The organism is Streptomyces sp. NPDC023481, from assembly GCF_055560195.1.
In genome coordinates, this window is record NZ_JBVHJE010000011.1 from 1 (window position 1) to 228,385 (window position 228,385).

193 protein-coding genes and 7 pseudogenes (1 of these 200 cut by a window edge) are annotated in these 228,385 nt (G+C 72.3%); 108 read left to right on the forward strand and 92 right to left on the reverse strand.

Features of this window, described 5'->3' with window-relative positions; all coding sequences use genetic code 11:
* Positions 1-124 precede the first annotated feature (124 nt).
* On the reverse strand, positions 125-1,111 hold the full coding sequence (locus tag ACZ3ZD_RS21485; protein WP_467399631.1) for an alpha/beta fold hydrolase: 987 nt from the start codon (positions 1,109-1,111) through the stop codon (positions 125-127).
* A 178-nt stretch (positions 1,112-1,289) separates the two neighbouring features.
* Here ACZ3ZD_RS21485 and ACZ3ZD_RS21490 point away from each other — a divergent pair, with 178 nt between their 5' ends.
* Together ACZ3ZD_RS21490 and ACZ3ZD_RS21495 are read left to right on the forward strand one after the other, a co-directional pair.
* A complete protein-coding gene (locus tag ACZ3ZD_RS21490; protein WP_467400180.1) occupies positions 1,290-1,859 on the forward strand; it encodes a helix-turn-helix domain-containing protein in 570 nt (189 codons plus the stop codon).
* A gap of 185 nt (positions 1,860-2,044) precedes the next feature.
* Positions 2,045-2,818 carry a maleylpyruvate isomerase N-terminal domain-containing protein gene (locus ACZ3ZD_RS21495; RefSeq protein ID WP_467399632.1) on the forward strand — a complete coding sequence of 258 codons (774 nt, stop codon included), beginning with the start codon at positions 2,045-2,047 and terminating at the stop codon, positions 2,816-2,818.
* A gap of 234 nt (positions 2,819-3,052) precedes the next feature.
* Here the strand turns inward: ACZ3ZD_RS21495 and ACZ3ZD_RS21500 are convergent, their stop codons facing one another.
* From ACZ3ZD_RS21500 to xylB, 3 genes are all read right to left on the reverse strand, one after another.
* Positions 3,053-3,697, reverse strand: coding sequence for an N-acetylmuramoyl-L-alanine amidase (locus ACZ3ZD_RS21500; protein WP_467400183.1), 645 nt, complete (start codon positions 3,695-3,697; stop codon positions 3,053-3,055).
* Between the two features lie 732 nt (positions 3,698-4,429).
* The gene (locus ACZ3ZD_RS21505) at positions 4,430-5,638 is read right to left on the reverse strand and encodes an ROK family protein (protein WP_467399635.1); all 1,209 of its coding nucleotides are present in this window, start codon (positions 5,636-5,638) and stop codon (positions 4,430-4,432) included.
* A 51-nt stretch (positions 5,639-5,689) separates the two neighbouring features.
* Positions 5,690-7,135, reverse strand: a complete 1,446-nt coding sequence (gene xylB / locus ACZ3ZD_RS21510) for a xylulokinase (RefSeq protein ID WP_467399637.1) — start codon at positions 7,133-7,135, stop codon at positions 5,690-5,692.
* Between the two features lie 156 nt (positions 7,136-7,291).
* On the opposite strand from xylB, the gene xylA reads away from it, so the two are divergent.
* Positions 7,292-8,458 carry a xylose isomerase gene (gene xylA, locus ACZ3ZD_RS21515; protein ID WP_467399640.1) on the forward strand — a complete coding sequence of 389 codons (1,167 nt, stop codon included), beginning with the start codon at positions 7,292-7,294 and terminating at the stop codon, positions 8,456-8,458.
* A gap of 215 nt (positions 8,459-8,673) precedes the next feature.
* Positions 8,674-8,856, forward strand: a complete 183-nt coding sequence (locus ACZ3ZD_RS21520) for a hypothetical protein (protein ID WP_467399642.1) — start codon at positions 8,674-8,676, stop codon at positions 8,854-8,856.
* 119 nt (positions 8,857-8,975) lie between these two features.
* Here ACZ3ZD_RS21520 and ACZ3ZD_RS21525 read toward each other — a convergent pair whose 3' ends face one another.
* Both ACZ3ZD_RS21525 and ACZ3ZD_RS21530 read right to left on the reverse strand, forming a co-directional pair.
* A complete protein-coding gene (locus ACZ3ZD_RS21525; RefSeq protein ID WP_467399645.1) occupies positions 8,976-9,815 on the reverse strand; it encodes a hypothetical protein in 840 nt (279 codons plus the stop codon).
* Positions 9,816-9,959: 144 nt separating this feature from the next.
* Positions 9,960-10,256 (reverse strand): hypothetical protein, encoded by a 297-nt coding sequence (locus ACZ3ZD_RS21530; protein ID WP_467399647.1) that lies wholly within the window; start codon positions 10,254-10,256, stop codon positions 9,960-9,962.
* 98 nt (positions 10,257-10,354) lie between these two features.
* Between ACZ3ZD_RS21530 and ACZ3ZD_RS21535 the strand changes: the two genes are divergently transcribed.
* A complete protein-coding gene (locus ACZ3ZD_RS21535) occupies positions 10,355-11,257 on the forward strand; it encodes an oxygenase MpaB family protein (protein ID WP_467399649.1) in 903 nt (300 codons plus the stop codon).
* Here the strand turns inward: ACZ3ZD_RS21535 and ACZ3ZD_RS21540 are convergent.
* Positions 11,237-11,770 (reverse strand): PadR family transcriptional regulator, encoded by a 534-nt coding sequence (locus ACZ3ZD_RS21540; RefSeq protein WP_467399652.1) that lies wholly within the window; start codon positions 11,768-11,770, stop codon positions 11,237-11,239. The two genes, ACZ3ZD_RS21535 and ACZ3ZD_RS21540, sit on opposite strands and share 21 nt — an antisense overlap.
* Positions 11,771-11,875: 105 nt before the next feature.
* Between ACZ3ZD_RS21540 and ACZ3ZD_RS21545 the strand changes: the two genes are divergently transcribed.
* The gene (locus ACZ3ZD_RS21545) at positions 11,876-12,631 is read left to right on the forward strand and encodes an alpha/beta fold hydrolase (protein WP_467399654.1); all 756 of its coding nucleotides are present in this window, start codon (positions 11,876-11,878) and stop codon (positions 12,629-12,631) included.
* Positions 12,632-12,644: 13 nt separating this feature from the next.
* Here ACZ3ZD_RS21545 and ACZ3ZD_RS21550 read toward each other — a convergent pair whose 3' ends face one another.
* Positions 12,645-13,244 (reverse strand): class I SAM-dependent methyltransferase, encoded by a 600-nt coding sequence (locus ACZ3ZD_RS21550; RefSeq protein WP_467399657.1) that lies wholly within the window; start codon positions 13,242-13,244, stop codon positions 12,645-12,647.
* Positions 13,245-13,407: 163 nt separating this feature from the next.
* Between ACZ3ZD_RS21550 and ACZ3ZD_RS21555 the strand changes: the two genes are divergently transcribed.
* The 5 genes from ACZ3ZD_RS21555 to ACZ3ZD_RS21575 all read left to right on the forward strand — a co-directional run bounded on the left by ACZ3ZD_RS21555 (position 13,408) and on the right by ACZ3ZD_RS21575 (position 18,407).
* Entirely contained in the window at positions 13,408-14,181 is a 774-nt protein-coding gene (locus ACZ3ZD_RS21555) for an MHYT domain-containing protein (RefSeq protein WP_467399659.1), read from the forward strand.
* 46 nt (positions 14,182-14,227) lie between these two features.
* Complete coding sequence (locus ACZ3ZD_RS21560; RefSeq protein ID WP_467399662.1) at positions 14,228-16,861, forward strand: sensor histidine kinase; 2,634 nt, start codon at positions 14,228-14,230, stop codon at positions 16,859-16,861.
* The gene (locus tag ACZ3ZD_RS21565) at positions 16,858-17,289 is read left to right on the forward strand and encodes a roadblock/LC7 domain-containing protein (protein ID WP_467399665.1); all 432 of its coding nucleotides are present in this window, start codon (positions 16,858-16,860) and stop codon (positions 17,287-17,289) included. The genes ACZ3ZD_RS21560 and ACZ3ZD_RS21565 overlap by 4 nt, the downstream gene beginning before the upstream one ends.
* An 18-nt stretch (positions 17,290-17,307) precedes the next feature.
* Complete coding sequence (locus ACZ3ZD_RS21570; RefSeq protein ID WP_467399668.1) at positions 17,308-17,721, forward strand: DUF742 domain-containing protein; 414 nt, start codon at positions 17,308-17,310, stop codon at positions 17,719-17,721.
* 83 nt (positions 17,722-17,804) lie between these two features.
* Positions 17,805-18,407, forward strand: coding sequence for a GTP-binding protein (locus tag ACZ3ZD_RS21575; protein WP_467399670.1), 603 nt, complete (start codon positions 17,805-17,807; stop codon positions 18,405-18,407).
* A 9-nt stretch (positions 18,408-18,416) separates the two neighbouring features.
* Here ACZ3ZD_RS21575 and ACZ3ZD_RS21580 read toward each other — a convergent pair whose 3' ends face one another.
* On the reverse strand, positions 18,417-18,845 hold the full coding sequence (locus ACZ3ZD_RS21580) for a PPOX class F420-dependent oxidoreductase (RefSeq protein WP_467399672.1): 429 nt from the start codon (positions 18,843-18,845) through the stop codon (positions 18,417-18,419).
* Positions 18,846-18,936: 91 nt separating this feature from the next.
* Between ACZ3ZD_RS21580 and ACZ3ZD_RS21585 the strand changes: the two genes are divergently transcribed.
* Together ACZ3ZD_RS21585 and ACZ3ZD_RS21590 are read left to right on the forward strand one after the other, a co-directional pair.
* A complete protein-coding gene (locus ACZ3ZD_RS21585; protein WP_467399675.1) occupies positions 18,937-19,350 on the forward strand; it encodes a roadblock/LC7 domain-containing protein in 414 nt (137 codons plus the stop codon).
* 126 nt (positions 19,351-19,476) lie between these two features.
* Positions 19,477-20,325 (forward strand): annotated as a pseudogene (locus ACZ3ZD_RS21590) (DUF6397 family protein); the annotation flags it as partial.
* Positions 20,326-20,677: 352 nt separating this feature from the next.
* On the opposite strand, the gene ACZ3ZD_RS21595 reads toward ACZ3ZD_RS21590, so the two are convergent.
* Both ACZ3ZD_RS21595 and ACZ3ZD_RS21600 read right to left on the reverse strand, forming a co-directional pair.
* Positions 20,678-21,544, reverse strand: coding sequence for an acyl-CoA thioesterase (locus ACZ3ZD_RS21595; RefSeq protein WP_467399676.1), 867 nt, complete (start codon positions 21,542-21,544; stop codon positions 20,678-20,680).
* A gap of 40 nt (positions 21,545-21,584) precedes the next feature.
* The gene (locus ACZ3ZD_RS21600; RefSeq protein ID WP_467399678.1) at positions 21,585-24,098 is read right to left on the reverse strand and encodes a DEAD/DEAH box helicase; all 2,514 of its coding nucleotides are present in this window, start codon (positions 24,096-24,098) and stop codon (positions 21,585-21,587) included.
* Between the two features lie 145 nt (positions 24,099-24,243).
* On the opposite strand from ACZ3ZD_RS21600, the gene ACZ3ZD_RS21605 reads away from it, so the two are divergent.
* Positions 24,244-25,038: a metal-dependent hydrolase gene (locus ACZ3ZD_RS21605; protein ID WP_467399681.1), complete on the forward strand. Its 795-nt coding sequence runs from the start codon at positions 24,244-24,246 to the stop codon at positions 25,036-25,038.
* A gap of 14 nt (positions 25,039-25,052) precedes the next feature.
* Here ACZ3ZD_RS21605 and ACZ3ZD_RS21610 read toward each other — a convergent pair whose 3' ends face one another.
* The 4 genes from ACZ3ZD_RS21610 to ACZ3ZD_RS21625 form a co-directional block, all read right to left on the reverse strand.
* On the reverse strand, positions 25,053-25,316 hold the full coding sequence (locus ACZ3ZD_RS21610) for a type B 50S ribosomal protein L31 (RefSeq protein ID WP_467399684.1): 264 nt from the start codon (positions 25,314-25,316) through the stop codon (positions 25,053-25,055).
* Between the two features lie 51 nt (positions 25,317-25,367).
* A complete protein-coding gene (locus ACZ3ZD_RS21615) occupies positions 25,368-25,838 on the reverse strand; it encodes a DUF5709 domain-containing protein (RefSeq protein ID WP_467399686.1) in 471 nt (156 codons plus the stop codon).
* A gap of 354 nt (positions 25,839-26,192) precedes the next feature.
* Positions 26,193-27,974 carry an ABC transporter ATP-binding protein gene (locus ACZ3ZD_RS21620; protein ID WP_467399689.1) on the reverse strand — a complete coding sequence of 594 codons (1,782 nt, stop codon included), beginning with the start codon at positions 27,972-27,974 and terminating at the stop codon, positions 26,193-26,195.
* A complete protein-coding gene (locus ACZ3ZD_RS21625) occupies positions 27,971-29,776 on the reverse strand; it encodes an ABC transporter transmembrane domain-containing protein (RefSeq protein ID WP_467399691.1) in 1,806 nt (601 codons plus the stop codon). Before ACZ3ZD_RS21625 ends, ACZ3ZD_RS21620 begins: the two co-directional genes overlap by 4 nt.
* 224 nt (positions 29,777-30,000) lie before the next feature.
* On the opposite strand from ACZ3ZD_RS21625, the gene ACZ3ZD_RS21630 reads away from it, so the two are divergent.
* Positions 30,001-30,735 (forward strand): L,D-transpeptidase family protein, encoded by a 735-nt coding sequence (locus ACZ3ZD_RS21630; protein WP_467399693.1) that lies wholly within the window; start codon positions 30,001-30,003, stop codon positions 30,733-30,735.
* 60 nt (positions 30,736-30,795) lie between these two features.
* On the opposite strand, the gene ACZ3ZD_RS21635 is transcribed toward ACZ3ZD_RS21630, so the two are convergent.
* Together ACZ3ZD_RS21635 and ACZ3ZD_RS21640 are read right to left on the reverse strand one after the other, a co-directional pair.
* Positions 30,796-32,874, reverse strand: a complete 2,079-nt coding sequence (locus tag ACZ3ZD_RS21635; RefSeq protein WP_467400185.1) for an N-acetylmuramoyl-L-alanine amidase — start codon at positions 32,872-32,874, stop codon at positions 30,796-30,798.
* Between the two features lie 282 nt (positions 32,875-33,156).
* Entirely contained in the window at positions 33,157-34,680 is a 1,524-nt protein-coding gene (locus tag ACZ3ZD_RS21640) for a M1 family metallopeptidase (RefSeq protein ID WP_467399695.1), read from the reverse strand.
* A gap of 169 nt (positions 34,681-34,849) precedes the next feature.
* Here ACZ3ZD_RS21640 and ACZ3ZD_RS21645 point away from each other — a divergent pair, with 169 nt between their 5' ends.
* Positions 34,850-36,460 (forward strand): peptide-N4-asparagine amidase, encoded by a 1,611-nt coding sequence (locus ACZ3ZD_RS21645; RefSeq protein WP_467399698.1) that lies wholly within the window; start codon positions 34,850-34,852, stop codon positions 36,458-36,460.
* 49 nt (positions 36,461-36,509) lie between these two features.
* On the opposite strand, the gene ACZ3ZD_RS21650 is transcribed toward ACZ3ZD_RS21645, so the two are convergent.
* The gene (locus ACZ3ZD_RS21650) at positions 36,510-36,959 is read right to left on the reverse strand and encodes a MarR family winged helix-turn-helix transcriptional regulator (protein ID WP_467399700.1); all 450 of its coding nucleotides are present in this window, start codon (positions 36,957-36,959) and stop codon (positions 36,510-36,512) included.
* A gap of 113 nt (positions 36,960-37,072) precedes the next feature.
* Between ACZ3ZD_RS21650 and ACZ3ZD_RS21655 the strand changes: the two genes are divergently transcribed.
* Together ACZ3ZD_RS21655 and mltG are read left to right on the forward strand one after the other, a co-directional pair.
* A complete protein-coding gene (locus ACZ3ZD_RS21655) occupies positions 37,073-38,875 on the forward strand; it encodes an ABC transporter ATP-binding protein (RefSeq protein WP_467399702.1) in 1,803 nt (600 codons plus the stop codon).
* Positions 38,876-38,919: 44 nt separating this feature from the next.
* Positions 38,920-39,813 carry an endolytic transglycosylase MltG gene (gene mltG / locus ACZ3ZD_RS21660; RefSeq protein ID WP_467399705.1) on the forward strand — a complete coding sequence of 298 codons (894 nt, stop codon included), beginning with the start codon at positions 38,920-38,922 and terminating at the stop codon, positions 39,811-39,813.
* 12 nt (positions 39,814-39,825) lie between these two features.
* On the opposite strand, the gene ACZ3ZD_RS21665 is transcribed toward mltG, so the two are convergent.
* The 5 genes from ACZ3ZD_RS21665 to ACZ3ZD_RS21685 form a co-directional block, all read right to left on the reverse strand.
* Positions 39,826-40,902 (reverse strand): NAD(P)-binding domain-containing protein, encoded by a 1,077-nt coding sequence (locus tag ACZ3ZD_RS21665; protein ID WP_467399708.1) that lies wholly within the window; start codon positions 40,900-40,902, stop codon positions 39,826-39,828.
* A gap of 42 nt (positions 40,903-40,944) precedes the next feature.
* A complete protein-coding gene (locus ACZ3ZD_RS21670; RefSeq protein WP_467399710.1) occupies positions 40,945-41,952 on the reverse strand; it encodes an ABC transporter substrate-binding protein in 1,008 nt (335 codons plus the stop codon).
* Positions 41,953-41,983: 31 nt separating this feature from the next.
* Entirely contained in the window at positions 41,984-42,721 is a 738-nt protein-coding gene (locus ACZ3ZD_RS21675; protein ID WP_467399712.1) for an ABC transporter ATP-binding protein, read from the reverse strand.
* Positions 42,694-43,593 (reverse strand): ABC transporter permease, encoded by a 900-nt coding sequence (locus tag ACZ3ZD_RS21680; protein ID WP_467399714.1) that lies wholly within the window; start codon positions 43,591-43,593, stop codon positions 42,694-42,696. The genes ACZ3ZD_RS21675 and ACZ3ZD_RS21680 overlap by 28 nt, the downstream gene beginning before the upstream one ends.
* 181 nt (positions 43,594-43,774) lie before the next feature.
* Entirely contained in the window at positions 43,775-43,858 is an 84-nt protein-coding gene (locus ACZ3ZD_RS21685; protein WP_313884353.1) for a putative leader peptide, read from the reverse strand.
* Between the two features lie 121 nt (positions 43,859-43,979).
* On the opposite strand from ACZ3ZD_RS21685, the gene ACZ3ZD_RS21690 reads away from it, so the two are divergent.
* The 4 genes from ACZ3ZD_RS21690 (at position 43,980) to ACZ3ZD_RS21705 (ending at position 48,425) form a co-directional block, all read left to right on the forward strand.
* Positions 43,980-44,402, forward strand: coding sequence for a YjbQ family protein (locus ACZ3ZD_RS21690; protein WP_467399716.1), 423 nt, complete (start codon positions 43,980-43,982; stop codon positions 44,400-44,402).
* 743 nt (positions 44,403-45,145) lie between these two features.
* Positions 45,146-46,570 carry a nucleobase:cation symporter-2 family protein gene (locus tag ACZ3ZD_RS21695; protein WP_467399719.1) on the forward strand — a complete coding sequence of 475 codons (1,425 nt, stop codon included), beginning with the start codon at positions 45,146-45,148 and terminating at the stop codon, positions 46,568-46,570.
* A gap of 59 nt (positions 46,571-46,629) precedes the next feature.
* Positions 46,630-47,334 carry a helix-turn-helix domain-containing protein gene (locus tag ACZ3ZD_RS21700; protein ID WP_467399722.1) on the forward strand — a complete coding sequence of 235 codons (705 nt, stop codon included), beginning with the start codon at positions 46,630-46,632 and terminating at the stop codon, positions 47,332-47,334.
* A 464-nt stretch (positions 47,335-47,798) separates the two neighbouring features.
* The gene (locus ACZ3ZD_RS21705; protein WP_467399724.1) at positions 47,799-48,425 is read left to right on the forward strand and encodes a GntR family transcriptional regulator; all 627 of its coding nucleotides are present in this window, start codon (positions 47,799-47,801) and stop codon (positions 48,423-48,425) included.
* A gap of 399 nt (positions 48,426-48,824) precedes the next feature.
* Here the strand turns inward: ACZ3ZD_RS21705 and ACZ3ZD_RS21710 are convergent, their stop codons facing one another.
* Genes ACZ3ZD_RS21710 through ACZ3ZD_RS21720 form a run of 3 tightly spaced genes read right to left on the reverse strand, consistent with a single transcriptional unit; the run spans position 48,825 to position 51,373 of the window.
* Positions 48,825-49,178 (reverse strand): cupin domain-containing protein, encoded by a 354-nt coding sequence (locus ACZ3ZD_RS21710; RefSeq protein WP_467399726.1) that lies wholly within the window; start codon positions 49,176-49,178, stop codon positions 48,825-48,827.
* Positions 49,175-49,966, reverse strand: coding sequence for a carbon-nitrogen hydrolase family protein (locus ACZ3ZD_RS21715; RefSeq protein WP_467399729.1), 792 nt, complete (start codon positions 49,964-49,966; stop codon positions 49,175-49,177). The genes ACZ3ZD_RS21710 and ACZ3ZD_RS21715 overlap by 4 nt, the downstream gene beginning before the upstream one ends.
* Before the next feature lie 42 nt (positions 49,967-50,008).
* The gene (locus tag ACZ3ZD_RS21720) at positions 50,009-51,373 is read right to left on the reverse strand and encodes an MFS transporter (protein WP_467399731.1); all 1,365 of its coding nucleotides are present in this window, start codon (positions 51,371-51,373) and stop codon (positions 50,009-50,011) included.
* A gap of 136 nt (positions 51,374-51,509) precedes the next feature.
* Between ACZ3ZD_RS21720 and ACZ3ZD_RS21725 the strand changes: the two genes are divergently transcribed.
* Both ACZ3ZD_RS21725 and ACZ3ZD_RS21730 read left to right on the forward strand, forming a co-directional pair.
* Positions 51,510-52,196 carry a DUF2848 domain-containing protein gene (locus tag ACZ3ZD_RS21725; protein WP_467399734.1) on the forward strand — a complete coding sequence of 229 codons (687 nt, stop codon included), beginning with the start codon at positions 51,510-51,512 and terminating at the stop codon, positions 52,194-52,196.
* A 306-nt stretch (positions 52,197-52,502) separates the two neighbouring features.
* Complete coding sequence (locus ACZ3ZD_RS21730) at positions 52,503-53,780, forward strand: MFS transporter (RefSeq protein ID WP_467399736.1); 1,278 nt, start codon at positions 52,503-52,505, stop codon at positions 53,778-53,780.
* Positions 53,781-53,933: 153 nt separating this feature from the next.
* Here the strand turns inward: ACZ3ZD_RS21730 and ACZ3ZD_RS21735 are convergent, their stop codons facing one another.
* Positions 53,934-54,392 carry a MarR family transcriptional regulator gene (locus ACZ3ZD_RS21735; protein ID WP_467399738.1) on the reverse strand — a complete coding sequence of 153 codons (459 nt, stop codon included), beginning with the start codon at positions 54,390-54,392 and terminating at the stop codon, positions 53,934-53,936.
* A gap of 58 nt (positions 54,393-54,450) precedes the next feature.
* Between ACZ3ZD_RS21735 and ACZ3ZD_RS21740 the strand changes: the two genes are divergently transcribed.
* Both ACZ3ZD_RS21740 and ACZ3ZD_RS21745 read left to right on the forward strand, forming a co-directional pair.
* On the forward strand, positions 54,451-55,137 hold the full coding sequence (locus ACZ3ZD_RS21740; protein ID WP_467399741.1) for a non-oxidative hydroxyarylic acid decarboxylases subunit B: 687 nt from the start codon (positions 54,451-54,453) through the stop codon (positions 55,135-55,137).
* Positions 55,112-56,581, forward strand: coding sequence for a UbiD family decarboxylase (locus ACZ3ZD_RS21745; RefSeq protein ID WP_467399743.1), 1,470 nt, complete (start codon positions 55,112-55,114; stop codon positions 56,579-56,581). The genes ACZ3ZD_RS21740 and ACZ3ZD_RS21745 overlap by 26 nt, the downstream gene beginning before the upstream one ends.
* A 196-nt stretch (positions 56,582-56,777) precedes the next feature.
* Here ACZ3ZD_RS21745 and ACZ3ZD_RS21750 read toward each other — a convergent pair whose 3' ends face one another.
* Positions 56,778-57,611 carry a helix-turn-helix transcriptional regulator gene (locus tag ACZ3ZD_RS21750; RefSeq protein ID WP_467399746.1) on the reverse strand — a complete coding sequence of 278 codons (834 nt, stop codon included), beginning with the start codon at positions 57,609-57,611 and terminating at the stop codon, positions 56,778-56,780.
* Between the two features lie 266 nt (positions 57,612-57,877).
* Positions 57,878-58,279, reverse strand: coding sequence for a DUF5997 family protein (locus tag ACZ3ZD_RS21755; RefSeq protein ID WP_467399748.1), 402 nt, complete (start codon positions 58,277-58,279; stop codon positions 57,878-57,880).
* Positions 58,280-58,363: 84 nt separating this feature from the next.
* Between ACZ3ZD_RS21755 and ACZ3ZD_RS21760 the strand changes: the two genes are divergently transcribed.
* A complete protein-coding gene (locus ACZ3ZD_RS21760; RefSeq protein ID WP_467399750.1) occupies positions 58,364-59,140 on the forward strand; it encodes a LysR family substrate-binding domain-containing protein in 777 nt (258 codons plus the stop codon).
* Between the two features lie 31 nt (positions 59,141-59,171).
* Here the strand turns inward: ACZ3ZD_RS21760 and ACZ3ZD_RS21765 are convergent, their stop codons facing one another.
* From ACZ3ZD_RS21765 to ACZ3ZD_RS21775, 3 genes are all read right to left on the reverse strand, one after another.
* Entirely contained in the window at positions 59,172-60,665 is a 1,494-nt protein-coding gene (locus tag ACZ3ZD_RS21765) for an MFS transporter (RefSeq protein ID WP_467399752.1), read from the reverse strand.
* A gap of 281 nt (positions 60,666-60,946) precedes the next feature.
* Positions 60,947-61,636 (reverse strand): HAD family hydrolase, encoded by a 690-nt coding sequence (locus tag ACZ3ZD_RS21770; protein ID WP_467399755.1) that lies wholly within the window; start codon positions 61,634-61,636, stop codon positions 60,947-60,949.
* A 20-nt stretch (positions 61,637-61,656) separates the two neighbouring features.
* The gene (locus tag ACZ3ZD_RS21775; RefSeq protein WP_189300821.1) at positions 61,657-62,133 is read right to left on the reverse strand and encodes an Lrp/AsnC family transcriptional regulator; all 477 of its coding nucleotides are present in this window, start codon (positions 62,131-62,133) and stop codon (positions 61,657-61,659) included.
* Between the two features lie 230 nt (positions 62,134-62,363).
* Between ACZ3ZD_RS21775 and ACZ3ZD_RS21780 the strand changes: the two genes are divergently transcribed.
* Together ACZ3ZD_RS21780 and ACZ3ZD_RS21785 are read left to right on the forward strand one after the other, a co-directional pair.
* A complete protein-coding gene (locus ACZ3ZD_RS21780; protein WP_467399757.1) occupies positions 62,364-63,854 on the forward strand; it encodes an FUSC family protein in 1,491 nt (496 codons plus the stop codon).
* 196 nt (positions 63,855-64,050) lie between these two features.
* A complete protein-coding gene (locus ACZ3ZD_RS21785; RefSeq protein WP_467399760.1) occupies positions 64,051-65,088 on the forward strand; it encodes a lactonase family protein in 1,038 nt (345 codons plus the stop codon).
* A 136-nt stretch (positions 65,089-65,224) separates the two neighbouring features.
* Here the strand turns inward: ACZ3ZD_RS21785 and ACZ3ZD_RS21790 are convergent, their stop codons facing one another.
* The 3 genes from ACZ3ZD_RS21790 to ACZ3ZD_RS21800 all read right to left on the reverse strand — a co-directional run bounded on the left by ACZ3ZD_RS21790 (position 65,225) and on the right by ACZ3ZD_RS21800 (position 67,972).
* Positions 65,225-66,148: a sirohydrochlorin chelatase gene (locus ACZ3ZD_RS21790; protein ID WP_467399762.1), complete on the reverse strand. Its 924-nt coding sequence runs from the start codon at positions 66,146-66,148 to the stop codon at positions 65,225-65,227.
* Between the two features lie 133 nt (positions 66,149-66,281).
* The gene (locus ACZ3ZD_RS21795; protein ID WP_467399763.1) at positions 66,282-67,298 is read right to left on the reverse strand and encodes an N-acetylglucosamine kinase; all 1,017 of its coding nucleotides are present in this window, start codon (positions 67,296-67,298) and stop codon (positions 66,282-66,284) included.
* A complete protein-coding gene (locus ACZ3ZD_RS21800) occupies positions 67,295-67,972 on the reverse strand; it encodes a uracil-DNA glycosylase (protein ID WP_467399766.1) in 678 nt (225 codons plus the stop codon). The genes ACZ3ZD_RS21795 and ACZ3ZD_RS21800 overlap by 4 nt, the downstream gene beginning before the upstream one ends.
* A 215-nt stretch (positions 67,973-68,187) precedes the next feature.
* Between ACZ3ZD_RS21800 and ACZ3ZD_RS21805 the strand changes: the two genes are divergently transcribed.
* Complete coding sequence (locus ACZ3ZD_RS21805) at positions 68,188-68,781, forward strand: Rv1733c family protein (protein ID WP_467399767.1); 594 nt, start codon at positions 68,188-68,190, stop codon at positions 68,779-68,781.
* A gap of 56 nt (positions 68,782-68,837) precedes the next feature.
* On the opposite strand, the gene ACZ3ZD_RS21810 is transcribed toward ACZ3ZD_RS21805, so the two are convergent.
* Both ACZ3ZD_RS21810 and ACZ3ZD_RS21815 read right to left on the reverse strand, forming a co-directional pair.
* Positions 68,838-70,859 carry a HEAT repeat domain-containing protein gene (locus ACZ3ZD_RS21810; RefSeq protein ID WP_467399769.1) on the reverse strand — a complete coding sequence of 674 codons (2,022 nt, stop codon included), beginning with the start codon at positions 70,857-70,859 and terminating at the stop codon, positions 68,838-68,840.
* Between the two features lie 134 nt (positions 70,860-70,993).
* Positions 70,994-72,685 (reverse strand): acyl-CoA dehydrogenase family protein, encoded by a 1,692-nt coding sequence (locus ACZ3ZD_RS21815; RefSeq protein ID WP_467399771.1) that lies wholly within the window; start codon positions 72,683-72,685, stop codon positions 70,994-70,996.
* Between the two features lie 70 nt (positions 72,686-72,755).
* Here ACZ3ZD_RS21815 and ACZ3ZD_RS21820 point away from each other — a divergent pair, with 70 nt between their 5' ends.
* Together ACZ3ZD_RS21820 and ACZ3ZD_RS21825 are read left to right on the forward strand one after the other, a co-directional pair.
* On the forward strand, positions 72,756-73,544 hold the full coding sequence (locus ACZ3ZD_RS21820) for a PaaX family transcriptional regulator C-terminal domain-containing protein (RefSeq protein WP_467399774.1): 789 nt from the start codon (positions 72,756-72,758) through the stop codon (positions 73,542-73,544).
* Between the two features lie 141 nt (positions 73,545-73,685).
* Complete coding sequence (locus ACZ3ZD_RS21825) at positions 73,686-74,978, forward strand: benzoate/H(+) symporter BenE family transporter (RefSeq protein WP_467399776.1); 1,293 nt, start codon at positions 73,686-73,688, stop codon at positions 74,976-74,978.
* A 39-nt stretch (positions 74,979-75,017) separates the two neighbouring features.
* Here ACZ3ZD_RS21825 and ACZ3ZD_RS21830 read toward each other — a convergent pair whose 3' ends face one another.
* Positions 75,018-75,803, reverse strand: coding sequence for a pectate lyase (locus ACZ3ZD_RS21830; protein WP_467399778.1), 786 nt, complete (start codon positions 75,801-75,803; stop codon positions 75,018-75,020).
* Positions 75,804-76,138: 335 nt separating this feature from the next.
* On the opposite strand from ACZ3ZD_RS21830, the gene ACZ3ZD_RS21835 reads away from it, so the two are divergent.
* The 4 genes from ACZ3ZD_RS21835 to ACZ3ZD_RS21850 all read left to right on the forward strand — a co-directional run bounded on the left by ACZ3ZD_RS21835 (position 76,139) and on the right by ACZ3ZD_RS21850 (position 84,760).
* Positions 76,139-77,467: an extracellular catalytic domain type 1 short-chain-length polyhydroxyalkanoate depolymerase gene (locus ACZ3ZD_RS21835; RefSeq protein ID WP_467399781.1), complete on the forward strand. Its 1,329-nt coding sequence runs from the start codon at positions 76,139-76,141 to the stop codon at positions 77,465-77,467.
* A gap of 904 nt (positions 77,468-78,371) precedes the next feature.
* The gene (locus ACZ3ZD_RS21840) at positions 78,372-79,700 is read left to right on the forward strand and encodes an SGNH/GDSL hydrolase family protein (RefSeq protein WP_467399783.1); all 1,329 of its coding nucleotides are present in this window, start codon (positions 78,372-78,374) and stop codon (positions 79,698-79,700) included.
* A 121-nt stretch (positions 79,701-79,821) separates the two neighbouring features.
* Complete coding sequence (locus tag ACZ3ZD_RS21845) at positions 79,822-80,433, forward strand: hypothetical protein (RefSeq protein ID WP_467399786.1); 612 nt, start codon at positions 79,822-79,824, stop codon at positions 80,431-80,433.
* A 10-nt stretch (positions 80,434-80,443) separates the two neighbouring features.
* Positions 80,444-84,760, forward strand: a complete 4,317-nt coding sequence (locus tag ACZ3ZD_RS21850; RefSeq protein WP_467399788.1) for an HAD-IC family P-type ATPase — start codon at positions 80,444-80,446, stop codon at positions 84,758-84,760.
* A 30-nt stretch (positions 84,761-84,790) separates the two neighbouring features.
* Here ACZ3ZD_RS21850 and ACZ3ZD_RS21855 read toward each other — a convergent pair whose 3' ends face one another.
* Positions 84,791-85,870: an NADH:flavin oxidoreductase/NADH oxidase gene (locus ACZ3ZD_RS21855; protein WP_467399791.1), complete on the reverse strand. Its 1,080-nt coding sequence runs from the start codon at positions 85,868-85,870 to the stop codon at positions 84,791-84,793.
* A 130-nt stretch (positions 85,871-86,000) separates the two neighbouring features.
* Between ACZ3ZD_RS21855 and ACZ3ZD_RS21860 the strand changes: the two genes are divergently transcribed.
* Positions 86,001-86,357: an ArsR/SmtB family transcription factor gene (locus tag ACZ3ZD_RS21860; protein ID WP_467399793.1), complete on the forward strand. Its 357-nt coding sequence runs from the start codon at positions 86,001-86,003 to the stop codon at positions 86,355-86,357.
* Positions 86,358-86,523: 166 nt separating this feature from the next.
* Here the strand turns inward: ACZ3ZD_RS21860 and ACZ3ZD_RS21865 are convergent, their stop codons facing one another.
* From ACZ3ZD_RS21865 to ACZ3ZD_RS21890, 6 genes and pseudogenes are all read right to left on the reverse strand, one after another.
* Positions 86,524-87,858 carry an FAD-dependent oxidoreductase gene (locus ACZ3ZD_RS21865; RefSeq protein ID WP_467399796.1) on the reverse strand — a complete coding sequence of 445 codons (1,335 nt, stop codon included), beginning with the start codon at positions 87,856-87,858 and terminating at the stop codon, positions 86,524-86,526.
* Between the two features lie 327 nt (positions 87,859-88,185).
* Positions 88,186-88,854: a TetR/AcrR family transcriptional regulator gene (locus ACZ3ZD_RS21870; protein WP_467399799.1), complete on the reverse strand. Its 669-nt coding sequence runs from the start codon at positions 88,852-88,854 to the stop codon at positions 88,186-88,188.
* Between the two features lie 182 nt (positions 88,855-89,036).
* Positions 89,037-89,114: pseudogene (locus ACZ3ZD_RS21875) on the reverse strand (hydrolase); the annotation flags it as partial.
* Positions 89,115-89,124: 10 nt separating this feature from the next.
* Positions 89,125-89,850 carry a phosphatase PAP2 family protein gene (locus tag ACZ3ZD_RS21880; protein ID WP_467399801.1) on the reverse strand — a complete coding sequence of 242 codons (726 nt, stop codon included), beginning with the start codon at positions 89,848-89,850 and terminating at the stop codon, positions 89,125-89,127.
* Positions 89,851-89,895: 45 nt separating this feature from the next.
* Positions 89,896-90,157: pseudogene (locus ACZ3ZD_RS21885) on the reverse strand (M56 family peptidase); the annotation flags it as partial.
* Positions 90,158-90,748, reverse strand: coding sequence for a TetR/AcrR family transcriptional regulator (locus ACZ3ZD_RS21890; RefSeq protein ID WP_467399804.1), 591 nt, complete (start codon positions 90,746-90,748; stop codon positions 90,158-90,160).
* 131 nt (positions 90,749-90,879) lie between these two features.
* Here ACZ3ZD_RS21890 and ACZ3ZD_RS21895 point away from each other — a divergent pair, with 131 nt between their 5' ends.
* Complete coding sequence (locus ACZ3ZD_RS21895) at positions 90,880-91,725, forward strand: SDR family NAD(P)-dependent oxidoreductase (RefSeq protein WP_467399806.1); 846 nt, start codon at positions 90,880-90,882, stop codon at positions 91,723-91,725.
* Between the two features lie 128 nt (positions 91,726-91,853).
* Positions 91,854-92,837: an aldo/keto reductase gene (locus ACZ3ZD_RS21900; protein WP_467399808.1), complete on the forward strand. Its 984-nt coding sequence runs from the start codon at positions 91,854-91,856 to the stop codon at positions 92,835-92,837.
* A 35-nt stretch (positions 92,838-92,872) separates the two neighbouring features.
* Here ACZ3ZD_RS21900 and ACZ3ZD_RS21905 read toward each other — a convergent pair whose 3' ends face one another.
* The gene (locus ACZ3ZD_RS21905; protein WP_467400188.1) at positions 92,873-93,424 is read right to left on the reverse strand and encodes a DUF5134 domain-containing protein; all 552 of its coding nucleotides are present in this window, start codon (positions 93,422-93,424) and stop codon (positions 92,873-92,875) included.
* A 164-nt stretch (positions 93,425-93,588) separates the two neighbouring features.
* On the opposite strand from ACZ3ZD_RS21905, the gene ACZ3ZD_RS21910 reads away from it, so the two are divergent.
* Both ACZ3ZD_RS21910 and ACZ3ZD_RS21915 read left to right on the forward strand, forming a co-directional pair.
* Entirely contained in the window at positions 93,589-95,289 is a 1,701-nt protein-coding gene (locus ACZ3ZD_RS21910; RefSeq protein ID WP_467399811.1) for an FUSC family protein, read from the forward strand.
* On the forward strand, positions 95,286-95,867 hold the full coding sequence (locus ACZ3ZD_RS21915) for a MarR family winged helix-turn-helix transcriptional regulator (protein WP_467399813.1): 582 nt from the start codon (positions 95,286-95,288) through the stop codon (positions 95,865-95,867). Before ACZ3ZD_RS21910 ends, ACZ3ZD_RS21915 begins: the two co-directional genes overlap by 4 nt.
* Before the next feature lie 122 nt (positions 95,868-95,989).
* Here ACZ3ZD_RS21915 and ACZ3ZD_RS21920 read toward each other — a convergent pair whose 3' ends face one another.
* Positions 95,990-96,382: a VOC family protein gene (locus ACZ3ZD_RS21920; protein WP_467399816.1), complete on the reverse strand. Its 393-nt coding sequence runs from the start codon at positions 96,380-96,382 to the stop codon at positions 95,990-95,992.
* Between the two features lie 70 nt (positions 96,383-96,452).
* On the opposite strand from ACZ3ZD_RS21920, the gene ACZ3ZD_RS21925 reads away from it, so the two are divergent.
* Positions 96,453-96,992, forward strand: coding sequence for a GNAT family N-acetyltransferase (locus ACZ3ZD_RS21925; protein WP_467399817.1), 540 nt, complete (start codon positions 96,453-96,455; stop codon positions 96,990-96,992).
* Between the two features lie 80 nt (positions 96,993-97,072).
* On the opposite strand, the gene ACZ3ZD_RS21930 is transcribed toward ACZ3ZD_RS21925, so the two are convergent.
* A complete protein-coding gene (locus tag ACZ3ZD_RS21930) occupies positions 97,073-97,756 on the reverse strand; it encodes a glycerophosphodiester phosphodiesterase (protein ID WP_467399820.1) in 684 nt (227 codons plus the stop codon).
* Between the two features lie 403 nt (positions 97,757-98,159).
* On the opposite strand from ACZ3ZD_RS21930, the gene ACZ3ZD_RS21935 reads away from it, so the two are divergent.
* From ACZ3ZD_RS21935 to ACZ3ZD_RS21945, 3 genes are read left to right on the forward strand one after another with little or no spacing between them, the layout of a single operon-like run.
* Complete coding sequence (locus ACZ3ZD_RS21935; RefSeq protein ID WP_467399822.1) at positions 98,160-99,557, forward strand: DUF6421 family protein; 1,398 nt, start codon at positions 98,160-98,162, stop codon at positions 99,555-99,557.
* 38 nt (positions 99,558-99,595) lie between these two features.
* Positions 99,596-100,348 carry an SDR family NAD(P)-dependent oxidoreductase gene (locus tag ACZ3ZD_RS21940; protein ID WP_467399824.1) on the forward strand — a complete coding sequence of 251 codons (753 nt, stop codon included), beginning with the start codon at positions 99,596-99,598 and terminating at the stop codon, positions 100,346-100,348.
* Positions 100,345-101,415 carry a threonine aldolase family protein gene (locus ACZ3ZD_RS21945; RefSeq protein ID WP_467399827.1) on the forward strand — a complete coding sequence of 357 codons (1,071 nt, stop codon included), beginning with the start codon at positions 100,345-100,347 and terminating at the stop codon, positions 101,413-101,415. Before ACZ3ZD_RS21940 ends, ACZ3ZD_RS21945 begins: the two co-directional genes overlap by 4 nt.
* 74 nt (positions 101,416-101,489) lie before the next feature.
* Here ACZ3ZD_RS21945 and ACZ3ZD_RS21950 read toward each other — a convergent pair whose 3' ends face one another.
* Entirely contained in the window at positions 101,490-102,461 is a 972-nt protein-coding gene (locus ACZ3ZD_RS21950) for an alpha/beta hydrolase (RefSeq protein ID WP_467399830.1), read from the reverse strand.
* Between the two features lie 426 nt (positions 102,462-102,887).
* Here ACZ3ZD_RS21950 and ACZ3ZD_RS21955 point away from each other — a divergent pair, with 426 nt between their 5' ends.
* Both ACZ3ZD_RS21955 and ACZ3ZD_RS21960 read left to right on the forward strand, forming a co-directional pair.
* The gene (locus tag ACZ3ZD_RS21955; protein WP_467399832.1) at positions 102,888-103,418 is read left to right on the forward strand and encodes a hypothetical protein; all 531 of its coding nucleotides are present in this window, start codon (positions 102,888-102,890) and stop codon (positions 103,416-103,418) included.
* Positions 103,415-104,086 carry a hypothetical protein gene (locus tag ACZ3ZD_RS21960; protein ID WP_467399835.1) on the forward strand — a complete coding sequence of 224 codons (672 nt, stop codon included), beginning with the start codon at positions 103,415-103,417 and terminating at the stop codon, positions 104,084-104,086. Before ACZ3ZD_RS21955 ends, ACZ3ZD_RS21960 begins: the two co-directional genes overlap by 4 nt.
* Positions 104,087-104,178: 92 nt before the next feature.
* Here the strand turns inward: ACZ3ZD_RS21960 and ACZ3ZD_RS21965 are convergent, their stop codons facing one another.
* Both ACZ3ZD_RS21965 and ACZ3ZD_RS21970 read right to left on the reverse strand, forming a co-directional pair.
* A complete protein-coding gene (locus ACZ3ZD_RS21965) occupies positions 104,179-104,907 on the reverse strand; it encodes a lysophospholipid acyltransferase family protein (protein ID WP_467399837.1) in 729 nt (242 codons plus the stop codon).
* 187 nt (positions 104,908-105,094) lie between these two features.
* Positions 105,095-105,526, reverse strand: coding sequence for a DUF4395 domain-containing protein (locus ACZ3ZD_RS21970; protein ID WP_467400190.1), 432 nt, complete (start codon positions 105,524-105,526; stop codon positions 105,095-105,097).
* Between the two features lie 75 nt (positions 105,527-105,601).
* Here ACZ3ZD_RS21970 and ACZ3ZD_RS21975 point away from each other — a divergent pair, with 75 nt between their 5' ends.
* From ACZ3ZD_RS21975 to ACZ3ZD_RS21995, 5 genes are all read left to right on the forward strand, one after another.
* Complete coding sequence (locus tag ACZ3ZD_RS21975; protein ID WP_467399840.1) at positions 105,602-106,015, forward strand: TlpA family protein disulfide reductase; 414 nt, start codon at positions 105,602-105,604, stop codon at positions 106,013-106,015.
* A 207-nt stretch (positions 106,016-106,222) separates the two neighbouring features.
* Positions 106,223-106,732 (forward strand): flavin reductase family protein, encoded by a 510-nt coding sequence (locus ACZ3ZD_RS21980; protein WP_467399842.1) that lies wholly within the window; start codon positions 106,223-106,225, stop codon positions 106,730-106,732.
* A gap of 228 nt (positions 106,733-106,960) precedes the next feature.
* Positions 106,961-107,746: an electron transfer flavoprotein subunit beta/FixA family protein gene (locus ACZ3ZD_RS21985; RefSeq protein ID WP_467399844.1), complete on the forward strand. Its 786-nt coding sequence runs from the start codon at positions 106,961-106,963 to the stop codon at positions 107,744-107,746.
* A 51-nt stretch (positions 107,747-107,797) separates the two neighbouring features.
* Positions 107,798-108,760 (forward strand): electron transfer flavoprotein subunit alpha/FixB family protein, encoded by a 963-nt coding sequence (locus ACZ3ZD_RS21990; protein ID WP_467399848.1) that lies wholly within the window; start codon positions 107,798-107,800, stop codon positions 108,758-108,760.
* A gap of 173 nt (positions 108,761-108,933) precedes the next feature.
* Positions 108,934-110,232: a DUF6986 family protein gene (locus ACZ3ZD_RS21995; RefSeq protein WP_467399851.1), complete on the forward strand. Its 1,299-nt coding sequence runs from the start codon at positions 108,934-108,936 to the stop codon at positions 110,230-110,232.
* A 46-nt stretch (positions 110,233-110,278) separates the two neighbouring features.
* On the opposite strand, the gene ACZ3ZD_RS22000 is transcribed toward ACZ3ZD_RS21995, so the two are convergent.
* Positions 110,279-111,328 (reverse strand): LacI family DNA-binding transcriptional regulator, encoded by a 1,050-nt coding sequence (locus ACZ3ZD_RS22000; RefSeq protein ID WP_467399853.1) that lies wholly within the window; start codon positions 111,326-111,328, stop codon positions 110,279-110,281.
* A 197-nt stretch (positions 111,329-111,525) separates the two neighbouring features.
* Here ACZ3ZD_RS22000 and ACZ3ZD_RS22005 point away from each other — a divergent pair, with 197 nt between their 5' ends.
* The gene (locus tag ACZ3ZD_RS22005; protein WP_467399855.1) at positions 111,526-112,479 is read left to right on the forward strand and encodes an ROK family protein; all 954 of its coding nucleotides are present in this window, start codon (positions 111,526-111,528) and stop codon (positions 112,477-112,479) included.
* 81 nt (positions 112,480-112,560) lie between these two features.
* Here the strand turns inward: ACZ3ZD_RS22005 and ACZ3ZD_RS22010 are convergent, their stop codons facing one another.
* From ACZ3ZD_RS22010 to ACZ3ZD_RS22020, 3 genes are all read right to left on the reverse strand, one after another.
* Positions 112,561-112,809, reverse strand: coding sequence for a non-oxidative hydroxyarylic acid decarboxylases subunit D (locus ACZ3ZD_RS22010; protein ID WP_467399858.1), 249 nt, complete (start codon positions 112,807-112,809; stop codon positions 112,561-112,563).
* Between the two features lie 38 nt (positions 112,810-112,847).
* A complete protein-coding gene (locus ACZ3ZD_RS22015; protein ID WP_467399860.1) occupies positions 112,848-114,272 on the reverse strand; it encodes a non-oxidative hydroxyarylic acid decarboxylases subunit C in 1,425 nt (474 codons plus the stop codon).
* Between the two features lie 91 nt (positions 114,273-114,363).
* Positions 114,364-114,954 carry a non-oxidative hydroxyarylic acid decarboxylases subunit B gene (locus ACZ3ZD_RS22020; protein ID WP_467399863.1) on the reverse strand — a complete coding sequence of 197 codons (591 nt, stop codon included), beginning with the start codon at positions 114,952-114,954 and terminating at the stop codon, positions 114,364-114,366.
* Between the two features lie 113 nt (positions 114,955-115,067).
* On the opposite strand from ACZ3ZD_RS22020, the gene ACZ3ZD_RS22025 reads away from it, so the two are divergent.
* Entirely contained in the window at positions 115,068-115,991 is a 924-nt protein-coding gene (locus ACZ3ZD_RS22025) for a helix-turn-helix transcriptional regulator (protein ID WP_467399865.1), read from the forward strand.
* Positions 115,992-116,028: 37 nt separating this feature from the next.
* On the opposite strand, the gene ACZ3ZD_RS22030 is transcribed toward ACZ3ZD_RS22025, so the two are convergent.
* Positions 116,029-118,077 carry an NPCBM/NEW2 domain-containing protein gene (locus tag ACZ3ZD_RS22030; RefSeq protein WP_467399868.1) on the reverse strand — a complete coding sequence of 683 codons (2,049 nt, stop codon included), beginning with the start codon at positions 118,075-118,077 and terminating at the stop codon, positions 116,029-116,031.
* Positions 118,078-118,314: 237 nt separating this feature from the next.
* Between ACZ3ZD_RS22030 and ACZ3ZD_RS22035 the strand changes: the two genes are divergently transcribed.
* On the forward strand, positions 118,315-118,506 hold the full coding sequence (locus ACZ3ZD_RS22035; RefSeq protein WP_467399870.1) for a hypothetical protein: 192 nt from the start codon (positions 118,315-118,317) through the stop codon (positions 118,504-118,506).
* Positions 118,507-118,661: 155 nt separating this feature from the next.
* Positions 118,662-119,696, forward strand: a complete 1,035-nt coding sequence (locus ACZ3ZD_RS22040; RefSeq protein WP_467399872.1) for an NUDIX hydrolase — start codon at positions 118,662-118,664, stop codon at positions 119,694-119,696.
* Here ACZ3ZD_RS22040 and ACZ3ZD_RS22045 read toward each other — a convergent pair.
* Both ACZ3ZD_RS22045 and ACZ3ZD_RS22050 read right to left on the reverse strand, forming a co-directional pair.
* The gene (locus ACZ3ZD_RS22045; protein ID WP_467399874.1) at positions 119,666-120,394 is read right to left on the reverse strand and encodes an MBL fold metallo-hydrolase; all 729 of its coding nucleotides are present in this window, start codon (positions 120,392-120,394) and stop codon (positions 119,666-119,668) included. The two genes, ACZ3ZD_RS22040 and ACZ3ZD_RS22045, sit on opposite strands and share 31 nt — an antisense overlap.
* A 62-nt stretch (positions 120,395-120,456) precedes the next feature.
* On the reverse strand, positions 120,457-121,812 hold the full coding sequence (locus ACZ3ZD_RS22050) for a M20/M25/M40 family metallo-hydrolase (RefSeq protein ID WP_467399877.1): 1,356 nt from the start codon (positions 121,810-121,812) through the stop codon (positions 120,457-120,459).
* 131 nt (positions 121,813-121,943) lie between these two features.
* Between ACZ3ZD_RS22050 and ACZ3ZD_RS22055 the strand changes: the two genes are divergently transcribed.
* Positions 121,944-123,194 (forward strand): geranylgeranyl reductase family protein, encoded by a 1,251-nt coding sequence (locus ACZ3ZD_RS22055; RefSeq protein ID WP_467399879.1) that lies wholly within the window; start codon positions 121,944-121,946, stop codon positions 123,192-123,194.
* Here ACZ3ZD_RS22055 and ACZ3ZD_RS22060 read toward each other — a convergent pair.
* Positions 123,184-123,633, reverse strand: coding sequence for a nitroreductase family deazaflavin-dependent oxidoreductase (locus tag ACZ3ZD_RS22060; protein ID WP_467399882.1), 450 nt, complete (start codon positions 123,631-123,633; stop codon positions 123,184-123,186). The genes ACZ3ZD_RS22055 and ACZ3ZD_RS22060 overlap by 11 nt on opposite strands.
* 145 nt (positions 123,634-123,778) lie before the next feature.
* On the opposite strand from ACZ3ZD_RS22060, the gene ACZ3ZD_RS22065 reads away from it, so the two are divergent.
* The gene (locus ACZ3ZD_RS22065; RefSeq protein WP_467399884.1) at positions 123,779-124,474 is read left to right on the forward strand and encodes a TetR/AcrR family transcriptional regulator; all 696 of its coding nucleotides are present in this window, start codon (positions 123,779-123,781) and stop codon (positions 124,472-124,474) included.
* A gap of 197 nt (positions 124,475-124,671) precedes the next feature.
* Here ACZ3ZD_RS22065 and ACZ3ZD_RS22070 read toward each other — a convergent pair whose 3' ends face one another.
* Positions 124,672-124,947, reverse strand: a complete 276-nt coding sequence (locus ACZ3ZD_RS22070; RefSeq protein WP_467399887.1) for a DUF6332 family protein — start codon at positions 124,945-124,947, stop codon at positions 124,672-124,674.
* A gap of 77 nt (positions 124,948-125,024) precedes the next feature.
* Positions 125,025-126,512, reverse strand: coding sequence for an MFS transporter (locus ACZ3ZD_RS22075; RefSeq protein ID WP_467399888.1), 1,488 nt, complete (start codon positions 126,510-126,512; stop codon positions 125,025-125,027).
* A gap of 85 nt (positions 126,513-126,597) precedes the next feature.
* On the opposite strand from ACZ3ZD_RS22075, the gene ACZ3ZD_RS22080 reads away from it, so the two are divergent.
* A complete protein-coding gene (locus ACZ3ZD_RS22080) occupies positions 126,598-126,996 on the forward strand; it encodes a MarR family winged helix-turn-helix transcriptional regulator (RefSeq protein ID WP_467399890.1) in 399 nt (132 codons plus the stop codon).
* Between the two features lie 27 nt (positions 126,997-127,023).
* On the opposite strand, the gene ACZ3ZD_RS22085 is transcribed toward ACZ3ZD_RS22080, so the two are convergent.
* On the reverse strand, positions 127,024-127,764 hold the full coding sequence (locus ACZ3ZD_RS22085; RefSeq protein WP_467399892.1) for a maleylpyruvate isomerase family mycothiol-dependent enzyme: 741 nt from the start codon (positions 127,762-127,764) through the stop codon (positions 127,024-127,026).
* A gap of 28 nt (positions 127,765-127,792) precedes the next feature.
* A complete protein-coding gene (locus ACZ3ZD_RS22090; RefSeq protein ID WP_467399894.1) occupies positions 127,793-129,121 on the reverse strand; it encodes a C1 family peptidase in 1,329 nt (442 codons plus the stop codon).
* 258 nt (positions 129,122-129,379) lie between these two features.
* On the opposite strand from ACZ3ZD_RS22090, the gene ACZ3ZD_RS22095 reads away from it, so the two are divergent.
* Positions 129,380-129,775, forward strand: a complete 396-nt coding sequence (locus ACZ3ZD_RS22095; protein WP_467399897.1) for a luciferase domain-containing protein — start codon at positions 129,380-129,382, stop codon at positions 129,773-129,775.
* 14 nt (positions 129,776-129,789) lie between these two features.
* On the opposite strand, the gene ACZ3ZD_RS22100 is transcribed toward ACZ3ZD_RS22095, so the two are convergent.
* The gene (locus ACZ3ZD_RS22100; protein ID WP_467399899.1) at positions 129,790-130,569 is read right to left on the reverse strand and encodes a DeoR/GlpR family DNA-binding transcription regulator; all 780 of its coding nucleotides are present in this window, start codon (positions 130,567-130,569) and stop codon (positions 129,790-129,792) included.
* 127 nt (positions 130,570-130,696) lie between these two features.
* Between ACZ3ZD_RS22100 and ACZ3ZD_RS22105 the strand changes: the two genes are divergently transcribed.
* Together ACZ3ZD_RS22105 and ACZ3ZD_RS22110 are read left to right on the forward strand one after the other, a co-directional pair.
* A complete protein-coding gene (locus tag ACZ3ZD_RS22105) occupies positions 130,697-131,578 on the forward strand; it encodes an SIS domain-containing protein (protein WP_467399902.1) in 882 nt (293 codons plus the stop codon).
* Between the two features lie 34 nt (positions 131,579-131,612).
* A complete protein-coding gene (locus tag ACZ3ZD_RS22110; RefSeq protein WP_467399904.1) occupies positions 131,613-132,473 on the forward strand; it encodes a class II fructose-bisphosphate aldolase in 861 nt (286 codons plus the stop codon).
* Here the strand turns inward: ACZ3ZD_RS22110 and ACZ3ZD_RS22115 are convergent, their stop codons facing one another.
* The gene (locus ACZ3ZD_RS22115; RefSeq protein ID WP_467400193.1) at positions 132,474-133,607 is read right to left on the reverse strand and encodes a methyltransferase; all 1,134 of its coding nucleotides are present in this window, start codon (positions 133,605-133,607) and stop codon (positions 132,474-132,476) included.
* Between the two features lie 67 nt (positions 133,608-133,674).
* On the opposite strand from ACZ3ZD_RS22115, the gene ACZ3ZD_RS22120 reads away from it, so the two are divergent.
* Together ACZ3ZD_RS22120 and ACZ3ZD_RS22125 are read left to right on the forward strand one after the other, a co-directional pair.
* The gene (locus ACZ3ZD_RS22120) at positions 133,675-134,325 is read left to right on the forward strand and encodes an alpha-ketoglutarate-dependent dioxygenase AlkB family protein (protein ID WP_467399907.1); all 651 of its coding nucleotides are present in this window, start codon (positions 133,675-133,677) and stop codon (positions 134,323-134,325) included.
* A 48-nt stretch (positions 134,326-134,373) separates the two neighbouring features.
* Positions 134,374-135,621, forward strand: coding sequence for an ROK family protein (locus tag ACZ3ZD_RS22125; protein WP_467399909.1), 1,248 nt, complete (start codon positions 134,374-134,376; stop codon positions 135,619-135,621).
* 667 nt (positions 135,622-136,288) lie between these two features.
* Here ACZ3ZD_RS22125 and ACZ3ZD_RS22130 read toward each other — a convergent pair.
* Both ACZ3ZD_RS22130 and ACZ3ZD_RS22135 read right to left on the reverse strand, forming a co-directional pair.
* Positions 136,289-136,706: pseudogene (locus ACZ3ZD_RS22130) on the reverse strand (ATP-binding protein); the annotation flags it as partial.
* 227 nt (positions 136,707-136,933) lie between these two features.
* Entirely contained in the window at positions 136,934-137,257 is a 324-nt protein-coding gene (locus tag ACZ3ZD_RS22135; RefSeq protein WP_467399913.1) for a hypothetical protein, read from the reverse strand.
* A gap of 305 nt (positions 137,258-137,562) precedes the next feature.
* Between ACZ3ZD_RS22135 and cds1 the strand changes: the two genes are divergently transcribed.
* The 8 genes from cds1 to ACZ3ZD_RS22175 all read left to right on the forward strand — a co-directional run bounded on the left by cds1 (position 137,563) and on the right by ACZ3ZD_RS22175 (position 145,114).
* Complete coding sequence (gene cds1 / locus ACZ3ZD_RS22140; protein WP_467399914.1) at positions 137,563-138,687, forward strand: L-cysteine desulfhydrase Cds1; 1,125 nt, start codon at positions 137,563-137,565, stop codon at positions 138,685-138,687.
* Positions 138,688-138,913: 226 nt separating this feature from the next.
* Positions 138,914-140,113: an ATP-binding protein gene (locus ACZ3ZD_RS22145; RefSeq protein WP_467399918.1), complete on the forward strand. Its 1,200-nt coding sequence runs from the start codon at positions 138,914-138,916 to the stop codon at positions 140,111-140,113.
* On the forward strand, positions 140,110-140,511 hold the full coding sequence (locus ACZ3ZD_RS22150; protein ID WP_189977547.1) for a roadblock/LC7 domain-containing protein: 402 nt from the start codon (positions 140,110-140,112) through the stop codon (positions 140,509-140,511). Before ACZ3ZD_RS22145 ends, ACZ3ZD_RS22150 begins: the two co-directional genes overlap by 4 nt.
* Positions 140,508-140,882: a DUF742 domain-containing protein gene (locus tag ACZ3ZD_RS22155; protein ID WP_467399921.1), complete on the forward strand. Its 375-nt coding sequence runs from the start codon at positions 140,508-140,510 to the stop codon at positions 140,880-140,882. The genes ACZ3ZD_RS22150 and ACZ3ZD_RS22155 overlap by 4 nt, the downstream gene beginning before the upstream one ends.
* Positions 140,857-141,459: a GTP-binding protein gene (locus tag ACZ3ZD_RS22160; protein WP_467399923.1), complete on the forward strand. Its 603-nt coding sequence runs from the start codon at positions 140,857-140,859 to the stop codon at positions 141,457-141,459. The genes ACZ3ZD_RS22155 and ACZ3ZD_RS22160 overlap by 26 nt, the downstream gene beginning before the upstream one ends.
* A gap of 94 nt (positions 141,460-141,553) precedes the next feature.
* On the forward strand, positions 141,554-142,900 hold the full coding sequence (locus tag ACZ3ZD_RS22165; RefSeq protein ID WP_467399924.1) for a cytochrome P450 family protein: 1,347 nt from the start codon (positions 141,554-141,556) through the stop codon (positions 142,898-142,900).
* A gap of 169 nt (positions 142,901-143,069) precedes the next feature.
* Positions 143,070-144,332, forward strand: a complete 1,263-nt coding sequence (locus tag ACZ3ZD_RS22170; protein ID WP_467399927.1) for a cytochrome P450 — start codon at positions 143,070-143,072, stop codon at positions 144,330-144,332.
* Entirely contained in the window at positions 144,329-145,114 is a 786-nt protein-coding gene (locus ACZ3ZD_RS22175; protein ID WP_467399929.1) for an enoyl-CoA hydratase/isomerase family protein, read from the forward strand. Before ACZ3ZD_RS22170 ends, ACZ3ZD_RS22175 begins: the two co-directional genes overlap by 4 nt.
* Here the strand turns inward: ACZ3ZD_RS22175 and ACZ3ZD_RS22180 are convergent, their stop codons facing one another.
* The gene (locus tag ACZ3ZD_RS22180; protein ID WP_467399931.1) at positions 145,115-145,588 is read right to left on the reverse strand and encodes an SRPBCC family protein; all 474 of its coding nucleotides are present in this window, start codon (positions 145,586-145,588) and stop codon (positions 145,115-145,117) included.
* Positions 145,589-145,657: 69 nt separating this feature from the next.
* Positions 145,658-146,491, reverse strand: coding sequence for a DeoR/GlpR family DNA-binding transcription regulator (locus ACZ3ZD_RS22185; protein WP_467399933.1), 834 nt, complete (start codon positions 146,489-146,491; stop codon positions 145,658-145,660).
* Between the two features lie 426 nt (positions 146,492-146,917).
* On the opposite strand from ACZ3ZD_RS22185, the gene ACZ3ZD_RS22190 reads away from it, so the two are divergent.
* Complete coding sequence (locus ACZ3ZD_RS22190) at positions 146,918-149,686, forward strand: hypothetical protein (protein ID WP_467400195.1); 2,769 nt, start codon at positions 146,918-146,920, stop codon at positions 149,684-149,686.
* Between the two features lie 13 nt (positions 149,687-149,699).
* Here the strand turns inward: ACZ3ZD_RS22190 and ACZ3ZD_RS22195 are convergent, their stop codons facing one another.
* The 3 genes from ACZ3ZD_RS22195 to ACZ3ZD_RS22205 form a co-directional block, all read right to left on the reverse strand.
* Positions 149,700-152,138: a right-handed parallel beta-helix repeat-containing protein gene (locus ACZ3ZD_RS22195; RefSeq protein ID WP_467399937.1), complete on the reverse strand. Its 2,439-nt coding sequence runs from the start codon at positions 152,136-152,138 to the stop codon at positions 149,700-149,702.
* A gap of 230 nt (positions 152,139-152,368) precedes the next feature.
* Positions 152,369-152,974, reverse strand: coding sequence for an Rv1733c family protein (locus ACZ3ZD_RS22200; RefSeq protein ID WP_467399939.1), 606 nt, complete (start codon positions 152,972-152,974; stop codon positions 152,369-152,371).
* A gap of 631 nt (positions 152,975-153,605) precedes the next feature.
* Positions 153,606-154,043: a DUF6643 family protein gene (locus tag ACZ3ZD_RS22205; protein WP_467399942.1), complete on the reverse strand. Its 438-nt coding sequence runs from the start codon at positions 154,041-154,043 to the stop codon at positions 153,606-153,608.
* 312 nt (positions 154,044-154,355) lie between these two features.
* Here ACZ3ZD_RS22205 and ACZ3ZD_RS22210 point away from each other — a divergent pair, with 312 nt between their 5' ends.
* On the forward strand, positions 154,356-155,627 hold the full coding sequence (locus tag ACZ3ZD_RS22210) for a TerD family protein (protein WP_467400198.1): 1,272 nt from the start codon (positions 154,356-154,358) through the stop codon (positions 155,625-155,627).
* A 7-nt stretch (positions 155,628-155,634) separates the two neighbouring features.
* Here the strand turns inward: ACZ3ZD_RS22210 and ACZ3ZD_RS22215 are convergent, their stop codons facing one another.
* Positions 155,635-156,852 carry a glycosyltransferase gene (locus tag ACZ3ZD_RS22215; protein ID WP_467399944.1) on the reverse strand — a complete coding sequence of 406 codons (1,218 nt, stop codon included), beginning with the start codon at positions 156,850-156,852 and terminating at the stop codon, positions 155,635-155,637.
* A 16-nt stretch (positions 156,853-156,868) separates the two neighbouring features.
* Here ACZ3ZD_RS22215 and ACZ3ZD_RS22220 point away from each other — a divergent pair, with 16 nt between their 5' ends.
* The 6 genes from ACZ3ZD_RS22220 to ACZ3ZD_RS22245 all read left to right on the forward strand — a co-directional run bounded on the left by ACZ3ZD_RS22220 (position 156,869) and on the right by ACZ3ZD_RS22245 (position 163,545).
* Complete coding sequence (locus ACZ3ZD_RS22220; RefSeq protein WP_467399946.1) at positions 156,869-157,663, forward strand: glutamate racemase; 795 nt, start codon at positions 156,869-156,871, stop codon at positions 157,661-157,663.
* 115 nt (positions 157,664-157,778) lie between these two features.
* Positions 157,779-158,324, forward strand: coding sequence for a hypothetical protein (locus tag ACZ3ZD_RS22225; RefSeq protein ID WP_467399950.1), 546 nt, complete (start codon positions 157,779-157,781; stop codon positions 158,322-158,324).
* A gap of 183 nt (positions 158,325-158,507) precedes the next feature.
* On the forward strand, positions 158,508-160,115 hold the full coding sequence (gene lnt, locus ACZ3ZD_RS22230) for an apolipoprotein N-acyltransferase (RefSeq protein WP_467399952.1): 1,608 nt from the start codon (positions 158,508-158,510) through the stop codon (positions 160,113-160,115).
* Positions 160,116-160,193: 78 nt separating this feature from the next.
* Positions 160,194-160,673 (forward strand): NUDIX hydrolase, encoded by a 480-nt coding sequence (locus ACZ3ZD_RS22235; RefSeq protein ID WP_467399954.1) that lies wholly within the window; start codon positions 160,194-160,196, stop codon positions 160,671-160,673.
* Between the two features lie 54 nt (positions 160,674-160,727).
* Positions 160,728-161,549, forward strand: coding sequence for a 3-hydroxybutyrate dehydrogenase (locus ACZ3ZD_RS22240; protein WP_467399958.1), 822 nt, complete (start codon positions 160,728-160,730; stop codon positions 161,547-161,549).
* Positions 161,550-161,625: 76 nt separating this feature from the next.
* Entirely contained in the window at positions 161,626-163,545 is a 1,920-nt protein-coding gene (locus ACZ3ZD_RS22245; RefSeq protein ID WP_467399961.1) for a helix-turn-helix domain-containing protein, read from the forward strand.
* A gap of 59 nt (positions 163,546-163,604) precedes the next feature.
* Here ACZ3ZD_RS22245 and ACZ3ZD_RS22250 read toward each other — a convergent pair whose 3' ends face one another.
* The gene (locus tag ACZ3ZD_RS22250; protein ID WP_467399962.1) at positions 163,605-164,981 is read right to left on the reverse strand and encodes an MFS transporter; all 1,377 of its coding nucleotides are present in this window, start codon (positions 164,979-164,981) and stop codon (positions 163,605-163,607) included.
* Between the two features lie 2,102 nt (positions 164,982-167,083).
* Here ACZ3ZD_RS22250 and ACZ3ZD_RS22255 point away from each other — a divergent pair.
* The 3 genes from ACZ3ZD_RS22255 to ACZ3ZD_RS22265 are packed head-to-tail and all read left to right on the forward strand — an operon-like array spanning position 167,084 to position 169,541.
* The gene (locus ACZ3ZD_RS22255) at positions 167,084-168,370 is read left to right on the forward strand and encodes a molybdopterin-dependent oxidoreductase (protein WP_467399965.1); all 1,287 of its coding nucleotides are present in this window, start codon (positions 167,084-167,086) and stop codon (positions 168,368-168,370) included.
* A 2-nt stretch (positions 168,371-168,372) separates the two neighbouring features.
* Entirely contained in the window at positions 168,373-168,876 is a 504-nt protein-coding gene (locus ACZ3ZD_RS22260; RefSeq protein WP_467400200.1) for a hypothetical protein, read from the forward strand.
* Positions 168,873-169,541 carry a class I SAM-dependent methyltransferase gene (locus ACZ3ZD_RS22265; protein ID WP_467399968.1) on the forward strand — a complete coding sequence of 223 codons (669 nt, stop codon included), beginning with the start codon at positions 168,873-168,875 and terminating at the stop codon, positions 169,539-169,541. Before ACZ3ZD_RS22260 ends, ACZ3ZD_RS22265 begins: the two co-directional genes overlap by 4 nt.
* A 364-nt stretch (positions 169,542-169,905) precedes the next feature.
* On the opposite strand, the gene ACZ3ZD_RS22270 is transcribed toward ACZ3ZD_RS22265, so the two are convergent.
* Positions 169,906-170,670, reverse strand: coding sequence for a DUF4142 domain-containing protein (locus ACZ3ZD_RS22270; RefSeq protein ID WP_467399970.1), 765 nt, complete (start codon positions 170,668-170,670; stop codon positions 169,906-169,908).
* 280 nt (positions 170,671-170,950) lie between these two features.
* On the reverse strand, positions 170,951-171,481 hold the full coding sequence (locus tag ACZ3ZD_RS22275; RefSeq protein ID WP_467399972.1) for a hypothetical protein: 531 nt from the start codon (positions 171,479-171,481) through the stop codon (positions 170,951-170,953).
* Positions 171,482-171,665: 184 nt separating this feature from the next.
* On the opposite strand from ACZ3ZD_RS22275, the gene ACZ3ZD_RS22280 reads away from it, so the two are divergent.
* Positions 171,666-172,082, forward strand: coding sequence for a hypothetical protein (locus ACZ3ZD_RS22280; protein WP_467399974.1), 417 nt, complete (start codon positions 171,666-171,668; stop codon positions 172,080-172,082).
* Between the two features lie 256 nt (positions 172,083-172,338).
* Here the strand turns inward: ACZ3ZD_RS22280 and ACZ3ZD_RS22285 are convergent, their stop codons facing one another.
* Both ACZ3ZD_RS22285 and ACZ3ZD_RS22290 read right to left on the reverse strand, forming a co-directional pair.
* Positions 172,339-173,253, reverse strand: coding sequence for an NADP-dependent oxidoreductase (locus ACZ3ZD_RS22285; RefSeq protein WP_467399977.1), 915 nt, complete (start codon positions 173,251-173,253; stop codon positions 172,339-172,341).
* A gap of 377 nt (positions 173,254-173,630) precedes the next feature.
* A complete protein-coding gene (locus tag ACZ3ZD_RS22290; RefSeq protein WP_467399980.1) occupies positions 173,631-175,322 on the reverse strand; it encodes an acetolactate synthase large subunit in 1,692 nt (563 codons plus the stop codon).
* A gap of 178 nt (positions 175,323-175,500) precedes the next feature.
* On the opposite strand from ACZ3ZD_RS22290, the gene ACZ3ZD_RS22295 reads away from it, so the two are divergent.
* Both ACZ3ZD_RS22295 and ACZ3ZD_RS22300 read left to right on the forward strand, forming a co-directional pair.
* On the forward strand, positions 175,501-176,238 hold the full coding sequence (locus ACZ3ZD_RS22295) for a flavodoxin family protein (RefSeq protein WP_467399983.1): 738 nt from the start codon (positions 175,501-175,503) through the stop codon (positions 176,236-176,238).
* A gap of 626 nt (positions 176,239-176,864) precedes the next feature.
* A pseudogene (locus ACZ3ZD_RS22300) lies at positions 176,865-177,122 on the forward strand (ATP-binding protein); the annotation flags it as partial.
* An 858-nt stretch (positions 177,123-177,980) separates the two neighbouring features.
* Here ACZ3ZD_RS22300 and ACZ3ZD_RS22305 read toward each other — a convergent pair.
* The 3 genes from ACZ3ZD_RS22305 to ACZ3ZD_RS22315 are packed head-to-tail and all read right to left on the reverse strand — an operon-like array spanning position 177,981 to position 180,077.
* A complete protein-coding gene (locus ACZ3ZD_RS22305) occupies positions 177,981-178,775 on the reverse strand; it encodes a hypothetical protein (protein WP_467399986.1) in 795 nt (264 codons plus the stop codon).
* A complete protein-coding gene (locus ACZ3ZD_RS22310) occupies positions 178,762-179,421 on the reverse strand; it encodes an ABC transporter ATP-binding protein (protein ID WP_467399989.1) in 660 nt (219 codons plus the stop codon). Before ACZ3ZD_RS22310 ends, ACZ3ZD_RS22305 begins: the two co-directional genes overlap by 14 nt.
* A gap of 11 nt (positions 179,422-179,432) precedes the next feature.
* Complete coding sequence (locus ACZ3ZD_RS22315) at positions 179,433-180,077, reverse strand: TetR/AcrR family transcriptional regulator (RefSeq protein ID WP_467399991.1); 645 nt, start codon at positions 180,075-180,077, stop codon at positions 179,433-179,435.
* Positions 180,078-181,313: 1,236 nt separating this feature from the next.
* On the opposite strand from ACZ3ZD_RS22315, the gene ACZ3ZD_RS22320 reads away from it, so the two are divergent.
* On the forward strand, positions 181,314-181,850 hold the full coding sequence (locus ACZ3ZD_RS22320) for a MarR family winged helix-turn-helix transcriptional regulator (RefSeq protein WP_467399994.1): 537 nt from the start codon (positions 181,314-181,316) through the stop codon (positions 181,848-181,850).
* Between the two features lie 181 nt (positions 181,851-182,031).
* Positions 182,032-182,709: a hypothetical protein gene (locus ACZ3ZD_RS22325; protein ID WP_467399996.1), complete on the forward strand. Its 678-nt coding sequence runs from the start codon at positions 182,032-182,034 to the stop codon at positions 182,707-182,709.
* A 306-nt stretch (positions 182,710-183,015) separates the two neighbouring features.
* On the opposite strand, the gene ACZ3ZD_RS22330 is transcribed toward ACZ3ZD_RS22325, so the two are convergent.
* From ACZ3ZD_RS22330 to ACZ3ZD_RS22345, 4 genes are read right to left on the reverse strand one after another with little or no spacing between them, the layout of a single operon-like run.
* On the reverse strand, positions 183,016-183,213 hold the full coding sequence (locus ACZ3ZD_RS22330) for an SPW repeat protein (RefSeq protein ID WP_467399998.1): 198 nt from the start codon (positions 183,211-183,213) through the stop codon (positions 183,016-183,018).
* Positions 183,214-183,235: 22 nt separating this feature from the next.
* A complete protein-coding gene (locus ACZ3ZD_RS22335) occupies positions 183,236-183,940 on the reverse strand; it encodes a DUF4396 domain-containing protein (protein WP_467400000.1) in 705 nt (234 codons plus the stop codon).
* Between the two features lie 5 nt (positions 183,941-183,945).
* Positions 183,946-184,086 (reverse strand): hypothetical protein, encoded by a 141-nt coding sequence (locus tag ACZ3ZD_RS22340; protein WP_467400003.1) that lies wholly within the window; start codon positions 184,084-184,086, stop codon positions 183,946-183,948.
* A 57-nt stretch (positions 184,087-184,143) separates the two neighbouring features.
* On the reverse strand, positions 184,144-185,823 hold the full coding sequence (locus ACZ3ZD_RS22345) for a chloride channel protein (protein ID WP_467400005.1): 1,680 nt from the start codon (positions 185,821-185,823) through the stop codon (positions 184,144-184,146).
* A 384-nt stretch (positions 185,824-186,207) separates the two neighbouring features.
* Between ACZ3ZD_RS22345 and ACZ3ZD_RS22350 the strand changes: the two genes are divergently transcribed.
* From ACZ3ZD_RS22350 to ACZ3ZD_RS22375, 6 genes and pseudogenes are all read left to right on the forward strand, one after another.
* Positions 186,208-187,374 carry an FAD-dependent monooxygenase gene (locus tag ACZ3ZD_RS22350; protein WP_467400008.1) on the forward strand — a complete coding sequence of 389 codons (1,167 nt, stop codon included), beginning with the start codon at positions 186,208-186,210 and terminating at the stop codon, positions 187,372-187,374.
* Between the two features lie 77 nt (positions 187,375-187,451).
* Positions 187,452-188,039 (forward strand): annotated as a pseudogene (locus tag ACZ3ZD_RS22355) (carbonic anhydrase).
* Positions 188,040-188,394: 355 nt separating this feature from the next.
* Positions 188,395-189,726 carry an APC family permease gene (locus ACZ3ZD_RS22360; RefSeq protein ID WP_467400009.1) on the forward strand — a complete coding sequence of 444 codons (1,332 nt, stop codon included), beginning with the start codon at positions 188,395-188,397 and terminating at the stop codon, positions 189,724-189,726.
* A 1,032-nt stretch (positions 189,727-190,758) separates the two neighbouring features.
* Positions 190,759-191,856, forward strand: coding sequence for an IS110 family RNA-guided transposase (locus ACZ3ZD_RS22365; RefSeq protein WP_467400011.1), 1,098 nt, complete (start codon positions 190,759-190,761; stop codon positions 191,854-191,856).
* Positions 191,857-192,183: 327 nt separating this feature from the next.
* Positions 192,184-193,638, forward strand: a pseudogene (locus ACZ3ZD_RS22370) (NF041680 family putative transposase); the annotation flags it as partial.
* A gap of 299 nt (positions 193,639-193,937) precedes the next feature.
* The gene (locus ACZ3ZD_RS22375) at positions 193,938-194,276 is read left to right on the forward strand and encodes a hypothetical protein (protein WP_467400012.1); all 339 of its coding nucleotides are present in this window, start codon (positions 193,938-193,940) and stop codon (positions 194,274-194,276) included.
* Between the two features lie 229 nt (positions 194,277-194,505).
* Here ACZ3ZD_RS22375 and ACZ3ZD_RS22380 read toward each other — a convergent pair whose 3' ends face one another.
* The 6 genes from ACZ3ZD_RS22380 to ACZ3ZD_RS22405 form a co-directional block, all read right to left on the reverse strand.
* Complete coding sequence (locus ACZ3ZD_RS22380; protein WP_467400014.1) at positions 194,506-196,692, reverse strand: heavy metal translocating P-type ATPase; 2,187 nt, start codon at positions 196,690-196,692, stop codon at positions 194,506-194,508.
* 2 nt (positions 196,693-196,694) lie between these two features.
* On the reverse strand, positions 196,695-197,006 hold the full coding sequence (locus ACZ3ZD_RS22385) for a DUF1490 family protein (protein WP_467400016.1): 312 nt from the start codon (positions 197,004-197,006) through the stop codon (positions 196,695-196,697).
* A 141-nt stretch (positions 197,007-197,147) separates the two neighbouring features.
* Positions 197,148-198,029 (reverse strand): metal ABC transporter permease, encoded by an 882-nt coding sequence (locus tag ACZ3ZD_RS22390; protein WP_467400018.1) that lies wholly within the window; start codon positions 198,027-198,029, stop codon positions 197,148-197,150.
* Positions 198,026-198,841: a metal ABC transporter ATP-binding protein gene (locus ACZ3ZD_RS22395; protein WP_467400202.1), complete on the reverse strand. Its 816-nt coding sequence runs from the start codon at positions 198,839-198,841 to the stop codon at positions 198,026-198,028. Before ACZ3ZD_RS22395 ends, ACZ3ZD_RS22390 begins: the two co-directional genes overlap by 4 nt.
* Before the next feature lie 80 nt (positions 198,842-198,921).
* Positions 198,922-199,857: a metal ABC transporter solute-binding protein, Zn/Mn family gene (locus tag ACZ3ZD_RS22400; RefSeq protein ID WP_467400021.1), complete on the reverse strand. Its 936-nt coding sequence runs from the start codon at positions 199,855-199,857 to the stop codon at positions 198,922-198,924.
* 156 nt (positions 199,858-200,013) lie between these two features.
* The gene (locus tag ACZ3ZD_RS22405) at positions 200,014-200,451 is read right to left on the reverse strand and encodes a Fur family transcriptional regulator (RefSeq protein ID WP_467400025.1); all 438 of its coding nucleotides are present in this window, start codon (positions 200,449-200,451) and stop codon (positions 200,014-200,016) included.
* Positions 200,452-200,684: 233 nt separating this feature from the next.
* On the opposite strand from ACZ3ZD_RS22405, the gene ACZ3ZD_RS22410 reads away from it, so the two are divergent.
* From ACZ3ZD_RS22410 to ACZ3ZD_RS22445, 8 genes are all read left to right on the forward strand, one after another.
* Positions 200,685-202,154, forward strand: a complete 1,470-nt coding sequence (locus ACZ3ZD_RS22410; protein WP_467400028.1) for a Y4yA family PLP-dependent enzyme — start codon at positions 200,685-200,687, stop codon at positions 202,152-202,154.
* The gene (locus ACZ3ZD_RS22415; protein ID WP_467400030.1) at positions 202,151-203,470 is read left to right on the forward strand and encodes a pyridoxal-phosphate dependent enzyme; all 1,320 of its coding nucleotides are present in this window, start codon (positions 202,151-202,153) and stop codon (positions 203,468-203,470) included. Before ACZ3ZD_RS22410 ends, ACZ3ZD_RS22415 begins: the two co-directional genes overlap by 4 nt.
* Before the next feature lie 22 nt (positions 203,471-203,492).
* Entirely contained in the window at positions 203,493-204,710 is a 1,218-nt protein-coding gene (locus tag ACZ3ZD_RS22420) for an aminotransferase class V-fold PLP-dependent enzyme (RefSeq protein WP_467400033.1), read from the forward strand.
* A 94-nt stretch (positions 204,711-204,804) separates the two neighbouring features.
* On the forward strand, positions 204,805-205,569 hold the full coding sequence (locus tag ACZ3ZD_RS22425) for a class I SAM-dependent methyltransferase (protein ID WP_467400035.1): 765 nt from the start codon (positions 204,805-204,807) through the stop codon (positions 205,567-205,569).
* Between the two features lie 120 nt (positions 205,570-205,689).
* A complete protein-coding gene (locus ACZ3ZD_RS22430) occupies positions 205,690-207,246 on the forward strand; it encodes an ABC transporter substrate-binding protein (RefSeq protein ID WP_467400037.1) in 1,557 nt (518 codons plus the stop codon).
* A complete protein-coding gene (locus tag ACZ3ZD_RS22435; protein ID WP_467400040.1) occupies positions 207,243-208,211 on the forward strand; it encodes an ABC transporter permease in 969 nt (322 codons plus the stop codon). Before ACZ3ZD_RS22430 ends, ACZ3ZD_RS22435 begins: the two co-directional genes overlap by 4 nt.
* Before the next feature lie 47 nt (positions 208,212-208,258).
* Entirely contained in the window at positions 208,259-210,670 is a 2,412-nt protein-coding gene (locus tag ACZ3ZD_RS22440) for an ABC transporter ATP-binding protein/permease (protein WP_467400043.1), read from the forward strand.
* Entirely contained in the window at positions 210,667-211,419 is a 753-nt protein-coding gene (locus ACZ3ZD_RS22445; protein WP_467400045.1) for a thioesterase II family protein, read from the forward strand. The genes ACZ3ZD_RS22440 and ACZ3ZD_RS22445 overlap by 4 nt, the downstream gene beginning before the upstream one ends.
* On the opposite strand, the gene ACZ3ZD_RS22450 is transcribed toward ACZ3ZD_RS22445, so the two are convergent.
* Positions 211,406-213,049 carry an MFS transporter gene (locus ACZ3ZD_RS22450; RefSeq protein ID WP_467400047.1) on the reverse strand — a complete coding sequence of 548 codons (1,644 nt, stop codon included), beginning with the start codon at positions 213,047-213,049 and terminating at the stop codon, positions 211,406-211,408. The genes ACZ3ZD_RS22445 and ACZ3ZD_RS22450 overlap by 14 nt on opposite strands.
* A 185-nt stretch (positions 213,050-213,234) precedes the next feature.
* Here ACZ3ZD_RS22450 and ACZ3ZD_RS22455 point away from each other — a divergent pair, with 185 nt between their 5' ends.
* The 6 genes in view from ACZ3ZD_RS22455 to ACZ3ZD_RS22480 are tightly spaced (at most 12 nt apart) and all read left to right on the forward strand, a layout consistent with a single transcriptional unit that may run on beyond the window.
* Positions 213,235-220,761 carry an amino acid adenylation domain-containing protein gene (locus tag ACZ3ZD_RS22455; RefSeq protein ID WP_467400050.1) on the forward strand — a complete coding sequence of 2,509 codons (7,527 nt, stop codon included), beginning with the start codon at positions 213,235-213,237 and terminating at the stop codon, positions 220,759-220,761.
* On the forward strand, positions 220,758-221,849 hold the full coding sequence (locus tag ACZ3ZD_RS22460; RefSeq protein ID WP_467400051.1) for a saccharopine dehydrogenase NADP-binding domain-containing protein: 1,092 nt from the start codon (positions 220,758-220,760) through the stop codon (positions 221,847-221,849). The genes ACZ3ZD_RS22455 and ACZ3ZD_RS22460 overlap by 4 nt, the downstream gene beginning before the upstream one ends.
* A complete protein-coding gene (locus tag ACZ3ZD_RS22465; RefSeq protein ID WP_467400052.1) occupies positions 221,846-224,050 on the forward strand; it encodes a Gfo/Idh/MocA family oxidoreductase in 2,205 nt (734 codons plus the stop codon). Before ACZ3ZD_RS22460 ends, ACZ3ZD_RS22465 begins: the two co-directional genes overlap by 4 nt.
* Positions 224,051-224,062: 12 nt before the next feature.
* The gene (locus tag ACZ3ZD_RS22470) at positions 224,063-224,785 is read left to right on the forward strand and encodes a VOC family protein (protein ID WP_467400054.1); all 723 of its coding nucleotides are present in this window, start codon (positions 224,063-224,065) and stop codon (positions 224,783-224,785) included.
* A gap of 3 nt (positions 224,786-224,788) precedes the next feature.
* Complete coding sequence (locus ACZ3ZD_RS22475; protein WP_467400057.1) at positions 224,789-226,156, forward strand: FAD-binding oxidoreductase; 1,368 nt, start codon at positions 224,789-224,791, stop codon at positions 226,154-226,156.
* Positions 226,153-228,385 carry the 5' end (the start) of a non-ribosomal peptide synthetase gene (locus ACZ3ZD_RS22480; protein ID WP_467400059.1) on the forward strand. 3,149 nt of this gene lie beyond the right edge of the window, so only the first 2,233 of its 5,382 coding nucleotides appear in the window; it begins with the start codon at positions 226,153-226,155; its stop codon lies beyond the right edge, outside the window. Before ACZ3ZD_RS22475 ends, ACZ3ZD_RS22480 begins: the two co-directional genes overlap by 4 nt.

Sequence of the window (228,385 nt, forward strand, 5' to 3'; positions counted from 1 at the left end):
GCAGTGGCTGCACACCTACAATCACCACCGCGGACACACCGCGCTGAAGGGCCAACCACCCGCCAGCCGCATCCCCAACCTCACAGGGCCATACAACTAGTGCGGTGAGCCGGCCGCTGGCGGTTCAACCCGTGAGGGTGTCGAGCCAGCCGGTCAGCAGTCGGTTGATCTCCTCGGGGCGTTCCTGCTGGATCCAGTGGCCGCAGCCCGCCACGAGGTGGGAGGCGGTCAGGCCGGGAAGGGTGGTGGGGAAGGCGTCGATGGCGTCGGACATCCAGGTGGTGGAGGCGTCCAGGGCGCCGCCGATGAACAGGGACGGCTGCTTGATCGGGGCTCCGCGGTGGGGGGCGAGGTCCTCCCAGTCGCGGTCCATGTTGCGGTAGCGGTTGAGGGCGCCCGTCAGACCCGTGCGCTCGAACTCTCCGGCGTAGACGTCGAGGTCCTCCTCGGCCAGCCAGGCCGGGAGGACGCCGACGGGAAAACGGTCACGCAACTGGCCGCCGTGGGCGACGAAGTGCGGGTCGGGCTCGCCCTGGGCGGGCATGGTGTCGCCGGAGAAGGCGGCGTAGAAGCCCGCGAGCCAGCCGCGCACGTCAGGCTCGATCTCCGTCTCGGCGCGGCCGGGCTCCTGGAAGTAGGAGACGTAGAACTCCTGCTCAGGGCCGCCGATCTGGCCGAAGATGTCGGTGGGGCGGGGGCCGCCGGGCGGCGCGTACGGGACGCTCAGCAGGGCGACGGCCCGGAAGACCTCGGGGTGGAGCAGGGCGGAGGTGGCTGCGATGGTGGAGCCCCAGTCGTGGCCGACGACCACCGCGTTCTCCTCGCCGAGGGCGTGCACGAGGGCGACGTTGTCCTCCACCAGGTCCAGCATCCGGTAGGCATCGGTCTCCACGGGCTTGGAGGAGCGGCCGTAGCCGCGCACGTCGAGCGCCACCGCCCGGTAGCCGGCCGCGGCGAGGGCCGGGAGCTGGCGGCGCCAGGAGTACCAGGACTCGGGGAAGCCGTGCACGAGCAGGACCAGCGGGCCGGTGCCCTGCTCGACCAGGTGCAGGCGCCCGGCAGGGGCCTCGACGGTGCGGTGGCGGAGTGCGGCGAACGGCTCGGGCTGCATGGGGTCTTCTCTCGGTTCGCGGGTGGACGCAGGTACGCATCGATCATGCGGCGCAGCGACCCTCCACCGCGATCACCCTTGCCAATTCGGCAAACTTGTAGGGCAGGATGGTGAAGCGGCAGTCCGGAAGGGGGCGGAGCGGGTGACAGGCGGCGACGTGGCCGGCACGCTGGCGGCGATGGGCCCCCGGCTGCGGGCCGCACGCGAACACCGCGGCTCCACGCTCACCGGCGTCAGCCGCGCGACCGGCATCTCCCCGAGCACGCTGTCGCGGATCGAGACCAGCCGGCGCAAGCCCACCCTGGACGTGGTGCTGCGGTTGGCGAAGGAGTACGGCGTCTCCCTGGACGAGCTGGCCGGCACCGCTCCCGCCGCCGAGCCCCGCACCTCCGCGCTCCGGCGTTTCGGCGACGACAAGGCGGTGCTGCCGCTGACCCGGTACGTCGGGGGCCTGCACGCCCACAAACACGTCCTACCCGCCGTCCAGGAGCCGCCCGCGCGGCCCCGGCAGGTCTCCCACGACGGCTGGGAATGGCTGTGCGTCCTGTACGGGCGGCTGTGGCTCGCACTCGGCGACCAGGACCTCGTCCTGAGTGCCGGGGACGTCGCCGAGTTCGACACCCGCGATCCCCATGGGGTCGCGAACGCCGGCCCCGGCGGCCCGGTCGAGTACCTGGTCATGTTCGGGCCGCAGGGAGAGCGCCTGCGACCCCGCACACCGCCCGCCCCCGGCCCCAGAGCCCGGTAGTGAGCAGCGAACGAACGGGCCACCGCCTCGTACCGTCCTCACCAGGAACCGGCCGATGCAGCGGACCGTGCAGATCCGCAGGGAGTTCCAGGACGGCTTCGGTGCCGGCGCTCCGCCCGGCCGTGGACGCGTTCGTCGGACAAACTCGCTACCCGGCGGCCGGAGTGCCGTGATACACCACCGTCGTGCCCAACATGTTGGAGTTTCCCGAGGTCCTGCGGCTGATCGAAGACCGCTCGGCCGCGTTCCGCGCCGCGATCGCCTCCGCCCCCGACCTCGACGTCCAGGTCCCGACCTGCCCGGACTGGACGCTGCGCGAACTGGCGCAGCACCTCGGGGACGGCCGCCGCCGCCAGGCCGCCATCATCGCGGCGGGCCCGGGCGCGGAGCCTCCGGCGAAGGCGGACCCGAAGGGCGCCCCGACCGCGCCCCGCGACCGCGAAGCGCTGGCCGCCTGGCTCGCCGAGTCGACCGAGCTGATGCTCGACGCGTTGCGCGAGGCCGGCCCGGACCGCGGCTGCTGGACCTGGTGGGGCGACTCGCAGGCCCCGCAGACCAGCGGAGCCGTGGCCCGGCACCAGATCCAGGAGATCGCCGTACACACCTACGACGCCCAGCTCACCCAGGGCGCCGCACAGCCGCTGCCCACCGACGTCGCGCTAGAGGGCGTCGACGAGTTCCTGAGGACCGTCTCGGCGACGACCGTCCCCTGGCCGTTCAAGCCGGCGACCATCGATGTGCACGCGACCGAGGGCCGCTCCTGGCGCCTGACACTCGACGCCGACGGCGTCCGCTGCGACGACCTCGCCGCCGACGCGCGGCCGGGCGACATGGCGATGCGAGGCACGGCGAGCCAACTGGTCCTCACCTTCTACGAGCGCGTCCCGCTCGACGGCCTGGAGACCACCGGCGACACCGAGCCGATGGAGCAGCTCGCGGACTGGGACCCGAACGCGTAGAACGCGTCACTGGCCCGTGCGGGCCCGAACCCGAGACGGTGGCCGCGCTCACCACCGCCCCCGACACCGCCCCCGCCCCCGACACCGCCGGCGGGCCCGACACCGCCGGCGGGCCCGGGCCCGCCGGCCATCGTCGGGCTCTCGCTGGTCACCCGCGAGTCCGTGGCGGTCTGAGTCCGGCGGGAAGGCCGCGGCTGCCTTCGGCACGGGCGCGTACCACCTGATCGACGGCGGTCAGCTCAAGGCCGTCCGACCGGCTCCGCGCAGACTCCGCCCGGACGGGGCGAAGTTGACGAGTCTGATGTAGCGCACCCAGTCCCAGTTCGGCCCCGGGTCGGTGTGGTCGGTGCCGGGGACCTGATAGTGGCCGATGATGTGCTCCCGGTCCCGGGGGATGCCGTACGTGGCGCAGATCGCCGCCGTGAGCTTCGCCGACTCCTCGTAGAGTGCGTCGGTGAAATAGCCGGGCTGGTCCACCCAGCCCTCGTGTTCGATGCCGATGCTGCGCGTGTTGTAGGCCCAGTTGCCCGCGTGCCAGGCGATGTCCGCCTCGTGGACGCACTGCGCGACATGCCCGTCCGCCGAACGGACCAGATAGTGCGCGGAGACCTGCTTCGCCGGATTGTCGAAGATCGCCAGCGTGTCGTTGTACGTCTCCTGTGTCACGTGGATGACCACCCGGTCGATCACGTAGTCACCGGGCCGGTCGGCCACCGTGTAGTTGGAGTCGCTCGCCGGCTGCCACTCGGCCGGCGGGTAGTCGACGTACCCGGTCTGCGCTTCGGCACGGGCGTCGGGGAGCAGGGCGTAGGGGATGGCGGCGAGCGCCGCGCCTTTCAGCAGCCGTCGCCGGCTGAGCCGCGGTTCGGCTCGGTCCATGTCCATGGCGGGATGCCTTTCGGATGCCTTTCGAGATGCCTTCGGAGGGCCGTTCGAAGTCCAGGGGGGTACGGCAAGGACGTCAGCCGCACAGGGCTCGCGCGGTCTCCCGCGGCCGGGCGTGCACACCGCGGTACGTCTTCCGTGCGGGCGACCACTCCTTGTGGAGCTTGGTCAGGCGGTCGAGCCGGAGCTTGGTCACGCGGTCGAGCGGGGATATCCGGTACGCGTCCTCCAGTGGGCCGGCCGAGCCGGTCGAGACGATCCCGCCATGCGCGTCCGGGGCGCGGCCGACGGAAGACCGCTTTCCGCGAAGCCCACGCAGCCGGTGAAGCCCGCGAAGGCGGCACCGGCCCGGACCAGGGTGGCCGCCGCGCCGGCCGGAGCCCCCGTCGGGGTACACCGGTGCCCTCCCCGTGAGCCCCCGGAACCGCACCTCCCGCCACCCGATGGCGTCGCGCCCCAGTGCCCCCATCGGTTCCCCGCCCATGTGTCCCCCGATACGTGTCAGTCCGCTGTCGCCTGCCGTCCACCGCCGACGCGTTCGCCTCATCTCACGGATGCCGGACCAGTCCTGACGGCCCATCGGCTGCGCCTCGCGTGAATTCACGGTACGACTCGGGCCGGTGGCGCAGAAGGCAGTGCGGCGCTTCCGTGGACAAGTCGCGGCCTGTGGACAACTCGATCACCCGATCGGGCGAGACCGGGGACACACGGGGCCGGAGAGCCGCGTCAGGCGCGTTCCGCCACCACGGCCGGATCGTCCAGCACCGCTCGGACGACCGAATGCGCGGCGCCCAGCAGCGGGCCCTGGGGCCCCAGCTGGGACACCGTCACCGGGCAGGCCGGGCCCGCCGTGCGGCCCCTCAGCTCCGTCTCCAGGGACGGCAGCAGCCAGGGGGAGAGGCCGGCCAGGGCGCCGCCCAGGACCACCGTCTCCGGGTCGAGCAGGTTCACCGCTCCGGTCAGGGCGATACCGAGCGCCGTACCGGCGTCCCGCAGAGCCGCCTGTACGGCCTCGTCGCCGGACTCGGCGCGCTCCGCGAGCAGGCCCACGAGATCCTCGCGCGGCTCCAGCCCGGCCGCCCGCAGGACCGCCTCCTCACCCGCGTACTGCTCCAGGCAGCCTCGGCCGCCGCACGGGCAGGCGGGGCCGTCCGGCCGTACGGGCACATGGCCCAGCTCGCCCGCGAACCCCCGGGTCCCGCGCAGCAGCCGGCCGTCGACGACGACCGCGGCACCGATGCCGATCTCGGCCGACACGTGCAGGAAGTCACCGGGGGTGCCGGCCCCGAGCCACAGCTCGGCCAGGGCGCCGAAGTTCGCCTCGTTGTCCACGGTCAGCGGCCAGTCGCCGGGCAGCAGACGGCCGAGGTCGGTGTCGCGCCAGTCGAGGTTCGGGGCCCGCACGACCGTCCGCGCGTCCCGGGCCACCAGTCCGGGCACGGCGACCGCGAGCCCGGCGGGCCACAGGTCCGCCCGTTCCGCCTCCGCGACGACCCGGCGGATCAGCGCCGTCAGCTCCTCGATCACGGGCCCCGCGGCCCGGCCCCGGTTCGCGCCGTGCCGTACGGCACGGGCGCGGACCTCGCCGCGCAGGTCGACCGCGCACACCGCGAAGTGGTCGACGCCGATCTCCGCCCCGATCCCGGCCGGCCCCCGGCCGCTCACCGCCAGCGCGGACCCCGGCCGGCCGACCCGGCCCGGCCGCTCGGGGCCCAGCTCCTCCAGCAGCCCCCAGCGGATCAGCTCGTCCACCAGCGTCGACACCGCGGCCCGGGTCAGCCCGATCCGGGAGGCGACCGCCGCCCGGGACAGCGAGCCCTCGGCGCTGACGGCGTGCATCACCCGGGCGAGATTGCGCCGGCGCATGCCCTGCTGGTTGTCCGGCAGGGCGCGCCCGGCGCCCGGGGAACGCGCCTCGTGCAGCGGTGCGGTCATGCCTCCGTCAACCCTCGGTGTCTGCCGCCCGGCGGTGGGCGGGCGGCTCGGTCACTGGTCGCGGGTCTCCCGCTCCAGCAGCGGGGCCGCGTCGGAGAGTACCCCGGTGATCCGCTCCAGCGTCGACCCGTCCCGCTCCACGGCCTCCAGGACCGGGCCCGAGGCCGTGTTCCAGCGGCGGGCCACCGCCGCGGGATCCTCGCCGGTCAGCAGTCCGGCCGCCTGCGCCGCCGCGCCCAGGGCGACCAGTTCACCGGCCTCCGGCACCTGGACGGGCCGCCCGGAGAGCCGGCGTACCGTCTGCTGCCAGGCCGTACCCCGGGCGCCGCCGCCGATCAGGAGCAGCGGGGTGCTGCGGTCCGCGTCCTCGTCGAGGACCAGGTCGAGCGCCCCCAGCAGTGCGTGTACCGCGCCGTCGTACGCGGCCTGGAGCAGCTGACCCGCCGTGGTGTCGTGGCGCAGCCCGTGCAGCAGTCCGGAGGCGTGCGGAAGGTTCGGGGTGCGCTCGCCGTCCAGGTACGGCAGCAGCGTCACCGAGCCGCCGGGTTCCACGGCCTCCCGGTCCAGACCCAGCAGGGCCGCGAGGCGGTCCACCGCGAGGGTGCAGTTCAGGGTGCAGGCCAGCGGCAGCCAGTCCCCGCGCGCGTCGGCGAAGCCCGCCACCGTGCCGGTGGGATCGGTGGGGCGGCGCCGGGAGACGGCGTAGACCGTGCCGGAGGTGCCGAGGCTCAGCACCGGGGTGCCGGGCCTGAGGCCGAGGCCCAGGGCCGCCGCCGCGTTGTCGCCGGTGCCCGGGGCCACCAGCGTGCCCTTGGAGAACGGCAGGTCGTGGCTGTCCCGTACGGTGCCGGCCACCTCCCCGGGCCGCACCACCCGGGGCAGCAGCGCCGGGTCGAGACCGATGTGCGCGAGGGTCTCCTCGTCGTACGCCTCCGTACCGGACGCCCACCAGCCGGTTCCCGAGACGTCGCCGCGGTCGGTCGTGCCCTGCCCGGTCAGACGCTCGGTGAGGTAGTCGTGGGGGAGCCGTACCGCCCGGGTCGCGCGTACCGCCTCCGGCTCGTGCTCGGCGAGCCACGCCCACTTGGTGGCCGTGAAGGACGCGCCCGGCACGCTGCCGGTGCGCTCCGCCCAGGCCTTCGGGCCGCCCAGTTCCTCCACCAGGCGGCGGGCCTGCGGTGCCGAGCGGACGTCGTTCCACAGCAGCGCCTGGCGCACCGGTTCGCCGTGCTCGTCCAGGGTGACCAGGCCGTGCTGCTGGCCGCCGATCGACACCGCCGCCGCCTCGTGCGCCGCGTCACCGCACTGGCGCAGCGCCGCGCACAGGGCGTCCCACCACTGCCGCGGATCGCTCTCCCGGCCCGCCCCGGAGGTCACGGTGTGCGGGGCCTGGCCGACGGCCACCACCTGACCGGTGGCCGCGTCGACGACCAGTGCCTTCGTGGACTGGGTGGACGTGTCCACCCCGACGACGAGCGGACCCTCGACTGCTGACATCGGGCTCTCCCTCTTCCGCGGCTCCGCGGGAATGTGCGGTGGGCTGTCGAAGACACCTTGCTGTCGAAGACATCTTGTCTCTTCCCAGCGGTGCGTCGGCATACTAATTTGTAAATCGGCATGACGAAATAGTCGTACGCAGCAAGGAGCCGCGGCATGAGCTACCAGCCCACCCCCGAGGACAGGTTCACCTTCGGCCTGTGGACCGTCGGCTGGCAGGGAAGGGACCCGTTCGGCGACGCCACCCGCCGCGCCCTCGACCCGGTCGAGACGGTGCAGCGCCTGGCGCAGCTCGGCGCCCACGGAGTGACCTTCCACGACGACGACCTGATCCCCTTCGGCTCCTCGGACACCGAGCGCGAGTCGCACGTCAAGCGGTTCCGGCAGGCCCTGGACGCCACCGGCATGACCGTCCCGATGGCGACCACGAACCTCTTCACACATCCCGTCTTCAAGGACGGCGCGTTCACGGCCAACGACCGTGACGTGCGCCGTTACGCCCTGCGCAAGACCATCCGCAACATCGACCTGGCGGCCGAGCTGGGCGCCAGGACGTACGTCGCCTGGGGTGGCCGCGAGGGCGCCGAGTCCGGAGCCGCCAAGGACGTACGCGCCGCCCTGGACCGGATGAAGGAGGCCTTCGACCTCCTCGGCGAGTACGTCACCTCCCAGCGCTACGACCTCAGGTTCGCCATCGAGCCCAAGCCGAACGAGCCCCGCGGCGACATCCTGCTGCCCACGGTCGGACACGCGCTGGCCTTCATCGAGCGCCTGGAGCGGCCCGAGCTGTACGGCGTCAACCCCGAGGTCGGCCACGAGCAGATGGCCGGCCTGAACTTCCCGCACGGCATCGCGCAGGCCCTGTGGGCGGGCAAGCTCTTCCACATCGACCTCAACGGCCAGTCCGGGATCAAGTACGACCAGGACCTGCGGTTCGGCGCGGGCGACCTGCGGGCAGCCTTCTGGCTCGTCGACCTCCTGGAGAGCGCCGGCTACGACGGGCCGCGCCACTTCGACTTCAAGCCGCCGCGTACCGAGGACCTCGACGGCGTGTGGGCGTCGGCGGCGGGCTGCATGCGCAACTACCTCATCGTGAAGGAGCGTGCGGCCGCCTTCCGCGCGGACCCGGAGGTGCAGGAGGCGCTGCGGGCGTCGCGCCTGGACGAGCTGGCCCAGCCGACCGCGGCCGACGGCCTGCAGGCCCTGCTCGCCGACCGTGCGGCCTTCGAGGACTTCGACGTGGAGGCGGCCGCCGCGCGCGGGATGGCCTTCGAACGCCTCGACCAGCTGGCCATGGACCACCTGCTGGGCGCGCGGGGCTGATCGGAGGAGGGGCCGGGGTGAGCGGCAGCGGCTCACCCCGGCCCTCGCGTCCCCAGCGGCCGGCGTCACCGTTTCCCGGGCATCCGGCGGCCCCGGCACCCGGACCCCTAGGGGGCGGTCTCATGGATGTCTCAGGGGCGGGGCGTGGAACCGCGGGGAGCCGGGGGCCGTTCTCAGATCAGAGAGCGGCAGTGGCCGCGGAGGAGGCGACGCTGATGTCGATGAACGCGAAGATCGCCGCAGGTGGCGTGGCGGTCGGGCTGATCCTGCTGATGTGGCTGCCCTGGTGGGTCACGTTCCTGATCGTTGTCGGAGTTCCGGTGGCCGCGTACCTCGCCCTGGACCCCTCGCAGCGGCGCAGGCTGCGCCGGACCACCCGCAAGGAGCTCGGCCGCTGAGCCGCCGGCGCAGGGCGGGGGACCGGTCGCCGAGGCGCCCGCGCGGACCGGCCGAGCCGTGGCGGGCCGCGCCGCCACTCACGGCACGGTCGGCGGGAGCGCAGCGAGGGGCATCGCCCTCACAGGGGCCGTACGGCCATCTTGTCGAGTGCCTCCAGCAGTCCCGGCAGCTCCGGGCCCCGGCCCACCGGCAGGACCTCACCGGGCTCCTCGTCGAGCAGGACGAACGCGATGTCGTCGGTGCGGGCCACGATCGACCAGCCGGGGCCGTCGGCGCGCAGGGTCCGGGCCTCGCCCGGGGCGAACGACGAGCGCACCCGGCCGAGCGGCGGCGGGGAGTCGACATAGGCGCGCGCCTCCGAGAGCACCCGGCGGACACCGGCGTGACCGCCCGAGGGGGTGCCCTTGGTCTCCGCCGCGGGCTCCGCGGCCTTCGACTGCTCACCCGGCGCGGGGAACTCGGCGTCGTTGATCTGCTCCCGCCAGGCGGCCCACTGCAGCGCGATCTCGTCGGCACCCAGCCGGCGCTGGGCGGGGCCCCAGGTGCGGGTGTCCGGCGGGCTGAGCGCCGGCCGGCCCGCCTCCTCGGGAGCGGGGTCGTGCGGAGCGGGCACGCCGGGTGCCGCGACGGCGACGTTCAGGGGCCACCCGGGCAGGGCGGTCAGGACCGCGTGCTCGTCCGGCGACAGCTCGTACTCCATGCCGCAGTCCCAGGAAGCGATCGCCACGGCGACCAGCGAGACGTCGTCTATGACGACCGTCCAGCGAGCGCCGTCCCCGTCCTGGCCCAGCACCAGGCCGTACCCGTCGGCGCGCGGCGCGAGGTCCAGCGCCGCGCACGCCTCCGGGTAGTCGTCGCCCAGCACGCTCGGAAACTGCGCCGGCGTCAGCAGCACCGCCGTCAGCACGTACAGCGCGTCGTCCGCGGCGGCGACGGCCTCATCGTCCGTCCCAGCCATCCCAGCCTCCCCAGTGGTCGTCCATCGGCGCGCACCCTAGTGCGAGCGGAAGCCGCTTGTCACGGCCGAGCGCACCACGCGGAGCTGCAGGTTTCCGCCTGGACAGGGGCGAAACGGGCCACAACTGGAAGAGGGTTGTTCCGTTCAGGCCGCGGGCAGGCCGAGGAGGGCACGGGCCACGGAGTCCGGGGACTCCTCGCGTTCCCGGGCCAGCGCGACCACCGCCCGGCAGGCCAGCTCGCTCACCCCGAACGACAGCGCCTCCGGCGACACCCAGGCCGCCGCCTCCTCGATCCGGTCCTGGTCGTCCTCCACCCGGGCCGCCACATAGACGGCCGCCGCTTCGAACAAGTTGTGCGCGCGCCTGTCCCGGGTGCCCTCGGGCCGTGCGGGCGCGGACGTGCGGAACCTGACTGCGTACCTGCGGATCGTGTCGAACACACAGACCACCCTCTCCCCGGACGAACGTCGGAAGCGACCACCAACCTCCCGACCACACCGTAGAGTTGGACAATCGGCGGCAGTAGGGGGGCGACGCGGTGAAGCGGTTCGAGCGGCTGGAGCGGATCCGCCGGCTGGACCCGGTGGCGGACGCGCTGGAGATCTACCGGATCAGTGTGGCGTACGAGTTCCCCTGGGACTACGCCCGAGCCCTTGAACTGGCCCTGTACCGCACCTACGCGGTCCCCGGCATCGGCCGGCTGCTCGCGCGGACGGCGGAGCTGACCGAGCGGACGCAGAAGCGGTACGACGACACCGTGCTGCTCCTCGACACCATCGTGGAACACGGATTCGCCGCGCAGGAGGGACGCACGGCGATCCGCCGCATCAACCAGATGCACCGCAGCTACGACATCAGCGACGACGACATGCGGTACGTGCTGAGCACGTTCGTGGTGATGCCCCGGCGCTGGATCGACGCCTACGGCTGGCGGCGGCTGTCCCGGCACGAGATCGTGGCCACCACGGAGTACTACCGCACCCTCGGCCGGCACATGGGCATTCCGGATATCCCGCGCACCTACGAGGCGTTCGAGGCCCTTCTCGACGCCTACGAAGCAGCGCACTTCGGCTGGGACGAGGAGGCCCGGCGGGTCTCCGACGCCACCCTCGACCTGATGGCGTCCTGGTATCCGCGCCCGCTGGCGCCCCTGCTGCGTACGGCGACGCTCGCCCTGCTGGACGAGCCGCTGCTGCGTGCGTTCCGCTACCCGCGACCCGGTGCGGCCACCTCCGCGATGGTGCGCCGCGCCGTGCGGGCCCGCGGGCGGCTGGTCCGGCTGCTGCCGCCGCGCCGCGGCCCCCACTTCGCCCGCCAGAACTGGGAGGTCAAGGGCTATCCGGACGGCTACCGCGTGGCCGACCTCGGCACCCGCCCGGTCCCCGGACTGGGTGGCTGCCCGGTGCGGCACCGGGACACCTCAGCGGCCGAGTCCGTCTAGTGACGCCAGGGTGTCGCGCAGCCAGGCCAGTTCGGCACGGCTCGTGGCACGCGCGATGGTGAGGACGCCCCGCCGGAAGGGGTCGTCCAGTTCCTCGGCGCGCAGCGGCCGCTCGCCGTCGTAGAAGAAGCTCGCCGGTTCCTCCAGGAAGGCAAGCCGGCGCCGCAGTACGGCCGCCTGCGCGGCGGGGTCCTCCAGGTGCCGCAGGAACGCGAGCAGCGTGAACCAGTGGTTCTCGTCGGTGATCTCGCGCTGGGCGGGCTCGGCGAGCCGGCGCCTCAGCTCGCGCCCGCCCTCCTCGGTCAGTCGCAGCACATGGCGCGGCGCGGCCACGGCACCGGGCTCGGTGGCCCGCACGAGCAGCCCGGCCTTCTCCAGGCGCTTGATCGCCGGATACAGCGTGCTCTCGGCGACGGGACGCACATGTCCGGTGAGCGCCGCGATGTGGCGGCGCAGGACGTAACCGTGCAGCGGGGCGTCGTACAGGAAACCGAGGATGGCGAGTTCGAGCATGACCGCATTCTCTCCCAGGGCTACCTCGCGAAGTCGATACCGCCTTGACGTAATACTTCGTTGTCGAGGTATTCTGCAGCGTCGCGGAACACAGGGAGGCGCGCGGTGCAGCAGGCCACGTTCGACAACAGGGGAAGCCACATCCGGTGGACCGAGGTGCCCGGGGCGGACCCCGCCCGGGTGTACCTGCACGGACTCGGATCGATGTCCGCCGTGTACCACGCGCACATCGCGGCCCGCCCCGAACTCACCGGCAGGCGCGGCCTGTTCGTGGACCTGCCCGGACACGGCACGAGCGACCGGCCCGCGGACTTCGGATACACGCTGGAGGAGCACGCCGACGCGGTCGCGGCCGCCCTGGACGCGGCCGGAGCCACCGGCGCGGAACTGATCGCGCACAGCATGGGCGGCGCCGTCGCCATCGTCCTCGCGTACCGACGACCCGACCTCGTCTCCCGGCTGGTGCTGACGGAGGCCAACCTGGACGCCTTTCCGCCGTCGACCGCCGCCAGCAGCGGCATCGCCGCCTATGGGGAGGACGAGTTCGTCGCAAGGGAGCACGCGCGCGTGCTCGAGGCGGTGGGCCCGCTGTGGGCGGCGACCATGCGGCTGGCCGACCCGCGCGCCCTGCACCGCAGTGCCGTCGGCCTGTGCCGGGGCTCGGACCCCGTGATGCGTACGCTCCTGGAGGGGTTGACCGTCGACCGCGTCTACCTCCAGGGTGAGTACAGCGGTGAACTGGCGGGCCGGGAACGCCTGGAAGCCGCCGGGGTGAGCGTGGTGACGGTGCCCGGCGCGGGGCACAACGTCATGTTCGACAACCCCGACGCCTTCGCCGCGGCCGTCGCCGGAACCGGCTGATCCGCCCGGCCCGTCAGCTCTCGCGCACCGCGAGGGCGAGGAAGCGGGCGTCCTCGTCGGCGTACGACGTCATGTGCCAGCCGGAACGGGCGAGGAGCGGCCGGAGGTTGGGTTCGGCCCGCAGGTCGTCGGGGGTGATCCGGCGGCCCTGGCGCGCCGCCAGCGCCGCGCGACCGAGGGGATGGAAGAGCGCGAGCGTGCCGCCCGGCCGTACGACGCGGGCCAGTTCCCGCAGGTTCTTTGTCGGGTACGGCAGATGGGCGATCAGGCCGGCCGCGAACACGGCGTCCAGGCAGACCGAGCGCAGCGGCAGCGCGGCGACGTCGGCGATCAGCAAACGCCCGTGACGGTCCCTGCCGGCCCCTGCGGCGGCCCGGAGCATCGCGGGGGTCAGATCGGCACCCAGCACCACTCCCGAGGCGCCCACGGCGGCTCGCAGGGCCGGCAGGGCGCGTCCCGTGCCACACCCGGCGTCCAGCACGCGAGCCCCCTCCCGCAGGCGCAGGTCGGCCACGGCGGCCGCGTAGGCCGGGCCGTCGTCCGGGAACCGGCTGTCCCAGTCGGCGGCACGGGCGGTGAAGAACTCCCGGACGTGTGTGTGGTCGTCGCTCATGTTGCGCATGATTCCTCACCGTCAGGTCACCGTCAGGAGGGATGCCTCTGCGCGCATGTTCGAGCCGGAGGCGATCGTTCCCTCGCACCTGTGCGCTACATTCCGACACTTTTCGAAATGCGCCCCCTTTGTGCGCTCCTGCCCCCGCTAGCGTCCCGGGGCCATGGGACACCTGGACCACGCCGCCTTCGGCTGGCTGACCCCCGTGCTGTCGTACGTGATGGCCTGTACCGGCGCCGCACTCGGACTGCGCTGCACCGTCCGCGCGCTCGCCACCACCGGCCGCTCGCGCCGCAACTGGCTCGTCACCGCGGCCTCCGCCATCGGGACGGGCATCTGGACCATGCACTTCGTGGCCATGCTCGGCTTCCGCGTCAGCGGCACCGCCATCCGCTACGACGTGCCGCTGACCATCCTCAGCCTTCTCGTCGCCATGGTCGTCGTCTGCGCCGGCGTCTTCGCCGTCGGTTACAGCCACGACCGCAACCGCGCCCTCCTCCTCGGAGGGCTCACCACCGGACTGGGCGTCGCCAGCATGCACTACCTGGGCATGGCGGCGGTCCGACTGCACGGCGACGTCGGGTACGACCCCGTCCTCGTCGGACTGTCGGTCCTGATCGCCGTCGTCGCGGCGACCGCGGCCCTGTGGGCCGGACTCAACATCACGTCGCCCCTCGCGGTCACCGCCGCCTCCCTCGTCATGGGAGCGGCCGTCAGCAGCATGCACTACACCGGGATGTTCGCGGTGAGCGTGCGGGTGAACCCCTCCGGCGACGCCCTGCCCGGGGCCACGGCGATGCAGTTCATCTTCCCCCTCGCCGTCGGTCTCGGGTCCTACCTGTTCATCACCTCGGCCTTCGTCGCCCTCTCGCCCACCGCCGGCGAGCGTGAGGCCTCCGCCTCCGCGCAGCGGTCCGTCGAAAGGCTCGCCCGATAGCGGAGCCCGGTCCGAGCGCACCGACCACGTCCCGAGCGAGGAGGCCATGCGCCCACCCCGTACCCCCGAGAAAGCCGCCGCCCCGGCACACCGCCCGAGCGGACGCCGCGCGCACGCCGGACCGCCCGCCGACGAGGGAGCCGGCCGTCCGCCCGGCGAGCCGTCCCTGACGGCACGCGCGCGTGGAAGCCGTCGGCACCTGCGCCCCCGGACGGTGCGCGCCAAGGTGGTCAGCCTCCTGATGGTGCCCGTCGTCTCCCTCCTCGCCCTCTGGGCGTACGCCACCGTCACCACCGCCCAGGACGTCGCCCGGCTGCGCCAGTCACAGCGGGTCGACGCCGAACTGCGCACGCCGGTGGCCGCCGCCGTCGTGGCACTGCAGGCCGAGCGCACCGCGGCCGTGCGCTATGCCGCGGATCCGCGCGCCGGGAACGGCGGCGACCTCGAAGACCTCGCGGCCCGCACCGACCGGGCCGTGGCCGGCCTCCGGCTCGGCGGGCACAGCACCGTCGCCGACGGCCAGGAACTGCCCGCCGGCGTCTCCGGGCGCCTCGACGCCTTCGTCACCGGCGCCGGGCGACTGCGCACGCTCCGGACGGCCGTACGGGGCCACAGGGCAGGCTGGGACGAGACGTACACGCGGTACACGAAGACCATCGGCGCGGCCTTCGCCGTGGACGGCGCCCTCACCGGTGTCCAACAGGCCGATGTCGCCTCCACCGCGCGCGTGCTGCTGGAATTCTCCCGGGCCGCCGAGGCGCTGGCCCAGGAGGACGCCCTGCTGAGCAGCGCCCGGACCACCGGCGCCCTGCAGGGGCAGCGGCTACGGCTCTTCGGTGCCGCCGTCGCCACCCGCCGCGCCCTCACCGAGACCGCCGCCGCCGATCTGCCCGCCGCCCAGCGCGCCGCCTGGCGGGACCTGGCGCGCAGCCGTGCCCACACCACCCTGAGCGCCGCCGAGGACAGGCTGCTGGCCGCCGTACCGGGCGCCGAACCGGCCGACGCGGCACCGCAGGCCGCCTGGAACGACGCCCACGCGCGCGTGCAGGACGGCATGCGGACCATCGCGACGGCCACCGGCCGTGCCGTCGCCGGCCGTGCCGACCCGGTCACCCGCGGCCTGCTCAGCCCCGCGGGCGCCGCCGTGCTCCTGGGGCTCGCCGCCGTCGCCGCCTCCCTCGTCATCTCCGTCCGCATCGGGCGGGCGCTCGTGATCGAACTCGTGAGCCTGCGCAACGACGCACTGGAGATCGCCCGCCGCAAACTCCCCGAGGCGATGCGGAAACTGCGCGCCGGCGACGAGATCGACATCCAGACCGAGGCGCCCGCCGGACCACCCGCCGAGGACGAGACGGGTCAGGTCGCGGAAGCCCTGACGACCGTGCACCGCGCCGCCCTCCGCGCCGCCGTGGAGCGCGCCGAACTCGCCAGCGGCATCTCGGGAGTCTTCGTCAACCTGGCCCGCCGCAGCCAGGTCCTGGTCCATCGCCAGCTCAGCCTCCTGGACAGCATGGAGCGGCGCTCCGACGACCCGGACGAACTGAGCGACCTGTTCCGGCTGGACCACCTCACCACCCGGATGCGACGCCACGCCGAGAGCCTGATCATCCTCTCCGGTGCCGCGCCCGGCCGGGCCTGGCGCATGCCGGTGTCCCTGACCAACGTCGTACGCGCCGCCGTCTCGGAAATCGAGGACTACGCGCGCGTGGAGGTGCGCCAGTTCCCCGAGGCCCACGTCAACGGCGCGGCGGTCGCCGACCTCACCCATCTGCTCGCCGAACTCGTAGAGAACGCCGCCCAGTTCTCGCCGCCCCACACGCGCGTGCGTGTCACCGGCGAACCGGTCGGCAACGGCTACGCCGTGGAGATCGAGGACCGGGGGCTCGGGATGGGCACCGAGACCCTCGCCGAGGCCAACCGACGCATCGAACAGTCCGAGGCGCTCGACCTGTTCGACAGCGACCGTCTGGGACTGTTCGTGGTCAGCAGGCTCGCCTCCCGGCACGACATCAAGGTGCACCTGCGGACCTCCCCGTACGGCGGCACCACCGCCGTGGTCCTGCTGCCGACCGCTCTGCTGCAGGACGGCGTCGGAGAACGTTCCGCCCACGGCGGTGGAGCGGGCCGTCCCGACCGGGAACGCGTCTACGCGCGCGTTCCCGGCGCGATCCCACCCCAGGAGGACGCCGTCACGGCACAGCCGAACCGGCCCGCCCTGGCGGCCACCGCACCCGGCCCGCACGGCACCGGCCAGCCGCCGGATCCGCACCACACCGCCCAACCACCCGGCCCCCACAGCGCCGGCACGGCGCCCGGACCCCACGGCGCCCGGCCGCTACCCGGCCCGGCCGGACCGAGCCCCCGGGGCACCGCACCCGAGCCCCCGCCCCCCGGCGTCACCAGCCTGCGGCCGCACCGCACGCCGGACGACTCCGAGCCCTCTGACGACCTCCCGCGCCGGGTCCGCCAGGCCAGCCTCGCCCCCCAACTGCGCCGGCAGCGCACCGAAGAGCCGGCTGCGCAGCCCACCCATGGCGAGCGGCGCACCCCCGAACTCGTACGGGACCGGATGACGGCATACCGCGACGGCTGGGCGCGCGGCGGTGGCAGACAGCCCGGCCGCGGCACCGCACCGCGCCCCGGAACGGGCACTCACAGCAGCGAAGGAGACCCGGCATGATCCAGGACCCGAACACCGGCCGGCGGTCCGGCGAACTGGACTGGCTGCTCGACGACCTGGTGACGCGCGTGCGCGAGGTACGGCACGCCGTCGTGCTGTCCAACGACGGCCTGGCGGTCGGCGCCTCGACCGGCCTCGCACGGGAGGACGCCGAACACCTCGCCGCCGTGGCCTCCGGCTTCAACAGCCTCGCCAAGGGCGCGGGACGGCACTTCGGCGCGGGCGGTGTACGCCAGACCATGGTCGAGATGGACGACGCGTTCCTCTTCGTGGCCGCCGCCGGCGACGGCTCCTGCCTCGCCCTGCTCACCGCCGTCACGGCCGACATCGGGCTCGTCGCCTACGAGATGGCCCGCCTGGTCAAACGCGTCGGTGAGCACCTCTACACGCCACCGCGCCTCACGGCGCAGCCGCCCGCCGCCGGATGAGCCGGAGAGGCCGCACCGATGACCGAGAACCCGACCGGCGGCCCCCGCGAGCCGGGCAGCCAGTGGTACGACGGCGAGGCCGGGCCGCTGGTCCGCCCCTACGCCATGACGGGGGGCCGCACCCAACCCGGGCCCACCGGCGTGCGCTTCGATCTGATCGCGCTCGTCACCCTCGATCCCGCCGCACCGGCACTCGACGACGACACCGCGTTCGGCCCCGAGCACAGCGCCCTGATCGACCTGTGCCGCCCCGAGACGCAGTCCGTCGCCGAACTCGCCGCGGACGCGGACCTTCCGGTCGGCGTGGTCAGGGTACTCCTCGGGGACCTCCTCGAACGGGGCTGCGTGACGATCAGCCGCCCCGTGCCCCCGGCGAGCCTGCCCGACGAACGGATTCTGCGCGAGGTCATCGCGGGATTGCGAGCGCTGTAGATGCACGTTCGGACACCGCCGTACGCCGTGCCGCGTCCACCCGCGGACGCCGGCCGCGGCCGGCCCTCCCGAGAGAAGTGATCATGGTCTCCGAGCACTCCGACACCGCCGGCGACACCTCCGCCCTGGCCCTGAAGATCCTGGTCGCCGGTGGCTTCGGCGTCGGCAAGACGACCCTGGTGGGGGCCGTCAGCGAGATCCGGCCGCTCCGCACCGAGGAACTCCTCAGCGAGGCCGGACAGTTGGTGGACGACACCGACGGCGTCGACCAGAAGGTCACCACCACCGTGGCCATGGACTTCGGCCGCATCACGATCCGCTCCGGTCTGTCGCTCTACCTCTTCGGCACGCCCGGACAGGACCGCTTCTGGTTCCTGTGGGACGAGCTGGCCCAGGGCGCTCTCGGTGCCGTGGTCCTCGCGGACACCCGGCGGCTGGAGGACTGCTTCCCCGCCGTCGACTACTTCGAGCACCGCCGCATCCCGTTCGTGGTGGCCGTCAACTGCTTCGCCGGAACCCGCGGTTACGGCGCCAAGGACGTCTCCCGCGCTCTCGACCTCGACCACGGCACACCGGTCGTGCTGTGCGACGCACGCGACCGCGACTCCGGCAAGGAAGTGCTGATCCGGCTGGTCGACCACGCCGGGCGGATGCACACCGCCCGGCTTCTGGACTCGGTCGGATGAGCCCGGGGCTCAGGCGGCCAGGTCCCGCACCGCCACCACGTTGTCGATCCTGACGCGGACGAGGAGCTCACCCGGTACGCCGTTGCGGGCGCCGTACTCCTCGGCGCGGTCCTCGCCCATGTACCGCGCGGCGATCCGGGTGGCCCACCGACGCAACTCGGCCAGGTCCTCCGACAGCCGGGCGCGGCCGTTCAGCACCACGAAGTGGAACGGTGGACGGTCGTCGTCCACGCACAGGGCGACCCGGCCGTCACGGGCCAGATTCCGCCCCTTCACCGTGTCCTTGCCGGTGTTGAACACCAGCTCGTCCCCGTCCAGGACGAACCAGATCGGGGCCACGTGCGGGCTGCCGTCGGCGCGGACGGTGGACAGCTTGCCGGTGCGGGTGCCGTCCGTGACGAACGCCCGCCATTCCTCATCGGTCATCTTCTCTGCCATGGCCCCATCCTGCTTGCCCGTGCGCCGGTCGTGGGGAAGGCTGGCGGGGGGTTCCTCCAGCCAGGGGGAGACATCACACGGGGAGACGGACATGGCGCACAACCGGGGACTGGACTGGCTCCTGGACGACCTGACCGAGCGGGTGGAGCACGTACGCCACGCCCTGGTCCTGTCGAACGACGGGCTGGTCACCGCGGCGAGTACGGGCTTACGACGCGAGGACGCCGAGCATCTGGCCGCCGTGGCCTCCGGGCTGCACAGCCTGGCCAAGGGCTCGGGACGCCACTTCGGCGCGGGCAGAGTACGCCAGACGATGATCGAGTACGACGACGCCGTGCTGTTCGTGACCGCGGCCGGCACCGGCAGTTGTCTGTGCGTGCTCAGCGGTGCGGAGGCCGACCTCGGTCACATCGCCTACGAGATGACCCTGCTCGTCAACCGGGTCGGCGAACACCTCGGCGTCGATGCCAGGCAACCCGAGCGAACTCCGACGTCGGACGCCTGACCTGCGGCTTTTGCCACCCCCGCGGAGTTATCCACAGGCTTGCAACGGCGTGCGGCGGAACGGCTACCGTGAGTGCACGGCGAACGCACCGGGCGTGAGCCACGAACTCCACGGGGGAGTACGACCATGACGGCCCGCACCTTCGACCCACCCCGCCCCAGCACCTGCACACCGAGCCGCGCCGCTCGCGAACTAGGGCTCAAGCGAAGCGAGTTCGACCTCGCCGTGCGGCTCGGCCGCATCCGGACCGTGCCCGACGAGGCCGGGGGAGGAGGCCGGCGAGTGGAGCACGCGGAGATCGACCGCCTCCGCGCCGAGGAGGGCTTCCCCGAATCCCTCCGCGACCAAGTGCGGGTCGTGGGTACGGCGGAGGGCGCCGCCCTCATGGAGATCCCGGCCGGCAGGTTCAGCCGACTCGCCCGCCTGGGCCTGCTCGTGCCCGTCGCGTTCTACCTCAACCGCTACCGCGCCGTGGTCTGGCTCTATCTGGCGGAAGAGCTCCGCCAGTTCGCGGCGGGCCCGGAGAACGTGCGCCTGCTCAGGGGGCGTACGCCCGAGACGCTGCGCGGTCAGCTGACGGCCGGCGTGGACCTGCGGGCACGCAACTGGCGCGGACGGCACCTCGGACACCTGCTGCGACAGGCCGAGGACCCGTGGGCCCGAGCCGGAGCCGTGGCCGCCCTGCTGGCGCCCGTCGAGGTCGCCGACATCGTCAAGGACCCCTACGAGCGTGCCCGCCTGCACCGGTTCCGGCCCGCCCCACCGGGCCACGGCCTCCCCGGCTCCCCCTCCGCGGAGCTGGCCGAGCGGATCACCACGGCACAGGACGCGGACGAGATCGGCTGGCTGCGCAGCGAACTGGCGCGCTCGGTCGAAGAGGCCCGTGAGGCCTCGCCCGCCCCACGCCCGGCCCTGCGTCGCGTACCGCCGGCGCCCCGCACCGCCGCACGCCCCATCCCGCCGATGGCACGAACGGTCACGCAGCGGGTGGAACAACGGACGGTCACGCGAGCGAGGGAAGGGACGACGAGTGCGCCCTCCAGCACGGCGCCCAGTCCCTGCGCCCCGAGTTCCGCGCCACCGCCCGCGGAGTCGACCGTGCGAGACGCCCGGCCCTCCGTGCGGACCTCGGACCCCCGTGTGCGGCCCGAGTTCGCGGGCCGACCGGCGGTGCGACCCGCACCCCGGGACCACGGGCCGGCGGGGTCCGCTCCGCCGCGGTCGCCCCGCGGCCTGCGGGCCTGGCTGCGGCGCAGAAACCCCCAGCCCGCACGGCCGGCGCGGGTCTGAACACCGCACCCGCCGTGCCAGCCCGTGCGGTCGGCTGTCACAGGGCCCTGAACAGGCCCTCCTGCACGACCGAGACGAGCAGTCGTCCGTGCACGTCGTAGATCCGTCCGCGGGCCAGTCCGCGGCCGCCGACCGCGATCGGTGACTCCTGGTCGTACAGGAACCACTCATCCGCGCGGAACGGCCGGTGGAACCACATGGCGTGGTCCAGCGAGGCCAAGTCGAAGTTCCGCGGCCCCCACAGGGGTTCCACCGGGATGCGTACGGCGTCCAGGAGCGTCATGTCGCTGGCGTAGGTCAGCGCGCAGGTGTGGACCAGCGGATCATCACCCAGCGGTCCGACCGCGCGCATCCACACGGCACTGCGCGGCTCGGCTCCCTCGATCTCCTCGGCGTTCCAGCGCAGCCGGTCGACGTACCGGATGTCGAACGGCTGGCGGCGCGCCATCCGCTCCAACCGCTCCGGCAGCGCCCCCAGATGCTTGCGGATCTCCTCGGTGACCGTCGGCAGCGCCTCGGGGTCCGGCACCTCGCGGGCCGGCGGCAGCTGGTGCTCGAACGGTCCTTCCTCAGGCTTGTGAAAGGAGGCGGTCAGATTGAAGATCGTGCGGCCCTGCTGTACGGCCGTGACGCGGCGCGTGGTGAAGGAGCGCCCGTCGCGTACCCGTTCCACCTGGTACACGATCGGCACGCCCGGCCGGCCCGGGCGCAGGAAGTACGCGTGCAGCGAGTGCACCGGGCGGTCGCCGTCCGTGGTGCGGCCGGCGGCGACCAGCGCCTGGCCGGCCACCTGGCCGCCGAACACCCGTTGCAGGGACTCCTGCGGGCTGCGGCCACGGAAGATGTTGACCTCGATCTGCTCCAGGTCGAGCAGGTCGACCAGTCTCTCGGCCGGATTCGTCATCGGTGGGATTCTCCTTGGCTTGCCACGGACCGCGATCCGCTCACAGCTGACCGACATCGGTGACGCGGACGATGGCGCGGCCCTCGGCGTCGGAGGCCGCGAGGTCGATCTCCGCGCTGATGCCCCAGTCGTGGTCGCCGTTCGGGTCGTCGAAGATCTGGCGGACGCGCCAGAGGCCGTTCTCCGGCTCCTCCTTGATGACCAGCAACTTGGGGCCGCGGGCGTCGGGGCCCGTGCCGAGGTCCTCGTACTCGTCCCAGTACTTGTCCATCGCCTCGCTCCAGGCGTCGGCGTCCCAGCCGGACTCGGCGTCCATCTCGCCGAGTTCCTCGACCTGGTCGAGAGCGGCCAGCTCCACCCGGCGGAACATGGCGTTGCGGACCAGGACCCGGAAGGCGCGGGCGTTGGTGGTGACCGGCTTGACCTCGTCGGCCTTCTCCTGGGCCTCCTCGGCGGTCATCTCCTCCGGGTTGGCGAGCTGCTCCCACTCGTCCAGCAGGCTGGAGTCCACCTGGCGCACCATCTCGCCCAGCCACTCGATCAGGTCCTGCAGGTCCTCGGACTTCAGATCGTCCGGGATGGTGTGGTCGAGGGTCTTGTAGGCGCCGGCGAGGTAGCGCAGCACGATGCCCTCGGTGCGGGCCAGCTCGTAGAAGGACACCAGTTCCGTGAAGGACATCGCCCGCTCGTACATGTCCCGGATCACCGACTTCGGCGACAGCGGGTGGTCACCGACCCACGGGTGGCTCTTGCGGTAGGTGTTGTACGCGTGGAAGAGCAGCTCTTCCAGCGGTTTCGGGTACGTGATGTCCTGGAGGCGCTCCATGCGCTCCTCGTACTCGACACCGTCGGCCTTCATCGCGGCCACGGCCTCGCCACGCGCCTTGTTCTGCTGGGCGGCGAGGATCTGCCGCGGGTCGTCCAGGGTGGACTCGACCACGGAGACCATGTCGAGGGCGTAGGACGGCGACTCGGGATCGAGGAGCTCGAACGCGGCGAGGGCGAACGTGGACAGCGGCTGGTTCAGCGCGAAGTCCTGCTGGAGGTCGACCGTGAGCCGGACGATGCGGCCCTCGGCGTCCGGCTTGTCGAGCTTCTCCACGATGCCGCCGTCCAGCAGGGAGCGGTAGATCGCGATCGCCCGGCGAATGTGCCGCAGCTGCTGCCTGCGCGGCTCGTGGTTGTCCTCCAGGAGGTGGCGCATCGCCTCGAACGCGTTGCCCGGGCGGGCGATCACCGACAGCAGCATCGTGTGCGTCACCCGGAACCGCGAGGTCAGCGGCTCCGGTTCCGACTCGATCAACTTCTGGAAGGTGTTCTCCGTCCAGCCGACAAAGCCCTCCGGCGCCTTCTTGCGGACCACCTTGCGCCGCTTCTTGGGGTCGTCGCCCGCCTTCGCCAGGGCCTTCTCGTTCTCGATGACGTGCTCAGGGGCCTGCGCGACGACCAGACCCGCGGTGTCGAAGCCGGCCCGCCCGGCCCGGCCGGCGATCTGGTGGAACTCCCGGGCCCGCAGCGTGCGCACCCGGCTGCCGTCGTACTTGGTCAGCGCCGTGAACAGCACCGTGCGGATGGGCACGTTGACGCCCACGCCGAGCGTGTCCGTGCCGCAGATGACCTTCAGCAGACCGGCCTGGGCGAGCTTCTCCACCAGGCGCCGGTACTTGGGCAGCATGCCGGCGTGGTGCACGCCGATGCCGTGCCGTACGTAGCGGGAGAGGTTGCGGCCGAACTTGGTGGTGAAGCGGAAGTTGCCGATCAACTCGGCGATCTGGTCCTTCTCCTCCCGCGTGCACATGTTGATGCTCATCAGCGCCTGCGCCCGTTCCACGGCCTGCGCCTGCGTGAAGTGCACGATGTACACCGGGGCCTGCTTGCTGGCCAGCAGGTCGGTGAGCGTCTCGGTGAGCGGCGTCAGCTGGTACTCGTAGGAGAGGGGTACCGGGCGGGTCGCCGAGCGGACCACCGCAGTGGGGCGGCCGGTACGGCGGGTGAGGTCCTTCTCGAAGAAGGACACATCGCCCAAAGTTGCCGACATCAGGATGAACTGCGCCTGAGGCAGCTCCAGCAGCGGGATCTGCCAGGCCCAGCCGCGGTCACCCTCGGCGTAGAAGTGGAACTCGTCCATGACGACCTGGCCGACGTCCGCGTGCCTGCCGTCACGCAGCGCGATCGACGCCAGCACCTCGGCCGTGCAGCAGATGACGGGCGCGTCGGCGTTCACGGACGCGTCGCCGGTGAGCATGCCGACGTTCTCGGTGCCGAAGAGCTTGCACAGCTCGAAGAACTTCTCCGACACCAGTGCCTTGATCGGTGCCGTGTAGAAGGTGACCTCGTCCCGGGCCAGCGCGGCGAAGTGCGCGCCCGCGGCGATCATGCTCTTGCCGGAGCCGGTGGGCGTCGAGACGATCACGTTCGCCCCCGAGACCGCCTCGATCAGCGCCTCCTCCTGGTGGGGATAGAGGGTGAGGCCGCGCTCCTGCGCCCACGACTCGAAGGCTTCGTACAGGGCGTCGGGGTCGGCGGTCGGCGGCAGCTGATCGATGAGGGTCACGCACCCATCTTGCCTGGCCTTGGGCCCGAGCGGGGAATCGGCTGCGGGTGCGAAGATCACGACGGCTACGCTGTGTCGCCGACGCAGCGTCAGCGCACCGGATCAACTGGACAGCGGCGCACGAGGAATGGGGCGGGAAGCGGCCATGATGGGACCAGCACACTCACTGTCGGGGGCCGCGGCCTGGCTGGGCGTCGGCGCCGCAGCCGCTGCGGCCGGGCATCCGATGCCCTGGCCGGTCCTCCTCTCCGGCGCGCTGATCTGCGCCGGCGCCGCGCTCGCCCCGGACCTCGATCACAAGGCGGCCACCATCTCCCGGTCGTTCGGGCCGCTCTCCCGCTGGATCTGCGAGATCGTGGACAAGCTGTCGTACGCGGTCTACAAGGCGACCAGGAAGCAGGGCGACCCGCGCCGCTCCGGCGGGCACCGGACGCTGACGCACACCTGGCTGTGGGCGGTCCTGCTCGGGGCCGGCTGTTCCGTGGCGGCGATCACGGGGGGCCGGTGGGCGGTGCTGGCGATCCTTTTCGTGCACATGGTGCTCGCGATCGAGGGCCTGCTGTGGCGGGCGGCGCGCGGTTCCAGCAGCGATGTCCTGGTCTGGCTGCTGGCGGCGACCAGCGCGTGGATCCTGGCGGGCGTGCTGGACAAGCCGGGCAACGGCTCCGACTGGCTGTTCACCGCGCCGGGGCAGGAGTACCTGTGGCTGGGGCTGCCGATCGTGCTGGGCGCGCTGGTCCACGACATCGGGGACGCGCTGACCGTGTCCGGCTGCCCGATCCTGTGGCCGATCCCGGTGGGCCGCAAGCGCTGGTACCCGCTGGGACCGCCCAAGGCGATGCGGTTCCGGGCGGGCAGCTGGGTCGAGCTGCGGGTGCTCATGCCGTTGTTCATGCTGCTCGGGGGAGTGGGCTGCGCCGCGGCGCTCAACGTGATCTGAGGAAGCCCTCGGGGTCAGGTCGCCTCCCCGGCGTCCGCCGCGCCGTACCGGCGCTCGAAGCGGGCGATACGGCCCTCGGTGTCGACCGTGCGGGCCTTGCCCGTGTAGAAGGGGTGGCTCTCCGAGGAGATCTCCACGTCGATCACCGGGTAGGTCTGGCCGTCGTCCCAGTCGATGGTCTGCTCGCTCCGCGCGGTGGACCGGGTGAGGAAGGCGTAGCCGGCGGCGCGGTCGCGGAAGACGACCGGGTGGTAGTCGGGCTGCTTGTCCTGCTGCATGGCGGCTCCTGGTGCGAGGCGGTCGGGACGGGCCGAGGCACAGGGTCCGGCTCAGCCGGGGAGGGTGTCCTCGTCGACGATGTGCATCGCCGCTTCCTCGGCGGAGGCGGCGGCACCGTCGATACCGACGTCGGTGGCGACGAGGGCGGCCTCCTCGTCCTCGTGCACGCCCTCGTCGGGGGCGACCAGCCGGCCGGAGCGGGAGTCGCCGACCTCGTTGTCGAGGAGTTCCCCGTCGGTGCCGTCGCAATCGCCGATGCCGTCGCCGTCGGGCGCGGCGAGATCCGGCAGCTCCTCGGCGAGCCGCTGGTCGAGGGTCTCGCCCGCCTGGCGTTCGGCCGCCGTCACACCGATGTGTTCCACCGCCCACGGTCGCTCGGGAGGGGACCAGCCGCGGTCGAGGGGGTCGGCGACGCCGTCGAAATCCAGAGTGTCCTCGACGTCGAGCACCCCCGAGTCCTCGCGGATCTCCGCGGGATCGGGCTGGTAGACGTCGTCCCCCCAACCGTCGGAGCTGTCCACGACTACCTCCAGGTGGTGAACACGACCGGGTGCCGCCCCAGCGGACGGCGGGCCGTCGGCACGCAGGTCGCGGGATCACCCGCCGTGAACCTCCTGGTTCCCGGACGCACCCCGAACCGGTGCCGCTCTCCAGCCTTCCACCCCTGCTCGGCACCGCGCAACGCCACGGCTCCGGGCGGGACGGCACGCCCTGCACCGGCCCGGCGCCGGCGGCAGCCTGACGGCTCGGCCACTGCCGGCGGACGGGATCGGTGGATCAGCCCGGCGCGAGGCGCCCGCACCCCTCGGCGAGCGGGGCTGCCCCGGCCGCCTCTCGCCGGTACGACCGCTCGGCCGAGCACCGCCGGCCCGTCCTCACCCGTGCCAGGACCGCCACAGTGCCGCATACGCGCCCTCCGCCGCGACCAGGGCGTCGTGGCTGCCCAGCTCGCTGATGCGGCCGTTCTCCACGACGGCGATCACGTCGGCGTCATGGGCGGTGTGCAGACGGTGGGCGATGGCGACGACCGTGCGGCCGTCGAGGACCCGGGCCAGGGAGCGTTCCAGATGGCGGGCCGCGCGGGGATCGAGCAGCGAGGTCGCCTCGTCCAGGACCAGCGTGTGGGGGTCGGCCAGCACCAGCCGGGCCAGCGCGATCTGCTGGGCCTGCGCCGGGGTGAGCGCCAGGCCGCCGGAGCCCACCTCGGTGTCCAGACCGTCGTCCAGCGCCCGCGCCCACTCGTCCGCGTCGACCGCGCCCAGGGCCGCCCACAGCTCGGCGTCGGCGGCGCCGGTGCGGGCCAGGAGGAGATTGTCGCGCAGGGAGCCCACGAAGACGTGGTGCTCCTGGTTGACGAGGGCGACGTGCGAGCGGACGCGTTCCGCGGGCATCCGGGACAGCTCCGCCCCGCCCAGGGTGACCCGGCCGTCCCGGGGCGCGTAGATCCCGGCGAGCAGCCGGCCCAGGGTGGACTTGCCCGCGCCGGACGGGCCGACCAGGGCGACCCGGGTGCCCGGGGCGACCTCCAGGGAGACCTTGCGCAGCACGTCGACGCCCTCGCGGTAGCCGAAGTGCACCCGGTCGGCGTGCACGACCCGTCCCTCCGGGGTCACCGAGGCGTCCCCGGTCTCCGGCTCGATTTCCCGGACACCGACCAGGCGGGCCAGCGACACCTGGGCGATCTGCACCTCGTCGTACCAGCGCAGGATGAGGTTGACCGGATCGACCAGCATCTGCGCGATGAGCGCCCCGGTGGTCAGCTGGCCCACTCCGATCCAACCGTGCAGGACGAACACACCGCCGATCATCAGGACCGAGCCCAGCACGAGGAGGTGGACGACATTGATCACCGGGAAGAGCACGGAGCGGAGCCAGAGGGTGTAGCGCTCCCACGCGACCCACTGCGCGATCCTCCGCTCGGACAGGGCCACGCGGCGGGCGCCGAGCCGGTGCGCCTCGATGGTGTGGCCCGCGTCCACGGTCTCGGCGAGCGCGGCGGCGACGGCGGCGTACCCGGCGGCCTCCGAGCGGTAGGCGGACGGCGCCCGCTTGAAGTACCAGCGGCAGCCGATCACCAGGACCGGCACGGCGAGCAGCACCGCCGCGGCCAGCGGCGGGGCCGTCACGACCAGCCCGCCGAGCAGCAGCAGCGCCCACACGAAACCGATGGCCAGCTGCGGCACGGCCTCGCGCATGGCGTTGGCCAGGCGGTCGATGTCGGTGGTGATGCGGGAGAGCAGGTCGCCGGTGCCCGCCCGCTCCAGCACGCCCGGCGGCAGTCCGACGGACCGGATGAGGAAGTCCTCGCGCAGGTCGGCCAGCATCCGCTCGCCGAGCATCGCGCCCCGCAGCCGTACCTGTCGTACGAAACCGGCCTGCACGACCAGCGCGAGCACGAACAGCCCGGCGGTCAGGCCCAGGTGGAGCTCCTCGGACCTGTCCGTCACCCGCTCGACCAGATCGCCGAGCAGGTAGGGGCCCACCATGGAGGCGATCACGGCCACCGTGTTGACGGTGATAAGGGTCAGGAACGCCCGCCGGTGCCGGCGGAACAGCTCGGTGACGTAGGCGCGCACGGTCGCGGCGGCGCCGACGGGCAGGGTGGCGGCGGTCGTCGGGGCCGCCGGGTCGTAGGCCGGTGGGGCTACGCCGATCATGCGCTCTCCTCGATCTCTTCCAGCTCCTGGAGCGCGTCCAGCAGGATGCCCTCGTCGTCGGCGGACAGTTCCTCGTCGGTCTCCCGGGTCACCACGGCCCGGTACCGCGGCTCGCTGTCGACCAGGTCGCGGTGCTCACCGACCGCCACGACCTCGCCCTCGTGCACCAGGGCGACCTGGTCCGCGCGGTCCAGCAGCAGCGGGGAGGAGGTGAACACCACGGTCGTCCGCCCCGACCGCAGCCGGCGCAGTCCGTCCGCGATCCGGGCCTCGGTGTGCGAGTCGACCGCGGAGGTCGGTTCGTCGAGCACCAGCACCTCCGGGTCGGTGATCAGCGACCTGGCCAGGGCGAGACGCTGGCGCTGGCCACCGGACAGGGAGCGGCCGCGCTCGGTGATACGGGCGTCCATCGGGTCCGCGGCGTCCAGCGACCCCTGCACGAGGGCGTCCAGCACATCCCCGCACTGTGCCGCGGCCAGCGCGTCCGCGGCCGGTACGGAACCGGAGGCCGGCACGTCGAGCAGGTCGCGCAGGGTGCCGGAGAGCAGCACCGGGTCCTTGTCCTGGACGAGGACGGCGGTCCGGGCGCTGTCGAGGGGGAGTTCGTCCAGGGGTACACCGCCGAGCAGCGCCGACCGGCCCGGCTCCGTCGGGTGGCCGCCCAGCCGCTCGGCCAGCCGGCCGGCCGCGTCCGGGTCACCGCACACCACGGCGGTGAACCGCCCGGCGGAAGCGAGCAGGCCGGTCGCGGGGTCGTACAGGTCACCACCCGGCACTTCGGCCGCACGGACGCCGTGAGTGGCCGTGGACCGCTCCAGCGCCAGCACCCGCGCGGCACGTTTGGCGGAGGGGCGGGAGAAGGAGTACGCCATGGCGATCTCCTCGAAGTGCCGCAGCGGGTAGTTGAGGACCATGACCGCGCTGTAGACGGTGACCAGTTCGCCGACCGTGATCCGGCCCTGCCGGGCCAGGTCGATGCCGTGCCAGACGACGGCGATCAGCAGCAGCCCCGGCAGCAGCACCTGGACGGCGGAGATCAGCGACCACATGCGGGCGCTGCGCACGGCGGCGTGCCGTACCTCCTGGGAGGCCCGGCGGTAGCGGTCGAGGAACAGTTCCTCGCCGCCGATGCCGCGCAGCACCCGCAGCCCGGCGACGGTGTCCGACGCCAGCTCGGTGGCCCGGCCCGCCTTCTCGCGCTGGACGTCGGCGCGACGCGTCGCCCGGGGGAGCAGCGGCAGTACCGAGAGGGCCACGACGGGCAGCCCCACGCCGACGACCACGCCGAGCGCGGGCTGGTACACGAGCAGGCCGACGCAGACGACCACCACGGTCAGCGCGGCGGCCGTGAAACGGGAGACGGCCTCCACGAACCAGCCGATCTTCTCCACGTCGCCGGTGGAGACGGCCACCACCTCACCGGCGGCCACCCGCCGGGTCAGGGCGGAGCCCAGCTGGGCGGCCTTCCGCGCCAGCAGCTGCTGGACACGGGCGGCGGCGGTGATCCAGTTGGTGATGGCGGCCCGGTGCAGGAAGGTGTCGCCGAGCGCGGTGCCCGCACCGCAGAGCAGCATCAGACCACCCGTCAGGGCGAGCCTGCTGCCTGAGCGGTCGATGGCCGCCTGCACGGCGAGGCCGACGCAGAAGGGCAGGGCGGAGACGGAAACGAAGTGCAGCAGGCCCCAGGCGAGCGACTTCAGCTGCCCACCCAGCTGGTTGCGCCAGAGCCACCACAGGAATCGGGGACCCGAACGCGTGTCCGGCACGCCCGGATCGGGATAAGGAAGGTCTTGGATCTGCATGATGTCCCAGTGGCTCGTGTCAAGGGGAGGACAGGGAAGGACGGCAAGGACGGATGGGGGCAGGGGAGCACCCCGGCGGAACGCCGCGGTGAGCGGCAGCAAACCGTGAAAGGTTCGCGTCACGGAGTGGTGGATTTCAAACGGTTTTCCTCGACGGCCCGCGAGATCCGGCTACTTCGGGCGAGGACACGCCATCAGCCGGCGTGCGGTGACAGCATGGCGAGGTGAAGATCGACACCGTGCGGCGCGCGACGGTCGCGGTGGCGACCCTCGGCACCCTCCTCGCGACGCTCTCCGCCTGCGCCACCCCGGCCCCCGTGCACGGCGCGCACGGCCCCCACGGCAGCGACGCTCCCGCGGCCGCCCCACCCGACCCGACCCGCGTCCCGGGCGTCGGCGACCGCCTGTACCGGCGGATCCCCGCCGACTCCCGCCAGATCGTGGCCGTGTACGGCGAGCGGCGGGACTCGCCCGTCTCCCGGGTCGTGCTGTACACGCGGCAGGGCGCCGGCTGGCGCGCGGCGGGCAGCTGGCCCGCGCACAACGGACGCGGTGGCTGGACCACGCACCACCACGAGGGCGACCAGCGCAGCCCGGTCGGCGTGTTCACCCTCACCGACGCGGGCGGTGTGCTCGCCGATCCGGGCACCAGGCTGCCCTACGACCACGAGCGGGACGCCTACGCGCCCCCGCCCGAGTGGGACGAGGCACACCAGCACGACTTCGACTACGTCATCGCCATCGACTACAACCGTGTCAGGGGCACCCCGCCGCGCGACGCCACCCGCCCCTGGGGCGCGGACAGGGGCGGCGGCATCTGGCTCCACATGGACCACGGCAGCGGCACCTCGGCCTGCGTCAGCGTCTCGAGAAAGGCCATGGAGATCCTGCTGCGCACACTGGACCCGGCCGGCCACCCCGTGGTGGTGATGGGGGACAGGGCCACGCTCACGGCCTAGCGAGCGGACACAGCCCCTCTCTCCGATCTCTCCGACGACCGGATCCCGGCTTCGACGACGCTACCGGCCGGCCGAATCCGCCCGGTGCCCCGGCGAGCCCGCCGGCGCCGAGCCGACCACGTCCACATCGCTGGCCCGGACGTAGGCGAGCCGGTGGCCGAACTGGATCTCGTAGTACCGCTCCCGGCCCCACACCACCGGGTTCGGTGTGTCGCTGAACGACTTGGCGGTGTAGGAACTGCCGACGCCGGCCTGGGTGACGTACCGCTGGCCCGCCAGGAAGCCGTACGGCAGCGGGGACGCGGTCGGCTCGTCGATGTCGTCCGGGTAGGCCTCCTCCTCCGGGAGAGCACGCCCGAACACCGGGATCTCGTCCAGGCCCTCCTTGGGCGTGACCATGCGCCCGGCCGCTCCGACGGCGGTCGGCTGCGTCCTGGGGTTCTTGAACCAGCCCTTGTGCCCCTGGAACCAGATCGCCGTCCAGTCGCCGCTGCGGTCGGCGACGGCGAAGGTCTGACCGGCGGAGACGCGCGATCCCAGGTCGTTGACGTCCACCGTGGAAGGATCGCCGTCCGGTTTGCGGCCCGGGTCCTGGATCAGCGGGGACTTCTCGTCCGGCGCGGTGTACAGCCGGACGGCACTGGAGCCGTGCGGCCGACACGGTGAACCACTGCCGGCGCATCCCGTGAACGGCGGTTTGTGCTTGCCGTAGTCCGGCAGGATGGTGACCATGTCGCTGTCGGGTCCCGCCGTGGCGCGCAGCGGTGCGCCGAGGAGGTCGAAGTAGTGCCGCCAGTCCCAGAAGGGGCCCGGGTCGTCGTGCATGTCGGGGATGCTGTCGGCGGTCGGGGCGGGCACGTTGTCGTGGCCGAAGATGTGCTGCCGGTCGAGCGGGATGTCGTAGTTGTTCGCCAGGTACCGCACCAGGCGCGCCGAGGCCCGGTACATCCGCTCCGTGTACCAGGTGCCGGGCTGGGTGAGGAATCCCTCGTGCTCGACGCCGATGGAGCGGGCGTTCACGAACTGGCTGCCGGAGTGCCAGGCTTCGTCCTTGGTCCTGATGTGCTGGGTGACGTGACCGTCGCTGGACCGGATCGAGTAGTGCCACGAGGACTCCGTCGGGTCCTGCACCGTCTGGAACATGCTCGCCAGGCTCGCCTCGGTGTCGTGGATGACGATGTACTCGATCGGCTGGTCCCTGGGCCGGTCGGCCAGGTCGTGGTTGCCGTAGTCGCTGTCGCCGATCTCCTCGTACGGCGCGCCGAGCCAGTCACAGGCCAGTTCGGGAGGGCACTCGACCTGTTTCGGCCGCTGCGGGCCCTGCGCGCGGGGTGCGCGCGGGTGCGGTTGCAGGCTGGGGGTGGCGGGCAGGGTGACGTCCTGCCCCTCGGCGGTGGTGCGGTGCGCGCCCCGGCGGATCAGGGCGAAGACGTCGTCGGCGTACGCCGCGGCTGACGCGACGTCACGGGTGCCCGGGAAGCGCGCCACCGTCTCCCACCAGTCCGCCGGGTTGTTGCTCAGCGGCTTGCCGAGCTGTCGCTGCGTGGCGGCCAGCAGCGCCGCTCCACCGCGTACGTTGGCGACGGCGTCCGTGCGCAGCCGTCCGGCCGGGGCCTGGATCAGGCGCGCCGCACGCTGCAAATCCGCCGGCTCCACGGCATGGCCGACCGCTCCCACCGGCCCCGCCGGCAGCCCCGCCGCGCCCGCCGCCGAATCCGCGGACGGTGCCGCGCCCGCCGGCGAACCCCCCGTGCCCGCGGAAGGCCCCGGCGATGTACCGGCAGACGATGCCCCCACCGACGAACCCCCCGCCCCCGCCGACGATGCCTCAGACGGTGCCGCCGACGCGCCCGCAGCCCCCGTCCGCGGTCGCGTCCCGTCGCCGGCCGGTGTGTCGGGGCGGGGCGCCGGCGTGGACGACCGGACGCGTTCGGCGTCCACCAGGTGCATCGGTCCGAAGCCGCCCGTGACGCTGGGCGTGCCCGGGTGCGAGTCCCAGCGCGACTGCATGTAGGACACGCTCATGAGCACGCTGCGCGGCACCTGGAACTCGCGTGCGGCGTCCGTGAAGGCGTCCTGCAGGCGCCGGTCCGCCGCCTCCTCGGCGCCGGACGTCGGGAGGATCAGCAGTGGCGGCAGCAGAGCCGCACCCGCGATCACACAAGCCGTCAGGCGGCATCTCCTGATGGCCGCGGGGACATGTGCAGAAACAATTCTTCTCATCGCAGAGGCTCTCCCAACCACGCTCGCTCGCAACCAGGACAAAGGAGTTGCCCGTGGTGCCACCCCTCGTACGTTTCCGTGCCCCGAGCGCCGTGTCGTGGCGAGCGTCACCGGGGTGGACCAGCGGTACGGCAGAGGCCACCCGGTCGGCGGCAGCGGCTCGGCTGCCTGGGGCAACCAGACGAGCCCGCACGCGGATCACTCCTCGACCGGGTCGACCTGCCAGTCGGGGTGGCCCGGCATGGCCGGGGTGTGCGAGCCGTAGAGCCAGGGGTGCAGGAACGGCGCGAGGTCCTCGCCGGCGACCCGGGACGCGAGCGTGACGAAGTCCCGGGTGCCGGCCGCCCGGCCCCGGTACGCGGTCACCCAGGCGCGCTCGATCCGGTCGAAGGTCGCCTCGCCGACCTTCTCCCGCAGTGCGAACAGCACCAGTGCCGAGCCGTCGTACCGCATCACCTTGAACAGGGTGTCCGCGGTGGGCTCGGCGGGCGCTCCCTCGTCGTGCCGCCACTGGTCGAGCTGCTCGTAGGCCGCCCGCATCGCGGACTCCAGACTCACTCCGCCGTGCTCGTCGGAGTACAGCCGTTCGTAGAAGCGGGCGTGACCCTCGCTCAGCCACAGGTCGGACCAGCGCCGGATGGCGACGCTGTCCCCCGTCCAATGGTGCGTCAGCTCGTGGACGAGGTTGCGCTCGGCGTCGACCCGGTCGCCCAGCAGGTCGTCCCTCGGTACGACGGACAGCGACTGCGTCTCCAGCGCCACCGGCAGGTCGGTGTCGCCGACCAGGACGCCGTAGCGGCGGAAGGGGTAGGGGCCGAGCCGGCGTTCCAGCCAGGCCAGGTGCTCCGGGGTGAGCGAGCGGTACGCCTCGGTGTCCGTGACCAGCTCGTCCGGCACCACGTCCCGCAGGGGCAGTCCGTTCGGGCCGCTGCTGTCGACGAACGTGAACTTCCCGATGGCCAGCTGGACCAGCTGTGCCGCGATCGGCTGCTCGGAGTCGTACGTCCACCGGGTGCGGCCGTCGGCGCGGCGGGTCCTGCCGACGAGCCGGCCGTTGGCCACCGCGCTCAGCCCCGCGGGGGTGGTGATGTGGAAGGTGACCGGCGCCCGCAGGCTCGGGTGGTCGTCGGCGGGGAAGATCATCCGGGCTCCGTCGGGCTGCGCGCAGACGAGGGTGCCGTCGGGGGTGGGGACCCAGCCGTAGTCCTGGATCGCGTCGTCGCGGTGCCGTCCCCGTGTCGGGTCGGCGGTGTAGGTGACGCGGACGGTGAACGCACGGCCGCGCGGGATCGGCCGTGCGGGGGTGAGGACGAGTTCGTCGCCGTCGCGCCGGGCGGTGGCCGGTGCGCCGTCGACGGTGACGCGGTGCAGCGTGTTGCCCGCGAAGTCCAGATCGAAGCGGGACAGGGCCTGGGTGGCGGTGGCGCTGATGGTGGCTCCGGCCTCGAAGGGGGTCCGGGGGGCGCGCCAGTCGAAGTCGAGCGTGTAATGGCGGACGGTGTAGCCGCCGTTGCCGGCGAGCGGCGCGAGCGGGTCGCCGATGCCCGGTGCGCCGGGGGCCGGGGGCGGTCCGGACGAGGCGGCCGGACCGGGTGCGGGCGAGCCGTCGGCCGCGGGCGGAAGCGTGCCGACGAAGACGGCGACACCGGTGACCGCGCTCGCCGTGACGACGGTGAGGACGAGGGCCGTGCGGCGGGAGAGTGGCACCTTTGCGATCTCCATGAACGCACTATGCCAGTAAGATCCGCTTATATCACTGAACGTCCCTGTGCTGGATGCCCCTCCGGGCCGGACAGGGGGCGGACCCGGGGGCGGACAGTGGCCGTCCGCATCGCGCCGATCTGTCGAGGCGTCATTGCGGGCTGGCTGGTCTCCCCGTAGAACACCGGCCATGAGTAGACGCATGGTCATGTCCATGCTCGCCGGAGCGACCCTCCTGGTGAGCGCGTTGTTCGGCACGGGCGCACCGGCGGCCCGAGCCGCCGAGGTGCCGGCCGAGTTCGGCACCGACTGGCACGACCCGGTGACCGCCGCCCCACCCGTCGACCGGCCGCACACCACGTCCTGTCAGGTCACCCTCGCCGACGCGCAGTTCCGCGACTTCACGCCGTACCGGGGCGCGTACACGCCGCCGAAGGGCTGCGGGGACCGCTGGAGCAGGGTCGTCCTGCGCCTCGACGGCAAGGTGAAGGGCCGTCAGTACGACCGGCTGGGCTATCTGCACGTCGGCGGGGTCGAGATCCTGCGCACCTCCACCCCGGAGCCCTCGCCCGACGGCATCGCGTGGCATGTGGAGAAGGACGTCACCCGTTACAGCGACACCTTCCGCCGCTCCGGGGACGTCGAGATGCTGATCGGCAACGTGGTGGACGACACGTACACCGGTGTCATCGACGTCCATGTCACTCTCACCTTCTACGCCGGCCGCTCCGCGAGCCCCGCCCCCGACCGCGTCCTCACCCTCGCCGACACGCCCTCCGGTACGACGCTCACCACGCCGCGCAACAGCGAACGGATCGTCGCCGAGGTGTACGCGACCGGTTCGGGCGGCGGGTGCGAGGAGTTCTGGTACCTGACCGTGGCCGACCCGGCGTCGTACTCGTGCAAGGCCGATCGCGGTCCCTACCGCGAGGTGCAGATCACCGTCGACGGACGGCTCGCCGGCATCGCGGCGCCCTTCCCGCACGTGTGGACGGGCGGCTGGTCCAACCCCTTCCTCTGGTACGTCGTCCCGGCTCCGCGCGCCTTCGACGTCCGGCCCGTCGAGTACGACCTCACGCCGTTCGCCGGTCTCCTCAACGACGGCCGCCCGCACCGCGTCGAGGTGTCCGTCGTCGGCGCGCCCGCGGGCCGGTCGGGCTGGAGCACCCCGGTGAACGTGCTGGTCTGGCGGGACGCGCACCGCGCGCACGTCCCCGGCGCGCTCACCGAGGACACGGCGACCGGCCTGGCCGACTCCTCCGTCCTCACGCCCGGTGCGGTGAACCGGGTGCGGACCGAGGCCGGGCACCGGCTCACGGTCTCCGGATACCTGGACACCTCGCACGGGCGGGTGACCACCACCGTCACCCGCACGCTCGCCAACACCTCGGTCCACCGCTGGACCGACGGCGAGAACACGGACGGCCTCGACGCGGCCTGGACCGACGACGAGGCGGTCAGGACCGCAGGCCACGGCCCCGCGCGGACGGCGCGCACGGACCGGACGTACACCGTGAACGGCAGCACCACCCTCGGCCCGGACGGCCGGCTGCGCACCGTGCTCGCCCTCGGCGACCGGGCCTCCGCGCTGGTCCGCGAGGGCGTCCGGCGCACCGCGTGGTCGCGGCTGGACGACACCTACCGGGGCGACGCGGCCTACACGGTGGACGCCCCGCGCGAGCAGCGGCACGCGGTGGGCACGTCGGCCGAGCGCTACCGCCTCCTCGGCCCGGACGGCTGCTACGACCACTCCCTGACCACCGTCCAGGGGGTGCTGACGGAGGACCGCAGCCGCTGCTGAGACCGGCGGCGGAGTGCATCACCAGGCGCTGCGCGGCGGCCGCCCCTGTTCAGCAGCGCTGGCCGGCGTCTCCGTCGATCAGCGTGTCCAGCAGGACGCCGAGCACCTGGCGCTCCTTCTCCGTCAGGGGCGCCAGTATCTCCTCGGCCGCCGAGCGGCGGGCGCCGCGCAGTTCGCGCAGGGCCGCGCGCCCCGCGTCCGTCAGCTCTATCCGGGTCACGCGCCGGTTCGCCGGATCCGGCACCCGCCGTACCCTGCCGCTCGTCTCCAGCGCGTCCACCAGCGTCGTCACCGCTCGGGGCACGACCTCCAGACGCTCGGCCAGGTCGGCCATGCGCGGCGGCGAGGGGTAGTGCGCGAGCGTGCGCAGCAGCCGGGACTGGGCGGGGGTGATGCCCAGGTCGCGCTGTTCCAGATGGCGTTTCTGGATGCGGTGCACCCGGCGGGTGAGCCGTAGCAACTGCTCGGCGAGCAGGCCGTCCGGATCGGGGGTGGTCATGCGGGAACAATATCAGGATGCCGTTCATTGTGAGTATAGGTAACAATGAGCTACGATCCGTTTCGTCCTCGCCGGCCGACCCCGGCCGGCGCCCGTCATTCCCGTAGGAGCCCATGCACCCCGACCGTGAACCCTCCTGGACCCCGCCTGCCGACACCCGTGAACAGCCCCGGCAGGTGCGCCGCATCCTGCGGCTCTTCCGTCCCTACCGCGGACGGCTCGCCGTCGTCGGCCTGCTCGTCGGCGCCTCGTCGCTGGTATCCGTGGCCACGCCGTTCCTGCTGAAGGAGACGCTCGACGTCGCGATCCCGCAGGGCCGCACCGGCCTGCTGAGCCTGCTCGCGCTCGGCATGATCCTGAGCGCCGTCCTGTCCAGCGTCTTCGGTGTGCTGCAGACGCTGATCTCCACCACCGTCGGCCAGCGAGTCATGCACGACCTGCGCACCGCGGTCTACGGCCGCCTCCAGCGCATGTCGCTCGCCTTCTTCACCCGCACCCGCACCGGCGAGGTGCAGTCCCGCATCGCCAACGACATCGGCGGCATGCAGGCCACCGTCACCTCCACGGCCACCTCCCTGGTGTCCAACGCCACCAGCGTGGTCGCCACCGTCGTCGCGATGATCGCCCTGGACTGGCGGCTGACGATCGTCTCCCTGCTCCTGCTGCCGGCGTTCGTGTGGATCAGCCGCCGCGTCGGCAACGAACGCAAGAAGATCACCACCCAACGGCAGAAACAGATGGCCGCGATGGCGGCCACGGTCACCGAGTCGCTCTCGGTCAGCGGCATCCTCCTCGGCCGCACCATGGGCCGCTCCGACTCGCTGACGGCGTCCTTCGCCGAGGAGTCCGAGCGCCTGGTCGACCTGGAGGTCAGATCCAACATGGCCGGCCGCTGGCGCATGGCCGTGATCACGATCGTCATGGCCGCGATGCCCGCCGTCATCTACTGGACGGCCGGACTCGCCCTCACCGTCGGCGGTCCCGAGGCGTCCCTCGGCACCGTCGTCGCCTTCGTCTCGCTCCAGCAGGGCCTGTTCCGCCCGGCCGTGAGCCTGCTCGCCACCGGCGTCCAGATCCAGACCTCGCTGGCGCTCTTCCAGCGCATCTTCGAGTACCTGGACCTGCCGATCGACATCACCGAGCGCGAGCGGCCGGTCCGCCTCGACCGGATCAAGGGCGAGGTCCGCTTCGAGGACGTGGAGTTCCGGTACGACGACAAGGGCGTCCCCGTCCTCGACGGTGTCGACGTCACCGTGCCGGCCGGCGGCAGCCTCGCCGTCGTCGGCCCGACCGGCGCCGGCAAGTCCACACTCGGCTGTCTGGTGCCCCGGCTGTACGACGTCACCGGCGGCCGCGTCACCCTGGACGGCGTGGACGTCCGCGACCTCGACTTCGACACCCTCGCCCGCGCGGTCGGCGTCGTCTCGCAGGAGACGTACCTCTTCCACGCGTCGGTCGCCGAGAACCTGCGCTTCGCCAAGCCGGACGCCACCGACGGGGAACTGCGCGCGGCGGCCGAGGCGGCACAGATCCACGACCACATAGCCGCCCTGCCCGACGGCTACGACACGATCGTGGGCGAACGCGGCCACCGCTTCTCCGGCGGTGAGAAGCAGCGCCTGGCGATAGCCCGCACCATTCTGCGCGATCCGCCGGTCCTCATCCTGGACGAGGCGACCAGCGCGCTGGACACCCGCACGGAAGCCGCCGTCCAGGAGGCGATCGACGCGCTGTCGGCCGACCGCACGACGATCACCATCGCCCACCGCCTGTCCACGGTCCGCGGCGCCGACCAGATCGTGGTGCTGGATTCCGGACGCGTGGCCGAACGTGGCACGCACGAGGAGCTCCTGGAGCGGGACGGGCGGTACGCGGCCCTGGTGCGCCGGGACGCTCAACTGCAACCGACAAACTGAACATAATGCCGGGTTTGGGGTGATATGCGTATTACCGTGCCCGCATGCAGACGAACACTCCGCCACGGAGCACGATCCGACTGACACGCCGGGGCAGGCTCGCCCTCCTCGTGACCGGCGCCGTCGTGGCCGGTGCCGCGGTGACGGTGCCGCTGCTGACGCTGGCGGCCGGCGGTGTGCAGGAGAAGCCCGCCACGCTGGTCATCCCCGAGGGCTGGCGCGCCGGCCAGGTCTACGACGCGGTCGACAAGGCGCTCGGACTGCCCCCGGGCAGCACCCGCAAGTCCCTGGACAAGGCCACCCTGAAGCTGCCGAGCCAGGCCGCGGGCAACCCGGAGGGCTATCTCTTCCCGGCGACGTATCCCGTCCGGAAGGGGGCGACCCCCGAGTCCCTGCTGCAGCTCATGGTCGACACGGCGGAGAAGAGGTTCAGCGGCGCACCCGTCACCGCCGGCGCCCAGCGCAACGCGATGAACGTCTACCAGACCGTCACCATCGCCAGCATCGTCCAGGCCGAGGCCGCGACGAAGGCGGACATGGGCAAGGTCGCCCGGGTCGTCTTCAACCGGCTGAACAGCGGAATGCCGCTGCAGATGGACTCGACCCTCCACTACGCGCTGAACCGCGACGCCGTCCGCACCAGCCAGAGCGACACCGGCGTCGAAAGCCCCTACAACTCCTACCAGCGCACGGGCCTGCCGCCGACACCGATCGACAACCCCGGCGAGGACGCGATGCACGCCGCGCTCAACCCGACGCCGGGCGACTGGCTGTACTTCGTCACGGTCAAGCCCGGGGACACGCGCTTCACCGCGGACTACGACGAGCACCTTCGGAACGTGGCCGACTTCAACGCCGTCCACCAGGGCGCCGCGACGGCCCAGCCCCCGAGCAGCAGCGCGCCGGGCGTCCCGGCCCCGGAGCCGTCGGGCAACTGACCCGACGGCGGCTCAGGCGGCGACCGGCTCCTGCGCCAGCAGCCGCCGGATGTCCCGGACGGCCGCGCGCCCGGCCCGGTTGGCGCCGACGGTGCTGGCCGAGGGGCCGTAGCCGACCAGGTGGACGCGTGGATCGACGACCGCGCGGGTGCCCTCCAACCGGATACCGCCGCCCGGCTCGCGCAGCCGCAGCGGGGCGAGATGGTCCAGCGCGGCCCGGAACCCGGTCGCCCACAGGATCACGTCGGCGGTGACCCGACTGCCGTCCCGCCACTCCACGCCGTCCGGGGTGATCCGGTCGAACATCGGCCGCCGGTCCAGCACCCCGTCCGCGCGACCCTGCCGGATCGCGTCGTTCAAGGGCAGGCCGGTGACCGAGACCACACTGCGTGGCGGCAGCCCCTGACGCACCCGGTCCTCCACCAGTGCGACGGCCGCACGGCCCGCCTCCTGGTCGAACGGCCCCTCGCGGAAGACCGGGGGCCGCCGGGTGACCCAGGTGGTCGCGGCGGCGTACGGGGCCAGCTCCAGCAGATGCTGGGTGCCCGAGGCGCCACCGCCCACGACCACCACCCGCCGCCCGGCGAACTCCTCGGGTCCGGTGTACCGCGCGGTGTGCAACTGCCGCCCCCGGAAGGTCTCCTGACCGGGATAACGCGGCCAGAACGGCCGGTCCCAGGTGCCGGTGGCGTTGATCAGCGCCCGCGTCGACCAGGTGCCGTCCGACGTCTCCACGAGCAGCCGACCGCCGACGCCCTCGCGTACGGCGCGCACGTCCACGGGCCGCCGTACCCGCAGGGCGAAGGCGCGTTCGTACCGGTCGAAGTACTCCCGGACGACCTCGGCCGAGGGCCGCGCCGGGTCGGCGCCGGTCAGCTCCATGCCGGGCAGCGCGTGCATCCCGTGCACCTTGCCGAACGTCAGCGAAGGCCACCGGAACTGCCAGGCGCCACCCGGACCGGGGGAGTGGTCGAGGACCACGGCGTCGCGGCCCGGCTCGAATCCGGTGCGCCGCAGGTGGTAGGCGGCGGCCAGGCCGGCCTGGCCGGCACCGATCACGACGACCTCGACCTCGCGTACTTCGTTCACACTCCGGCCAACAGCGGGCCGGGCATGCCTCTTCCCGGCCGGTCAGCCCTTGCCCGGGGTCGTCGAGGGAGGCAGGTCACCGTTGTAGCGCCGGTCCACGAAGTCGGCGAAGTCCACCTTCTTCGGAATGAGCTTCAGGTCGGCGAAGGCGTCCACGATCTGCTGCTCGGAGGCGACCAGCGGCTTGTCGACGGCGACCGCGATCCGGGTGGAGTTCGTCCGCTTCACGGAGGCCAGCGCCACCTCGTAGGGCAGTCCGGTGTCCTTCGACCACACCTTGGCCCACTCCTCCTGGTGGTCGTCCACCCAGGCCGTAGCCCGCCGCAGCCGCGCCAGGTAGTCCTTGATGGCGGCGGCCTTCTCCGGGTCCTTCAGCGCGGCCGGCGCGGCGACCTGGAAGGTGAGGCCGTTGGTGATGCCGTCCCCGCTGGTGAGCACCCGGCCCTGCCCGGCCTGGAGGATCTGCGAGGTGTACGGATCCCAGACCGCCCACGCGTCGACCTTGCCGGAGGTGAACGCGGCGAGCGCGTCGGCCGGCTGGAGGTACTTCACCTTGACGTCGGACAGGCTCAGCCCGGCCGCCTTGAGCGAGGCGACCAGCTGGTAGTGCGCGGAGGAGCCCTGCGCGACGGCGATGGACCTGCCCCTGAGCTGCTGCGGCCTGGTCAGCTTGGAGTCGTTCGGCACGAGGATGGTGTCGCCCCTGGAGGTGCCGTGCCAGGCGGCCACGACGCTGATCCTCGAACCGGCGCCGGCCGCGAAGACGGGCGGGGTGTTGCCGACCCCGCCGATGTCGACGGCCTTGGCGTTCACGGCCTCCAGCAGCGGCGGCCCGGAGGTGAAGGTCGACCACTTGATCCTGTAGTGCAGGTTCTTCAGCTCTCCGGCGGCGCGCAGGACGGCTTCCGAACCGCCCTTCTGGTCGCCCACGTCGAGGGTGACGGAGCCCGAGCCGTCGGTGCCGGTGCTCGCGGACGAGTTCCCGCCGCAGGCGGTGAGCAGGAGGGCGAAGGGCAGGAGCACTGCGGCGGGGACGAGTCGTCGTCGCATGGCGGTTCCGTTCGTGTTCGGGGTGGGTGTTTCAGGCGGCCGCGGCGGCGGTGTCGACGCCGAGCCGTTCGAGCAGTCGGGCACGGAGGGCGGCGAACCGCGGGTCGGTGATCTCGCGCGGCCGGTCCAGGTCGATGCGCTGCTCATGGGCGATCCGGCCACCGTCCATCACCAGCACCCGGTCGGCGAGCAGGACCGCCTCCTCCACGTCGTGTGTGACCAGCAGCACCGCGCAGCCCCGGCGCTGCCACAGCTCCCCGACCAGACGCTGGGCCCTGATCCGGGTCAGCGCGTCGAGGGCGCCGAACGGTTCGTCCAGCAGCAGCAGATCGGGCTCCCGCACCAGCGCGCGGGCGAGGGAGGCGCGCTGGGCCTCGCCGCCGGACAGCGTCCTGGGCCAGGCGTCGACCCGGTGGCCGAGGCCGACCTCGTCCAACGCCCGCTCGGCGAGGGGCCGTTCGGGCTTGCCCGGCAGCCCGAGGAGCACATTGCGCCACACCTTCTTCCACGGCATGAGCCGGGGTGCCTGGAAGGCGACGGCCCGGCGGCGCGGGACCAGGGCGGTGCCCTCGATGTCCCGGTCGAGGCCCGCGAGGATGCGCAGCAGCGTCGACTTGCCGCAGCCGCTGCGCCCGAGCAGGGCGACGAACTCGCCGGGCGCGATGTCCAGTCGGAGGTCGTCGATGACGGCGCGGCCGTCGAAGGAGCGGGTCAGCCCGTCGACGTGGACGGCGGGTCCGGTCACCGGCCCGTGAACGTCGGTCGCCATTGCAGCAGCAGCCTTTCGAGGGAGCGGACGATGAAGTCGGCCAGCAGGCCGAGGAAGGCGTAGACGATCAGGCAGACCACGATCACGTCGGTCCGCAGGAAGTCCCGTGCCTGCACCATCAGGATCCCGATGCCGGAGTCGGCGTTGACCTGCTCGGCGAAGACCAGCGCCAGCCAGGAGATGCCGAGGGAGTAGCGCAGCCCGGTCAGGGCCCCGGGCAGCGCGCCCGGCAGCACCACGTGCCGCACCAGCCCCCACCGGGACAGGCCCAGCGACTCGCCCGCCTCGATGAGTTGGGCGTCCACCCCGCGGATGCCGGCGTAGACGTTGAGGTAGAGCGGGAAGGTCACGCCGAGCGTGATGATGGCGATCTTCGGGGTCTCGCCGATCCCGAACCAGATGATGAACAGCGGGATGAGACCGACGAACGGCACCGTCCGCAGCATCTGCACCGGCGCGTCCACCAGGTCCTCGCCGATCCGGAACAGCCCGGAGAGCAGGGCGAGTCCGGTGCCGGTCACGGTGCCGAAGAGCAGCCCGAGCGCGACGCGGCGCAGCGAGGTCCCCATGGCCGACGGCAGCGAACCGTCACCGATCAGGTCCCGGCCGACCTGCGCGATGCGGCCCGGTGAGGCGAGCACGTCGGCGGGCAGCACGCCGGTGCCGCTCAGGAGTTGCCACAGGATCAGCAGCAGGAGCGGGCCGGTGGTGCGGCGCAGCCAGCGGGGGACCCGGGCGCGCCGGGTGGAGGCGGGGACGACGGGCTGGAGGTCTGGGGTGGGATTTCCGGGCGGGGGTGTTCCTGCATCCCGCTGGGACGTACCGGAAATATCCGGTCCCGGGGAATGGGGCGGGGCATGGCTGATGCTCATGAGTGCTCCACGGGGAGGAGAGCCGGGAGAGGGAACGCGGTGCGGCTTCTATGTCATGCCTGGTTCAACAAGAAGGCCGGGTGCGACAGGGAGACAGGCCGATGGCACCCGCGCGCAGAGGAGAGAGCAGAAGCAAGGCTGCAGCGGCGGGAGGCCGGAAGAGGAAAAGCGGAGAAGGGCGTCAGCGGCCGCGGCGACACGCGGCGGAGGCCACCCGCAGCAGGTCGATGTGACCGCGCGTGGTGAGCAGGGCTGAACGCAACATGCGGCTGAACGTAGCCAGCCGCAAGGCGCTGGTCAACGGCGTCTCGCCCAGTGGACCTCCTGTCTCGGAAATCGGCGGCGCCGCGGGGTGTGAAAACCGGCGTTTGGGTCAGGATGGGGGCATGTCCGATGCCTTCACCACACGCATGCTGCACGTCTCCACCGGTAGCAGGGAGCGCGTCGTCGATCTCACCGCCGACTGCGAGGAGTTCCTGCGGGAGGCGGCGGCCGGCCGCGACGGTCTGCTCAACATCTTCGTCCCGCACGCCACCGCTGGAATCGCCGTCATCGAGACGGGCGCGGGCAGCGACGACGACCTGCTCGCGGCCCTGCACACCCTGCTCCCCGCCGACGACCGCTGGCAGCACCGGCACGGCAGCCCCGGCCACGGCCGCGACCACGTCCTGCCCGCCATCGTCCCGCCGCACGCGACCCTCCCGGTGATCGGCGGACACCTGGAGCTGGGCACCTGGCAGTCGGTGTGCCTGGTGGACACCAACAAGGACAACCCCGACCGCCGGGTCCGGCTGAGCTTCCTCGGCTGATGCGTGTGCCGTCACCGTGGCGTCGAATTCCGGCCGCACCATGGCGACGGGTCTGCAGCACGTTGGCGGCCTGGACGAGGTCAACCAGGCCGCCAAGGACGGCATGATCTTCGGCGGCGCGCTCATCCGGGCAGGCCGGCCCGCAGCGCCGACGACATGCCGTGCGTGGGCGAGCCGATCGACCTGGCGAACGCGCCATGCCGATACCCCAGACGGACCTGGCTCTGCCGGTTGCCCTGCCGTTCGAGTTCACCCGCACGCGTCTCTCCTCGTACCGGGGCGAGTGAAATGCCGCCGTCGACGGCGAGGACCTGACCGGTTTCTACGTCTGACAGGTGTCACCAACCCCAAGGGGCGAGCCTCGGCCCTACCACTGCGACGAGGCCGGCCGGCTGATCGCGGAGTGGCAACGAAATCCGCACTGCGAGCGGCGCTCGACCATCGATTCGTAAGTTACCAAGGGGTTTTACTTCAAAAAGCGCGGCCCGATGCCTTGCGTGATGTCCTCCCGGTCAGGAAGGATCTGTCTCCGGTCCGGGCCCTTTGCCCCGGCCCCTTCATGCCTCCATGTCCGGACGCCGGCAGTGCATCGGTAACCCCGTGCCGCCGGCCGGTGAACCGCCTGATCCGCGCGGCCACCCGGATGATCCGTCCGAGGCTCTCCGTGCGACCCGGCGACCCGGCTCCGTCGGCGTACCGGCGTCGCGCCTCTCTCATTCACCTCCCCTCAAGGCAAGGCAGAGATGGCACCACTGTCCTCGCGCAGGCAACCCTTCCCCACCGCGCACCCGGTGGATGAGGTCCCCCCGCTCCCCACCCTCGCGCTCTACGGATTCCAGCACGTCCTTGCTTTCTACGCCGGTGCGGTGCTCGTACCGGTGATCCTGGGCAGCAGCCTCGGCCTCTCGAGTCAGGAACTCGTCTACCTCATCAACGCCGACCTGGTCACCGCCGGGGTCGCCACCATCATCCAGGCATGGGGCTTCTGGCGGATCGGAGCCCGGCTGCCCCTCGTTCAGGGCGCGACCTTCACGGCCGTCTCACCGATGATCGCCATCGGGCAGGGGGCGGGCGGCGGCACCGCCGGGCTGCTGGTGGTGTACGGCGCCGTGATCACCGGAGGAGTCGCCGCCTTCCTCTTCGCCCCCTTCGCGGGGCGCCTGACCGCGTACTTCCCTCCGATCGTCACGGGCACCCTCCTCACCGTGATCGGCATCGTCCTCATCCCGGTGGCACTCCAGGACGTCGGTGGCGGCGCGGCGCTGCTCGGCGGTCCCGGCTACGGGGACCCCGGCCGGCTTGCGTACGCGGGCGGAACCCTCCTGTTCATCCTCTCGGTGATGCGGTTCGGCGGTCCGTTCCTGCGCAGTATCGCGGTCCTGCTCGGCCTGGTGGGCGGAACCGCTGTCGCATGGCTGCTCGGAGATGCCGAGTTCGGGGCGGTCGACCAGGCCGACTGGCTGGGCGTCAGCACGCCCTTCCACTACGGTTTGCCGCACTTCGAGGCCCTCCCGATGCTGGCCATGGTCGTCGTCATGCTCATCACCATGGTGGAGACAACGGGAGACGTGTACGCCATGGGCGAGATCACCGGGCGGCACGTCGACGGGGACACGGTCGGCCGTGCGCTGCGGGCCGATGGCGTCGCCACTGTCCTCGGCGGGATGTTCAACTCCTTCCCGTACGTGGCGTTCGCGGAGAACATCGGTCTGGTCCGCATCTCCCGCGTCACCAGCCGCTTCGTCGTGGTCGCGGCCGGCGTCTTCATGATTGTCCTCGGCCTGCTGCCGAAGGTCGGCGCCGTGGTGGCCTCCGTCCCTCACCCGGTGCTCGGCGCGGCGGCCGTAGTGATGTTCGGCATGGTCGCCACCGTCGGTATCCAGATCCTTGCCAAGGTCGAGCTGCGGGAGGAACGCAACGCCATCATCCTGGCCGTCAGCCTCGGCGCCGCGATGCTCCCGACAGCCGTCGCGCCCTTCTTCGAGCGCATGCCCACCGAGGTGCGGGCCGTCCTCGGCAGCGGAATCACACTTGGCACGCTGACGGCCGTCCTGCTGAACCTGTTCTTCCACGTGCTCGGGACCCGCCGCAAACGGGAGGTCATCGACTGGGGCAGCCTGGCCGCGGACGACGACGGGGCCGGTCCGCAGACCGCCACGGCCCACTGAACCGTTCCCGCTCCCCGGAGCCCGCCGCTCCGTGAAGGCGTCACCGAGGTGATCCGCACGTGTCCCACCCCCCGTTCTCCCCCGCCCAGGCCCGAGACGCGCGTCTCCGTATCGGCCTGACCCGCGAACAAGTCGTCTCCGGTATGGCGCAGTTGGGGGTGCATACGTCGGTGCAGGCCATCATCTGCTGGGAGTCGGGTGAGGCGGCGCCGACGGAGGCCGAACTCTTCGCGTTGGCGGACGCGCTGTGGTGCCCCGTACCGGTGCTCATGGACCTGCGGCCGAGGTCCCTGCGTGAGCACCGCCTGGCACGGCAGTTCAGCATCGAGCGGCTCGCCGTGCGCATCGGCATGAACGTGCGTGACTACGCCCGCGCCGAGGGCGACCACCAGTGGAACGGAACCAACCGGCAGACCCTCCTGCTGGCGGACGCCCTGGGCCTCGAACCGGACGAACTGCTGCGCGTCATCGGCCGTGCCGGCGAGCTCGACGGCATGCTCCGCCAAGCCGTCGAAGGCCGAAGGAAGCAGCACACCGCCTCCCTCGCGCTCCTCGTCGGCGCACCCGAGCGAACGGTGGAACAGGCACTGCGCACCCTGCATCAGGAGTACGCCCGTTTCAACGAGCGCTACATGGGCCATCTCGTCGCCCGCAGCGACAACGCACGGCTGAAGGAGATCGCCACGGAGCGGGCGGGGTGGCTGCACGGCCTGTCCGACCGCTTCCTGCACCTCGTGGACGACGACTCCCGGCCCTCGCCATGAGGCTCACGGCTCCGGACGGCAGCCATCAGGACGCGAGCGGCGCGGCCTCACTGCCGCGCGACGGCCAGACCGACGCGGGCGGCGTCCGAAGGCTCGCGGAACTTCGCCGCGTGCCCACCCATCGACCGTTCGACGCGGCCGCCGACCCAGACGCGAGGCGACGGCGGGACGACCGCGGCGGGCCAGGACCCCCGTGTCCGCGGCCGGGCGTCGATGTCGTCACGCGGTCAGAGACTCACGCCGAGGCCGGCGTAGCTCCGGGCCGGCCGGCATCAGTGGTGCGGCTGCCGCCATGAAAGCGCCGCCCGGTACGAAGCGGTCGACCACCTGCCGCTCGGCGCCGCCACGACCCTGGAGCCCTCGGTCCCTTCGCCATCGACCCGGAAAGTGCCTGCTTGGACATGTCCGCGGGTGCTGCGTGGTAGCGTTTGTATACAAGCTGTATGCGAGGTCTGGGGGTTACCGTGGCGTCCGGTCGGGAGAAGGCGTACGCGTATCTCAAGGACACAGTGCTGACGGATCCCGCGATGCAGGGGGTCTTCCTCTCGGAGCAGGACCTCGCCGACCGCATCGGTGTCTCCCGCACGCCGATCCGGGAGGCGCTGCTGCAGCTCGCGGCCGAGGAACTGGTCGAGCTGGTGCCCAAGCGGGGAGCCCGGGTGGCGCCGCTGACAGGACGGGAGATCCGCGAGCTGATGGAGCTGCGGGGAATCGTCGAGCGGTACGCCGCCCATCAGCTTGTCTCTCTCAACGGAGCGCCGGTGGCGCAGCTGCGGTCTCTGCTCGAACGGCAACGCGACCTCGCCGGAGTCGACGACGCCCGGGAATTCATCGCCGTGGATCACCAATTCCACGCGGCACTGGTGTCCGCCGTCGGCAACACCCTCTTGGACCGGCACTACGACGGCCTGCGAAGCCGCCAGGTCCGTGCCGGAGTGGTGGCCCTCTTCAACCAGCACGGACGCCAGGACGCCGTGCTGGAGGAACACGAGGCCATCCTGGACGCGCTCGCCGCCGGTGACGCACAGGCCGCGTGTGCTGCCATCGATCACCATCTGCAGTCGACGCTCAAGGTACTGCTGGCGGGCTAGGTGTTCTGGCCGGCGAAGTTGTGGACAGGTGATGCGGGTCTCGGCTGTCGGATCTCGAAACGGGTGAGCGCCTTCTGGCGCGGTGTGGATTGCGACGTCTGCACCTACGGCACCCAGGCCCTCGTGGTCCAATGAGGCGCCCCTGACCGAGACCGGCGGCCTGCGCCTGGCCCGCTGCGTCGTCGACGACAACTGTCCCCGCGGCGGGCCGCGGAACGCTTCCAGGTCTCGCCACTCGCCCCGTGTGTGGGGGGCCGGACCGCGTGCGAAGCGGATCCGGCCCTGCCGCAGGACCATCTCGGTGCCACCGGGCCGGACCAGTTCGGGGCGGCTCCGGCGCGGATCATGGGTCTTCCTCTGGCCGTACAGGGGCCGGTGCCGACCCCTTGACCGATGCGGTCACTGCCGGCCGGGCTGGGGATAGGTGATCACCAGCATGGTCACACCGTCCCGCGAGGTCCAGGGACCGTGCGGCATCCCGGGCGGGCGGCACGCGTACATGCCGGCGGTGAAGGTCCGGTCGAGCGTCAGGTCGTGCAGTGCTCCCTCGACGAGGTAGACCTCCTCCCAGAAGTCGTGGCGTGCCACACCCTGCGTCGACGTGTCGGTGCCCGGCGCCCAGCGGACCAGCGTCGTACGGCATCCGCGCTCGGGATCATGGGCCAGGACCCGCTCCTCGATGCCGGGGGCGGCGCCGTCCGGGGTGGTCCACGGTCCGTCGGGAAGGTGGAACTCCAGCTCGGGCTTGCTCACCGCCACACCTCCGGTCGCCGGTTGGCCAGCACGGAGGTCTTCTGCCGGACCTCGGCGACCTCGTCGACGTCCAGGTCGGCCACCAGCAGCTCGGGTTCGGCGCCCAGCGCGTGCCGGACCGTTCCGTCCGGCCCGGCGACGCGGCTGTGCCCGATGCCTGTCGGCGCGGGGCCCGGTTCGCCGTCGGGGGCGGCCTGGTCGACGGCAGCGATCCACAGAGTGGCGTCCAGCGCGCGGGCCCTCACCAGCAGCTCCCACTGCTGGAGCTTGCCGGGCCCGGCGCCCCAGGAGGCGGCCAGCAGCGTGGCGACGGCTCCGGCGTCGGCGTGGGCCCGGAACAGTTCCGGGAAGCGGACGTCGTAGCAGGTGGCCAGGCCCAGCCGTACGCCGTCGACGTCGATGACTGTCGGGGCAGTGCCTGCGGCGACCGTGTCGGACTCGCGGTAGCCGAACGCGTCGTAGAGGTGAATCTTGTCGTAGGACGCCTCGACCTCGGGCCCGGTGGCCAGCAGAGTGTTGGCGACCCTGCCCCCGGGAGCCGGGGTGAACATGCCGACCACGACGACCGTGCCGGTGGTCCGGGCGATGCGCCGCACCCCGTCGGCCCAGGGACCGTCCAGGGGCTCGGCGAGCGGTGCCAGCGGGGTGCCGAAGCAGGCCATCGACGCCTCCGGGAAGACGACCACGCGGGCTCCGGAGTCCGCGGCGCGCTGCGTCCATTCCTCGATGCGCCGCAGGTTCTTGTCAGGGTCGGGGCCCGTGGTGAGCTGGCTCAGAGCGATCCGCATGGCGCGGTTCCTCCTCGGAAGGATCGGGGATCTGGACGGGGGTCAGCGCGTTCGGGCCGCGTCGGCCGTGGCCGGCGCGTTCGGCAGTGCGAGGCGGGTGTCCTCGTCGACGGCGGCCTCGGGGCCGCGTCCCAGGCACACTCCGACGAGGGAGACGGCCGAGGCCAGAGCGATGTACGCGGCCAGCGGAACCCAGCTGTCGTAGGCGCTGAGCAGGCTGGTGAAGAGCAGCGGTGCGACGGCCCCGCCGATGATCCCGGCCAGTGTGTAGGCCAGGGAGGAGCCGGTGTAGCGCAGCCGGGGCGAGAACTGTTCGGCGATGAAGGCGGCCTGTGGTCCGTACAGGCAGCAGTGGATCACGAGTCCCACGATGACACCAACGGTGAGCTGCAGCCAGGTGCCCCCGCGGATCATCGGGAAGAAGGCGAAGGGCCACACACCGGCTGCCACCGCGGCGCAGCCGTACAGCAGGCGGCGGTCGACCCGGTCGGAGAGGGCGCCGGCGAGCGGCATGAGAAGGACCTGGAGTGCGGAGCCGATGAGGACGGCCCCGAGGGCGGAGCCGCGCGACATGCCGAGTTTCCCGGTGGCGTACGTCAGGACGAACACCGTGAACATGGCGTAGAGCACATCGGGGCCGACCCGGCAGAGGATCGCGGCCAGCAGGGCTCGCGGCTGGGTGGTCAGGACCTCGCGGACCGGCGCCTCGGGGCGGGAGCGCTCGGCCCGCATCGCCTGGAACACCGGGGTCTCCTCGAGCTTCACCCGGATCCACAGCCCGAACCCGACGAGCACCCCGGAGAGCAGGAAGGCGACGCGCCAGCCCCACGACTCGAACTGCGCGTCGGTCAGCAACGCGCCGAGTGCGGCCAGGACGCCATTGGCCAGCAGGTTGCCGGCGGGCGGCCCGACCTGTGCGGCGGACGCGTAGAAGCCGCGGCGGCGCGGGTCCCCGAACTCACTGGACAGCAGGACGGCGCCGCCCCACTCACCGCCGACACCGACGCCCTGGGCGAAGCGCAGCGCGACCAGAGCGATCGGAGCGGCCACACCGGCCGTCGAGTACGCGGGCAGGACGCCGATCAGGAAAGTGGCCGTGCCGATGATGATCAGCGTCGCCATCAGCACCTTCTTGCGGCCTATCACATCACCGAGGCGACCGAAGACCATCCCGCCCAGGGGGCGCGACACGTAGCCGACCGCGTAGGTGGAGAAGGCCAGGAGGGTGCCGGTGAGCGGGTTCTCCGAGGGGAAGAACAGCTTGCCGAAGACCAGGGCGGCCGAGGCGGAGTAGACGGCGAAGTCGTACCACTCCAGGGCCGTGCCGGTCAGGCTCGCGGCGAAGGCCCGGCCGACGCCGGAGCGCCTGTCGGACGACTGCCCGTCGTCCTGCGAGGTGTCGTGCATGGTTCCCATCCTTGCTCGGGGACATCGACCTTCCGGCATACTTCTTGTATACAGGTCGTATGCGCAAGTCCTGCGCCAGAACTCGACCGCGGAGATATCCCCCGTGGTCCGTCATCCGATCTCCAGGAGTGTCCTCATGGCCGTGCTGACCTTTGAACTGCCCGACGGCTCGACGCGCGAGGTGGACGTCATCCAGGTCCTCAACGCCGGCTATGCCGGGCGCAGTCAGGAGGACGTCGCCGCGCACGTCGCGGAACTCGCCGAGCTGGGCGTCCCGGGCCCCTCCGTGACGCCGGCCCTCTACCCCGTGTCTGCCTACCTCGCCCAGCAGACCGACCGGGTCCAGGCGCAGCACGGGCGCACCTCCGGCGAGGCGGAGTGGGCACTGGTGGTGGCGGACGGCGGGGAGCTGCTGCTGACGGCTGCCTGCGATCACACCGACCGAGACCTGGAGGTGCACGGCGTGGCCTGGAGCAAGAACGCCGGCCCCGACGTCCTGGCACGCCGTGCCTGGCGCCTGGCCGACGTGGAGTCCCGCATCGATGAACTCACCCTGCGCGCCTGGGTCGTCCAGGGCGACACCAGGACCGAGATCCAGCACGGCACGCTCGCCGAACTCCTCGCACCCTCCTACTGGGTGGAGGTTCTGCGTTCACGAGGCGCACTCACCCCCGGCACGGTCCTGATTTCCGGCACCATTCCCATGGCTCCCGGCGTCGACCAGTTCGCTGATGGCTGGAGTGTGGAACTGGGCGACCCCGTCACCGGGGACAGCATCCGCCTCGACTACGTGGTCCAGCCGATGCCCGCCCCCATCGGCTGACGCGACAGTCGCGGGAGCAGGGCCAGACCCGGGTGTCGCCGCCGTAGAGCCGTTCGATGTCGCAGGCATCGTGGCGGTTCGTCAGAACCTATTCGCTGTACCCCCCGACGAGTTCGACGACGCTGGTCCCTGAACTCCGCGTGCGGGTGTTCTTGCGGGCGAGTGACCTTCGGTCATGCCGGAGGGTGATCTGTGAACCGGGCCGCGGTTCCGTGGGTAGTTTTTGAGCCCGCGCTGTGCTTGCCCTTGCGGTGCCCGCTTGGCTGACCGAGCCTGATCTCCACCTGCGGACCCGGGAGGACCGGCATGCTGAAGACCATCCGAGAGCAGGCAGCGGGTCTCACCCATGACCAGCGCAATGCCTTCGTCGCCGCCTACCTGGGCTGGGCGATGGACGCCTTCGACTACTTCCTGGTGGTACTCGTCTACAGCGAGATAGCCGACGACTTCCATGTCTCCCTCACCGACATGGCCTTCCTCACGACGGCCACCCTGGTGATGCGGCCGGTCGGTGCCTTGCTCTTCGGCATGTGGGCGGACCGCCGGGGCCGACGTCTGCCGCTCATGGCCGACGTGCTCTTCTACTCGGTGGTCGGGTTCGCCTGTGCCTTCGCGCCGAACTACACCGTGCTGCTCGTGCTGCGCCTGCTGTACGGCATCGGGATGGGGGGCGAGTGGGGCCTGGGCGCGGCGCTGGCCATGGAGAAGATCCCGGCTGCCAGGCGCGGTTTCTGGTCGGGCCTGCTGCAGAGCGGCTACTCGCTGGGCTACCTCCTCGCAGCTGTGGCGTTCTTCGTCATCGAGCCCGCCTTCGGATGGCGTGGGCTGTTCGCTTTCAGCCTGGTGCCCGCGCTGGTCGCGCTGTGGGTGCGCACCCGGGTGGAGGAGAGCGAGGTGTGGGAGAAGAGCGTCCGGCTCAGCCGCACCCCCGCGTACAAGGTGTTCAAGAGCCCGGCGGTGCTGCGGCGCTTCGTGTACCTGGTGGTGTTGATGACCGCCTTCAACTGGATGTCGCACGGCACCCAGGACATCTACCCGACTTTCGTGAAGAAAGGTCTGGGGCTGACCGCGGACACGTCCATCGCCATCGCCGTGGTCTACAACCTCGGGGCTGTCATCGGAGGCATGCTGCTCGGCGCCTACTCCGAGAGGCTGGGCCGCCGTCGCACGGTCATGGTCGCGGCGGCCGCCGGGCTGGTCGTGGTGCCCTTCTTCGTGCTGTCCACCACTGTGGGCTGGCTGATGGTGTCCTCCTTCCTGATGCAGGTGTGTGTGCAGGGAGCCTGGGGCGTCATCCCGGCTCACCTGACCGAGATGAGCCCGGATGCGATCCGGGGCTTCTACCCGGGCGTCACCTACCAGCTCGGCAATCTGATCGCGGCCCTCAACCTGCCGGTCCAGGAGTTACTCGCCGGGCAGCACGGTTATCCGGCGGCGATGGCGTGGACCGTGGCGCCCGCCTTGGTCATGGTCATCGTGCTGAGCGCCGTCGGCAAGGAGGCCAAGGGCGTTCGGTTCGGCAGCGCGGGCACGCATGCTCCGAGCGACGCAGCGGCCGACACCCGTGGACCTGGCGCAGACTGACGGACGCGTCACTGACCCCGAGGCGGCCACTACGCTGACGGTTGTCCTGCCGGAGGCCGGCGGACATCGATCGGAGGCCGACGGTGGCTCGCCGACCCTCTTGATGAGGTGTGGGCGGCCCTCCCGTCGGCCGCGGCCACCTGACGGAAACGCTCAGGAACGTTCCGCGGCCTCCGGTGACATGTCGCCGAGCGTGCGCAGCATGTCCACCAGCCGCTGCAACTCCTCGTCACCGAACGTCTGCTGCAGTCGTTCATGCAGACGCGAGGCTTTGGCGATGGTCGTCTCGAGGTGACGGCGGCCCGCCTCGGTGAGCGTGATGATGCGGCGCCTGCGGTTGGCCGGATCGGGCTCCTTGGTCACCAGATCGCGCGCCTCCAGACGGTCGAGCAGCTGAGTGATCGTGGAGCGGTCGACGGCGGTCAGGGTGCCCAGGGCTGTCTGGTCCATGCTGCCGTGGTCGCGCAGCACCAGAAGCACGGCGAACTGCGGGGAGGTCAGGTCCGGTACGTGCTGCTGCCAGTTGATGGTCCACGCCTGGGCGGCCCGGCGCAGCTGATGGGGCAGTGACTCGTCGAGCCGCAGCCAGTCGCGGGAATTTGCGTTCGTCACGGAGAAGAGTATATTCAGTGTTCGGATATTCAGTGTACTGAATGTAGAGGGGGTCGGCATGCGACTGATCGTGGGGATGACCGGAGCCACGGGCGCGGTGCTCGGTGTACGACTGCTCACCGAACTGCGTCGTCACGATGGCGTGGAGACCCACCTGGTCCTCAGCCGGTGGGCGCGCGTCACGCTGGAGACGGAGACCGGGCTCGGCGCCCGCCAGATCGCTGCCCTGGCCGACGTCATGTACGGGCCGGAGGATCAGGGCGCCGCGATCTCCTCCGGCTCGTTCCGCGCCGACGGCATGGTGATCATCCCGTGCAGCATGAAGACCCTGGCCGGGATCCGCGCCGGGTACGCCGATGGTCTGGTGGCCCGTGCCGCCGACGTCACGCTCAAGGAGCGGCGCAGGCTCGTCCTCGTACCGCGGGAAACGCCGCTGAACGAGATCCACCTGGAGAACATGCTCGCGCTGGCGCGGATGGGCGCCTCGATCGTCCCGCCCATGCCTGCCTTCTACAACCACCCGGCCACGGTGGACGACATCGTCGACCACATCGTCACCCGGGTGCTGGACCAGTTCGACATCGAATCCGGCGCGGCCAGGCGCTGGCAGGGCATGCGGCACGCCGCCGCCACCCGGGCCGCCGGCCTGTCCGTCGGCGCCGGCGGTTCCGCCCCCATCCCGGAAGACCGCTCGGTAAACACAGCAAGGGAGTCGCACCGTGACCCATCTCGCCGATCTGCGTGAGTACCTCGACGCTCTGGACGCCCTGGGCGACCTCAGGCGCATCGACCGGGAGGTGAGTGCCGACCTGGAGGCCGCCGCCATCACCCGGCTCTCCTACGAACGCCGTTCACCGGCCCCGCTGTTCGAGAACCTCGCCGGGGCCGAGCCCGGTTTCCGCCTGCTGGGTGCCCCAGCCGGGCTGAGTTCGCTCCCCGACAAGCCGCTGGCCCGAGTGGCGCTCTCGGTGGGCCTCCCCGCCGACACCACCGCCGCCGAACTGGTCGAGCACCTGGCCCGGACCAGGGACGCCGCTCTCATCCCCCCCAAGCGTCTCTCCCGCGACGAGGCGCCCGTCAAGCAGAACGTGCTGCTCGGCGACGCCGCCACCCTCGACCGCTTCCCGGTGCCGCGCGTGCACCAGGCCGACGGCGAGCGCTACACCAACACCTGGGGCGTCATCGTCGCCCGCACTCCCGACGGCCGGTGGACCAACTGGTCCATCGCCCGGATCATGATGCTGGACGGTCGGCGTATGACCGGTCTCGTGGTGCCGCCGCAGCACATCGGGCTCATCTGGAAGGAATGGGCGAGGATCGGCGAGCCCATGCCGTACGCCTTGGTCCAGGGTGGCGCCCCGGCCGTCCCGTTCGTCGGTGGCATTCCGCTGCCCGAGGGCATGGACGAGGCCGGCTACATCGGCGCCCTGCACGGCGAACCGCTGCCCGTGGTGCGGTGCGAGACCAACGACCTCGACGTCCCCGCCGGCGCCGAGATCGTCATCGAGGGACACCTGTCCGTGGGCCGGGACGCGCTGGAGGGTCCCTTCGGTGAGTTCGCCGGATACGCCTCCGACGAGACGTCGATGCAGCCCGTCTACAGCATCGAGGCCATCACCTACCGCGACGACCCCATCTGGCCCCTCGTCGCCGAAGGCCGGCCGGTGGACGAATACCACACCGTCACCGGTGTCGGCGAGGCCGCCGAGATGCTCGCCGGTCTACGCACCGCCGGACTGCCCATCAGCACCGTCTGGCTGCCGCTGCGCGCCGCGGCACACTGGTCCGTGGTGACCGTGCCCGCCGACTGGCGCGATCGGCTGCCGGACACGGACGCGGACGCATTCGTCCACCGGATCGGCGAGGTGCTGGCCGCCTCCCGCGCAGGCCGCGTCACTTCCAACATCTTCGTCCTGGACGACGACATCGACCCTGCCGACGATGACGATCTGCTGTGGGCCCTGGCCACCCGGGTCCACCCCGTCCAGCACGCGGAGGCGTGGGACGGCCGCATCCACCCGCTCCTCGGCTGCTACACACCCGAGGAGAAGGAGGCCCGCCGCGGCCCGGTGGTCGTCCACAACGCCCTCCAGCCCGCACCGGGCTCTGGCCGTCTTCCCCACAGCTCCTTCGCCCAGGCATACCCCGCGGAAATCCGCCAGAGGGTCCTCGCCCACTGGACCGACTGATTACCCCGACCCGGACCAGCGGCCTCGTCGGCCCTGCCGGCGCGGTTCCCCACGACACCGCGCGGAGCCGACTACAGGCGCATCACCATGGTCAAACGGAGGTTGGCGGACACCAGCAAGGACAACCCCGGCCGGCCGGGTCCGGCTGAGCTTCCTCGGCTGAACCTCCGGGCGACGTGCCAGGCACGCGGCCGGGTCAGGGACGGCGGGCCCGGGCGGCCCGCGCCGGACCCGGCGACGGCACCGGGTCGGGCGACGGCACCAGGCCGAGGCGCTGGGCGCGCAGTACGGTGCCGACGCGGTCGCGGGTGCCCAGCTTGCGGTAGATGTTCTCGACGTGCTTGTGCACCGTGCGGACCGCGATGCCGAGGCGGCGGCCGATCGCGTCGGCGGTGAGCGCGTCGCACAGCAGCAGCAGGACGGCGGTCTCCCGCGGGGTCAGCGCGCGCTCCGCCGCCTGCTCCTGCGGCGCGCCGGACGGGCCGAGCGCCCGCCGCCACTCCACCAGCAGCCGTCGTTGCCGCTCCACGGCCGCCAACAGCGGCTGGACCCGCTCGGCCATGACCAGCTCGTCGTCCGTGAAGTCCGTACCCGACCGGTACACCAGGCATCCGGTGATCGGCGCCGCGCTCCCCGGGAGCGGCACCCCCAGCACATGGTCGACGTCCAGAACCTCGCGGAGCAGACGGGCCGTCGGGCTGTCCGGCCAGGTACGGCCCGCCGCCCGGTACGCGGTCACCGGGGACCGGTCGGTACCGGGCCCGTAGTGACCGGCGAAGGGGTAGCCCGCGCGCAGCAGGCCGAGGTCGGCGTCCCCGAGCCGGGCCAGCTCCCTGGCGGCAGCGTCGGGCACCGTGCCGATCGTGCCGCCGCGCTCGCTCCAGTCGTCCAGCTTGTGGATGGCCGTCTCACCGCCGCACACCTCGGACAGCGTGCCGGCCAGCAGCGGCCACAGCCGCTCGGGCTCCCGTTCGTTCAGGGCCGCCACGGCCACCGCCGTCATGCGCTCGTACGCGTTCTCCAGCCGCACGGGTTCCTCTCCGGTCGCCTCGCCTGCGCGCCCCCGTCGGCGTACGTACTTGTACGCATATCCTCGCGGTCCCCACCCGGCGCACACTTCAACCCGGCGACACCGGCCTGCTCGGACGCATCGCGCCCGACGGGCCGCCGGCACGGGGGAACGGCGGCCCGTCCGGTGTCGCCCCCACCCACAGGGCCCGCGGCCTTCCGCAGGCCCGCGGCAACGGGCGACGCCCCCCGGGCGGAGCCGGAGGGCGTCGGGGCAAGCGGGAAGGGTCAGCCGCGCTCGGCGCCGCTCTCCTTCGACTCACGCTTCAGGTTCTTCAGGCGCGCGCCCTCCTTGCGGACCTCCGCCTGGGTGGCGCGCTCCTTCTCCAGCCACTCGGGCCGCTCCTGCTTGAGCGCCTCGATCTGCTCGGTGGTCAGCGCCTCGGTGACCCCGCCCCGGGCGAGGCCCGCGATGGAGACGCCCAGCTTGGCCGCGACCACCGGACGCGGGTGCGGACCGGTGAGCCGCAGCTCGCGCAGCCACTCCGGCGGGTTGGCCTGCAGCTCGTTCAGCTCGGCGCGTGTGACCACACCCTCCTGGAAGGAGGCGGGGGTGGCGGGGAGGTACACACCCAGCTTCTTCGCCGCGGTCGCGGGCTTCATCGTCTGGGTGCTCTGCTGCGAACTCATGACGTCAAGGGTATCGGCCGTGCGCGGGGGGCCCGACCACGGCCGGTGACCGGGACCGCCGCCGCAGGCCGGTAATCTGGCCTGATGACAGGCTCGGAGGATGCACCCTCGTTCCGGCTCGCGTACGTTCCCGGGGTGACGCCCGCCAAGTGGGTGAAGACCTGGAACGAGCGCCGGCCCGACATTCCGCTCACCCTCGTCCAGGTCCCGGCCGCCCGGGCGCCCGAGGTGCTGCGCGCGGGCGAGGCGGACGCGGGTCTCGTCCGACTGCCGGTGGACCGTACGTTCTTCAGCGCGATCCCGCTGTACACGGAGACCACGGTCGTCGTCGTCCCCAAGGACCACCTGATCACGGCCGCGGACGAGGTGTCCCTGGCCGATCTCGCCGACGAGGTGCTCTTCCACCCGCTGGACGACGTCTTCGACTGGGACGCCCCGCCGGGCGAACCGGCCTTCGAGCGGCCCGCCACCACCGAGGACGCCGTCGAACTGGTGGCGGCGAATGTCGGCCTCCTGGTCGTCCCGCAGTCCCTGGCCCGCCTGTACCACCGCCGGGACCTCACCTACCGCCCGGTCACCGACGCGCCCGTGTCGAGCGTCGCCCTGTCCTGGCCGGAGGAGGCCACCACCGACCTGGTGGACGACTTCATCGGCATCGTCCGCGGACGCACGGTCAACAGCACCAGGGGCCGTACGGCGGCGAAACCTGCCGACGCCGACCGCAAGCGCTCCGACCAGGGCGGCGGCCGGCAGGCGAAGACCGGGAGCGGGTCGTCCGGAAAGCCGGCGGCCCGCACCGCACGCGCCCGCACGGGCGCGGGCAAGCCGGCCAGGCGGGGCAAGCCGCGCCGGAGGTCGTAAGCCGGCTGTACGGCCCCCGGTCACCGCCCGCTCAGACCCCGGGCTGCACGGCCTCCCCGGCACCGGTCTCACCCGTACCGCGCCCGACCGTCTCCACGGTCGGTTCGGGACGTGTCCGCCGTTCGCGTAGGTCGGCGACCGCGAGCGCGAGAGCGACCACGATGATGCCGACGGCGGAGAGCAGCCCGAGCTGCATCGCCGTGTCGGTGCGGCCGTGGTTGGCGAGGTGGGCGAAGTACACCGAGCCCACCACCGCGATCCCCGCCGCCGAGCCGACCCGCTGGCCCGTCTGGAGCACGCCTCCGGCCGCGCCCGCCCGGTGCACCGGGACACGGGTCAGGGTGAGGGTGGTGTTCGGGGACACCGTCAGACCGGAGCCGATGCCTCCGACGAGCAGCGGCAGCGCCGACGCCCAGCCCAGGTTCCGCCCGGGCACCAGCTCCACCGCCAGCATCACCCCGAGCAGCCCCAGGGCCACCCCGCCCAGACCGATCACGACCAGCTTGCGCCCGAACCGCACCACCAGCCGGCCCCCGGCCGCCGCCCCGACCGCCGAGGCCGCCGCGAACGGCAGGACCGTGAGACCGGAGGCCAGCGCGCTGTACCCGACGCCGTCCTGCAGGTACAGGGCGTAGAGGAAGAAGACCGTGGTGAAGCCCGCGAAGTAGGTGAGGCTGATCAGCGCGCCGAGCGTGAAGGACCGCAGGGAGAACAGGCCCAGGTCCACCAGTGGGGCACGCCCCCGCAGCCCCTGCCGTTTCTCCCACGCCCAGAAGCCGCCCAGCAGCGCCACGGCCACCGGCAGCAGCGCCCACTTGGCCCGGCCGGTCCACTGCTGCTCCTGCACCAGGGGCAGCATGAGCGCGACCACGCCCGAGCCGAGGAGCAGCACCCCGAACAGGTCGAACTCCTCATGCTTGCCGGCCGCCGGGTAGCGGGGAAGCAGCCGCAGTCCCGCGACGAAGGCGGCCACCCCGATGGGCAGGTTGACGAAGAACACCCAGCGCCAGCCGTCGTCGGTGCCGACGGCGTCGATCAGGAGGCCGCCCGCCAGCGGGCCCGTCGCCGTCGACACCCCGATGACCGTGCCCAGCAGGCCGAACGCCTTGGCTCGCTCGGAGCTCTGGAACATCTGCTGGATCAGCCCCGAGGTCTGCGGCGCGACCATGCCCGCCGCCGTGCCCTGGATCAGCCGGAACAGCACCAGCCAGGCGGGACCGGCCGCGAGCCCGCACGCCAGCGAGGCCACCGTGAACAGGGCGAGCCCGATCAGGAACGCCTGGCGCCGGCCGCGCATGTCGCCCAGCCGGCCCGCGGGGACCAGCGCGAGCCCGAACGTGAGGGCGTACCCGGAGACCACCCAGGACTGGGTCGCCTCCGAGGCGCCCAGCCCGCGCTCCAGCGAGGGCAGCGCCACGTTCACGATCGAGGTGTCGAGCAGCGAAATGAAGCCCGCCGCCAGACAGACCGCGAGCGCCTTCCACCGCCGCTCGTCGGGTGCGGACCGTGCCGGGACTGTAGTCATGAGGTCACGCTATGCAGTCGCGGCTCGTCGCGCACGGGGAAGCCGGCGCGCCCGGCCCGGTTCGGCGCCGCCGCGCTCGCTCCGCGGAGGACGCCTTGCGGGCCGTACGCACCACGGCGTCGCCGTCCGCAGGCGACGGCCGCCCTTCGGCCACCCAGGTGTCGACGACCTTCCCCGCCCGGTTCACCAGAGCCTCCTTGCTCCGGAAGGGTGCCCCCGCCCACACCGCGTCGGGAAAGGCGCGGGGGAGCGTCAACGGTGGGGACGAGCAGGAGAGGGGGTCAGCGGGCCGTCTCACGCAGCCACGCGTACGCCGACTCCGCCGTGAACTCGGCCTGGCCGCCGCGCAGCAGCAGGGACGCGGTGGCGAACTCCGGGGCGTCCGCCTGGGCGGGGACGTACGGCACCGCGATGCAGCGCATGCCGGCCGCGTGGGCGGCGGCCGCGCCGGGGGCCGCGTCCTCCAGGACCACGCAGTCGGCCGGACTCGCGCCGAGCCGGCGGGCCGCCTCCAGGAAGACGGCGGGAGCCGGCTTGCCGTGCGGGACCTCGTCGGCCGAGACCACCGTGCGCAGGTGGGCGGCCAGGCCGGTGCCCGTCAGGATCACCTCGATGGCGTCCGGAGAGGAACCCGAGGCCACCGCCATCGGCACGTCCGCCGCGGCCAGCAGCTCCACGAACGCCCGCATCTGCGGGTACACGCGCGTGTGCCTGCGGGCCAGGCGCAGATAGCGGCGGTCCGTCGCGGCCAGCAGCTCCGCCGCCGGAACGCGCAGGCCGTAGCGTTCCCGCCAGAGCGCCACCGTCTCCCGGGTGCTGATGCCGACGTAGCTCTCGTGGTCCGCCCAGTCGAAGCCGGGGACGCCGTGCTCGGCCAGGGTCTGCCGGCTCGCCTCGTAGTAGTTGGGCTCGCTGTCCACCAGCGTGCCGTCGAGATCGAAGATGACCGAGAGGGCGCCAAGATCGCTCATGACGTCCAGGATGCCAAGGGTCAGGCGCGGGCCGCCCTGCCGACCGACTCCACCAGGGGCAGCAGCCGGTACGGGACGCGCTCGCGCAGCGCCACCTCGGTGCGGGTGCGCACCACGCCGGGCAGGCTGATCAGCTTCTGGATCACGTCCTCCAGATGGGCGTTGTCCCGGCCCACCACCCGCGCGAGCAGATCCCCGCCCCCGGTGATCGAGAAGGCCTCCACGATCTCCGGTACGGCGGCCAGCGCGTCCCCCACGTCGTCCAGATGGCCCTGGGTCACCTCGATGTGCACGAACGCCAGCACCGGATGGCCCAGCGCGGCGGGGGAGAGGGAGGGGCCCGTGCCGGTGATCACGCCGTCCCGTTCCATCCGGTCCAGCCGGGCCTGCAGGGTGCCACGGGCGACGCCGAGGATGCGGGCGTACTCGCGCACGCTGGTGCGCGGCTGCTCCAGGAGCAGCCGCAGGATGCGGGTGTCGAGTTCGTCCACGGCCATGACTCAGGACTGTACCAATGGCTCACCGGAGGCCGGGTCCCGCGTGCCGCCCGACCTGGACCGTTGGCATTCCGGCCGGTGCGGGTGCCCGGCGGCTACCGGGCCAATGGACCAGTGATTCGGGGAAGACTTGAGCCAGTGACCCTCGTGATGCTCTCATGGGCGTGTCGATGGCGCTGCGGACCTCCGCGGCGCCTTTTCCATGCCGGTGTTCCCAGGGGAGGGCAACAGTGCTGAAGACGGTGTTCGTGGCTCCGGACCCGGGACGGACGCGGTTGCGTTTCGCCGCGCGGGCCGTCCTCGGCATCGGCCTCGCGGTCGTGGTCTGCGGACTCGCCGGGTGCTCCCTCGCCGGTGCGGTCACCGGCGGCCTCGCCGCGCTGCTCGCCCTGTTCACCGTCGCCGACCCGACCGTGCGCGGGCAGGCGGTCACCACCGCGCTGCTGCCCGTCGTGGGGCTGCCGGTGCTGGCCGTCGCGGCCGGGCTGCACGACCTGCCCGTCGCCCGGGACCTCGCCTTCCTGGCCGTCGTCGGCGCCGGCGTGTACGCCCGCCGGTGGGGCCCGCGCGGGCACAGCCTCGGCGTGTTCGCCTTCATGACCTTCTTCGTGGCCCAGTTCCTGCACGCCACGCCCGGGCGGCTGCCCGAGCTGTACGCCGCCGTCCTGCTCTCCGTGCTCACCGCGGCCGCCGTGCGGTTCGGCGGGTGGTGCTACGAACGCCGGCTGCCCCCCGCCCCCGTGCCCGCCCCGCCCGCCGCGACCGGGCTCGCCCGGGTGACCACCCGGCAGGCCGTCCAGGCGACCGCGGGCGCCGGGTTCGCGCTCGTCGTGGGGCAGCTGGTGTCGGGACAGCGCTGGTACTGGGCCGTCGGCGCCACCTGGTGGATCTTCGTCAACACCGCCTCGCGCGGGGAGACGCTGGTCCGCGGCTTCCGCCGGGTCCTCGGCACGGTGATCGGCATCGGCCTCGGCTTCCTCGTCGCCGTCCCCGTGCACGGCGCACCCGTCCCGACGGCCGTCCTCGTCGCCGCCGCCGTGTTCGGCATCTTCTACACGGCCGCCGTCTCCTACACGTGGATGATGCTCTGCGTCACCCTGCTCGCCGAGCTGCTCTACGGCCTCCTCGGCGTCCTCAGCCCCGGGCTGCTGGCGCTGCGGCTCGCCGAGACCGGGGTCGGCGCGCTCGGCGCCGCCCTCGCCGTCCTGTTCGTGCTGCCGGTCACCACGCACGCCACCACCGACGCCTGGATCCAGCGGGCTCTGCGCTGCGTGCACGCCTGCACGGCCGAGGCCGCCGCCCGGCTGGCAGGGTCCCCCACCGCCGACCCCGCGCCGCTCGTGGCCGAACTGGAGCAGTTGCTCGGCCGGGTCCGGATGTCGGTGGCCCCGCTGGTGCACCCGCTGCACCCGACGCCGGCGCGCAAGGCGCGGGCCCGCCGGGTCCTGGCCCTGCTCGACGACTGCGCCCGCGAGGTCCGGGGCCTGGCCGCGGTCGCCGCCGACCCCGAGGCCTCCCACGACGACCGCCTGACCGCCGCCTGCCGGCGGGTGGCGGCCGCCGTCGAGGCCCTCACCGCGGGCCGCACCGACACCGTGCGCCGCCCCGCGGACCCACCCACGGAGGGTGCCCTCGCCCACCTGCACGGCCTGGAACGGGCCCTGGCCGACCTCGCCGAGCCGCTGGGATCGCCGTCCGGGTCGCGCTTGGTGGGCGCCTGACTCCGCCGCTGCCCGTGGGGAACCCGACACGCTCCGGCCAACGCCTCACGGCTGCGCGGAGACGACCCGCCGACGACTGCGGCTCGTGCCGTGACCACCTCGGGGCCCACCTCACCCTTTTGGTCTAGACCGGCGCTGTGCGACTGCTACCGTCGCCCCCGGAGCGGCTTCACGGCTCGACCGAGAGGGGACAGCGGTGGCACAGGACGGCAGGGCGGGCAGGCGTCGGGCGTTCATCGGATCGTTCACGGCGGCCGGCGGGCCCGGGCTGGTGACCGCGGAGGTCGCCCCGGACACCGGCGCCCTCCGCCTCGGGCCCGCCGTGCAGGACCTGCCCGACCCCTCCTACCTGGCCCTCTCCCCGGACGGACGCACGCTGTACGCGGTCAGTGAGACCGCCGAGGGCGCCGTCGCCGCCTACCGCGTCACCGGTGACCGCCCCGAACCACTCGGCGCACCCGTGCCGGTGGACGGCAGCAGCCCCACCCACCTCGGTCTGTACGCCGGTCACGTACTGACCGCCAACTACGGCTGCGGCAGCGTCACCGCCGTCCCGCTGCGCCCGGACGGCGCCCTCGCCGGCGCGCCCTCCGGACGGCTCCGGCACACCGGCTCGGGACCGCACGACCGGCGCCAGCGCGGCCCGCACGCCCACCAGGTGCAGCCCGACCCCAGCGGCCGGTGGGCGGTCAGCGTCGATCTCGGGACGGACTCGGTGCGGGTGTGCACGCTCGTGGACGGAACCCCCGCCGTGCACCGCGAGATCGCCCTGCGCCCCGGCTCGGGACCGCGACATCTCGCTTTCCACCCCGACGGCGAGCGAGCCTACGTGGTCAACGAACTGACCCCCACCCTCACCGTCTGTCGCTGGGACGCCGACGGCGGCTCCCTGAAGCCGCTCACCGAGGTCCCCGTACTGCCCGGCGCACCCGCCGGCGACGCCTACCCCTCCGGAGTCGTCGTCTCGCCCGACGGCCGCTTCGTGTGGACCGCGACCCGCGGCGAGGACGTCCTGTCGGTCCTCGCCGTACAGGCGGACGGCCTCCGGCTACTCGGGACCGTGCCCTGCGGCGGGCACTGGCCGCGCGCACTGGCCCGGCACGACGGCTTCCTCTACGCGGCCAACGAGCGCTCCGGTGACATCACCTGGTTCGCCCTGGACGCGACCACCGGCATGCCGCGCTACGACGGCTCCGTGCGGGTCGCCGCGGCCTCCTGCGTCGTCTTCGGCTGACCGTCCCGGCTCGCTGACACTCCGGTCCGGCTGACCGTTCCGGTGGGGCCGAACACCCCGGGCAAGGCGAAGGGCCCGCTCCGGGAGGGGAGCGGGCCCCGGGTCGTACGAATGCCGTACACGGGTCGCCGGGGCGTCAGCGGACGGGCGTGCCCTGGGGCTGCGGGGCGATGCCCAGCGCCGTCGTGTACTTGGCGAGCGCCAGCTTGCCGATCGCCGGGTACGCGCCGAGCGCCTCGGAGGTGGCGCAGCCCGCTTCCTCGGCCGCCGCGGCGAGCAGCGCCGGGTCGATCTCCGGGCCGATCAGGTACGGCGCCAGGGCCAGCTGCTGCGAACCCGAGGAACGCAGCTGCTCGGCCACGGAGGCGATGGAACCCTCCTGGTCCAGGGCCGCCGCCATCACCGGCACGGCCAGGCGCGCGGCGAGCAGCATGCCGGTGATCCCGGCCGCCTGCACGGCCTCCTCACCGCCCACGGAGGCCAGGATGATGCCGTCCGCGGCGGTGGCCACGGTGAACAGCCGGGCGCGGTCGGCGCGGGCCAGGCCCGCCTCGGACAGCCGCACGTGCAGCGCCTCCGCGAGCAGCGGGTGCGGGCCGAGGACGTCGGTCAGTTCGGCGGCGACCCGGCTGTCCATCACGGACTGGCGGATCTGCCGCAGCAGCGCGCTGTCCGGACCGGCCAGCAGCGGGACGACGACGGCGACCGGGCCGTCGGGCTCCTTGGTTCCCCCGACACCGGCGGCGACCGCCTGCTCGTACCGCGCGGCGCGCTCCTCGGCGGCCCGGGCCAGCACGGAACGCAGCGTGGGGAACTCGGTGTCGTCCCCGTCCAGGTACCCGATCCGGACGTCGAGGCCGGGCAGCTCGGAGCGGGCGATGCTCACGACCTCCTCGGCGAGGCTGCGCGTGGTGGTGCTGGGCACACCGGGCACCGCGAGGACGAGCGCGGGCGCGCCCTCGGGAGCCACCAGCGGTTCCGGGCGGCGGTGCCGTCCGGGCTGGCGGGGTCGCGGCATTCGTACGGGCAGGCCGGACGCGGGTCCAGTGGGGGAGCTCATGGCGCCGCATGTTACTGGCTCACCGGCATCCGCCGTTCGGGGAGGGTGCAGGTGAGCGGTATCCGTCCGGATTTGTCTGATGAGTTACGTGCGGATGGCACATGCGGAGGGCGCGTTCCGGGCGCATGGGTGGCTACCGGGACGGAACCGCCGGTCCGGCGCCCGGCCACCCCGCGCCGTCGCCCGGGGCACGGCTCACGCACAGCATCGCCGGGTCGTCCGGCAGGGTGAGCCGCCCCGCCGCCAGGTCGGTCGCGATCCGCACCGCACCGTGCAGCGGGTCCCCCTCCGCCCGCACCCGCCGGGCATGCCGGAGCCTGCGCGCCAGCTCCTCGCGCAGGGGGACGAGAAGCGGGTCGCCCATCTTCGACAGGCCGCCGGTGAGGGCCACTTCGGGGGTGCCGTCCGCCGGGCAGACGGCGGCGGCGGAGTCGGCCATGTGCCGGGCCGCCGCGCGCAGGATGTCCGCGGCGACCGGGTCCTGCGCGGCGCACGCGGCGACCAGGGGCGCGAAGGAGGCCAGTACGGCGGCCCGGTCGGTACGCGGGTACAGCAGCCCCGGCAGCCCGCGCACCGGCCCGAACCGCTCCTCGGCGCGGGCCAGCAGCACGGCGGAGCCGCCGGCGCGGCCGTCGTGGGCGCGCAGCGCCGCCTCCAGCCCGGCCCGCCCGATCCAGGCTCCGCCGCCGCAGTCGCCCAGCAGGTGCCCCCAGCCGTCGGCCCGCCGCCAGACCGTCAGATCCGTGCCCACGGCGATCAGGCCGGTGCCCGCGGCGAGCACGGCGCCCGGACGGGGGCCGAGGGCGCCGACGTAGGCGGTGACGGCGTCGGCGGCCAGCGCCACGGCCCGCACGCCCAGCTCCCGGGCGAGCGCGCCCGGCAGTTCGGCGCGCAGGGCGTCGCCCAGGCTGGCGAACCCGGCGGCACCGACGACGGCCGTGCCCAGCTCGCCGACGCCCGCCTCGGCGGCCAGGGCACGGGCCACGGGGACGAGTTGGCCGATCAGGTGGGCGGGATCGAGGCCCCGGGCGCCCGTGCGGACCGGTTCCCGGGTCTCCCGCCGGGCCGAGGGCTCCCGCCCGGGGACGCCGACGGCGACCCGGAGGCCGGAGCCGCCGGAGTCCACGGCGAGATACCCGGCGACGGTCACGGCAGACGCCAGTCCACCGGCTGCCCGCCCTGCTGGATCAGCAGGTCGTTGGCCCGGCTGAAGGGCCGCGAGCCGAAGAACCCGCGGTCGGCGGACATGGGCGAGGGGTGCGCGGACTCCACCGAGGGCAGCCGGCCCAGCAGCGGCCGCAGATTACGGGCGTCCCGGCCCCACAGGATGGACACCAGCGGCTTGCCGCGCCCGGCGAGGGCCCGGATCGCCTGCTCGGTGACCTCCTCCCAGCCCTTGCCGCGGTGCGCCCCCGGGCTGCGGGGCGCGGTGGTGAGCGCCCGGTTGAGCAGCAGTACCCCCTGCTGCGTCCACGGCGTGAGATCCCCGGTGGACGGCAGGGGTACGCCCAGATCGCCGGTCAGCTCCCGGAAGATGTTGATCAGGCTGGGCGGCAGCGGGCGCACCTCGGGCGCCACGGAGAACGACAGGCCCACCGCGTGCCCCGGCGTCGGGTACGGGTCCTGACCCACGATCAGGACCCGTACGTCGTCGAAGGGCTGCTGGAAGGCCCGCAGGACGTTCGGGCCCGCCGGGAGGTAGGTGCGGCCCGCGGCGATCTCCGCGCGCAGGAAGTCGCCCATCTCGGCGATCCGTCCGGCGACGGGTTCCAGGGCCTTCGCCCAGCCCGGTTCGACGATTTCGTGCAAGGGTCGTGGTGCCACGGGCGTCACCCTACTGCCGTGGACCCGTCGGCGATCAACCCATGGCCCTTGCCCGGGGCCGGGCCGGGGACGAGGTGGGGCGGGTCCGTTCCGGCATGCGGCTGCGGGGAAGGGGTGTCTCGTGCGACCGTCGGGGAAACGGCTCGTCGTGAGCAACGGAGCGCTCTCGCCCGTATGGGAGGGCGGTCCGGCCGGTCGGTGCGCTCGTGAGGAGGATGCCATTGAAGGCGTTCCGTGGTCCGAAGGTGTGGCTGTGGCGCTGGCGGCGCAACCCGCTCAAGCGCCGGGCCGACGTGGTGGAGGCCTGGGTGGTGCTCGGCGCCTGTCTGCTGACCGTCCTGGCCGGGGTGCTGGCCGGCCTCGCGGCGGCCGGTTCGGTGGCGGACGGGCTCGCCCGGGAACGGGCCGACCGGCGGCCCGCGGTGGCCCGGGTCGTGGCCCCGCCGCCGGGGTCGTCACCCGCGCGCGACGGCCACGCCCCCACCGGCGAACGGGTCTGGGCCGAGGTCCGCTGGACGGTGCCCGACGGCTCCGCGCACACCGGTCGGGTACGGGTGGAGTCCGGCAGCAAGCCCGGTACGCCGGTCACCGTGTGGAGCGACCCGCAGGGGCACCTCGTCTCCCGCCCCACCACCGCCTCCGAGGCCGACTTCCGGGCGACCCTGACGGGCCTGCTGGCCGGCGTGAGCGCCGCGGTGGTCCCCCTCGTCGCCGGCCTGGCCGTACGCAGCCGCCTGGCACGCCGCCGCATGGAGGCCTGGGACACCGAGTGGTCCCGCCTGGGCCCGTTGTGGGGGCGCATGGTCTGACCGCCCCCTGAGCCGTCGGCGGCCCCGAACGGGGGGCGGGCCGACAGGTCCGCCGTCTACGCCCCCGCCGGCAGGGCTCGGCACATCCGCAGCAGTTCCTCGTCGTCCGGTATGCCCCGGTCGCCGTACGCGCCCTGGTCCGCCGTGTGGCGGCGGGTGCGGGCCAGTTCGGTGCCGGTCAGGTCGTACAGGGGCGCGGCGGCGGGGCCCATGGCGGTCAGGCAGCGGGCGATGGAGGTGCGGGTGCGCGGATCCGCCGTCCAGGCGGTCCGGAACACGGGCACGACCGGGTCCGGGTCCCCGGCGATGTGCCACAGCGCGCACGCGGCCGGTACGCGTTCGCGTGCCGGACCCGACCCGGCGAGCCGGCGCAGTTCGGGCAGCGCGGCGCGCGCGGCCGGACCCAGCCGGGCGAGCTGCCGCACGGCGCCTTGGCGGCCCTCCCGGTCCGGTCCGGCCAACTCCCGCAACAGGACCGGGAGTACGGCGGTGGTGTCCCCGTCCGCGGACCACAGCGCGCCCGCCGCGGTGACCGCGTGCCGGGTGCGGAGCAGCGTCCGCAGGAGCGGTGCCGCCTGGTCGGCCGCACCCAGCTCCGTCAGCGCCCCGATCACCTGGCCGGCGACCGCGTCCCGCGCTCCCAGCCCGTCGGGGGCACCCGAGAGCAGCCGCAGCAGCTCCGGAACGGCGTCCTTGTCCCCGACGGCCCTGACCGCCGTCAGCAGCGGTGCGGCGAACCGGGCGGCGCCGGGGGAGTCGAGCGGGACGCGGCCGAGGCGGTGGCGCAGGGCGGGGGCCAGCGCGGCCGCGGCCCGGCCCAGGTGCGCGACCTCGCGGCCCAGCCCGACGGGCGCCGCGGGGCCGGCCAGCAGCTGGGCCAGCGGCGGCACCGCGCGCGGGTCGCCGGTCCTGGCCAGCGCCTTGAGCGGGCCGCCCAGCGTGGGCGGGCAGCGTTCCCAGCGGTGCGTCCACAGGTCGGGCCGCGCGGCCACCAGCGCATGCAGATCGTCCGCCGCAGGAGCGGCCAGGCCGAACAGCCCGGCCAGGACCGAGACCGCCGCGTCCCGTAATCGGTCCTGCTCGGTGCGGAGTTGGGCGCCGAGAAGGCGCACGGGACCGTCGTACGCCCCGCGCCAGCCGCGGAACAGCGCCGCCGACATCCACACGGCGTTGCACCGGTCCACCGGGCCCGGGCTGGTCAACTGCCCCGTGAGCAGGGCGATCCGGTCGTCCACCCGGTCACCGAGGGCACTGTGCAGGGTGCGCAGCAGTACGGCGCCCTGCTCGTCGGAGGGCCGCAGCCGCCGTATCCGCCGCACCAGGGTGTCCGCGCCCGGGTGCTCCCGGCCGGGCAGGCGCTGCGCGGACCGCTGCCGCAGCAGCCGGACCGCCGCGGGGACCAGATCTGCGGGGAGCCGGCCGGGCGCGCGGAGCGCGAGCTGACCGAGCGCCGCGAGCCGCAGCCCCGGCGCGCAGGGCGGCGCGCTCTGCTCGGCCAGCAGGTCCAGCGCACCGCCCGCGTGCGCGGGGAACCGGTCCGCGAACAGACCGAGCGCCTCGATGAGGGCCAACAGGACGCAGTCGTCCCGCTCGGCCCGCAGCCACCCTCGCAGCAGCCCCAGGACCCGCGGGGGCTCCGCCAGGAAGCGCACCAGCGCCCCGGCGGCCGCCCGGCGCACCCCCGGGTCCGGGTCCCCGGCGAGCGCGGCGAAGGCCTCGGCGCCCGCGCACACCGCCTCCCGCGCCCGCCCGTCCCCCGCCGGCCCCGCCGGTCCGCCCGGGCACTCCGCGTCCTCGCCGGACTCCTCCCCGCCGATGCTGACCAGCAGTTCCACGATGCTGCCCCGGTCCGGCACCTCCTCGCGGGCCAGCATGGCGAACAGGATGGGCACGCAGGCGAGCGTCGAGTCGTACACCCTCCCCTGGTGGTGCACCGCGCTGTACATCCCGTCGAGCGCCGTCGCCCGCTCGGCGGCGTCGGCGGACGCCAGAGCCCGTAACCACCCGGGCACGTCCTCCGCGCTGCCGTGCGCGTGCCGCAGCGAGGCCCAGTCGACCTCGTCGATCCCCGTGAACACGTTGTCCTCCCCAGGCGAGTGCCACCTGATCGCGAGTGTGCACCACGGCACTGACAACGGCCCGGAGTCATCCGCTGACTGTGTGCGATCCGCCGGTGCTGACCGGCCACGGAACGCGCCACGCGCGGGGGGGATCAGTTCCGGCCGGGCAGGGCGCGCTCCAGGATGGTGTCCAGGTCGGTCCCGGAGGGCAGGGTGCCGAACGCGTGCCCCCAGTCGCCGCCCAGCCGGGTGGCGCAGAAGGCGTCCGCGACCGGGTGCGGAGCGTGCCGTACGAGCAGGGAGGCCTGGAGGGCGAGCGCCATCCGCTCGACCAGCCGGCGGGCGCCCGTCTGATCGGTTTCGGCCAATTGGTTCCTGAGCGCCGCCACGGCCGTGTCGAGCCGGGCGTCCGCCCCGCGTGCGAGGGCGAGTTCGGCGAAGAGGGCCTCGGCGGTGTCCGTCTCGCGGCCGAGGGCGCGCAGCACGTCGAGCGCGTTGACGTTCCCGGAGCCCTCCCAGATCGACAGCAGCGGGGCCTCCCGGTAGTGCCGGGGCATGCCGGAATCCTCCACGTACCCGTTGCCGCCCAGGCACTCCAGGGCCTCCGCGGTGAAGGCCGGGCCTCGCTTGGTGACCCAGTACTTGCCGACGGCGGTGGCGATGCGCCGGAAGGCCCGCTCCCCGGCGTCCCCGCGCACCGCGCGGTCGGCCGCGCCGGCCAGCCGCAGCGTGAGCGTCGTCGCCGCCTCCGACTCCAGCGCCAGATCGGCCAGGACGTTGCGCATCAGCGGCTGGTCGATCAGCCGGGCGCCGAACGCGCTGCGGTGCCGCACGTGGTGCCCCGCCTCGACCAGCGTCTTGCGCATCAGCGTCGCCGAGGACATCACACAGTCCAGCCGGGTGCAGTTGACCATCTCGATGATGGTCTTCACGCCCCGCCCCTCCGGGCCGACCAGCCAGGCCACGGTCCGGTCGAACTCCGGCTCCGAGGAGGCGTTGGACCGGTTGCCCAGTTTGTCCTTCAGCCGCTGGACGCGGAAGGTGTTGCGGCTGCCGTCCGGCAGGATCCGCGGCACGAGGAAGCACGACAGCCCGCCCGGGGCCTGTGCGAGGACCAGGAAGACGTCGGACATGGGCGCCGACGTGAACCACTTGTGCCCGCGCAGCGTGTACACGCCCGCCTCGCCGGTGGGCGTGGCCGTGGTGGTGTTCGTCCGCACGTCGGAGCCGCCCTGCTTCTCCGTCATGCCCATCCCGGCGAGCAGCCCGGGCTTCTCGGTGGGGACGCGCAGCTCCGGGTCGTACTCCCGGCTGGTGAGCAGCGGCTCGTACACCTTGGCGAGATCCGGCTGGGCGCGCAGGGCGGGGACGGCGGCGTACGTCATCGACGTGGGGCAGCCGTGGCCCGCCTCCGTGTGCCCCCACACCAGGCCGCCCGCGGTCCGGGCGACGTGCGCGCCTGGCCGGTCGTCGGCCCAGGGGGCGCCCGCCAGGCCCTCGGCCACCGCCGTCCGCATCAGGTGGTGCCAGCTGGGGTGGAACTCCACCTCGTCGACGCGATGGCCGTAGCGGTCGTGGGTACGCAGCACCGGCTCGTGCCGGTTGGCCAGCTCGCCCCACTCCTGCGCCTCCGCGCTGCCGGCGCGCGCTCCCAGGCTCCGGATGCCGTCCTCGGCCCAGCCGGCACCCTCCCGGCGCAGCCCCTCCAGCAGCGCCGGGTCGTCGGAGGCGTCGTACGGGGCTAGGGGCGGTGGCTGGTTGGTGACGTCGTGCGTGACGTCCGGCTGCGGGAACGGGGACTGGGGCTGGGGCTGCGCCTGCGGCTGCGCGGGATTCGAGACCATGACAGCATGTTGCGCTATTCCTGCGGCCGTAGCAATGATGCAACAACAGGGCGCACGTAGAGTGCGGGTCATGCGCATGAACGTCCCAGCCGAGCCCGACGCGGCCGGTCTGCGGCCGCTGTCCGCCCGGTCCGTCGTGCTGAGCATCCTCCTCGGCGTGCACCCGCCCGAGCTGCCCGTCAAGGACCTGGTCCGGCTCGTGGCGCCGTTCGGGGTCGGCGGCTCCACCCTGCGGGCCGCGCTGAGCCGGATGGTGGCCGCCGGCGACCTGCGGCGCGCGGACGGCGTCTACCGGCTGAGCGACCGGCTGCTGGCCCGGCAGCGCCGCCAGGACGAGGCCGTACGGCCCCCCGCGCGCGCGTGGGACGGCGACTGGGAGATGGTGGTGATCACGGCGACCGGCCGCGGCCCCGCCGAGCGCGCCGACCTGCGCACCCGGCTGACCGCACTGCGCCTGGCCGAACTCCGCGAGGGCGTGTGGCTGCGCCCGGCCAACCTCGACCGCCCCCTGCCCGCCGCCCTGCACCGGGTGGCCCTGACGTACACCGCGCGCCCCGACGAGTCCCCGCGAGACCTCGCCGCCCGGCTCTGGCCGTTGGCCGGCTGGGCGGCCACCGCGCGCGCCCTCCTCGACCGTGCCACCCGGGCCGACCACCCCGCCGACCGGTTCACCGCCTACGCGGCGGCCGTCCGCCACCTGCTCACCGACCCCGTCCTGCCGACGGCCCTGCTGCCCGCCGACTGGCCGGGGGAGGAACTGCGCTCCGCGTACGCCGGTTATCGCCGGGAGCTGGGCGAGACGCTGAACTCCCCCTCGGGAGCTCACGCGCAACCGCGCGCGCAACCGCGCGCGGAATGATTCCTTCGCGGATATATCGTCGGGGGACCGGACAGCACCGCCCCCGAGAACATGGTCCGCCTCTCCAACCGCCTTGGGAAGTCCGGCCGATGCCGTCGCCGACCTGGAACAGGCCCTGAAACGGGCCGCGGAGGAAGACCGTTGAGCCCCGAGTCCCCCGAGACAGACTCCACCCCGGGCGCGGCGCGCACCGCCGCGCCGCTCTCCGGTCCCCCGGACCGGGCCGGAGAGGCCGAGCCGGAGCCCGCGCCCCGGCTGCTGCGCGACGCGTCCCTGTCGGCCGTACTGGCCGGTCTCGTGGCCGTCGTCGTGTCCTACTCGGGAACCCTGGTCATCGTGCTCGCGGCGGCCTCGGCCGGCCACCTCGACACCGCGCAGACCAGTTCCTGGGTGTGGGCGATCTCCATAGGCAGCGGCCTGACCTGCATCGGGCTGAGCCTGCGCACCCGGATGCCGGTCATCACCGCCTGGTCGACGCCGGGCGCGGCACTCCTGGTCACCAGTCTCGGTGCGTACTCCTACGCCGAGGCCGTCGGTGCGTTCCTCGTCACCGGTGCCGTCCTGACGCTGATCGGGCTCACCGGGGTGTTCGGGTGGCTGATGCGCCAGGTGCCGGCGGGGGTGGTCTCGGCGATGCTGGCGGGCATCCTGTTCGGCTTCGGCACCCATGTGTTCACCTCGCTGAAGACGGCGCCGTTGATCGCCGGATCCGTGCTGGTGGCCTACCTCCTGGCCAAGCGGCTGCTGCCGCGGTACGCGGTGCTGATCGCGCTCGCCGTGGGGGTCGCCGGCAGCGCGGCCACCTCACGGCTGCACGTCCACGTCGACCGGATCGAGCTGGCACGGCCGGTGCTGACCGCGCCGGCGTTCTCCGTGGCCTCGCTCGTCGGCATCGCGGTGCCGCTGATCCTGGCCACCCTGGCCTCGCAGAACGCCCCCGGCATGGCGGTGCTCACCGCCTCCGGGTACCGGCCCGAGGACCGTCTGCTCATCGGCACCACCGGGCTGGCCTCCACCGCGCTCGCCCCCTTCGGGTCGCACGCGATCAACCTGGCCGCGATCACCGCCGCGATCTGCACCGGCCCGGAGGCCCACCCCGACCCGCGGCGGCGCTATGTGGCCGGTGTGTCGTGCGGCGCCTTCTACGTGCTCATCGGTGCCTTCGGCTCCACCCTGGTGGCCTTCTTCGCGGGGCTGCCGAAGGAACTGGTCGCGGCCGTCGCCGGTGTCGCCCTGTTCGGGGCGCTGGCCGGCGGCATCACCGGCGCGGTCAAGGAGGAGAAGGACCGTGAGGCCGCGCTGATCACGTTCCTGGCCACCGCGTCCGGCGTCACGCTGTTCGGCATCGGATCCGCCTTCTGGGGCCTGGTGTTCGGCGTCGGGGCCCATCTCGTCCTGTCCGCGCGGTGGCGGCGCCGGACGACCGGGGCGTGAGCACGGGCCGGGCCGCCGCCGCGACCCGGCCCGCCGGGCTCACTTGTAGGTGATGTCCGAGCCGGAGTACCTGCAGTACGTGCCGTCCGGGTCCGAGCCGTTCTTCGGCGGCTCCTTGCCGGTGTTGTTGCCGATGTACTTCTGGCACGGGACGATCTTCCGGCCGGAGTCGCCGACGATGGTGATGTTCCGCAGGGTCGCGCTGTCGCCGTAGTTGGTGTTGATGCCGACGAGTGCGAGGCCCTGGTAGGTCGCCTCGATGGTGTTGAGGTTGATCGTGCGCTTGTACTGCGTCTTGCAGTTGCCGCAGGAGCGGACCAGCTTGCCGAAGTTCTTGACGGCGAAGCCGGAGACGTTGAGCGTGCCGGCGCCGTTGAACTGGAAGACCTTGTCGCTGGCCTCCTTCGCCCCGCCGCCGGTCACGGTGTAGACGTTGGACGACGAGGACCCGAGGAAGGTGGCCGCGTCCTCGCCGACGTCCTCCCACCAGACGTTCTGCAGCGTGCAGCTGCCCAGGCAGTGGATGCCGTCCGCGGCGGGCGAGCCGATGACGACGTTCTTGAGGACCGCGCCGGGGGCGAGTTCAAGCAGCGGGTCCTGGTCCTCGCTCTGCCCGCCGGTGCCGAGGTCTCCGCTGCCGTACAGCCGCTTCATGCCGTAGTCCTTGGTGCCGGACACGGAGATGGTGGAGGTGACCGGCTGGCTGCCGTTGGGGGTGGGCCAGGTGGCCGCGTCCGCCGGCGCGGACGCCATGATCATGCCAAGTGTGAGTCCGAGGGTGGCCAGGCCGCCCAGCAGACCGCGCGAGGGTGCTGATGAGGTCATGTACCGAGTGCCTTCTTCCGAGTGGGGTCAGAGGGGTCTGGGTGAGCGCAGGGTCCGTTCGTCTATGTGACTTTTGGACGCCATACAGAACGTCTGTGGGGGATGGAAGGCAGGAACGGCCGACTTCCCTGCCTCTTGGTCACGATGATGAACGGACCGTAGAGTGAAAGCGCTTTCTAGTCAACGGGTCGCGCAAGGCTGATTCGGGCCGGAAGAAGTGCCGTGGGAGCGCTTCCATGGAGTGTGTGTCCATGCCACGATGCCCGGTGGTTTCCCGTACGACGCGCATCCCGCAGCACGCCCCGCACGAGCCGCGATCAGAAGGGACAGGTGACGTGCCCCCCACACCGCACCGCTCCACACCGCACCGCTCGAGGACCGCACTGCGCAAGGCACTTGTGGCGCTCCTGGGAGGGCTGCTGCCGCTCCTCGCGGCACTGACACTCGCCGCGCCCCCGGCCTCGGCCCGAACCCGGGCCGTCCCCACGGCCACCCTCACGGAGGTCACCGGCTTCGGCGCCAACCCCAGCAACCTCCAGATGTACGTCTATGTGCCGGCCGGTGTCACCGCCCACCCGGCGGTCGTCGTGGCCGTGCACTGGTGCGGGGGCTCCGCCTCCGCGATGTACTCCGGCACCGAGTGGTCCTCGCTCGCCGACCAGCACGGGTTCGTCGTCGTCTACCCGTCGGTGACTCGCCCCAGCAAGTGCTTCGACGTCTCCTCCCCGCAGGCGCTCCACCGCGGCGGCGGCAGTGACCCGGTCGGCATCCGCTCCATGGTCGACTGGGCTACCCGCACCTACGCCGCCGACACCGGCCGGGTCTTCGTCACCGGCATCTCCTCCGGAGCGATGATGACCAACGTCCTGCTCGGCGACTACCCCGACGTGTTCGCCGCGGGCGCCGCCTTCTCCGGTGTGCCCTTCGGCTGCTTCGCCACCACCGACGGCTCCGAGTGGAACAGCGCCTGCTCCGGCGGCACCGTCATCCGCACCCCGCAGCAGTGGGGCGACCTGGTGCGCGCCGCCTATCCCGGCTACACCGGTCCGCGCCCGCGGATGCAGCTGTGGCACGGCACCGCGGACGACACGCTGCGCTATCCCAACTTCGGGGAGGAGATCAAGCAGTGGACCGACGTGCACGGAGTGAGCCAGACCCCGGCCGCCACGGACACCCCGGTCTCCGGCTGGACCCGCACCCGCTACGGCGCCACCGGTGACCGGGCACCCGTCGAGGCGATCAGCCTCCAGGGCGTCGGCCACAACCTGTACAGCTGGGGGATGGGCTCCCGGGCACTGACCTTCTTCGGCCTCGACGGCGGCGGCAGCACACCGCAACCGCCCGCGGCCGCCTGCAAGGTGACGGCCACGGTCAGCGCCTGGAGCACCGGTCTGACCGCCTCCGTGACCGTCACCAACACCGGTACGACCCCGGTGAACGGCTGGAAACTCGGCTTCACCCTGCCGGCCGGCCAGACCCTCACCAACGGCTGGAACGCCGGCTTCAGCGGCAGCTCCGGCGCGGTGACGGCGACCAACGTCGCGTACAACGCCACCATCGCGCCCGGCGCGAGCACCACCATCGGCTACCAGGCGACCCACACCGGCAACAGCTCGGCACCGGACGCTTTCAGCCTGGACGGGAGAGGTTGCGCGGGGGGTTGAGGGCCGGGGTGCGCGCGGGGCCGTTCTGGCCGACTTGGTGCGCACGGGGACGTCCGCCGCCGGGCTGCGGTCCGGCGGCGGGGCATCTCGCCCTGTCCTCCGCCGCGCGCCGCCGGCCGCGCGCCTGGCATCGATCTGCGCTGCGCGCCTGCTGACCCGACTCCCGCACCGGCCTGCGTCTGCTGGCTGGGGACGCCGCGTCGACTCCGTCCGGCGTCTGCAGAGTGGGGACGCCGCATCGTTCTCCACCCGGCGCCTGCTGGCCCGGCACGCCGCACGCCGCTGGCTGGGCACGCCGCACCGATCTCCGCGCGGCGCCCGCCAGCCGGACAACTTGCATCAGTCCCCGCCCCGCCCCGCGCCCGCCGGCTGGTGCCGCGCGTCTGCCGACCGGTCATGCCGCACCAACCCAGCCGGCGCGTGCCAGTCGGCCATCCCGCACGACCCCCGACTCGCGACCGCCCGTCGCGTATCCCGCACCGATCCCACCTCTCTCCAGGCAGCCACGCACCCCACAGCGACCCGGCCCGGCGCCCGCTGGCCGGTCACACATCAGTCCCCGCTTCACCCTGCGTTCGCCGACTCCCGCCGCGCGTCTGCCGACCAGGCATCCCGCACCGCACCGCCCCGTCCCCCGCGCCCGCCACCCGCGCGCCCCGCCCCAGCCCCGCCCCGCAGCCGCCCCCGACCATGCTCAGCCCCAGGCAGCCACGCGCCCGCACACCCCGTGTAGCCCCAGGCAGCCTCGGGCCCCGCCCCACCCCATCCAGCCCCAGGCAGCCTCGGGCCCCGCCCCACCCCATCCAGCCCCAGGCAGCCGCGCGCCCCGCCCCTCCGCCATCCCGTCGAGCCCCAGACAGTCACACCCGGTGCCGCTCCCACCCCGCCCCCCGGAAAGGCCTCCGTGAAGCCACCCACCAGAAGTCCCTTCGCCGTCCTCCTCGGCACCTGCGTCCTCGTCCTCGCCCTCGTCGTGACCGCCTCCGCCCTCACAGCGCTGGTCTCCAGGACCGCGCCCGTCACCGCCGTGGCCGGGCCCGGCCGGCACTGGGTGAGTACCTGGACCGGTATGCCTCAGCTGACCGAACCCGCCAACCTGCCGCCCGCGCCGTACACCGGGGACAAGTCGGTGCTCGTGGACACCACCCTGCGGCAGACGGTGCGTGTCACCGCCGGCGGCCCGCGGATCCGGCTGCGCTTCTCCAACGCCTACGGCGACACCCCGCTGCCGCTCACCGCCGTCACCGTGGCCCTGCCCCGCGGCGGCGGGGCCGGTGTCGACGCGGTCGAGCCGGGGAGCCTGCGCCCGGTCACCTTCGCGGGCCGGGACGCCGTGACCGTCCCGGTCGGCGCGCAGATGGTCTCCGACCCGCTGGACTTCGCGCTGCGCGCCGGATCCGAGCTGACCGTGACGGCGTACACCGCGCGTGGCCAGGCCTCGCTCGCGCTCACCTCCCACCCCGGCTCGCGCACCACGTCGTACCTCGTGCGCGGCGACCACACGCGCGACCCGGACCTCCCGGGGGCGACCGCTGTCGACCACTGGTACCTGCTGAGCGATGTCGAGGTGCTGGCGCCCGCCCGCAGCCGCGCGGTGGCCGTCATCGGCGACTCGCTCACCGACGGACGCGGCTCCACCACCAACGGCAACGACCGCTGGCCCGACCGGTTCTACGACCGCCTGCACGGCCGCCCGGCCACCTCCGGCATCGCCGTCCTCAACCAGGCGGCCGGCGGCAACCGCGTCCTCGACGACGGGCTCGGCCCCAACGTGCTCGCCCGCCTCGACCGGGACGTCCTCTCCCAGAGCGCGGTGGCCTGGCTGATCGTCTTCGAGGGCGTCAACGACATCGGCACCGCCGAGGCCACCCCCGAAGCGCAGCGCGCGGTCACCGACGACCTGATCGCCGGGTACCGGCAGATCGTCGTCCGCGCCCACGCGCAGGGCATCCGGGTCTACGGCGCGACCCTCACCCCGTTCGGCGGCAGCACCCTGTACGACGACCCGGCGGGGGAGCGGGAGGCCGGCCGGCAACGCGTGAACGCCTGGATCCGCACCCGCGGCCACTTCGACGCGGTCATCGACTTCGACCGTGCGGTACGGGACCCGGCCGATCCCGGCCGACTGCTGCCCGCGCTGCACGCCGGGGACTGGCTGCACCTGAACCCCGAGGGGTACCGCGTCCTCGCCGCGGCCGTACCCGAGGGGCTGTTCCGGCACGGGGCGGGGTAGCGCCGGAGGGGTCCGTGGCGTTCCCTGGGAAGAGGCGGTGCCCCGTGAGGAAAAAAGGGTGACCAGCACGGTCACGGGCACTCGGTGGGGTACGCCGGACGAATCTCACCCGAGGAGAGTCATGGCTGAGCAGAAGTCGTCGTCGGCCCTCACGGCGCCCCTGCGCGGCGCCGCCTCGGTACTGCGCAGGGTGCCCGGCGCCACCACGGTGACCAGGGCCGCGGAGGAAACACTGGACAAGGTCGGCGCGGTCTCGCCGCGCGGCCGGCGCATGGCGGTGTACGCGGGCGCCGGGCTGCTCGGCGCCGCCGGTGTCGTGGAGTGGCCCGTGGCGCTCACCGGCGCTGCGGTGGCCTGGCTCACCCAGCCCCGGCCGGCGGAGGCCGGGGACACGGGCGCGTCCCGGCCCGAACCCGCCCACGACCTCGGCAGCGCCGCCCTCAGGTCCGGCGCCGGAGGCCACGGGCCCGGCCGGACGGCAGCCGGGGAAGGAACCGCCGGGGCCGCGGCGACACCACCCCGGGGCGGCCACGCCCCGGGCACGCACGCCTCGGGCGGCCACGCCTCCGGCCGTCACGCCTCGGGCCGTACCGGTCACCCCGGGACGGCCGGTCACCCCGGGACGGCCGGACCGCCGGAGGCGGAGGCGGCCCAGGGCACGCGGGCGTCCGCGGCCAAGCCGTCCTCCGGTCCCCTCGGACCCACCGCACGGCCCGACCGCACCACACTCTGAGGAGGCCACGGTGCTCGGTCTGCTCTCGGCGCCCTCGGCCGCCGCCCGTCTGCTTCCCGCGGCACCACGCCTGCTCGCGCGGGCGGCCGCGCCGGCGGTCGGACTGGCCGCCGGTGCCGCCGCCGGAACCGCGCGCGCCGGAGTACGCGGCGCGGACACCGCCGCGCGGGTGGCCCGGGTCGCCCGCAACGCGCTGCCCGGCGCCGGTGACCACTGGCGTTCCGGCGCGCGCGCCCACCTGGCGGTGCGGCCCCTGGAGCCGGAGCAGGCGCGGCGCGCGGGCGGTACGGCGCGCCTGGCGCGCCGGCTGGCCGAGGCGCTGGCGGAGCACCCCGAGGTGCTGGTCGCCTACTGGGACCAGGGACTCGCCCGCCTGGTGGTGACCGCGACCGAGGAGGAGGCCGCCGACCGGGTCGTGGACGACGCGGCCCGCCTCGCCGAACGGCACGGGCTGGTCCTGGCGGCCGGCGACGTGGAGGAGACCGTCCATCCGGCCGACCCGGCCGGAGTGCGGGCGGCGGCGGCCACGCTCGCCGCCGACGGCATCGGCATCGCCGTCGCCCTCACCGCGTACTCGCTGCGGTTGCCCCCCACGCCCCGCGTGCTGACCGCGGTCGTGACCCTGCTGCGGGAGAACCCGCGCTTCCGTGCCCTGCTGCGCGGCCGTCTGGGCGACGCCCGCATGGACCTCGTGCTGGCCTGCGCGAACGCCGTCGTCCACGGCGTCGGCCAGACCCCGACCTCCCTGGTGCTCGACGGCGCCCTGCGGGCTTGCCAGGTGGCCGAGACGGTGGCCCGCGCGGCCGCCTTCGAAACGGTGCACGACCGGCTGGTCGCGCCCGACCGGCTCAGCCTCGGCGTCGACCCGGACGCCCCGCCCCGCCCGCCGCTGCGCGTCTCCCCGGCCCAGGAGTACGCGGCCCACGCCTCCGCCGGCAGCCTCCTGGGCGCCGCGGCCACCCTGCTGGTCAAACACGACGGCGCCGAGGTGGCGGAGGCGGTGCTGGCCGGCTCCCCGAAGGCCGCCCGCTACGGTCCCGCCGCCTTCCACGCCGTACTCAGCGCCGCTCTCGCCCGCACCGGCGTCCTGGTCCGCGACCCGGAGCGGCTGCGCGAGCTGGAGATGGCCGGCACGGTCGTCCTGCACCCGAGCGCGCTGCGCACCGGGGACGGCGAGGCCGACGCCTGGGCCGAGCCGGTGCTGGACGCGGCCCGCCGGGCCGGGCTCCGGGTCGTCCTCGTGGACGACCCGGCGCTGGAGGACTTCACCGGCCTGGCCGACCAGGTCGTCGACGCCCGCCGGCCACTGGACGACGTCGTGTACGAGGCGCGCGGCGACGAGAGCGCCGTACTCGTGGTCGCCCGGGTGCGCGCGGCCGACGAGCACGACGTCCTGGCCGCGCTGCGGGCCGCCGATGTCGCGGTCGCGCTGACCGACCGGGACGGCGCGGTGGTGTGGGGCGCCGACATCCTCGCCCTGCACGGCCTGCCCGACGTGTGGCGGGTGCTCACCGCGATCCCGGCCGCCCGCCGGGTCGGCCACCGAGCCCAGACCCTGGCCCGCTCCGGTGCCGCGCTGTCCGGGCTGCTCGTCGCCGTCGGCGAGTCCGGCCGCGGCCGTGGCCGCTGGTCCGTACTGCCGGGGCTGCGGCACGCGCCCGTCGACGCCGGCGCCGCGACGGCGCTGCTGTCCGGGGCGGGCGCCGCGCTCCGCGTGGCAGCGGCCCGCACCCCGCAACCCCGCCCCCGGGTGCACTGGCACGACCTCGACCCCGACCAGGCCCGGGACCGGCTGGCACAAGAACCCGCCCGCGGCACCGGCGACGCGCTGACCGCCCGGATGCGCGAGGCGGCCCGGGCCGTCACACGGCACCCGGCCGCCGCGCCCGCCCGCTGGACCTACCGGCTCGGCCGCGCCGTCCGCGGCGAACTCCAGGACCCGCTCACTCCGGTCCTGGCGGTCGGGTCGGCGGCGTCGGCGATCCTCGGCTCCGTCGTGGACGCGCTGCTCGTCGTCGGCGCCCTCGACCTGAACGCCCTGGTCGGCGGCGTCCAGCGGCTGCGGGCCGAGCGCGCGCTGTCCGGACTGGTCGCGGAACAGACGCAGAAGGCCCGCCTGCTGCCACCGGAGGAGGCCCCGGCCGACGGTGCCCGCACCGTGGAGGCCCCGGCCGACGGTGCCCGCACCGTGGAGGCGGGCGAGCAGCGGCCGGGTGACGTCATCCAGCTCAAGTCGGACGATGTGGTGCCCGCCGACGCCCGGCTGCTGTGGCAGGACGGCCTGGAGGTCGACGAGTCCGCGCTGACCGGCGAGTCGCTGCCGGTGGAGAAGCAGACGGACCCCACCCCGCACGCCCCGGTCGCCGATCGGCGCTGCATGCTCTTCGAGGGCACGACCGTGGTGGCCGGCGAGGCCCGGGCCATCGTCGTGGACACCGGCGACCGCACCGAGGCCGCCCGCGCGGTCCACCTCGCCGCCCGCACGCCCCCGGCCGCCGGCGTGCAGGCCCGGCTCCAGGAACTCACCCGCAAGGCGCTGCCGCTGACCCTGGCCGGCGGTGCCGCGGTGACCGGTCTGGCGCTGCTGCGCGGCACCCCGATCCACGACGCGGTCAGCGGCGGGGTGGCGGTGGCCGTGGCGGCCGTCCCGGAGGGGCTGCCACTGGTGGCGACGGTCGCGCAGCTGGCGGCCGCCCGCCGGCTGAGCCGGGGCGGTGTCCTGGTCCGCACCCCGCGCACGCTGGAGGCGCTGGGCCGCATGGACACCATCTGCTTCGACAAGACCGGCACGCTCACCGAGAACCGGCTGCGGCTGGTGCGCACCTCCGACGCCGAGGGCACGGTCCGCGCGGTCGCCGACGACGGCTCCGCGGAGACCGTCCGGGCCGCCGCGCGGGCCTGCCCACGGCTCAACGGCGGCTCCGACCGGCCGGTGCACGCCACCGACGAGGCCGTGCTGGCCGCGGCACCGCCCGACCCGGACTGGACCCAGCTCGCCGACCTGCCGTTCGAGGCCGCGCGCGGCTACGCCGCCGCCGTCGGCCGCAGCGGCGACGGGCCGCCTGTGCTGGTGGTCAAGGGCGCCCCGGAAACGGTGCTGCCCGCCTGCGCCGGGCTGCCGGCCGGGGCCTCGCGGTCCGCGCACGCGCTGGCCGGGGGCGGCCTGCGGGTGCTGGCGGTGGCCGAACGCCGGCTGGGCCCGGACGAGCGGGAGACGGACGCCCTCGAACAACCGCTGGCCGACCTGGAGTTCACCGGTCTGCTGGCGCTGTCCGACGTACCGCGCGAGACCTCGACGGCACTGGTGAACGGCCTGAACGGCGCGGGCGTACGACCGGTCATGCTCACCGGCGACCACCCGCAGACCGCGCGGTCGATCGCCGCCGACCTGGGCTGGCCCGAGGACACCGTGGTGGTCACCGGCGACGAGCTGGCCGCGGCGGACCGCGCGACCCGCGCCCGGATGCTGCGTGACGCGGGTGTGGTGGCCCGGGTGGCGCCCGAGCAGAAACTCCAGGTCGTGGAGGCACTGCGGGACGCGGGACGGGTCGTCGGCATGGTCGGCGACGGCGCGAACGACGCCGCGGCCATCCGCGCCGCCGACATCGGCGTCGGCATCAACGCGCGGGGCTCGGCCGCCGCGCGCAACGCCGCGGACATCGTGCTGACCGACGACGACCTGACGGTGCTGATCGACGCGGTCGGCGAGGGCCGCGCGCTGTGGCACAGCGTGGCCGACGCGATCGCCATCCTGATCGGCGGCAACGCGGGCGAGGTCGGGTTCGGCATCCTCGGCACGCTGCTGTCCGGGCGGGCGCCGCTGTCCACCCGGCAGATGCTCATGGTGAACCTCTTCACCGACCTGTTCCCGTCGATGGCGGTGGCCGTGACGGAGAAGGAGGGCGAGGCGGACCTGGGTCACGTGGAGGAGGCGGCCGGGGTACTGGGCGACCCGCTGCTGCGGCAGATCCGGCACCGGGCGCTGACCACCTGCGTGGGCGCGCTCACGGCCTGGCTGATCGGGCGGTTCACGCCGGGCACCGCCCGCCGCTCCAGCACCATGGCGCTGTGCGGGGTGGTCGGCACGCAGCTCGCGCAGACCCTGCTCGACCGGCGCGACAGCCGTCTCGTGCAGGTCACCTCGCTGGGCTCCGCCGCGGCCCTCGTGGCGATGGTCCAGACCCCGGGCCTCAGCCGGGTGTTCGGCTGCACCCCGCTCGGCCCGGTCGCCTGGGCCGGCGTGGTGGCCGCGATCGCGCTCGCCCTGGCGGCTCAGCGCGGCCTGCCCCGCCTGGAACAGGCCGTCACCCGCCTCCTGCCGACGTGACCGCAGCACGCCCCCCGGCGCGGTCCCGGCTCAGACCGAGCGGTGGTACTGGTCCGGCACCCGGACCTCCGCGTCCAGTTCGCGGGCGGCGTGGCGGGCCCACGACGGGTTGCGCAGCAGCTCCCGGCCGAGCAGCACCGCGTCGGCCTCGCCGTTCGCCAGGATCTTGTGCGCCTGCCCGACCTCGGTGATCAGGCCCACGGCGGCGACGGGCAGCGGGGACCCGGACTTCACCCGCGCGGCGAACGGCACCTGGTAGCCCGGCCCGGTGGGGATGGTGACGCCGGGGACGTTGCCGCCGGTGGAGACGTCGAGCAGGTCGACGCCGTGCGCGTGCAGGTCGTGGGCGAGGCGGACGGTCTCCTCGGGGGTCCAGCCGCCGTCCTCCAGCCAGTCGGTGGCCGAGACGCGGAAGAACACCGGCTTGTCCGCCGGCCACACGTCCCGTACGGCGTCCACGACCTCCAGCGCGAACCGGGCGCGGTTCTCGTACGAGCCGCCGTAGGCATCGGTGCGGTGGTTGGAGTGCGGGGAGAGGAACTCGTGGATCAGATAGCCGTGGGCGCCGTGGATCTCGACGGCCTCGAAGCCCGCGGCACGCGCCCGGCGGGCGGCGGCGGCGAACTCGCCGACGATCTCGCCGATCCGCTCGACGGTCAGCTCGGTGGGCACCGGGTGGCGCTCGTCGAACGCCAGCGCGCTCGGGGCGAGCGGCTGCCAGCCGTGCGCCTGCGGCCCGAGGGGCGCGCCGCCCTTCCACGGCCGGTCGGTCGACGCCTTGCGGCCGGCGTGTGCGAGCTGGATCGCCGGTACGGTGCCCTGCGCGGTGAGGAAGCGGGTGATCCGGCGGAAGGCCTCCACCTGGGTGTCGTTCCACAGCCCGAGGTCGTACGGGGAGATCCGGCCCTCGGGCGAGACCGCGGTGGCCTCCACCACGATGAGCCCGGTGCCGCCGGTGGCCCGCGCCGCGTAGTGCGTGAAGTGCCAGTCGTTCGGGGCGCCGGTGAGCGGGCCCTCCGGCTCCGCCGAGTACTGGCACATCGGGGGCATCCACACCCGGTTCGGGATGGTCACTTCGCGCAGGGTGATGGGCTCGAAGAGCGCACTCACGTCGGACTCCGTTCGTCGCGGACCACTGGTGGCTTCGTACGGTACCTCTCGTACTACGAGGAATGTCAAACTACGAAGTCCCTCGTACAATGAGGGGGCAGCAGGCATCCATGACGAGGGGGCAGCCGCCGTGACCGACACCGCCACCACCGGCCGCGCGCTGCCGCACCCGGACCGGGAGCAGATCCGGCTGGAGGGCGTGCTGCACGCGCTCTCCGATCCGATGCGACTGCAGATCGTCCGCGAACTCGCCGCGGAGGAGGCGGAGTTGTCCTGTTCGCAGTTCGACCTGCCGGTGACCAAGTCCACCACCACGCACCACTTCCGGGTGCTGCGGGAGAGCGGGGTCATCCGGCAGGTCTACCGGGGCACCGCCAAGATGAACGCCCTGCGCCGCGACGACCTGGACGCCCTCTTCCCCGGCCTGCTCGACACCCTCCTCACCGCCGCCACCCACCAGGCCACCCGAACCGGCACCTCCGCCTGAGCCGCCCGCAGGGTCCCCGCCGGGAGCGGGTGCCCACGACACCCGTGCCGCGCCGAGTCCCGCCCGAGCCGGGCCTCGGCCCGCTCGAGCGTCGGCCGGGCGTCCCAGGGCGCGGGCGCGATGCACGGCCGCCCGCACGGACCGGCCGCCGGGAACGCCCCGCGTGTTACGACACCCGTGCCGCGCCCAGCAGCGTGTCCCAGTCGGACAGCTTGACCACTCCTCGGCCCAGGCGCGCGCCCAGCGCGGCCTCGGCCCGCTCGATGGCCAGCCAGCCGTTCCAGGGGACCGGGGAGATGCCGGCCGCGCGCAGGGCCGGGACCGGGTCCTCCGGTACGTCGGCGTGGACGAGTGCGGGGGCGTCCGCGAGCAGCGTGATCGCCGTTTCCTTGGCGCAGGGCCGGTTGGTGCCGATGACCCCGGTCGGGCCGCGTTTGATCCACCCGGCGACGTACTCGCCGGGCGAGGGCACGCCGTCCCGCAGCACACGGCCCTCCCGGTGCGGGATCGTGCCGCTCGCCGGGTCGAACGGCAGCCCCTCCAACGGCACCCCGCGATAGCCCACCGAGCGCAGCACCAGTTGCGCGGGCACGTCCTCGTACCGGCCCGTGCCGGTCACGCCGCCGGACGCGTCCGGCGCCGTACGTTCGAAGCGGACGGCGCCCACCCTGCCGACCTCCTCCAGCAGTTCGACCGGGCGCAGGAAGAACCGCAGCCGGATCCGCCGGGCCGCGGTCGTGGCCGGCCGCGCCGCCCAGGCGCGCAGCACCTCCACATTGCGGCGCGGGCCGGCCGGCAGGGCGCCGGGATCGGCCGGATCGAGCGCCAGCTCGGCCGGGTCCACGGTCACCTCGGTGCCGGGCAGTGCCCCCAGCTCGCGCAGTTCCTTGGTGGTGAAGCGGGCCTGGGCGGGACCGCGCCGGCCCACCATGTGCACCTCGGTGAGCCCGCTCGCGGCCAGCGCGTCCAGCGCGGCCTGCGGGATGTCCGTGGGACGCAGCTCCGCCGCACCCCGCACCAGCATCCGGGCGACGTCCACCGCGACGTTGCCGACGCCGATGACCACCGCCGAGCGCACCCCGCGCAGGAAGCCCGCGTCGGCCGCGTCCGGGTGGGCGCTGTACCAGGACACGAACTCGGTCGCCGACCAGCTGCCCGGCAGCTCCTCGCCGGGGACCCCGAGCCGTCGGTCCGTGGCGGCGCCCACGCAGTAGACCACCGCGTGGTAGAGCTCGCGCAGCCGCCGTACCGGCAGGCCGCCGGGGCCGCCCACCCGGACACCGCCGAGGAACCGCACCCGCTCGTGCTCCAGCACCGACCGCAGGCTGCCCTGCAGGGACTTGATCTTCTCGTGGTCGGGGGCGACGCCGTACCGGACCAGGCCGTAGGGGCACGGCAGCCGGTCCAGGACGTCCACGCGGACCTCCGGGTCGAGCTGGATCAGACTCTGGGCGGTGTAACACCCACTCGGCCCGGAACCGACGACGGCGACACGCAGCACAGCGGTACTCCTCGCCCGAAGGAGAGTGTGCGGACGTTTCCAGCATGGCACCGCCGGACGCCCGGCGGCAGGGGCCGGTGGGGTGACCCGCGGGCACGTCCGCGCGTACGAGTGCGATCGTCCGCAGAGTGGCCTACGGGGCCGATGAGCGGCCTGGCGGACGCGGAAGCACGGCGGACCCCGCCCCGACGCGGCGAACCCGTCAGGAACCCCCCGGCCCCCCGCTCCGATGGCGCGAACCCGTCAGGAACCGCCGCCCGGGCCGCCGCCCTGCCCAGTCGACCCGGTCAGGACTGCCCGGCCCCCTGACCTGTCCGGGCGACCCGGTCAGGAACCCTCCGGCCGCTCCCCCGTGGCGAAGAACCGGGACAGATCCCCGCCCCCCGCCGCCGGGCCCGGCTCGCTCTCCGGGGGCACCCCCATCTCCCAGTCCAGCCCGTACCGCTGGAACAGCTCGGTCCGCAGCACGGGCACGGGCATCGGCACCCCCGGCACCAGCGCCGCGTACACCGCGCCCATCAACAGAGCCCGCAGCATGGGGTAGTCGACGGTCACGTTCTGCGCGCCGTACCGGGTCACCGTGTCGCTCAGCAGCTCCGCGAGCCGGCGCTGCTCCGGGCACTGCACGAAGCCCTCGGCGTGCAGCAGCCCCGCCATGTGCTGACGCATCAGCACGGGCCGGTCCCGGGTCAGGCCCAGGATCGCGTCGATGGCCCGGGCCAGCCGCTCCCGGCCGTCCTCGGTGCGCGGCTCCCGCTCCAGTGCCTCCTCCAGCGTGCGGTGCATCAGCCGGTGCACGGCCGACTGCACCAACTGGCGCTTGCCGGGGAAGTAGTACGACACCAGTCCGCGCGCCGAACCGGCCCGGTCCGCGATGTCGCCCAGCGTCGTGGCCTCGAACCCATGCTCACCGACGAGTTCGACGGCGGCCTGCAGCAGCCGTTCGCGGGAACGCCGCCGCAATTCTTCATTGACCGAGGCGCTGCGCGGGGACATCCTGTAACTCCTGCGTTGACTGGCTGCCAGCCAACTATACTCAACGCAGCGGGGTACCCCTGTGTCCGGGGCCCCGGAACAGCCGTTCGTCCGGGGCGACGCGGGGGAGTGTCCCGGACGGACGGCACCCGCCGCCCCTTCCCCCGGGCCGCCGCTCAACTCACCAGGTCCAGCAGGGTCAGCAGCACCGCGCGCAGCCAGGACCCGGCGCTCTCGACGCGGAACAGTGTCCCGGAGAAGTCGAACAACACGGCGGCCAGGGACGGGACTTTACCGGCGCCGGCGCTGCGGCAACCGGGTCCGCGCGTTTTGCGGCCACTCGTACACCAGCACCGCCACGGCCACCAGCAGAGCCCCGCCCAGCCAGCCGCCCAGCACGTCGGAGGGCCAGTGGACGCCCAGCCACACCCGGGTCATGCCCACGCCCACCACCGACACCAGCGCCGCCGCGACCGCCGTACACCACAGGGCGCGGCCCGCACCACGGCGGTGCAGCAGCCACAGCAGCAGGCCGCACACGACGGTCGCGGTCATCGCGTGACCGGACGGGAAGGCCGCGTAGTGGGCGGAGTCGACGGGGTCCGGCCAGACCGGTCGGGGCCGGTCGACGACGGCCTTCACCGACTGCTGCACCAGCGAGGCCACCGCGCAGGTGACCGCCAGCCACAGCGCCGTCCACCAGGCCGCGCGCCGCCAGACCAGCCACACCACCGCCGCGCCGGCCAGCAGACGCATGGTCAGCGGGTCCCACACCCAGTCCGATAGCACCCGGAAGACATGCGTCACCTCCCGCTCGTGCACCGCCCAGCGGTGGGTGACGCGGGAGACACGGCCGTCCACGGCGAGCAGCGGGTGCCAGCGCAGGGCGACGAGGGCCAGCAGCACCATGAAGCAGGCGCCGAGGGCCACGGCCACGCGGGCCGACGTGCGCAGCGCCGGCGTCGGCTCAGGGGAGGGGGAGGGAGGCGACGGGGGAGCGGTGGGGCTTCGGTGCATACAGCGATCTTTGTCGACGGGCGGCCCCTGGCCAAGCGGCTGAGGTCAGCCCAGCGCCCGCAGCCCGGGCACCAGCGCCACCAGCACCGGGACCAGCGCGGCGGCCGCCGTCAGCCGCAGCCGGTGCAGCGCCGGCAGCCGGTCCGGGGCCGTCAGCAGGCGGTGTACCCGGTGCGGCACGTGCGCCTGCGGCGCCGGACCGGGCCCGAACACGCCCCGCGCTCCCGGCGCGACGGGCTGCTGCACTGTTCGGCCGGGCCTGCGCGTGCCCCTGCTCGTGCGCCAGCGGCGCGTCGAGTCGACGGCCCTACGACGTGGCAGCCCGCCCGTCCGCTCCGTACCGGAGCCCGTCGAGGAGCAGGTCGAGGAGGCGGCCGGCCCTTTCGCGCTGGTCGGGGGCGCTGGTGATCAGCGCGACGCCGGCCAGGCTGAAGCCGACGTCGAGGGGGTCGACGTCCGGGCGCAGGAGGCCGGCGTCGGCGCCGGCGCCCAGCAGGGTGCCCAGCGCGGTGCCGAGTCTGTCCAGGGACTCGGCGAAGGGGTCCGCGCCGGACGCGACCGCGGCCCGCAGCGCGTCCGCCATGCCCTGCTTGGCGGCCACGTAGTCGATGAAGTCGTCCATCCACAGGCGCATCGCCCGGTCCGGCGCGTTCTCGGCGAGCCGCTTCTCGGCGCTGTCGCAGACACGGGCCAGCTCGTTGCGGTAGGCCGCCTCCACCAGCGCCTCGCGCGTGGGGAAGTGGCGGTAGAGCGTGGCCGAGCCGACGCCCGCCGCCTTGGCGATGGTGTCGATCGCGACGTCCGGGCCCTTCTCGGAGAAGGCGCGCACGGCCGCTTCGAGGATGCGCTCCCGGTTGCGGCGGGCGTCGGCGCGCAACGCGCTCGGCTTGGTGGTCAAGGCTGCTCCCTTCGTCGGGGACCAGTCTAGCTGGACAACCGGGGAGTTCCCCGCTTACCGTTTCGGATAACCGGGGGACTCCCCGGTTACGGGCTTCGGTCCGTCGTGCCCCCACGCAAGGAAGACCCCTCATGACCTCTCCCAAGACGGTTCTCATCACCGGTACCTCCTCCGGCATCGGCCTGGCCGCCGCCGTCGGCGCCGCCCGGGCGGGGTGGCGGACCATCGCCACCATGCGCGACACCGGCAAGGCCGAGTCCCTGCTCAAGGCCGCCACCGAGGCCGGTGTCGCGGACCGGATCCAGGTCAGGCGCCTGGACGTGACCGACCACGCGGGTGTCACCGCCTGCCTGGACGAGGTCGTCGCCGAGCACGGCCGCCTGGACGCGCTGGTCAACAACGCCGGCGCCGCCCAGGTGGGCACCATCGAGCAGAGCGGCGTCGACGACGTCCGCGCGGCCATGGAGGTCAACTTCTTCGGCGTGGTGGCGGTGACCCGGGCCGCCATGCCGCACCTGCGGGCGTCGCAGGGCCGGGTGATCAGCGTCACCAGCGTCGGCGGCGCCGTCGGTCAGCCCTTCAACGAGGCGTACTGCGCGGCCAAGTTCGCCGTCGAGGGCTTCATGCAGTCCCTCGCGCCGGTCGCCGCCACCGTCGGCGTCGACGTCACCGTGGTCGAACCGGGCGCCGTGGCGAGCGAGTTCGTCGCCAATCTCGGCCTGGACGTCCCGGCGCTGCTCGCCGCCGCCGGGCCCTACAGCCCGGCGCTGGAGACCTACCTCACCCGCACCCGGCAGGCGTTCGACAACGCCCAGACCCCGGCCGAGGCAGCCGCCCCGATCATCGACGCCCTGACCGCCGACCGCCCGCCCTTCCGCGTCCAGACCTCGCAGTGGGCCCGCGACTTCGTCGCCACCACCCTCGCCGACCTCGACGGCTCGGCCGTCCAGAACCTCACCGGCGCCTGGGTGCGCTGACCGCCCCGCGTACCGACACGCCCGCCCGCCGGCCACGTCGGACGTGCCGGCCGCACGGCCCCCCCGCCGCCGTGCCCGCCAACCCGTCACACACCGCGGGGCGACCCGCGACAGCAAGGATGATCATCATGGAACTCCGCACCCTCGGCAGCCAGGGCCTGACCGTCTCCGCCGAAGGACTCGGCTGCATGGGCATGAGTGCCTTCTACGGCAGCACCGACGAGACCGAGTCGCTCGCTACCATCGACCGCGCCCTGGAACTGGGCGTCACCCTGCTGGACACCGCCGAGGGCTACGGCCCCTTCACCAACGAGCGGCTGCTCGGCAAGGCCCTCGCCGGCCGCCGCGAGCAGGCCGTCGTCGCCACCAAGACCGGCGTCGAGTTCACCGACGACGGCACGCTCGTCGGCCACAACGGGCGCCCCGAGTACATCCGTCGTTCCCTGGACCGCTCCCTGCGCCACCTGGACACCGACCACGTCGACCTCTACTACCTGCACCGGGTCGACCCGCAGGTGCCGATCGAGGAGACCGTCGGAGCCATGAGCGAGCTGGTGGCCGCCGGCAAGGTCCGCCACATCGGCCTGTCCGAGGTCGCCCCGGCGACCATCCGCCGCGCCCACCGCGTCCACCCGATCACCGCCGTCCAGACCGAGTACTCGCTCTTCGAGCGCGGCATAGAGGACGACGGGGTCATGGCCACCCTCGACGAGCTGGGGATCGGCCTCGTCGCCTACTCGCCGCTCGGACGCGGGTTCCTCTCCGGCGCGATCACCAGCCCGGACGACTTCGCCGCCGACGACTTCCGGCGCGGCGACCCGCGCTTCCAGGGCGACAACTTCGCCCGCAACCTGGCCGTGGTCGACGAGGTCCGGCGCCTCGCCGCCGCCAAGGAGGTCTCGCCGTCGCAGCTGGCCCTGGCCTGGGTGCTGAGCCGGGGTGCGGTCGCCATCCCCGGCACCAAGCGCCGCCGCTACCTGGAGGAGAACGTCGCCGCCACCACCGTGACGATCACCGACGAGGACCTGGCCGCCATCGAGGCCGTCGCCCCGCGCGGCATCGTCTCCGGCGACCGCTACGCCCCCGAGCTGATGCGCACCCTCAACGGCTGACCCCCGTGGCGCCGAGCGGGCCGGAAGGCCACGGCTCACATCGTCAGCAGCATGGTCATCATGCCGATCCCCATCGACAGCCGGCAGGCCCGGGCCAGCTCGGGGTGGTCGCCCCAGCGGGCCGGGCCGGGACCGCCCGCCGGAGCGGCGGCGGGCACCAGCCGGGCACCGGACAGCAGCACGTACCCCGTGAAGTACAGCAGGAGCGCGCCGGTCAGCAGCGGCACCCCGCTACCGCCGTGCACATGGTGGGCGGCGGGCGGGGACGCGGCCATCGTCACCGCCATGTAGACCATCGCGGCGCTGCCCACCAGGTGGTGCAGATGGCGCGGGGCGCCGCGCGCGGACCACAGCGCGCGCACGGCGGCCGCGCCGAACACGGCCGCGTACACCGGCCACGCCCATCTCGGCGGTGTGAACGCGGCCGCCGGTACGGCCATCGCGGCCATCCCGAAACCCATCAGCGCCTCGCCGCCGGCGGCCCGGCGCTGCTCCTCGACGGCGCTGCGCATCCGCAGCAGGCAGTAGGCCCCGGTGGCCGCGCACAGCGCGACCAGCGGCCAGGCGGTCGTCACCGGTCCGTGCACGCGCACCTCCACGCTCGACGGTCGGTCGAGGGATGCGATGCCCACCGCCCGAGGCGCGCACGCGAGCGCAAGGGTGTACACGGGGAGCATGCGGGGGAGCGCGGCCGGTGGCGCCACCGCGAGGTCAATTATTTTACGAGTAAAACACATGCTAAATTGATGGGATGAGCAGTGCGACCCCCCACCGTCTTCCCCTCGCCGGAGTGCTCCGCCTGGGACGCCCCTCGGACATCTGGTTCAAGCCCGCGCTGAGCGTGGTCGTCGCGGTCGCCCCGCCCAATCTCGCCCTCCTCGCGATCGGCCGCCTCGACCTCGCCATGTACACGATGGCCGGCTCGCTGTGCGCCCTCTACGGCCACAACCGGCCCTACGCCGCCCGGGCCCGCGCCCTGGCCTGGGTGGTGCTCGGGATGGTCGGCGGCCTCGCCGTCGCCCTGCTCGCCGCGGCGCTCACCACGAACGCCGTCGTCCTCGTCACCGTCGGCGCCGTCCTCGCGGCACTCCAGAAAGCCGTGTGCGACGCCACCCGGATCGGACCGCCCGCCAACGTCGTCCTCACCTTCATCAGTTCCGCCTCGCTGTTCGTCCCCGAGACCCCCGGTCGGATCCCCGGGCACCTCGGGCTGGCCCTGGCCGCCGGCGCCTGGGCCTGGCTGGTCGGCATGGCCCCCGGGCTGCTGCGCCCGCACGGCCCCGAGCGCCGCGCCACCGCGCAGGCCCTGAACGCCGCCGCCGCGTACGCCGGCACCCGCGGCACCGCCGACGGCCACGCCCGGGCTCGCGCCGCGTGCGCCGCCGCGATCCACGCCGCCTGGCAGTCGCTGCTCGCCACCGGCACCCGCCCCGACCGCACCCGGCGCGCCCTCGAACAGCTCGTCGTCCGCGCCGAGGTCGCCCTCGCCGCCCCCGCCGACACCGACCCCCAACGGCTGCGCGCCTGGGCCCGTGACCTGCGCGGCACCGGCCGTGTCCCGCGGGTGGAGGCGCCGCGCGAGTCCGCGGAGGAACTCCTCGGCGTCGCCGTCGAACAGGCCCTGCCGCCCCGCTCCCCGTGGCACCTCCTCGCCCCCCTCGCCCCGCTCGCCGTACGCACCGCCCTCGGCTGCGCCCTCGCCGGGTACGCCGCCCTCGCCCTCGGCGTCGGCCGCCCGTACTGGGCCCTGGTCACCGCGGCCTCCCTCTACCAGGCCAACGTCAGCCTCACCTGGAAGCGGGGCGTCCAGCGGGTCGTCGGCAACCTCGTCGGCGTCCTCGTCTTCGCCGCCCTCGCCCCGCTCGCCCATCTGCACCCCGCCGCCCTGGTGCTGTGCAGCCTCGCCCTGAACTTCGGCGCCGAGGCGCTCATCGGCCGCAACTACTGGCTGGGCACCGTCTGCGTCACCCCGATGGCGCTGCTCGTCACCGAGTTCGCCCGTGCGCAGAGCCCCGCCGAGCTGATCACCGACCGGCTCGCGGACACCGTCGTCGGCGCCCTGGTCGGCTTCGTCGCCGCCGTCGCCGTCACCAACCGGCGCGCCGGCGACCGTCTGGAGCAGGCGCTGACCGCGGCCGAGCGGGCCCGCGAGAACGCCGCCCGGCTGCTGGCCGAGCCGCACCCGGCCCCGCCGGCCCTGGAGTCCGCCCGCCGTGGCCTCGCCGCCGCCCTCGCCGACCTGCGCGCCACCGCCGACGCCGCCGCCGGCGAGTGGTGGCAGCGCGCGCTGCCCGAGGAGCGGGTCGTGCTCACCGAACAGTCCGGACACCGTACGCTCGCGGCGACGGTACGGCGTCAGGGGCTCGTACCGGCGGACCGGGACGCGGACCCGGGCCGGGCTCACGACCGTGACCCGGACCCGGGCAGGACGACGGAGGACATACGGCCATGACGGCGACGAACGGCGGACCGACGCCCGCAGGCGACACGGCCGGTACCCGGCCGGGGGCCGGCACCGACCCCGCGCGCGGCGACACCGTCTCCGCCGTCGTCCGCCAGTGGCGGGCCGTCCACCCCGAGCTGGACACCGGGCCCATGGAGATCATCGGCCGGGTCAACCGCTGCGCCGCACTGCTCCAGCAGGCCGAGGACGCCCCGCTGCGCCGGGCCGGCCTGAGCCGCCCCGAGTTCGACCTGCTCGGCGCGCTGCGCCGCACCGGCCACGAGCTGACCCCGGGGGAGCTGGCCCGGGAGACCTTCTCCTCCGGCGCCGCCGTCACCAAGCGGGTCAGGCAGCTGACCGAGCGCGGCCTGGTCGAGCGGCGCGGCGACACCCGCGACCGCCGCGTCGCCCACCTCCGCCTCACCGACGCCGGCCGCGACCTGGTCGACGGCATCCTCCCGGAGCAACTCGCCTACGAGAGCGCCGTCCTGTCCGTCCTCGCCCCCGAGGGCCAGGATGAACTGTCCGGTCTGCTGGCCGAGTTGCTCGGCCGGCTGGAGGGCCGCATCGAGGCGCTGCGCGCCTGACCGGCACCGCCGGGTACGACGCCTGGGGGCCGGAGCGGCCGCGCGGGCGAACCGGCGCCCAGCCGTCCCGCGGCACCGCCGCCCGCCGGGCCGCTGAGCCGCACCCCGCCGACGGCGCCCCGTCAGATCCCCGGCCGACAGCGCATGGGGTGGTCCTCCGGTACCTCCACCAGGACGATCCGCGCGCCGTCCGGGTCGCTGAGCCACATCTCGACCAGGCCCCAGGGTTCCCGCTGCGGGGGCCGGAGGATCTCGACGCCCCTGGCCCGCAGCTCCTCGTGCGCCGCCGTCACGTCCTCGACCTGGAGCCACAGACGCACCGAGGGTGAGGGCGGGGTGTCGGAGCGGCCGGAGACCTCCAGGAATCCGCCGCCCAGGAAGTACACCGTCCCGCGGTCCGGGCCCGTACCGAACTCCCGGTACACCGCCAGGCCCAGTTGGCCGCCGTAGAAGGCCCGGGACCGCTCGGGATCGGTGGGCTGGAGAAGCGTGCGGCTGCTCAGTACATGCACCATGCACCGGAGGCTAGCGGCAGCGTTACCCTCGTCCCTGGCTCAGCCACGCCCGAGATCGGAGAACGCCGCCATGGACACGCCCGCCACCGGACTTATCTTCCGCGACGCCGACGACGGTGACGTGGACGCCCTGGTCGCCCTCATCGAGTCGGCGTACCGGGGAGACAGCAGCCGGGCCGGATGGACCACCGAGGCGGACATCCTGGAAGGACAGCGGACCGACCCGGAGGGCGTGCTGCAGGTCGTCAAGTCGCCCGACAGCCGGCTACTGGCCGTCGAGCAGGACGGCCGGGTCGTCGCCTGCTGCCAGCTGGAGCACCGCGGCGACCACGCCTACTTCGGCATGTTCGCCGTCAGCCCGTCCCTCCAGGGCGCGGGCCTCGGCAAGGCCGTCATCGCCGAGGCGGAGCGGCAGGCCCGGCAGACCTGGGGAGCCACCGAGATGCACATGACGGTGATCTCGGTCCGCGACGACCTGATCGCCTGGTACGAGCGCCGCGGCTACCGCCGTACGGGACGGATGAGCCCGTTCCCGTACGGCGACGAGCGCTTCGGCATCCCGCAGCGCGACGACCTCCAGTTCGAGCTGCTGGTCAAGAAGCTCGTCTGAACGACCGCCCGGGCCCGTACGCCAGGCCCTCCGAAGAAACGGACCTAGGCGAAAGAACGGACCTAGGCGAAAGAACGTACCTAGGCCGTGAACCGGCCCGTGCGCTTGATCTCCGGGTAGTCCGTCGTCGCCCCGTCCAGCTCCAGCGCGCGGACCAGGCGCAGGTGGTCCTGCGTGTTGACCACCCAGCCGATGATCCGCAGCCCGGACGCGCGCGCGTGCTCGACGATCTCCAGGGTGAGCCGGCGGATGTTGAGGCACACGGTCGCGGCGCCCGCGGCGACGGCGCGGTCCACCACGTCGGTGCCGTACCGGCTCGCGACCAGCGCCGTGCGCACGCCCGGCACCAGCCGCGCGATCTCGGCGACCGCCTCGTCGTGGAACGAGGACACCTCCACCCGCGCGGTCAGATCCCGGGCGCGCAGCACCTCGGCCAGCGCACGCGCCGCCGCCACGTCCTTGATCTCGGCCTGCAACGGCGCGTGCACCGCCTCCAGGACCTCCTCGAACACCGGCACCCGCTCCCCGCGGCCCGCGTCCAGGGCGCGCAGTTCGGCGAGGGTCATCTCGGCGATCGGCCCGGACCCGTCGGTCGTACGGTCCACCTCGGCGTCGTGCATGACGACCAGGGCGCCGTCCTTGCTCAGGTGCAGATCGAGTTCGATCAGGTCCAGGCCGGCCCGCTGCGCGGCGACGAAGGAACGGAGGGTGTTCTCGGGCTCGACGCCCATGACACCGCGGTGACCGATGGTAAGGAAGTTCAAGGTTCAACTCGCTTCCGTCGACGGCGGCTCGGCGGCGCGCGGACCGACGGACCCGTCCGGACGTCGTCGTCCACGCGGCAGGCTCGCAGCCTAACGGCCGGGCCGCGCGTTGAACCCGCGGCTGCGCCGGGCATTCGGGAGCGGCGGCGGGCCCCACTGGCCGGTATCCACCTGGGATGTCACCCTCCCGTGGGCGCGTCTCCGCGCGCCTTGACCTACCGGATCACGGCTCCGCCGACGTCTCCCCATGGCTGACGAAAGTGAGCGTCGTCACGGTTTGCCACAGGAAAAACATCCGTGACCAAGGGAAGTGACAGAAAAATTTCCCGCCCTCGGTCTTGCTGGGAGAAACCGGGTATGCATACGGTGTCCATACGCGAGGTTCTCCTGTGGAGGATGGGACATGACGGAAATTCTTGTGCAGTCGGGTACGGAGGATCGGGTTCCTCCGCTGACCAGGGTGGTGGAGCACCCGGCCTGGCCCGTGCTCAAGGATGCCGTGGAGCAGATCCGGCCATGGCAGTCGAAGGACGGATCGATCGACTTCGACGCCGAGGGCGCCCCGCGGCGCGCCGACGCCCTCGCGGCCGTGGAGCGTGTCGCGGACGCGGTCGAGCAGCTCTCCCCGCTCCTCCCGCACGACGCCGCCTACCACCGGGCGATGGTGAAGGACCTCCGGCGGTGGGCCGAGGGCGGATTCGAGGTGCCGGACTTCCTGGACTCCCTGCTGGCCTTCCAGCCAGCCGCGAACCGCGCGGACGGCCTGCAGCACCTGGTCGTCTTCCCGATGTACACGCAGAACGGCAACCCGGACCGCAACCTGGAGGCCGTCGTCCTGCGCATGGTCTGGCCGGACTGGCTGGCCGAGCTGGAGCGCACCCGCTACGACAACCCGCTCTTCTGCGGCATCACCTTCGAGGACTTCACCTCGGGCTACGACACCAACTCCGCCGTGCTCTTCCCGGAGACCATCGCCGTCCGCGAGGCGCCGGAACGTTTCTCCTGGGGCGGCATCTTCTGCGACCGCGAGGCCGCCCGCTTCCGCCGGGTGACCGAGGCCGCCGTCGACGTCCTGGGCCTGCGGCTGCCCGAGGACATCGCCGCGATGGTCCACGACCAGAAGCGCTGCGAGGAGGCCTTCGTGCTGTGGGACATGGTCCACGACCGCACCCACAGCCACGGCGACCTGCCGTTCGACCCGTTCATGATCAAGCAGCGCCAGCCGTTCTGGATGTACGGCCTGGAGGAGCTGCGGTGCGACCTCACCGCCTTCAAGGAGGCCGTGAAGCTCCAGGCGGACGGCGTCCCGCAGGCCCGTGACGTGCAGTACGCGGTGCTCTTCGACCGGATGTTCCGCTTCCCCGTCTCCGGCGACCGCAACCGCAACTACGACGGCCTCGGCGGCCAGCTGCTCTTCGCCTACCTGCACAAGCACGACGTCGTCCGCTGGACCGACAACAAGCTCTCCATCGACTGGGAGCGCGCCCCGCACGTCACCAACCAGCTGTGCGCCGAGATCGAGAAGCTGTACAAGGACGGCATCGACCGCCCGAAGCTGGTGCACTGGTTCGCCGGCTACGAGCTGGTCTCCACCTACCTCGCCCCGCACCCCGGCTCCCGGTGGGCCAAGGGCCCGGACGCCCTCGACCTGACCCAGCCCCCGCGCAAGCTCGTGGACGACGTGCTTCCGGACGAGTTTCCGCTGAGCATGTTCTATGAGGCCCTGTCCAAGAAGCTGAAGCATGTGATCGCCTCCACCAAGGGCATCACGGCGGACGGCGCCGAGCGGGTCGCCGCGTGAGCGACCGCGTCCAGAACACTGCGTCAGAGGGGAAGACCATGGGGAACGGGGCGAACGGACCGCTGAGCGGTGCGGTGATCGCGGTGGCCGGCGCGGGCGGACCTGCCGGGCGCGCGGCCCTGATGCGCCTGGCCGGGGCCGGGGCGACCGTCGTGGGCGCGGACAACGACCCGCAGCGGCTGTCGGAGGCCGTGGACGCGGCCCGGTACGCCTCCGGTGGCGCCTCCGTCACCGGGGACACCGTGGACCTGCTGGACCTGCAGTCCACCCGGGACTGGGCCGCGCACATCGAGAAGGACTTCGGGCGGGTCGACGGCCTGGTCCACCTGGTCGGCGGCTGGCGAGGCAGCGAGACCTTCACCAAGACCAGCCTCGACGACTGGGACTTCCTGGAGCTGCTGCTGGTCAAGACCGTGCAGCACACCTCCCTCGCCTTCCACGAGGCGCTGCAGCGCAGCGAGCGCGGCCGGTACGTCCTGATCAGCGCGTCCGGTGCGAGCAAGCCGACCGCGGGCAACGCGGCGTACGCCGCGGCGAAGGCGGCTGCCGAGGCGTGGACGCTGGCCATGGCCGACTACTTCCGCAAGGCCGGCGGTGAGTCCCTCACGTCCGCGGCTACGATCCTGGTGGTGAAGGCACTGGTGCACGACGCCATGCGCGCCGAACGCCCCAACGCGAAGTTCGCGGGCTTCACGGACGTCGAGGACCTGGCCGAGGCCATCGAGGGCGTCTGGAGCAAGCCCGCCGCAGAAGTGAACGGAAACCGTCTGTGGCTGACCGAGAAGCCGTGAACCCTCCCAAGACCGACGCGCGTCGTCACCACGACCCCCAGGTCCGCGGTTTCGCCAGTGACAACTACGCCGGGGCGCATCCCGAGGTGATGGCCGCCCTGGCCCTGGCCAACGGCGGCCATCAGGTGGCCTACGGCGGGGACGACTACACGGAGAACCTCCAGGGGATCATCCGCAGCCACTTCGGGGCCACCGCGGAGGCCTTCCCGGTCTTCAACGGCACCGGCGCGAACGTCGTCGCGCTCCAGGCGGTCACCGACCGCTGGGGCGCGGTGATCTGCGCCGAGAGCGCGCACATCCACGTGGACGAGGGCGGCGCGCCGGAGCGCATGGGCGGGCTGAAGCTGCTGACCGTGCCCACGCCCGACGGCAAGCTCACGCCCGAGCTGATCGACCGGCAGGCCTGGGGCTGGGAGGACGAGCACCGCGCGATGCCGCAGGTCGTGTCGATCGCCCAGAGCACCGAGCTGGGCACCCTCTACACGCCCGAGGAGATCCGCGCGATCTGCGAGCACGCCCACGCGCACGGCATGCGGGTGCACCTGGACGGCTCCCGGATAGCCAACGCCGCGGCCTCCCTGGACGTGCCCATGCGGACGTTCACCAACGCGGTCGGCGTCGACATCCTCTCCCTGGGCGGGACGAAGAACGGCGCGCTGTTCGGCGAGGCCGTCGTCGTCATCAACCAGGACGCGGTGCAGAAGATGAAGCACCTCCGCAAGATGTCGATGCAGCTGGCCTCCAAGATGCGCTTCGTCTCGGTGCAGCTGGAGGCCCTCCTCGCCAAGGACCTGTGGCTGCGCAACGCCCGTCACGCCAACGAGATGGCCCAGCGGCTCGCCGAGGGCGTCCGCGCGGTGCACGGCGTGGAGATCCTCTACCCCGTGCAGGCGAACGGCGTGTTCGCCAAGCTCCCGCACGACGTCAGCGAGCGGCTGCAGAAGCGGTTCCGCTTCTACTTCTGGGACGAGGCCGCCGGTGTGGTGCGCTGGATGTGCTCCTTCGACACCACCGAGGACGACGTCGACACGTTCGTGGCAGCGCTCAAGGAGGAGATGGCCCGCTAGGGATGCCGAGTGGGAGTCATCCGGCCGTTGCTGCCCGTGGCATCGCGTGGCGTAAGCGGCTGGATGACCGCGCTTCAGGGGTGCAGTGCTCGTCGCAGTGCCTCGATGGCGAGTGTGCGCGCGACCGTGGTGGCCTTGGAGTCGCGGAGGCTGTCGAGCATCAGGAAGTCGTGGACCATTCCCAGCACCCGGACCGCGGTGACGTCCACTCCTGCCTCGCGGAGCTTGGCCGCGTAGGCCTCGCCTTCGTCACGCAGGACGTCGGCCTCGTCGGTGATGACCAGTGTGGTGGGAAGGCCACGGAGTTGCTCGATGTCGGCCCGCAGCGGCGAGGCGTAGATTTCGGTGCGCTGCTCGGGGTCCGAGGTGTAGGCGTCCCAGAACCACTTCATCCCGTCGCGAGTGAGGTAGTAGCCGTCGGCGAACTCCTGGTAGGATGGAGTGTCGAAGTTCGCGTCGGTGACGGGGTACAGCAGCACCTGGGCAGCCAGTTGCACATCTCCGCGTTCCTTGGCCATCAGCGCGAAGACCGTCGACATGTTGCCGCCCACCGAATCGCCGCAGACCGCTATCCGTGAGGCGTCGAGGTTCTGTTCCCCGCCGTTCTGGCGGATCCACCTCCCGACCGCGTAGTTCTGCTCGATCTGGGTCGGGTACTTCGCCTCGGGGGCCCTGTCGTAGACGGGGAAGACCACCGCGGCGTCTGCTCCGACCGCCAGTTCGCGGATCAGCCGGTCGTGCGTCTTCTCGTCGCCGAACACCCATCCGGCGCCGTGGATGTACAGGACCACCGGGAGGGTTTTCATCGTTCCCCGGGGGCGGATGACACGCGTGCGGACGTTGCCGTACTGCCCGGCGTCGATGGTCACCCAGTCCTCGTCCACCGCCGGCTTGGCCACCCCCTTGCCTTCCTGGAGACCATCGAGGATCTCGCGGCCGTTCTCCGGCGGGACCTCGTAGATGCGCGGATGTGGCGACGTGGCCTCCGTCAGCTCCCGGGCAGAGGGTTCCAGGACGGGGCTTGCGACGGATCGAGAAGCGGGCATGGTGCGCCTCCTGCCTGGGATGGAGCGGAACACGGGGCGGCCCACCCACCTCCCATCGTCTCTCGGCAGCGCATGGGTGCAACCGCGGGACAGGGCGTGAAACCCGTGTCACGTCGGGTCGTCGAGGTTGCACCCAAGGACGTCGCCCGGCGGGACCATGCGACACATCGGCCTCAAGGAGGAAGACACCTCTCCTCCTTGAGGCCGATGCCGCGACTCATGCCGCGTGTGAGGCTTGGTCCCGATCACAGGCGGCATCGCGGTGCAGCCGGTCAACGGGGGATCCACAAGGGGGACAGCAGTTTTTACGGGACGCGTCGACTTTCCGCGTCCCTGTAGTACCTTTTGCGTTCTTTCCCGCGACGTGCTCGGCCATGCCGCCTGCTCAGTTCACGGGGAGAACAGTTGAATCGAAGAATCGCACGAGTGTCACTCGGCCTGACGTCGAGTGCCGCGCTGGCCCTCGCCGGCACCCTGGCCGTCTCCGCCCCCGCCCAGGCGACGTACTACAGCGGCGGCATGCCCAAGCGGTCGTTCAGCGTCAAGACCGTCGGCGTCAACGGCGAGTGGGTCAAGTACTTCGACACCGCTCGCGGCAACTGGAACAGCGCCGGTGTCGGGGCGAGCATCAAGCGCAGTTCCAGCGCCAAGCCCAGCTTCACGGCCGGCAACTACAGCCAGAGCTGGTACGGCCTGTACGCGCCGTCCGGATCCCGGGCGCACCGCTCCTTCCAGATCAAGGTCAACGCCACGACCCTGTGGCGGGACACGAAGAACATGGCCAAGTACGACAAGTGGGTGCGCAGCACCAGCACCCATGAACTGGGGCACGGGCTCAGCCTCGCCGACAACCCGAACACGAGCAAGGTCTCGCTGATGAAGCACAGCCGCGACCGCTCCAAGGTGCAGAAGCCGCAGCCCTATGACAAGTCCGAGGTGAAGAGGATCTACCGATGAACGCCGGACGGAACATCGTCGTCGCCGCTACGGCCGTCCTCGCCGCGTTCGCCGCCGTCGGCTGCTCCGCGGAGAACACCTCCAACGGGGCCCGCTCCGCGCCGACTTCGGACACCGTGACCTACCACGCGGACTATCCGGCGTACTCCTCGCTGGACGACGTCATCAGGAAGTCCGACGCCGTCGTGGAGGGCACCGTCCTCGGCACCCGGGTGCAGAAGGTGCTGCCGGACGCGCCCGCCGGTGACAACCCCGCCACCAACCCGCAGGCCGGTCTGTCGCCCGCCGAGGCCAAGGCGGCCAGGAAGGCGGCCGAGGAGAACCCGGTCATCGTCACCGTCTCCAGGGTGAGGGTCACCCGGGCCCTCGCCGGCAAGGTGGTCGCCGGCGACACCATCGAGGTCAGCCAGCTCGGCGGCACCTACGGCGGGGTGGCGTACCAGGACCAGGACACCACCCTGCTCGCCAAGGGCGGTCAGCGGTACGTGCTGATGCTCGCCGCGCACGGCAAGAGCCCGTACGACCTGCTCAACCCCCAGCAGGCGCTCTACAGCGTCCAGGCGGACGGCACCGTCAAGGCCGTGTCCGCCGGCGGCTTCGCCCACGCGGGCAAGGTCGGCCAACTGGCCGCAAAGGCCCACCGGATCGCCGGGAACGGCACCCGGTAAGGACACCGCACGCACCACACAGCCGGTGCGTCACGGACCACCCGTGGCGCACCGGCGCGGTGTCACACCGTTGCGGACCCCGTCGTGAGGGGTCAGTGCGCTTCCGCCGTGCGCAGCTGCTCCGCCGTCGGTGCCGAGCCGCCCAGGTGCGCGGGCAGCCACCAGGAGTCCTCGGGGCCCTTGGGGCGGCCCGGGTAGGCGCGCTGGGCCGCCTCCAGGAGTTCCTGGACGCGCTCGCGCAGCCGGCGGGTGATGGCGCCGGCGTACTGGTCGCGGGGCGCCTCGACCGCCTCGCCGACGCGGATGGTGACGGGCAGGTGGCTGCGCTTGAAGTTGCGCGGCTGCCCCTTCGTCCACAGTCGCTGCGTGCCCCACACCGCCATCGGGACCAGCGGCACCCCCGCCTCCTGGGCCAGGCGGGCCGCGCCCGACTTGAAGCTCTTCAGCGTGAAGGACTGCGAGATCGTGGCCTCGGGGAACACCCCGATGATCTCACCGGAGCGCAGCGAGTCCAGCGCGTGCGCGTACGCCGTCTCGCCCTGCCCGCGGTCCACCGGGATGTGCTTCATCCCGCGCATCAGCGGACCGGAGATCCTGTGCCGGAACACCGACTCCTTCGCCATGAACCGCACCAGGCGGTTCTGCGGCAGGGCGGCCAGGCCGTTGAAGATGAAGTCCAGGTAGCTGATGTGGTTGCTCACCAGGACGGCGCCGCCCGAGCGCGGGATGTTCTCCGACCCCTGGCAGTCGATGTTCAGGTCCCAGACCTTGAACAGCGTCTTCGCGAAACCGATGACGGGACGGTAGACCAGCTCTGCCATGGGCGGGGTGGACCCTTTCTGCTCTGCTCGGGAAAGGGGCTCCCGGCGGGTAAGTTACGCGGCCGTAGGTTTACGGCGTCTCGCAGATCGTGCCCGAAGAACGGACGGGGAGCCAGTCCTGGTTCCCCGCGGCGGCGAGATCCTCGTCACGTCGGCCTACATCCCGCATTGCCCCTTCGGGTCCCCTTTACTCTCCCCTTTGCGCCACCCGTGTCGCCGTCGCGCGCTTCAGCAGCAGGAACGCCTCGCAGCCCAGGCAGTACCCGAACACGGCGTTCAGGAAGGCGGCGGCGAGCGCGGCCCCGGTCGCCGCGAACCCCAGCCACCGCGGCCCCACGGTGAACCCGGTCAGACCGAGGCCCGCGAACAGCAGCCCGACCGCCTGCGCGAACCGCGGCGGCTCCGGCGGCTCGAACCGCGTCGGCGGTCCGAGCCGCGGCCGTACCGCCGTACGGAACGCCCAGCCGTACGGCGAGCGGCGCACGCCCCCGGCCGCGCCGAGCGCGAAGACCAGCGTCTGCCAGCCCAGCACCCAGGCGTTCTCCGTGCCCAGTGCCACCACCAGCACCACCGTGGTGACGGCCGCCGCGAACCGCGGCCCTCGCGCGTCGATGTCCATGAAGCCAGCATTCCGCATGGGGAACTCCCCGCGGAGCCGGGAATCTTTGCAGTCTCGTGAACGCTTGTGCTGAAGATGACCGGACTGGTGGTGTGCCTGGCGGTGCTCGCGGCGGCGAGCGCCTACGGAGTGCTGCACAAGCGGCGGAACGGGAGAGTACGGGTGCGCGGGCGCGACGACGGCAAGCGGCTCGAAGCGGCCGAACTCGGCGGCGAACTGGGGGAGCGGGCCACGCTGGTGCAGTTCTCCAGCGCCTTCTGCGCGCCCTGCCGGGCGACCCGGCGCATCCTCGGCGAGGTCGCCGGGATGGTCCCGGGCGTGACCCACGTCGAGATCGACGCGGAGGCCCGCCTGGACCTCGTACGCGAACTGGCGATCCTCAAGACGCCCACCGTGCTGGTCCTGGACGCCGACGGCCGCGTGGTGCGGCGCGCCACCGGACAGCCGCGGAAGGCTGACGTCATCGCCGCTCTGGGGGAGGCCGTGTGAGCGGGTGTCAGGACACGGTGGGGAGCCTTGCGGATCCCGGGACCTGCTTGACTGCGCCCACCACCTCTCGTCAGTCTGACCGTATGCCGATCGAACTCCTTCTCCACGGGCGGGTCCATGTCGACCTCGCCCGCACCGCGAGCGCGCGCTGTCCGGGTCGCTGAGCAACCACGGACCCGTTTCCCCTCCTCGCAGAAGGACACGCGCATGACGGCCACGCCCGACCTCGGCACGCCCCAGCTCGCCTCCCCCGATCTCCTGCGCTCCACCTTCCGCCGGCACGCCGCCGGTGTGGCGGTGATCACCGCGCGTGGCGCCTCCGGCCCGGTCGGCTTCACCGCCACCTCCCTGGCCTCCGTCTCCGCCGAGCCGCCGCTGGTCTCCTTCGGCGTCGGCACGGGCGCCTCCAGCTGGCCCGCGATAGCCGAGGCCGACCACGTGGGCGTGCACATACTCGGCGAGCACCAGAGCGAGCTGGCCGCCACCTTCGCCCGCAGCGGCGCCGACCGCTTCGGCGCGCCCACCGCCTGGCGGGAGGGCCCGGAGGGCGTACCGGTGCTGGACGACGTGCTGGCCTGGCTGGTCTGCCGGATCGTCGGACGGGTGCCGGCCGGCGACCACCGGATCGTGCTCGCCGAGGTGGTTCTCGGCGACCCCTCGGGCACCGGCCGGCCGCTCCTCTACCACCAGGGCCGCTTCAACGGCCTGCGGGATTGATCACGTCCCGGATCGCGCCGCCCCCTCCTGCGGGGCCGTCGGATTCCGGTTACGCTGCGTTGCGAAGGTCACAGTTCAAAGCGCTTGCTTAGCGGGCAGGAACTGGGTGTACTGACGAGTAATATCTCGTTCGGAGCGCGCGGACGCCCCGACCGGGATCGGCCGCTTCAGGCGCCTATGCTGCCTGCAAGAGGCAGCCCGAAATGACGATGCAGTAGGAGAGCCGGCGTGAGCTTGAGGATCGTTGTCACTGTGAAGTACGTGCCCGACGCCACTGGCGACCGGCACTTCGCCGATGACCTGACCGTCGACCGCGACGACGTCGACGGTCTGCTCTCCGAGCTGGACGAGTACGCGGTCGAGCAGGCCCTCCAGATCGCGGAGAACGCGGACGACGCCGAGGTCACCGTCCTGACCATCGGCCCCGAGGACGCCAAGGACGCGCTCCGCAAGGCCCTTTCCATGGGTGCCGACAAGGCCATCCACGTCGAGGACGACGACCTGCACGGCACCGACGCCATCGGCACCTCCCTGGTGCTGGCCAAGGCCATCGAGAAGGCCGGCTACGACCTGGTCGTCTCCGGCATGGCCTCCACGGACGGCACCATGGGCGTCGTCCCCGCGCTGGTCGCCGAGCGCCTCGGCGTCCCGCAGGTCACCCTGCTCTCCGAGGTCTCCGTCGAGGACGGCACCGTCAAGGGCCGCCGCGACGGCGACGCCGCCTCGGAGCAGTTGGAGGCCTCGCTCCCGGCGGTCGTCTCCGTGACCGACCAGTCCGGCGAGGCCCGCTACCCGTCCTTCAAGGGCATCATGGCGGCCAAGAAGAAGCCGGTGGAGTCCTGGGACCTGTCCGACCTGGACATCGAGGCCGAGGAGGTCGGCCTGGACGGCGCGTTCACCAAGGTCGAGTCCGCGACCGAGCGCCCGGCGCGCACGGCCGGCACCATCGTCAAGGACGAGGGCGAGGGCGGCAAGCAGCTCGCCGAGTACCTCGCGGGCCAGAAGTTCATCTAAGGCCCGCCCCGCCGACCGCCCCTCAACTTCGTTACGCAGGAGAGCAATCCCATGGCTGAAGTCCTCGTCTACGTCGACCACGTGGACGGTGCCGTCCGCAAGCCCACCCTCGAGCTGCTGACCCTGGCCCGCCGCGTCGGCGAGCCCGTCGCCGTCGCGCTGGGCAACGGCGCCGCCGACACCGCCGCCACGCTCGCCGAGCACGGCGCGGTGAAGGTCCTCACCCACGACGCGTCCGAGTACGCCGAGTACCTGGTCGTGCCGAAGGTGGACGCCCTGCAGGCCGCCTACGAGGCCGTGTCCCCGGCCGCCGTGCTGGTCCCGTCCTCCGCCGAGGGCAAGGAGATCGCCGCCCGCCTGGCGCTGCGCATCGGCTCCGGCATCATCACCGACGCCGTCGACCTGGAGGCCGGCGCCGAGGGCCCGGTGGCCACCCAGTCGGTGTTCGCCGCGTCCTTCACCACCAAGTCCCGCGTCGTCAAGGGCACTCCGGTCATCACGGTCAAGCCGAACTCGGCCGCCGTCGAGGCCGCCCCGGCCGCCGGCGCCGTCGAGGCCCTGTCCGTGACCTTCTCCGAGCAGGCCACGGGCACCAAGGTCACCGGTCGCACGCCGCGTGAGTCGACGGGCCGCCCGGAGCTGACCGAGGCCGCGATCGTGGTCTCCGGTGGCCGCGGTGTGAACGGTGCCGAGAACTTCTCGATCATCGAGGCGCTCGCCGACCAGCTCGGCGCGGCCGTCGGTGCCTCGCGCGCCGCCGTCGACGCCGGCTGGTACCCGCACACCAACCAGGTGGGCCAGACCGGCAAGTCGGTCTCGCCGCAGCTGTACATCGCCAACGGCATCTCGGGCGCGATCCAGCACCGCGCCGGTATGCAGACCTCGAAGACCATCGTGGCCGTCAACAAGGACGCCGAGGCCCCGATCTTCGAGCTGGTCGACTTCGGCGTCGTCGGCGACCTGTTCGAGGTCGTGCCCCAGCTGACCGAGGAGATCAAGTCCCGCAAGGGCTGATCCTCCCGAGGCCTGGTACGAGGCCCCCGTGACCGGCGCGGTCACGGGGGCCTCGGTGCATCCTGAAGGCGGTGCGACCACGGTCCGAGAGGGTGTTGACCGGCGGGAACCACCCCGGATAACTTCATCCAACGGATTGTTGATTCCGCACAGCGGAAATGGGAGGGTGTGGGATGGGTCAGCAGGAGCAGGTGGCCACGAGCCTCGCGGGCGCCGTCAGCGAGGAGATCAGCGCCTCCCTCGCACCGGTCGACGCGGAGCTGGAGCGCCGCTACCCCGGGGACCCCGGCACCCGGCAGCCCGTCCACACCGTGTACGTCCCCGGCGACGCCTTCGCCGCCGACACCCTGCGCTCCTGGGGCGGGAAGGCTCTCGCCGCCCTCGACGAACACGCCCCCGACGCCGCCTCGTTCGCGGCCGTCCTCGGACTGTCGGACGACCTGGCCGAGCCCGTCTACTCCCGCGTCCGCGCCAAGCTGGAGCGCGAGCCGGTGGAGGACCTGCGCGTGGACTTCGAGGACGGCTACGGCCCCCGGCCCGACGCCGAGGAGGACGCGGCGGCCGCCCGCGCCGCCCGTCTGATCGCCGAGGCGTACCGCGACGGCACGGCGGCGCCGTACATGGGCATCCGCATGAAGTGCATGGAGGCCGCGGTACGCGACCGGGGCATCCGCACCCTCGACGTCTTCCTCACCGGCCTGATGCAGGCCGGCGGCCTGCCCGGGGGCCTGGTCCTGACCCTGCCGAAGGTGACGTACCCCGAGCAGGTGACCGCCTTCGCCCGCCTCCTTGAGGCCTTCGAGAAGGTGCACGGCCTGGACGCCGGCCGGCTCGGCTTCGAGATCCAGATCGAGACCAGCCAGGCCATCCTCGCCGTCGACGGCACCGCCACCGTCGCCCGTCTGATCCAGGCCGCCGAGGGCCGCGCCACCGGACTGCACTACGGCACCTTCGACTACAGCGCCTGCCTCGGCGTCTCCGCCGCGCACCAGGCCAGCGACCACCCGGCCGCCGACCACGCCAAGGCGGTCATGCAGGTCGCCGCGGCCGGCACCGGCGTCCGCGTCTCGGACGGCTCCACCAACGTCCTGCCCGTCGGCCCGACCGCCAGGGTCCACGACGCCTGGCGCCTGCACTACGGCCTCACCCGCCGCGCCCTCGCCCGCGCCTACTACCAGGGCTGGGACATGCACCCGGGGCACCTGCCGACCCGCTACGCGGCCGTCTTCGCCTTCTACCGCGAGGGTTTCGAGCAGGCGGCGGCCCGCCTCACCCGGTACGCCAACCGTACCGGCGGTGACGTCATGGACGAGCCCGCCACCGCCAAGGCCCTCAGCGGCTACCTGCTGCGCGGCCTGGACTGCGGCGCCCTCGACATCGCCGAGGTCGCCCGCCTGACCGGCCTGACCCGAGCCGACCTGGAAACCTTCGCGGCCCCCCGCCGCGGCGACCTGACGGCCTCCGCGCAGTAGGAGGGGAGCCCGCGGGCCGGGGCCGAGAGCCGGTCGTACCGCCCGCTCAGTCCGCGGGCGGCAGTTCGCCCGAGCCGCGGGTGACGAGGCGGGTCGGCAGTTCGATCCGCTCGGGGGCGAGGAGGGTGCCGTCCAGCTGGCCGAAGAGGCGTTCGGCGGCGGTACGGCCGAGGGCCGCGGCGTCCTGGGCGACGACCGTGACGCCCGGCTGGAGCAGGTCGGCCAGCTCGATGTCGTCGAAGCCGACGAGCGCGACCCGGCGCGCGTGCTCGGCCAGGACCCGGATCACGGTGACCGTCACCCGGTTGTTGCCGGCGAAGACCGCGGTGACCGGGTCGGGACCGGACAGCATCTCCTGCGCGGCCCGCCGCACCCGCTCCGGGTTCGTCGCTCCGAGCGACATCCAGCGGTCCTCCACGGCTATGCCCGCGTCCTCCATGGCCGCCCGGTAACCGCGCAACCGCTCGGCCGCGGTGTGGATGCGGGGCATGTCGCCGATGAACCCGATGCGCCGGTGGCCGTGCGCGATGAGGTGGGCGACGCCGTCGCGCGCGCCGCCGTAGTTGTCGGACAGCACCACGTCGGCGTCGATCCGGCCGGCCGGCCGGTCCACGAACACGGTCGCCACGCCGGCCCTGATCTCCGGCTCCAGATAGCGGTGGTCGTCCCCGGCCGGGATCACCACGAGCCCGTCGACCCGGCGCGCGCACAGCGCCAGCGCCAGCTCCTGCTCACGCTCGGGGTCCTCCGCGCTGGAGCCGTTGATCAGCAGGGCGCCGTGGGCGCGGGCCACCTCCTCGACGGCTCGGCTGAGCGGCCCGTAGAAGGGGTCCGCGAGATCCTCCAGCACCAGGCCGATGCTCGCCGTACGGCCCTTGCGCAGCACCCGCGCGCTGTCGTTGCGGCGGAAGCCGAGCGCCTCGATCGCCTCCTGCACCCGCCGCTCGGTGTCCGGGGTGACCCCCGGCTCGCCGTTGACCACGCGGGAGACCGTCTTGAGCCCGACTCCCGCGCGCGCCGCCACGTCCTTCATCGTCGGACGGTTGCCGTACCGGCTCCCGGAAAGGCGGTCTGCGCGACGGGTGGTCTCGGGCACGATGCGTCTGTCCTGTCTCGTACGAGGGGGATGCGGATGCGGTGGGCTTGTATGAGGATGTGGCGTCGAGCATAGAGCCTGGACAACGTTGTCAGATGCGAGAGAGACTGTCCATCACTGTCCCGGCCTGCGCCCCCACCGCTTGACCGGCCTGCCTTTCTTCGGTTTTCAAGCCTCAACGGGGAGATCTGACTCTGATGCACACCGACCTCGTGGCGGCCCTGGACATCGGCGGCACCAAGATCGCCGGCGCGCTGGTGGACGGCGGCGGACGGATCCGGGCCCGGGCCCAGCGCGCCACGCCCGCCCAGCAGGACGGCGAAACGGTCATGCGGGCCGTGGCGGAGGTGCTCGGCGATCTCGCCGGGTCGCCCCTGTGGGGACGCGCGCGCTCGATCGGCATCGGCAGCGCCGGCCCGGTGGACGCCTCGGCCGGCACCGTCAGCCCCGTGAACGTGCCCGGCTGGCGGGACTTCCCGCTGGTCGACCGGGTCCGTGCGGTCACCGGGGGCCTGCCGGTGGAGCTGATCGGCGACGGGGTCGCGATCACGGCGGCCGAGCACTGGCAGGGCGCGGCACGCGGCCACGACAACGCGCTGTGCATGGTGGTCTCGACGGGCGTCGGCGGCGGCCTGGTGCTGGGCGGCCGGCTGCACCCCGGACCGACCGGCAACGCCGGACACATCGGTCACATCAGCGTCGACCTCGACGGCGATCCCTGCCCGTGCGGCTCACGCGGCTGTGTGGAGCGCATCGCCAGCGGCCCCAACATCGCCCGCCGGGCCCTGGAGCGGGGCTGGCTCCCGGGCCCTGACGGCGACACCTCGGCCGCCGCGGTGGCCGCCGCCGCCCGTCTGGGCGACCCGGTCGCGGTGGCCTCCTTCGAGCGGGCCGCGCGGGCGCTGGCCGCCGGGATCGCGGCCACCGCGACCCTGGTCGAGATCGACATAGCGGTGATCGGCGGGGGCGTCGGCAACGCGGGCGACGTCCTGTTCACGCCGCTGCGCAAGGCCCTCACCGACTACGCGACCCTGTCCTTCGTACGGCGGCTCACCGTCGTACCCGCGCAGACGGGCACGGACGCGGGCCTGATCGGCGCCGCGGCCGCGGCCCTGACCCGCCCCGCGGAGGTACCGGCGGCGAGCCGCTAGGCGGACCGGGGGAAGACGCCCGCGAGGGGAAGTCCGGCGGGGTGACGGCCCGCGCCGGTACCACACGGGCAGGACGCCTGGTCAGTACGTGCCGCGCAACGGGGGCACGGCCGGCACCTCGTCGGCCCGCGCCAGGTCGGCCGCCGTCAGCCGGAAACCCTCGGGATAGTGCTCGCGCCGGGTACGCCGGACGGGTTCGCTGGTGCGCCACATGTACAGGCACCGCGGACACCGCAGCACCTCCCAGACCCCGGGGACGGGGGAGGAGTGGACGTGTTCCGTCTCCTCGTACGCGCAACGCGGGCAGACGGGGCCGGTGGTGTCGGGCATGTCGGTTTCTCCTTGCCGGGGACGGTTCGAGCGGGCGGTCAGAGACCGGCGGTGAGTGCCTGCAACCGGGTGAGCCATGCGGCCGTCTCGGGCAGGTCGCGGACCGGGTTGCCGTACGTGCCCCGGCCGTCGGGGGCGACGGGCGTCGTGGCGTCGATGACGAGCTTGTCCACGATGCCCGGGGTCTGCGCCTGGGGGGCGAGTTCGACGACCGGCAGGCGGGGGACGGTGACCAGGTCCGAGGCGGGGTTCATCTTCGTCGACAGCGCCCACATCACCTGCGGCAGATCGAACGGGTCGACGTCCTCGTCCACCACGATCACCGTGGTCGCGTAGCCGAGGCCGTGCGGCGTCGTCAGCACCCGCAGTCCGACCGCCTTGGCGAAGCCTCCGTACCGCTTCCTCGTCGAGACGATGACGAGCAGGCCGTGCGTGTAGGAGGCGTTGACCGCCTGCACCTCCGGGAAGTCCGCCTTCAACTGCTTGAACAGCGGCACGGACGTGTTGGCCGCGATGAGGTAGTCGCACTCGGTCCACGGCATGCCGAGGTAGAGGTGCTCGAAGACCGGGTCGGTGCGGTACGAGATCCGGTCGACGCGGATCACCGGCATACTGCGACCGCCCGAGTAGTGGCCCGTGAACTCGCCGAACGGCCCCTCGATCTCACGTGTGCGGCCCTCGATGACCCCCTCGATCACCACCTCGCTGCCCCACGGCACGGGCAGTCCGGTCAGGGGTGCCCGGGTGATCGGGGCGGGGGCCTGGCGCAGGGCGCCGGCCAGCCCGTACTCGTTCTCCTCGTACTTCATCGGTGTGGACGCGGCGATGGTGATCACCGGGTCGTTGCCGAGGGTGATGGCCACGGGCAGGTCCTCGCCCCGCTCCTCGGCCGTCCGCAGATGCAGGGCGATGTCGTGCATCGGCACCGGCTGGATCGCGAGCCTGCGCGGTCCCTTGACCTCGATGCGGTAGATGCCGAGATTCTGCTTGCCGCTGTGCTCGGGGTCGTCGGGGTCCTTCGAGACGACCGCGGCCTTGTCGATGTAGAAGCCGCCGTCGCCGTCGTTGAGGCGGATGAGCGGCAGCACCCGGAACACGTCGGCGTCCTCGCCCTCAAGGGTGTTCTCCGCCCACGGGGGGTTCGCGCGCCACTCGGGCTCGACCGGGAACGCCTCCCAGCGCCGGGCGAACTCCGCCACCTGCTCCTTGGCGCCGGTCTCCTTGGGCAGGCCGAGAGCGAGCGCGTGATTGGCCCACGAGCCGTGGACGTTCATCGCGATCCGCGCGTTCGTGAACCCCTTGACGTTGTCGAAGAACAGGGCCGGTGCCGCATCGCCGAGGCGCGGAGCGGCGTTGGCCGCGGCGGCGATGTCGGGCTCCGGCAGCACCTCTTCCGGGATACGGAGAAGCTGCCTCTCCTTGTCGAGCGCGTCGAGAAAGCCACGCAGGTCGTCGTAGGGCACGGGAAGGTCCTTTCGCGGGGGAACGGGCGGGTGGGGGAGGGCCGGAGCCGGTGCCGTCGCGGCCAGGGCGCGGGCGGGAAGGCGCCGGGTCTCAGCCGGTCGTGCGCAGGGCGCGGGCGGCCCGCATGCCCTCCCAGCGTCCGGCCGGCGACGCGGGCAGATCGAACTGGTCGAGGACGCGTGCGACGACATGGGAGACGATGTCGTCCACCGACCGCGGATGGTTGTAGAACGCCGGCATCGGTGGCACCAGCCGCACTCCCATGCGGGCGAGTCCGAGCATGTTCTCCAGATGGATCTCGCTCAGCGGGGTCTCGCGGGGCACGAGGACCAGCCGGCGCCGCTCCTTGAGCACCACGTCCGCGGCCCGCCCGACCAGCCCGTCGGCGTAACCGGCCCGGATCCCGGCGAGCGTCTTCATCGAGCAGGGCACGACGATCATGCCGTCCGTCCGGAACGAGCCCGACGAGATGGCCGCACCCTGGTCCTCGGGCGTGTAGGTGACATCGGCCAGCGCCGTGACCTCGGGAGCCGTCAGCCCGGTCTCGAGCTCGATCGTGGTCCGCGCCCAGCGGCTGAGCACCAGATGCGTCTCCACCTCCGGGAGCGCCGCCAGTTGCTCGAGCAGCCGGACTCCGAACACGGCCCCCGTCGCTCCGGTCATACCCACGATCAGTCGCACGGGACTCGGCTCCTTCGTTTCGTCCGACGCTGGGCGCGTGCAACCGTTTCGGTCACCGCCCTTCGACGCTAAGCCCGAATCCCGAGGCCGGAGGCGTACCCTGAGGACAGCCCATGGACAAAAACGGACAGCCGCCCGCCGCCGACCGGACCGAGATCCCTCCCGTCCCCTACCGTGCCGCCGCCGGTGCCCCACCCGGCGCGGAGGTGTTCGACCTATCCGGCCTGCCCGGCCGTGCCCGCGGTCACGGCCTTGATCCCTACGCCGCCAAGCGCCCCGCCTTCCACGAGCTGATCGCGGTGCGCGGCGGTCGCCTGCGCTGCTCCCTCGACTTCAGCACCTTCGAGCTGAGCGCCGGTGACTGGCTGTGGGTGCGACCGGGCCAGGTCCACCAGTACGACTCCGACCTGGCCGCCGCCGAGGGGGTCGTCGTGCTGTTCACCCCCGGATTCCTCACCCCCGCCACGGTGGAGGCCGCACGGGTCGACCAGCCGGTCTGGCGCTCACCCCTCACCCCGGCGGACGCCGACGCGTCAGCCCTGGACGCCGTACTCCAGGTGCTGCGGAGCGAATACCGACGGCTGGCCGACCTGCCGCTGGAGATCCAGATCGACGTCGTACGGCACCTGCTGTCGGTCCTCGTTCTGCGGCTCTCCCACGCAACCGGCGTGCGCGAGACGGCCGGAGCGGGCAGCGAGGCGTTCCGGCGCTTCCAGCGGGCCGTCGACCGCGACTTCGCCCGCACCCACCGCGTCGAGGACTACGCCCGCGCGCTCGGTTACAGCGTCCGGACCCTGACCCGGGCCACCCGCTCGGCCGCCGGCACCGGAGCCAAGGCCTTCATCGACGACAGGGTCCTGCTGGAGGCACGCCGGCTGCTGTGGCACACGGACCTGCCGGCCGCGGCCGTCGGCGACCGGCTCGGATTCCCGGACGCGACCGTCTTCACCCGGTTCTTCCGCCGGCGCACCGGCGAGACCCCGGCCGCTTTCCGGGAACGGGCCACAGGGGCGACGGGGGTGCGACCCGCCGGGTGAACCCCCCTGCCCCTGCCGGCCGTTGATCCGTCATCGTCTACACGGTTCGGCAGCTGAGCCGGGCGTTCGCCCAGTCCGCGTGGTCGGAGTCGATGCCGTCGCCGCCGTCGGTGACGACCAGCCGGACCACCTGGGCACCGGTGACGTCGGCGGTGAGCGGTTGGGCGGGCATCGCGTTGGTCAGGACGCCGGTGGACGCGGCCTTCGTGCCGTCCGCCCAGATCTCGAAGGCGACGGTGCCCTTGGTGCCCTTCTCGTCGTCCACGCCGACGTCCGCGGTGACCTTCTCGCAGGCCCTGCCGGTGTAGAAGGCGACCTCGCTGAGCGCGTGGACGCCGAGGCCCTTGGCGTACACCGTGCCGCCGATGGTGAGCGGGTGTCCGTCGCCGGCGGCGTCCTCCCCGTTGCTCCGGTCGCGCTCCACCGGCCCCCAGCCGCTGGTCGCCGACAGCCAGGGCAGGTCGCCGAGGTACGACGTCCCGGCGGGCGGCGGCACGACGACGGACGCGGTCAGTGGCGCCTCGCTCGTGACCGCCGTCCCGTTCGGTGAGCGGTAACCGGTCCGCAGCGTGAGGCCGTAGGAGCCGCTCGGGGTGCCGGCGGGGGCGGTCACCCGCCAGGCGGTGCGCAGGGAGCCGCCGGCGGGGACGGTGGCCGCGGTGGTCGGCGTGGTGGCCTGGACGGTCCAGCCGGCGGGGCCGGTCAGGGTCACGGACACCTGCTGCGCGGGCGTACCGCCGAGGTCGGTGGCGGTAGTGGTCAGTGTGGCGGGGGTGGCCGCCTCCAGGAACGGGCTGCCGTCCACGCCGAGTTCGACGGCGGGCGGCTGGGCGGACCACTGGGGGTCGGCCTGGACGCGCAGCAGGACCGTGCCGTGGGCGGGGACGGTGGCGGCGAGGGTGCCGGCGGTGTTGTACGTGCGGTGCTGCCACAGGTCGCGCAGGGTGTAGCCGTCGGCGGCCGGCAGGCCGACGGCGGCAGCGCTGGTGGCGATCCGCTGGGCGGTGCCGGACTCGTTGAAGAGGGCCACCGCGCGGCTGCCGTCCTTCATCTCCTTGGCGACGACCCAGCGTCCGCCCGCGGAGGAGACGACGGTGCCCTGCTTGCCGAGCGGGTCCTGGTCGACGGCGACGACCTCCTTGTTGCCCAGGATGTCGTAGGTCGCCTGGGATGCCTTGCGCAGGTCGGTGCCGATGAGCAGCGGCGCCGCCATGACCGACCAGAGCGAGAAGTGCGAGCGGTACTCGGTGTCCGTCATGCCGCCGTTGCCGACCTCCAGCATGTCGGGGTCGTTCCAGTGGCCCGGGCCGGCGTACGGCGCGAGCGGCAGGTTCTGCTTGAGGATCGACACCATCGAACTCCAGCTGTCGCTGATGTCACCGGTGGTCCGCCACAGGTGGCCGACGTCGGCGGCCCATTCCCAGGGCTTGTTCTGGCCCCATTCGCAGATGCTGTAGACGATGGGGCGGCCGGTCGCCTTCAGCGCGTCCCGCATGGTCCGGTAGCGCTGTTTGGCGTCCACGCCCTGGTTGTTGCAGTTGTCGTACTTCAGGTAGTCCACACCCCAGTCGGCGAACTGTCGTGCGTCGCTGTACTCGTGGCCCAGGGCGCCCGGGAAGCCCGTGCTGTCGCAGGTCCTGGTGCCGGCGCTGGTGTAGACGCCGAGCTTGAGCCCCTTGGCGTGCACGTAGTCGGCAACCGCCTTGATCCCGCCGGGGAACCTGGCGGGGTCCGGTACCAACTTGCCGTTGGCGTCGCGGTTCGGCAGGGCCCAGCAGTCGTCCAGGTTGACGTACTGGTAGCCCGCGTCCTTCAGGCCCTTCTGGACGAAGAGGTCCGCGATGCCCTCGACCATGGACGCGTTGAACTCGGGGCGGCAGTGCGTGGAGTTCCAGTTGTTGAAACCCATCGGCGGGGTGAGGGCGAGGCCGTCGGCCAGGGCGGGCGCGGCCGGCGCCGCCGGGGTGCGGGCGGGGGCCGCCAGGGCGGGGGCGGCGAGCCCCGCCGCGCACAGCAGCCCCGCGGCGAGCGCTCCGGCCACTCTTCGGGGTGTGGTGCGGGTCGTGCGGGTGTGAGGGTGACGCATCGTTACGTTCCTCCGACTCGCGAAACCGGGATGACGGCATGTGCGCGTCATCGGTGCGCGTTTACGGTAGGACCTGTCGGAGAGTGTTGGAAGGGGGTGCGTCGCATGGCAGTTCGGCCGTTCGGATCTGTTGGCTTGGGGTCGCTACGGCCTGGGCGGCCGGCCCGGCGTTCCGGACGACCCGTTCGGCCGGAGCGCATCCCGTGACTCCTCGCCGTCCGCGCAGTTGATCAGCGCATGAAGAAGCGGAGCATGCTCGCCATCGCCACCCTCGCCACCGGATTCGTCGTGGCCGCCGTCACCCCGTCCCACGCTGCGGAAGACCGGCCCCTCGGCGACCTCAACGTCTCGGACACCCTCGACTCGACCGGCCACCTCGTCGCCCAGGACAGCCTGGACGTCGACCACGGCACCCTCGGACACGAGTAACCCCCGACGGCGTACGGCGTGCGTACCGGTGTCCCCGCCGCAGGGGGCACCGGCGCTGCCGTGTGCGCGCGGACAGGCACCCTCAACGGCGGGGCGTTTCCGTGGCAGGGTGGAGCGGGCAAGCCACAGGGGGCCGACACAAGAGGGGGAAGTCCGTGACCGTCGTCTGGATCAACGGCGCGTTCGGTGCGGGGAAGACCACCACCGCACGGGAGCTGATCGAACTGATCCCGAACAGCGCGCTCTTCGACCCGGAGGTCGTCGGCGGGGCGCTCACGCACCTGCTGCCGCCCAAGCGCCTCGCCGAGGTCGGTGACTTCCAGGACCTGCCGATCTGGCGCCGGCTGGTGGTCGAGACCGCCGCCGCGATGCTGGCCGAGCTGGGCGGCACCCTGGTGGTGCCCATGACCCTGCTCCGCCAGGAGTACCGCGACGAGATCTTCGGCGGCCTCGCCGCCCGCCGGATCACCGTGCACCATCTGCTGCTCGCCCCGGCTGAAACGATCCTGCGCGAGCGGATAGCCGGGCGGGAGATCCCGCCCGACGGCGAGATACGCGTACGGCAGTGGTCGTACGACCAGATCGAGCCCTACCGCGCCGCCCTCGCCTCCTGGCTCACCGCCGACGCCCACCCGGTCGACACCAGCTCGCTCACCCCGTACGAGACGGCCGTCCGGATCGCCGACGCCGTCGGCAGCGGTGCCGTACCCGCCTGCGACATCGTGCAGACCCCGGAGCCGACCGCCGAGACGCTCGCCGCCGGCGTGCTGCTCTTCGACGACCACGACCGCGTGCTGCTGGTCGACCCCACCTACAAGCCCGGCTGGGAGTTCCCCGGTGGCGTGGTCGAGCGGGGGGAGGCACCGGCCCGCGCGGGGATGCGCGAGGTCGCCGAGGAGACGGGGATACGGCTGCGCGAGGTGCCCCGGCTGCTCGTCGTGGACTGGGAACGCCCCGCCCCGCCCGGGTTCGGCGGGCTGCGGCTGCTGTTCGACGGCGGCCGGCTGGAGTCCGGCGAGGCCTCCCGGGTGCTGCTGCCCGGCCCGGAGCTGCGCGGCTGGCGGTTCGCCACGGAACAGGAGGCCGCCGCGATGCTGCCGCCGGTCCGCTACGAACGCCTGCGCTGGGCCCTGCGCGCCCGTGAGCGGGGCACCGCCCTCTACCTGGAGGCCGGCGTGCCGGTCGGCTGACCGGGCGCCTCGGTGATCGAGCGGAGCGCGGCGGCGGCGCCGCCCACGACCGGGTCACCGTGGCCGAAGCAGGCCACCTCCGCGCCGAGGTCCGCCAACCTCCGTACGGATGCGCGGAGTTGCCGTCCGTCCAGGTTGAACACCCCGGGCATCGGGGTGCCGTCGACCGACGCCACCGTGTCCCCGGTGAACAGCACGTCCTCGGCGGGCAGGAACAGCGCGATGCTGCCGTCGGTGTGCCCCGGGACGTGGACCACCCGTGCGCCGCCGCCGAAACCGAGGACGTCCCCGTCCGTCACCTCGGTGACCGAGGCCGGCGGCAGGGGCGGCCCCTCCGGCAGCCGCCGGACCGCCTCCGCGTGGATCGGCAGCTCCCACTCCTCGAACTTCGGTGCCGGGCCGGGCAGTTCACCCCGGACGAACGGCGCGTCCAGGTGGTGGACCAGCACCTCGGCCCCGCTCAGCGCGGCGAACTCGCCCGCCGCGCCCACGTGGTCCTCGTGGAAGTGGGTCAACACGACACGTCGTACGTCCTTCGGTGCGGGGCCCAGCGCGATGACCGCGTCGGCGATCGCCCGGCCGTAGCCGATCGGGCCCGCGTCGACCAGGGTCAGCTCGGTGTCGTCGCTCCAGAGGTAGGCCTGGCCGACCGGGAAGCGCAACAGCCGCAGCCGGGGCAGCAGTTCGATGACGTCCATGGGCCGACCGTAGGGAGCGCCCCCGCCCGGTGGCGAGGGCGCTCTGCCGCGGGCAGAACGGTTCAGCCCGCCGCGTAGTTGCGCAGGAACAGCGCCTCGGCGACCGACAGCCGCTCCAGCTCCTCGGGGGACACGCTCTCGTTGACCGCGTGGATCTGCGCCTCCGGCTCGCTCAGGCCGATCAGCAGGATCTCCGCGTTCGGGTAGAGACCGGCGAGCGTGTTGCACAGCGGGATGGAGCCGCCCTGGCCCGCGTACTGCATGGTCTCGCCCGGGTAGGCCACGGCCATCGCGTCGGCCATCGCCTGGTAGGCGGGGCTGGTGGGGTCGGCGCGGAACGGCTGGCCCTGCCCGATCTGCTCGGTGGCGACCCGGGCGCCCCACGGGGTGTGCGCCTCGATGTGCGACTGGAGCAGCTTGGTGGCCTCCGCCGCGTCCACGCCCGGCGGCACCCGCAGGCTGATCAGGGCGCGGGCGCTCGACTGCACCGACGGGGTGGCCCCGACGACCGGCGGGCAGTCGATGCCGAGGACGGTGACCGCCGGGCGGGCCCAGATGCGGTCGGCGACCGAACCCTCACCGATCAGCCCGACCCCGTCCAGAACCTTGGCGTCCGTGCGGAACTGCTCCTCGGTGTACTCCAGGCCGTCCCACCGGGCCGCGGCGTCCAGGCCGTCGACCGTGGTCGAGCCGTCCTCGGCACGCAGCGAGTCCAGCACCCGGACCAGCGCGGCCAGCGCGTCCGGGGCGGCACCGCCGAACTGGCCGGAGTGCAGGTTGCCCGCCAGGGTGTCGATCCGCACCCGGAGCAGGGTCATCCCGCGCAGCGTGGTGGTCACCGTCGGCAGGCCGACCCGGAAGTTGCCAGCGTCGCCGATGACGATGGTGTCCGCCTCCAGCAGCTCGGGGTGCTGCTCGGCGTACCGCTCGAGACCCCCCGTGCCCTGCTCCTCCGAGCCCTCCACGATCACCTTCACGTGCACCGGGACGCCGCCGTTCGCCCTGAGGGCGCGCAGCGCGAGCAGGTGCATGATGAAGCCGCCCTTGCAGTCGGCGGTCCCGCGGCCGTACCAGCGGCCGTCGCGCTCGGTCAGCTCGAACGGCGGGGTGGTCCAGCCGGCCTCGTCCAGCGGGGGCTGCACGTCGTAGTGCGCGTAGAGCAGGACCGTCTTCGCACCCTCCGGGCCCGGCAGGTAGCCGTACACCGACCGCGTGCCGTCCGGGGTGTCGAGGAGGGCTATGTCGGTGAAGCCCTCGGCGCGCAGCGCGTCGGCGACCCAGCCCGCGGCGGCGTCGCTCTCGCTCCGCGGGAACTGCGTGAAGTCCGCCACCGACTGGAAGGCGACCAGTTCGGCCAGCTCCGCCTTGGCCCGGGGCAGCAGCGAGGCGACGGTCTCGGCGACCGGATTCGACGGCATGGGCACGCTCCTCGTGGGTGCGACGTTGTACGGGGTGAGTACACCGATCCTCCCACAGCGGCCTGCGCGGACGGCCGCCGTAGGATGCGACAGGACAGTTGGCAGCGGCTTGATCGGAGCGGTAGACCATCGTGAGCGGCGAGAACTCTTCAGCGGACGACGTGCAGCGGGTGTGGGACGTCGTCGTGGTGGGCGCGGGCCCCGCGGGCGCCTCGGCCGCCTACGCGGCGGCGGTCGCGGGACGGCGCGTGCTGGTGCTGGAGAAGGCCGCGTTGCCCCGCTACAAGACATGCGGAGGCGGCATCATCGGCCCCTCGCGCGACGCGCTGCCGCCCGGCTTCGAGCTGCCCTTCCGGGACCGGGTGCACGCGGTCACCTTCTCCCACAACGGCCGCTTCACCCGCACCCGCCGCTCCAAGCAGACGCTGTTCGGGCTGATCAACCGGGCCGAGTTCGACCAGCAGCTGGTCGAGCACGCCCAGAAGGCGGGCGCCGAGCTGCGGACGGGCGTCACGGTCCAGCGGGTCGAGCAGCACGGCTCGGCCGTGCCCGACCGCCGTACGGTCGCCGTCGTCCTGCAGGGCGGCGAGACGGTGCTGGCCCGCGCGGTCGTCGGCGCCGACGGCAGCGCCAGCCGGATAGGGGCGCACGTGGGGGTGAAGCTCGACCAGGTGGATCTCGGCCTGGAGGCGGAGATCCCGGTTCCGGAGACGGTCGCCGAGGACTGGAAGGGGCGCGTCCTCATCGACTGGGGGCCGATGCCGGGCAGTTACGGCTGGGTGTTCCCGAAGGGCGACACGCTCACGGTCGGCGTGATCTCCGCGCGTGGCGAAGGCGCCGCCACCAAGCGGTACTTGGAGGACTTCATCGCCCGGCTGGGCCTCGCCGGTTTCGAGCCCTCGCTCTCCTCCGGGCACCTGACCCGCTGCCGCGCCGACGACTCACCGCTGTCCCGGGGCCGGGTGCTGGTCTGCGGGGACGCGGCCGGGCTGCTGGAGCCGTGGACCCGCGAGGGCATCTCGTTCGCGCTGCGCTCGGGCCGGCTGGCGGGGGAGTGGGCGGTCCGCATCGCCGAGGCGCACGACGCCGTGGACACCCGGCGCCAGGCCCTAAACTACGCGTTCGCGGTCAAGGCCGGGCTCGGCGTCGAGATGGCCGTGGGCAGGCGGCTGCTGAGCGTGTTCGAGAGGCGTCCCGGCCTCTTCCACGCGGCCCTCACCGGATTCCGCCCCGCCTGGCGGGCGTTCCGGGAGATCACGCAGGGCTCGACCTCGCTGGGCGAGATCGTCCGCTCCCATCCGATCGCCCAGCGCGCGCTGACCGGGCTGGACCGGGGTCCGGCCGGACAGGCCGTCGCGGCTAAGGAGCCCGTCAGCTCGTGACGGTGACGCGGAAGACCGGGTGGTCGGGGGCGATCCGGCGCAGGTCCGCGTCCGAGGAGTCGGGGCCGACGCCGTCGAAGAAGGCCCCGACCTCCACCTTCCAGCGCCTGAGGTAGGCCCGCAGCAGCGGGACCTTGTCGTCGTCGGCGACCTCGGTGGCGGTGAAGACGTCCGTGTGCCTGCCGAGGCGCAGTTCGCCGCCGCCGGCCTCGCGCATGTTCCGGGTCCACTGGACGTGGCCGCGCGGGGCGACCAGGTACTGCTGCCCGTCCACCGTCAGCAGGTTCACCGGCGTGGTGCGCCACTGCCCGCTCTTGCGTCCGCGCACCGCGAGCTCCCGCGAACCCCAGACGCTGATCCCGCGCCGGGTGAGCCAGGACATGACCCGGTTGAAGACGTTGACGGTGAACCAACCCGGTGTGATGACGTGTGTCGACATGGCGACTCCCAGCGCTTGGGAGAGCGGTGCTCTCGCTTCGAGTCCAGTGTGGGGGCGAGAGGCATCCCTTCGCAAGAGCACTGCTCTCCTTTTATTCAGATGCTCTCGCTTGTGTGCACCGCTCTCCAGCGTGCACACTGCCGGCATGAGCACCGCACAGGGCGCCCGCGCGCGGGCCAGGCAGGAAGTCACGGCGGCCATCAAGGACGCGGCGCGCAGACAGATGGCCGACGAGGGCGCGGCCAAGCTCTCCCTGCGGGCCGTCGCCCGCGAGCTGGGCATGGTCTCGTCGGCTCTGTACCGCTACTTCCCCAGCCGGGACGACCTGCTGACCGCCCTGATCATCGACGCGTACGACTCCCTCGGCGAGGCGGCGGAACAGGCCCGGGACGCCGCGTCCGACGCCGCGCCGCCGGACTGCTGGACGGCCGTGTGCGAGGCGGTGCGCGCGTGGGCGCTCGCCCACCCGCACGAGTACGCGCTGATCTACGGCTCACCCGTGCCCGGCTACTCCGCCCCCAGGACCACCGTCCGGGCCGCTTCCCGTGTCGCCCTGACTTTCATCGGCATCCTCCGGGACGCCCACCACGGCCCCGGGGGGCTGACCGCCCCGCCGCTCCCCGCCGCCCTGCGGCCCGAGGCCGAGCGGATGGCCGCCGACTTCGCCCCCGACCTGCCGCCCGAGGTGGCCGCACCGATGGTCGCGGCCTGGGCCCAGCTGTTCGGGCTGATCGGCTTCGAGCTGTTCGGGCAGTTCAACCGGGTCGTGGAGGACCGCGAGACGTTCTTCCGCCACGCGATCGACCGGCTCGCCGAGGGGGTGGGCCTGAGCCGGCCGTGAGCCGCGTACGCTGCGGCCCGCCTCACCGGCCACCCGGACCGGGACGGAGGAGCGGCGCGGCGTCACCCGCGACCACGGCCCGGTCGGCCCGAGGCGCAACCCGCCTGACGCCGGCCGGAGTCGCGTGAGCCGACCCGGCTGGGTCCTTTCTTTCGGACGCCGGCAAGATTGAAAGAGAGGGCCTGGGCGCCCTCGTGCTACGTGTCGGAGTCGGTCCGGTGGGGCTGGGGCGACTGGCGGAAGCGGACCAGCACGCTGATCACGCGGGCCACGAAGACGACCGGTGCGATCACCGTGCCGAGGCGCAGCAGGACCGTGGTCAGGGGGCCGGGGAGGTCGAAGAGGAGGGCGGGGCCCGCCACGGCTCCGAACAGTACCGCCGCCGCGAACGTGGCGCTGGCCAGGGCGTACCCGATCTCGACCGTCGCCGCGTCCTGCTCCGCCTTGGTCCGGCGGCCCCCGTATGCGTACATTCCGTCAGTTTCACAGAGGTGCGCCCGGCGGAGCAAGCAACTCCGGCCGGGCGCGCGCAGGGTGGGAGGCGGCCCCTCTAGTCGCGGACCGGCACGCGCTCCGTCTCCGGCCGCACGGTGGACCTGGCGACCACGACGGAGCGTTCCGGACGGGACCGGCGCAGTCCGGTGAGCGACAGCAGCAGGCCGGCGAGCGCGATCACCGTGACCACGACGAGGCCGGGCCGGTAGCTGTCCAGGACGGCCTGCGGTGAGGCGTGGTCGGGAGCGTGCGCGGTCACCACCGCCGTCACCACGGCCAGGAAGATCGCGCCGCCCACCTGTACCGAGGTGTTGAGCAGGCCGGAGACCATGCCCTGCTCGTCCTCGTCCACCCCGTTGGTGGCCTGGACGTTGAGCGACGGGAAGGTCAGGGCGAAGCCCGCGCCGACCAGCAGCATCGTCGGCAGGATCACGGCCGCGTAGGCCGGGTGCAGGTCGATGCGCAGGAACAGCGCGTACCCCAGCGCCATCAGCGCGAAGCCGAGCACGATCAGCCGTGCGGTACCGAACCGGTCGATGACCGCTCCGACCCTGGTCGCGGAGAGCGCCACCAGCGCCCCCGCCGGCAGGAACGCCAGCGCGGTGTGCATCGCCGACCAGCCGAGCACCTGCTGCATGGAGAGCGTGACCAGGAACTGGAAGCCCATGTAGCTGCCGACGAACGTCAACGCGCCCAGCTGCGCCCGCACCTGGGGGCCGGAGCGCAGTACCCCGAGCCGGATCAGCGGGCTCGGGCTGCGCCGTTCGACCAGGACGAAGACCACCAGCATGACGGCGACGGCGGCGAAGGACAGGATCGTGCGGGCCGAGGCCCAGCCCGCCTCGGGCGCCTGGACGACGGTGAAGACCAGCAGCAGCATCGAGGCGGTGCCGAGGACGGCACCCGGGATGTCGTAGCCGCCGTGGCCGCGTTCGCGCTCGCTGCGCGGCAGCAGCCGCATGCCCACGATCAGGGCCAGCAGCGCGACCGGCGCCGGCAGCAGCATCGTGAACCGCCAACTGGCCTCGGTGAGCAGCCCGGAGAAGACCAGGCCCATGGAGTAGCCGGTGGCGCCGCAGGTGGTGTAGATCGACAGGGCCCGGTTGCGCAGCGGACCCTCCGGGAACGTCGTGGTGATGATCGACAGGCCCGCCGGTGCCGTGAAGGCCGCGCTCAGGCCCTTGACGAAGCGGCTGGCGATCAGCAGCGGACCGGAGTCCACGAGTCCGCCGAGCAGCGAGGCCAGTGCGAAGACGCCGAGCGCGACCAGGAACACCTGGCGCCGGCCGAGCAGGTCGGCGGTCCGGCCGCCGAGGAGGAGCAGGCCGCCGTAGCCCAGGATGTAGCCGCTGACGATCCATTGCAGGGTCGACGTGGGCAGGCCGAGGTCGGCACCGATGGACGGCAGGGCGACGCCGACCATCGACACGTCCAGTGCGTCCAGGAACATCGCGGCGCACAGCACCAGCAGCGTGCCCCACAGCCGAGGGGTCCACCGGCCGGCCGGGGACGGGGCCGCGGAGGGGGAGAGCGGAGAGGTCATGCCGGTGAGATTACATGCACACGCATGAAATGCAAGCGCATTTAATTACGGTGCAATGAAATCGTTTCTCTGCTACGGTGCCGTCATGGCGGCGAAGAAGGCCGAGCAGGCGCTCGTGGAGGAGTGGCGGGGCATCCTGACCCTGCACGCCCGCACCCAGTGCGAACTGGACCGGGCGCTGCACGGCCACGGCCTGTGCGCGAGCGACTTCGAGGTCCTCGACCTGCTGGCCGAGGGCACGGCGGGGGACGGCGGCTCCGCCTACCGGGTGCAGGACATCTCCGACCGGGTCCACCTCAGCCAGAGCGCGCTGTCCCGGCTCATCGGCCGCCTGGAGAAGGAAGGCCTGGTCGAGCGGGCCATGTGTCCGGAGGACCGGCGCGGGGTGCGGGTGGTGCTCACGGCGAAGGGGCGCGCGCTGCACGGCGAGGTCCGGCCGGTGCAGCGCGCGGTGCTGGCCCGGATGCTGTCCGACGCCGGCTGACGTCACCCTCCGCCGGCTGGCCGGGCGTCAGATCCCGGAGCGCTCCCGCCACAGCGCCGCGAGCGACGCGTCGCCGGTCACCCGCGGCACCGCCGTACGGTTCCACAGCGCCAGGTACAACTGGTCGGCGGGCCCCGACAGTTCGGTCTCGGCCGGCCCCTGTGCCGCCCGCACGGTCACCGGCGGCGCGGTCGTCAGCCGTACGGTCCACACCGCGTCCGCCCCCGCGTCCACCGCGCGCACCCGCAGCACACGCGGCTCCTCGCTGCGCAGCCGGCTCCGGGAGCGGGCGTGGAAGCCGCGCAGCAGTTCGTCGATGCCGTCCACCGCGAAGCCGGCGGCGATCGGGGACGGCGTACCGCCGCGCGCCGTCTCGGCGTCGTAGCGGTGCACGGTCGTCTCGTGCGCCTGCCGCCGGGTCCAGAAGGCCAGCGGCGAGGGGTTGGGCGCGGGATGGAACGTCCAGCACCGCACGTCGGCGGGTGCGGCGGCCAGGGTGTCCACCAGCAGCCGGTGGCTGTCCCGGTACCAGTCCACCAGCTCGGCACCGTCCAGCTCCGGCGGGTCGCTCATGGGCCGGGGCGCGGTGTGCCCCTCGGCGACGAAGGCGGCGGCCCACCGGTGCACCGACCCGGTGTGCCGTACCAGGTCCCGCACCTGCCACTCCGGGCACGTCGGCACCTTGGCACCGGTCCCCGCCGCGGCGGCGGCCGCCGCCAGCAACCGACCCTCGCGGTCCAAGGTCTCGAGGAACTCGGCAGTCTCCACGGGGCTCTCTCCTTCCTCGCGGAAACGCTCAGTCCGCGAGCGCACCCATGGGGTCCCAGGCCGGGAGGACGATCGGCGGCTCGTCGAGGGCGGCGGCCAGCTCCGGCGGCAGCGCCGAGCGCCGGACCGCGATCTCGAAGACATGCTCGCCGAACCACGAGTCGTTCATGGTCCAGAAACCCTTGTCGGCCTTCTCCTCGCCCCAGCTGTTCTCCACCCGCCAGCGGCGCGGGCTCCCGTCCACCACGTCGACGCCCGTGAACAGCATGGCGTGGGTCATCTGCGTGTCGTGGTGCAGCAGCCGGTCGGCCTTGTCCAGGGTGAAGGGGGCGTCGTAGACCGCCGCGTAGTCGTACAGGGCGGCGTCCCAGACGCCGGCGTCCGGACGCATCATCTTGGCCACGTCGCAGCCGAACCACACCGGCTCGCCGCCGACGACCGTCTCCATGGCCAGCCGCTTCAGCAGCTCGATCGGCGCATTGAGGTAGACCACCGGCGGGGCGTCCACGACATTGCCCAGGTACTCGACGGTGAACGTACGGCCGACCGGGCTGGACTCGCGCGGGTCGTGCACCAGACAGACGTACTCCTCCAGGGGGAGCTGCACGTACGCGGCGGCGAACTCCGCCGGGGTGAGCCAGCCGTCGCGGTGGAACTCCTTGTCCTTGTCCTCCCACTGCCACAGGAACCGCTGCGGAGGCGTGCCGAGGTGGATGCTGAGCACCCGGTGGACGGCGGCCAGCACCTCGCGCTTGCGCGCCCGCTGGGCCTCGGCCCCCTCGGCGGCCAGGCCGCGCAGGTCGCGGGCGCCCTGGCGGAGCAGGGTCTGCAGGTCCCGGTTCATGTCCCGGGTCGCGGAGGAGCTGTGGGTCTCCGGCATGGCCGACTTGGGCACCAGACCGTGCTTGGCGACCAGGGCCACGAACATGTTCCACTGCCCGCCGTCACCGATCGGATCGGTCAGCAGGTGCGCCACCGTGCGGTCGCCGACCTCCCGGCCGGAGGTCTCGATGATCGCTTCAAGGAAGTGGTTCGCGCGCTCGAACTTGTCCCACCACAGCAGGTAGTTCTGGGAGAACTCGAAGTCCTTCACACCCAGCTTCCGGGCGGCTCCCACCCGGAGCAGGTTGAGCCCGGCGAACATCCAGCACCGGCCGCTCTGCTTCTGGTTGGTTGCCTTCCAGTCGTCCAGGTGGTGGGAGACCGAGTGGTCGATGCCGGTGAGCACCCGCCGGTCCAGGGCCACGTCGTCCACGCGCGTCTGGGTGACCGCGTTCTGCATCAGCCGGTTCACCGGCCGGGCGGCGAACTCCTTCTCGAACAACTCCACCTGATCCACGGTCAGGCTACGGTCCATGGCCTGGCGTGAGTCATCGTTTCCGAAGGTCACAGCGGTCTGCCTCCAGTTCCCCGGGATGCTCCGGACGAGCGCTTCCTCACCGTCGCACGGCCGTTCGGCCGCAGTCAACGGAGAATCGGGGCCGAGCGGTCGCCCCCGTGAACCGCGCTCGACAGAGGGATTCCTGTGCGGATCCCGAGGCCCGTGGTGGATACAGGTCGGTTAATGCTCGCTCACGAGCTGGTTGCGCGCGGATGAGCGCGTCATGATGGGCCCATGACGTTGGCCTCGCGCGCGTTCGCGCAACTGGCGACCTGGCCGGACCTGAGACGGGCCGTCCCGAGCTGCGGACTGGGACGGGCGGTGAGTTCGCTCCACGGCGAGGTCGTCCACTTCCACTCCGAGCGGGATGTGGACCTGCGGCTCACCGACCGCGCCATCCGCCGGTTCGCCAGGGACCTCAGGGACTCGGGGGTGGTCAGGATCGTACCCGGCTCGCAGTGGGTGACCCTGCGCCTGGACGCGGCGAGCGACGTCGATCTGCTGCTGACGCTGGTGAGCGCGGCGCTCCAGGCCCAGCAGAGCTGGCCCGACCCGGCCGGCCGGACGGTGACGGGCTGCAACGACCAGCGGGGCGCGGGATTCGTGAAGGCCGACCTGGGCCGTTTCTGACCCGGCCGGCGCGCTCACACGGTCAGCACCCGGACGCCGGCCTCCTCGAACCGCCGCACCGTCTCCCGGTCCACCGCCGTGTCCGTCACCAGCGTGTCCACCAGCTCCGCCCCGCAGATCCGGGCGAACGCCCGCCGGCCCAGCTTGCTGGAGTCGGCGGCCACCACCACCCGCTCGGCGCGCTCGCACAGCAGCCGGTTGATCGCGGCCTCCGCCTCGTCGTGCGCCGCCGCCCCGTGCGTGACGTCGAAGCCGACGACACCGAGCACGGCCACGTCGAGCGTGATCTGGCTCAGCACCCCGTCCGCGAGCGGCCCGATCAGCTCGTACGACTGCGCCCGCGCCACCCCGCCCGTCACCACGATCTTGAACTGGGGGCGCACGGCCAGCTCGTTGGCGATGTTCAGCGCGTTGGTGACCACGGTCAGCGCCGGTGAGCCGGTGCCGAGGTCGCCGCGCACGGCCAGCGCGCGGGCCACCTCCGTGGTGGTCGTACCGCCGGTCAGCCCCACCGCCTCCCCCGGCGCGAGGAGTTCGGCCACCGCCTTGGCGATGCGCTGCTTCTCCGGGGCGCGCCGGGCCGTCTTGTAGCGCAGCGGGAGTTCGTACGACACCCCGTGCACCACCGCCCCGCCCCGGGTGCGGACCAGCATCTGCTGCTCGGCGAGCTGGTCGAGGTCGCGGCGGATCGTGGCCGCCGACACCGCCAGCTCGGCCGCCGCCTCCTCGACCTCCAGCCGGCCGCGCTCGACGAGCAGTTCCAGCAGCGCCTTCCAGCGGGCGTCCCGGGACATGCGTGGCCTCCGTTCCGATCGTTCTCCGGCGACCCTAACGCACCCGTCTTTCGCGTCCGCATGCTTGATTGTGCTCGAAAGATCGCCCTATCTTGCAAGAACAATCACTCAGGGGAGGGTGTGGGCGATGACCCATGTCGAGAACGAGCTGAACAGCCAGCCCACGTGCTGGACACGGGCGGCCGAGCAGGCGGGGCGGCACCGGGACGCGCTGCCGCGGCCGGGGGAGCGGATCGCCGTCGTCGGGTGCGGGACCTCGTACTTCATGGCCCAGGCGGTGGCCGCGCTGCGCGAGGGCGCCGGCCAGGGTGAGACGGACGCGTTCGCCGCCTCCGAGTTCCCGCATGGGCGGTCGTACGACCGGGTCCTCGCCCTCACCCGCTCCGGCACCACGACCGAAGTGCTGGACCTCCTCGGCCGGTTGAGCGGACGCACCCGCACCACCGCCGTCACCGCCGACCCCGGCACCCCGGTCAGGTCGGCCGCCGACGACCTCGTCGTCCTGGACTTCGCCGACGAAAACTCCGTCGTCCAGACCCGGTTCGCTACCACCGCGTTCACCCTGCTGCGCGCCCACCTCGGCCTGCACACCGACACGGTCGTCGCCGACGCGCGCACCGCCCTCGCCACCCCGCTGCCCGAAGGCCTCGTGGACTGCGCGCAGTTCACCTTCCTCGGGCGCGGCTGGACCGTCGGACTCGCCCAGGAGGCCGGCCTGAAGATGCGCGAGGCCTCCCTGTCCTGGACCGAGGCCTACCCGGCGATGGAGTACCGGCACGGCCCGATCAGCGTCACCACCGCCGGCACGGCCACCTGGATGCTCGGCCCCGCGCCCGACGGGCTCGCGGAACAGGTCCGCGCCACCGGCGGGCGCTGGATCCAGGGCGCACTCGACCCGCTCGCCGAACTCGTCCGCATACAGCGGCTGGCGGTCGCCGTCGCCGCCGCCCGGGGCCTCGACCCCGACCGCCCGCGCCACCTCACCCGCTCGGTGATCCTCACTCCCTGAAACCCGCCGGACCCGTCCCGGAAGGACACCCCACGTGCCCCTCGCGTCCACCGGCGAGCTGATCACCCGGGCCGCCGCCGCCCGCTCCGCCGTCGCCGCGTTCAACGTCATCACCCTGGAACACATCGAGGCCGTCATCGCCGGCGCCGAGACCGCCGCTTCCCCGGTCGTCCTCCAAGTCAGCGAGAACGCCGTCAGGTTCCGCTACGGGCGGCTCCTTCCCCTGGCCCGCGCCGCCGTCGCCGCCGCCGAACGGGCGGCCGTACCGGTCGCGTTGCACCTCGACCACGTGCAGAGCGACGACCTGCTGCGTCAGGCGCCCGACGCCGGGTTCAGCTCCGTGATGTACGACGCGGCCCGCCTGCCGTACGCCGACAACCTCACCGCGACCCGCGCCGCCGCCGACTGGGCGCACTCCCAAGGACTCTGGATCGAGGCCGAGTTGGGGGAGATCGGCGGCAAGGACGGCCGTCCCCCGCTGGACGCGCACGCGCCCGGCGCCCGCACCGACCCGGTCAGGGCCCGGGACTTCGTGGCCGGCACCGGCGTCGACGCCCTGGCCGTCGCCGTCGGCAGCGTGCACGCCATGACCACCCGCACCGCCGTGCTCGACCTCGGCCTGCTGAAACGGCTGTCCGCCGCCCTGTCCGTGCCGCTCGTCCTGCACGGCTCCTCAGGGGTACCGGACGACGGGCTCGTCGCGGCCGTCGGCGACGGCATCACCAAGGTCAACGTCGGCACGGCGCTCAACGCGGCCATGACCGGCGCCATCAGGGAGTTCCTCGCCGCCCGTCCGGAAGCCGTCGACTCGCGCCGGTACCTCGCCGTCGGACGGGAGGCAATGGCCCGCGAGGTACGGCGGATCATCGGGGTGCTGTCCCGGGCGGGGGGCTGATCAGCCCTTCTTGACGGCCCGCAACACCACGAACTTCGGGTCCGACGCCACCAGTTCGCTGTTGCCGAACAACCGCCGCAGCTTCACGTGGTAGCCGAGGTGGCGGTTGCCGATCACCCACAGCTCGCCGCCCGCCCGCAGCGCGCGCTTCGCCCCGGTGAACATCCGCCACGCCGTGGCGTCGGTCGTCGCCTGGTGGGAGTGGAACGGCGGATTGTTCAGCACCAGGTCCACACTGCCGGGAGCCACCCCGGCCAGCCCGTCCCCGACCCGGAACTCGGCGTGCCCCGGCACCCCGTTCGCCTTGTACGTCGCCTCCGCCGAGGCCACCGCCTGGAACGACTCGTCCACGAACAGCACCTCGGCCGCCGGATCCGCCAGCGCCACCGCCGTACCCACCACACCGTTGCCGCAGCCGAGGTCCACCACGCGTCCGGCCCCGGGACCGGGCAGGTGCCGCAGGAGGAAACGGGTCCCGATGTCCAGCCGGTCGGCGCAGAAAACGCCCGCGTGATTGACCACCGTGCGCCCCGACACCGCGCCGACACCGTCCGGCAGCGCGTAGCGGTACGGCCAGGGGTTCGCGGGCCGCTCCAGCGCCGGATCGGGGGAGCAGAGGATCAGCCGGGCCTTCTGCCGGGCCAGCGAGGTCCGGGTCGGCCCGAGGATCCGCTCGAACAGGTGCAGCGTGGAGGTGTGGATCTCCTTCACCATGCCGGTGCCGACCACGACCGTGTCCGCGTGCACGGCGGGCGCCAGCCGCAGCAGCTGGTCCTCCAGCAGGGCCAGGCTCTTCGGCACCCGCACCAGCAGCACGTCCACCCGCTCCGGCGGCGGGTCCTGCGTGGTGAGCAGCCGCACCGCACCCGGCTCCACGCCGGCCCGCGCCAGGTTCGCCCGGGTCGCCTCCTGACCGAGGAAGGAGTCGGTGATCTGCACCGGCCGGTGCTCCGCCAGCGCGGTGACCAGCGCACCCCAGCGGTCCCCGACCACCACGACCGTGCCCGTGAGCGGCACCTTCTCCTCGTCCAGGTGGCGCAGCAGGTACGCGTCGGAGGCGTCCCAGGCGCGCAGCGGGTCGCGCGGGTCCTCGGGGAAGCGGGTCAGCTCGACCTCGCCCCACGGTGTCGTCATACGGTCGCTCATCGTGCGTCCAGGCTAACCGAGCCGCAGATCAGACCCCGTGGGGCAGGATGGGGGCATGGAGGACGAGCTGTTCGCGAGGGAGCGCGCGGAGGTCGCGCCGGGCGCCGTGCACGTCCCGGACTGGCTGGACGGCGAACGGCAGCGCGCCCTGCTCACCGCCTGCCGGGACTGGGCCCGGCCGCCCGCCGGGCTGCGCACGGTCCGCACCCCGGGCGGCGGCACCATGACCGCCCGGCAGGTCTGCCTGGGCTGGCACTGGTACCCGTACGCCTACGCCCGCACCGTCGCCGACGGCGACGGCAGCCCGGTGAAGCCCTTCCCGGACTGGCTCGGCCGACTGGGCCGCCGCGCGGTGACCGACGCGCTCGGCCCGGACGCCGTACCGGCCGCGCCGTACGACATCGCACTGATCAACTTCTACGACGGCGACGCCCGGATGGGCATGCACCGCGACGCCGACGAGAAGGCGGACGCGCCCGTCGTCTCGCTCAGCCTCGGCGACACATGCGTGTTCCGCTTCGGCAACACCGGCACACGAGGGCAGCCGTACACCGACGTCGAGCTGCGCAGCGGTGACCTGTTCGTCTTCGGCGGCCCGTCCCGGTTCGCCTACCACGGCGTGCCCCGCGTCCGCCCGGGCACGGCACCGGCCCGGCTGGGCCTCGCCGGACGGCTGAACATCACCCTGAGGGTCAGCGGCCTGTAGCCGGCGGCGCAGGCCACACCGGGTGCGGATCATGGGAGACTCGCCCTCATGAGCGGCAAGGCGGATCCCCGGACAACGGGGGAGAGGACCACCTCACGGGCCCGGCTGGACCGGGGGCGCGGCGCGCTCGGACCCGCGCTGGAGCTGGTGCACACCGGCCGGGCACCGACCCGGGCCGTGCTCACCGCCGAACTCGGCGTCACCCGCGCGACGGCCGGCGCGGTGGCCGCCGAGCTGGAGGCGCTGGGCCTGATCCGGGTGGACGCACGGCCCGGCGCGGCGGCCGGCTCCCAGGGACGCCCCTCGCACCGGCTCCAGGTCGCCGAGGACGGGCCCGTCGCCCTCGCGGCGCAGATCCACGCCGACGGTTTCCGGGCCGCGCTGGTCGGCCTCGGCGGGCGGATCGTGGCGACCGCCCCCGGCTGCGAGACCGTCGAGGCCGACCCGGCGAAGGTGCTCGGCTCGGTGGTCGAGGCGGGTGCCGACCTGCTGCGCACCACCGGCCGGCGCTGTGTCGGCGCCGGACTCGCCGTGCCGTCCGCCGTCGCCGAACCCGACGGGCTGGCCCTCAACCCGCTGCACGTGGCCTGGCCCGTCGGCGCCCCCGTCCGCGAGATCTTCGCGGAGTGCGTACGCGCCGCCGGCATCGAGGGACCCGCGTTCGCGGCCAACGACGTCAACCTGGTCGCGCTCGCCGAACACCGGCACGGCGCCGGGCGTGGCGCGCGGGACCTGCTGTGCGTGGCCACCGGGCACCGGGGGGTCGGCGGCGCGCTCGTCCTCGACGGCCGCCTGCACACCGGCAGTTCGGGGCTCGCGCTGGAGGTCGGCCACCTCACCGTCAACCCGGAGGGCCGCCCCTGTCACTGCGGCAGCCGTGGCTGCCTGGACGTCGAGGCGGACCCGCTGGCGCTGCTCGTGGAGGCGGGCCGCGAGCCCGGCCCCGAGGTGTCGCTGCTCCAGCAGGCCGACGACCTGCTGCGCAACCAGTACGACGATCCGGCCGTCCGCGCCGCCGCCGAAGCCCTCATCGACCGCCTGGGCCTCGGTCTGGCCGGTCTGGTCAACATCCTCAACCCCGACCGCATCATCCTCGGCGGCCTGCACCGCACCCTGCTGGACGCCGACCCGGCCCGGCTGCGCGCGGTGGTCGCCGACCGCAGCCTGTGGGGCCAGAGCGGCGGCGTCCCCATCCTGCCCTGCACCCTGGACCACAACAGCCTGGTCGGCGCGGCGGAACTGGCCTGGCAGCCGGTACTGGACGACCCACTGGGGGCACTCGCGGGCGCGGCGTAGCCCTGCGGGGCGGGGTGGGGGCGTCTTTGGTGCCGGGGGCGTGGTCACCACTGCCGGGCGCGCGCCTGTCGCCGTGGAGGAGGCCAACTCCACATACTCCGGAGCTGGTTGGCGCTGCCGGGAGGCGAGCAGGCGGGGAGGCGGTCGTCGCAGGCTACGTCCGGCTCGGCTGGACGTACTCGGGGCCGCCGGCGCGGAACGCGAACGCCCCGGGCCCCTTGCCATGGGGTCCAGGGGGTCCAACTACTGCCGTCGGCCAGCGTGTTGCTGCTGGCTCAGTTGCGAACGGCCGGCCTGGCGGGAGGGGGTGTACCGGTACCGGGGGACACCGGCCGCGCCACAGGCGCCGCGCCGGCCGGTACCGAACTCCCGGCGCCAGCCGCAACGGAAGCCGCCGCGCCGGCCGGTACCGAACTCCCGGCGCCAGCCGCAACGGAAGCCGCCGCGCCCGCCGGAACAGCACTGCCCGCCCCAGCCGTTACCGAACTCCCCGCCCCGACAGGTACCGAAGCCCCGCTCCCCGCCGGTGCCGACGCCCCACTGCGGGCCGAACCCGTCCTCCCCGCTCCGGCCGCCGGCACCGAAACCCCCGCCCCGGAGCCCGCTCGCACCGATGCCGGAAGGTTCGCGTTCGCCCCCCGGGGCGGCCTGGCCGGACAAGCGCCTGGGCCGGTCTTGGCCGGCAGGGTGAACCAGACCACCTTGCCGTTCTCTCCGTCCGGCCGCGCGCCCCAGCTCTCGCTGACCGCGGCCACCATCGCCAGGCCCCGCCCGCAGGTGGCCAGCGGGGTCGTGTCCGCCGGGTCGGGCGCGTCGGCCGGTACCGGCAGACGCGGGTCGTGGTCGCGGACCGAGACGGTGAGCCGGTCGGGCAGCAGCTCCAGCTCGACGGTGCACGACTTGTCGGGCCTGGCGTGCCGGTGGACGTTGCTCAGCAGCTCCGTCACACCGAGCGCGGCCCGGTCGATCAACGGGTCCAGATGCCAGTAGCGCAACTGCGCAGATACGATTCTGCGGACCTGGCCGATCCGCGACGGCAGGGCTTGGAGCTCCACCGTGCAGTGCCTGCTTGGGTGACTGATCACGGCTGCGACTCCCCGATGTGAGGTCCGGAGGAACCGGAAGAACACGGAGAACAACGGATCCAGCAGGGTGCTTGCGTCCAAACGTCCGCCTGCTGTCGTGGCCGGCGGGCTGGTTCGCAGCGTTATCGCCGGTAAACCCAGAGTGACGTGAGACCAGCGTGACGCAGCGGGTGCGCTCCCGCAACTCGCCGCGACCGGCCGCCGCGCTCCGTACGCGGCGTACGGCCTCAGCCGCCGCGTCCCGCCGCCCGGCGCACCGCCTCGACGAACCGCCGTGCGGCCGGCGGCCCCGGCTGCCCGGGCGCGGGGTCGTGCTCGCCCAGCGTCAGCAGGTACCGCGTGCCGTTGACGTCGGCCAGCGCCCGGTCCTCCGGCACGAACCACGGCTTGGACGCGCGCACCGCCTGCACCGGCGCGCTGTCGATCTCGCTGCCGTAGCTGGTGAGCAACTGCAGCCTGCCGTCGCTGATCCGGACCTGTCCGGCCCGGGTGAGCGAACGCAGGCGTTTGCCGATGCGCACGCCGTTCGCCGTGAACTCCGGCTCCGCCATCTCTCGCCGCCCCCTTACGGTGTTCCCGTTCGGTTCCCTGTGCGCCCCCGTCCGGGACGGTGGTCCCGTCGCGTGCAGTCTGCCCCGCCACCGCGTGGAGCACCAGTACGCACGGGGCCCGTGCGACAGTCGTCCGAAGCGCGCGCGCCCGTGCGCCCCCGGTGGCTCGCACGCGCGTGCCCCAGGGTGTCTTTGGGTGGCTCAAAGATGCGTTTATGCAGGTGGGAAGCCGTCTGAAAGCTGCCTATGCTCGATCTGCCGGCCCGCGTGAGGCGCCGTCGGCGATCAGCGTAAGGAGCCCCGCCGTGAGCACCACTTCCCGGCCCACCACCGGCGCCACCCTCGACGTCGACCGCAGTGACGCCGCCTACCGAGTCTGGCTGAAAGAGGCCGTCCGCAAGGTCCAGGCGGACGCCAACCGGTCGGCCGACACGCACCTGCTGCGCTTCCCGCTGCCCGAGCGCTGGGGCATCGACCTCTATCTGAAGGACGAGTCCACCCACCCCACCGGTAGCCTCAAGCACCGGCTCGCCCGTTCCCTGTTCCTGTACGGCCTCTGCAATGGCTGGATCCGCCCGGACCGCCCGGTGATCGAGGCGTCCAGCGGCTCGACGGCCGTATCCGAGGCCTACTTCGCGAAACTGATCGGCGTGCCCTTCATCGCGGTCATGCCGCGCACGACGAGCGCCGAGAAGATCCGCCTGATCGAGTTCCACGGCGGACGGTGCCACTTCGTGGACGACTCCCGGAAGATGTACGAGGAGTCCGCCCGCCTCGCGGTGGAGACCGGCGGCCACTACATGGACCAGTTCACCTACGCCGAGCGGGCCACGGACTGGCGCGGCAACAACAACATCGCCGAGTCGATCTTCCGGCAGTTGCAGCTGGAGCGCTTCCCGGAGCCGACCTGGATCGTCGCGACGGCCGGGACCGGCGGCACCTCGGCGACCCTCGCGCGCTACGTCCACTACATGCAGTACGACACCCGCATCTGTGTCGCCGACCCCGAGAACTCCTGTTTCTTCGAGGGCTGGACCGGCGGCGACCCGGACGTCACCTGCGACTGCGGCTCCCGGATCGAGGGCATCGGCCGGCCGCGCATGGAGCCCAGCTTCGTGCCCGGCGCGATCGACCGGATGATGAAGGTTCCGGACGCGGCCAGCGTCGCCGCCGTACGGGCGCTGGAGGGGGCCATCGGCCGCAAGGCGGGCGGCTCCACGGGCACCGGCCTGTGGAGCGCGCTGAAGATCGTCGCCGAGATGGTGACCGAGGGGCGTACCGGCAGCGTCGTCACCCTGCTGTGCGACCCGGGCGACCGGTACCTGGACAAGTACTACTCGGACGCGTGGCTCGCGGAGCAGGGCCTGGACATCGCGCCGTACGCGGCAGCGCTCGACTCGTTCCTGGCGACGGGCGTGTGGCCCGCCTGACCCTCCCGGCGGCAGCCGTCGTACGACGGGCGGGTTGCGGTGCCGTGTGGGTTTGGTGACGTCTCAATTGAGGCTCTGGGCAAGCCGGTTGTGCCTGTGTGACTGATAAGATCATCCCACTTTTCAATGGGCTGACGGCGTGTCACCAACGCGTCCGGGGGGACAGTCTCGAAGGCACCGTCGCGCCACTCACGCTCCTGGCGCGATGCGACTTGAAGAGAGTCTCATGACGTCATTGACCCAGGATCCACTGCTGTGGATCTTGATTGTGGTGCTCGTCGCTGCGGTCGTCGCAGTGTTGCGGGCCCGGAGAACCAACATGGCGCTCCGAAGAACGAGGAAGGACCTGGAAACCGAGCTGGGGGCGGCCCGCGGCGACGCCGGTCGGCTCCACGCGCACATCAGCGGGCTGACCGCACAGCACCAGCGGGACCTCGCGGATGTACGGGCGGACGCGGAGGCCGCGACCAAGGCGGTGCTGAAGTCGGCGATGGGAACGCTCCAGTCGCTCGCCGAGGAACAGCAGGTCCTCCTGGACAGCCTGCTGAAGAAGTACGGTGACACCACCGAGGTGCTGGCCGACCTGATGACGGTCGACCACACCGGAAGCCAGTTCAGCCGCCGCGCCAAGGGCATCTCCGTGCTGTGCGGCGGCTGGCTGGGCCGCCGCGAACGCGCCGCCACGGTGTACGACGTCGCGCGCAGCGCCCAGGGCAGGATCAAGGACTTCGACCGGGTCGGTGTCCACTCCCAGGTCAACGTCTCCCTCGTCGGCAAGGCGGTCGAACCGGTGGCCGTCGTCCTGGCCGAGCTGCTGGACAACGCGACCAACTACAGCGCGCCCGGCACCCCCGTCGAGGTCAACATCCAGGCCGTACCGACCGGGCTGTGCTTCATCGTGGACGACGCCGGACTCGGCATGGACCAGGAGACCAAGGACCGGGCGGCGGCGCTGCTGTCGGTCGACGGTCCCGTCGACATCACCGGTCTCGGCGACCCGCCGCGGTTCGGCTTCGCCGTGTGCGGCATGCTCGCCGCCCGCTACGGCTTCGCCGTCTCCGTCGGTTCCGTGTCCCCCTACGGCGGAGTGCGTGCAGTGATCCGTGTGCCCGAAAGCCTGCTCGCGGCCGACGCGCCGTCCCCCGCGGCCGACGACCAGGACGACGAGGGCCGGGAGGCCCCCCAGCGACTGGCGCCGGTCCCGGTCGTGGGGCCCTCGCACGTGGTGGGGACGACCTCGGGAGGCCTGCCCAAACGCCGGCGGCGCGGTGGCCCCGTCACCGTGGTCCCGTCCCTCGACACCGGCGGTCAGCAGGCGCCGTCCGAGCCGGCCGGCGAGGTGACGGCGTCGCGGCTCGGGGCGTTCGCGCGTGGAACTCAACTCGGGCGCACCACGAACACCACGGAAGGACCTGACAACAAGTGAACATCGACCTGTCCTGGGTGCTGAACGACGTACTCGAGGTACGCGGAGCCCGGCACGCGATCCTCGTCTCGGGCGACGGCCTGCTGCTGCAGCGCTCCGACGACATCGCACGGGACGATGCCGAGACCAACGCCGCCGCGATGAGCTCCATGCAGTCGCTCAGCCGGGCCGTCGCCGGGTTCGTGGGAGCGGGACACGGGATCTGGAAGCAGACGCTGCTGGAGTACGACGGCGGCTGGATCTTCCTGATCGCGGCCGGCCAGGGCTCCTACCTCGCCGTCTCCGCCGCGCCGGACGTCGACATGGAGGCCATGTCCTTCCGCATGCAGAAGACGGTTTCCGCCCTGAGCAAGGCGATGAGTGTGGCGCCGCGCTCGGACAACGGCGTGGGCGCATGACGTCCCCCCGCGAGGAAGCGTCCGTCACCAGCGACTTCGTCCGCTCCTACGTCATCACCGGCGGCCGGACCCTGCCGGCCGCGGACGACCTGGCGCTGCACACCCTGGTCACCCTGGCTCCCGACCGCACACCCCCGCTGGGAGCCGGCCCCGAGGTGATGGCGATCTGGAAGCTGTGCGCGGGCGGCTACCTTTCGGTCGCCGAGGTGGCCGGCCACCTGGGGCTGCCGGTGGGGGTGGCCCGGCTGCTGCTGACCGATTTATCGGAGCAGGGCCACCTGCTGCGCCGCGCCGAGCCGCCCCGGGCTCAGAACGTTGACAGAGCGACCCTGGAAAAGGTTCTGAATGGACTCCAATCCCTCATCGGCTGAGACGGCCCCCGGATCCATATACGTCTCCAGCGCGGTGACCAACGCCGCCAAGATCCTGGTCGTCGGGCACTTCGCCGTCGGCAAGACGACCTTCATCGGCTCGCTGTCGGAGATCACCCCGCTGCGCACCGAGGAGAAGATGACCCAGGCGTCGCTCCACGTGGACGACCTCAGGGGCGTGACCGACAAGTCCACCACCACCGTGGCCCTGGACTTCGGCCGGCTGACGCTCAGCGACGACCTCGTGCTGTACCTGTTCGGCACCCCCGGCCAGCAGCGGTTCATGCAGCTGTGGGAGGACATGGCGCGCGGCGCGCTGGGCGCGCTGCTCCTGGTCGACCCCGCCCGGCTGGAGGAGACCTTCCCTGTCATCGACCTCGTCGAGCGGTACGGCCTCGAATACGCCATCGCCGTCAACAGCTTCACACCGGGCACGGCCTACGAGGAGGCCGAGGTGCGCGAGGCCCTCGACCTGCTCCCGGACACACCCGTCGTCTACTGCGACGCCCGCGACCGGCACTCCTCCGCCCACGCGCTGATCGCGCTCGTACGCCATCTGCTCACCCGAGCCGCCTGACACCCCCATCCCCCGACCTCCAATCCCGCGGGCACCCCCATCCCGCTGACCCCATCCCCCGGACCCCCGGCCCGGAGCCCCCAGAAGGAACCCCATGGACCGCCAGTCAGCCCCCGCCCCCGCCGGCGGCAGATGCCCCATGCACGACACCGCGTTCGCCGCCGACCCCCACCAGGTCTACGACCGGCTGCGCGCCCACGGTCCCGCCGGGCCGGTCGAACTCGCACCCGGGGTCGACGCCACCCTGGTCGTCGGCCACGAGACGGCCCTGCGCGTGCTGCAGAACTCCACCCTCTTCGCCCGGGACGCCCGCCGCTGGAAGGCCCTGAACGAGGGGCACATCGCGCTGGACAACCCGGTGCTGCCGATGATGGCGTACCGGCCGAACTGCCTGTTCACCGACGGTGCCGTGCACCTGCGGCTGCGCAAGGCCGTCACGGACAGCCTGGCCCGGCTCAACATCACCCGGATCCGCCGGGACGTCGAACCCCTCGCCGACTACCTCATCGACCAGTTCAGCGAGCGGGGCCGCGCCGACCTCCTCAACGACTACGCCAAACTGCTGCCGCTGCTGCTGTTCAACAAGCTCTTCGGCTGCCCGGCGGACATCGGCGACACCCTCACCAGCGCCATGTCGGCGATCTTCGACGGCCAGGACGCCCTGCGCGCGAACGAGGAACTCACCGGCTGCCTCATGCAGTTGATCGCGCTCAAGCGCCGCCGGCCCGGCGACGACGTCACCTCCTGGCTCATCCAGCACCCCGCCGGACTCACCGACGAGGAACTCAAGGACCAGCTGGTCATGCTGATGGGCGCCGGCGTGGAACCCGAGCGCAACCTCATCGGCAACGCCCTGCTCCTGCTGCTGTCGCCCGACACCAGCGGCCGCGACTCCGGTCTGCTGATCGAGGAGGCGATCGATCACGTGCTGTGGAACCAGACGCCGATCGCCAACTACGCCACCCACTATCCCGTCCAGGACGTCGACCTCGGGGGAGTGGTGGCGCAGGCCAACACGCCGGTCGTGATCAGCTTCGCCGCCGCCAACACCGACCCCGCGCTGGCCGAGGCGCGCCGGATGCACAGCAAGGGCGCCCACCTGGCCTGGGGAGCCGGCCCGCACGCCTGCCCGGCCAAGGACCCGGCGCAGGTCATCGCCGTCACCGCGATCGAGAAGATCCTCAACGCGCTGCCGGACCTGACGCTCGCGGTCCACGAGAAGGAGCTGGAATGGCGGCCCGGGCCGTTCCACCGGGCCCTCGTCGCCCTGCCCGTGGCCTTCAGCCCGACCCCGGCCACCCGCATGGCCGCCGCGCTGCAGAACCGCACCGTCACCGCGCCGGAGCAGCCGCTGCCCACGGCCCCGGCCGCCGCCGCGCGTCAGGAACCGGCCAGGAAGAAGGGCTTCTGGAGCAGTTTTCTGGACATCTTCCGGGTGTGATGGACACCGTCCGGGCCGGATGTAAAGCGCCGGGCCGGATGTACATCGTCCGGGCCGGATGTGCCGCATGTGACGGGAGCAACACTGTCAGGCGCATGACGAAGGAGAGGGGAAGGGTAGGTTCCAGCGGTAACGGTAACGGTAACGCCCAGCCGCAAAGGAGCTTCGCGTGACCGCCGTGGGCGTCGTAAGCGGCACCACCACCGACCGGCGAGCCGTCATCCCCCTCCTTCGTCGCCTGCGGTCCGACGAGGGCCGGGCCGACCCCCTCCCCGTCTGGGACGAACTGCGCGCACTGGGCGACCTGGTGCCGGCTCCCTGGGGCGGCTACTTCGTGACCGGATTCGAGGCGTGCAGCCAGATCCTGCGCGGCAGGAACTGGCTCGTCCCCGACTTCGACTGGCAGGAACGCCAGGCCGACACCGCGCGCTGGCGGGAACCGGCGACCCGGGAGATGACCCGGACCCTTTCCCGCCTCAACCCGCCCGTGCACACCGTCCAGCGCCGCGCCCTGGGCAACCTCTTCGACCGCGGCACCCTGGAAGCCCTGCGGCCCCGGATCGCCGACCACGTCACCCGGCTCCTCGACCGCCTGGAGTTACGCCTGCGCACCGACGGCACGGCCGACTTCGTCCCCCTCGTCGGCGACCAGCTCCCCGTCCACACCGTCGGCCAGTGGCTCGCCGTCCCCGCCGAGCACTACCCGCACATCCTCGACTTCACCCACCGGCAGGTCCACGCCCAGGAACTGCTCCCCACCAAGAGCGAACTGGCGGTCTCCGCCCGGGCCACCGCCGAGATGCGGGACTTCTTCACCCGCCTCGTCGCCCACCGGCGCGCCCACCCCGGCGACGATGTCCTCTCCGGCTGGATCCGCCACTGGGACGCCCAGTACCCCGACGACCGCGCGGCCGCGGACCAGATGCTCTACGACCTGACGATGTTCATCACCATCGCCTCCCTGGAGACCACCGCCACCCTGCTCACCAACGCGGTGTGGTTCCTGACCAGGGAACCCACCCGGGCCGACTGGCTGCGCCGGCACCCCGCACACCTCGACGACGCGATCGACGAGGTGCTGCGCTACGACCCGCCCATCCACCTCAACACCCGCTACGCGGCCGAGGACACCGTGCTCGCCGGCGTACCCGTCGCCAGGGACACCACCGTCCACGTCCTCTACGGCGCCGCCAACCACGACCCGCGCCGCAACGCGAACCCGCACGTCTTCGACATCCTCCGCAAGGGCGGCCACCTCACCTTCGGCGGTGGTGCCCACTACTGCCTCGGCTCGGCCCTGGCCCGCCTGGAGGCCCGCCAGCTCCTCACCCAGCTGCTGGAACGCTTCCCCACCCTGCGGCCGACCGCGGCCCCGACCTACGCGCCCCGCATGGCCTTCCGGCGCGTCACCTCCCTGAAAGTGACCACATGACCGCCCTCTCCTACGAGGCCCTCCCGGCCGGACCCGAAGAGCAGACCCTGCGGACCCACCGCGAGGGACCCGTCCTCACCATCGAGCTGAACACCCCCGGGCACGGCAACACCGTCACCGACGCCCTGCTCGACGACCTCCTGGCGGTCCTGACGGACCAGGATCCGGACGTCCGGGTCCTGGTGCTCACCGGCGGCGGGGACGACTTCTGCCTCGGCGGGGACCGTGGCGAGTTCACCCGGCACCTCGCCGACGACCCCACCGGCAGCGGCATCCGGGCCTCGGGAACCAAGGCGCGGCGCGTCTGCGACGCCCTGACCGGGAACCCGGCCGTCACCATCGCCCGCGTCCACGGCAAGGTCATCGGGGCGGGCATGGCCCTGGCGCTCGCCTGCGATCTGCGGGTGGGAGCGCAGGACGCGACCTTCCGGCTGCCCGAGCTGGCCCTCGGGCTGCCCACCGCCTGGGGCGGCCTGCTGCCCCGCCTCATCAACGAGGTCGGCGCCGCCCGGGTGCGCGAACTGGTCCTCACCGGCCGGGCCTTCACCGCGGCGGAGGCCCAGTCCCTGTCCATCCTGCAGAAGGTCGTCCCCGCGCACGAGCTGGACGCGGCCGTCGCCGCCTGGGCCAAACCCGTCGTCCGCCGCCCCCCGGCGGCCCTGCGCGTCACCAAGACCCTGCTGAACTCGCTGTCCGCGGCCTCCCGGCTGGCGGACGTCTCCCTGCTGGACGGGGAGCTGATGGCAGCGGTCGTGACCGAGGCGCAGCTCGCCCGCGACTGATCAGCGCGTGGTAAGCCGCCGGTCCAGGGACGTCACCGCGTCCCGGAAGGCCCGCTCGAGCCCGGCCCGGGCCAGCGTCAGGACGAACCGGAACAGCGCCGTGCCATCGGCGGCGAAGGTCCACCGCACCCGGGTGCCGGTGCCGTGCGGAGCCAGGTGCCACTCCTCGGCCAGGGCGCGGGCGCCCGGCGCGTTGGTGGCGTCCACCCGGTAGGCATAGACCTCGGGCGCCTTCGCCACGAGCACCGTCTCCGTGAACCGTCCGCCGCCCCGGAGCCGGATCTCCCGCCCGGCGCCGCCGTCGGTGGCCCGCGCGGACGTCACCGCCGAGAACCACTCCGCCCAGCCGGGTACGTCCTCGGCCAGCGCACGGAAGACCTGCTCGGGTGGTGCGGAGATGTTCCGCGCGAAGACCATCCGCACGGGCGCGACCCCGATGAAGTCGACATCCACCGGGCGCAGACGACGAGCCATGGACGATTCCCCCTCGTGACGCTCCCACAGGGTGCTTGACCGGGCCCCGTCACCTTAGCTGACAGGTCCTCAGATGTCTGCCGGGTCCTCGTCCTCGGACTCGCCCGCCACCACCACCCGCAGGTGCTCGGACATCTCCCCGCGCGCCTCGGGGGGCAGACCCGCGTCGGTCACCAGCAGGTCGACCTGGTCGAGGGCGGCGAACGAACTCAGCCCCACCACACCCCACTTGGTGTGGTCGGCGACCACCACGACCCGGCGCGCGGAATGCACCAGCCGCCGGTTGGTCTCCGCCTCCGCCAGGTTCGGCGTGGACAGGCCGGCCTCCACCGATATGCCGTGCACCCCGAGGAACAGCAGATCGAAGTGGAGCGAGGCGATCGCCTGGTCGGCCACCGGCCCCACCAACGAGTCCGAAGGGGTGCGCACCCCGCCGGTCAGCACCACCGTGGCCGAGCCCTGCCGCTGTCCCGAGGTGCGCTGCGCCGCGTGGAAGACGTCCGCGACCCGCACCGAGTTCGTCACCACGGTCAGCTCGGGCACCTCCAGCAGGTGCTGGGCGAGCGCGTACGTCGTCGTACCACCGGACAGCGCGATCGCCGACCCCGGGCCGACCAGGCGCGACGCGGCGCGTGCGATGTCCTCCTTGGCGGTCAGCTCCAGCCCCGACTTCGCCTCGAACCCCGGCTCGTGCGTGCTCGCCTCGACCACCGGCACCGCACCGCCGTGCACCTTCTCCAGCACACCTTGGCGGGCGAGCGCGTCCAGATCGCGGCGCACGGTCATGTCCGAGACGCCGAGCTTGCGGGTCAGTTCGTTGACCCGCACCCCGCCCCGGCGCCGGACCTCGTCCAGGATCAGGGCGCGGCGCTGCTCCGCGAGGAGGTTCTGATTCTCGCTCACGTACGCTCCGGTCCTTTCGCCGCCATCCGTCCGACACGCCCGGTGCACCGGCTCCGACCAGGACGTTCCGGCCGTCCGGCAGCGCACGGGCGTCCCATCTTTTCACGGCTCGGCCCCGGTTGCGCCACCGCCTGCCGAACCGTCCGCCGTGATCCGGTTCGGGGAGATTCCGTGACGAGAGCCGTACACGCCCGCCGGACACGAGATCCTGACGCCCGCACGACACACAGACGTCAGGCGTCACGGGGAAGTGCGAGAACAGTGAAACGCACGGAGAACAGCTCCGCCGAGCAGCGCGGGGGCCGGCCGGCGGGGCGGGACGAGGTACGCCGGGCGGTAGCGGGGGAGGGCGCCGACCGGTCGGGTGGGCCCGACTGGTCCGGGCCGTACCCGGCGGGGTCGGGGGCGCGGGCGGAACGGCAGCCCATGTGCCCTGCGGACCGCTCGGCCGGCGGGGAGGCGGAGAGCGAGCTGGAGCTGCTGGTGCACGGGGTCGGTGGCGCCACGCCGGAGAAGATGCTCGGTGATCCGCGCACGGTACGGGTCACCGGCGACGACACGGCCGCGGTCTTCCGGCGCGCCGAGGACACCGAGACCGCCCCGGCCGGACGGCACCCCCGCGAACCGGTCCGCGAGGCGTACGTCTGGTGCAACCTCACCTCCGGGGACGGCAGCCGCGCCCTGTGGCTGTTACTGCTGCCGTTCATGGTCGTCAACCTGGCCCACTGGATGCGGCCCGCCGCGCCCGCTCGGCCGGGCACCGTCCGGCTCTACGGCCTCCTGGTGCGCCTGGTCGCCCTCACCCTGACCGTGCTGCTGGTGGCCGCGGCCTGCGAGGTGGCCCTCGACCTGGTCGCCTGGCAGTGCGCCGGGACCCACGCCTGCGTGCGCCGCCACTCCTGGCTGGGCTTCCTCGAACCGGCGAGCCCCGGAGCGCCGGCCGGATCCGGCGGCTGGTGGAGCGCACCGGGCCGCCGCCTCGCGCTCGCCGCGACCCTGCCGACCGCGCTGACGGCCCTGCTCTGGTACCTCTCCCACCGCACCTGGCGCGCCTACGAGTCCCACCAGCCCCTCTCCGCCACCACACCGCCGACCGACGGCACCCTTCCGGACGCCCGTGGCCCCTTACCGGGCGCGCGAAATCCCGAGCGGGACAGCCACGGTTCTGTGCCGGACGCACGCCATTCGGAGCGGGACACCCACGGCCCTGCGCCGGACGCCGGCCATTCGGAGCGGAATGCATCCGGTCCCTCACCGGGCACGCACGACCCCGAGCGGGAGGCCGGCCGTCGCGCGCCGGACGCCCATGGTCCCGTACCCGGAACCCGCAGCCGCGTACCGGACGCCCGTGGCCCCGAGCGGGACGCCCCGGGTGCCGTAGCGGACACCTCCGCTGCCGTGCCGGGCACCCACAACCCCGAGTGGATCTCCCACGGCCCTGTACCGGACGCCCGTGGCCCCGAGCGGGACGCCCCGGGTGCCGTGGCGGAGACCTCCGCCGCCGCGCCGGACACCCGTCCCGGGCGGGACGCCCCCGTCCCCCACGGCAGTGCTCTCGCTCGGGCCGGGTTCTGGTATGGGCGGCGGCTGGTTGCCCGGTTGCGGGCCGCGCATGCCGCGGCCGGATTGCTCACCGTGGCCGGGGCCGTCGTCGTGCCGGCGGTGCGGTTCGATCACCGCGGTGGTGGGCCGGCGCTGCTGGAGCTGCTCGGTCGGCTGCTGGTCGTGGCCCTGCTCGGCTGCGGGGCCGCGGTCGTGGGCGTGGTGTGCCGCCGCGGCCGTAGCGAACGCCGCCCCGACCGGCGGCTGGACCGGCACCTCGTACGCGCTCTGCCGCTCGCCGCGCTGGCCCTGCTGCTGCTCGCCCTGCTCTACGCCGGCTGGTCCCGGCCCGGCTGGCGGTCCACGGGCAGGCTGCCCGGCGACCCCGCGTTCGGCGCCCTCATGCTGGTCCAGGGCCTGCTCGTCCTCGTCCTCGCCGCCGTGGCCGGGTACCTTCACCGGCGCCGCCCCGACCCGCGCGCCGGAATGCGCGGCCTCGGCGGCCCCGCCGTCGCGCTGCTCGCCTGCGCGCTCGGTGGGGTGATGTCCGGCGGGGTCGCGCAGCGCGTCGCCGACTGGCTGGACGGCACCCGCGCCCTGCTCGCCGGGCCGCCCGTCCTGCTGACCTGGCAGGCGTCCGCCATCCCACCGCTCCTCGCGGTCCTGCTCCTGCTGACCGCCGCGCTCGCGACCCGCACCGCCCGGCTCGCCCGCACCGAACGCGACCGGGTCCGCCGCGAGCACCCCGGCGAACCGGAGGACCCGTCCCGCACCCGCGCCATCGCCCACGCCCGGGCCATGGCCACCCTGACCGACCGCGCGCCCCTCGTCGTCGCCGTGCTCACCGCCACCACCCTGGTCCTGGGCAGCGCCGCCCTGGCCGGAGCCCTGCTCACGCGGGAGACACCCGACGGAGCGGCCCGGCACGCCCACCACCTCGTCCGGGCCGTGGCCGAGACCTCGCAGGCGCTCGGCTCCTGGCTGGTCGGACTCGGCTTCCTGCTGTTCGTGACCTGGGGACGGCGCGCCTACAAGGACGCCTCGGCGCGCCGCACCATCGGCATCCTCTGGGACGTCGGCACCTTCTGGCCCCGCGCCGCCCACCCCTTCGCCCCGCCCTGCTACGCCGAACGCGCCGTCCCCGACCTGACCTGGCGCATGGCCACCTGGACCCACCGCACCGGCGGCCGGCTGGTGCTGTCCGGCCACTCCCAGGGCAGCGTCCTCGCCGCCGCGGCGGCCTGGCAACTGCCACCGCCCGTCCGCGCGCGGGTCGCCCTGCTCACCTACGGTTCCCCGCTGGAGCGCCTGTACGGCCGCTGGTTCCCGGCCCACTTCGGCCCGCCCGCCCTCGCCGCCCTGCACCGCGACATCGCCTGCTGGCGCAACCTCTACCGCCGCACCGACCCCATCGGCGGCCCCGTCCGCGTCCCCGCCCGATTCCCCGACGACACCGCCCCCGACGTCGACCACGAACCGCTACGGGACCCCCTCGCCTACGGCCGCAGCCCCGACCACCCCCTCCCGGCCCCGATCCTCGGCCACTCCGACTACCAGTCGGACCCCGTCTTCACCCGCGAACGGGCCCGCCTCCTGGCCCGCCTGCGCCCCCAGGTGCCGGTCCGGCGCCCGGATCCGGACACCGGGGGCTGAGGCCACGGACCGCTCAGGGCAGCTCCGGCAGGTCCTCCGCGTACAGCAGGGTCAGGTCGTCGGTGGTCGGGTCGGCCAGCTGGGCGACCCGGCTCGCATGACGCTCCACCATCGCCTCGAACGTCTGCCGGGCGGTCCTGCCGTTGCCGAACGCCGGGCCCTTCGGGAGCTGCGTGAAGTACGTCAGCAGCGCCTCGGACGCCCCCGGCGCCAGCCGGTACTCGTGCTCGTCGGCCTGCTGCTCCACGATCCGCAGCAACTCCCCGGGACCGTAGTCGCCGAAGGTGATGGTGCGGGAGAACCGGGAGGCCACACCCGGGTTGACGGACAGGAAGCGCTCCATCTCCGCGGTGTACCCGGCGACGATCACCACCACCGCGTCCCGGTGGTCCTCCATCAGCTTCACCAGCGTGTCGATGGCCTCCTTGCCGAAGTCCCGCCCCGCGTCCTCCGGTGACAGCGCGTACGCCTCGTCGATGAACAGCACACCGCCACGCGCCCGTTCGAAGGCCTCCTGGGTGCGGATCGCCGTGGACCCGATGTGCTCGCCGACCAGGTCGACCCGGGACACCTCCACCAGGTGGCCCTTCTCCAGCACGTCCAACGAGGCGAGGATCTCGCCGTAGAGCCGGGCGACCGTCGTCTTGCCGGTGCCGGGGGAGCCGGTGAAGACCAGATGCCGTTTGACGGAGGCCGCCTTCAGCCCCGCCCGCTGCCGGCGCCGGCCCACCTCGATCATGTCCGTGAGGGCCCGCACCTCGCGCTTGACGCTCTCCAGGCCCACCAGCGCGTCGAGTTCACCGAGCACGTCCTTCGGTGTGCGCTGCGGTCTCTCCGGCTCCACGGCGGCCACCGGCGGCTGCTGTTCCGCCGCCCGCTGCCCCGGGAACGCGCCCAGCAGACCGGCGGACTGCGGCACCGTCTGCACGGCCGCCTCGCGCGCCGCGGGCGCCCGCACACCGCCGCTCTCGTCGCTGGTGCAGTCCTCCACGACCGGCCCGGTGCCGGCCCCCGCGTCCGGGCCGCCGTCGGCGAACTCGTACCCACCGCGCGCACACCGCTCCGTGCGGCACTTGCGCAGCGTCGTACGGCAGCCGTCGATCACATGGAAGCCGTAGCCGCCGCTGCCGGTCACCCGGCAGTTCAGGAAGCTGCCCCGGCCGCCCGCCGACACGTAGAAACCGGCCTCGGAAGGGGAGTCGACCGTGCAGCGCTCGATGGTCGGGTCGGCGCCCTTGGTGACGATGACTCCGGTCTGGGTGCCGTCCAACGTGCAGTTGTCGAGCGTGCCGCCGCTGCCGTGGTCGCGGAACCAGGCGCCGGTGGCCGCCTCCCTGATCCGGCAGTCGTCCAGCTGCGCGGTCGCGCCGTCGCTCACCGACACGGCCGTGTTGCGCACCTGCGACAGGTCACTGTCCACCACGTCCACGCGGGAACCCCGGTCCAGCACGAACAGGGCGTCCGGCACGTCGTGCACCCGGCAGGAGTCGAGGACGGCGGTGGCCCCGTCGCTCACCCACACCGCCGGATAGTCACCGGTGCTGTCGAAGATCTCGCACTGGTTGGCGTCCACCCGGGTCCCCGGGTCCCACACCGACAGGCCGTTGCGCCCGAACTGACGGACCGTCGTCCGGGTCAGCGTGAGCACCGAGCGGGAGCGCAGGTCGACCGCGTTCTCCGGGATGTCGTGGATGCGGCAGTCGGCGAGGGTGAGCACCGCGTCGGTGTCCAGGGTGATGCCGTCGGCGGTGGTGCGGTGCACATCGCAGTCGGTCAGGTGCGCGGTGGCGCGCTGGGTGACCTGCACCCCGGAGCCGCGCACCTCGTAGACCTCACACCCCACCGCCTCCAGCGAGGAGTTCTCGCCGGTGACGGCCAGCCCGGGGCCGGAGGCGTGGTGCACCCGGCAGCGCTCCAGCCGTGGATGGGCGCCGCCGTGCACGGCCACGCCCGCCTGCCCGGCCGCGACGACCTCGCACCCCTCGAACACCCCGCTCCCGCCGTCGAGTACGGCGATCCCGATGCCCGCCGGGTTGTCGACGGTGCACCGGCGGACGGTCGGTCGGGCGCCGCCGCGCACCTCGATGCCGGCGGCGGACCGGGTGACGATCCGCAGGGCCACCAGTTCGGGCGTGCCGTCCTCGATCAGTACCGCGGGCGCCGCCGCGTCCTGGCCCTCCACGTGCACGTCCTGCACGACGGCCGAGGCCCGCACGGTGAGCGGTACCCCGTCCACCGGCGCGATCCGCACCGAGCCGGGTGAGCCCTCCGGCCCCCGGAGCGTCACCGCCCGCTGCACGACGAGGTTCTCCCGGTAGGTGCCGGGGGCGACCGTGAGGACGTCGCCCTCGGCGGCGGCCTCCAGGGCGGCGGCGAGCGAAGCGTACTCACCCGTGCGGCGCCGCCACCGCGAAGTACCGGTGTGCGTCACCTGGACCGTGCCCTGTGCCATGGCGTTGCCGTGCCCCCACCTCGTCGTACTGATGGCTCGCTGCCCGCCGGGGCGCTGCCGCCGGCGCCCGGGCGGCGACCGTGCTCGACCCCAGGGGCGTGAGCGCGTTCGCGCCACCGGTCACCTGCGCGCCCCGGGGTTCACGCACCCGCGGGTCGTCGCCGAAAGCGCTTCGGCCGGTCCACCGTAGCGTGTGCGTGCACGCATGGTTGACCAGAGCCGCGAGGCCGTCAGCTGCCGGTGCCCGCCTTGCCCCAGTCCGGGCCCGCCCGGTCCCATGCCTGGTCCCAGCGCGCGTACCGGCGGCGGACCAGGCACCATACGGTCAGGCGCCGGCCGCCCTCGACCAGGCCCGCCGTCAGCAGTGCCGTGCCGAGCCCGGCGAGCACCGCGTGCGTCGCCGCCGTCGCGGAGTCCAGCGGGCGGGTGGTTATTCGGCCGTGCGGGTCGGCCCAGAGTCCGAAGTGGTCCCCGCGGTGCGGTGACTTGAGGTCTGCGAGAACGGGGCCGTGCTGTGCGGTGCCGTCCGGTCCCGGCCAGCTCGCGAGGACGCGGCTGTGGATCTCGCGCGCGGAGCTGGTGTCGCGGTCGGCCTCCGGCATGACTCCGCCCAGGTTCCGCACCACGGTGGCCGTGACCAGGTGGCGCGCGTGCTGCTGCTGTCGTGCGGAACGCTGGAGCGAGTCCCGGGCGGCGGCACCGACCAGAAAACCGGTCACGGGTGCGGCCACGGCGACCAGCAGCAGCGCCACGAGGGCCACCCAAGCCTCGGCCAGATCGGTCCTACGGCACAGCGGATTGTGCCGCCAGCGCCACAGCCCGGTGAGTGCTCGCATGTGCCCACCCCCTTCCGGTCCGTCCTCACCCCCGGCGTCGGCGCCCGACTCCCGGACCGGACCGGGAGAGAGCGACGTCACGTCCGCCGCGGCACCCGGCGCACGCGGCCTCTCATGAATTTCTCACGCCTGCTCAACGACCGGGATCACGCCCGGGTTCCCGGTCCCGCGGATCTTCGCCGGACCACTTTCCGTCCGCCGCGGGAGCCGTGCCGGGCGCGCGGACAGACGAAGGCCGCGGGAGCCGTGCCGGGCGTGCGGACAGACGAAGGCCGCGGGAGCTGTGCCGTGCCCGGACAGACACATGCAGACACATGCCGCCGGGACGGCGCCGGGCGCGACCCGGCAGCCGCCGGGGCCGTATCGGCCGCGGACAGACGAAGGCCGCCGCCGGCCAGAGGCTCGGCGGCGGCCAGTGCGGGGCGCGGCTGCTCCCGCCGTGTGACGACCTTTCCCCCCGTCGTCGATCACCGTCCGATAGCGGTCCCCGGCCGGGCGTCAGGGCTGCACCCGCGCCTCCCGGCGCGGAATGCCCCGGCACGCCCCGACCGGACGGACGCGGATCGACTCCGTTGCGGCGTTCCCCGTGCCGTCCGTCGTGCCGGGCGGCACCGACAGCAGGGGCGCGCCGTCAGTAGCCGCGGTACTGCTGGTTGTTGTACGGGTCCTGGTACGGCGCCGGCGCGGGGCGCGGCGCGGCCGGACGCATGGCCTCGTACCCGTTGCCCGGCGCCATCGGCCGCTGCTGCTGCGGGGCCTGCTGGCCGGGATAGCCGCGCGGGGCGTTCGCCTGCTGCGGGATGTACGCCGTGGGCGCCTGCTGGAACGGCGCGGGCTGCGGCGCCTGCGGGTAGCCGTAGGCCGGGGCCTGCTGGGAGGGGGCCGCGGGGAGGGCGGGGAGGCCCGACGGCAGGGCGGGCAGGCTGCTGCCCGTGTCATAGGCGGCGGGGACCCGGATCGGGGCGATCTGCGGGGTGCCCCGCTCGGCGACGAGCGAGTCGTAGATCGGGGTGTCCGGGAAGGAGGCGGAGTAGTAGCCGCCACCATAAGTGGAGCGGGGGGAGGTCATGGCACATAAGTTAAGCCCACGATGTGCTGGTTGGGGAGACCGATAAGACGGTTGATTTCCGTGTCGTCAGTGACCCGGGATCCCCAATCCGAGCGAAGTCGGCAAAAAAGGACGCCGATCGACGTTTAGATCGCGTAAAAGTCGAGGTTCTTCGGCGTTACCCTCGGTTGACCGGCGATCTTGCCGCGCTGGTCACGGCGGTCCGGGCCGTCTGCCGTGCGCTGTTCGCGGCCGTCCGCGTGCCCGGTGACGCGTGGGGCGGGTAGGGATGGCACGCAGCCGAACCGACACGTGATGGGGGCGTACATGTCAATGTCGAAAGGGTCGAACACGGCGGTGCCGACGACGGCGCTGCGCGTCGAACTGGGCTGGCACTCCGGCCCCGGCGTGCCGGACGCCGACGCCTCGGCGCTGCTGCTCGCGGCCGGAAAGGTGCGCTCCGACGGGGATTTCGTCTTCTACAACCAGCCCGCCCACGCCTCCGGCGCCGTGCGCCACGAGGGCAAGAGGACGGCCGGCGGACGCGTCACCGACAGCCTGCTGGCCGATCTCGCGCGCGTGGAGGGCGGCATCGAGCGGATCGTCCTGGCCGCCTCCGCGGACGGCGGGACGTTCGGGCAGGTCCCGGACCTGTACATCGAGGTGACCGACGCGGCCACCGGCCAGGTCGTCGCCCGTTTCGACAGTCCCGGCGCGACCGTGGAGACGGCCTTCGTGCTCGGCGAGTTCTACCGCCGCCAAGGCGGCTGGAAGTTCCGTGCCATCGGCCAGGGCTACAGCAGCGGACTCGAAGGCCTCGCTACGGACTTCGGCATCACCGTGGACGAACCCCGGCACGCCGCACCGCCCACGGCACCGGCCCGGGACACCCCACCGCCCGCTCCCGCCGCGGCACCGGCCCCGCCGACCCGCGCGGCCGCGACCCCGTCGCCCGCCACCGAACCCGCCGCCCGGCCGGTCCGCCTGTCCAAGGTCACCCTCACCAAGGCGGCCCCGTCCGTCTCGCTGGCCAAGCAGGGCGGAACCTCCGGCGTCATGCGCGTGAACCTCAACTGGCAGTCGCGCAAGCAGTCCCCGGGCTGGGGCGGCCGGCGGGACGGCCGTGGCGGGGTCGACCTCGACCTGTGCGCGCTGTACGAACTCACCGACGGCCGCAAGGGAGTCGTCCAGGCCCTCGGCAACTCCTTCGGATCGCTGCACCGGCCGCCGTACATTCATCTCGACGGCGACGACCGCACCGGCGCCGTGGCGAGCGGCGAGAACCTCACCGTCAACCTCGACCACAAGCACGACTTCCAGCGCATCCTGGTCTTCGTCACCATCTACGAGGGCGCCAGCTCCTTCGCCGACCTGCACGCCACCGTCACCCTCCGGCCGGAGCACGGCGCGCCCATCGAGTTCTCGCTGGACGAGTGCACCGTCGCCTCCCCGGTGTGCGCGCTCGCGCTGATCACCAACACCGGCGGCGACCTCCTCGTCCAGCGCGAGGCCCGCTACCTGGTACCCGAACGCGGGGCGAGCCCCCAGCGGACCATAGACCGCGCCTACGGCTGGGGCATGACGTGGACGCCCGGCCGCAAGTGAGCCCGGCTCAGCCCTCGTCGGGTACGGCGGCGGGGCGGGCGTAGGTGCGGCCCTTCCAGGCGGCCCCGCGCCCCCGGTAGTGCTGCACGGCGGAGTCGACCGTCATCAGCAGGTACAGCGACGCGGTGAACGGCAGCAGCGGCGCGAGCCACGGCGGCTGCCCGTAGTAGCGCAGCATCGGCAGGTACGTGCCCGCCATCACCGCCCACGCCGACGCCCCGGCGAGCACGGTCGCCGTACCGCCGCCGGCCGCGCCCACGACCACGGCGGCCGGCGGCACCAGGTACACCAGCGCGAGCCCGGCGACTGTGCCGAGGAGCAGCAGGGGGTGGTGCCGCAGCTGGGCGTAGGCACTGCGCGAGACCATCCGCCACAGGTCGCGCAGGCGCGGGTAGGGGCGCACGCTGTCCACCCGGTCGGCCAGCCCCAGCCAGATGTGGCCGCCCGCGTCCCGCACCGCGCGCGCGAGAGCCACGTCGTCGATGACGGCGCCCCGGATCGCCTCCGGTACGCGCGCCTTCTCGGCCATGTCCGCGCGCAGCAGGACACAGCCGCCCGCCGCCGCGGCCGTACGGGACCCCCGGCGGCCGATCCGGCGGAAGGGGTACAGCTGCGCGAAGAAGTACACGAACGCCGGGACCACGAGCCGCTCCCACAGGCTCGCCACCCGCAGCCGCGCCATCAGCGACACGACGTCGAAGCCCCCGGTGAGGGCCGCCGCCACCAGCTCGCGCAGGCTGTCCGGCGCGTGCGCGATGTCCGCGTCCGTCAGCAGCAGGTACTCGGGGCCACGCGCGCGTGCCGACTCGATGCCGTACCGCACCGCCCACAGCTTGCCCGTCCAGCCCGTCGGCGGCTCACCGGGCGAGCCCACCGTGAGCGGCAGCCCGCCGTGCCGCCGGGACAGTTCCCGGGCCAGCTCCCCGGTGCCGTCCGTGCTCCCGTCGTCCACCAGGAACACCTCCGCCCGGCCCGGATAGTCCTGAGCCAGCAGCGACGGCAGACTGTCGGGCAGTACGCCGGCCTCGTCGCGCGCCGGTACGACCACACACACCGAGGGCCACTCGTCCGGTTCCCGGCGCCGTGGCAGCCGGACGTCCGTGCGCCAGAAGAAGCCCTGGCAGAGCAGCAGCCAGCACCAGGCGGCCAGCGATACGACGGTGATCCACAAGAAGGCGCTCACGGTCCGCAGTCTGCCCCACCCGACCGGCCTCCACGTCGGCATCGTCTATCGTGGCCGGGTGAAGATCGCGCTCATGGACTCCGGAATCGGCCTGCTGGCGGCCACCGCCGCGGTACGGCGCCTGCGGCCCGACGCGGATCTCGTGCTCTCCCTGGACCCGGACGGCATGCCCTGGGGGCCGCGCACCCCCGAGGACCTCACCCGGCGCGCGCTGGACGTCGCCGAGGCCGCCGCGGCCCACCGGCCCGACGCGTTGATCATCGGCTGCAACACGGCCACCGTGCACTCCCTGCCCGCCCTGCGCGCCCGCCTGGAGCCCGGTATCCCGGTCATCGGCACGGTTCCGGCGATCAAGCCGGCCGCGGCCGGCGGCGGACCCGTCGCCATCTGGGCGACCCCCGCCACCACGGGCAGTGCCTACCAGCGCGGCCTGATCGAGGACTTCGCCGACGGTGTGCGGGTGGCCGAGGTGCCCTGCTGGGGTCTGGCCGAGGCAGTCGAGCACGCGGACGAGACGGCCATCGACGCGGCCGTCGCCGCGGCGGCCGCGCTCACGCCCGACGATGTAACGACCGTCGTCCTGGGCTGCACCCATTACGAGCTGGTGGCGGACCGTATCCGCGCCGCCGTCCAGCGCCCCGACGCCGCCCCGCTCGTGCTGCACGGCTCCGCCGGAGCGGTGGCCGCCCAGGCCCTGCGCCGGCTCGGCGAACTTCCCGCCCCGGAGGCCCCCGCGGAGGGCACGCTGACGGTCCTGCTGAGCGGCCGGCCCGGCCCGCTGCCCGCCTCCGCGCTGCACTACGCCGAGGGGCGGCTGCTGCCGTCCAACGGCCCGCTCGCCGACCGCAGCTGACCGGCACCGCGCCGGAGGCCGCCCACGGCCGCCCGGGCCACGGTCTGGGCCGCACGGAGCAGTCACCCGCCGCGGGCGGCTCCCCGCGCGGCCAAACCTGAGTAACCTCGTCACCATGAGGGACCACCCCGACGCCGACGACACTCCGCTCCCGGACGTCTGGACGGGACGCGCCACCAACCGGGTCCAGTGGCTGCTGGCCCTGGTCGGTGCCGCCTGTATGGCACTCGGTATCGAACTGGCCGTCGACTCGGCCTGGGGTGCCGGCGTCGCCCCGCTGGTGATGTCCGTCGTGGGCTGCATCGCGGCCGGTCTGCTGGTCATCTTCGGAACGCTCGCCTTCGTGCACGTCGACCTCAAGCTCGACAGGGAGTGCGTCGAGGTGCGCTGCGGGCACGCCGGGCTGCCGCGCCGCCGCATCCCGCTCTCCCACGTGGCGGGCGCCGAGTTCACCGCCCTGGTCACCCCCCGCCAGTGGGGCGGCTGGGGCTACCGCTGGCGCCCCGAGAAGGGCACCGCGGTCGTCGTACGCCGTGGCGAGGGCATCGTGCTCCGCCTGTGGGACGGCCACACGTTCACCATCACCGTGGACAACGCGGAGTCGGCGGTCAGAGTCATCAGGAACCGCCTGAGGACGATCACCCCGGGCACGGCGGGCTGAGCGGGACGGTCCGGCGTCGCTCAGCGGGGCGTGTGATCACGCCACATACCGGCGAGCTGCCCGGCCGGGGCCGGAGCCCGCGCGTCCGGCCTCCTCGGACCCGCCCCACCAGCCACAACCGCAGGTGTCCCCGTGCCGGACCGTGCTGTCGGCGGTGCCGCCCACCGCCGTACACTCACCCGGGTGACCGTCACCGCACCTTCCGTGGACCAGCCGGACCAGCTGGAGCCGCCCGCCCCCGGCGCGCGCGGTGGCCGGATCCTGCGCCTGCTCCCGGCCGCCGCCTCCGCGCTCAGCGGAGTACTGCTCTACGTCAGCTTCCCCCCGCGCACCCTGTGGTGGCTGGCCCTGCCCGCCTTCGCCGGCTTCGCCTGGGTGCTGCGCGGCCGGAGCTGGAAGGCGGCGCTCGGTCTCGGCTACCTGTTCGGGCTGGGCTTCCTGCTGCCGCTGCTGGTGTGGACCGGCGTGGAGGTCGGTCCGGGGCCCTGGCTGGCCCTGGTCGCCGTGGAGGCGGTCTTCGTCGCGCTGGTCGGCGTGGGCGTCGCCGCCGTCTCCCGGCTGCCCGCGTGGCCGGTGTGGGCGGCGGCCCTGTGGATCGCGGGCGAGGCAGTACGCGCGCGCGTGCCGTTCGATGGCTTCCCCTGGGGCAAGATCGCGTTCGGTCAGGCGGACGGCGTCTTCCTGCCGCTCGCGGCCGTGGGCGGCACCCCGGTGCTCGGCTTCGGGGTCGTCCTGTCCGGATTCGGCCTGTACGAGGCCGTGCGGCTCCTGGCCGAGAGGCGCCGGACACGCACCGTGCGGCCGGCCGCCGCGACCGCCGCGCTGCTGAGCATGGCCCTACCGCTGGGCGGCGCCCTCGCGGCCCGCGCGCTGGTGAGCGACAAGGCGGAGAACGGCACCGCCACCGTGGCGCTCGTCCAGGGCAACGTCCCGCGCTCCGGACTGGAGTTCAACGCCCAGCGGCGGGCCGTGCTCGACTACCACGCGCGCGAGACGCACAGGCTCGCCGCCGACGTCAGGGCGGGCAAGGTCCCCAAGCCGGACTACGTCCTGTGGCCGGAGAACTCCTCGGACATCGACCCGTTCGAGTACGCCGACGCCTCCCTCGTCGTCGAGCAGGCGGCCAAGGACATCGGGGTGCCCATCTCCGTCGGCGCGGTGGTGGAGAGGGACGGCAAGCTGTTCAACGAGCAGATCCTGTGGGACCCGGCCAAGGGACCGACGCAGACCTACGACAAGCGGCAGATCCAGCCCTTCGGCGAGTTCCTCCCGCTGCGCCCGCTCGTCGGAGCCATCAACAAGAGCTGGACCGACATGGCCCACCAGGACTTCGACCGGGGCACCAAGCCGGGCGTGTTCGACATCGACGGCGCCAGGGTCGGCCTGGCCACCTGCTACGAGGCCGCCTTCGACTGGGCCGTGCGGGACACGGTGACGCACGGGGCGGAGATGATCTCCGTGCCGAGCAACAACGCCACCTTCGACCGCAGCGAGATGACCTACCAGCAGCTCGCGATGTCCCGGATCCGCGCGGTCGAGCACAGCCGTACCGTGACCGTGCCGGTGACCAGCGGCGTCAGCGCGGTGATCATGCCGGACGGGCGGATCACCCAGAGGACCGGCATGTTCGTGCCGGCCTACCTCGTCCAGAAGGTGCCGCTGCGCACCTCCACCACGCCCGCCACCGAGCTGGGCATCCTCCCGGAGATCGCCCTGGTGCTGGTCGCCGCGGGCGGGATCGGCTGGGCGATCGGGTCCGGACTGCGCGCCCGGCGCGCCGGTGGCGTGTAGCCGTACGACCGCCGTATGACCGTCGTACGACCCCCTGAACCGGCCGGAGCGTGGTGCCGTGGCCGTTAGGGTCGGCTCATGGCTACTCCCGACTTCATCCGCACACTCAGGGCCACCGCCGGCCGACAGCTGCTGTGGCTCCCCGGGGTCAGCGCGATCGTCTTCGACGACGAGGGCAGGGTGCTGCTCGGCCGGCGCGCCGACACACGCAAGTGGTCGGTGATCGGCGGGATCCCGGACCCCGGCGAGCAGCCCGCTGCCTGCGCCGTGCGGGAGGTCTTCGAGGAGACGGCGGTGCACTGCGTCGCCGAGCGGGTCGTGCTGGTCCAGGCCCTGGATCCGGTGACCTACCCCAACGGTGACATCTGCCAGTACATGGACATCACCATCCGCTGCCGGGCCGTGGGCGGTCAGGCCCGGGTCAACGACGACGAGTCGCTGGACGTCGGCTGGTTCGAGGTGGACGCGCTGCCCGACCTGCACGAGTTCGGGCGCTTCCGGATCAAGCAAGCCATGTCCGAGGCACCCACATGGTTCGACCCTACGAGTGCCGGCTGAAGTATGGGTGGCCACCACATGTGGTGACCGGCGGGTTCCGCTTAGGGTCGGCATATGACCTCGCGCACCCCCCAGCCCGGTCCCAGCCCCCGCTCCCAGGCCCTCGCGCTCGACCTCGACGGCCGTACCGCGCTCGTCACCGGTGCCGCCAGCGGCATCGGCCGCGCCTGCGCGCTGCGGCTGGCCGCCGCCGGGGCCGAGGTGCGCGCCGTCGACCGGGACGCGGCCGGCCTGGCCGAGCTGGCCCGGCAGGCGGAGCGCACCGAGGGCCTCACGGGCACCGTCGTACCGCTGACCGTGAACCTCACCGACCTGGACGCCGCCGAACGCGCCGCCGCCGGCACCGATGTGCTGGTCAACAACGCCGGACTCCAACTCGTACGCCCCATCGAGGAGTTCCCGCCCGAGGTGTTCCACACGGTGCTGACCGTGATGCTGGAGGCACCTTTCCGCCTGATCCGCGGCGCCCTCCCGCACATGTACGCGCAAGGCTGGGGCCGGATCGTGAATGTGTCCTCCGTCCACGGTCTGCGCGCCTCGGCCTTCAAGTCCGCCTATGTGGCCGCCAAACACGGCCTCGAAGGACTGTCCAAGACGGCCGCACTCGAAGGCGCCGCCCACGGTGTGACCTCGAACTGTGTGAACCCGGCCTATGTGCGCACCCCCCTGGTCGAGAAGCAGATCGCCGACCAGGCACAGGCGCACGGCATCCCCGAGGAACGCGTCCTCTCCGAGATCCTGTTGAAGGACAGCGCCGTACAGCGGCTCATCGAACCCGAGGAGGTCGCCGAGGCCGTGGCCTACCTGTGCAGCCCGCAGGCGTCCTTCGTCACCGGCACCTCCCTCGTCCTGGACGGCGGATGGACGGCCCACTGACCGGCCCGACGGCACCGGTCCCGGGAGTTTTCCACAGGCCTGCCGGGCCGGGTGGCCGGTACGGAATCCTGTGACCATGTCCCGCGATCACCTGCAGTCGGCACCCAGCGGCAGCGCCGAGGCCCCGTACCTCGACCTGCTGGCCCGCGACGCCTCCGTGGAGGCCTATGAGCAGCCCGTGCTGCTCGCCCGAGCCGCGGGCGAGCCGGCCGGGCGGGTGGCCGCGCTGGAAGAGGCCAGACTCCTCGCCCTGCGCGTACGCGCCGAGCTGGAGGGCCGCCGGCGGCGCGAGGCGGAGCTGTCGGCGCTCTTCGAGACCGCCCACGACCTCGCCGGACTGCGCGACCTGGACGCCGTCCTGCAGGCGATCGTGCAGCGCGCCCGCTCCCTGCTCGGCACGGACGTCGCCTACCTCAGCCTCAACGACCCCGCCCACGGCGACACCTACATGCGGGTCACGGAGGGCTCCGTCTCCGCCCGCTTCCAGCAGCTGCGCCTCGGCATGGGAGAGGGCCTCGGCGGACTCGTCGCCCAGACCGCGCGGCCGTACGTCACCGACGACTACTTCGAGGACAGCCGCTTCCAGCACACCCACGCCATCGACGCCGGAGTCCGCGACGAGGGCCTGGTCGCCATCCTCGGCGTCCCGCTGATGCTCGGCCCGCACGTGATCGGCGTCCTCTTCGCGGCCGACCGGCGCGCGCGGGTCTTCGAACGCGGGCAGATCGCCCTGCTCGGCTCCTTCGCCGCGCTCGCCGCGGCGGCCATCGACACCGCCAACCTGCTCGCCGAGACCCGCGCGGCCCTGGCCGGCCTGGAGCGGGCCAACGAGATCATCCGGGACCGCAGCGGCGTCATCGAGCGCGCCTCCGAGGTGCACGACCGGCTCGCCGAACTCGTCCTGCGCGGCGGCGGGGTCCACGACGTGGCCGCCGCCGTCTCCCGGATCCTCGACGGCACCGTCGACTTCACCGAGGCCGTGGCGGCACCGGCCGGGGCACTGGAGGCCTCCCGGGCCGAGGGACACGCCGTACGGCACGGCAGCGACTGGATAGCCGCGGTGGCCGCGGGCGGCGAACTCCTCGGCGCCCTCGTCCTGCGCGGCCACCCCGGCCTCGACCCCGTCGACCAGCGCACCCTGGAGCGTGCCGCGATGGTCACCTCGCTGCTGCTGCTCGCCCGCCGCTCCGCCGCCGAGGCCGAACAGCGGGTGCGCGGCGAGCTGTTGGACGACCTGCTCGACGCGCGCGACCGCGACCCGCGCCTGCTGCGCGAACGCGCCAGCCGCCTCCAGGCGGACCTGGACGCCACCCATGTCGTCCTCGCCGCCCGCCTCGACGGCCCGGCGGCCGACGCCGACGAGGAGGCCGCGGCCCGCCGCCGCCTGTGGTCAGCGGCCTCCCACCTCGCGGCCACCCGGCACGGACTGGCCGCGGCCCGCGACGGCGGCACGGTCCTGCTGCTGCCGCTGGGCGCCGCCGACACCGCCACCGAGGTGGCCCGGCGCACCGCCCGCCATCTGGGCACGGCCGTCCACCAGTCGGTCACCGTCGGCGCCTCGGCCCCCGTCACCGACCTCGCCGGCCATCCCGAGACCGTGGCCGCCGCCTATGCCGAGGGCCGCCGCTGCCTGGACGCGCTGCACCTGCTGGGCAGGGCCGGGGACGGCGCTGCGGCCGAGGACTTCGGCTTCCTCGGCCTGCTCCTGGCCGGCGAACGGGACATCGGCGGCTTCGTCGAGCGGACCATCGGCCCGGTGGTGTCCTACGACGAGCGGCGCGGCACGGAACTCCTGCGCACCCTAGACGCGTACTTCGAGGGCGGGATGAGCCCGGCGCGCACCAAGGACGCGCTGCACGTGCATGTGAACACGGTGGCGCAGCGGCTGGAGCGCGTGGGCCGCCTCCTCGGCGCGGACTGGCAGACGCCGGCCCGGGCCCTGGAGATCCAACTGGCGCTCAGACTGCACCGGTTGGCGGCACCGAGACGGCACTGACCGGCCCCGCGCGGGGCCGGCCGGTACGCATGCCGTCGGATGCCGTCGGGGGCCGCCGGTCAGACGGTCCGGGCCTCGGCGGCCGGAGCCGCCGACGACGGCTCGTCGCCGTCCTCCTCGACCCGGGCGAGATCCCGGCTCCGCGTCTCGCGCGCGACACCCACCGCGACGAGGGTCAGCACGGCGGCGGCGATCACATACAGCGCGATCGGCGTGGAACTGCCGTAGTCCGAGAGCAGGGCGGTGGCGATGAGCGGGGCCGGCGCACCGGCCGCCACGGAGGCGAACTGGGCACCGATGGACGCGCCCGAGTACCGCATCCGGGTCGCGAACATCTCGGCGAAGAAAGCGGCCTGGGGCGCGTACATCGCTCCGTGCAGCACCAGTCCGACGGTCACGGCGAGGATCAGGTGCCCGAACGACCCCTTGTCGACCAGCGCGAAGAACGGGAACATCCACAGCCCGACACCGGCCGCGCCCAGCAGGTACACGGGCCGCCGCCCGACCCGGTCGGACAGCGCGCCCCAGGCCGGGATGACGGCGAAGTGCACGGCGGAGCCGATGAGTACGGCGTTGAGCGCGGTCTGCCTGGAGACGCCGGCCGAGGTGGTGGCGTACACGAGGATGAAGGCGGTGATGACGTAGTAGCTGATGTTCTCCGCCATCCGGGCGCCCATCGCCACGAGGACGTCCTTCCAGTGGTGCCGCAGCACGGAGACGAGCGGCAGCTTCTCCTCGGCACCGGCCCGGCGCGCCTCGGACCGCTCCAACGCCTCCTTGAAGACGGGCGACTCGTCGACGGACAGCCGTATCCACAGACCGACGATGACGAGCACCCCGGAGAGCAGGAACGGAATCCGCCACCCCCACGAGCCGAAGGCGTCGTCGGACAGTACGGCGGTCAGCAGCGACAGCACACCGGTCGCGAGCAACTGCCCGGCCGGCGCGCCGGTCTGCGGCCACGAGGCCCAGAACCCGCGCCGCCGCGCGTCACCGTGCTCCGACACCAGCAGGACGGCGCCTCCCCACTCACCGCCGAGCGCGAAGCCCTGCACCAGCCGCAGCGCGGTGAGCAGCACGGGCGCGGCGCTACCGACGGTGGCGTGCGTGGGCAGCAGCCCGATGCCGAACGTGGCGCCACCCATCAGCACGAGACTCAGCACCAGCAGCTTCTTCCGCCCCAGCCGGTCACCGTAGTGCCCGAACACGAGCGCCCCCAACGGCCGCGCCGCGAACCCCACGGCGTAGGTCAGGAACGACAGCAGCGTCCCGACGAGCGGGTCGGAGTCCGGAAAGAACAACTTGTTGAACACCAGCGCGGCAGCCGAGCCGTAGAGGAAGAAGTCGTACCACTCGATGGTGGTCCCGATGAGGCTCGCGGCGACGATTCTGGGCAGGCTGGCGGGGGGTGGGGGAGCGGTGGTACCGGAGGCCATGTGCGCCACTTCCTCGTGTGCGGTGGGGACGGGTACGTGTCGGCACACGGTAGGAAGACGCAGGTCAGGGGCACATGTGGTGGGGCAACATAGTTCTGGGGGCGGCTATGCGTGCGGCCACCATGCCGGCTCGCGGAAGGGCGGTTCATGGGCTCGAAGGCGGTCGAAACGAGCGTAGCCCGGGACGCGTAGTACGGGGTAATTTGACGGGGCGGTGCTGACTCCCGTGCTGGTTTGGCGCTGACTAAAAGCCCACGTCATCACCCGTCTTCACCTCACCCGTGCTGACTTGGTGCTGACTGCGCCGCGTTGAACTCAGACATCTGGGCTCGATCCGCTCAGAGGCGTCACCTGTGTGATTGGGCTGGGAGACCGTGCCCGTCGCGCCGCTCAGTCCACTGGGCACTGGCATGGCACTGCGGCGGTCCCGATGCTCGTTCGTCCCAGCAGGTTCTTCGTCTGCTGGTGATACACGCTCGCCGTCGCCTCTGACCTGCGGCAAGGGGTGGAATCGTCTGCTGCTGAGCCGAGTTGGTCCGCACCTGGTCCGGATCTCGCTGCGTGATCTGGTGTTGGCGTACGAGTCCTGCGGTACGACGTGGCACAGGTTGGAGGGACCGTCCAGGGCGTCTACGCCAGTCCAGCGCGGGCATGAAATAGCAGGTCAGGGCCTGCTGGTCCGGGAGGGACCGCCTAGTTGGTGATGGTTGTGTGATAGACGGGTGATACGGCGAGACGCCGGTGTTCGCCCTGGCGGGACCACTGCGCGGAGTCGTGAGACGAAGAAGCCGCACCGGAGCCCTCCGGTGCGGCTTCGTCTTCAGATCAGATGTGCTGGCGCGCGCGGTGCCGTCAGTCCCTCACACGGTCCGCGTTCCTGTGACGCTTCCGGGGTGCGCCTACTTTGCGATTGCACTCGCCGAGCATGTGTCTCCGCACGGGTGTGCGCAGCCACTGCGGTCCGGCCTGTGCGCGTGCCGCCATCGGGCGTCGTCCACCGGACCGTCGCACTGGCCTTGATCACGTCCGCGTGGCTCGGCACCGCCTCCCTGGCGTTCTCCAGGAGGACTGCCACGCCCTGGTGGCGACCGGAACGCTCCTCCTCGAGACCCCGGTCCGCCACCATCGTGGCCAACAGGCCCGCGGTCGCGCCCCCCCCAGCACTCCCAGGACCCACGCGATGAGCAGCAGCCACGCTTCGACGACATCGCTCACTCGTCGAAGCGGGCTGCGCCTGAATCGCCAGAACCTCGCACGGAGCGTTCTCCGCTGAACGGGTCTCATCGTCACGAGCCGACACCCCCTTACGAGCACCAGCGCCTGTTTTCCAGTGTTCTCCGGAACGGTAGGGAAAGTGCCGCTGATCGAAGTCGTCGGTGCGGGTGAGCCGACGCGGGGTCATGTTGTCGTGGAACAGGCAGTACGCAGGGCGCGACTCCGTGGGGCGGCGATCGAGGCGGAAAGGCCGCCGGGCACTCCTCGGACACGTATACGGGCCAGGTTGCTGGGCGGGCCGCGGCAGCTCGACGGTTCGGATCCCTTGGGTCCCCTCGGCGTCGTGGTGCCAGGCCATGGCGTAAGCGGCCAATCGTTCCGGCGCCAGCGGGGACATGCGCCGTATCGTCACACAGATCGCCACGACCCCGAGTCCAGCTGACGCCGGCGGGCGCGCGGCTGGTGCCACTCCTTCCCTCGTGTGCCCAGAACGTGTCCGCCGTGGCGCGCCTGAGCGACTGGCTGAACAGGGAGGCGCCGCTCCGACGAGGGTGCAGCGGCCACGAGGGGGGAGGGGCAGATGGCCGAGGTAGCGGCTCCGCCGTTCGGTTGACGGTGGACGCCTGCTCGCGCCTCGGACCCGGACAGCCTTCCCGACCTGTGCCAGCTTGTGTGTGTTCGGCTTGCCTTGGGGCGAGCGTCGGCGAGCACCGTCCGAGGACTGGAGGAGACGGTCGATGGCACGTGGCGGACGGCCGCCGGGTTCGGCTTCCCCTGGCGGAACACCACGCCGCGGACCCGAAGAGAGACCGGCGCCGAAACGGCTTGATCGCATGCGGGGCGCCGTGGCCGCTGCCGTGGCGGCGGGCGGTGCGCGGTGCCGTGCGATGGCTCGGCGTGTCGGGCGCCTGCCTGCGCCACCGGGTCCGTTCCGGCCGGAGTTCTGGCGCAGTCCGATCCGCGGGCCCTGGCTGACGTCGGTGTTCGGCCTCGTCCTGCTGATCGGCATTCCGTTGCTGTTCGTCACCGGACTGCTCTCCTACGCGTCCTACAACCCGGGCCTGAGCCCCCTCAACGACGAGACCCCGGACAAGGGCGTTCTGGGCTTTTATCTCTTCAGCTGGCCCACGCACCCGTACTGGCTCTACCGGCTGCTCCAGGGCGTCCACGTGACCCTGGGCGTGGTACTCGTTCCGGTCCTGCTGGCCAAGCTGTGGTCGGTCATCCCGAAGCTCTTCGAATGGCTGCCCGTGCGGTCCGTCGCCCACGGTCTGGAGCGGCTGTCCCTGCTGATGCTGGTCGGCGGTGTCATCTTCGAGTTCGTCACCGGCATCCTCAACATCCAGCTCTACTACGTCTTCCCCGGCTCGTTCTACCGCCTGCACTTCTACGGCGCCTGGGTGTTCATCGCGGCGTTCGTCGTCCACGTGGTCCTCAGGCTCGGCCGGATGACCCATGCCCTGCGCTCGCGCAGTCTTGGCGCCGAACTGCGCACCGGTATCGCCCACACCCTGCCCGAACCCCCGGATCCGGACGGCCTGGTGCCGACTGCCCCCGCCGCGCCGACGATGACACGGCGCGGCGCGCTGGGCATGGTCGGCGCGGGATCACTGCTCCTCCTCGTCGTGACCGCGGGACAGAGCATCGGCGGTCGGCTCCGCGCCACCGCGCTCCTCGCACCACACAACCGCAACCCCGGCAGCGGCCCGAACGCCTTCCAGATCAACAAGACGGCGGCGGCCGTGGGGGTCACTCCCCAACGGGTCGGCCCCGACTGGCGGCTGGAGATCCATGGCCGCGCTCCGGGTCTGGTCCTCACCCGTGAGCAGCTCCTGGCGATGCGTCAGCACACCGCCGCACTGCCGATCGCCTGCGTGGAGGGATGGTCCACCGAGGATCAGCACTGGAGCGGCCTACGACTGGCTGACCTTGCCGCCCTGGCCGGCATGCCCGACGCCGGAAGCGTCCTGGTCGAGTCCGTCCAACCACCGGGCCCCTTCACCAAAGTGGTGCTGCGGGGCAACCAGATCCGCGATCCCCGCTCGCTGCTCGCCCTCCGGGTCAACGGTGCGGACCTTTCGCTCGACCACGGCTACCCGGCCCGAGTCATCGTCCCGGCCAACCCCGGCGTGAACAACACCAAGTGGGTCGGCCGACTCACCTTCAGGGCGTGACCATGGCACGATTCGTCCGCTGGTACGGCTCCGGCCCCCTGCATCTACTGGTCCTGATCGCCTCGTTCGCCCTCACCGGCTACGCCATGGTGCGCCTGTTCGCCGTTCAGCCGCTCGCGGTGGCGGTCTGGTTCCTCGGAGCAGCGATCCTCCACGACCTGATCCTGCTGCCCCTGTACTCGCTGGCCGATCTGTCGGCCCTCTCCGTGCTGCGCCACCGCTCTGCCGGCGGGCCGACAGTCCCGTGGATCAATCACCTGCGCGTCCCCGCCTTCCTGTCGGGTCTGCTCCTGCTGGTCTGGTTCCCCCTCGTCTTCCGCATGGCGGCCCGCTACAGCGGAGACACCGGCTTGTCCGACACGGTCTACCTCGGTCGGTGGCTGGTCATCACCGGTGCGCTCTTCGCCGCCTCGGCAGTAGCCTTCGCGCTCAGGCTGCGCCGCGCCCTGCGGGCCGGCCGAGGCGACGAAAGCCGACCGGTCACGGACCATGGCTCCACACCATGACAACCGACGAGGGCGAGCAGTACGGCGCGGAGGAGGATCCTTATGCGCTGGTTCTGCGTCCGGCCTGGGCTCCGGTGTTCCTGCGGTTGGCGAACGGCCGCCGGATCCGGATGCCTGTGCGCCGCTGGCATGAACCACCCACGGCGGACGACGAGACCGTGCTGGAGCGGTGTGTCGGCCCCGTTCTCGATGTCGGTTGCGGACCGGGGCGGTTGTGCAGGGAACTTCTGAGTCGGGATGTCTTCGCCCTGGGAGTGGACATCGCGCCCCGCGCGGTCGCGCTGACCTGCGCCCAGGGCGGACTGGCACTGTGCCGGTCGGTCTTCGACCGGCTGCCGGCCGAAAGGGCCTGGCAGACGATCCTGCTCATCGACGGCAACATCGGCATCGGAGGTGATCCTTACGGCCTGCTGCGCCGCTGTGGCAGGCTCCTCGCTCCGACTGGACGCCTCGTCATCGAGGCCGAGCCCGAAGACGTCGAAGAGTGCTCTGACGCTCGGTACGAGGGCCCTCATGGTCGCTGTGGGCCGCCCTTTCCCTGGGCGCGGCTGGGACTGCGGGCGATCCACGGGGTCGCTGCGGACCTTGCCTTCAACGTCACCGACCAGTGGACGAGCGGGCACCGCCGCTTCGCCACCCTCATGCACGCGCGGATCGGCATCTGACCCTGTGCGGAGGCGAGCCCCCGACGACCAGGGCGAGAGCGCGGAGGAACGAACCGGAGCCGGGGGCGCCTCTCGACGCGACGTCGTGCCCTTCGACAGCGGGACTCCCTGCTGCTTCCAAAGGCCGGCGGAGCCATGTGGAGGTCGCGGCCGAACTCAGTGAACGATCTCCAATGCTTCCGACGATGACGGGGGACGGATCGCAGGACGTGGTCCGCATGCGACGCGTGCTCGAGTGGACGAGGGCGGCAGCTTGGCCGTGGACGCCCCGCTGGCCACAAGGGTTCCGATCGTGCTACGGACAGTGGTCATGGCGCATGAGCGGTCGGTCTCCAAGGAGGTGCGGGCGTTCCTGCGCGCCGGGTCATCCCGCAGTTGGGGAAGCCGTGGGTGAGGGTTCCGTGGCGGGGCCTGTCGGTACCCCCTCGGTCGACAGCCCGGGGGGCACCGTGAGGGCCACGACGGGCGCGCCCGGCTGCGGCACCGGTGGTGTGACCTGGGCTGCGGGGAGCTTGGGCGGGGTCGTCTCCTGGAAGTTCACCTGGTCGAAGTTGACCAGTCCGGTCTTCTCCATCTGTGTGATGTGGTCCAGGACCACGTCGTTGGCCTGGTCGGCGAGGGCCCGCACGAGAGTGTTCTCCGTGGTGGAGCGGATCTTGGCGATGGTGTTGAAGATCGAACCGTGGGTCATGCGCAGGGTGTTGGCGAAGTCGGTGTCGAACTGCTTGCCCCGGTCGGACTGGAACGTCGCAAGGAAGCCCTGCTGCTGTGGTGTGGGCTGGTTGGGGATGGTGATGTTCAGCTCGGGGGCGATCCTGCGACAGCTGGCGTCGAGCGCGGCGTGCCCGATGACCAGGTGCCGCCCGGCCTCGCGCACGGCCGCGGTCGTCCCCCTCTGCATGGCCAGCTGCCCCGACGGGCCTTCCCACAGCCCGGCGGAGCGCACGAAGACGACGAAGTTCCGGTCGGCTTCGGTGAGCGGTCCCCACTGGGTGTTGGCGATGATGCGGGACTGGTTCGAAGCGGTGTTCTGAATGCCCAGCATGCTCGGGTAGATGAGCGCGGCAAGGGTCAGGACCAAGGCGCCGCCAACGGCGGCGGTTCCGATCGCGTTGCGTGAGACGGGCATGGTGCCTCCCAGGGCGGACGGGTGGTCGTCATCCGGGATACGTAGACCGCAATGCAAGAGAATCTTTGCTCTAGGTAAAGATTGCATGATGCCAAATAGGGCCGAAGGAGTCGGCCGGGGGATCGCGGCGGGCCCCTGGCCTGGACCGGATCGCCCAGCCGCTCACTGTGCCTCCCGGCCGCCACCCCACCGAGCGCGGCGAAGAACTCCAGGCGCTGAACGCGGCCTTTCACGGGTACTACCGGCGGTGCCGACCGGACGACCGGACGGGCCGGCTCGCTCAGGGCGAGGAGACCCGCGCCTGGAATCGAACCAGTCCGGCCACGCCGAACTGCAGGGCCACCGGCAATGTCTGTCGCGTGCTGACACCGTGCACGTGATGGAGCAGGACGCGTGGTCCGTCGGCGCTGCCGAAGGTCACGCTGGTCCCGCTCGTCACCAGAATGCCGGCGGTGGACAGTGAGCCGTCGCCCTCCGCCGACTTCCCCCCGACCAGTTCCCCGCGTTTCCCCCCGGGGGTCGCGACCATGCCTAGGTGTTCGGGGACGCCGTCGTCGTTTCGTACGGTCATGTGGAGTGAGCCGTCGCCGGAACGGTCCAGATGTGCGACGGCATCCGTGATCGTCAGGTCGACCTCGCCGGTGACGACCACATGCACACGGCCAGCAACGGCCGTACTGCTCGTGACCGGTCGAGTCGAGTCAGAGGTGGGGGCGGAGGAGCCGGTCGTGCAGCCTGTGGTCAGGAAGGCGAGTGCCACGGACAGCGAGGCGGCCAGAAGGATGTGGATGCGCGGTGCTGTGCCAGCCATCTTTGCAGTATGCCAACGTCATTTGGCCCGGCGACCAGCGCCCCCTCGGACGTTCGGCGTTGCCGTGAATCCACGCTGTGACCTGGTGCCGAATTTGCGGGAGAGCTGGCTCTAACTTCCAGGTTCGGCTGCCGAGGTCAAAGGGTCGTAACGCTCAGCGGTCGTGGTGGGGTAGGAAGGGTAGGTGACCGATAGAGGTGAACCGGGCGCACGTGCTGTCCCGCCAGAACTGTGTGATCTATGCGGGGAAGCGATCTCGGATCAGGCCGAGGTCCACGCGTTGGTGCCTGATTCCTCGGTGATCCATGTGCATGATCCGAAATCGGATGGCAAACGGTGGCTGACGGCGTGTTCACGCGAACATTTGGATGCGCTGGTCGACGTGTACAGACAGCGGCCGTTCGTGGATGCCGAGCTGTGGGCGGGCAAGATCGGCCGTGCGATCGAGGCTCACCGTGGGAGGATCAGCCCGGAGGAGCTGGCCAAGGAGACCGGGCTCACTCAGGAGCAGATCGAACTTGGGGAGTCGTGGCAGAGCCAGGACGCCTTGCGCTGGCATCGACGCTTCGAGAACGCCGACGGCCCAGAGTCCTCTGGGTGACCACGCTGCTTGCTCAAGCCGCGCGACGACGCCATCTACTGCGTGGACCCGTGGACACCACACGACGATTTCCCAGGCGATGAACGTCAAGTATGACGGTGAGGGTAACGTCCTGCCGTGGCGGCAGTGGCGCGGCCCTGGAGTGAGCAAACTTTGACAGCGCCTCCTCGGTCGCCCACCCTCAGCCTGAGGACTTCTCGATCGCGCTCGGCGGGCGCCGTGGTCCAGCATCGGGATCGGGTGGTGCCCGGTCGGGTCATCCTGGGGTGAGCACGATCTTCTTGCCGCCGGCCCGTCCGGTGACCACTCGGGCGAACGCGGCCGGTCCCTCGCTCAGCGCCAGGGGTTCCGGTGCGAGTTTCAAGGTTCCCGCGGCGGCCTGCTCCGCCAGCTGGACAAGCTGCGCGGCGTTGGGCTCGAGGTAGAGGTCCCAACTTGTGATGCCTCGTTCCTCCGCAGGCGCGTCCGAGGTCAGGGAGCAGAGTCGACCGCCATCCCGGACCAAGGGCAGGGCGGCGTCTGCCGTGCCGGTGGCGATGGTGAGTGCGGCGTCAAACCCGCCGCGTACGTTGGCCGGCCAGTTCGGGTCGTGGTAGTCGACGACCTCCATCGCTCCCAGACCGAGCAGGCGCTCTGCGGCGGCAGCAGATGCGGTCGCGGTCACCTCGATGCCCTTGGCCGCGGCGAGCTGGATGGCCAGGGCTCCGGTGGCCCCGCCTCCGTTGGTGATCAGGAGCCGCTGCCCTCGGCTGAGGTCCAGCTTCTCCAGGGCCTGCCACGCGGTGAGACCGTTGACCGGCAGCGCCGCCGCGTGCACGGTGTCCAGCCCGGGCGGGCAGGCCGCCGTGTGATCCGCGTTGATCAGAACGCGTTCGGCCCAGAAGCCGCTTCCCCCGGGCAGCGGGGCCTCGTGCGCGAGCACCCGGTCGCCTACGGCAAACCCGGTGACACCCGCGCCGACGACCAGCACTTTGCCTGCGCCCTCCACTCCCAGCGCCGCCGGGGGGCGCAGCCCCACGTCCCAGCCGGCGTCGTTCAGCAGTTCGTCCCACGGGCCGACCCCGGCCGCCTCAACCGCCACCAGGATCTCACCGGGTTCGGGAGATGACGGCTCGGGCAACTCCAGCAGGGCGACTTCCTTCTCGGCCCCGGATACTCCGCACGCCTTCACAGCAGATCTTCGTCCTCTCACTCAATCCGGCCGACCGGCAGGTGAGGGCCGGAAACCCAAACCAGGCACAGTGTCGACCTCGGGATCCCCTGCAGAGGTCGCCCGTGGTCTCAGCCGCATTGGTGTCGAGCCTATGCATCTGGTGGCCCGGGCATGTGGTCCATTTGAAGAGTGGCTGACCGGGCCAATGGTGGAATGGATCTGCACCGGATCTTGGGCCGGGTCGAGGAGTACGTCATCGTGTTCGAGTAGCGAAAGCGTCAGTCACGCTGAGGCTGCAGCGGCTCCAGGCGTTAGCCGTTGTTACTGACCTGCGGCGGCCTCTCGTGCTCCTGGCAATTGGACGGCTTGTGGTGTCGAGAACCTGGGCCGGCGGGTCAGAACGGTCCGCTGAGGCTGCCGAGCCGATCGGTCAGACGCAGGTTCTCGGTGTAGTCGACGGGGCAGGCGATCACGGAGACTCCTTCGTCGTCGAGGGCGCGGCGCAGCACGGGCAGCAGCTGGTCGGCGGACTCGCCCCGGTAGCCGTGTGCGCCGAAGCTTTCGGCGTAGGCGACCAGGTCCGGGTTGGTGAACCGAGTGTGGCTGTGGCGGCCGAGTTCGAGTTCCATCTTCCAGGTGATCAGCCCGTATTCCTCGTCCACCAGGACGAGGACGACCAGGGGGATGTGTTCGCGGACGGCGGTCTCGAGTTCCTGGGAGTTCATCAGGAAGGAGCCGTCGCCCATCATGGCCAGGACGCGCCGGTCGGGCCGGGCCAGTTTGGCGGCGATGGCGCCCGGCAGTGCGAAGCCCATGGTGGACAGGCCGTTGGAGACCAGACAGGTGTCGGGTTCGTAGGTGGGGTAGAGGCGGGACATCCACATCTTCCCGGCGCCCGTGTCGGTGAGCACGATGTCGTGACGGTCCAGGGCGGTCCGGACATCGCTCACCACACGCTGGGGCACCAGAGGGAACGCGTCGTTGTCACGCCCGTACGCGAGTTCGTCGTCGAGCAGCGTACGGATCTTCACGCTGCTCTCCGAGTCGTAGGTGAACCCTTCGGGCAGTGCCGAAGCGAGTGCGTCCAGCGCCTGTGACAGGTCGCCCTCGATGCCCACCGCGACCGGGTAGTGTTCGTCCACCTCGGAAGGGACGCGGTGCACGTGCACGATGCGCTTGTCGCCGTCGGGGTTGATCTTGGCGGGATCGAATTCCTGGATCTCGTAGCCGACGCAGATCACCACGTCGGCGGTGTCGAAGCCGAAGTTGCCGTAGTCGTGGCGCATGAAGCCGACCGCGCCGAGGGCGTTCGGGTGGCCGTCGGGGAAGACACCCTTGCCGTGGAAGGTGGTCGCGACCGGGATGTTCAACCGCTCGGCGAACCGCACGAGAGCGTCCGAGGCCCGGGCTCGCGCGGCGCCGTGGCCTGCCAGCACGACAGGACGCCGTGCCGTGGTGAGCACCTCGACCGCCCGCGCGATCTGGGTGAGTGACGGCGCGTCGGCGTGCACTGTGTCGATCTGCAGGGGCGCCGGCTGCCCGTCAGGCCGCTCCGCTTCGATGTCCTCGGGCACGGCCAGGAACACGGCACCGGGGCGCTCGCTCTGCGCGATCTTGAACGCCTTGCGTGTCATCTCGGGCACCGCGTCTGGACACTCCACGCGGGCGGCCCACTGGGTGACGGGGGCGAACATCGATACTAGGTCGATGACCTGATGCGACTCTTTGTGGGTGCGCCGCAGTGAGCCCTGGGCGGCAAGGGCCACCATCGGTGCGCTGTTCGTCATGGCATCGGCGGTGCCGAGCAGCAGGTTGATCGCGCCGGGGCCCAGCGTGGCCGAACACACCCCGGCCCTGCCGGTCAGCCGCCCGTAGATCTCCGCCATGAACGAGGCGGCCTGCTCGTGGCGCACCAGGATGTACCGGATCCCGGAGCCGCTCAGAGCGTCGACGAAGCGGATGTTCTCCTCGCCGGGGATCCCGAAGACGTACTCGACGCCTTCGGCTCGCAGACAGCGCACCAGCAGGTGTGCCACGTCGTCCGATGCTGCCGTGTTCCGCGACTCGGTCGCGCCTTCGGTGCTCATGAGGCGAACGTAGGTACACGTGCGTGCCCGGGCCACTCGTCCGCCGCCGACCGGGGGCGTGGACCGCTGTGGCCGTTCGGAGGTGTTGTGGTGGCGTGTGCCGCGGTCCGACCGCACGCTGGCGAAGTGAGGACGAGCCGCCTTTCACAGAGCGGCGGCAGAACCCCGGGAGGCTCATGTGACCGCTTCGTCGCCCGAAACCGACGTGCCGCCGGCCCGGTACGACGACCTGCGGGCCTTGGTGATCAACTGCACCCTCAAACGCTCACCGGAAACGAGCAACACCCAGGGACTGATCGACCGCAGCACCGCCATCATGGACGCACAGGGCGTGCACGTCGACGTCGTACGGGCGGTGGACCACGACATCGCGACCGGTGTGTGGCCCGACATGAGGGAGCACGGCTGGGAGAGGGACGCCTGGCCGGACCTCTACCAGCAGGTCCTGGCGGCCGACATCCTGGTGCTGGCCGGCCCCATCTGGCTGGGCGACAACAGCTCCGTGACGAAGCAGGTGATCGAACGCCTCTACGCCTGCTCCAGCCTCCTCAACGACGCCGGGCAGTACGCCTATTACGGCCGCGTCGGCGGCTGCCTGATCACCGGCAACGAGGACGGCGTCAAGCACTGCGCCATGAACGTCCTCTACAGCCTTCAGCACCTGGGATACACCATCCCTCCCCAGGCGGACGCCGGATGGATCGGCGAGGCGGGCCCGGGCCCCTCGTACCTCGATCCGGGATCGGGCGGCCCGGAGAACGACTTCACCAACCGCAACACCACCTTCATGACCTGGAACCTGCTCCACCTGGCCCGGGCGCTGAAGGACCTGGGCGGCATCCCCGCCTACGGCAACCAGCGCACCGCGTGGGACGCCGGATGCCGCCGGGACTACGAGAATCCCGAACACCGGTGACGTGATGCCGAGGGAAACCGGCGGGCGGCCGTCGGTTTCGGTCCCGCCCATCGGGTCCCAGCGTCGGGCACCGGGCCCGAAGCGTGCCCGGGAGTGGCCCAAGCGTGTGCGGACGGGTGGGACGGCTGCGGTGGTGTGGGTGATCGTCCATGGCCGAGGGCGGTGCACCGCCTCCGGCTGCTGCCCCCGCCCCCGGGGCCGTGCCTGCCGGAGTTCGGGCGCAGTCCGATCCGCGGGCTCGGGCTGACCTCGGTGTTCGGCTGATGCTCCTCGACCGGCTGCCGGCAGAGAAAGGCTGGCAGCCGGTTCTGCTGATCGACGGCAATATCAGCATCGGAGGAGATCCTCGTAGCATGCTGCAGCGCTGTCGCGGGCTCATCTCCCCGACCGGGCGGCTTGTCGTCAAGGCTGATGCCATGACGTCGCAGAACGGCGCACGGCTCGTCCGAAGGACCTTCAGGGCCGTGGTGGACCACCCTTTCCCCTGTGCGCGGCTACTTGGCCAGTGGACGAGCGGGCAGCGGCGTTGCGTCGTCCGGCTAACCGCAGATCATTCTGGGCCCTTGATCGCGCTGCCCATGCCCAAAGGATCGAACCCCCGTGCCTGATTGCCGCGATGTAGGTCCGCTGAACTGGTGACCAACGCGATCCGCCATGTGACCGGGCCGGTCTGCCTGCGCCTTATCCGGGACCGCGGCCTGATCTGCGAGGTCCCCGATGCCAGCAGCATCTCGCCCCGCCTGCGTCACGCGCGGACCACCGACGAGGGAGGACCGGGCCTGTTGATCGTGGCCCACATGGCCCGCCGCTGGGGCACGAGGTGCACGAAGACCGGCGAGATCATCTGGACGGAGCAGGTCATTGCGGCTGACGCGTTCGGCTAGCCTGGCGGGCGGATCCGCCATCGCCGCGCAACGTGGATCTGATGGCTCTGGCGGGCGGGGCAGCGGGGCGACTGCCTGCCGTCAAGGTGGTAGACGGGAGCGATCCTGTCACGCTCGTCCACGATCATGTCGATGTCGTATGTGCCGTCCCAGCCATGTCTGCAGTCGAGACAGAGAAATGAGCAAGGGATGCAACGGGCGTGCTCCGCGTTCATGGCTGACCTTCTGAAACATGGCACTGTGCTCAGCCGCAGTGGTGTGGGAACGGTGTCTCCCCGCCGGCCTCGGCGCGGAACCGCCCACACTCGTCCAAGAGTGCCGCATCCGGGACCGGATGGTCGCTGGTGCTCCAGCCAGGACAACGCATCCAGGGGCTCGGCCGGCAGGTGTCCGTGTTCTCCATTCTTTGCACTGCGCAAAGCTCGGGTCAAGGAGCTACGTAAATGGCCCGCATGTGACAGCGATGCGGGCGCAGGCCGAGTGAGGGGCGGACCGGCCGCCAGGGGTACCCGTCCGGACCGGCCGTCGGCCGGGTCGGCACCCCTGAGTGTCATGGCGTGGCCCGCATGGCCTGTCATGTCGGCCATGGTCCGTGCGGCGTGGTCGACGGGGAGGGCTCGTACGGGATCGATGTGTGCCTGTCATAGGAGTCAGACGTACTGACCCGGTGCCGTACAAGAGATAGCCGGCCAGTGCCACCGTATGGCTCGAGCGATCGGCCGGAGCACCGGTCGTCGTGCCCTGTCTCAGGGAGAACCGCAGGTGCAGCCCTGCCTCACCGGCCAGCAGAGTGAGCAGGATGCCGGGCAGGGAACGCTCACGTCCGGGCCATGAGCATTGCCCTGGTCGAGTGTGTGGTCACCTGCCTATGCGCTTGCGGGTCCGGATTCGGAAGAGGACCAGCCCTGCCGTGCAGAACGCAGCGGCCCACCCAAGTCCCAGCGCGAGGTGACCCCACAGGGCCGTGTGGCCGAATGCCCCGCCGACGGCGAACTGCATGGGGCCGAAGGACGGAAACCATTGCAGGACGGGCTTGTTGGCGAGCGGGTTGCCAAGTGGGTTCTGCAGGAAAGTGTCCATCAGCCCACCCATGATGATGAGGAAGAAGCCTTCCAAGTCTCGTTTGACCAGGACACCGAGGAGGAGGCCGAAGGCGCCGTAGGTGAGGGCGATGAGCGCGAACCCTGCGAGTACGGCGAACCAGCCGGCCCCCGTAGGCCGCCAGAAGAACAGGATGGCGAGTGCGGTGTAGAGGGCGATCGCGGTGGCGACCACCATGACGGCGAGGGCCTTGGCGCCGATGAGGGTGGACTGCCGGTATCCGGCGAAGACGAGCCGCCGGTCGAAGGCGAGTGCCTTGCGCACGGCGTCGAAGACGACGAATCCGGTGATCATCGTGACGGAATTGAGTCCCGCCGAGATCAGGGTGAGGTGGCCGCCGTCGATGCGCAGGACCTGCCCGGTCGCGTACAGCTTGAAGTCGAGTGCCTCGCCCGAGGCCATGGCGTTCATCACCAGGTACCAGACGGGCACGAAGACCAGGAGCAGAAGTCCCGCGAGCCGGTTGCGGGTCTGGTCGCGTACGGAGAAGCGCAGCGCTGTGGGGAACGGGCTGTAGACGGATCGGGTCGGTGACGTCTCAGGCGCCGGCATGGTTGTCCTCCCGGGAGGATGCGCGGGGGGTGAGGCGGCCGTCGTTGAGGTCGGCGAGCACGTCGAACCGGTCCTGCTCGAAGACGAGGTGGGTGATGATCACGACGGCCCTGTCCCGGGCGCGCAGGTCCTCGACCAGGTCCCAGAACCGCAGGTACGTCTCCCAGTCGAAGCCTTGGTACGGCTCGTCCAGGAGGAGGACGTCCGGGTCGTGCAGCAGGGCGAGGGTGAGGTTGAGTTTCTGCCGGGTGCCGCCGGACAGCTGTCCGGCGGTCGACCGTGCGTATCGCTCGTAGCCGAGGAGGCGGACGAGTTCGTGGCCGCGGTCCAGATCGGGCAGGCGGTGAGCGGCGGCGAAGTAGCGCAGGTGCTGCTCGACGGTGAGTGCCGTGTTCAGGACCGGTTCCTGCGGGCAGTAGCCGAGAGTGCCGGGCACTGCGAGTTCACCGCGGTCCAGGGGCAGGACGCCGGCCAGTATCTTCAGCAGGGTCGATTTGCCGGCGCCGTTCTCGCCGACGACGGCGACGAGTTGCCCGGGCCCTACCGTGATTTCGGCACCGCGCAGGACAGGGTGCTTGCCATAGGACTTGTGGACGTCGGTGGCCCGAAGGACGGGCGCTGGAGCGGGTGTTGAGCCGGGCGCCATGCGCGGTCTCCCTATGGGGTGTCTCCTTGTGGTGGGGGTGGTGCCGCGTTCAGTCCGCCCGCGTAGATGCTGAGCATCTCCGGCGCCCACCGGGTCATGCCCTCGGCCGACAGAGGGTCCATACCGAGGACTTCGGTGAGACGGCCGCGCAACAGGAACAGCGCCAGGTCGTTGGCGAGGAGCACGGCGGCGCGCACAGCCGGATCGCTTCCCGGAGCAGCCAGCCCCGCCGTGGCCAGCCCGTTCAGCGCGGCCCTGCTCAGGTCGTACAGCCGCCGGAAGAGCAGCCGTCCGGCATCCGTCTCGGACAACAGGAGCCGGCGCAGATACGTCGGCAGGGGAGAGTCGTCGGGAAGGTGCCGGGCGAACGCCTCGCTCAGCGAACTCGCTCCGGCTGCGGGGTCGAGCAGCTTGGCTCCACCCTCACCCGTGAGCTCACCGAGCATCGCCTCGAAGACGTCCAGCACGTACTGGTCGACTTCCTGACGCAGTCCCTCTTTCGAACCGAAATGGTGCACGACCAGACCCGGCGAGACACCTGCGGCAGCGGCGATCTGCCGCACGGTGACCGCCTCCGGCCCGTGTGCAGCGAGCAGGCGCAGGGCCTCGTCCCGGATGACCGCTCGCGTGGTCCGATCGTCGGGGATTGAACGCATGTACAGCATGCTAAACGAGCGTTCAACCCTTGTCCATGGCGTGAACCCGATTGGCACGGCACTGCCGCATACCGAGCCGGTGGCGGCGACACGAGCATGGCTCAGGGGGGTGGCATGGGCGGTGAGGCGGTCTCCTCGATGCCTCGCGCTGGCGATGCCTTCTCGCTCCGCTGTGAAGCACTTTCGCCAGTCGCGCTGTCGGCTCGTACTTGGGCAGATGGGAAAGAGCTCCCAGGGCCGTGATGGACGCGGCGACGGTATCGAAAACGCGGCCCACGCGTCGGTGCCCGGCCTGGCTTTCCATGTCGGCCAGGGACTCCCGTCCAGCGGTCTTCCAGTTCCCATAGCTCGCCGACCGCTGCGGTCAGGTCTCGTTTGGGTTCGTCCGGGACTTATCGCATCGAGGAATTGCTGTCCCGCGCGTCTGGCATGAGCGGAAGTCCTGCTCCGCCGCTCACCTGTCTGTTGGCGCCGGACTCCTCGTTGATCACCGTCTCCCTGCTTGCCGTGATCGGTCCCGATTTGTCGGGTGCGTGCCTGGCGGGGGCCTGTCGGCGGCCGGCGTCGCTCCATCGCGATGACGCTTCACTCCATGGCGCCGTGCAACCTCCGACGGCCGACTAGGCCCCCATGCAAGCCTTGCATGATGCAAAAAATGACGCCAGTGTCTCGGCTGGGCGTGTAAGGCGGCAAGGCGGGTTGGCCGTGCCCGTCATGCCAGCGGGGAACCGGTGCCGGTGTCCAGCCGAACGAGGGGTATGGCTCTTCCTTCCTTCCTTCCTGCCTGGACCCGACCTCGCCGCCGTCCGACGACAACTCCAGGAGCGCACAGGCTGCGCGTGGTTCGGGAGTGCCGGGGGCGCGGTGCAGCATGATGTCGGCGCCTTCGGTCGAGGCGCGTATCGGAGGGGGGCCTGTACGAGGTGGTGGCCTCGCCGCACGGGATCCGCGCGATCGCGGGGGACGTGCAGGGCAGGGGCTGGCCGTGGCGGAGGCGGCCGCCGTCGGCTGTACCCGGGCGGCTCCTTCTATCCGCTCGGTGACCGGGCGGGCCTGCTGAAGGAACCGGATGCGGATCGTGCCCTGGAGGCGCTGCGTGAGGACTTGGTCCGGCATGCCGCCGGGCCGCTCCATGACGATGCCGCGATGCTTTTGCTCCGCTATCACGACCATGCGGGATGAATGTCTGTTCGTATGAAGGGCAAGCGGGCCGCTTCGGCACGGTAGAAAGGATGTATGGCGGAGCAGCAGACCCCCAAGGGTGCCTTGGACGACGTAGATGCGGTTACCAGAGCGGTGCTGACCGCGTCGCGCCTGTTGGTGGCGGTCTCCGCCCGATCGTTGGCGGCGGTGGAGGAGCGGGTGACCGTCGCCCAGTTCCGGATGCTGGTGGTGCTGTCCACCAGGGGGACGACCAAGCTGGTCGAGCTCGCCGAGTTGCTCCAGGTGGCACCTTCCACCGCCATGCGCATGGTCGACCGGCTCATCGCCGCCGGGCTTGCCGACCGGCAGGCCAATCCCGTCAACCGTCGCGAGACCCTGCTGCGGCTGACTGAAGAGGGCCGGCGCACCGTCGAGGAAGTCACGGCCCGGCGGCGCGCCGAGATCGCCGCCATCGTCGAACGACTTCGCCCGATGGAACGGCTGGCGCTCGTGGAGGCGCTCAACGCCTTCAACGAGGCGGGAGGCGAGCCTCCGGCACCGGGAGCGGACGATCCGGAGCCGCACCCGCTCGGCTGGATCGTGGACGGAACACTGGCGCACGACGCCTGACGGGGCGCGGTAGGCCGTGAACTACCTTCAGGGGCTCCCTATCTCTGCCTCCCTCACGTTTTGCATAATGCAAGCGAACTGGAGGAGCGTCGGCGGTCGCCGATGGACAGGGACAAGAATGCGGGGTGCGGCACGCATGCGCCGAAGGCGTCGGCCCTCGTCCTCCGCTGAGTCACACCTCATGTCGCATGTGCGCACCACGGTGTGGGGGCCGGCCGAGTTCATCGGGCTGCCGCCCGGATGGCTCGTCGCGGAAGGCGTCCTCGCGGGGGCCGTCGCCACCGCCGCAATCGTCGGAACGGCACTCTTCGGTGCCTGGTCGGTCAGACCTTCGCTGGCCGACGGCGAAGCAGGGCTGGTGTGCGGGGTCGCGCTGGCCCTCTATCTGGCGTCCGTGGGAGCCGGCCGCGCACTGGTCGGCATCACCGCCCTGCTCGGCGTGTGTCTCGCGCTTCAGGCGCCGCAGGCAGCCGCTGGTGTGGTGCTGGCTGAGCGCGGGCGGGTGCAGCCGGTGGTGGTGACATCGGTCGACGACGGCCAGGCGGCGAACGGTGGTCACGGCCGCGGCCGCTACCTCCGCTCGGTGGTGGACCACGACGGCGTCCCGTTCAAGACTCGGATCTGGCGCGGCTGTGGCGAAGCGACGCGGCCGGGAGATGCGCTGGCGATCGTCTACGACCCCGAAGGGCGGGTGCCGCCGCGTGGCGTGGCCGGAGGGCCGGGACCGCTGCGGGACCTTGTCCCGTGGAGCATGGCCCTCATGGCCGCGAGCGTGACCGCTGTGGTGCGCTCCTACAGGCTTTCCAGTCCTCCCGACGTTCCCCAGGTCAGCGAACGGCGCCCCACGGGTCGCCGCTGATCAACCTTCGTCGGGATGGTGGACGGCGCGGGCGAGGCTGTGTTTGTCGGCATTTCCCGGGGCGGGTCGAGGGCTACCACGGGTGCCCCCGGTTTGCGTCATGCGGCCTTGGGTGGGCCCGCCTAGTGTGAGCCGGGTCGGCTGCCCTACGCCCTGCACGGATGGTGCCGGAATCAGATTCTTGCGATCGGCCCCATCAGGCACGTGATGCTGCCCGTCAAGCTGTTGCTCGCCACGATCCTGGGCGATACGCCGTGGGATGCGGTCACGACCGATGGCCCAAGGAGGAACCAAAGGCCAGGGGTGTCATGGTTCAAGCGAGTCGGTTATACGCGGTTCAAGCGAGTCGGTAATACGCGCCAGGGGAATTCCGAAGGCAAGAACCGTGACGGCGAGCCCACGATCAGGTTGTCGGCCGTCAGGTAGGGGGTTGATCCTTGCGAAGTAGATCACCCATGGCGAGACAGCCGTGTAGACGCCGGTCAGCAGGATGAGCCAGTCCACCGCATGAAGATGCCGGTCCCAGTCACATCCGTTCCTTCCAGCCGGCCCGGACCAGCCAGCCGTTGACCGGCCAGGCCGTGAAGAATCCAACGATCATGGCGACCTGCATCAGGAGCCAGTATGCGGCCGTGGTCTTGGCCAGCCCGGGCGTGAAGAGAACCTCCTGGTAGGCCCACATGCCGGCGAACAGGCCAACCTGGAACGCCAGAATGGAGAATGTGTCGGCCTTGACGGCGGCGAAGAGCCCCTGGGCAGGCCCGACGTCGCGCATGGGGACGATGGTGAAGTGCTGGAAGCCGATGCCCAGCAGCCAGGCGAAGGCGAAGTCCAGCAGGAAATCGGCGTACAGCGGCTTGCCGGCGATCGTCAGACCGCTCGCCCGTACCAGCCATTCGCCCGCGATGTCTCCCAGGACGCAGCCTGCGCCGCAGTGGCTGATGGCCTTCGCGGAGGTGACCCAGCCCGGCAGCTTCTCCGGATCCGGCTCACCCTGCTCCTCGATCACTGGCAGGGACGTACGCCGACCGTGGCGGACGTAGAACCAGAGCGCGGCGGGACCCCAGTACAGAGCTGTGATCGGGTACACCAGGTGCATGATCCACATGCGCTGCCGGTATCCGCGCAGTGTCATGTCCCCCACGATGGCCAGGGCGCTCGCCCCTGCCACCGCAAGACTGGCCCAGCCGAGCGCCTCCAGCCAAGGCGGGGGCGGGTGGTGTGGCTCCACTGCCGTCACCTCTCGTGCAGCCGCGCCGACGCCACGCGCCCCGGTCGCATGATGCGGATCTTGCGACCCTCGCAATCGGGGCAGCGCGGCGACTGCAGCGGTGAAGGCACGAGCTTGCCGCCGAGTTGGTAGACGGCAATATCCATTTTTGCACGATGCAAAAGAGTTCTCGGGCGTGGATAGCAACATCTGGGGAGGCGAGTTCAGGTGGTCGCATGTACCGCGCGAAGTGCGCTCTGGTGGCTGAGCCATCCCACCGGCTTGCCTCGCTCGGAATCCAGGACGGGTACCCCGGTCCCGGCGGCCGACAGCAGGGCGTGCAGGGCCTGGGCGAGGGACTGCTCCGTCGTGACGGTCGTCGGTGGCGCGGCGAGTTGCTCGACGGTGTGCGGCGCGGCGTCCGGTTGTTCTGCGAGGGCCTCGGCCACTGCCTGGGCCGTGACGACGCCGAGGTACTCCCCTGTGTCGGCGATGACCGGGAGGGCGCCATGGCCGGAGAGGATCAGAAGTTCTGCGGCGTCCGCCAGGGCCGTGGTCGCGGGCATGGGGGAGGGCAGCGGTTCCATGACGGCACCGACGTGCTGGGTGCCGAGGGCCGCTCCGGGGGCGGGTCCTTCGAGGTCGATGCCGCGGCGGCGCAGCTTCAGGGTGTAGATGGTGTCGCGGGAGAGCAGGCGGCTGGTGGCGGTGGCCAGCACGATGGCCAGCATCATGGGCAGGATGATCGAGTACTCGCCGGTCAGCTCGAACAGGATGACCACGGCGGTGATCGGTGCCCGGGCGGCTCCGGCGAAGGTGGCCCCCATGCCGATCAGGGCGTACGCGCCCACAGCGCCGGCGGTGCCGGGCAGCAGATGGTGGAGGCCGATGCCGTACGCGGAGCCCAGCATGGCACCGATGAACAGGCTCGGCGCGAAGACACCGCCCGAGCCGCCGATGCCGATGGTGAGGCTGGTCGCCAGCATCTTGCCGGCCAGCAGCAGGAGCAGGAAACCGACGGCGTAGCCGCCCTCGGTCGCCTTCTCCAGGACCGGGTAGCCGACGCCGTACATCTCCGGGAGCGCCAGCAGCACCAGGCCGAGCAGCCCGCCGCCGACCGCGGGGCGCAGCCATTCCGGGCCGCGCCAGAGCCAGTCGCAGGCGTCCTCGATCAGGTAGAGGAAACGGGTGAAGCCCATGCCGACGAGGGCGGCGACGATACCGAGCAGGGCGAAGAAGCCGTACTGGGCGAGATGGTCGACGTGGAAGGCGGGCAGGGCCAGGAAGGCGACGTCGCCGAAGGAGGCGCGGCCGATGATGCTCGCGGTGACGCTGGCCAGCACCGTCGCGCCGAACGCCTCCGCCGAGAAGGTGCCGAGGATCAGTTCCATGGCGAAGAAGACGCCGGCCAGGGGAGCGTTGAAGGTGGCCGCGATACCGCCCGCCGCGCCGCAGGCGACCAGCAGCTTCGTGCGGCCCTCGGCCGCCTTCGTCACGCGGCCGAGGGTGGAACCGAGCGCGGAGCCGATCTGCACGATCGGGCCCTCGCGGCCGACCGAGCCGCCGGATCCGATGCACAGGGCGGAGGCGAGCGTCTTGACGACGGCGACCTTCGGGCTGATCTTCCCGCCGCGCTGGGCGACGGCCAGCATGACCTCGGGCACGCCGTGTCCGCGGGCCTCCTTGGCGAAACGGTTGACCAGCGGGCCGTACAGCAGGCCGCCGATCACCGGGACGAGCAGCACGAAATACGGGCCCAGCCACGGGATGTGCGGATTGCCCTGGCCGGGGGAGGCGGAGTAGTCGTTGTGCCCGGACAGCAGGCGGGTGAAGGTCTTGATGCACCAGCGGAAGACGACCGAGCCGACGCCCGCACCAGCACCGACCACCACGGCCAATGCCATGACACCCCACGAGGCGTTCCGTAGTCCCGCGAGCCGTTGCGCGGGTTCGGCCCCGCTCGCTGCCGTGATGGGTCCTCGTGTTCTGTCCCTCGTCGCCGGTATGGCAGTCATTCATTTACCCCTTCCTACATTTGCATTATGCAAAACAAGTCAAGAGGGCGCTTTGTCTGTCCACCCATCGGGACCGGAGGGTCGCAGGCAATCGCAGCCTCGCGATGGAGGGGGGTCAGGGAACACGTCAGGGTCGGCGATCGCTGCCCAGCACGCGCAGGCCCTTGCGAACAGGATCGCTACTCGTCTTGACGCGCTAAGCTTTGCATAGTGCAAAATAGGGGCGGCCGGTAGCTTGCTGAACGTGCCTGAGCATGAAGGTGGTGTGTGCCGATGAGGGTCGTCATCTGTGGGGCCGGTATCGCGGGGCTCGCCCTGGCCGGCCGTCTGCACAACGTGCTCGGCTGGGAGGTCGTGGTCCTGGAGAAGGCGCCACGGCCCCGCACCGAGGGCTACATGATCGACTTCTTTGGGCCCGGATACGACGCGGCGGAGGCCATGGGGATGCTGCCATGGCTGGATGAGCTCAGCTACCCGGTCTCGGAAGCTGCCTTCCTGGACGGGGACGGACGGTGCCGTGCCCGGCTCCCGTACGGCCGGTTCGCCCGTTCCGTGCGCGGCCGGCTGCTGAGCATCATGCGGCCCGACCTCGAACTCGCCCTGCGAGAACGCCTGTCGTTCGCCGTCGGCCTGCGCTTCGGCGTCGGCCCGGCCAGTGTGGACGCACGGCCGGGTGGAATCCACGTCACCCTCACCGACGGCAGCGGCATCGACGCCGATCTCCTTGTCGGTGCCGACGGCCTCCACTCCACGGTGCGCACCTTGGTCTTCGGCGAGGAACACCAGTACGTGCGATACCTCGGCTACCACACGGCCGCATTCACCTTCCACGACCCTGAGGTGCACGAGCAGCTCGGTGACCGGTTCTGCCTCACCGACACCGTGGGCAGGCAGATGGGCCTGTACGCGCTGCGCGACGACGAAGTCGCCGCCTTCACCGTGCACCGGGCCGCCGATCCCTCCCGCCCCGGCGACGCGCGGGACGCCCTGTGCCGCGAGTACGGCTCGCTCGGCTGGCTCGTGCCCCGCGCCCTGGCCCAGTGTCCTCCGTCCGCACAGATCTACTACGACCAGGTCGCGCAGATTGATCTGCCCAGCTGGAGCCACGGGCGGGTCGTGCTGGTCGGTGACGCCTGCCAGGCTGTGTCCCTGCTCGCGGGGCAGGGCGCCTCTCTGGCGATGGGCGGTGCGTATGTGCTGGCCGACCAGCTTTCCCGAGCTTCCCGGATCGAGGACGCTCTGCACGCGTACGAGCGGCTGTGGCGGCCCGTCATCAAGAACAGGCAGCGCGTCGCCCGCAGAGCCGCGCGCTGGTTCGTCCCCGAATCATCGCGGCAGGTGCGCGCCCGCCGGGCTGCCTTGCTGCTCGCGGGACTCCCTGGCGTGGGGCGTCTCGTCGGTAGCACGCTTGCCGGTAGGCGACAACTCTCCTTGGGGTAATCCGCCGTGGTTCCGGCCTGAGTGAGCGCGGCGCCGGTCGTGGGCGTCGCGCACAGCTGCGCAAGTCCCCACACACCATGAACAGTTCGTGCCGGGCTGGGGAGCCCGGCGGCAACCAGCGGTTCATCGCGGGTGCCCCGGAGCACCCGAACCAGGACGCCACCCGCCGCACCGAGGTCGCTCCGTCGCAGCGTCCGTTCGCCGTGCTGTTCGGGTGCTCCGACTCCCGCCTGGCGGCCGAGATCATCTTCGATCGCGGTCTGGGTGATCTCTTCGTGGTGCGCACGGCCGGCCACGTCATGGGTCCGGAAGTGATCGGCAGCATCGAGTACGGCGTCGAGGTGCTGGACTGCCCCTGGTCGTGGTCCTCGGCCACGACTCCTGAGAACGGTATGGCGCCGGCCGGCTACATCCGGGACGTCGTCGAGCGTGTCACTCCCAGCGTGCTGGCGGCGCGGGCCGCCGGACGCGTGAGTGCCGACGAGATCCTCGCGGAGCACATAAAGCACACCGTCGACCTGTTGCTGGACCGCTCCCGCCTCCTGGCCCAGCGGGTGGCCGACGGGCAGGCCGCTGCGGTGGCCCTGTGCTACAGCCTGGCCGACGGGACCGCACGTCTCGTCGCAGCCCGCGGCCTCGACCTGCCCGTCGCCTCGGCTCTGTAAGGAGCAGAGGCAGGGTCCTGCAGATCAGGCAGGAGATCGCCGTCGGGGCCGCGCATGCGGTGGGCGCCCGGCAGGCGCATGATCAAGAGCCCTGAGGCGTGATGTCCCGCGAATGCGGGTTCGGGGCTGGTTTTAACGGCTTCTTGACGTCTTGCTGTCGGAGCTTTGACGTAGAGTCTCGCCTCGGTGTGCCGGGAAGTCTGGTCGGTGATGCAACTCCGTCATGTGTTCCCCCGATCTGGAAGTCGCCGCCGTGAGAAGCACCCGCCCCAGCACAACCGCCCCACCCCCGGTCGTCACAGCCGGGCCGACCACCCCGGTCGCGCGGTGGAGGGCGCTGTTGCACGCCCGCCCGGTGCTGTTGCTCGCGTTCGCGTTCGCGGTGATGGCCGACCCGGTGTCCTCAGTCGCCTACGCGATCGAGGCCGCGCTGCGGGCCCTGCACGGCGACCTGGACCTGCTGCTGCCGACCATGGGCTTGGTCGTCGCCCTCATCGCGCTGGTCATCGTCAATTACCACCAGTTGGTGGCCCGCTACCCCCAGGGTGGCGGTGCCGCGGCGGCCGCCGGTGAAGCGTTCGGCGAAGCGTGGGCGTTCGTGCCGATCGGTGCTCTGATCGTCGACTTCGTGCTGACCATCGCCATCAGTTCCGCCGCCGGATCGTCCGCGATCATCGCCTACGCATCCGGCGCCGCCCCGTGGCGGATCCCGATCGCGCTCTGTCTGACGGCGTTCGTGGCGGGGCTGACCTGGTTCGGACACCTGGGCCGTGCCGTGTTCGCGCTGATGACCCTCGTCTTCATAGCCGTGTCGGTCGCGGTGCTGGCCGGGGGCCTTGCCGCTCCGGTCCACCCCGCTGGGGCGATCACCCATCATGCGGGACACTGGGCGCCCCTGGCCGTCGCCGTGGCCTTCCCTGTCGCGATGGCGCTCGCCACCGGCGTCGAGGCCCCCTCGTCCGCGATCGCCCAGCTCGGTCAGCTCGATGACGCCGGGCGCCGCCGCTTCGGCCGCATCACCCTGTGGCTGACCCTGCTCATCGTCGGCGGCCTCACCCTCGGGCTCACCGCCGAAGCCGTGCATCTCAGGATCGGGATCCCGGCCCCGGACAGCACCCAGATCGCAGACTTGGCGCACGCCGCCGCTTCCGGTCCGCTCTACGCCGCCTTCCAGCTGCTGACCGCGCTGCTGTTGCTCTCGGCCGCCTCGTCGTCGTTCGCCGCGGGCCCGGGTTTGCTCAAGGCGCTTTCCCGCCACCACCGTCCGGACGGCGCTGACGCCGGGATCCTCCCGGCTCTCTGGGGACGGACCAACAAGCACCACACCCCCTACTGGGGTGTCCTGCTTTTCCTGGCGGTCTCCGCCGTGGTGATCACCGCCGCTGGGGGCGACGACCAGCGGCTGGTCCTGTTCTACGCCGTGTCGGTGTTCATGGCTTTCCTTGCCGGCCTGATCGCGATGGCTCGCTTCTCGCTGCGAGAGGGGAAGCCTGGCCATGCCCTGGTGAACCTGGTCGGGGCGGTAGCCGTTGGCTTCGTGCTTGTCGTCAACCTCTCGCGCGGCGAGCCCATTGCGTCCCTGGTCGCGGCTGTGGTGATCGCCGGGGTGCTGTACCGGCTGTGGGTCAAGGCCGGACGGCCGCGTGGCATCCGCGACGTGGCCGCAGAAGCCGAAGCCGAGCATTGACCCACCCGGGGACGGTGCCGATCTGCTCATCCCGGGCAGCGAATCAGTCAGCGGTTGGGCACGGTAGTGAGCGTTGGACTACTCGAGGTCGCCGGGGTGGCAGTCGGCGCTACTGCGGATCAGGTAGCGGGTCACCGGCTCATTGCCGGTGTTCCGCAGCAGGCGGCGCATGATGAGCCGGTAGCTGCGACCGTCGTACTTCAGGCAGGCGGGGTCATGTTCAACGACGAGGGCGGAGCCGGTGGCGTACGGCTGCTCGGGCCTGCGTGGGGCGACAGGGGCGTCGGCGGCGCTTGGCCCGTGTCTCGCGATTCTGGGCTCGCTCGTAGTCGCACTGGGTGTGCTGTCCGACACCTTCAGGCGGCCCGACGGCGGCTCGGCACGGTGCCAAGGGGTTGGCCGATCCGGTCGTGGTAGGCGAGCAGGGTGCGGGGGAGTCGAGGGCGACAGCGCCGACCAGAACCGGGGCGCCGTCGGGGCCTGGGCGGGTGTACCCCCATGCGCCGCTTGGCCGGGTCGCCGTCGAGGATCGTCATGTCGGTACCCAGGCCGGGCATGCTGGCGGACTGGATGCGTACGCCGTGCTGGTGGGACCAGAAGCGGGGCACCGGGGTGAACGGCGTCGGGCGAGTCGACCCCGCGCGCGGTGATGCTCCGCAGGGCCACTAGCCGTTCGTCAATGCCGGTCACGAATGGACGCGTCGTCAACACAGCGTCAGCCCGTCAAAGCCAGGTTGAGCGCCGGTTCGTTCGAAGCAATGCGACTGTGATCGGTTCGTGCCGGTGTGCCGGGGCCAATGGGACGGTTGCGCAGTGCCGTCCCGGGCGGGGGTCTGACTCATGAGATCTATGACCGACGTGTCCAGTCACGGACCTGTCGACTGCCGTTGCGGGACGCTGCCTGCCACCGAGCCACGGGGCGTGTCCCTATAGGGGCTTTGCCGACTTCCAGGCGCCATCACGGTTCAGACCGCCCGAGCGGGCCGGTGCCATCCATCCAACAGCACGTCACCACGGGAGAGGCGAACCATCATGACGAGCCGACAGCGCAGCACCTCCTCGAGCACGGACCCTCCCGTTCGGCGCGAGGTCGTCCTGGGCGTGGACACGCACGGAGAGGTGCATGTCGCCGCCGTGATCTCCCCGCTCGGGAAGATCTTGGGAACGGAGTCCTTTCCGGCGACGGCGGCCGGCTACCGGCAACTGCTCGTATGGGCCCGTAAGCGGGGGACCGTACGTAGGGCCGGTGTGGAGGGAACCGGCACCTTCGGTGCGGGCCTGTCACGCTACCTAATGGCCCAGCAGATCCAGGTACTCGAAGTGAACCGGCCCGACCGCTCGGCCCGCCGACTGCTGGGCAAGTCGGACCCGCTCGACGCTCAGGCCGCCGCGCGGGCTGTGCTCAGCGGTCGTGTCCGGGCTCAGGCCAAGTCCGGCGACGGTCCCGTGCACGGTGCCCGGATCTACAAACTCGCCAAGGACTCCGCGGTCAAGGCCCGTACCCAGGCGATCAACCAGCCCAAGGCCGTCCTGGTCATTGCCGACCCCGCCCTGCGGGAACGGTTGTCGAGCTTGGGCAATGCCGAGCTGTTCCGCACCTGCGCACGCCTCGCCCCGCACGACGGTGGGGGAGACGAGGACGCGGTGGCCCAGGCGACCCACATGACCTTGCGCATGCTCGCCGAACGCATCGAACAGCTCACCGGACAGATCAATGAGCTGAACCAGCGCCTGACCCGGCTCGTCGAACGCCACGCCCCACAGCTGCTCGAACCCGTGGGCATCGGCCCGGACAGCGCCGTCACTCTCCTGATCACCATGGGAGACAACCCCGAACGACTGAACACCGAGGCGTCCTTTGCTGCCCTTTGCGGAGTCAGCCCCGTCGAGTATTCCTCTGGCCGTCGGAGTACGCGTCGGCTCAACTACGGCGGCGACCGCCAGGCGAACGCGGCCCTGCACCGCATCGTGTTCACCCGGCTGCGCCACGATCGGCGCACCCAGGCGTACTACGAACGCCGCACCCAGGAAGGCAAGACCCGACGCGAGATCATCCGATGCCTCAAGCGATACGCAGCCCGCGAGGTATTCAACCTGGTCAGACCGGTTGCCCGCACACCCGCGTTATAGGGGCGTCTGTGACAGGGCCGGTGATAGATCGAGGCCCTGCCGGGGCATCCTTGGCGGGCCTCTGCCCAGAGCCGTGAGACGAAGCTTCACCGGAGCGCTCCGGTGAAGCATCACCGTGAAGGTGACTGTGCGTGCATGCGTGACGCGTTCGGCTCGTCATGCAGTTTGTCTTCCCTGCGCTGTTCTAACTTGATCTTTAACGGCCGGTGTCGAATGGTGCCTCGAACTTGATCACTCGGTTCGGTAACCGCCGTACGCCAAAGCGGCCTTCGTCTGAACATGTGCTCCGACCAAGGAACACACATGTCCAGCACGAAGGCCGCGAAGATGAGTCTGCTGCATCACGATGCCCAACAAGAGGCGTTGGCTGAACTGTCATGCTTTCGGGGCGAGTTCTACTCCTGTCTCACCGCTCGTTCGGATGCATTGTTCGAGCTGACTGACGCCGTTCTGTGCGGCGACGGACCGGTGAGGTCCCTGGCCGAACTGTCGCTGGTGGGCGAACACCGCCGCGGTCATGGCGGCCTCTACGCCGCCCTCGCCCGTGGCAGAGTCGACACCGGCCAGCTGCGGCGGGCCCTGGCCGCGGTGCCACTGCCGCGGGCTGCCGACGGCCGGCTGGTCCTGGCCATCGACATCACCTGCTGGCTACGCCCCGATGCGCACACCTCACCGCAGCGGATCCTGTGTCACACCTACGGCCGGGGCAAAGACCAGCACATCCCTGTCCTCGGCTGGCCGTACTCGATCATCTGCGCGCTTGAGCCGGGTCGCAGTTCCTGGACCGCGCCTTTGGACGCGCTTCGCCTGGCCCCCGGGGACGACAACGCCACTGTCACCGCCCGACAGCTGCGTGACCTGCTCCACCGGCTGATCAGCGCCGGGCAGTGGCAGGAGGGCGACCCCGACGTCCTCGTCATCGCGGACGCCGGATACGACGCACCCCGTCTTGCCTTCCTGCTCAAAGACCTGCCGGTCCAGGTGCTCGCCCGGATACGCTCAGACCGGGTCATGCGCCGGGCTGTCCCACCCCGCCAGCCACACACGATGGGCCGCCCACCCAGGCACGGCGGCGAATTCGTCTTCGGGCAGCCCGACACCTGGGGCGTCCCGGACACCGAAACCGTCACCGACACACGTCTTTACGGCACCGCCAGAGCCCGCTCCTGGGACCGGTTGCACCCCAGGCTCACCCACCGCTCTTCCTGGGCCACCGCCGACGGCACCCTGCCGGTCGTCGAGGGGACGGTGATCCGCCTGGACATCGGCCACCTGCCCAGTGGAGCAACACCGAAGCCGGTCTGGCTGTGGTGGTCGGGCACCGCCGCCACCGCGGCAGATGCCGACCGTCTCTGGCAGGCCTACCTGCGACGCTTCGACATCGAGCACACCTTCCGCCTGTTCAAACAGACCCTCGGCTGGACCTCCCCCAAGATCCGCACACCCGAGGCCGCCGACCGCTGGACCTGGCTAATCCTCGCCGCCTACACCCAACTGCGTCTCGCCCGCCCCCTCGCAGCCGACCGGCGCCGCCCCTGGGAACAACCCAGTTCCCCGGACAGGCTCACTCCCGCGCGTGTCCGCCGCGACTTCCGGCACATCCGCCCGCAGACCGCCTGCCCGGCCAGAGCACCGAAACCCACCCGCCCCGGTCCCGGACGACCAGCGGGCCGGAAAAACACCCGTCCCGCACCCCGCCACGACGTGCGTACCCCCAAGAAGACACAGCCAGCAGAGCGACAAAAGAAGAGGTCAACCACCCCGAAGCCCCGCCGCACAGGTGAACGGGTTCGGCGGAGAGCGCCAGTGGCGCAGTGTCTCCACCGCGCTGGCGCCACTGCTCAACCATCCAGACGACGGCGGCCCCGACCTGACGCCAGCTCAATGCGCGGCCATGCTGCCCCGGCTGGAAGCGATTCTCGACCAGCGGCAGTCTGACGACAGCGACCCTGTCATCCGACGGCGCATCGAAGACGTCAGGCAGTTGATCACCGTCCTGCGGTTCTGCGTGGATCAGGACGTCGAGGTCATCTTCGGGTAGCCCCGGGAGCGCGGAGTGCCCCGCCCCGCGGGGATGGGCCGTGGTTACGGGACAGCCTTTAGGAAGGGCCAAAGACCTGGAGTTCCACTGGTTCGACTTCGACCCGGACGGGCGCGCTCATCTGAACCTGAGCCGGGTGCCGAAGGCGTTTGGCGATGCCGCGGTGCACCATCAGTTGGCGCAACGCAAACACGAGGCGGAAGCCAAGGCATCGCACATCTTTGGCCAACTGCTCAAGGTCGGGACCATCACCTGCGAGGCTGCCCGTCTGCTGGCCGCGTTCTGGCTCAACAGCTCCGATGAGCGGGCGATCAAGCCGAGCGCGGGCCGAACGGCGCGGCCGGTCCCGTCGCCCCCGGCTGGGCTTGTAGACGCGTGACCTGACCGGACACTCCACTGGGCCGGGGTGCCACGTGCGCCCAGGGTGGCCTGGCCCGCGATATCGAAGTCGAACCAGCCGAGCTGTACGTCCGGAACTGCTGCTTTGAGTCCCAGCCGGAATGAGGATGCTTTGGTGTCCGCCCAGGACTGGATCAGCCGGGGCGTGGTGCGGTACACGCTGCGGTACACGGGAGAGACCACGAAAAAGCCTTGCGACCATGCAGGCGTCAACGCACCCGACGGTCTTCCAGCGGGGCCGCCGTTACTTCCCCATCGGTCGCCCGGGGAAGGTGCGGTGTGTGATTGACCAGTCGGGCCGAGTTGCCGACGACCGCGATGCTGCTCGTGTTGTGGAGGAGGGCCGCGAGTACGGGGTTCATGGATCCACCCGCGCCGGCGAGGAGGCCGAGGAGGTTGACGCCGATGGCGAGGCCGTAGTTCTGGCGGACCACGCGCAGGGTGTGGCGGCTGAGTTCGACGACGGCGGCCACCTGGCGCAAGTCGTTGCCGGCGAGGGCGATGTCAGCCGTCTCCAAGGCCACGTGGGAGGAATGTTCACCCATGCTGATGCCGACGTCGGCGAGGGCGAGGGCGGGGGCGTCGTTGGTGCCGTCGCCGACCATGGCGACGATGTGGCCCTCGCTCTGCAGGTCGCGGATCAGCTGGAGTTTGCCCTCGGGGAGGGCGTGGGCGTGGACCTCGGTGATGCCGAGGGTGTCGGCGACGACCTGAGCGGTCTCGGGTGCGTCTCCGGTGAGCAGCACCAGTCGCGAGACGCCGAGGTCGCGCAGCTGCTGGATGACGGTTCCCGCCCCGGAGCGTACGGCGTCGGAGACCCCGAGCATGCCGATCAGGTCGTCGTCGTGGGCGAGGCAGATGACGGTTTCGCCCCCTCGGCGGAGTTGTTCGGTCCAGCCTTGCGCCTCGTCGGTGAGTTGGACGCCGTGCTGGCGCAGCAGGGCGGGGCTGCCCACCAGGAGCCGGGTGCCGTCGAGTTCGGCGCGCATACCCATGCCCAGGACGACTTCACAGGCTTGGTGGATGGGCACGTGCAGGCGCTGTTCCTCGGTGCGTGCGACGATCGCCTGGGCGAGCGGGTGCCGGGCGTGCAGCTCCCCGGACGCTGCCAGGCTCAACACCTCGTCGGCCGTGACGCGGTCGCTGAGGGTCACCACGCTGGTGACCAGGGGGCGTCCCAAGGTGAGCGTCCCGGTCTTGTCGAAGACGACTGCGGTGACGCGGCCGATCCCCTCCAGATAGGTGCCGCCCTTGATGAGGGTGCCGCGGCGCGCTCCGTTTCCGATGGCGGCGCTGATAGCGGTCGGTGTTGCCAGGCCGGCGGCGCAGGGGCAGGCGATGAGGAGCATGGTCATGGCACGGCGTGCGTCGCGGGTGACGGCGTAGGTCAAAGCGGCGAGAGCGAAGGAGACAGGGACGAAGCGGCGGGTGAAGCGGGCCGCGACGGTCTGGATCGGGGCCCGGTCGGTCTGGGCCTCTTCGACCCGGCTGATGATCCGGCCCACGGTGGTGTCCCTGCCGACAGAGGCGGCTCGAACGGTGAGCGAGCCGGAGGTCACGATGGTCCCGGCGTAGACGTGGGTGCCTTGCCGGGCGTAGATGGGCAGGGCCTCCCCGGTGATGGCCGCCTGGTCCACCAGGGCCTCGCCGGAGACGACATGTCCGTCGACCGGGACGCGGTGGTGTTCGTACACCGCGACGACGTCCTCCCGTGCGACGTCCTCGAGTGCCACCTCCACCTCGACGCCGTCCTCGCGTACGAGCCAGACGCGCTCCTCACCGATGGTGAGCAGCTCCGCGATGGCGCGCCGGGTGCGGCGGAGGGTCAAGGTCTGCAGGAACTCGCCGATGTTGAGCAGCCACAGGACGGTGAGGGCTACGACGTTCTCCCGCAGGACGAGTGAGATGACGGTCGCCGCGGTGACCAGGGTGTCCGTTCCCGGATGGCTTCCGCTGCGCAGCGAGCGCAGTGCTCCCCGGAAGAAGGGCAGGCCGGTGAAGACAGTGACGACACCCAGGAAGCCGGACGAGCCGAATGTGATCCGTGGCCGGCCGAGCAGGCGCCGCACCGCCACGACCGCGAGGACCGCGCCGCCGACGACCAGCCGGGCCAGCTCGCCGGTGGACGAGTCGGGCGTGGACCGGGTCGGCTTGGGGGGCGCCGTCTCGGGAGGGGGCTCTTCGAGCGCGTCCACGAGCCCGTCGACATCGAGGAGGTCCGGCGCCATCCAGACCACGACGCTTCCGGTGCGCGGGAAGATCCGCAGCGCCCTGAAGCCTCTGATTCCCATCAGTCGCTCGTCGACCAGTCCCGCGCTGCCGGGGCGGTCCCTCACCCACGGAACGACCAGTCGGGCCCGGCCTGCGGCGACCGAGCGTACGAGCACGCTGGACATGATCAGTGCTCGTGTCCGTGATCGTGTCCCTCGACGCTCACGGCGGAGGGCGGCGGTGCCTCCTCACCGAGCGTGGTCCGGGCTTCCGCGACCATGTCACCGGCCTTGAGCCGGGCCTCCTCGGCGGCGGATGCCAGCCAGCGGCCGGCGACCATGCCCCGGGCGATTCCCCCGACGAGCGCTTTCCGCAGTGCCGGCTGTCCATCGGGGGCGCGTTTCGTGACACCACGGATGATCAGGCCACCCACCACTCCGGAGGCTGCGTAGTGGGCCAGACGCCCGGCTGCGGCGCCGGCGAGGGCGAGGGGATGCATGAGAGGCTCCTTCCGTCGCAAGTGAGTGACGGCCCCCTTCAAGTCTGCGCCCGCGCCGCGTGCCTGGGCGAACGGAGGCGACGCTGCCCAGCGGCCGTAGTCGGAATCGCGCTCCGGACCGGCAGGGCCACCTGCCGCCGCTCAGGCAGGCTGCGGCGCCGTCCTCCTGGCCCCCCGTCGTCGGGAGCGGTACCTGCCGGCCAGACGGCAGACGACGTAGATCGTGAAGGAGATCGTCGTGACGTAGGGGCTGATGGGGATGCTGCTGCCCAGGGCGAGGAGGATGCCGCCCTCGATCGAGACCACCGCGAAGACGGTGCTGAGCAGGGGCAGGAGGACGGGGGAGGCGGTGATGCGGGCGGCGGCAGCGGCCGGGGTGACGACGAGGGTGAGGACCAGCAGGGCGCCGACGACCTGTACGGACAGGGCGACGGCGAGGCCGAGCACGACCATGAACGCGAAGGAGAGTGAGCGCACAGGGACGCCGCGTGCCTCGGCGACGTCCGGGTCGGCGCTGGCGAAGGTCAGCGGTCGCCACATCGCCACGAGGGCGACCAGTACAACTGCCGAGGTGCCGAGCAGCCACGTCATCTGTGGGGTGTCGACGGCGACGATCTGCCCGGTGAGCAGGCCGAACTTGTTGGCTGCCCGGCCCTTGTAGAGCGCGAGGAAGAGGACCCCGAGTCCCAGGCCGAACGGCATGAGGATGCCGATGGCCGAGTTTCGGTCCCGGGCCCGCGCTCCGAGGACGCCGATTGCGCCGGCCGCGACGAGCGAGCCCACGATCGAGCCCGCCACGACGTTCATCTCCAGCAGCAGCGCGGCCGAGGCGCCCGCGAAGGAAAGTTCGCTGATGCCGTGCACGGCGAAGGGGAGGTCGCGCATGATGACGAAGACCCCGGCCAGGCCGCCGATCAGGCCGAGTGCGGCGCCGGCTATGAGGGAGTTGCGGACCAGGGCCAGTAGTTCGCCGTAGTTGTCGAAGCTGAAGATCTGCTGCCAGATCCCGTCGGCGGACGTCATGGGCGGGCTCCGTCGGGGTGGTGGAGTTCGTCGGTGTGGTGAGGCTGGGCGGGCGGTTCGTCGGGCGTGCCGACCACCACGATCCGGCCGTGGACGCGGACGACGTCGATGTGCGTGCCGTACAGCCGGGAGAGGGACTCGGAGGTCAGGACCTCCTCCGGCGTGCCGACCCGGTGGCCGCCCGGCGCCAGGTACAGCACTCGGTCGACCAGGTCGAGGATCGGGTTGATCTCGTGGGTCACGAACACCACGGCCGTGTCGTGGGAGCGGCGGCGGGCGTCGATCAGTTCGGTGACGGCCCGCTGGTGGTTCAGGTCGAGGGAGAGCAGCGGTTCGTCGCAGAGCAGGATGCGCGGGTCCGTGGCCAGGGCCTGGGCGATGCGTACGCGCTGGCGCTCGCCGCCGGACAGCTGGCCGAGGGGGACGTCGGCGTAGGCCGAGGCCCCGACCTGCTCGAGGATCTCGTCGACCCGGTGGCGGACGGCGCTGCTGCGCAGCCGGGGGCCGAAGCGGTGGCCGTCGATGCCGAAGCGCACGAGGCCGCGGGCGCGCAGCATCGCCTGCGCGGACAGCGCCGCCTGCTGGGGGACGTAACCGATGTGCCGACCGGCGTCCCGGGGAGGGCGGCCGAGGACGCTCAGCGTCCCGGCCGACAGCGGCTGCCGACCCAACAGGGCTTTCACCAGGCTCGTCTTGCCTGATCCATTCGGCCCGAGTACGGCGAGGAATTCCCCGGGCCGTACGTCCAGGTCCAGATCGCGCCACACCGTCCGCGTGCCGTAGGACACTGCGGCGCCACTGAGACTGATCAGCGGGTCGGTGCCGGTGCTGACGACGCGGCTGTCCTTCCTGCTTTCGCGGGCCCGGGGTACGGAGGCCACCTCCGGTCGCCTCACTTGGCCAGCGCGCTCGCGAGCGCGTCGACATTCGAGGTCATCCACCCAACGTAGTCCTTGCCCTTGGGCAGGGTCTCGGTGACGGGGACGACGGGGAGGCCGGCCGTCCTGGCCGCGTTCTCGGCCTTCTCGGTCTGCGGGCCGGAGGTCTGCGCGTTGTAGACCAGTGCCTTGACCTGCTTGCCGGTGAACAGCGCCAGGGTCTGCTGGAGGACCTTCGGGGAGACGTCGTCGCCCTCCTCGATGGCCTCGCTGAACTCCGCCGGGGTCTTGTTGACCAGGCCGCTCGCCTCGGTCATGTACAGCGGCACGGGCTCGGTGATGGCGATCGCCTCGGCGCCGTGGTCCTTCTTGATCTGCGCTTCCTTGGCCTGAAGCGGCTTGAGCTTCGCCTTGAAGGTCTCGGCGTTCTTGGTGAAGGTGGCCGCGTCGGCAGGATCGGCCTTGCCCAGGGCCGCGGCTATACCGTCGGCGATCTTGGCGACGGTGGGGAAGTCGTACCAGACGTGCTCGTTGAGCTCGCCGCCCTTCGGGGCGGTCTTGCCCGAGATCTTGACGGCGTTGATCACCTCGGCGGAAGAGTTGCTGCCCTTGAGCATCCGGTCGATGAAGTCGTCGTAGCCGCCGCCGTTCTCGATCACGAGCTTAGCCTTGGAGAGGGCCAGCTGATTCTGGGTGTTGGCCTCGTACGAGTGCGGGTCCTGGTCGGGGTCGCTGATGATCGACGTGACGTCGACCTTGCCGCCGCCTATCTGCTCGACGATGTCGCCGTACACGTTGGTCGAGGTGACCACCGTGACCTTGGACGAGGCGGCAGCGGTCTGCGAGGCGCTCCCGTCGTTCTTGGAGTCCGAGGAGTTGCCGCAACCGGCCACGAGGGCCAGGGAGGCGCCCACCAGCAGGGCGAGGCGGCGGGACGGGGACGCGGGCATGGTTCCTCCACGACGGCTTGTTGCGCGAGTCCGCGCGAGACAGTGGTGCGAGTCCGAGTGGTTCGGGTGCAGGCACCACGCTAGATGGAAATGAATGTCAAAACCATGGCCTGATTCGATCGATATGACAATCGTTGCCGAGGATTGACATACGGGCTACCGCTGCGGCGGGACCGGCTGTGATCGACAGTGGCCGCAGACGCCGGTGAGCTCCAAGGTGTGCTCGACCTCGGTGAATCCGGTCGCCGCGGCCACGCTGTCGGCCCAGTGCTCGACGGTCTCCGAGTCCACGGGGCGGCTGAGGCCGCAGCGGCGGCAGACGAGATAGTGGCGGTGGCCGTCGGCGGGGCGTGGCCGATAGAGGCGCTCTCCGGTCCGTTCCCGCACGACGTCGACGTGGCCGGTCCGCTCCAGCATCCGCAGCGTCCGGTACACGGTGGTCAGACCGACGTTGGCGCCGCTTGCGGTCAGCCCTGCGTGCAGATCATTCGCGGAGACGAAGTCGGGGGAGTCGCGCAGGGCGCGCAGCACCGCTGCCCGCTGCCGGGTCGACCGCCAGGACGGCGGACGCCCCCTGGTCGGCGAGTCGTCCATGACGCGTGCCCTCCCCGCGCTGCTCGTGCTGATCTACGACCACACTAGTTGAACATGATTTCCATGACTACTGGCTGGGCTGGTTCAAGGGCAACTCGTCGACGTACCGCCCACTTGCGGACGTACACGGAATAACCCGACGGTGGGTGGGAAGGGTGTCGTATGGCGCACCGCGGGGAGTGGTAGGCCGAGCCGGGAAAGTTGGGCGCGGCCTGTTGGGGGAGGGGCCATGTATGGGCGGGCAGCCCTTGTATCTCGAACCGCGGCTGGGGCGGCGTCTGCGCTCCGTCCTGGAGTCGCCCGGATGGTTGCACATGCTCACGGACGCCCTCGGCTCTCCGCTGCATGTCGTCATTCCCGATCAAGTCGTGGAAAACGTCGATGATTTTCGGTCGACCTGCGGCAGGCGTCACCTGTCCGGCCAGGTGTTCTTTGCCCACAAGGCCAACCAGTCCCATGCCGTGCTGCGGCGGCTGGCCGCGACCGACGCCGGAGTCGACGTCGCGTCGCTGGGTGAACTCCAGCGTGCGCTCGGTGCCGGCTTCGCGCCCGACCGGATCATGGCCACCGGACCGAAGAACCCGGAGTTCCTGTGGCTGGCCGCTCGCACTTCGGTCACCGTCGGCGTCGACTCCCCGGAGGAGTTGGAGCAACTCGCCGCGCTGGTGCGCAAGTACACGCTGCCGCGAGTCCGCGTGCTGCTGCGGCTTTCCGGATTCGAGGCGGCCGGTGTGCGGGTGCTGAGCCGGCGCAGCCGTTTCGGGACGCCCGTCAGGGAGTTGGCAGCTCTGCTGGACATGATCGAGCGGTACGGCGACGCGGTCGACCTGACAGGGGTGGCGTACCACCTGGACACGACGAGCGTCACCGAGAAGGCGACCGCACTCGAAGGCTGCCTTCTTGCGCTGGAGGAATGCAGAAGCCGGGGGCTGCGCCCGCGGGCGGTGGACGTCGGCGGGGGGTTCGGGGTGAACTACCTTGCCGACGGCGAGCAGTGGGAGCGGTACACGACCGAACTCACCGGTGCGGTCCTGGGCACCCGGTCGCCCTTGACCTGGGGCGGGCACGGCTACGGCCTGCGCAACGAGTCCGGCACGCTCCGCGGAACGCTCAGCCTCTATCCCGCGTACCGGCCGGCGGCAGGGACCCGGTACCTCGACGAGCTGCTGACGCACCCGGCCCCTGCCTTCGGTGGCCGCCCACTGGCCGAACTCCTGCTGGAGCACCTGTACGACCTGTACGCCGAACCCGGACGAGCGCTGCTCGACCAGTGCGGGCTGACCCTGGCGAGGGTATTGGAGGTGCGCACCCCGCGGGACGGCGGAGCCCTTCTCGTACGGCTGGCGGCGAAGGCCGACGACGTGGCTCTGGAAGAGCACGGGGTACTCATGGACCCGATCGTCGTGCCACGGGGCGCCGAACGCTCCGGCTCCGCTGTCGAACCCGTCGCGGTCCATCTGTTCGGCAGTCTGTGCCTGGAGAGCGACCTGATCACGCGCCGCACGGTCTTCCTGCCCCGCCGCCCCGAGCCGGGAGACCTCATGGCCTTCGCCAACACCGCCGGCTACGGCATGGACTTCCACGCCACGCGCGCCCAGAACCAGCCCGTCGCCCGCAAGATCGCCGCCTGGCAGGAGGGCGGCTCGTGGCGGTGGTGCCTGGATGATCAGTACTGGCCGATATCTGTGGGGGGAGCACAGTGAGGTACGACAGCATCACAGAAGCCATCGGCAACACTCCGCTGGTGCGCATCGACCCGGACGTGCACGGCCTTTCGCATATCGACCTGTACGCCAAGCTGGAGCTGCTCAACCCGTTCGGATCGGTCAAGGACCGGGCCGCCTGGAACATGGCGCGCCCGCACCTGGCCGCCGCGGCCGAGCACGGCAGCCAGGTCGTCGAGCTGTCCAGCGGCAACACCGCCAAGGCCCTGGCCGTCCTCGCGGGCATGCACGGGTTGACCTTCAAGAGCGTCACCAACCGGATGCGGGTCCCCGAGATCAAGGACCTGCTGCTGTTGCTCGGCGCGGAGATCGAGGAGCTACCAGGTCAGAGCGAGTGTCTCGACCCGACCGCCACCGATGATCCGCTGACCCTCTTCCACCGGACGCTGTCCGAGCCGGGCAGTGCCTACCTGCACACCGACCAGTACTTCAACCCGCGCAACACCGAGGCCCATCTGGCGGGCACCGGCCCGGAGATCGTCAAGGACCTGGACGGCCGTGCCCCGGACTGGTTCATCGCCTGTGTCGGTACGGCCGGTTCCTCCTCGGGCGTCGCCCGGGTGCTGCGCGAGCACGATCCTGCCGTGCGGGTCGTCGGACTGGTCGCGGACAAGTCCGACTTCATCCCCGGCATCCGCACCATCGACGAGGCTCACCAGGTGGGCCTGTTCGATCCCGGTACGTACGACTCGATCGAAGCGGTGAGCTCCGACGAGGCGATCGAGGGCATGCTGACCCTCAACCGTCGGTGCGGCATCCTGGCGGGACCCACGGGAGGCGCCGCGTACTTCGGTGCCGTTCGCCAACTGCGCGACCTGGACTCCGAACCGGCCGAGCGGCAGTCAGCGGTCTTCATCGTCTGCGACCGCGTCGAGAGCTACGTCGGCTACGTCCGCGAACGGCGCCCCGACCTCTTCGGCCGTCCCCGCCGCGCGAACTCGCCCGCAGACCTGACCGACTCCGAGATACGCCAGGCCCCGTCTGCCGGCGTCACGGAGGCCCGGGCCTGGATCGGCACCGGTCAGCCCCTCGTGGTGGACCTGCGCAGCTCCTTCGCCTACGCCGCTCTGCACATCGACGGCTCGGTCAACATCGTCGACGAGCTGTTCGAGGAACTCCTGCGTGGCGGCCTGCCCTTCAGTCGCAGCCGACCGGTTCTGCTGGTCTGCCCGGTCGGCGAGAAGTCCGCGCGGTACGCCGCCCTGCTGACCCGCATGGGCCATCACGATGTCCGCAGCCTGGCCGGCGGCATCGTCGCGTGGCGGGACGCAGGCGCACCCCTGGTGCGGGACTGAACTGCGAAACGAAGCGACGACTATGACGGCATCCAAAAGCCACACTCAGGCAGTCGCAGCCATAGAGGAGCTGGGAGAGTGGCAGCGAGCCCTCCGCGCCCAATTCCCCATCATCACCGGGCACCCGGAACTGGCCTACCTGGACAGCGCGGCCACCGCCCAGAAGCCAAAGGCCGTACTCGACGCCGTCCAGACATACCTCACCACGGCCAACGCCAACGCCGGGCGCGGCACGTACCCCTGGGCCAACAGGACCACGGCACTGGTCGAGGAGACGCGCGACCGCGTCAAGCAGTTCCTCGACGACCCGGACCCGGAGCAGTCGGCCGTGCACTTCACCAGCGGCGCCACCGAGGGCCTGCGCACCATCGCACGCGATTGGCTCCCCCAACTCCTCGCCGACGGTGACGAGATCGTGATCCCGGTCGCCGACCACCAGGCCAACATCGAGCCCTGGCTGGAGGTACGGCAGCAGCTGGCTCGCCAAGGCGTACACGTCCGCGTGCTGCCGATGCCGTACCAGCGGGCATCGGGCGACTACGACCACACGGCGCTGGCGTCCCTCTCCGGGCCGCGCACCAGATTCGTCGCCGCCACGCACGTCCACCACGTCTACGGCGGCAACATGAACATCCACCGCGTCCGCCGGGCGCTCGGCCCCGACGCCGTCATCTGCCTGGACGCGGCCCAGAGCATCGGCCACCTGCCGGTTTCCGCGGCCGAACTCGACGTCGACTTCATCGTCTTCTCCGGTCACAAGGCCATGGCCCTGCCTGGATCCGGGGCCGTCTGGGCACGCCAGGCTCGCGGACCGGCGTTCACCCCCGGCGGATGGTCGGGCACGCCCAACACCGCCGGCATCGCTTCCCTGGCCACGGCTCTGGACTGGCTGGAAGCCGCTGGGACGGACCGGATCGAGCGGTGGACGGTAGCACTGGCCGCCAGGCTGACCGATGGACTGCGTCACCTGGAGGCCTACGAGATCCTCGGCTGCCAGACCAGCCTGGCCGCCGACTCGCCAGTGCAGCCACGCCAGGGCATCGTCACCTTCCGTCACCGCGACATCGACTCGGGCGACCTCGGCTTCGTCCTCTTCAGTCACGGCTTCATGGTCCGATCCGACAGCCACTGCCAGGGAAACGCAGGGGAGAGGACCGGCTCGGTGCGGGTCAGCTTGCACCTCTACAACACCTTGGAGGAGGTCGACCGGCTGCTGTCGGTGCTTAACTCGCTCGGGTGACGGGACTCCCAGAGCCCGTAATGGGAACCGTTTCCACCAGTAGGGTCTCGGCATCGGAAGAGGCGGATGCGAGACAGCGAGGTGGAACGACCCGATGGGGCTGAGCCTGGCCACGGCCGAGCGATGGGTGGAACGCTGGGAGCGCCAGCAGCAGCGGTATGCCGTCGATCGCGAGGAACGCTTCACGGTGATCGCGGACGTCGTGGAGCACATCGCCGCGGGCAGTCCCGGCCGGCCTCTCGTCGTCGACCTCGGCTGCGGTCCCGGATCGCTGGCCGCCCGGCTGGCTCGGCGACTGCCGGATGTCGACATCGTGGCGGTGGACCGGGATCCGCTGCTGCTCGAACTGGCCCGCGCCCATCACCCGGACGCGGCCCGTTACGTCGACGCGGTGATCGGTGAGGAGGGCTGGACGGAGTCTCTGGGCCTCGATCGCCTGCTGGACGCGGCAGTGTCGACGACGGCGCTGCACTACCTGAGCCCGGACGGCCTGCGCCGCACCTACCAGCAGCTCTCCGAGTTGATGCGACCCGGCGGTGTCCTCGTCAACGGAGATCACCTGCCGCAGGGCGAAGCCGCGCTCGCAGGCATCTCCGGACATGTGGGACGTCGCCGTGCCGAACGGCAGAAGGTCTTCGCCCACGAGGACTGGGCCTCTTGGTGGACGGCCGCCGCCGCGGACCCAGAGCTGGCCGACCTGCTCGCCGTACGCCGGAGCCGGCAACCCGCTACGGGGACCGACGGCGCCGTCGGTCTTTCCCTGGTCGCGCATCTCGAGCTGCTGCGGCAGGCGGGGTTCGGCTGTGCCGGTGCCGTGTGGCAGTACGGCGACAGCTACGTCGTCGTAGCGATCCGCTGATCCTCTGCCCCACCTTATTGAAAATCGTTTTCGTTTCCTGTTAGCTTGCGCGCAGTGGCCTGACGCATCCGTCTGGCCGGATCGGTGCGAGCGAAGGGAACGACGGTGGGGGATCAGCGCATGGGGCGCAGGGCGGTGCTGCAGGGCATCGCGGGAGGGGCGACCGTACTCGCGGGCGCCGGGCTGCTCACCGGCTGTGGCGGCGACGGCGGGAGCGGTCAGCAGCCCGCCGCGGACGACGGCAAGCCGCGGCGCGGCGGACGGCTTCGTGCGGCCTTCACGGGTTCGAGCATGGAGTCGGCCAGCGTTGTGCAGGCGACAGCGACGCCGGTGGACTACGTACGGGCCCGGATCGTGTGGGACACGATCGGCGAGATCGACGGCAGCAAGCCGGTGTGGCGCGTCGCCGAGTCCGTCCAGCCCAACGCCGACGCCACGGTGTGGACGGTGCGCGTTCGCGACGGCGTCACCTTCAGCGACGGCAAGGCCGTCACCGCCGACGACCTCCTGTTCTCGCTGCGCACCTTCGCCTCGCAGCCGACCACGCAGAGCGCCTTCCTGGCGGGGCTGGACGCCAAGGCGTCCAGGGCGCGGGACAAGCGCACCGTCGAACTGCGTCTGAAGAGCGCGGACGGCTTTTTCGACCTCGCGCTGGCGCAGTCGATGTTCGTCTTCCCCGACGGTACGAAGGACTTCGCGAAGGCGCCGGGTTCGGGTCCCTTCGTGCTCAAGCAGTGGTCGCGGGGCAGGAGCAGCCTGCTGACCGCGAGGAAGGACTACTGGGGTGCGGGCGGTCCGTACCTCGACGAGATCGAGCTGCTGTCCGTCACAGACGCCGACGCCCGGCTGAACGGGCTCAAGGCGGGGCAGTTCGACTACGCGGGCGCGCTCACCCTGCCCACCACCAGGTCCGAGACGAACAACCCCCGCCTGCGCATCACCACCGCGCCGCGCGAGTTGTGGGGTGAGCTGTCCTTCTCCATGAACCTGTCCACCGACCCCTTCACGCATGCCCAGGCCGTCGAGGCCGTGCGGTACGCCATCGACCGCGAGGCCATGGTCCGCACAGTCACCCTGGGCAAGGGTGAGGTCGCCGACGACGCCCTGGGCCGCCACCAGTCCTGGTACGACAGCTCCCTGCGGCGCGTCGGGTACGACCCCGACCGGGCGCGACGACTGCTGTCCTCAGGCGGACTCAAGGGTACGAAGCTGTCGATCCGTACCAGCAACTACGAGTACGGGCCGCTGGAGGCCGCCACCGCCTTCGTCGAGCAGGGGCGGAAGGCGGGCCTGAACGTCGCCGTGGACAAGGTCCCGGCCGCCGACTTCTACACCGACATGAAGTCCCTGCTGGGCGCCCCGATCAAGACCAGCTTCTACCACCCGCTGCCGCTGCCCCTCGCCCTGAACTCGTACTACGGCCGGCAGGCGTCCTACCCCTTCACCGGCCCGTCGGACAGCACCTTGGACGGGCTGATGCGCGCCATGCACACCGCCGTCGGCGACAAGCGGACCAAGGCCGTGCACGACGTGCAGCAGTACCTGTACCAGCACGGCGGTGACGCGGTGTTCGTGCGCGTGCCCACCGTGGCGGGCGCGACACCGGCCGTACGCGGGGTGCAGGCGTACGGTTTCTTCGACTACCCGTCGCTGCGTGACGCCTACCTCGCCTCGTGAACAGTCCGACATCCATGGTGCGGTGGGCGCTCCGGCGAGTGGGCGTCGCCGCCGGAACGCTGCTCGCCGCCTCGGCGCTGGTCTTCGCGGCCACCCAGCTCGCGCCCGGCGACGCGGCGGCCGCACGCCTCGCCGGGCAGAGCGCGAGCCCGGCGCGGATCGCCGAGCTGCGGCACGACCTCGGCCTGGACCGGCCTGCGTGGGAGCGGTACGGCGACTGGCTGTGGAGCGCGCTCCACGGTGACCTGGGCCACTCCTACGCCACCGGCGAGCCGGTCTCCGCTCTGATCGCCGAACGGGCGGGCAACTCCCTGGTGCTGGGCCTTGTCGCAGCCGCGCTGCTGGTGCCCTCGGCCGTCGGGCTCGGCCTGTGGGCAGGGCTCCGTGCGGGGCGGAGCGCCGACCGTGTCGTCACCACGGCCACGCTGGCGCTGGTCAGCGTGCCCGAGTTCGTCATCGGCACACTGCTCGTCCAGGTCTTCGCCGTCGGCGCCGGGTGGCTGCCGGCCGTGTCGGTGCCCCCCACGGGCCAGGGCCCGTTGTCCCAGCCGCAGATACTGGTGCTGCCGGTGCTCACCCTGCTGTCGGTCTGCATGGCGCAGAACGTGCGTCTGGTCCGAGCGGGCGTGACGGAGGCGGCAGCTTCCGACGCGGTGCGGACGGCTCGGCTCGGCGGCGTGCCCGAGCACCGCGTGGTGCTGCGCTGGGTGCTGCCGGCCGCGCTCGTCCCGGCCATCCCCGTCCTCGCCCGCTACCTCGCCTATCTGCTCGGCGGGACGCTCGTGGCCGAGACGCTCTTCGGCTACCCCGGGCTGGCGGCAGCGCTGGTCAACGCCACGGCCACCCGGGACGCCCCCGTCGTCCTGGGCGTCGGCATGCTGGTCGCCACCGTGACGGTGTTGCTCAACCTGCTGGCGGACGTGCTCGCCACAGCTCTCAATCCAGCTATGAGGAGGCCGAGTTGATTCACCGGTACCGGTCGGCTGGCTGGCTTCGCCGCCGGGCGGGTGCGGTGACCGCGGGCGCCGCGCTCGCCGTCGTCGTGCTGTTCGCCCTGCTCGGCCGGTGGCTCGCGCCGCATGCACCCGGCGCCGTCCTGGACATGCCGTACGCACCGGCCGGTGGTGACGCCCCCCTGGGCACCGACCACCTCGGCTCCGACGTGCTCAGCCGCTTCATGGCCGGTGGACGGTCGCTGGTGCTGTCGGCGGTGGGTGCTCTCGCCGTCGCGTACGTGCTCGGTGCGGGGCTCGGAATGATCGCGGCCCTTCGTGGCAGGGCAGTCGACGCGGCCGTGCTGCGCCTGGTCGACGTGCTGCTCAGCCTGCCGTCGTTCCTGCTGCTGAGCGTGGTCGTGGTGGCCGTGGGGCGGGGCAGCGGCGGGGTCGCGGTCGCGACCGCTGTGGTGCTGTTCCCGGAGGTCGTCCGCATGGTGCGGGCGGCCACGCTCCAGGCGTTGCAGCACGACTACGTGGAGGCCGCCGTCGCACGGGGCGAACCGACCCGGTACGTGCTCGTCCGCGAGGTGCTGCCCAACCTGCTGCCGGTGCTCGCCGCCGACGCCGGGGTGCGGTTCGTGGGTGCGGCGTTCACCGTCGCCACTGCCGCGTTCCTCGGGTACGGGGCCCAACCCCCGGCGGCCGACTGGGGTTTGATGATCCTGGAGAACCGCGACGGGCTCGCGCTCCAGCCCCTCGCCGTCCTGGCTCCGGCGACGGGAATCCTGGTGCTGTTGCTGAGCGCCAACCTCCTCGTCGACGCTCTGTTGCCGACGGCCAGGACGCCCGGACGGCACCGGGGCACCGCGTCCGCCACGACGGCCGCCGCCGAGACCGGCGGCTGCGCGCTGCGCATCCGGGACCTGACCGTCGAGGCGGACGGGTCGCGCGTCCTCGACGGTGTCGACCTCGACGTGCCCCGTGGCAGGGTCCTCGCGCTCGTCGGGCCGTCCGGCTCCGGCAAAACGACGATTGCACTCGCCGCGTTCGGCGAGCTGCGCCCAGGACTGACACTGGTCTCCGGAGAGGTGCGACTGGCCGGGCTGTCCGTGCTCGGGCTGCGACCCAGGCGGCTGCGGACCGTACGCGCCCGGCACGCGGCGTACGTGCCCCAGGACCCGCGCACCTCCCTGGCACCGACACTGCGCGTGGGCGCCCACGTCGGGGAGTTCCTGCGGGCGCGGGGAGTGCCGCGCGCGGAGCGGCGTGGCCGCGTCCGTGCGGCGCTGCGCATGGTGCAGCTCCCCGACGACGATGCCTTCTTGCGGCGGCGCCCGCACCAGCTCTCCGGCGGACAGCGGCAGCGCGTGGCCCTGGCCGCCGCGCTCGCGCACGACCCCGACCTGCTGGTCCTCGACGAACCCACCAGCGCCCTCGACCCGGTCACCGCCGCCTCCCTGCTCGCCGACCTGGCCCGTATCCGGGACCGGGGCGGCCCGGCGATCATCCTGATCGCCCATGACCTCGCGCACGTCGCGGCGGTGGCCGACGACGTCGCGGTCCTGGAGGGCGGCCGAGTGGTCGAACGCGGCCCAGTGGACCAGCTGTTGGCCGCGCCGGCGAGCGAGCCGGCCCGGCGTCTCGTTGCCGCCACCCGGTCGGCCGGGACGCCCCGGGCCGGGGAATCGTCCGGCGGGGGCGAGCCCGCGCTGTCGGTGCGCGGCCTGGCCGCCGACCGCGCCGGGCGCACCGTACTTGACGGTATCGACCTGGACGTGAGGTTCGGCGGCTGCCTGTCGGTGGTGGGGCCGTCCGGTGGCGGCAAGACCACTCTGCTGCGCTGCCTGGCGGGCCTCCACGCCGACTGGAAAGGCGAACTCCGCCTCGGCACACATCAGTTGCCACTGCGTCTGCGCTCGCGCCTTCGCGAGGACCTGCGTCGGCTCCAGCTCGTGCCGCAGGATCCGTACGACTCTCTCAACCCCCGCCACACCGTGGAGCGGATCGTCGCCCGCCCGCTGCACCTGTTCCGGCCGGCCCTCGACGCCGACGCGCGCCGCGCCGAGGTGCACCACCTTCTCGAACGCGTCGGACTGAAGGCTTCCCACGCCGCGCTGCACCCCGGCCGGCTCTCCGGGGGACAGCGCCAACGAGTCGCGCTCGCACGAGCGTTGGCTGCCGAGCCCCGGGTGCTGCTGTGCGACGAGGCGACCAGTGCGCTGGACGCCCCGACCGCGGCCACCGTCCTGGCGCTCCTCGACGAGCTGCGCCGCGACCTCGGACTCGCACTGGTCGTCGTCACCCACGACATGACGGTGCCCGTACGGCTGGGCGGGCACCTCGCGGTCCTCGCCGACGGACGCATCAGGGAGTCGGGCCCCGTCGAACGCGTCGTGGCCGCCCCCTCCGACGAGGTGACCGCCCGACTCCTGTCAGCCATACCCAAGGTGCCGAACCCGGCGCCGTACGAGAGGACCGTCAAGTGACCCACCACCCCGCGAACCCCTGGGTGCGCCGCCCCCGCCCGCAGCCGCGCCCGGCGATGCGCCTGCTGTGCCTGCCCCACGCGGGCGGCTCCACCTCGCTCTACCGACTGTGGAAGGACTTGCTGCCGCCTGAGGTGGAACCGGTGCTGGTGTGTCCCCCTGGCCGCGAGGACCGGCTGGACGACCCGCTGCCTGACGGAATACCGGAGCTGGTCGCGGACCTGGGACGGGCCGTGGTGCCGTTGCTCGACCGGCCGTGGGCGGTGTTCGGGCACAGTATGGGCGCGACGGTCGCGCACGAGCTGGTCCTGTGGCTGCTCGGGCAGGGCCACCCCGCCCCCGAGCACCTCTTCGTCTCCGCGCGGGAGGCTCCGCAGTACCACCACGGGGGCAGCGTGCACCTGCTGGACGACGACGCTCTGGCCGCCGAGCTGATCCGGCTCGGCGGAACCGCGCCCGAACTGCTCGCGATGCCCGAGGTGCGACAGCTCGTCCTGCCAGCGGTGCGTGGCGACTACCGGCTCATCGAGACCTATGCCGCCGCCCCCGCCGGGCCCGTGCCGTGCCCGCTGACCGCGCTCGTCGGCGCCGCCGACACGGAACTGACCGCCGAGGAGGCCGCCGGCTGGGAGAAGTGGACCACCGGTCCCTTCCAGCTGCTGACCTTCCCCGGCGGCCACTTCTACCTCTCCGAGAGCCCGTACGCGCTCGTCGACGTCGTGTGCCGCCGGCTGCTCACGCCTGCGTAGCCGCGGTCTCCGGCTCGGCTTCCGCGGCGTTGTAGGTGTCCCTGTCCCGGACCAGCACCAGGCTGGCCGCAGCCGCCACCAGGGCCGCGATGCCCGCGATCAGGAAGATCTGCGACAGCGCCTCGGTGTAGGCGCTGCGGGCCAGCGCGAGCACCGGATTCCGGGCCGGTTCCGGTACGGCCGCGGCGACCGCGTCGAACCGGCCCGCCGTCACCAGACGGCGCAGCTCCCCGGCGGCGGAGCCGGGAACGGCGTGCTCTCCCAGCGCGGCCGTGGACATCACACTGTTCACCTTGCCCGACAGCACCACACCGAAGACGGCCACACCCGTGGCCGTACCGAGCGGGAAGAAGCTGTTGGCCGCGCCCGAAGCCGTGCCCGCGCGAGAAGGCGGTACGACGTTCACGGCGAGCGCCAGCAGATGGGGCAGGGTCAGGCCCGCTCCGACGCCGATCAGGACCAGCATGGGCAGCAGCGCCGTCCAGTCGTCCTCCGGCGAGATCCCCACCGTCAGCAGCACGCCCACACCCACCGCGGCCATGCCCAGTGCCAGCACCCAGGCCACCGGCACCCGCTTGGCCAGCAGCCCGCTGAGCGGAGCCCCGATCACGATGGCCACCGACTGCGCGAGGAGGACGAGGCCGATCCGGATCGGCGTCAGATGCAGCATGCCGCCGAGCCAGAGGGTGAGGAACGGCAGCATGCCGAAGCTGAAGATCCGGGCGGCGAAGCTGAGCAGCAGCGCGCCGGCGAAGGTCGGGATCGCGAACAGCCGCAGATCCAGCATCGCCCGCTCGCCCAGCCGCCACTGCACCACCACGAAGGCCGCTGCCAGCAGCGCGCCCGCGGTCAGTGCGGCCAGCACACGCGGCTCGGACCAGCCGTCCTCCGCGCCTGCCAGCAGGCCGTAGTTGAGGAGGAAGAGCGCGAGCACGGCCAGCACCGCCCCCGCGTAGTCGATGCGGTGCGATCCGCCGCCGGCCCCGCTCTCGGGGACCTTGCGCAGCGTGCCGTAGATGATCAGCAGGCCGATCGGCACGTTGACGGCGAACAGCCACGGCCAGCTCAGCCACTCCACGATCGAGCCGCCGACCAGCGGTCCGAGGGCCGCCGACACGGCGCCTCCGGCCGTGAACAGTCCGATGGCCGTCGTACGGGCCCGCGCGGGAGCGCCTTCGAAGACGCCGGAGATGAGGGCCAGCGAGGTGCCGAGCACCATGGCCCCGCCCGCTCCTTGCACGGCGCGTGCCGCGATCAGGGCGCCCGCGCCGGGGGACAGCGCGCAGGCGGCCGAGGCGAGGGTGAACACCGCCACGCCGGTCAGGAATATCCTGCGGCGGCCGATCAGGTCCGACACCGATCCCGCGGTCAGCAGCAGGGCGGCGAAGCTCAGCGTGTAGGCGTTGACGACCCACTGCAGGCCGTCCAGGGAGGCTCCCAGGTCGGCGCCGATCTCCGGCATCGCCACGTTGACGACGGTGATGTCGAGGGTCATCAGCGCCGCCGCGAGCGCCGTGACGGCGGTTGTCCAGCGCCGTGCGCTCCGTACTTCCGGTGGCACCTCCCTTGGTGGCTCGGTCCCCAACTCCTCGGCGTCGCCGCCGTGTTGGGTGATCTCTGTTTCCGTCATGGACCTTCCTCTCCGGTGGTTCGTGCGGGCGACGCTAGCGGGAAACTCAAGACTTGTAAATGAAAATCGTTTCCATTAGGTTGGGCTCGTGGCCGGAACGGGCCGGGTCCTCGGCCGTGTCTTCACCGGTTCTCACCGGTCTCTCCACCGGTCTTCGACGGTGTCTTCAAGGGGGATGAATCCAGGTGACGCAGGAACGCGCCGACGCGGCGCTCGATCTGCCCGGAATCGTTGGCGAACTGCTCGGGCTACCCGTGACGGACATCGACGAAGACGCGCATCTCATCCAGCTCGGGCTGGACTCGCTGTCGATGATGAGGATCGCCGGGCGATGTCGCCGCGCCGGCCTCGGCATCGCCTTCGCCGACCTCATGACCGAGCCGACGCTCGCGGCCTGGCAGCGGCTGGTCGAAGAGCGGGGCGCGAGCGGTGAGGCGACCGTGACCCGGCATGTGGACGAGACCGAGCTCTTCGAGCTCGCCCTCATGCAGCACGCCTACTGGGTGGGCCGCGCCGAAGGGCAGCAACTCGGCGGCGTGGCCGCGCACTTCTACAACGAGTTCGACGGGTGGGACGTGGACCCGGCCCGCCTCGAAGCAGCCGTACGGGCCGTCATCGCGCGGCACGGCATGCTGCGCGTGAGCATCCTCGACGACGGCAGCCAGCGCATCCTCCCCGAGAGCCCCTGGCCCGGACTGCGCGTGCACGACCTGCGCGCCCTGGACGCGGCTGACGCGGAACACCGGCTGGACGAGCTGCGCCGGACCCTCTCGCACCGCCGGATGGACATCGCCACCGCCGAGGTCTTCGACGTCCAGCTGTCGCTGCTCGCGGACCGCCGCACGCGCCTGCACGTCAACCTCGACATGGTCGCCGCGGACGCGCTCAGCCTGCGCGTGCTGCTGGCCGACCTGGCCCGCGCCTACTCCGGCGCACCGCTGCCCGCCCTGGCCTACAGCTACCCGCGCTACCTCGCCGAGCGCCGAGCCGTCGCCGAGACGCCTACCCGCAAGGCCGCGCTGGAGGCCGATCGCGCGTACTGGCACGAGCGGCTGCCCGAGCTGCCTGCCGCGCCCCGACTTCCCGCGTCCACCGGTGGGACGGAAGCCGTCACCGTCGTACGGCGCCATCTGCACCTCGGCGCCGAGCAGACCCGGCGCTTCGAAGAAGCCGCCCGCCGCCACGGGCTCACGCCCGCCATGGCGCTCGCCGCCGTGTTCGCCGAGACACTGCAAGCCTTCAGTGCCGAACCGGACCTCCTGCTGAACCTGCCACTGTTCGACCGGGAGCCGCTGCACGACGACGTGGCCTCGCTCGTGGGCGACTTCACCTCATCGGTGCTGCTCGCCTGGCACGGAGCGGCACCCGGCACCTTCGCCGAACGCGCAGCCCGCCTGCAGAAGCGATTCCACGAGGACGCCGCGCACGCCGGCTACTCGGGTGTCGAGGTGCTGCGCGACGCCTCCCGGCTGCACGGCGACCGCGTCCTCGCCCCCGTCGTCTACACCAGCGCCCTCGGCCTGGGCGAGCTGTTCGCCGACGCCGTGCGGGAGAGCTTCGGCGAGGCGTCCTGGATCATCTCCCAGGGACCGCAGGTCTGGCTCGACGCCCAGGTCACCGAGGTCGGCGGCGGGCTGCTGGTCAACTGGGACGCGCGCGAGGACGCGTTCGCGCCCGGTGTCCTCGACACGATGTTCGCCGCCTACCAGGCTCTTCTGGAGCGGCTGCCGGACGATCCGGCGGCTTGGACCGCTCCCGTGCCGTCGATGCTGCCCGAAACCCAGCGGGCGGTGCGGACCGCCATCAACGCCACCGACTGGAACGCCGGCACGGCACGCCTGCACGACGGCTTCTTCGAGCAGGCCGCCGCCCACCCCGACGCACCCGCGCTGCTGTGGGGAGGGGACTGCTCACTGTCGTACGGCGAACTTGCGCAGCAGGCACTGACGCTGGCCGGGAGTCTGCACGCACGTGGCGTCCGGCCGGGGGATCTGGTCGCCGTCACGCTGCCCAAGGGGCCTGACCAGATCATGGCTGTGCTGGCCGTCCTGGCAGCCGGTGCCGCCTATCTGCCCCTGGGGATCGACCAGCCCGCGGTCCGCCGCGAGCGCATCCACGCATCGGCCGGGATACGTCTGGTCCTGGACGACATCGCCGTGCCGGAGGGGACCGAGCCCCTGACCGCGCCCGTGCCCGGGACCGCGGGCGACCTCGCATACGTCATCTACACCTCGGGCTCCACAGGAGAACCCAAGGGCGTCGAGGTCCCCCACGCGGCCGCCGTCAACACGATCGCAGACCTCAACCACCGCTTCGGCATGGGTGGTTCGGACCGCACCCTGGCCGTCTCCGCGCTCGACTTCGACCTGTCGGTGTACGACGTCTTCGGCACACTCGCCGTCGGCGGCGCCGTCGTGTGCGTCGAGGAGCCTGCTCGCAGGGACGCCACCGCCTGGGCCGGCCTGATGCGTGCGCACGGGGTGACCGTCGTCAACTGTGTGCCCGCCCTGCTGGACATGCTCGTCACCGCCGCCGGAGCCGACGGGCTGCCGTCCCTGCGGCTGGCGCTGCTGGGCGGCGACTGGGTTCCCCTGGACCTCCCGGGGCGGGTGCGCGCGGTGGCGCCCGACTGCCGGTTCGTGGCGCTGGGCGGTACGACCGAGACCGCGATCCACTCCACGGTGTGCGAGGTCGGCGAGGTCCCGGCCGACTGGGTGTCGGTGCCGTACGGGACGCCGCTGCGGGGCGTCAGGTGCCGGGTCGTCGACGCGCTCGGCCGGGACTGCCCGGACTGGGTGCCCGGCGAGCTGTGGATCGGCGGGACAGGGGTGGCGCGAGGCTACCGTGGGGACGCGGCGCGGACCGCCGACCGGTTCCTGGAGGCCGACGGGCTGCGCTGGTACCGCACCGGCGACCGCGCCCGCTACTGGCCCGACGGCACCTTGGAGTTCCTCGGCCGCACCGACCACCAGGTCAAGATACGCGGTCACCGGATCGAACTCGGCGAGATCCAGGCCGCATTGACCGCCGTGCCCGGTGTGGAGCGGGCACTGGCCATCGTCGGCGAGGACCGGCGGCTCGCCGCCGCCGTGACCGGCGTCGCCGAACCCGCACAGCTGCGTGCCTTCGCCGCAGAGCGGCTGCCGTCCGCGATGGTGCCCGAACGCGTGATCGTCCTCGACGAGTTGCCGCTCACTCCGAACGGGAAGATCGACCGCAAGGCCGTCGCCCGCCGCGTCGCGCAGTGCACCGAGGCCGCCGCCAGGCCCGTCACCCCACCGCGCGGCGCACGCGAACAGGACGTGGCACGGGCCTTTGCCGACCTGCTCGGCGCCGACGAGGTCGGACGGGAGGACGACTTCTTCGCCCTCGGAGGCGACTCCCTGCTCGCCACCCGCCTGATCGCCCGACTCCGCGCCGAGGGCTACGGCGAAGTGCGACTGACCGACCTGTTCGCCCACCCCGTGCTGGCCGACTTCGCGGCTCGCCTTCACCCCGACGGCACGCGACGCACCGCTCCGACGGTGACTGCCGATGCCGAACACCGCCACGAACCGTTCCCCCTCACCGACGTGCAGCGCGCCTACTGGCTCGGCCGCGGCGAGGACTTCACGCTCGGCGGCATCGGCTGTCACTTCTACCGCGAGTACGACGTCGAGGACCTGGACGTGGCCCGGCTGGAGTCGGCGCTCAACCGGCTGATCCAGCGGCACGAGATGCTGCGCGCGGTCGTCGACGGCAGCGGCGAACAGCGGATCCTGCCCGAGGTGCCGCGCCTCACCGTGGAGGTCACCGACGCGGGACCCGATCCGGACGCCGCCTTCGCGCAGCTGCGCAAGACCGCATCGCACCAGGTGTTCGACCCGGCCCAGTGGCCGCTGTTCGCCGTCCGCGGGGTTCGCGCCGGCCGCCGTACGCGGGTCGCCATCGGCATCGACAACATCGCGCTCGACGCGCTGAGCATCCTCATCTTCTACGCGGAGCTCGCCGCCCTGTACGCCGACCCGGACGCCGAACTCCCGTGCGCCGACGTGTCGTTCCGCGACTACATATGCTCCACCGCCCCGGATCCCGAGGCGGTCTCCGTCGCCCGCGCCTACTGGACCGACCTGCTGCCGCAGCTGCCGTCGGCGCCCGCGCTGCCTCTCGCAAAGGACCCGGCCGCCGTCGAGCGTCCTCGCTTCACGCGTCGCGAGGCCCGTGTCGCCCCCGAGCGGTGGCGGGTGCTGACCGAGCGGGCCCGGGTACACGGTCTCACCCCCTCCGGCGTTCTGCTGACCGCCTTCGCCGAGGTGCTCGGCCGGTGGAGCGCCCGACCCGACCTCACGCTGAACCTCACGCTGTTCGACCGCCGTGACGTCCACCCGCACATCGGCAACGTCCTCGGAGACTTCACCTCGCTGATGCTCGTCTCCTCGCGCCCGAGGCCGGGAGAGAGCTGGGCGGCGCGTGCCAGGCGGGTCCAGGAGGAGCTGTGGCGCTCCCTGGACCATCGGGAGGTCTCCGCCGTGTGGGTGCTGCGGGAACTCGCCCGCCGGAGCGGTGAGGCGGAGAGCACCATGCCCGTGGTCTTCACCAGCGCGCTCGGTGTCGGGGGCCGTGTCCCGCAGGCCCCGTTCGACCGGCAGGTCTGGGGGGTCTCGCAGACCCCGCAGGTGTGGCTCGACCACCAGGTCACCGACGACGGTGACGGCATCCGCCTCAACTGGGACGTCGTCGAGGAACTCTTCCCCGACGGCCTCGTCGACGCGATGTTCGAGGCGTACGTGAGGCTGGTCGACTGGCTGGCCACCGGGGACTGGAACACTCCGGCGCCCGACCTGCTGCCCGCTGCCCAGAACGCGACGCGCGCCGCCGTCAACGCCACCGGCCCCGATGTCCCCGGACTGCTGCACGCCGGCTTCTTCCGCCGCGCCGCCGACCAGCCTCAGCGCGTCGCGTTGCTGTGGGGCGACGGCGACCGCCTGACCTACGGTGAGCTTGCCGACCGTGCCCTTCGCCTGGCCACCGTCCTCGTGGAGCACGGCGTCCGGCGGGGCGAGACCGTCACCGTCACCCTGCCCAAGGGGCCCGACCAGATCGTGGCCGTGCTCGGCGTGCTCGCCGCCGGGGCGGCGTACGTTCCCGTCGGCGTCGACCAGCCGAGCCCCCGCCGCGAGCGCATCCATCGCCTCGCGGGCGTCCGCCTCGCCGTCACCGAGCCCGGTGCCCGGTCGGTGGACGGGGTCACGGCCGTACCGGTCGACGCGGCGCCCGCGATGGACGTGGCCGCCGCTCCCGTCGAGGTGCCGACCGACGCGCTCGCCTACGTCATCTTCACCTCCGGCTCCACCGGCGACCCCAAGGGCGTCGAGATCACCCACCAGGCGGCCGCCAACACGGTCACGGACATCAACGAGCGCTACCAGGTCACGGACTCCGACCGGGGCCTGGCGGTGTCCGCGCTGGACTTCGACCTCTCCGTGTACGACGTCTTCGGGCCGCTGTCGGCGGGCGGCGCGGTCGTCCTGATCGGCGAGGACGAACGGCGCGACGCCCGCCGCTGGCTCGACCTCGTCCGCCGCCGGCGGGTCACCGTGTGGAACACCGTTCCGGCCCTGCTGGACATGCTGCTCGCCACGGCCGAAAGCGGCGCCCAGCCCCTCGACACGCTGCGGCTCGCGCTTGTCTCCGGTGACTGGGTGGGCCTCGACCTGCCGGGACGGCTGGCCGAGCAGAGCCCGTGGTGCCGGTTCGTCGCCCTGGGCGGGGCGACCGAGGCCGCCATCTGGTCCAACGCCCACGAGGTCGACGAGGTCGACCCGGCCTGGACGTCGATCCCGTACGGGCGTCCACTGCGCGGACAGCGCTTCCGTGTCGTGGACGCGCACGGCCGGGACTGCCCCGACTGGGTACCGGGCGAGCTGTGGATCGGCGGGGCCGGGGTCGCCCTCGGCTACCGCGGCGCACCGGAGCTGACGCGACGCCAGTTCGTGACCGGAAGCGGGGAGCGCTGGTACCGGACCGGTGACCTGGGCCGGTACTGGCCCGACGGAACCCTGGAGTTCCTCGGGCGCTCCGACCACCAGGTGAAGATACGCGGCCACCGTATCGAGCTCGGTGAGATCGAGGCGGCGCTACGAGAGGCACCCGGCGTCGGCCGGGCCCTGGTCACCGTGGCGGGCGAGGGCGCGGCGCGGCGCCTGGCCGCCGCCGTCGTTCCGGCGTCCGATGCGGGATCGGTCGACCTTCGTGGCACTCAACCGACCACAACGGCGCGCGAGTTCCGTGATCGGGCCCGGCGTGCGGAGAGCGCGGTGGCGGAGTCCTTCCTGGCCCGGTTGCTCGGCCTGCGCGATGTGACCTCCGGGCTCACCGCAGAGGGGTGGGCGGCCCGTCTGGGGGCGACCGAGGTACACCTGCCGGTCCTCCGGCTCTGGCTGCGGTGGCTCACGGAACGCAAGGTGCTCGTAGAGGACGCGGGGGCGTACGCCCCCGGACCCGAGAGCCCCGCAGCGGCACCGCCTGCGTGCGCCGACGACGCCTACACCTCCTTGATCGGCCGAGCGCACCAGCGGCTCACCGAGCGGATCGGCGACTACCGGGCGATTCTCGCCGGACAACTGGATGCCTCCGTCCTGCTCGACGACGACATCCTCGCCCCCGCACGTCTCGCAGCGGCCGACCCGGGCAGTGAGGCTGCCGTGACGGAAGTGGCCCGGCGCACAGCGCGGTTGGCGGAATCGCTGGGACGCCCGGTGGAAGTCGCGGAACTCGGCGGCGGGGACGGGACGTGGGCCGCTCGGCTGCTGGGCCGGCTGGCTCCCGAGCAGGTGCGGTACACGCTGCTGGACGGCGACCCCATCCTCGTGGAGGCCGCACAGCAGCGGTTGGCCGGGCTTCCGCACGAGTCCGCCTGCCACCGCCTGCACGGCCTGCTCGTCCCCGACGAGCTGCGGCACCGGTTCGACATGGTCCTGGCCGACCAGGTGCTGCACCGCCACGCGGACCCCTCCCACGGCCCCGCCCTCGCCGCCCTGCTGACGCGGCGCGGCGGGGTGCTGCTGGCCGTGGAACGGGCCGAGCTCACGCCGGTCGCCCTGCTGACCGCTGCCCTGCTGGACAGCGGGTACGCAGGCTTCGACAGGGAACGGCGGATCGCGGGCACGCCGATGCTGCCCGCCGAGCGGTGGGCGGAACTGCTGGGCACCGCAGGCTTCCACGACGTCACACACGACGCGCTGGGCGACTCCTTCACCGAAATGCTGCAGGCGCACCGGCCCGACGACGCCGTCGACCTCGACCCTGCCGCGCTGCGCACCCACGCGGCACAGCGCCTGCCCGCGCACATGGTCCCCGAGCGGATCACCGTTCTGCCGTGGCTGCCGCTCGGCGCCAACGGCAAGGTCGACCGCGCCACGATCACCGCTCTCGTCACGACCGCCCAGGAGGGCGAGGACCCCGACGAGCCGCCGCAGGGGCAACTGGAACAGGCCCTGGCCGTGATGTGGACCGAACTGCTCGGCGTACCGGCGGTGGGGCGCCGGCAGAGCTTCTTCACCCTGGGCGGCGACAGCCTTCTCGCGACCCGCTTCCTCGCACACGTCGCCCGGCGCTACGGCGTACAGCTGCCGCTGCGGCGCCTGTTCGCCGGCCCGACGCTGGAACGGGTCGCGGAATCCCTGGCGGCAGGGCTGGCCCAGCCCGGCGAGACCGAGGAGGGCGCGCTGTGATCGGTGTTCTCGGCGGATACGGCGCCGTCGGCGGCCATGCGGCCCGCCTGCTCGCCCGGTGGGGAGCGGGACTCTTGCGCATCGGCGGACGTGACGACGTACGGGCGAAGCAGCTCGCCGCACAGCTTCCGCACGCGGAGCCGGTCGTGGTCGACACCGGTGACCCGGCCTCGCTCGCCGCCTTCGTACGGGGCTGCGACCTGGTGGTGAACTGCGCGGGCCCATCGCACCGCACTTCGCAGCAGGTCACGTTCGCGGCGCTGATGGCGGGCGCCCATCTCGTCGACGCAGGAGGCGGTGGGCGGCTGGATCACGTCCGCACGGCCGTCGGCGAGCGCACCGCCCTGTACGACGCCGGCGCGCTGCCGGGCCTGTCGGGACTGCTGCCCCGCCATCTGGCGGCGGAGCACTTCGACTCCGTGCACGGACTGACCGCGTACGCCGGTGTGCTGGACCGCTTCACCCCGACCGGGGCCGACGACTACCTGGACGGCGTCCTCGACGGCGCCAACGAGCCGCTGGCCGCCTGGCGCGACGGCGCCCGCCGCTCGGGCACACTCCACCGCCTGACCGATCACCGGCTGCCGTACTTCGTCCGCGAGGTGACGGCCTTCCCCTACCTGGACGCAGAGGCCGAGCGGCTCGCCCACGACCTGTCGCTCACGTACGGCGACTGGTACACGGCGGTGGACGGCGGACACCTGGCCGGTGCTCTCGCCGAAGCCCGTGCGGCGGACCGCGCCGAGGCAGTTGCGGCCCTGTGCCGGGCCACCGCCCTCGACACGGCGGGCCGCACCCCGTACGTGACGCTCCTCGTCCAGCTCGACGGCGTCCGCGCCGGACGGCCCACGACCCGTACGGCGGTCCTGCGCGCGCCGGGCATCGCCCGGCTCACCGGCGCCGTCACCGCCGTCGCGGCCCTGGCGGTCCTGCGTGGCGAGGTGCCGCACGGAACGCACTGGGCGGACACGGCCCTCGATCCGGTCACCGCCCTCGCCCGCCTGACGGACGAGCCGGGCCTGTGCGACCTCCATGTGCACGAGTCGGCGATCCATGAACTCACCACGGTTGAGGAAGGTGCCCTGTGAAGCGGCTTCGAACGGTCGTGTGCGGCACGACCTTCGGACAGTTCTACCTCGCCGCCCTGGCGATGCTGCCCGACGAGTTCGAGGTTGTCGGCGTTCTCGCGGCCGGCAGCGAGCGATCGGTCGAGTGTGCCGCCCGGCACGGCGTACCGCTGTACACGGACGTGGACCAACTGCCCGACGATGTGGACCTCGCCTGCGTCGTCGTCCGCTCCGGCGTGCTCGGCGGCACCGGCACCGACCTGGCGCTGCGGCTGCTGCGCCGCGGCATCCATGTGGTCCAGGAACAGCCCGTGCACCACGACGACCTTGCCGCCTGCCTGCGCGAGGCACGCAAGCACCGGGTGCGCTACCGGCTCGGCGACCTGTACGTGCGGCTGCCGGAGGTGCGGCGCTTCGTCCAGGCCGCCCGCACGGCGCGCGAACGGCAGCCCGTCGCCTACGTCGACGCCGCCTGCGCCTCGCAGGTCGCCTTCCCGCTGCTGCACCTGCTGGGCGAGGTGCTCGGCACGCTACGGCCCTGGCGGGTGACCGCTGCCGACGCGGACCCCGACGCGCCGTTCACCGTCCTGACCGGCACGATCGGCGGGGCACCCCTGACCCTGCGCGTGCACAACCAGGTCGACCCCGACGACCCCGACAACCACCTGCACCTGCTGCACCGCATCACCTTCGGCACCGCGGGCGGCAGCCTCACCCTCACCGACCCGCACGGCCCGGTGCTGTGGAGCCCGCGGCTGCACATCCCCGAAGCGGTCAAGAACCGCTTCGACTTCGACGCCCCCGGCACCGGACATCTCTCCGAACCCAGCACCTCCGTGCTGAGCAGTGGCGCCCCGGCCGCCTACCGGCACCTGCTGGAAGAGCAGTGGCCGGCCGCCATCGGCGAGGACCTGCGAGCCGCACGGGCGGCGATCCTCGGCGAGGCGCAGGCCGAACGGCCGGACCAGTACCACTTGACCGTGTGCCGGATGTGGCAGGACCTCACCAAGGAGCTGGGCTACCCGACTCTGCGACCGGGGCAGGCCCACCAGCCGCTCTCAGCGGATGAGTTGACCGGTGAAGTCTGCGTAGCCGGCCTGATCCGGCACGCCACCGCCCAGGCGGATCTCCACGTCGGCGCCGTGGACCGCCGTCTGGTGGACGACTTCGTACGACAGCTCGACGACGCGGTTCTCCTGTCGATGCTGGCCGCACTCCAGGAGGCCGGAGCCCTGCTCGACCCCCGATCGACCTACTCGGCCGAGGAGATCCTGGCCGACGCGCGGGTGGCGCCCCGCCACGACACGCTGATCCGGCGCTGGCTGCGGGTCCTCGCCGACCGCCAGGCGATCGCGCGTGACGGTGAGCGGCTCCGGGGCGCGGCGCGGGTGGACTCCAAGGCGGTGGACCAGGCGTGGGGTCTGGCTGCCCTCACCTGGCAACAGGCCCTTGGCACACGCGAGTTCGTCGCATACCTGCGGCGCAACGCCGAATGCCTGCTCCAGCTGATGAGAGACGAACAGCAGGCGGCCCTTCTGCTCTTTCCGGAAGGCCGGACCGACGTCGCGGACGCGGTGTACCGCGAGACCATCACCGCCCGCTACCTCAACACCGCCATCGCCGCCGCCGTACGCTCGCTGGCCACCGTACGCAACGCCACGCACCCGCTGCGGATCACCGAGGTCGGGGCGGGCACCGGCGCGACGACGGAAGCGATCACCACGGCCCTGACCGAGGACGGTCGCCGGAGGCCACCTGTGGACTACCTGTTCACCGACGTCTCCCACTTCTTCGTCACCGTCGCCAAGGAACGCCACGCCGACCGTCCCTGGATCCGGCACGGCCTGTACGACGTCGACAAGGATCCGGCCGGCCAGGGACTGGAGCCCGGCGCCGCAGACGTCGTCATCGCCGCCGGCGTCCTGAACAACGCCCGCGACACCGACGCGACGATGCGCTACCTGGCCGGGTTGCTGGCCCCGGGAGGCTGGCTGCTGGTCACCGAACCGACCCGCGAGCACCTGGAGATCCTCGCCTCGCAGGCGTTCATGATGACCGCCGCCGAGGACGCGCGGCGAGCCGACGACACCACGTTCCTCACCCGGGAGCAGTGGCTGGCGGCCCTGGAAGGAGCCGAGTTCCGGCAGATCGTCACCGCGCCGGACGAGGACCACCCGCTGGCGCCGCTGGGACAGCGGCTGTTCGCGGCCCGAATCAACTGAGTGCACCGTCCCATGGGGGAGTTGAAGATCGTGCTGCGTTGCAGCCATGTCCTGTGCAAGGTCGACGATGTCCGGTCGGTCGTACGGGACTACGAAGAGCTGGGTTTCACCGTCGAGTACGGCAGCGCTCCCGAGCGCGCCCACAACGCCCTGCTCTGGTTCGAGGAAGGACCGTTCATCGAGTTCTTCCAACTGCCGCCCGCCTTCCGCCTCGTGAAGTGGCCCATGGCGGCTGTGAACGGCAGGGCGGCAGGGGACCGGCTGGCCCGCTGGGCCCGCCCGGGCGAGGGCTGGCGGGACCTGGCCCTGGAGACCGACGACGTCGAACTGGTCCGTGTCCATGCGGCGCTGAGCGCCGGGGGAGTGCGGGTGTCGCGCGTGATGAAGGGCCGCCGTACCCGCCCGGACGGCGACCTGGTGCGCTACCAGTTCCTCGCCACGCGCCCGGTCCGGCTTCCGTTCGTGGTCTCCGCCTACGACCCGCCCCAACGCCCCGCCTCCGTGCACCACCCCAATGGGGCAAGGCGCATCGGCCGGGTCCGGATGGGCGTTGCCGAGCGCGACCGCGCCGCCTTCGACAGCCTCTACGCCCACGTCGATGCGGACACTCCGCTCGCCGTCGAGGCCGCCCCGGACACCGGTGTCGTCGCCGTCGAACTCGACGGTCTCACCGGCCCGTTGGATCCGGCCAGGCTCCACGGCGCGGTCCTGACCACGCCGGCCCGGACGGAGTAGCCCGTGAACACCCTTCCTGGATTCCGCGGCAGACTCCTCAGTCCTGGCGCCCCCGGCTACGACAGGGCCCGCCGCGTCCGCAACGCCCGCGCCGACCGGCGCCCCGCCCTGATCGCCCGCTGCACCGACGCCGACGACGTGATCGCCGTCCTCGCCCACGCCCGCAGCCACGGCCTGCCCGTCGCCGTCCGGGGCGGCGGGGCCCACGTGGCGGGCTGGGGCACCTGCGACGACGGCGTGGTCGTCGACCTCGGCGGCATGAAGCGGATCGACATCGACCCCCTCGCCCGTACCGCCGTCGCCGAGCCCGGACTGACCTGGGGCGAGTTCGACGCCGCCACGCAGGAGCACGGCCTCGCCGTGCCCGGCCCCCGCAACACCGACGTCGGCATCGCCGGTCACACCCTCGGCGGCGGCGTCGGCGACCTGTCCCGCCAGTACGGGCTCACCAGCGACAACGTCACCTTCTTCGACCTGGTCACCGCCGACGGGCGGCACGTGCGGGCCGATGCCGAGACCCACCCGGACCTGTTCTGGGCACTGCGCGGAGGCGGCGGCAACTTCGGCGTCGTCACCCGCTTCGGCTTCCGCCTGCACCCGGTGAACGGCGTCGTCGCAGGGGCTCTGGTCCACCGGGCGTCCCAGGCGCGCACCGCCCTGCGCACGGCCCGCGACTGGCTGGCCACGGCACCCGACACGGCATCGCTGATCGCCCTCGTCTGGACCGCGCCGCCGCTGCCGCTCATACCCGAGCACCTGCACTTCGAGCGGTGCGCGGTACTGATCCCCAGCTGGTTCGGGCCGTCCGACCGGGCGGACGAGGTGCTCGCCCCCCTGCGGCACGGCGCGGTCGCCGACGGCATCACTCACCTGCCGTACACCGCATACCAGCGACTGCTGCCCTCCCCGCCCGACGTCACCCGACAGCACGTGTACAACCGCGGCGAATTCCTCACCGACCTCACCGACGCCACCCTCGACCGCCTGCTCGGCCACTGGGAGGCGGCGGGCCCGAACTTCTCCGTGGTCCTCGGCGCCCTCGGCGGCGCCATCAGCCGCGCACCGGCCGGGCCCACCGCCTTCACGCACCGTGGCGCACGCTGGTTCGTGGAGCTGTGCGCCCAGTGGTACGGCGATGCGGACAGCCCCGAGCACCTTCAACCGGCGCGCAGCGCCTGGCAGTCGCTCCAGGACGTCACCGCAGGCCCCTACGTCAACCTCCTGCCCGACCCGGAGCCCCACTGGGTGCGCGCCGCCTACCCGGACGCCACGTACGCGCGTCTGGGCCGCGTGAAGAACACCTGGGACCCGGACAACCTCTTCCGCTTCAACGCCAACATCCCGCCCCTCACGGCCAAGGAGAACGCATGAACACCGCACCCACCCCGGCCGACCTGATAGCGGGCCTGCGCCAGGCGGGCATCCAGCTGTGGGAGGAGAACGGGACCCTTCGCTACCGCGCGCCCAAGGGCACTCTGAGCGCCGGGCAGCTCCAGTCGCTGAAGGACAGCAAGGCGGCCGTACTGGAGTGTCTGCGCGCCGAGGCCCGGCCCACCACGCTCACCCCCGACCCGGCGGCCCGGCACGACCCGTTCCCGCTGACCGACGTGCAGGCCGCCTACCTGCTGGGCCGCAACGAGGTCTTCGGGTACGGCGGCGTCGCCTGCCACGTGTACCTCGAGGTGAACTACCCCGGCCTGGACCCGGCCCGCACCGAGGACGCCTGGAACCGGCTCGTCGCCCGCCACGACATGCTGCGAGCCGTCATCGACCCGGCGGGCCACCAGCACGTCCTGCCGACCGCGCCCCGGCTGACCGTCCCCGTGGGCGAGACGGAAGAAGACCTCCTGCGGTCCCGCGAGGAGATGGGCCACCGCGTGTACGACACCACGCGCTGGCCCCTGTTCGACGTCCGCCTCACCCGTACGGCGGACCGTGCGGTGCTGCATCTCTCGATGGACTTCCTGATCGCGGACTGGGCGAGCATCTGGCTCCTGCTCGGCGAGTTCGAGACCCTGCACGCCGATCCCGACGCCGAACTCCCGTCGCTCGACGTCCAGTTCCGTGACTACCTGCTGGCCGAGCGCTCCCTGCGTGACTCTCCGGCCCATCAGCGTGACAAGGACTACTGGTGGTCCCGGCTGGACACCCTGCCGCCCGCCCCGGATCTTCCACTCGCCGAGACGAACCAGGAGCCTCGTTTCCGCCGCCGTTTCCTGAAGCTGGACACAGCCGCCTGGGAGCGCCTGAAGGACCGCGCCCAGCGTCGCGGTCTGACCCCTTCCTCGGTCGTGCTCGCCGCCTACGCCGCCGTGATCGGCCGCTGGAGCCGCAGCCCGCGCTTCTGCCTCAATCTCACCGTCCTCAACCGCCTGCCGCTGCACGAGCAGATCGACCGCGTCGTGGGCGACTTCACCACCGTGAACCTGCTCGCCGTCGAGCCGACGCCCGGAAGCTCCTTCGCGGAGCGGGCCGGCGCGCTGTCCGGACAGCTCTTCGACGACCTCGACCACCGGCTGTACTCCGGCGTGGAGGTGCTGCGCGAACTCGCCCGCCGCCGGGGCCGCGAAGCCGCCCTGATGCCGGTGGTGTTCACCAGCGCCATCGGTCTCGGCGACGACGGCACCGGCCGCCGCACCGAGGGCCGCCTGGACGGCTTCGGCATCACCCAGACCCCGCAGGTCTTCATCGACTGCCAGGCCATGGACGACACCGAAGGGCTGCAGGTCAACTGGGACATCCGTGACGGGGTGTTCCCCAAGGGCCTCGCGGACGACATGTTCGACGCCTTCGACACACTCATACGGGCCCTTGCCGACGGCGAAGACCTCTGGGACGCGCACGACGTGGTGCCCCTGCCGGCCTGGCAGACCGAGGAGCGCCGCCGCGCCAACGACACGGCGGCCGAACTCCCCGACACCCTCCTGCACCATGCCGTCCTCGACCAGGCAGCCCGCATCCCCGACCGGCCCGCCGTCATCGCTCCGCGCACGACCCTCAGCTACGGCGACCTCGCGGTCCGCGCCACCGCCGTTGCCGAGCGGCTGCGGGCCGCCGGCTGCACCGCGGGGGAACGCGTCGCCGTCGTCATGGACAAGGGCCCTGAGCAGATCGTCGCCGTCCTCGGCGCCCTCCTCGCGGATGCCGTGTACCTCCCCGTCGACACCACGCAGCCGCCCCTGCGCCGTGCCGCCATGCTCGCCGACGCCGGCGTACGGCATGTCCTGACGCAGTCCTGGGTGGACACCGACGGCCCGGCGATCGCCGTCGACACGCTCGCGCCCGCCTCCCGTATGGCCCAGCCTGCGCAGGACGGCGACCCGGACGCCCCCGCCTACGTCATCTACACCTCCGGCTCGACGGGGCGCCCCAAGGGCGTCGTCATCAGCCACCGGGCCGCCCTCAACACCATCGAGGACGTGAACCGCCGCTTCGGCGTCACCGCCGACGACCGCGTGCTGGGCCTGGCCGGCCTCGGCTTCGACCTGTCGGTGTACGACATCTTCGGCCCCCTGTCGGTCGGTGGCGCCCTCGTCCTGCCCGACCCCGAGCGCCGCACCGACCCCTCCCACTGGACCGAGTTGATCGCCGAGCACGGCG

Coding starts and splice junctions, on each gene's coding strand:
- ACZ3ZD_RS21485 (WP_467399631.1), bottom strand. CDS start 1,111: ATGCAGCCCGAGCCGTTCGCCGCACTCCGCCACCGCACCGTCGAGGCC.
- ACZ3ZD_RS21490 (WP_467400180.1), top strand. CDS start 1,290: ATGGGCCCCCGGCTGCGGGCCGCACGCGAACACCGCGGCTCCACGCTC.
- ACZ3ZD_RS21500 (WP_467400183.1), bottom strand. CDS start 3,697: ATGGACCGAGCCGAACCGCGGCTCAGCCGGCGACGGCTGCTGAAAGGC.
- ACZ3ZD_RS21505 (WP_467399635.1), bottom strand. CDS start 5,638: ATGACCGCACCGCTGCACGAGGCGCGTTCCCCGGGCGCCGGGCGCGCC.
- xylB (WP_467399637.1), bottom strand. CDS start 7,135: ATGTCAGCAGTCGAGGGTCCGCTCGTCGTCGGGGTGGACACGTCCACC.
- xylA (WP_467399640.1), top strand. CDS start 7,292: ATGAGCTACCAGCCCACCCCCGAGGACAGGTTCACCTTCGGCCTGTGG.
- ACZ3ZD_RS21520 (WP_467399642.1), top strand. CDS start 8,674: ATGTCGATGAACGCGAAGATCGCCGCAGGTGGCGTGGCGGTCGGGCTG.
- ACZ3ZD_RS21525 (WP_467399645.1), bottom strand. CDS start 9,815: ATGGCTGGGACGGACGATGAGGCCGTCGCCGCCGCGGACGACGCGCTG.
- ACZ3ZD_RS21540 (WP_467399652.1), bottom strand. CDS start 11,770: ATGCTCGAACTCGCCATCCTCGGTTTCCTGTACGACGCCCCGCTGCAC.
- ACZ3ZD_RS21550 (WP_467399657.1), bottom strand. CDS start 13,244: ATGAGCGACGACCACACACACGTCCGGGAGTTCTTCACCGCCCGTGCC.
- ACZ3ZD_RS21555 (WP_467399659.1), top strand. CDS start 13,408: ATGGGACACCTGGACCACGCCGCCTTCGGCTGGCTGACCCCCGTGCTG.
- ACZ3ZD_RS21560 (WP_467399662.1), top strand. CDS start 14,228: ATGCGCCCACCCCGTACCCCCGAGAAAGCCGCCGCCCCGGCACACCGC.
- ACZ3ZD_RS21565 (WP_467399665.1), top strand. CDS start 16,858: ATGATCCAGGACCCGAACACCGGCCGGCGGTCCGGCGAACTGGACTGG.
- ACZ3ZD_RS21570 (WP_467399668.1), top strand. CDS start 17,308: ATGACCGAGAACCCGACCGGCGGCCCCCGCGAGCCGGGCAGCCAGTGG.
- ACZ3ZD_RS21575 (WP_467399670.1), top strand. CDS start 17,805: ATGGTCTCCGAGCACTCCGACACCGCCGGCGACACCTCCGCCCTGGCC.
- ACZ3ZD_RS21580 (WP_467399672.1), bottom strand. CDS start 18,845: ATGGCAGAGAAGATGACCGATGAGGAATGGCGGGCGTTCGTCACGGAC.
- ACZ3ZD_RS21585 (WP_467399675.1), top strand. CDS start 18,937: ATGGCGCACAACCGGGGACTGGACTGGCTCCTGGACGACCTGACCGAG.
- ACZ3ZD_RS21595 (WP_467399676.1), bottom strand. CDS start 21,544: ATGACGAATCCGGCCGAGAGACTGGTCGACCTGCTCGACCTGGAGCAG.
- ACZ3ZD_RS21605 (WP_467399681.1), top strand. CDS start 24,244: ATGATGGGACCAGCACACTCACTGTCGGGGGCCGCGGCCTGGCTGGGC.
- ACZ3ZD_RS21610 (WP_467399684.1), bottom strand. CDS start 25,316: ATGCAGCAGGACAAGCAGCCCGACTACCACCCGGTCGTCTTCCGCGAC.
- ACZ3ZD_RS21620 (WP_467399689.1), bottom strand. CDS start 27,974: ATGATCGGCGTAGCCCCACCGGCCTACGACCCGGCGGCCCCGACGACC.
- ACZ3ZD_RS21625 (WP_467399691.1), bottom strand. CDS start 29,776: ATGCAGATCCAAGACCTTCCTTATCCCGATCCGGGCGTGCCGGACACG.
- ACZ3ZD_RS21640 (WP_467399695.1), bottom strand. CDS start 34,680: ATGGAGATCGCAAAGGTGCCACTCTCCCGCCGCACGGCCCTCGTCCTC.
- ACZ3ZD_RS21645 (WP_467399698.1), top strand. CDS start 34,850: ATGAGTAGACGCATGGTCATGTCCATGCTCGCCGGAGCGACCCTCCTG.
- ACZ3ZD_RS21650 (WP_467399700.1), bottom strand. CDS start 36,959: ATGACCACCCCCGATCCGGACGGCCTGCTCGCCGAGCAGTTGCTACGG.
- ACZ3ZD_RS21655 (WP_467399702.1), top strand. CDS start 37,073: ATGCACCCCGACCGTGAACCCTCCTGGACCCCGCCTGCCGACACCCGT.
- mltG (WP_467399705.1), top strand. CDS start 38,920: ATGCAGACGAACACTCCGCCACGGAGCACGATCCGACTGACACGCCGG.
- ACZ3ZD_RS21670 (WP_467399710.1), bottom strand. CDS start 41,952: ATGCGACGACGACTCGTCCCCGCCGCAGTGCTCCTGCCCTTCGCCCTC.
- ACZ3ZD_RS21675 (WP_467399712.1), bottom strand. CDS start 42,721: ATGGCGACCGACGTTCACGGGCCGGTGACCGGACCCGCCGTCCACGTC.
- ACZ3ZD_RS21680 (WP_467399714.1), bottom strand. CDS start 43,593: ATGAGCATCAGCCATGCCCCGCCCCATTCCCCGGGACCGGATATTTCC.
- ACZ3ZD_RS21685 (WP_313884353.1), bottom strand. CDS start 43,858: ATGTTGCGTTCAGCCCTGCTCACCACGCGCGGTCACATCGACCTGCTG.
- ACZ3ZD_RS21690 (WP_467399716.1), top strand. CDS start 43,980: ATGTCCGATGCCTTCACCACACGCATGCTGCACGTCTCCACCGGTAGC.
- ACZ3ZD_RS21695 (WP_467399719.1), top strand. CDS start 45,146: ATGGCACCACTGTCCTCGCGCAGGCAACCCTTCCCCACCGCGCACCCG.
- ACZ3ZD_RS21715 (WP_467399729.1), bottom strand. CDS start 49,966: ATGCGGATCGCTCTGAGCCAGCTCACCACGGGCCCCGACCCTGACAAG.
- ACZ3ZD_RS21720 (WP_467399731.1), bottom strand. CDS start 51,373: ATGCACGACACCTCGCAGGACGACGGGCAGTCGTCCGACAGGCGCTCC.
- ACZ3ZD_RS21725 (WP_467399734.1), top strand. CDS start 51,510: ATGGCCGTGCTGACCTTTGAACTGCCCGACGGCTCGACGCGCGAGGTG.
- ACZ3ZD_RS21730 (WP_467399736.1), top strand. CDS start 52,503: ATGCTGAAGACCATCCGAGAGCAGGCAGCGGGTCTCACCCATGACCAG.
- ACZ3ZD_RS21740 (WP_467399741.1), top strand. CDS start 54,451: ATGCGACTGATCGTGGGGATGACCGGAGCCACGGGCGCGGTGCTCGGT.
- ACZ3ZD_RS21755 (WP_467399748.1), bottom strand. CDS start 58,279: ATGAGTTCGCAGCAGAGCACCCAGACGATGAAGCCCGCGACCGCGGCG.
- ACZ3ZD_RS21760 (WP_467399750.1), top strand. CDS start 58,364: ATGACAGGCTCGGAGGATGCACCCTCGTTCCGGCTCGCGTACGTTCCC.
- ACZ3ZD_RS21765 (WP_467399752.1), bottom strand. CDS start 60,665: ATGACTACAGTCCCGGCACGGTCCGCACCCGACGAGCGGCGGTGGAAG.
- ACZ3ZD_RS21770 (WP_467399755.1), bottom strand. CDS start 61,636: ATGAGCGATCTTGGCGCCCTCTCGGTCATCTTCGATCTCGACGGCACG.
- ACZ3ZD_RS21775 (WP_189300821.1), bottom strand. CDS start 62,133: ATGGCCGTGGACGAACTCGACACCCGCATCCTGCGGCTGCTCCTGGAG.
- ACZ3ZD_RS21790 (WP_467399762.1), bottom strand. CDS start 66,148: ATGAGCTCCCCCACTGGACCCGCGTCCGGCCTGCCCGTACGAATGCCG.
- ACZ3ZD_RS21805 (WP_467399767.1), top strand. CDS start 68,188: ATGCCATTGAAGGCGTTCCGTGGTCCGAAGGTGTGGCTGTGGCGCTGG.
- ACZ3ZD_RS21815 (WP_467399771.1), bottom strand. CDS start 72,685: ATGGTCTCGAATCCCGCGCAGCCGCAGGCGCAGCCCCAGCCCCAGTCC.
- ACZ3ZD_RS21820 (WP_467399774.1), top strand. CDS start 72,756: ATGCGCATGAACGTCCCAGCCGAGCCCGACGCGGCCGGTCTGCGGCCG.
- ACZ3ZD_RS21830 (WP_467399778.1), bottom strand. CDS start 75,803: ATGACCTCATCAGCACCCTCGCGCGGTCTGCTGGGCGGCCTGGCCACC.
- ACZ3ZD_RS21845 (WP_467399786.1), top strand. CDS start 79,822: ATGGCTGAGCAGAAGTCGTCGTCGGCCCTCACGGCGCCCCTGCGCGGC.
- ACZ3ZD_RS21870 (WP_467399799.1), bottom strand. CDS start 88,854: ATGTCCCCGCGCAGCGCCTCGGTCAATGAAGAATTGCGGCGGCGTTCC.
- ACZ3ZD_RS21880 (WP_467399801.1), bottom strand. CDS start 89,850: ATGCACCGAAGCCCCACCGCTCCCCCGTCGCCTCCCTCCCCCTCCCCT.
- ACZ3ZD_RS21895 (WP_467399806.1), top strand. CDS start 90,880: ATGACCTCTCCCAAGACGGTTCTCATCACCGGTACCTCCTCCGGCATC.
- ACZ3ZD_RS21900 (WP_467399808.1), top strand. CDS start 91,854: ATGGAACTCCGCACCCTCGGCAGCCAGGGCCTGACCGTCTCCGCCGAA.
- ACZ3ZD_RS21910 (WP_467399811.1), top strand. CDS start 93,589: ATGAGCAGTGCGACCCCCCACCGTCTTCCCCTCGCCGGAGTGCTCCGC.
- ACZ3ZD_RS21915 (WP_467399813.1), top strand. CDS start 95,286: ATGACGGCGACGAACGGCGGACCGACGCCCGCAGGCGACACGGCCGGT.
- ACZ3ZD_RS21920 (WP_467399816.1), bottom strand. CDS start 96,382: ATGGTGCATGTACTGAGCAGCCGCACGCTTCTCCAGCCCACCGATCCC.
- ACZ3ZD_RS21925 (WP_467399817.1), top strand. CDS start 96,453: ATGGACACGCCCGCCACCGGACTTATCTTCCGCGACGCCGACGACGGT.
- ACZ3ZD_RS21935 (WP_467399822.1), top strand. CDS start 98,160: ATGACGGAAATTCTTGTGCAGTCGGGTACGGAGGATCGGGTTCCTCCG.
- ACZ3ZD_RS21940 (WP_467399824.1), top strand. CDS start 99,596: ATGGGGAACGGGGCGAACGGACCGCTGAGCGGTGCGGTGATCGCGGTG.
- ACZ3ZD_RS21950 (WP_467399830.1), bottom strand. CDS start 102,461: ATGCCCGCTTCTCGATCCGTCGCAAGCCCCGTCCTGGAACCCTCTGCC.
- ACZ3ZD_RS21960 (WP_467399835.1), top strand. CDS start 103,415: ATGAACGCCGGACGGAACATCGTCGTCGCCGCTACGGCCGTCCTCGCC.
- ACZ3ZD_RS21965 (WP_467399837.1), bottom strand. CDS start 104,907: ATGGCAGAGCTGGTCTACCGTCCCGTCATCGGTTTCGCGAAGACGCTG.
- ACZ3ZD_RS21970 (WP_467400190.1), bottom strand. CDS start 105,526: ATGGACATCGACGCGCGAGGGCCGCGGTTCGCGGCGGCCGTCACCACG.
- ACZ3ZD_RS21975 (WP_467399840.1), top strand. CDS start 105,602: ATGACCGGACTGGTGGTGTGCCTGGCGGTGCTCGCGGCGGCGAGCGCC.
- ACZ3ZD_RS21980 (WP_467399842.1), top strand. CDS start 106,223: ATGACGGCCACGCCCGACCTCGGCACGCCCCAGCTCGCCTCCCCCGAT.
- ACZ3ZD_RS21990 (WP_467399848.1), top strand. CDS start 107,798: ATGGCTGAAGTCCTCGTCTACGTCGACCACGTGGACGGTGCCGTCCGC.
- ACZ3ZD_RS21995 (WP_467399851.1), top strand. CDS start 108,934: ATGGGTCAGCAGGAGCAGGTGGCCACGAGCCTCGCGGGCGCCGTCAGC.
- ACZ3ZD_RS22005 (WP_467399855.1), top strand. CDS start 111,526: ATGCACACCGACCTCGTGGCGGCCCTGGACATCGGCGGCACCAAGATC.
- ACZ3ZD_RS22010 (WP_467399858.1), bottom strand. CDS start 112,809: ATGCCCGACACCACCGGCCCCGTCTGCCCGCGTTGCGCGTACGAGGAG.
- ACZ3ZD_RS22025 (WP_467399865.1), top strand. CDS start 115,068: ATGGACAAAAACGGACAGCCGCCCGCCGCCGACCGGACCGAGATCCCT.
- ACZ3ZD_RS22030 (WP_467399868.1), bottom strand. CDS start 118,077: ATGCGTCACCCTCACACCCGCACGACCCGCACCACACCCCGAAGAGTG.
- ACZ3ZD_RS22035 (WP_467399870.1), top strand. CDS start 118,315: ATGAAGAAGCGGAGCATGCTCGCCATCGCCACCCTCGCCACCGGATTC.
- ACZ3ZD_RS22045 (WP_467399874.1), bottom strand. CDS start 120,394: ATGGACGTCATCGAACTGCTGCCCCGGCTGCGGCTGTTGCGCTTCCCG.
- ACZ3ZD_RS22050 (WP_467399877.1), bottom strand. CDS start 121,812: ATGCCGTCGAATCCGGTCGCCGAGACCGTCGCCTCGCTGCTGCCCCGG.
- ACZ3ZD_RS22060 (WP_467399882.1), bottom strand. CDS start 123,633: ATGTCGACACACGTCATCACACCGGGTTGGTTCACCGTCAACGTCTTC.
- ACZ3ZD_RS22065 (WP_467399884.1), top strand. CDS start 123,779: ATGAGCACCGCACAGGGCGCCCGCGCGCGGGCCAGGCAGGAAGTCACG.
- ACZ3ZD_RS22070 (WP_467399887.1), bottom strand. CDS start 124,947: ATGTACGCATACGGGGGCCGCCGGACCAAGGCGGAGCAGGACGCGGCG.
- ACZ3ZD_RS22075 (WP_467399888.1), bottom strand. CDS start 126,512: ATGACCTCTCCGCTCTCCCCCTCCGCGGCCCCGTCCCCGGCCGGCCGG.
- ACZ3ZD_RS22080 (WP_467399890.1), top strand. CDS start 126,598: ATGGCGGCGAAGAAGGCCGAGCAGGCGCTCGTGGAGGAGTGGCGGGGC.
- ACZ3ZD_RS22090 (WP_467399894.1), bottom strand. CDS start 129,121: ATGGACCGTAGCCTGACCGTGGATCAGGTGGAGTTGTTCGAGAAGGAG.
- ACZ3ZD_RS22095 (WP_467399897.1), top strand. CDS start 129,380: ATGACGTTGGCCTCGCGCGCGTTCGCGCAACTGGCGACCTGGCCGGAC.
- ACZ3ZD_RS22100 (WP_467399899.1), bottom strand. CDS start 130,569: ATGTCCCGGGACGCCCGCTGGAAGGCGCTGCTGGAACTGCTCGTCGAG.
- ACZ3ZD_RS22105 (WP_467399902.1), top strand. CDS start 130,697: ATGACCCATGTCGAGAACGAGCTGAACAGCCAGCCCACGTGCTGGACA.
- ACZ3ZD_RS22115 (WP_467400193.1), bottom strand. CDS start 133,607: ATGACGACACCGTGGGGCGAGGTCGAGCTGACCCGCTTCCCCGAGGAC.
- ACZ3ZD_RS22120 (WP_467399907.1), top strand. CDS start 133,675: ATGGAGGACGAGCTGTTCGCGAGGGAGCGCGCGGAGGTCGCGCCGGGC.
- ACZ3ZD_RS22125 (WP_467399909.1), top strand. CDS start 134,374: ATGAGCGGCAAGGCGGATCCCCGGACAACGGGGGAGAGGACCACCTCA.
- ACZ3ZD_RS22135 (WP_467399913.1), bottom strand. CDS start 137,257: ATGGCGGAGCCGGAGTTCACGGCGAACGGCGTGCGCATCGGCAAACGC.
- ACZ3ZD_RS22145 (WP_467399918.1), top strand. CDS start 138,914: ATGACGTCATTGACCCAGGATCCACTGCTGTGGATCTTGATTGTGGTG.
- ACZ3ZD_RS22155 (WP_467399921.1), top strand. CDS start 140,508: ATGACGTCCCCCCGCGAGGAAGCGTCCGTCACCAGCGACTTCGTCCGC.
- ACZ3ZD_RS22160 (WP_467399923.1), top strand. CDS start 140,857: ATGGACTCCAATCCCTCATCGGCTGAGACGGCCCCCGGATCCATATAC.
- ACZ3ZD_RS22165 (WP_467399924.1), top strand. CDS start 141,554: ATGGACCGCCAGTCAGCCCCCGCCCCCGCCGGCGGCAGATGCCCCATG.
- ACZ3ZD_RS22175 (WP_467399929.1), top strand. CDS start 144,329: ATGACCGCCCTCTCCTACGAGGCCCTCCCGGCCGGACCCGAAGAGCAG.
- ACZ3ZD_RS22180 (WP_467399931.1), bottom strand. CDS start 145,588: ATGGCTCGTCGTCTGCGCCCGGTGGATGTCGACTTCATCGGGGTCGCG.
- ACZ3ZD_RS22190 (WP_467400195.1), top strand. CDS start 146,918: ATGTGCCCTGCGGACCGCTCGGCCGGCGGGGAGGCGGAGAGCGAGCTG.
- ACZ3ZD_RS22195 (WP_467399937.1), bottom strand. CDS start 152,138: ATGGCACAGGGCACGGTCCAGGTGACGCACACCGGTACTTCGCGGTGG.
- ACZ3ZD_RS22200 (WP_467399939.1), bottom strand. CDS start 152,974: ATGCGAGCACTCACCGGGCTGTGGCGCTGGCGGCACAATCCGCTGTGC.
- ACZ3ZD_RS22205 (WP_467399942.1), bottom strand. CDS start 154,043: ATGACCTCCCCCCGCTCCACTTATGGTGGCGGCTACTACTCCGCCTCC.
- ACZ3ZD_RS22210 (WP_467400198.1), top strand. CDS start 154,356: ATGTCGAAAGGGTCGAACACGGCGGTGCCGACGACGGCGCTGCGCGTC.
- ACZ3ZD_RS22215 (WP_467399944.1), bottom strand. CDS start 156,852: ATGCCGACGTGGAGGCCGGTCGGGTGGGGCAGACTGCGGACCGTGAGC.
- ACZ3ZD_RS22225 (WP_467399950.1), top strand. CDS start 157,779: ATGAGGGACCACCCCGACGCCGACGACACTCCGCTCCCGGACGTCTGG.
- ACZ3ZD_RS22235 (WP_467399954.1), top strand. CDS start 160,194: ATGGCTACTCCCGACTTCATCCGCACACTCAGGGCCACCGCCGGCCGA.
- ACZ3ZD_RS22240 (WP_467399958.1), top strand. CDS start 160,728: ATGACCTCGCGCACCCCCCAGCCCGGTCCCAGCCCCCGCTCCCAGGCC.
- ACZ3ZD_RS22245 (WP_467399961.1), top strand. CDS start 161,626: ATGTCCCGCGATCACCTGCAGTCGGCACCCAGCGGCAGCGCCGAGGCC.
- ACZ3ZD_RS22250 (WP_467399962.1), bottom strand. CDS start 164,981: ATGGCCTCCGGTACCACCGCTCCCCCACCCCCCGCCAGCCTGCCCAGA.
- ACZ3ZD_RS22255 (WP_467399965.1), top strand. CDS start 167,084: ATGGCTCGGCGTGTCGGGCGCCTGCCTGCGCCACCGGGTCCGTTCCGG.
- ACZ3ZD_RS22260 (WP_467400200.1), top strand. CDS start 168,373: ATGGCACGATTCGTCCGCTGGTACGGCTCCGGCCCCCTGCATCTACTG.
- ACZ3ZD_RS22265 (WP_467399968.1), top strand. CDS start 168,873: ATGACAACCGACGAGGGCGAGCAGTACGGCGCGGAGGAGGATCCTTAT.
- ACZ3ZD_RS22270 (WP_467399970.1), bottom strand. CDS start 170,670: ATGCCCGTCTCACGCAACGCGATCGGAACCGCCGCCGTTGGCGGCGCC.
- ACZ3ZD_RS22275 (WP_467399972.1), bottom strand. CDS start 171,481: ATGGCTGGCACAGCACCGCGCATCCACATCCTTCTGGCCGCCTCGCTG.
- ACZ3ZD_RS22290 (WP_467399980.1), bottom strand. CDS start 175,322: ATGAGCACCGAAGGCGCGACCGAGTCGCGGAACACGGCAGCATCGGAC.
- ACZ3ZD_RS22305 (WP_467399986.1), bottom strand. CDS start 178,775: ATGCCGGCGCCTGAGACGTCACCGACCCGATCCGTCTACAGCCCGTTC.
- ACZ3ZD_RS22310 (WP_467399989.1), bottom strand. CDS start 179,421: ATGGCGCCCGGCTCAACACCCGCTCCAGCGCCCGTCCTTCGGGCCACC.
- ACZ3ZD_RS22315 (WP_467399991.1), bottom strand. CDS start 180,077: ATGCGTTCAATCCCCGACGATCGGACCACGCGAGCGGTCATCCGGGAC.
- ACZ3ZD_RS22320 (WP_467399994.1), top strand. CDS start 181,314: ATGGCGGAGCAGCAGACCCCCAAGGGTGCCTTGGACGACGTAGATGCG.
- ACZ3ZD_RS22325 (WP_467399996.1), top strand. CDS start 182,032: ATGTCGCATGTGCGCACCACGGTGTGGGGGCCGGCCGAGTTCATCGGG.
- ACZ3ZD_RS22340 (WP_467400003.1), bottom strand. CDS start 184,086: ATGGATATTGCCGTCTACCAACTCGGCGGCAAGCTCGTGCCTTCACCG.
- ACZ3ZD_RS22345 (WP_467400005.1), bottom strand. CDS start 185,823: ATGGCATTGGCCGTGGTGGTCGGTGCTGGTGCGGGCGTCGGCTCGGTC.
- ACZ3ZD_RS22350 (WP_467400008.1), top strand. CDS start 186,208: ATGAGGGTCGTCATCTGTGGGGCCGGTATCGCGGGGCTCGCCCTGGCC.
- ACZ3ZD_RS22365 (WP_467400011.1), top strand. CDS start 190,759: ATGACGAGCCGACAGCGCAGCACCTCCTCGAGCACGGACCCTCCCGTT.
- ACZ3ZD_RS22380 (WP_467400014.1), bottom strand. CDS start 196,692: ATGTCCAGCGTGCTCGTACGCTCGGTCGCCGCAGGCCGGGCCCGACTG.
- ACZ3ZD_RS22385 (WP_467400016.1), bottom strand. CDS start 197,006: ATGCATCCCCTCGCCCTCGCCGGCGCCGCAGCCGGGCGTCTGGCCCAC.
- ACZ3ZD_RS22390 (WP_467400018.1), bottom strand. CDS start 198,029: ATGACGTCCGCCGACGGGATCTGGCAGCAGATCTTCAGCTTCGACAAC.
- ACZ3ZD_RS22400 (WP_467400021.1), bottom strand. CDS start 199,857: ATGCCCGCGTCCCCGTCCCGCCGCCTCGCCCTGCTGGTGGGCGCCTCC.
- ACZ3ZD_RS22405 (WP_467400025.1), bottom strand. CDS start 200,451: ATGGACGACTCGCCGACCAGGGGGCGTCCGCCGTCCTGGCGGTCGACC.
- ACZ3ZD_RS22410 (WP_467400028.1), top strand. CDS start 200,685: ATGGGCGGGCAGCCCTTGTATCTCGAACCGCGGCTGGGGCGGCGTCTG.
- ACZ3ZD_RS22420 (WP_467400033.1), top strand. CDS start 203,493: ATGACGGCATCCAAAAGCCACACTCAGGCAGTCGCAGCCATAGAGGAG.
- ACZ3ZD_RS22425 (WP_467400035.1), top strand. CDS start 204,805: ATGGGGCTGAGCCTGGCCACGGCCGAGCGATGGGTGGAACGCTGGGAG.
- ACZ3ZD_RS22430 (WP_467400037.1), top strand. CDS start 205,690: ATGGGGCGCAGGGCGGTGCTGCAGGGCATCGCGGGAGGGGCGACCGTA.
- ACZ3ZD_RS22450 (WP_467400047.1), bottom strand. CDS start 213,049: ATGACGGAAACAGAGATCACCCAACACGGCGGCGACGCCGAGGAGTTG.
- ACZ3ZD_RS22470 (WP_467400054.1), top strand. CDS start 224,063: ATGGGGGAGTTGAAGATCGTGCTGCGTTGCAGCCATGTCCTGTGCAAG.